The organism is Roseovarius halotolerans (genome assembly GCF_900172255.1).
Taxonomy (GTDB): Bacteria; Pseudomonadota; Alphaproteobacteria; order Rhodobacterales; family Rhodobacteraceae; genus Roseovarius; species Roseovarius halotolerans.
This window is the reverse complement of the sequence record NZ_FWFU01000003.1, coordinates 333,659-556,398: the sequence shown is the minus strand read 5'-3', so window position 1 is coordinate 556,398 and position 222,740 is coordinate 333,659. Positions and strand designations below refer to the sequence as shown.

Sequence of the window (222,740 nt, the reverse complement as noted above, 5' to 3'; positions counted from 1 at the left end):
CCGGCATCCTCGCCGCAAAAGCTGAGCGGCGTGCCAAGCGCCGTGCAGCGGTTCACGATGCCTTCGAGGAAGGTCAGGAAGCTGACATTCAGCGTGTCGTAGCGGCGCCGCACCAGTTCGTTTTCGCGGTCCGCCGCGAAGAAGAACTGCTTGAGGTCATTGCCGCCGATCGACAGGAAATCGACCTCGGAATAGAAACTGTCCGGCGCAAAGGCGAGGGATGGGGTTTCCAGCATCGCCCCCACCTCAAGGCTTTCGGGCAGCGGGTGGCCAAGGATACGTTCGCGTTCCAGCGCCTTGTCCATTTCGGCGCGCGCTGCGGTGTATTCCTCGCGCTGCGCGACGAAGGGGAACATCACGCTGAGGGGTCGCCCGGCGGCGGCGCGGATCAGCGCCTGAAGCTGCATGCGCATCACGCCCGGCTTGTCGAGCCCGACGCGCACCGCGCGCCAGCCAAGCGCCGGGTTGGGCTCGTTCACGGCCTTCATGTAGGGCAGCACCTTGTCGGAGCCGATGTCGAGCGTGCGAAACACCACCCGCATCCCTTGCGAGGCATCCATCACCCGCGCGTAAAGTTCGCTCAGCTCGGCGCGCTTGGGCATGTGGCTGCGCACGAGGAACTGAAGCTCGGTGCGAAACAGCCCCACGCCCTCGGCACCCGAACTGACCAGCGAGGGCAGGTCGGCCATCAGACCGGCATTCATGTGCATCGCGATGCGCGTGCCACAGAGCGTTTCGGCGGGTTTGTCGCGGATCGAGGTATAGCGTTCCTGCGCCTGCGCCTGCATCGCCATCTTGTCGCGAAAGGCGTTCACGACGGTGTCGTCGGGGCGCAGGTGGACAATGCCCTGATCGCCATCGACCAGAATGTGATCGCCGTTCAGCGCCTCGGTCGTGACGCGCTGCGCATGGATCACCAGCGGGATCGCCAGCGCCCGCGCGACGATTGCCGCATGGCTGCCGACCGAGCCTTCCTCAAGCACGATCCCCTTGAGGGCGCGGCCATAATCCAGCAATTCCGCCGGCCCGATATTGCGTGCGACCAGGATCGGGTCGGGGGGCATCTCGGCGCCGGTCTGGTTGCCTTGCCCGGTCAGGATGCGCAGCAGGCGGTTGCTGAGATCGTCAAGATCGTGCAGCCGTTCGCGCAGATAGGTGTCGGTGACACGGGTCATCCGGGAACGGGCGGTGGATTGCTCTTTCTCGACGGCGGCCTCGGCGGAGAGGCCGCGGCTGATGTCTTCTTCCATGCGCCGCATCCAGCCCTTGGAATTGGCGAACATGCGGTAGGTTTCCAGCACCTTGAGCTGTTCGTTGTCGCCGCTGGCCGCGTTGGACAGCATCCGGTCGACGCCAATGCGCAGCTCTTCGACCGCCTGGCGCAGGCGCTCGAGTTCGCGGTGCGGATCGTCGGCGATCGGGTTGGTGACGACGACGCGCGGTTCGTGCAGCCAGACATGCCCCTGGGCCGCGCCCTCCTGGGCGCTGGTGCCGCGAAACAGCACGGCCTGCTGGTGACGTGCCGACATTGCCGCGCCTTCGCCGACGAAGGCGCCGAGTTCGGCCATTTCGGCGATGACCATCGCCACCACTTCCAGCGCATAGATCTCGTCGTCGGAATAGGAGCGCGCGGCCTTGGACTGCACCACCAGCACGCCCAGCATCTCGCCAAGCCGCTGGATCGGCACGCCCAGAAAGGCCGAATAGGCCTCTTCGCCGGTTTCGGGCATGAAGCGAAAGCCGCGCGTGCCGGGCGCATCGTCGGTATTGATGATCTTGCCGGTGCGTGCCACGCGCCCCACGAGCCCCTCGCCAAGGCGCATGCGGGTTTCATGCACGGCTTGCGGATTGAGACCCTCGGTGGCGCAGAGCTCGAGCGTGTCTTCGTCGCGGAACAGGTAGATCGAGCAGACCTGGGTGCGCATTTCCTCGGCGATGAGGGTGGTGATGCGATCCAGCCGTTGCTGGCCGGCGGCGTCCTCGGCCATGACGGCGCGCAGGCGCCCCAGCATCTGGCGGCTGTCTGTCTGGAAATTATGACTCATCGCGAATGCCGTGCGTCCCTGGCCGCTGTCGTGGGTTATCCAGGCGCCTGTTCCGGGAGGAGGCAGGCGTCAGGCCACTTTATCCAATTCAAAGGCATCATGCAGTGCCTGAACCGCAAGTTCCATGTATTTCCGGTCGATCAGCACGGAAATCTTGATCTCGGAGGTTGCAATGACCTTGATGTTGATCCCCTCGTTCGAGAGCGTCCGGAACATGGTGGCGGCGACGCCCGACTGGCTGCGCATGCCGATTCCCACTGCCGAGACCTTGGCGACATTGGTGTCGGCGACAAGATCGTGGTAGTTGACCTCGCCGCGGGTCTTGGCGGCGGCCAGCGCCTTTTCGGCACGCAGCACCTGATCCGTGGGGCAGGAGAAGGTCATGTCGGTGCGCCCCTCTTCCGAGATGTTCTGCACGATCATGTCCACATTGACCCCCGCTTCGGACAGCGGACCGAAGATGGCGGCGGCGATGCCGGGGCGGTCGGCGACCGAGATAAGGGTCATCTTCGCCTCGTCGCGCGAATAGGCGATGCCACTGACGACGTTTGATTCCATGATTTCCTCCTCGGAGCAGACAAGGGTGCCCGCGTCATCCGACTGTTCCTCGAAACTGCTGAGCACGCGCAGTTTCACATTGTAGCGCATCGCGAGTTCGACCGAGCGGGTCTGCAGCACCTTGGCCCCGAGCGAGGCCAGTTCCAGCATTTCCTCGAAGGCGATGCGATCCAGTTTGCGGGCCTTGTCGGCGATGCGCGGGTCGGTGGTATAGACGCCGTCCACATCGGTGTAGATGTCGCAGCGATCCGCGCCGAAGGCGGCGGCGAAGGCGACGGCGGTGGTGTCCGAGCCGCCCCGTCCGAGCGTGGTGATGCGGCCCTCGGGGCTGACGCCCTGGAAGCCCGCGACGACGGCGACGCGCATGCCCTGTGCGAACCTGGCGTTGATGTTGTCGGTGGGGATTTCCTCGATCCGGGCGGCGGAGTGGACCGAGGTGGTGCGTACCGGCACCTGCCAGCCCTGCCAGCTGCGCGCGGGCACGTCCATTTCCTGAAGCGTCAGGGCCATCAGCCCGGCGGTGACGTTTTCGCCGGCGCTGACAACGGCGTCGTATTCGCGCGCGTCGTACATCGGCGAGGTTTCGTTGACATAGCCCACGAGCTTGTTGGTTTCGCCCGACATCGCCGAGACGATCACGATCACGTCGTAACCCTTGGACACCTCGACACCGACGCGCTTGGCGGCGCGGCGGATGCGATCCAGCGTGGCGACGGAGGTGCCGCCGAATTTCATCACGAGAACGGGCATGTCTGCGTCCCTGTCGTCAATCGAGCGGGGTTTACGCGGGCTTGCGCGCAAGGGCAAGAGCGACAATGCCACTCACCCGCCCGGACAGGCGGTTTCGCAGCGCATCAGAAGGGGTGGTCGCGCCCGTCCCATGTCTGGAAGCAGCCGGTCGTGTCGGCGTCCAGGGCGTCGAAACGTTCGGCAAGGCCGCTGGCGGACTCCTCGGCGCTGATGTCGCCCGCCTCGCCGCCCATGTCGGTGCGCACCCAGCCGGGGTGGTAGATGCCGACCGCGATGCCCTCGGGTTTGAGGTCGACCGCGAGGTTGCGTCCGAGGTTGAGCGCCGCCGCCTTGGAGGCGCAGTAGATGAAGCTGCGGCCCGGCGCGCGCGTATGGCTGGCCATCTGGCTCGATATGATAGCGATCCTGGCGCCGGGCGCGGCGCGCAGGTTCGGCAGAAGCGCCTGAATGGTCAGGAACACGCCGGTCACGTTGGTGGCGAAGGTCTCGGCCCACATCTCTGCGGGGTAACCGCCATCGAGCTTGTGATGCTTGTCGCCATAGAAGCCGGCATTGCAGATCAGCAGATCGACCGGCTGGCCGGCGAGGCCCTGGGCAAAGGCGGTCACGCTGTCGGGGTCGCTGACATCGAGGCGGGCGAATTCCGCGTCATTGCGCGCGGTGCCGGTGACGCTGTGGCCAAGGGCGCGGTAATGGTCGAAGAGGGCGCGGCCGATGCCGCGATTGGCGCCGGTGATGACGACATGCATGGGCGGTTCCTTTGGGTAGTGAGAGGTGCGGGAGGTGGCGGTCAGTTCGATTTCCGGCCCGGTATGAAGGGCAGGGGGGCGACGGGCACGCCGTCTTCGATCAGCTTGCGGGCCTCGTCGGGGCGGGCCTCGCCATAGATGGAGCGTTCGGGGGTCTCGCCGTCATGAATGCGGCGCGCCTCATGGGCGAAATTCATGCCGACATATTCGGAGTTCGCCTCGACATGCCTGCGCAGCTCGGCCAAAGCCTGCTCGGCCTGATTGGCGGGCTGGCGTAGCGCGCCGGGGGTGCCTTGGGCGCGGGGTACATCCTGCGCGGCGTGCGCAGGGGCAGGGGCATGTTTATCCTTCAGTCCGCGTGGCGCCACGCTGGGCGCCATCATCGCCTTTTCGACTGTTCCCGAGCCGCAGATCGCGCAGCTGAGATTGCCGGTCGCTGCCAGTTTCTCAAAGGCGGCAGCGGATTGAAACCAGCTGTCGAAGCGGTGGTCCCGGTCACATTTCAGGGTAAATTTTATCATCACATGTCCACGCCAAACCGTTGCAATATTTAGGTCAAACCCCCTGGCAATCAAGAGTCTTTGCGACGTTCCGCGCCCCGCTCCGCATCTGTGTGTTTGCCTATCGCAAAAGCCGTTTCGGGTCGAAGTGGCGAAGGATCTGCGCCAGTTCGGGTTCGCTGACACGGCTTGCGGCCTTCTTGGGGCGGAACCACTGGCGGCGGCGCTGGCCTTTTTCGGGAAATTCCTTGGCCAGCGACTTGACCTTGACCGGGAAAACCAGCCCCAGGCAGGGCAGCGAGCCTACGGGGTCGGCGGATTTGGCATAGGCATAGAGGCCGATGCATTGTTCCGAGGACTTGCCGATCACCCCGGCCTCTTCCCAGGCTTCGGTGAGGGCGGCTTCGCCCGGTGTCTGGCCGTCGATCGGCCAGCCCTTTGGCAGTATCCAGCGCCCTGAACGGCGGCTGGTGACCAGCAGGATCTCGGGCTTGTCCTTGGAGAATCGGTAGCACAGCGCCGAAAACTGCGTCCGGACATCCGTCTTGGACTGCGTGCGCAGAACGACCGGCATCTGCCGTGTGGGATGGAGCGACATATTCACCCTCTTCGAGGCCCGATCCTGTTTTGCCCTTCACTATAGGGCAGGCAAAACCCGCATGGCCAGCATGCAGCGCGAGTGATGTCACCTTTTTGGCGGATGTGACCGCAGCGCGGCAGGACCGGCTGAAAACCGCGCCCTCGAGATGCGAAAATCCGCGCGGGGTTGATTTCCGACTAAAAAAATCGGAATTGACATGACCACTTCTTTTTGTCAGGTTTAGCCAGCCAAGCCACCCCGCACGGGTCAGCCGGCATCTGATCTTACAGACTTGGAGCTTTGGCATGATCGAAACCTTGTCCTCGCGCGCCCGGATGGCGCCACCATCCCCGACCAGTCGCCTGAACGAGCGCGACTCATGGCGCGTCGATATGCGCCGGGACCTTCTTGCGGCCGCCTTCCAGGGCGGCGTCACCAGCGATTTCTGGCTTGAGGCGCTGTTGGACCGGATGGAGGCGCGGCCATGATCCGTGCGCAGACCTCCCTTCAACCGGAATTGCTGCCCGATACGAATTGCCATGATGCGCGCGAGCTGACGCAGGGCGGGACGACCGCCAGCATCGTGCTGGACGGCAAGGTCTATACGTTGCGCATCACCCGCGCGGGCAAGTTGATCCTGACGAAATGAAGCACGATCGCGACATGGTGGGGGCTTTTCCGGTTTCGGCGATGGACAGGCTGCCGGCGGGCGAGGCGTTGGCCGTGCGCTGCCTGCGCGCCTGGAGCGCCGGGCCGGATGCGATGACATCGCTGCTGGTGCCCGCGCTGGGCCGACAGGCCGCCTGCGCCTGTGCGCAGGCCTTCGGCGACGTGATGGGCATCGTGCAGCGCCACGGGCGGCGGGAACTGATCCGCCACGGTGCGCATTGCCGCTGTGTGGGGTTGGATGAGGCGATCCTTGCGCATTTCGTCATGGTCGCCGCCACCGGCGAGCGCGAGGACGCGATGCTGATCGCCTCGCTGCTGGTCGAGGGGCCGCTGCTGATGCCGATGAGCGAGTCGGCGCGGATGGCGGGGCTGTATCTTTATCAGGCCGGATTGCGCCAGGGGCGGGACTTCGGCGAACCGGCGAGCGCGACGCGACATTGAAAAGTGCAAGAAATTATGGAACCGGAAGGGTTTTCAAACGATGATGATCTGCCACTGCATGTCGATCACCGATCATGACATCCGCCGCGCGGTGGACTGGATGCGGGCTGCTGACCGCGATACGGTCATCACGCCGGGCAAGGTTTATCGCGCGCTTGGCAAACGGCCCGACTGCGGTGGATGTCTGCCGCTGTTCATTGACAAGCTCAGGGCATGCGACACATTTGAGGTACCAATGGAATTGCGCGGTTTGCGCCGCGCCATGACACAGGGAGAACGGAATTATGAAGGGTGACGAGAAGGTCATTGAATATCTGAACAAGGCGCTGCGGAGCGAGTTGACCGCCGTCAGCCAGTACTGGCTGCATTTCCGGCTTCAGGAGGATTGGGGCTATGGCCGCAACGCCGCCAAGAGCCGCGCCGAAAGCATCGAGGAAATGCACCACGCCGACAAGCTGATCGAGCGGATCATTTTCCTGGGCGGGCATCCGAACCTTCAGAAGCTGGACCCGCTGCGCATCGGCGAAACCCTGCGCGAGACGCTGGACGCGGACCTCGCGGCAGAGCATGACGCGCGGGCGCTCTATATCGAGGCGCGCGATCATTGCGAGTCGGTCTCGGATTACGGCACGAAGAACCTGTTCGAGGAACTGATCGCGGATGAGGAAGGGCATATCGACTTCCTCGAGACGCAGATCGACCTTTATGACAGCCTCGGGCAGGAGCGCTATGGCCTGCTCAATGCGTCGCCTGCGGATGAGGGCGAATAGGGGGCGCTGCCCCCGTCGCCCCTCGGGCGACTCCCCCGGGATATTTCGGAACAGAAGAAGAGCCGGGTGATCGTTTCGATCACTCGGCGAAATGGCAGGCGGCGTGGGTGCCGTTGGGCAGCTCGCGCAGGCGCGGGCGGTCGCGGCGGCACAGGTCCTCGGCCATCGGGCAGCGCGGCGCGAAGGGGCAGCCGGGCGGCGGGTTGACCGGATCGGGCAGTTCGCCCGGTGTGCGCGGCTTGTCGAAAGAGCCGCCTTCGAGCTTTGGAATCGCATCCAGAAGCAGGCGGGTATAAGGGTGTTTGGGGTTGTCGAAGATGGTTTCGGCGGGCGCCAGTTCCATCACGGCCCCGAGATACATCACCGCGACACGGGTGCCGAAATGTTCGACCACGCTGAGGTCGTGGGTGATGAAGAGGTAGGTCAGCCCGCGTTCGCCTTGAAGGTCGGTCAACAGGTTGAGGATCTGGGCCTGGATCGACACGTCGAGCGCCGAGATGGGTTCATCCGCGACGATGAAGGCGGGGTTTGTCACCAGGGCGCGGGCGATGGCGATGCGCTGGCGCTGGCCGCCGGAAAATTCATGCGGCAGGCGGCGCTGCCAGGAGGGGTCGCAGCCGGTGGCGTCGAGCACCTCTTCGACCTGCTGGCGCAGCTCGGCTGGAGATTTCTCGGGCATCAGGTGGCGGACAGGTTCGGCGAGGGTCTCGTAGACATTGCGGCGCGGGTTGAGCGAGGCATAGGGGTTCTGGAACACCATCTGCATGTCACGCCGGATCGGCTTGCGGGTGGTTTCGTCCATGCCGTCGATGCGCTGGCCCCGGAAGAGGATCTCGCCTGCCGATGGTTCGAGCAGGCCCATGATGGCGCGCCCGAGGGTGGTCTTGCCGCAGCCCGATTCCCCCACCACGCAGAAGGTTTCGCCCGGTGATATGGCGATATCGACGCCGTTGAGCGCGTGCAGAACCGGTTTTTGACGGCTCAGGAAATGGGTCGGCAGGGGGAAGCGGACCTCGAGCCCCCTGGTTTCGATGATCGGGCCGGTGGTCATGGGACCTCCTCGGGTGCGGTGAGGGGGTGGAAACAGGCGGCGCCGTTCTCGAGGGGCGGGATCTCGGCCTTGCAGAGCGCGGTGGCGCGGGCGCAGCGCGGGTGATAGGCGCAGCCGGTGGGCAGGGCGGTGATCGGCGGCATGGAGCCGGGGATCTGGTAGAGCCGGGTGCCGCGCGCGGCGTTCTGGGGCAGCGCCCGCAGAAGGCCCGCGCTGTAGGGGTGGTGGGGCGCCTTGATGATCGCGTCGGTGGCGCCGGTCTCGACGCATTTGCCGGCATACATGATCATCAGCCGTTCGGTGACTTCGGCCACCACGCCGAGGTCGTGGGTGATCAGGATCAGCGCCACGTCGTTTTCGCGGCAGAGCTTGAGGATCAGGGCCATGATCTCGGCCTGGATGGTCACGTCGAGGGCCGTGGTGGGCTCGTCGGCGATGATCAGCTCGGGGTCGGTCAGCAGCGCGATGGCGATGACCACGCGCTGGCGCAGCCCGCCGGACAGTTCATGCGGATAGGCATCGAGGCGGCTTTCGGGCGAGGGGATCGCCACTTCGCGCAGCTTGGCGATGCAGAGCGCACGCGCCTCGGCGCCCGAGATCCGGCGATGCGCGCGCAGGGTTTCCATCATCTGCGTGCCGATGCTGAGCACGGGGTTCAGCGTGACCATAGGATCCTGGAAGATCATCGAGATCCGGTTGCCGCGCAGGGCGCGGATGTCGCGTTCGGGCAGATCCAGAAGGTTCTGGCCGTGGAACATGATCCGGCCCTTGCTCACGCGGCCGGGTTCGGCGATCAGGTTCAGGATCGCGAAGGCGAGCATGGATTTCCCGGCGCCCGATTCACCGACGACGCCGAGGCGTTCGCCTTTCTCGAGCGTCAGGTCGACACCGCGCAGGGCTTCGACCTCGGATTTGCGCCCTTGCGGGAATGCGACATGCAGGTCCTGCACTTCGAGCATGGGCATCAGTCTTCCCCCCGTCTGAGTTTCGGGTTGAGCACGTCACGCAGCCAATCCCCCAGAAGGTTCAGCGCCAGGATCAGCGCCACCAGCACGATGGCCGGATAGAGGGTGATCCACCAGGAGCCCGAGAAGATGAACTCGAATCCCGAGCGGATCAGCGACCCGAGCGAGGGGCGGTCCACCGGCATCCCGAGCCCGAGGAAGGAGAGCGACGCCTCGATCATGATCGCCTCGGCGACCTGGATGGTCGAGATCACCAGGACCGGCGTCAGCGTGTTGGGCAGGATATGGCCCCACATGATCTTGCGCGGGGGCAGGCCGATGACGCGGGCGGCATCGACATATTCCTTCTTCCTTTCGCCCAGCACCGAGGAGCGCACGGTGCGCGCGAATTTCGGCCATTCGGCGATGCCGATCACCATGATCAGCATGACGATCGCGTAATCGGCATAGATATTGGCATCGAACGCCGCCTGGAACAGCGCGAGCGCGATGATCGCCATCATCAGCGTGGAAAGCGACAGCTGGATATCGGCGAGGCGCATGAGGAAGCTGTCGATCCAGCCGCCCTTGTAGCCCGCGATCAGCCCCAGCGTGACGCCAAGCACCGCCTGCACAATCACCGCCCCGATCCCGATCAGGAGCGAGATGCCGGTGCCATACATGATCGTGCTGAACACGCCACGCCCCTGCGCATCGGTGCCGAGCCAGAAGCGCTCGTCGCCGCCGGGTTTCCAGCTTGGCGGCAATTCGCTGTCCATGATGTCGAGCTGCATGAGGTCATAGGGGTCCTGCGGCGCGAGGAAGGGCGCAAGCACCGCCATCAGCACCAGCACCAGCAGGACCAGCCCCGCCCCGATAGCCACCGGGTCGGACAAGAAACGTCTGAGAAAGCCTTTGAAAGAGATCATGTCAGCCCTTCGCCCCCGGAAGTTTCACCATCGGGTTGATGAGCGTGTAGATGAAATCGACGATGGTATTCACCACCACGAAGATCAGGCCCACGATGATGATGTAGGCGATGATCAGCGGGGTATCGACGCGGTTCACCGCCTCGAGGAACAGGAAACCCATGCCCGGCCACTGGAACACGGTTTCCGTAAGGATCGTGTAGGCGATCAGCGTTCCGATCATGAGCCCGCCCACCGTGACCACCGGCAGAAGCGTGTTGCGGAAGGCGTGCACATAGCGCACGCGGCGGGTCGAAAGCCCCTTGGCGCGGGCGAAGCGGACATATTCGGTGCCCATTGCCTCCATCATCTCGGCGCGGATCAGGCGGATGAAGAGCGGCAGCATGATCGACGAGAGCGTGACCGAAGGCAGGATCAGGTGGCTGAGCCCGTCCCATGTGAGAAAGCCCGTGTCCCAGCCCCAGGGCAGTTCATAGGTGTCGCCACGCCCGAAGGCGGGCAGCCAGCCCAGTTCGACGCCGAACAGCCAGACCATGCCGATGGCGGTCAGAAAGACGGGAATGGAAATGCCGACGATCGAGCCGGTCATGATGATGCGCGCCAGCCACGAATCTCGGTTGATGGCGCAATAGATGCCCGCCGGGATCGACAGCGACACGAAGATGAACACCGCACCGAGAACCAGCTCGAAGGTGGCGGGGAACTTGTCGAGGATCACCGAAAGCGCGGGGCGTTTGAAGAAGTAGGAATTGCCGAGATCGCCCTGAAGGGCGTTCCCGAGAAAGCGGGTATATTGCACGAGAAAGGGATCGTTGAGGCCCAGTTCCTCGCGCAGGTCGTCACGCGCCTCTTCCGAGACCGACTGGCCCACCAGTTCGCGCAAGGGGTCGCCCAGGTTGTCCTGGATGGAAAAGCCGATCAGCGAGATGACGAACATCACGATCACGGCCTGAACGGCGCGGCGTATGAGGAAAGCGAGGATATGCACGTGACTCTGTCCGTCTGCAAAAGGGGCGGGCCGACACCATGCCAGCCCGCCCCGGTGGTCGATAGAGGGGTTATTCCTCGATGACGAGGTCGCCCAGGTAGGGGAAGTTCATGACGTTCACGACGTCTTCGATCATCACGCCCTTACGCGCGCCCCAGGCCAGGTCCTGCCAGTGGAACGGGATGAAGGCGGCCTCGTTGTAGAGGATTTCCTCGACCCGCTGCAGTTGCTCTGCGCGCTTTTCGGGATCGGTTTCTGTCAGCGACGCGATGGTCAGCTCGTCCACCTCGGCATTCGAGTAATTGCCCGAGTTATACTGACCGCGGCCGGTGTCGGGGTCCGGAGTCATGGTCAGGAACTCGTTGAAGTTGGCGCTGTCCTCGGTGTCCGAATGCCAGCCGATCATCATGATGTCGGCGGCGCGCTCGTCGTATTTGGGCCAGTATTGCGCCTTGGGCATGGTGGTGAGGTCGATCTTGATGTTGATCTTGGCCAGCATTGCCGCTGCCGCTTCGCAGATCTTGAAATCGTTCACGTAGCGGTTGTTGGGGCACATCATGGTTGCCGAGAAGCCATCGGCGTAACCGGCCTCTTCCATCAGGGACTGGGCCTTGGCCACGTCGAAGCGCGGTTTCAGGTTCGGGTTGTGGCCGACATAGCCCTTGGGCGACTGCTGTGCCGCGACGGTGCCGAAGCCCTTCATGATCTTCTGCACGATGCCTTCGTTGTTGATGGCATAGGCGATCGCCTGACGGACCTTGGGATCGGCCAGCGCTTCGTTGCGCTTCTGGTTCATCTGGAGGGTGATGATCCGCGTGCCGGTCATGGTCACGAGCTTGGTGTTGGAATCGTTCTCGATGCGCTCGAGATCGGTCGGCGGGACCGGCGCGATGAAGTCCACATCGCCCGACAGAAGTGCTGCGACACGGGTCGGCGCCTCCTTGATCGGGGTCAGGACGGCGGTCTGCACGTTGCCGGGGCTGTCGGTGTCCCAGTAATCGGGGTTGCGTTCAAAGACGGTTTTCACGCCCTGTTCACGCGAGGCCACGGTGAAGGGGCCGGTGCCCGAGAGGTTCTGGCTGGCGAAGCTGTCGCCGTGCTTGGCGATCTCGGCGCCGCCTTCCTCGTAGAAATCTTTGTCCATCGGGAAGACATAGGTCGCGGTATGCAGCACCAGCGGGCTGGGGCCGTCCGTCTTGACCTCGACGGTGTAGTCGTCGATCGCGGTGACCGAGACCCAGCCGGCGAAGATGCCCTTGAAGTCGGGCGAGGACTTGAGGCGCTCGATGGTCCACACCACGTCTTCGGCGGTCATGTCGTTGCCGGTGTGGAACTTGACGCCCTCGCGCAGCTTGAAGCGCATGGTGGTGTCGTCGATGCGTTCCCAGCTTTCGGCGAGGCGCGGATCGAAGCCCAGTTCGCTGTTCCAGCGCAGAAGCGGGTCGAAGACCATGTGCGAGAGCTGGAGCGTGCCGCCGGACAGCTGCTCATGCGGGTCGAGCGACACCGGGTCGGCGTCATAGGCGAAATTGAGCGTCTGCGCCGGTGCCATGCCGGCCATGCCGAGCACAATCGCCGCAGCCGTTGCGAAATGTCTTAGAGGTTTCATTGAAATGTCTCCCTGGTTCATCGGGGCGGCGCTGTATTCTGCTGCCGCGCCCAGCCATCCGCCGAAATTGTCGTGATTCTGGCTGCGTGTAAAGCCGCGTTGCCGTGGCGTTAGCCTGCGGAGGCGCAGGAAATCGATGCTTTTCAATCACCTGCCCGTTTTTGACCGCGTGATCAGATATGTTTGCGATGGGTCGCTTGGCGGCTGACGGGGTGCGGCGGGATGTCTCAAGCAATTACTGAGTAAAACACTCAGATAATATTGACAGCCCCCGCGGCGCGGCATAGCAACGATGCGGGCAGGCTGGGTTTCATGTCTGCCTTCATGAATGTGACCCCCCTGAGCAAGGACAAGACGATGACCAATACGCTGAAAATCCTGGCCACCGGCGTGGCGATCCTGATCGGTGGCCTGGTGCCGGTGAAGGCGGATGAAACGGTGTCGCATTACGCGCCCGAACAATCCGAGACGCTGCAACAGGCGGTCGAGAATTTCGTGAGCTATAACCGCAAGCTGGCCACGGTGCTGGAGCGCGACCCGATGACCACGGCCGATATGGAAGAGGTCCATGAATACACCTACACGCTCGAGATCGCGCTGGCCCGCATCAACGCGGAACTGGGCGCGCTGCCCGAGGCGCTGGAGCGGGTTCACGAGACATCCGAGGGCGACGACCCCGCCGCGCTGCGGGCGTCTTCCATGGCCTATCTGAAAGCGGCCCGGACCCTCGACAGGTGAGGGCGCATTCGCATCGGGCGCTGAGGGTCCAGGGCGCGTGAGGGCAGCCGACGATTGACCTTTGCCGCCGCAGTCAATACTGGATCAAAACACTCGGATTAATCAGCCATGAGCGCCTGAATGTCGGAACGCCTGCTGCATCGCCTGGCCTGGATCGCCGTGATCCTGTGCGTTGCGCCCATCGTGGCGGCGGCGCTGGCGGCGTTCACCGGTGATCTGGAAACCTGGCGCGAGATCCTTTCATCGGTGCTGCCGCGCTATGCGCGCACCACGCTGGCGCTGGTCGCCATCGTCGGAGTCTCGACGGCGGTTCTGGGCAGTGTCACCGCGTGGCTGGTGACGGTCTACCGCTTTCCCGGCGTGCGGCTTCTCGAGGTGGCGCTGGCGCTGCCGCTGGCCTTTCCGGCATATGTGCTGGCCTATGCCTATACGTCACTTCTGGATCATCCCGGCCCGGTGCAGACGCTGTTGCGCGATGTGACCGGCTGGGGGCCGCGCGATTACTGGTTCCCGGAAATCCGCAGCCTTGGCGGGGCGGCGCTGATGCTGACCATCGTGCTTTACCCTTATGTCTACCTCCTGGCGCGGGCCTCGTTCCGGCAGCAATCGGCGAATGCCTTCCTGGTGGCGCGCACGCTGGGGCGTTCGCCGATGAAGGCGTTCCTGCGCGTCGCGCTGCCGATGGCGCGCCCGGCGATCGCGGGGGGCGCGCTCCTCGCGGTGATGGAGACCATCGCCGATTACGGGACGGTGGCCTTCTTCAATGTGCAGACCTTTGCGACCGGCATCTACCAGGCCTGGTTCAGCCTGGGCGACAGGGCGGCGGCGGCGCAGCTGTCACTCTGCCTGCTTAGCTTTGCGCTGCTGCTGGCGGGGCTCGAGCGTGCGCAGCGCGGCAAGGCCCGCACCGCCGGGCGCGGTGCGCGGTTCGAGACGATGGAGCGCCCCCGGCTGCGCGGGCTTGCGGGCTGGCTGGCGACCGCGTTCTGCCTTGCGCCGGTACTTCTGGGATTCATCGTGCCGGTGGTGATGCTGACGGTGATGGCGGTCGGATCGGGGCAGAACCTGTTTGACGCGCGCTACCTGAGCCTCACGCAGAATTCCGTCCTGCTGGCCGGTGTCGCGGCGGTGCTGACGGTGACGGGCGCGATCCTGATCGGGTTTCGCGCCCGCACACGGCCCGACCGGCGTTCGCGCCTGATGGTGGTGGGCGCGGGGCTTGGTTACGCGGTGCCGGGCGGGGTGATCGCGGTGGGGCTGATGGTGCCGATGGCGGCGCTCGACAACATCATCGACCGGGTGATGGAGGCGCGTTTCGGCATCGACACGGGGCTTTTGATCACCGGGTCGATCTGGCTGATGGTGACGGCCTATTTCGTGCGTTTCATGGCGGCCGCGCTCAACGCATTCGACAGCGGCATGGCGACGGTGCCGCTGCATTACGACGCCATCGGGCGGTCGCTGGGCCAATCGGGGCCGCGACTGTTGTGGCGGGTCCATCTGCCGGTGGCGCGCACCAGCGTGCTGACGGCGTTGCTGATCGTCTTTGTCGACGTGATGAAGGAGCTGCCCGCAACGCTGATCCTGCATCCGTTCAATTTCCAGACCCTGGCGGTTCAGGCGCACCGGCTGGCCTCGGATGAGCGACTGGCCGAAGCGGCGGTGCCCTCGATGGTGCTGGTGGCGTTCGGTCTCATCCCGGTGGCGCTGCTCTGCCGGACGCTCGGGCGCGAAAGCGTGCCAAGCGACGCGGGCGCGCGGATCGGTCCGGCGATCCGTCCGGGCTGAGCCGCGGGGCAGGGCGCGCACCGGGCTAGCGCGGGCGCAGGCCCCAGTGGTCGGCCACCCGCGCAGTCATGCCGATGATCGTGCCCGCCAGCGGCAGGATGATGAAGATCCGGATCACATGAAAGGCGGTGACCACGGCCAGCCCGTCTTCGAGGATCTTGGCGGTCAGGGCCATTTCGGTGACGCTGCCGGGGGCGGTCGAGAGCAGCATCACCTGCCAGGATTCGCCGGTCAGCCAGGTCAATCCGACCCCCATGCCGATGCAGAGCGCGATCAGGAGGAGCGACGCGAGGATCGCACCGGGAATGAAACCGCGCGCGCGCCGCAGGAGGTCACGGTCAAAGACCGCGCCCAGCCAGACCCCGAGGAAGATCTGCGCCAGCACCAGCACCGGATAGGGATAGGCGGTGAGCGGCAGGCTGAGCGCCGCCGCCAGCGCCGCGCCGCCCAGCGAGCCGACGAAGAACGGGTTGGCCAGCCCGACGGCCCGCGCCGCCAGCGCGCCAGCCACCCCCGTCACGCAGAGCAGGATCGCGCCCGGAACGCTCCAGTCCATGCGGCTGAGCGCGGCGACCGGGTCCTTGACCGAGCCGTCGATCGCCACGATGGCGGGCGGGATCAGCACCACCAGCAGCATGATGCGCAGGGTCTGGGCAAAGATTACCGGGCCGGGCTGCACGTTGTGGCGGACCGCCAGTGTGGCGCTTTCGACCGGACCCATCGGCACCGACGAGAGCACCGCCGTGATCACGTCCACCCGCGCGATGCGCATCAGGAATGCCGCCACGACGAAGCCAAGCCCGATGGTCAGAAAGGCCGTGCCCACCATCGGCAGCAAGAGCGATACCATCGCCCCCACCGCCTCGGGGGTGAAGGACAGCCCGACCGAGGTTGCCACCAGGATCTGCCCGATCTGCCGGGTCTGACCGGGCACCGGCAAGGGGCGTTCGGCCATGCGCACCGACGAGGCGAAGACCATCGCGCCGATCATCCAGGGCAGCGGAAAGCGCATCCAGTGGGCGACCAGCCCGAACAGCAGCGCGCCTGCATAGATCAGGATGACATGGGCCAGGTGGCCAAGGGACCAAGGGGGTTTCATCAGGAATTCAAATCGGATCGTCGGGTGGGCTGGCCGCGAAATACCGGGCGGCGCAACCGCAGTCATGACAAGTTGTCGCATGCAAGGGCGGCGGCGGCAAGTGCTTGGCGGAAAACATTTTTGGCGTGCCGCCCTCAGGCGGAATCCGCCTCGCGCCGCTGCGCGGTGCCATCCGACAGAATGATCTCGTCCATCGGGATATCCCAGGGCATCGGGTAGATCGTGGGCAGGATGCAGCCCGCCAGCCCCACGCCGATGATGCGCGGGCGCGGATCGAGCGCCGCCAGCGTGCGGTCGTAATACCCCCCGCCATTGCCCAGCCGGTAAAGATCGCGGTCGACCCCGAGAAGCGGCGAGATCACGATATCGGGCCGGTCCTCGGCACGGTCGGCGGGCACCGGGATGTTCCAGACCCCGCGCGTCATGCGGCATCCGGGCGACCAGTGGTGAAATTCCAGCGGCGCGTTCTTCTCGATCACCACCGGCAGCAGGATCTGCGCCCCGGCCGCGTGAGCGGATTCCATCCAGCCGCGCAGGTCCGGTTCCGAGCGGATCGGCCAATAGGCGGCGATCTTCACGCCCTTTGTTATCGCGATGCGTTTCTCGAGCCCGGCGCAGAGCTCCGCAACGGCCGCTTCGCGCGCGGGTGCGGACAATTTGCGCGCCTCCAGAAGCCGCGCGCGCTCTCCCTTGCGAAACCGCGCCACGTCGCGCGCGGTTGCCGGGTCCACGGGATGCCCGCCTACGAGATGGTGGGCGAAACAGGCGGCGTCGCCGCCCTCGTCCTCGGGGTCATGGCTCAACTTGCTGTCCGCTCCGTTCGCGTGGCTGTGAAAAGCCTAGCGCGCGTGACGCCGGAACGTAAAGGGGCGCAGGCGCGCGATCTTCTTCTGTTCGCAAATATCCCGGGGGAGTCGCGCCTTGCGCGACGGGGGCAGCGCCCCCGATCCCGCGCCCCAGGCCGGGCATTGCGGTCAGCCGTAATTTCCCTTCACGCGTTCCTTCGTGGGGTCGAAATGCGGGAAGCGCACGATACTGGCCTTCAGGCGTTTCTGCTGGCCGTCAAGCTGGCCCACCTCGACGGCGGTGCCGATCTCTGTATGGGGCAGGTCAAGGCGGGCCAGCGCGATGGTCTTGCCCAGGATCGGCGAGCGCATGGCCGATGTGATCTCGCCGATCTGCGCGCGCCCGAGGCGCACGCAATCGCCGCCCGAGGGCACGATGCCGCTTTCGATCTCGAGCCCGACCAGTTTGCGCTGGGGTTGGGCCTTGCGGGTCTCGAGTGCGGCGCGGCCGATGAAATCGTCGCTCTGGGTCTTGAGCGGCACGGCAAAGCCGATCCCGGCCTCGAACGGGTCGGTGCGGTCGCAGAACTCGGCGCCCGCGAAGATCAGCCCGGATTCGATGCGCAGCATGTCGAGCGCCTCGAGCCCCAGCGGCAGCATCCCTTTGGGCGCACCTTCTTCCCAGACCGCGTCGAACACTGCCGCCGCGTCGCGCGGGTGGCAGAATACCTCGTAACCCAGCTCGCCCGAATAGCCGGTGCGGCTGATCACCAGTGGGATGCCGTCATAGTCGCCGATCCGTGCGATGGTGAAGCGGAACCAGCCCAGTTCGTCGATGGTGGGCTGGGTCGGCGGTGTCCAGGTGATCGCCGAGAGGATCTCGCGGCTCAGCGGCCCCTGCACGGCGATATTGTGGAGCTGGTCGGTCGAGTCCCGCACCCAGGCGTTCAGCCCGCGCTCTTCCGCCTGCTGGCGCAGCCACAGCCCCGAAAGATCGTTCCCCCCGATCCAGCGGAAATTGTCCTGGCCAAGGCGGAACACGGTGCCGTCGTCGATCATGCCGCCGTGCTCATAGCACATCGCCGTATAGACCACCTGGCCGACGGACAGCTTCTTCATGTCGCGGGTCACGCAAAGCTGCACCAGCGCCTCGGCATCGGGGCCTGTCACCTCGTATTTGCGCAAGGGGCTCAGGTCCATCACCGCCGCCTTTTCGCGGCAGGCCCAGTATTCGGCCAGCGCGCCGTGGTTGGTCATGTCCGAGGCCAGCCAGTAGCCGTTATATTCCACGAAATTTCGGGTGTGGCGCGCGAAGCAGCCATGAAATCCGGTTTCCTTGGTGTCTTCCACATCGGCCTCCGCCGTTTTGCGATAGCCGATCGAACGGCTGAAGGATTGGTCCGCGCCATAGCTGCGCAGCTGGATGTCGGTCGGGTTCCAGCCATTGGCCGGGTCCACGTCGCAGGGGCAGGCCGTCGAGACGCAGACCAGATCGGTCAGCGCGCGCAGCAGCACGAAGTCGCCGGGACGCGACCAGGGGTCGTCCATGCCGATGGCGTTGGTCTCGTCCAGCATGGTGTTGAAGAAGAAATTGATCGCGGGCCAGCCTGCGCGCGGGCGGATGCCATATTGCGCGAGGTCGGCATTGATGTTGTCCGAACAGTTCACATGCCCCGGATAGCCCAGATCCTCGTAATAGCGTGCCGTGCAGGCCAGCCCGAAGGTGTCATGGCGCCCGCAGGTATCCTGCACGATTTCCACCAGCGGTTCCTGGTCGACGCTCCAGTATTTCGAGAAGATCCCCGGCTGGGGGTAAAGCGCGCCCATCAGCGTGCGCGTGGTGGTCGGGTCGATGTCACGTTCGATCCCCTTGTCGAGTGCGCGCAGCGAAAATGCCTGGAAATCCGAGCATTCGCGCCCCTGCACGTCGAGAATCTGGATGTACTGACCTTTCTTCACCTCATAGCTTCGCGCCTCGCCCGGCTGGATGTTAAAATCATGGATCGGGTCGGCCAGCGGGTCAGGGGGCTTTAGCCCGCCCTTGGCATTGCGCAGGCTGGCGCGGCGCACATAAAGGATCAGCCCGGTGGGGGCGTCCTGGGCATCCGGGCGCATCGGGCCGCCCGGCGCCGCCAGGATCACCAGCCCGTCGCAAGCGGCATGAAAGCGCGCCATGTCGCCGGGGCGCGAGCCTTCGTCAAAGATCCGGACCGCATCGGCGCGCCCAAGGTCGAATCCCGCCGTGTCGAGCGCGCGCGCCACCCGCGCGCCGGATGGGGTGCCGCCGCTCAGCGCCGCGATCACGCCCTCGGGACGCCCCGCGCCGCTTGCGCCCAGCATCCCGGCATCCGAGCGCCCGTCGGGTGCGAAAATCACCAGCTCGCCTTGCTGAAGCCCTTGCGGATCGAGCACCGCGATCTCGTCCCCGGCCTCGACCGCCACCGCGCGCGAGCCGCCACCCGGCACCGGGTAGCGTTCGACTCCGGGTTCCAGAACCGGCATCCCCGGCACCAGCACGCCGGACCGCTCATAAGGGGTTTCAAAACGCGGTGTCAGGGTCATGGTCGGTTCGCGCCTTTTGGGTAGGGGGCCACCCCGGCGAAGGGGAGCAAATGACAATGTCGCCGGGATGGCCCGAAGTCAGGCGGGTTGCGCCTGCTTGGGGGATTGCAGATAGGCCTCGAGGCTGTCGTCCAGGGCATCCACCCAAGGGGTATGATGCGCCGGCGCCTTTTTTCCGGTCATCGGCGAGACATAGCCGTAATTGCGGAAGGCCATGATGTCTTTCTTCTTGTGCTTCTTCCACTCGTAGAAGGCCTGGCAGGCGGCCTCGACATCGAAAGAGGGGTAGTCCGTCTCGGCGATCAGTTCCTCGACATAATCCCCCTGGTAGCGGATGCAGGCGTAATCGTCCTCAAGCGCGTCCTCGTCGGCCTCGCGCTGTTTCCAGTCGGCCTCCATCGTGGCGGCGTCGGGCAGGGCGATCTTGCCCATGATGCAATCACGCACCCACCAGGCCTGCGCGTCGAACATGTTGAAGGTGAACCACTGGTCCTGCATCCCAAGATAGAACAGCGCCGGGTTGGGCACATAGACCACGCCCTTGTAAAGATCCGCCGCCGCCAGCCGGTTCGCGGTCTTGAGACGCAGATCGTCGGGCAGGAAGGGGAAATGGTGCTTGTAGCCGGTGCACAGGATGATCGCGTCCACCTCGCGGCTGGTGCCATCGACGAAATGCACGGTCTTGCCCTCGACATGATCGACGGCGGGCGCTTCGTCCCAGTTGTCGGGCCATTTATAGCCCATCGGCCCCGAACGATGCGACGAGATGATCGATCGGCAGCCGTATTTCCAGCATTGCGAGCCGATATCCTCGGCGGAATAGGACGAGCCCATGATCAGGATGTCCTTGTCCTGGAACTCGCGCGCGTCGCGGAAATCATGCGCATGAAGGATGCGCCCGTTATAGGATTCAAAGCCGGGATAATAGGGAACGTTCGGGGTCGAGAAATGGCCCGAGGCGACGATGACGTGGTCGTATTCCTCGACGGTTTCCACGTCCTTGGCGGTGTCACGTGCGGTCACGGTGAATTTCGCGCGCCCGGAATCGTAGCTGACATCACGCACGTAATTGTCAAAGCGGATCCAGTCGCGCACATCGGCCTTTTCCACCCGGCCCTTGATGTAATCGAACAGCACCTCGCGGGGCGGGTAGCTGGCGATTTCCTTGCCGAAATGTTCGTCGAAGGTGTAATCGGCGAATTCCAGCCCCTCCTTGGGGCCGTTCGACCACAGGTAGCGATACATCGAGCCATGACAGGGAAAGCCGTTGTCATCGACGCCGGTGCGCCAGGTATAGTTCCACAGCCCGCCCCAGTCGGACTGGGCCTCGTAACAGACGATCTCGGGAATCTCTGCGCCCTGTTCGGCGGCGGATTGGAAGGCGCGCAGCTGGGCAAGGCCCGACGGGCCAGCTCCGATCACGCAAATTCTCTTCTTTGCCATCTGGTTAGTCTCCCCTGATTGGTATGAACCAAAATCATTGTTTGGTTCTTTTGGTTCATTCAAATAAGCCAAACAGTGAACCAATCTGTCAACAACAAACCTGTTGCGCGCGGAAATTGATGTTAGTCTGGGTCAGGCGCGGATGCCCGATCACGAGGAAAATGATGGAATCTTCGAGCTTTGCACATCGTCTGGCGATCAGCGGCGCGCTGCCGCGTTTGCAGGTCGGCATGGACAGCACGGTCAATATCGGCTTTCTCGCGCCGCTCAGCGGGCCGGTCGAATCCTGGGGGCTGCCGGGTCTGCATGGCTGCCGCATCTGGGAGAACTGGCTGAACAATGCGGGCGGGGTGCTGATCGGCGGGCGGCGCTATCCGATCCGCATTCATGCCCATGATTGCGGCTATGATCCGCAAAGCGCGCTCGAGGGGGCGATGCGGCTGGTGCAGGAGCGCGACGTGAAACTGCTGATGATGCTGGGGGGCGACAGCTTCACCCCGGTATCGGATTACCTGATGGACCGGCGCATCCTGACATCGACGCTTCTGCCCAGCGACCTGAGCCCCGACACGCCCTACCTGATCGCCCCCTCCGAGGTGCATCCGATCTATGTGGTGACCGGGGTCGAGTGGCTGGCGCGGACCCGCCCGCACTTGAAGTCAGTGGCGATGTGCAGTCAGCGCGATGCGCTGGGCCTGCCGTCGCTGGCGACCTATCGCGCGGCGTTCAAGGCGGCGGGTATCGGGATCGCCAAGGAGATTCAGTACGATCCCGACATGACCGACGCGGCGGCGCTGGTGCAGCCGATGCTGGATGCGGACCCCGATATCCTGTGCTGGTGCACGAGCTATACGCCGATGGTCCATGCGATGACCGAATACGCCCACGCGCAGGGATTCACCGGGCAGATCCTGTCCTGCACGCTTGACCATTACGAGCGGCTGGTCGAGCGCACGGGGCGGGATTTCATGGAAGGGGTGACCTTCCAGTTTCCCGATTTCGATGACCCGGCGCTGCGCGAAAAGGCGTTTTTCTTCAACCAGCCCAATGTGTTCTACGAGGAATACAACGCCCGCTACCCCGGCAGCTGGAGCGCTGTCAGCTGGGAATATGCCGCGATCCTCGATATCTGGCATGCGGCGGTGGAAAAGGCCGGCACGGTCAATCCACTCTCGGTGCTGGCGGCGATGAAGCAGCTTGGCCATGTCACCCATGCCTTCGGACCCGCGCAGTGGTGGGGCACGGATGTGTTCGGCATCGATAATGCACTGGTCGGGGAGTGGCCGGTGGTGACGGTGCAGGGTGGCAAGGCGGGGATCGTGCATTTCGGCTCGGTGCCCGACTGGCTGGCGGCCCATGCCGGGCTGCTCCGGCGCGAGATGGAGGATCTGGGGCAGATGTGGCAACAGCGGCTGGAGCGGGGCGGCGATGCGGGCACGGATCTTCAGGCCCGCAGCCTCGACATGTGAGCCCGCGCTAGAATTCCTGCAAAAGCAGTTTTTGTTCCTCGACAAGGTGCAGCTTGATGAACTCCACCGCCGAGGCGACATCGCGCGAGGCGATGGCGTTGAACAGGGTGTTATAGCGTTTCTGGTAGTCCTGGATGCGGCGCGGCGTCAGGTTGCGGCGGCGCAGCTTGGTGCGGAAACTCTGCCGGTAGGTCTCGATCGTGAGGCGATAGCATGACGCCAGAAGCGGGTTGCCGGTGCCTTCGGCGATCTGGGTATAGAGCTTCTCCTCAAGCTCGATGAAGGCATCGACATCGGTATTGATCCCCTCGATCTCGGACAGGGTCTGCGACAGTTGCGTGATCTGGCGGGGGGTCATGTTGACCACCGCCAGCCGCACCATTTCCGGCTCGAGGATGCCGCGCACCACGAGGTGATCGAGCGGGCTGGTGTCGTCCGCAACCGAATCGTCGCCGCGACGGGCGGCGGCGGTCGAGCGATAGGTGACGAAACTGCCCGAGCCGGGGCGCCGGCGGATCACCTTCTGGTTTTCCAGCACGTCGAGCGCCTCGCGCACGGTGTTGCGCGCCACCCCCAGTTCCGAAGCCAGCGTGCGTTCCGAAGGCAGGCGGGTATCGCTGGGATATTCCTCGGACTTGATGCGCGCGAACAGCGTGTCGACCACGATCTGAACGGTCGCGCCCACGGGTTGACTGGCGACGATCGTGGCGGTGTCTTCGGCTTTTCTGTTCATCGCACCGTCCGGTTTGTTGCGGGCATCTGTCATGCGAGAGCAGGTTAGCGCGCAAAGCCGCGCGCTGAAAGCGCGAAGCGCCCGAAGGTGCGCCGGTGGTTCTATGGAGTGGCGAAATTGGTTCCCTCACCCGGCAATGCCTGCGGTTTGGGCGATGCCGAAAGGTGGCATGAATTCAATGAGTTGGCTCATTCTGCGCAAATTGGAATGAACCGATAATGTTCCAAAGATCCAAATTGATCCGAATTATGAACCAATTTTCTTGGCAGAGTCGGGCTTCTCTGCTAGCGTCTGAACCTGAGGCCAAACCAATTTGCGCGAACTGGTATGGTTGCGCCTCACGCCAGCCCTGCCGCGCCGCGCGTTATCCCGACAAGAATGTTGGCCTCCAAAAAGCCGGCCCCGACCTTGATGTCAGGGCGCGCCAACATGGGAGAAACAACGATGTTTTCAAGATTCGGCAAGCCGGGGCTGACGCGCCGGACATTCCTGCAATCCACCGCAGCGGTTGCGGCGGCGACCAGTCTGCCGCGCATCGCCAATGCGCAGGACAAGGTGATCAAGATCGGCTTTCTCGCGCCTCTGACGGGCGCGGTGGCGGCCTGGGGCAAACCGGGGCTCGATGGCTGCGAAATCTGGGCCGAACGGGTGAACGCCGCGGGCGGCATCAAGCTGTCGGACGGCGATTACATGGTTGAGTTCGTGCCATATGACAACGAATACGATCCCGCCAAGGCACGCACCGGCGCCACCAAGCTGATCCGCGAGGATGGCGTCAGCTTCATCATGATGCTGGGCGGCGATACCTGGCCCGGCGTCCAGCCCGTGGCCGACCGCACCGGCATGCTGTTCTCGACGCTGCTGCCCAGCGACCTTGGCCCCGACACGACCACGCTGATCGCGCCCGCCGAGGTGCATCCGATCTACAACGTCACCGCTGTCGAATGGATGGCCGAAAACCGGCCCGAACTGAAAACGGCCGTGATGTGCGCGCAGGACGATGCGCTTGGCCTGCCATCGGTGGCGACCTATCTTGCAGCCTTCGAGGCGGCTGGCATCGAGATGCAGGGCGAACCGCTGCTGTTCGACCCCGCGACCACGGATTTCGCGCCGGTGGTGACGCGGCTGATTTCATCCAGCCCCGATATCGTCTGTCTCGACACCTGCTATTCGGATTATGTCCATCCGATCTGCGAGCAGCTTTTCCAGCAGGGCTACGAGGGGCAGATCATCTCCTGCACGGCGGATTTCTATGACCAGATCATCGCCAAGACATCGGCCGAATTCATGGAAGGCTTCCTGTTCCAGTTCCCCGATTTCGATGACCCGGCGTTGAATTCGGACCAGGTGAACTTCGCGGATCCCAACGGCTTCTTCGCCGAATACAACAAGCGCTATCCGGGCCAGTGGGGCGCGGTCAGCTGGGAATATGCCTCGATCATGGACCTCTGGAAAGCGGCGGCAGAAATGGCCGGTTCATCCGAACCCGACGCGGTGATCGCCGCGATGAAGGAGGGCGGCACCGGCAAACACGCCTTTGGCGACGCGCGCTGGTGGGGCAAGGAGCTGTTCGGGATCGAGAACGCGCTGGTCGGCGACTGGCCGGTGGTGGCGATCGAGGGCGGCAAGGCCACGATCAAGGAATTCCGTAACATCCCGGCTTGGTATGACAAGCACGGCGATCTTCTGGTCAAGCACATGAAGGCCTATGACCAGATGTGGGACCAGCGCGGCTGATCGGTCGCGACGACAGACTGTGCGGGGCGGCGATGCAGATGCGCGCGCACGCCCCGCGCTTCTCTCACTCGAGCAGAAGAGACAGAACCGATGCTGGACCTCCTTGCGCAGACCGGCCTGAACGCCGTCTATGCGGCGAGCTATATCTCGCTGATCGCCGTGGGCCTCGTGCTGATTTTCGGGGTGATGGGCGTGATCAATTTCGCCCATGGCGAACTTTACATGGCGGGGGCCTATACGGTCGTCCTGCTTTACACGGACTTCGCGGTGCCGTTCTTCGTGGCGGTGGCGGCGGGGCTGATCTTTGTGGGCTGCCTTGGCCTTGCGATGGAACGGGCGCTGTTCCGACCGCTCAGGGATAACCCGTTGGGGGGGCTGGTGGCCTCGATCGGCTTTCTGATGATCCTTCAGGCGCTGGCGGTCCTGGGCTTTGGCGTGCGCATGGAGCATATCCCGCCCGTCACCCAGAGCGTGATCGAGTTTTCCGACCATGTGCGCCTGCCGGTGGCGCGGCTTTACGTGATCGTCGCGGCGGTGGTGCTTTTGACGGCGCTCTGGGTCTTTCTCAAGAAGACCCGCTTCGGCTGGGCGCTGCGCGCCGCCGCCCAAGATCCCGAGGCTGCGGCACTTCAGGGCATATCCATCAGCCAGACCGCGCGGATCGCCATGTTCATCGGCGCGGGGCTGGCGGGGATCGCCGGAGCGCTGACCGCGCCGCTGGTGTCGGTCAACCCGCATATGGGCCATTCGGTGATCGTGACCGCCTTCATCGTCATCATCGTCGGCGGTGTCGGCAGCCTTGAAGGCGCGGTCGTGGCCTCGGTCGCCTATGCGCTGGTGCATACGTTCGTGACCACCTTCTATGACGGGGTGATCGCCGACATCGTCGGGCTGTCGCTCATGCTTCTGGTGCTGATCATCAAGCCCACGGGCCTCTTCGGGAGTGCGGATCGTGCGTAACCTGGCCATCTTCGTCCTGGGGGCGGCAGCCTTGCTGGCGCTGCCCCACGGGCTCAGCTTCTCGCAACAGGAAATCCTGGTTTTCCTGACCCTCAACATCCTTCTGGTCTCGTCCTACCGGCTGCTGACGCTGACCGGCGAATGGTCGCTCGCGCATGTGGTGATCATGGGGGTCGGGGCCTATGCCTCGGCGCTCTATACCAAGGAGCTGGGCGTCTGGGTGCCGGTCTCGATCCTTCTCGGGGGGGCGACGGCGGCGCTTCTGGCGGTGCTGCTCTCGTTCCCGCTGTTTCGCATGAAGGGGTTCTATTTCCTGATCGGCTCCTTCGCGGCGGGCGAGATCATCCGCCTGCTCTGGAAACGCTTTCGCGATCCTTTCGGCGGTGCCAAGGGGATCAAGGGGATCGACCCGATGCCGGATTTTTCCATCGGCATCTACGATTTCGATTTCTTCGAGCCGGTCAGCTATTACTACCTGTCGGGCGCGGTGGTGGCGGTCTGCCTGTGGATCCTGTGGCGCATCGAGCGCAGCCCCGTCGGCCTGACCTTCCACGCGGTCCACTGGCAGGACCGGCTGGCCGAGGCCTCGGGCGTCAACCTGCGCGCCTATCGCACGCTGGCCTTTTCCATCGCCAGCGGCTTTGCCGGGATCGCCGGCGCGCTGATGGCGCATTACGTCGGCACGATCAATCCCAACTCCTTTGACGTGGACCTGATGGTGTTCGTGCTGACCTGGGCGATTGTCGGGGGCACGGCCACCTTTTACGGGCCGATCCTGGGTTGCGTGGTGCTGACCGTCCTCAACGAGATCGTGCTGCGCGAAATGGGGTTCGAGCAGATGCGCCCGCTGATCTATGGCCTGATCATGATCCTGTCGATCCTGTTCCTGCCCAAGGGGCTGGAAAGCCTTGTGCAGAAATTCGCGGGCAAGCGGCCCGGCAAGAGTGACACCCCGGAACGGAGCACGGCGCAATGACCCAGTTTCTCGAAGTCGACAACCTGATCATGCGCTTTGGCGGGCTGACGGCGGTCGATGGCCTCAGCTTCAAGCTTGATCACGGCGAAATCCACGGGCTGATCGGCCCCAACGGCGCGGGCAAGACCACCACGTTCAACATGATCTCGGGGTTCTACAAGCCCAGCGGCGGGCAGGTGCGTCTGCGCGGCGAAAGCATATCGGGCCTCAGGATGCACGAAGTGGCGCGCCGGGGCGTGGTGCGCACCTTCCAGCATTCGACGCTGTTTGCGGAAATGACGGTGATGGACAACGCGCTTGTGGGCACGCACATGCCGTTCCGCCCCAATATCTTCGCCGCGATCATCGGCTGGGACAAGGATGACCGCGAGGGCGCAAGGGCGCGTGCGCGCGAGGCGCTCGAATTCTTCGGGCTGGACCATCTGAGGGATGAACTTGCGGGCGAGCTCAGCCACGGCCACCAGCGCGCGCTGGGCATGGCGGTGGCCTATGCCAGCCATCCCGACGTGATGCTTCTGGACGAGCCCTTCACCGGCATGAACCCCGAGGAAACCCGCCGGATGATGGACCTCATGCGTCGGCTGCGCGATGACGGCATCACCATCCTGATCGTCGAACATGACATGCAGGCGATCATGGGGCTGTGCGACAACATCACCTGCATGAGCTTCGGTAAGTTCCTGGCCGAGGGCAACCCGGCCGAGATCCGCAACCACCCGGCAGTGATCGAAGCCTATCTGGGGGGCGCGCGCCATGTTGCTTGAGATGAAGGATGTCTCGGTCAATTACGGCAAGGTCTCGGCGGTGCGCGATATCTCGCTTTCGGTGCCCGACGGGGCCATCGTCACGATCATCGGCGGCAATGGCGCGGGCAAGACCACCAGCCTGCGGGCGATGTCGGGGATGGTGCCGCTCCGCAAGGGCGAGATCCATTTCGACGGGCAGCGCATCGACGGGCTGAGCTCTGACAAGATCGTCGCCCGCGGCATCGCCCATGTTCCCGAGGGGCGGCGCATCTTTCCCGACATGACCGTCGAGGAGAACCTGCGCACCGGCGCCTTCCTGCGGCGTGACCATGACAAGGTGGCGCGCGACCTTGATGGCGTGTTCGACCGTTTCCCCCGCCTGCGTGAACGCCGCCGCCAACTGGCCAAGACCATGTCGGGGGGCGAACAGCAGATGCTGGCGATCGGACGGGCGCTGATGTCGGCGCCGCGGCTGTTGCTGATGGACGAGCCCTCGATGGGCCTTGCGCCGGTGATCGTCGAGGAAATCGCCCGCATCATCGAGGATATCAACGCACAGGGCGTGCCGGTGGTGCTGGTCGAACAGAACGCCGAACTGGCGCTGGAACTGGCCAGCCATGCCTATGTGCTGGAAACCGGAAACATGGCACTGGAGGGTCCCGCCGATGAGCTTCATGACAACGAACATGTTCGCGCCGCGTATCTGGGGATTTGATTTCGCCGCGCCGCAGGCGCGGGTAGCGCTTCAGGCGGGCTGGGGGCGGCGGGATCTGTTGTGGGAATCGCTGATGGAACAGGGGTGCGCCGATTTTGCTGCGGGTGACACGCGCGCCGCGCGCCGCGCCTTCCGGCGTGCGCGCCTGCTGTCGCTGCTTCTGCCCGCCGCCGACCTGCGGCGCGCGGCCAGCGATGCGGCCTTGGGGGTCGTGCTGGAAGCGCCGGGGCGTCTTGCGCGCGCCAGCGCCGCGTTCGAGCGCCGCGGCGCGCAGGCAATTGCGGCGATGCAGATCGCGCCGCGTGCGCGCAGCTCGCTTTTTCACCTGCGGATGGAGGCGCGCCACCGCGACACCTATCACGCCAACATGCGCAAGCGCCTGACCGCCATCGCTGGCGAAACCGCCGGTTCGCTGGCCAACATGGCCGCGGGCAAGGCCCCGGCGCATCGCCTGTATAGCCGTTGGCTGGGCGAGCGCCCCAGCGTCCATGACGACACCCGCAAGATCCTGTCGGCCTGTCTGCTTATTCCCGGCGGCTGAGCGTCAGCCCTTGCGCGCCAGCCCGATGCGCGCGCCCACGCCCTCGGGGCGGGGCAGGCGGGCGTGCTCTTCGGCCATCTCGGCGACGCGGCCAAGGATGTCCTCGGGCATCGCCACCACGCGCGGCCCGGCAAGATCGACATGCAGCGTCATGCCCTCGCCGGTGGCGGCGAGCCAGCCATCCTCGTGGTAAAGCTCCTGAAAGCTGTGAAACCGCTTCTCGTCATGCGCGATCAGCCAGAAGGACGAGCGCACCCTGTCGCCGAGCTTCAATTCGCGCAGGTAGCGAACGTGGAATTCCGCCGAAAACGTCGTGTGATTGGCCCGCGCCACGTAATCCGGGCCAAAGCCGAACCGCGCGAAGGCCTCGTCGGCGGCGCGATCGAACAGCACGGTATAGTAGCCCATGTTGAGGTGGTCGTTATGGTCGATCCAGCCCGGTTCGATCCCGAAAAGGGAGGACATGAAAGGCGCTGTCGTCGTCATCTTGCCCCCTGCACGGTCTTGTGGGCGGTGGCCGGGTCAAGGGCGAAAGCCCCTCAGCCCAGCCCCAGTTTCTGCTGGATGATCTCGTTCACCGCCTTGGGATTGGCCTTGCCGCCGGTGGCCTTCATGACCTGCCCGACGAACCAGCCTGCCAGCTTGGGATTGGCCTTGGCCTTTTCCACCTGCGCGGGGTTGTCGGCGATGATCTGGTCCACCGCCGCCTCGATCGCGCCGGTATCGGTGACCTGCTTCATGCCCTCGGTCTCGACGATCTCTTCGGGTGCACGCCCGGATTCGATGTGCTTTTCCAGCACGTCCTTGGCGATCTTGGTCGAAATCTCGTCACGCGCGACCATTGCAAGGATCGCGGCATTCACTTCGGGCGCGACGATCTCGCGCGGGCCGAGATCGGCCTTGTTGGCGCGCCCCAGAACCTCGTTGATGACCCAGTTGGCGGTGCGCTTGCCATCGCCGCCGCCCACCGACTCCTCGAAATAGGCGGCCAGATCCACATCCGCCGTCAGAACGCTGGCGTCATATTCCGTGACGCCATAGTCGTTGATGAAGCGGGCCTTCTTCTCGTCGGGGAGTTCCGGCAGGCTGTCGCGGATCGCATCGACCCAGTCCTGCTCGATCTCCAGTGGCAGCAGGTCGGGATCGGGGAAGTAGCGGTAATCATGCGCTTCTTCCTTCGAGCGCATCGAGCGCGTCTCGCCCTTGTCGGGGTCGTAAAGCCGGGTTTCCTGCACCACCTCGCCACCCGATTCCACGATCTGGATCTGGCGGCGCGCCTCGTATTCGATGGCCTGCTGGATAAAGCGCATCGAGTTCATGTTCTTGATTTCGCAGCGCGTGCCCAGATGGCTGAAATCCTGCGTCTCCATGTATTTCTCATAGGCGCCGGGCAGGCAGATCGACACGTTCACATCGGCCCGCAGGCTGCCGTTCTGCATGTTGCCGTCGCAGGTGCCGAGATAGCGCAGGATCTGGCGCAGCTTGGTGACATAGGCGGCGGCCTCTTCGGGGCCGCGGATATCGGGGCGGCTGACGATCTCCATCAGTGCCACGCCGGTGCGGTTGAGATCGACGAATGACATCGCCGGGTCCATGTCGTGAATCGACTTGCCCGCGTCCTGTTCCACATGGATGCGCTCGATGCGCACCTTGCGCGCGATCCCCGGCTCCATGTCCACGAGGATCTCGCCCTCGCCGACCAGCGGATGGTAAAGCTGGCTGATCTGGTAGCCCTGCGGCAGGTCGGGATAGAAGTAGTTCTTGCGATCGAAGGCCGACCAAAGGTTGATCTGCGCCTTGAGGCCCAGCCCCGTGCGCACCGCCTGTTCGATGCAGAACTCGTTGATGACCGGCAACATGCCCGGCATCGCCGCATCCACGAAAGAGACGTTGGAATTGGGCTCGGCCCCGAATTGCGTCGAGGCACCCGAAAACAGCTTCGCCTTCGAGGCGACCTGGGCATGGACCTCCATGCCGATCACCAGTTCCCAGTCATGTTTCGCCCCGGCGATCACCTTGGGCTTGGGCGGCTCGAATGTCAGGTCCAGCATGCGTCTCTCTCCATCGGGTGGGACGCAGGCGTTCTAGGCCAAGGCAGAAGGCTGGGCAAGGGCGCGATGACGCGCTGGCGTTTGCGCGATGCGCCGTGGCGCGCCCGCCCGCAATCAAAGCGCGGGCAGGCGATACATTCCCGAGGAGGAGAAGGCGATGGAGCTACCATCGGCGATGTCTTCGGCAAAGCGCAGCGCGATGGCGCGCAGCGCCGCCTGCCGGCCCTTGCTGACAAGCGCGCGGCGCGAGGGCAGGGCGGGCGTCAGGCCCGGCGCCATCAGGGTCTGCGACCACACCAGTGGGTGCAGCTCCTGAAGATGCTCGGCCAGGATCCAATCGAGGCATTCATGCATCAGCGCGCGCTTCTGGTCGCAGCTTTCGGGCAGCGGCGCGGGGCGCGGGCGGTCGGGCGCCATGGTGATCGCGCAGAAGGCGGCCAGCTGATTGGTGACATGCTGGTCGCGCTTGATCGCCAGGATATTGCGCAGCCCTTCGATGAAATACTCTGCATCAAGACGTTTCAGCGCGGCATCATCCGTCGCCAGCGCATCGAGATAGACCCAGGTGTAGGCACCCGACGCCCAGACATCGCCGGTGCGTGCGGCGGTGCGGCGCGCCTCGAGCTCGAGCTGGTCGTAGCTGCCGTAATAGCGCGGCAGCAGGTAATGCCCCAGCGCGCGCATGTGGCGCTGGCAGTCGGGGTCGAGATCGATCAGCTTTTCATAGGCGTCCGCGACCCGGCGGTCGGGATGCGGCTGCGTCGCCAGCAGGGCGCATTTTGCTGCCGCCAGCGAGGGCGCGTCCAGTTCTTCGGGATCATAGGGCGCCAGCAATTCGGCGGCGCGCTGGAAATGAGAGTCGATCCGCTCGGCGCTGTCGGGGCCTGCGGGCAAGTCGCCCTCGGTGGTGGCGATTTGCCAGGCCCAGCCGATATCGAAATGCGCCAGCGCCACGACCAGCGCCACGGCGTGACTGCCGCGATGCTCCTCCAGCACCTCCTCCAGCGCCTCGATTCCCGCCATGTCCGGCGCCGCGCCGTCATGGATCGCATCCTCGGCGGCGGCCACGACATCTCCGCGCGCCCCGAACGCCAGCAGCAACGAGGCCGATTCCCCGCCCGGCGTCGCCAGCCGGCAGTCATCGGCATAGACGATGCGCTCCGAGAATGCATCCCACTGCTCCTGGCGTGCCAGCTTCAGGCCAAGGTCCTGATGCGTCGCGCGCGCCATTTCCTCGTCGCTGACGGGCAGCGAGGGCAGGATGATCCGTTTCATCATTTCTTCGATGGCCGAGTCCGGCTTTTTGCGTAGCCGGGATAGAGCGCCGCCAAGAAAACCGGCATTCGCTCCTGTGTCGTTGTCGTTTGAAATGCTCGGATCCTTGATGGATTTGGAGTTGAACGGCATGAACGCTCCGATTGACCTGTATTGCTGCCCCCGACGCCAACCTGTCTCTGCATTCCGGCGAAATCTGGGCGAGGCTTTGGTGAAGCTGGGGAATATGGAAGGCGAGGGCAGGATTGATCTTTCCCGCGCATCGGGTAACACTGACCGGATGACCCGATTTGCTGCCGTTTTGGGCCTTTTATTGTTGGTTTTGGCCGCCCCAGTCCTCGCCGGTTCGGACTCCATCGCGCCCGCGGTGACGGTCCCTGCGCGTGACGGCGAAATTCCGCGCACCAAATGGGAGCATGTTGCGGGCTCGACCCTGTGGACGCGCTCGGCGCTTTCGGCGCTCGGTCAGCAGGGGCGCGCGCTGGAACAGACCGTGCCGCGCGACATCGCCGACTGGTGTCCGGCCTATCCCGATTCAGACACGAAGGGGCGGCGCGCCTTCTGGGTGGGCTTCCTGTCGGCGCTCGCGGAACATGAAAGCACATTTCGCCCGCGCGCGGTGGGTGGCGGCGGGCGCTGGTTCGGCCTGTTGCAGATCCTGCCCTCGACGGCGCGCGGTTATGGCTGTCGCGCCGGCAGTGGCGATGCGCTCAAGCACGGGCCCGACAACCTGAGCTGCGCGATCCGCATCATGGCGCGCACCGTCGCGCGTGACGGTGTGGTGTCGCGGGGTATGCGCGGTGTGGCCGCCGATTGGGGGCCGCTGCACAGCGAGTCCAAGCGCAGCGCGATGATGCGCTGGACCCGCGCGCAGACCTATTGCCGCCCGATGAGCGAGGTGCGTCCGCGTCAGCGCCCCGCCGGGATCGGCTCCATCCTCACCATCGCCACGCAGGATTGATCCCGCGACTCAGGCACCGCGAATGCGGCTCAGCATCTCGGTCGTGTCACGGCTGAGGGCAGGGGTGGAAAGAACCCGGTCCAGTTCGGCGGCGACCAGCGCCTGGCGCGAATCGTCATAGCGTTTCCAGGTCTCGAAGGCCGAACACATCCGCGCCGTGGTTTGCGGATTCACTGGGTCGAGCCGGATCAGCCAGTCCGCCAACAGCCGGTATCCAGCGCCGCTGGCATGGTGGAACCCGGCCGGGTTGGCGGCCAGGGCGCCCAGCGTGGCGCGAAAGCGATTGGGATTCTTCATGTCGAAATCGGAATGACGCGTCAGACGCTCGGTCGTGGCGGCGGCCTCGGCGGGCTCTGCATGCAGGACCTGCATCATGAACCATTTGTCGATCACCAGCCGGTCGTGGCGCCACTGGTCGTAAAAGCGCGCGACCGCATCCTCGCCCTTGCCCGCCTGCAACAGGCACGAGAGCGCATAAAGCTGCTGTGTCATGTTGGTGGCGGTGTCGAACTGGCGCTGCGCCGCCGCGCCCCCGTCAAGGCGGCTGATCAGCCCAAGCGCCGCATTCGCCAGCGCCCGCGCGCCCGTTTGCTGCGCATCGGGGCGGTAGGGCTCGGTCACCTGGTATTGCGCATGAAGCCGCGCCGCAAGGTCCTGACAATGCTGCGCGCGCGCCTGGCGCAGGGTCTCCAGCGCCTCCCAGATCGCCTGCGGGTCGGGCGTGTGGCCGCGCTCATGCAGGGTCTGCGCCATGTCGTCCTGGCTGGGCAGGCCAAGTGCGAGAGCGCGAAACGCGGGGTCCAGCGCATCGTCCCGCGCCATCGCCTGCACCGCGTCCAGATAGGCGGCATCGGGCGGCGCGCCCGCGACGATCATCTCGCAAAGCCCCTCGCGCGCCAGCGCGCGCCCGGCCTCCCACTTGTTGAAGGGGTCGGTATCATGTGCCAGCAGAAAGGCGCGCTCGGCATTGTCGGTCTCGCGCTCAAGGATCACCGGCGCCGAGAAATCCCGCAGGATCGACGGCACCGGTTCGGCCGCCAGCCCGCTGAAGCTGAAGCTCTGGCGCGCCTCGGTCATCTCAAGCACCGTTGTTGGTACCACCTCGTCGCCATTGGGGCCAAGCAGGCCGACGGCAATCGGAATCACCTGCGGCAGCTTCTGATCTTGCCCCGGCGTAGGTGGCGTTTTTTGTTCAAATTCAAGTGTATATTCACCATCCTTAAAGTTTTCTGTGACCTTCAGGCGCGGCGTGCCCGCCTGTGAATACCAGCGCTTGAACTGGCTCAGATCGCGCCCCGTGACCTCCTCGAACACGGCCAGCCAATCCTCGATCGTGCAGGCTTGTCCGTCATGGCGCTCGAAATATAAATCCAGCGCACGCGCGTAATCCGCATCCCCCACCAGCCGCTTGAGCATCCCGATCACCTCGGCGCCCTTTTCATAGACGGTGGCGGTGTAGAAGTTGTTGATCTCGACGAAACTCTCGGGGCGCACCGGATGGGCCAGCGGGCCGTTATCCTCGCGGAACTGGCGGGCGCGCAGCGCGATCACGTCCGAGATCCGCTTCACCGGCGCGCTGCGCATGTCGGCGGTGAACTGGGAATCGCGATAGACCGTCAGCCCCTCCTTGAGGCAGAGCTGGAACCAGTCGCGGCAGGTGATCCGGTTGCCGGTCCAGTTGTGGAAATACTCATGCGCGATGATCGCCTCGATGCGCTCGAAGTTCGCGTCGGTGCTGGTCTCTGGGCTTGCCAGAACGCAGGAAGAGTTGAAAATGTTCAATCCCTTGTTCTCCATTGCACCCATATTGAAATCATCAACGGCAACAATGTTGAAAATGTCTAAGTCGTATTCGCGCCCATAGACATCTTCATCCCAGGTCATCGACTTCTTGAGCGCCTCCATCGCAAAGGCGCACTTGTCCTCGTCGCCAGGGCGGACCCAGATGTTGAGCGCCACCTCGCGCCCCGAGCGGGTGGTGAAATGCCCCGGATGATCCACCAGATCGCCAGCCACCAGCGCGAACAGATAGGCGGGCTTGGGCCAGGGATCGTGCCATTCGGCAAATCCGTCGCCCGACGACACCGGGTTGCCGTTGGACAACAGCACCGGCATATCGCCCTCGATGCGCACGCTGAACACCGCCATCACGTCGGGCCGGTCGGGGTAATAGGTGATCTTGCGAAACCCCTCGGCCTCGCATTGGGTGCAATACATCCCCGAGGACATATAGAGCCCCTCAAGCGCGGTATTCCGGACCGGGGCGATCTCGACCTCGGCCTCCCAAGTGAACGGTGCATCCGGCACCTCGCAGGTCAGCCCGCCCTCGACCAGATCCGGCGTGACCTCCGCGCCGTCAATACGTGAAGAAATCAGTTCAAGCCCCTCGCCATGCAGGAAAAATTCCCGCTCTCGGGATTCCGGGTTGGGGCGAAATGCGATCCGGCTCAGAACCCGCGTGCGCTCCGGGTCCAGCCGAAAAGTCAGCTCCACCTTGTCCACCAGATAGGCGGGGGGCGTGTAATCCGACAGGTGGATCGTCTGGGGCGCGGCATCTTCCATCGCGGGCGTCTCCATATGCTGGGCGATACGGCGCGACGGTAGGCCGATGCGCGCGGCTCTGCAATCCGATCCCGGCGGCGCGCGCCCCCGATGCCCGCGAAAGAGGCACCTTGCCGCCCTGCATGTGCGCGCGGGCGCTTGTGCGCCGATCAGCGTTTTCCTATCGTCGCTGACGCGGTATCACATGAGTGCAGCAACATCAGGATCATCATGACCAAACGCCCCGTCATCGGCATAATCAGCAACCGTTACCTTCTGCATGAGAACTACCCGGCCCATGCCGGGGGCATCATGAATTCCGAGGCGGTCGCCTCGGTCGCGGGCTGTATGCCGCTGCTTGTTCCGACCGACCCGCGTTTCGTCAGTGTGAACGAACTGCTCGACACCTGCGACGGCTTCCTGCTCACCGGCGGGCGCCCCAATGTCCATCCCGAGGAATACGGCGAAGAGGCCACCGAGGCGCATGGCGCCTTTGACCGCGCCCGCGATGCGATCACCCTGCCGCTGGTGCGCGCCTGCCTGGAACGTGGCCAGCCGGTGCTGGGGATCTGCCGGGGCTTTCAGGAAATGAACGTTGCGCTTGGCGGCTCGCTTCATCCCGAGATCCGCGATCTGCCTGGGCGCGACAATCACCGGATGCCCCCCGATGGCACGCTCGAGGAGAAATTCGCGCTGCGTCACGTGGTCAAATTCACATCGGGCGGTGTGTTCCACCGGCTGATGGGCGCCGAGGAGGTGATGACCAACACGCTGCACGGGCAGGGGGTCGTGAGGCCCGGTCAGGGTATCGTGATCGACGGCCATGCACCCGACGGCACGCCCGAGGCGCTCTATGTCGAAGACGCCAAGGGCTTTGCGCTCGCGGTGCAATGGCACCCCGAGTACAACGCCGCCAACGATCCGGTCAGCCGCCCGCTCTTTACGAGTTTCGGCGAGGCGACCCGCGCCTGGGCCGCAGGACGCGGCCAACCGGCGCTGCGCTCGGCCTGATCGCGCCTCAGCCCGCCATCGCCACGCTCTGCCCCGATGACGAGGCGGCCGCGAAACCTGCGCTATTCGGCCTTAGCAGCCGTGCCTCATGGGCGCGCAGGCTCTGGCGCGCGGTGTCGCCATAGGCGCTCACATCGGCGCGCAGTTCGGGAAACACCTCGAACATCTCTTCGCGCGATTGTTCGGAAATGGCGCTCAGCCCCATCTCGCCTGCATGAAAGCTCTCGGTTGCGGCGCCTTCGGCATAGATCACCTCGTGCCGGTCAAGCATCACATGCAGGTATGTGACAGCCCTGCATTCGCTGATGCGTACATCCACACCATCGACCAGGTGTTTCGCCGCAACCAGCACTTCGGATGTGCCAAACAGCAGCTCCGCCTTGTAGCCAGCAAACAGGATGCGGTGCTGTGGCGAGACCAGCAGATCGCGCTGCGCCCCGTCCATCACCGAAGCCGCCAACGAGATCGGGGCCGCCTTGCCTTGCCCGGCCACGGTGCTGCGGCCAATCCAGCGCACCGGCTGCAAGCCATTGTCGCGCGTCACCACCATGTCGCCGGGAGTCAGCGTTTCCACCGCGCGCTCGCCATGCTGCGTCAGGATGCGCGTGCCGGGCGTGAAACATATGATGTTCTCGATCTCCGAGAAGGTGACCACCGTTCCATCAGCCATGGTGAAGCTGCCCGACAGCCCGCCAGCATTGTCATCGGTATTGCTGAAGGTGATGTCGCTCTGCCCGATATCGGGCGTCAGCAAAAGGGTATCGCCGTTGGTTTCGCTGCCTTCGCCGCCGACGATCTCGATCGTGCTGCCGCCCGGTTCAGCCAGGTCGCCCAGGATGAACAGGTCATCTCCATCGCCACCCTCGGCCACGTCGCCCTCGGCCACGTGGATTTCGTCGTCGCCCGTGCCGCCATACATCGTATCCGCGCCGGTCCCGCCGATCAGCGTGTCGTTCCCGCCGCCGCCAAAGGCCACATCGTCGCCTGCGCCGCCCAGGATGCTGTCATTGCCCGCGGTCGTTCCCGGCCCGAGGATGAGATCGCTCGACGCAAGCTCTTCGGCGCTGCCGCCCGGCGGTGTGACGCTCGCGGTCAGAACCTGCCCGCCCGCGTTCTCCCACATCCGGACTTCGATCGTGTAGACCGTGTTTTCCTCCAGCTCGACCTCGCCCCAGCGGCTGGTCACGCCCTGATGGTAGTCGTTGTTGAGGAACGTCCCGGTCGAGCCGTCCTGATTGGTGAATGTCACCGGGTTGCCGTCCGCGTCGAGGATACGGATTGTCGAACCATCGTCGGACGCGGTCTCGAAACGGTAGGTGCCCGCATCGGACGCAAGCAGGCTCGACGTATAGATAACCCCGAAATCGTCCGGATCGGCGCCTCCGACCGCTGCCTGGCCCAGCCCCGACACATCGAAGCTGTCCGCGCTTCCGCTTGCCGCAAGCGTGCCTGACTCGATGTCGAACGCTTGGCCATTGGCCGAGCTGAAATCACGGGTATAGACTTCGTAATTCCATTTCAGCCCGGCACCGCCATCACCGACAAGCACATCTGCGCCGTCGCCGCCGTCCAGCGTATCGTCGCCCGCACCGCCCAACAGCGTGTCGAGGCCGATGCCGCCCTGCATCAGGTCGCTGCCCGCGCCGCCATCGAGCGAGTCGTTTCCGCTTCCGCCGTCGATACTGTCATTGCCCAGACCGGCCAGCACCGTGTCATTGCCGCCACCGGCCTCGATCGCGTCGGCATTTCCGCCACCCGGCGCGTCGTTGTTGTCGACCCGGTCCGAACCGGATGCCACCGGCTCGACATAGCTTGCGTCAATGAGGTCGTCGCCCGCGGTCCCGTCCACGACGCCGTCGTCGATCCCGATATCCTGCCGGTCATTGGCCATGTCGGCGTTGTTGTTGATCACGTTGCCCAGCGTGATCGATTCGATCGGTCGCGCCGTCAGGACCGCCACATCGCCATTGGCCGATGTGGGCGGGGCCAGGAACAGATCGCCAGACGTGGTCTGGGCGACGATCGCGGTGAAACTTGCCGTCGTCCCGTCAGTGTAGGTCACCGTGCCGCTATAGGCGGCGATCCCGTCATAGATGAGGGTTTCAAGGCCGTTGCCGATATCGGTCTGAAACGCATCGTTGGAGGCGCTGTTATTGGTATCGAGCGCCGTTCCCGAGCCACCGTTGTTGATGGTGGTGACGCGCGTGACGTTCTCGTAAAGCGGGTTGGATGACGATCCGAACACCGTGTTTTCGAGAAGCGATGCGCCCTCGGATTGCGCGCTGCCCTCTGTCGGATCGAGCACGATGGCCGACTGGCCAAGGTGAATCCAGTTGAATGTGGTTGGCATTGTTTTCGCTCGCCTCGGTAAACTGCCCATTCGGGCTTTTTTGTTTCCAAGACAGCATGTCGCCGGGATAAGGCCGGATCATATTCGAAACGGGACTTTTTCTGGGCAATCCGGAAGGCCGGTCAGGTCACGGCAGAGCGGGCCTGATAGGCGGGATCGTCCCACAGCCGATCTTGCATCACCCTTGCGATCACCGCCGCCGCGCGGTCGATATCCCCGGCGTCGATATACAGCGGCGTGATGCCGAAACGCATGATATCAGGCGCGCGGAAGTCGCCGATCACCCCTTGTGCGATGCAGGCCTGCATCGCCGCGTATCCTTGCGCAAAGCGGAACGACACCTGGCTGCCGCGCGCCTCGGGGTCGCGCGGCGAGGCCAGTTCCAGCATCGGGCAGCTGTCCTCGACTGATGCGATGAAGCGCTCCGACAGCGTCTGCGCGCGCGTCCGCAGCGCCTTCATGTCGACGCCGTCCCAGATATCCAGCGCCGAATCGAGCGCCGCCATCGCCAGCACCGGCGGCGTTCCCACCCGCATCCGCGCCAGCCCTTCGCCAGCGCGGTAGACCTGCTCGAAATCGAACGGCGCGGCATGGCCGAGCCAGCCCGACAGGGCAGGGCGGGCGTGATCCGCATAGCGCGGCGCCACATAGATGAAAGCGGGCGCACCGGGGCCGCCATTGAGGAACTTGTAGGTGCAGCCCACCGCGAAATCGGCGTCAACCCCGGCCAGATCGACCGGCACCGCCCCCGCGCTATGCGCCAGATCCCAGATCGTCAGCGCGCCCGCGTCATGGGCGCGCGCGGTCAGCGCCGCCATGTCATGCATCCGCCCGGTGCGGTAATCGACCTCGGTCAGAAGCGTCACCGCCACATCCGGGTTGATGGCATCCGCCACCTCCTCGGGTGCGACCACGCGCAATTCATAGCCCCGGTCCAGCGCCCCGATCAGCCCCTCGGCCATGTAAAGGTCGCTCGGGAAGTTGCCGCTGTCGCTCAGGATCACCCGCCGTTCGGGGCGCATCTCCAGCGCGGCGGCCAATGCCTGGTAGACCTTGATCGACAGCGTGTCGCCCAGCATCACATGGCCCGGCTCGGCCCCGATCAGCCGCGCGATCCGGTCGCCCAGCTCGGCAGGCTGCGCCATCCACCCGGCCTTGTTCCAGCCGGTGATCAGCATCTCGCCCCATTCGTCGCGCATCGCGCGCTCCATGCGTGCCCCCGCCGCCTTCGGCAGCGGCCCCAGCGAATTGCCGTCGAGATAGATCACCCCCTCGGGCAGGTGAAACATCGCCTTCGTGGCCGCGAAATCGCTCATGAAACCTCTCCGATCCCCAGTTCGGCGCGCGCCTTGCGGGTCAGTCGTGCCAGCGCCATGTCATATGACTCGCGGATATGCTCTGCCAGTGCCGCGTCGGGCAAGCCCGGATCGCCATGCACCTGAAGCCAGCTCATCCCGCGCGACGCAAGATAGGGCGCGGGGCGGATTCCTGGCTGGTCGTGCAGCACCTCGTAGGCCAGCCGCGTCACCTTGAACGTGTAGGCGTCGCGCCCCTCGTTCCAGCCCGCTATGGCAAAGACCTTCCCGCCCACCTTCCACACATCGGCGTTGCCCCATTGCACCACATGCTGCGCGCCGCGAAAGCCCGCGCAAAGATCGTTGAAGGCATCGCGCTCCATCATGGCGTTGCTCCCGGCATGTTGATACCGCTACCCTACAGCCTGGCCGCGCGCAGGCAAGGCGGCCGCAGGGGCTGTCCGTCGGCGCGCCCCCTAGACATTCACGAAGGTGAATGCGTAACATCGCGCCAGTTATTCAGGGAGGACACAGATGAAACCGATTCACGCCGCCGCCGCGGCCCTTGCGCTTGCCCTTTCGCCCGCGTTCGCCATGCCTGCGCTGGCCTCCGAGGACATCGCCGACCAGTATCCGCAATCCGAACTCTATTCCAAGCCGGTCGAATTCATCCCGCATGTCTTCTCGGCCATCGGCGCCACCGCGCCGCCCACCTACGAGAATTCGGGCCACAACAACAATCTCAGCTTCGTCATCACCGGCGACGGCGTGCTGGTGGTCAATGGCGGGGCCTCCTACCGCCTGGCCAAGGCGCTCCATGACGAGATCAAGTCGATCACCGACCAGCCGGTGAAACTGGTGGTGAACGAGAACGGGCAGGGCCATGCCTTCCTCGGCAATTCCTACTGGGCCGAGCAGGGGGTCGATATCCTCGCGCATGTGGATGCCATCCACGAGATCGAGGAAGAGGGTGATTTCGTCCTGCAGGGGATGCAGGGCTACAACCGCGACAAGGCCGAGGGCAGCTCGGTCGTCGTGCCCAATCTCAGCTTCGAGGATTCGACCACCATCGAGATGGGCGATGTCACCTTCGAGGTGCTGCATCTTGGTCCCGCGCATGGTCCGGGCGACACGCAGGTCTGGATTCCCCAATGGGGCATCGTGATCGCGGGCGACATCGCCTTTCACGAACGGATGCCGCCGATTTTCGCGGGCAGCTGTACAAAATGCTGGATCGAGACCTTCGATGGCCCCTTCACCGATCTGGGCGCCACTTACGTGATTCCCGGCCACGGCCACCCCACCAACATGGCGCAGGTCACGCGCTATACCTCGGATTACCTCAAGGATCTGCGCGCCAAGATCGGCGAGCATCTGGACAATGGCGGCAATCTGGCCGACGCCTATTATGTCGATCAGTCGAATTGGGCGCATCTTGACACGTTCGAGGAACTGGCCACCAAGAATGCGGGCCGTGTGTTCGAGGAAATGGAGTGGGAATGAAGCAGATCACTGTTTTGCAGCGCCGGGACGGGCTGGCTTGATGGGCAAATGGATCGACCTGCCGCCGGTCTGGCTTGCGGGGTTTCTCGCCGTCGCATGGGCGCAATCGGCCTATTACCCTGCGGGACTCGGCTTTGGCGGGGCATGGGCGGATTTCGCGGGCGGCCTGCTGATCGGGGGTGGGGTGCTTCTGATGGCGCTGGCGTTCTTTGAATTCCGCCGCCACCGCACCACGCTCATGCCGCATGAAACGCCCGAACGCCTTGTGCAAAGCGGGATCTTCACGCGCACGCGCAACCCGATCTATGTCGGGGATGCGCTGGTGCTTTTGGGGTTCATCCTGCGATGGGATGCGGTCCTGGCGCTGCCGCTTCTACCGGTTTTCGTCTGGGTGCTCGAAAAGCGTTTCATCGAACCCGAGGAAGACCGGATGCGCCGCAAATTCCGGATGGATTTCGCGCGCTATTGCGAGAAGACGCGGCGCTGGATTTGACCGGATGCGACATTCCTTGCATCGAAACCGATAGAAAAATGTGGAATAACCGGCGCCGACACTGTTTAAAGCCGGATGAAACGCCGCCCCGTGACCGGGGCCAGAGAACGCAAGAACGGGGGAGACGACCTTGAAGATCGGAACACCAAAAGAAGTGATGGAGGGCGAGGCGCGTGTCGCCATGACGCCCGAATCCGCGCTTCAGCTCCAGAAACTCGGTTACGAATGTGCCATCGAGGCAGGCGCGGGCAAGGCTGCGGGCTTTGCCGATGCCGCCTACAAGGAAGCGGGCGTCGAGGTGATCAAATCCGCCGCCGCGCTCTACAAGGCCGCGGATGTCGTCGCCAAGGTGCGTCCGCCCACCGACACCGAGGCCAAGCGCCTGCGCAAGGGGCAGCTTCTGATCTCGTTCTTCTGGCCCGCCCAGAACGAAGCGCAGATGCAGCAGCTTGCCGAAAAGGGCACGTCGGTCATCGCGATGGACATGGTGCCCCGCATCAGCCGCGCGCAGAAGATGGACGCGCTGAGCTCGATGGCCAATATCGCCGGCTACCGCGCGGTGATCGAGGCGGGCAACAATTTCGGCCGCTTCTTCACCGGCCAGGTGACGGCGGCGGGCAAGGTGCCTCCGGCCAAGGTGCTGATCGTGGGCGCGGGCGTGGCGGGCCTTGCCGCCATCGGCACCTCGACCAGCCTCGGTGCGATCACCTATGCCTTCGACGTGCGCCCCGAAGTGGCCGAACAGGTCGAATCGATGGGCGCTGAATTCGTCTATCTCGATTTCGACGAGGAAACCCAGGACGGCGCCGCCACCGGCGGTTACGCCGCGCCCTCCAGCCCCGAATTCCGCGAGGCGCAGCTGGCCAAGTTCCGCGAACTGGCGCCAGAGATCGACATCGTCATCACCACCGCCCTCATTCCCAACCGCGAAGCGCCGGAACTGTGGACCGAGGACATGGTGAAATCCATGAAGCGCGGCAGCGTGATCGTCGATCTTGCCGCGGAAAAGGGCGGCAATTGCAAGCTGACCGTTATGGACGACAAGATCGTCACCGATAACGGTGTCACGATCATCGGCTACACCGATTTCCCGTCGCGCATGGCGACCCAATCGAGCACGCTTTATGCCACGAACGTGCGCCACATGATGAGCGACCTCACCCCCGAAAAGGACGGTCAGGTCGTGCATGACATGGAAGACGACGTGATCCGCGGCGCCACGGTGGCGCATGACGGCGATGTAACCTTCCCGCCGCCACCTCCCAAGGTGGCCGCGATCGCTGCGCAACCGAAGAAGGAAGCGCCGCGTGAACTGACCCGCGAAGAAAAGCAGGCGCAGGAAATGGCCGCCTTCAAGCAGCAGACCAAGAACCAGGTCACGCTGCTGGCCGTCGGTGCGGTGCTGCTTCTGGGGGTGGGGCTCGTCGCGCCCGCCAGCTTCATGCAGCATTTCATCGTCTTCGTGCTCGCGGTCTTCGTCGGCTTCCAGGTGATCTGGGGCGTCTCGCACAGCCTGCACACCCCGCTGATGGCGGTCACCAACGCCATTTCCTCGATCATTATCCTCGGGGCGCTGATGCAGATCGGATCGGGGTCGTTCCTCGTGATCCTGCTGGCGGCTCTGTCGGTCTTCATGGCCGGGATCAACATATTCGGTGGCTTCCTCGTCACCCGGCGCATGCTTGCCATGTTCCAGAAATCGTAAGGAGCACAGGATCATGGATTATGGTTTCACCACCGCCGCGTATGTGGTCGCGGCAGTCCTCTTCATCCTGAGCCTCGGGGGTCTCTCCGGCCAGGAAAGCGCCAAGCGCGCCGTCTGGTATGGCATGGCCGGCATGGCGCTGGCGGTGCTGGCAACGCTGATCGGGCCGGGCTCGGGCCTGTGGCTTCTTTCGCTTCTGCTGATCGGCGGCGGCGGGGTGATCGGCGTCTACATCGCCAAGCGCGTGCAGATGACCGAGATGCCCCAGCTGGTCGCGGCGATGCACAGCCTTGTCGGCCTTGCCGCCGTGTTCGTCGGCTTCAACGCCGATATCGAACTGGGTCGCGTGCTGGCGATGGACGACACCGCCCGCAAGGGGCTTGAAGGCTTCGCCGCCGTTCTGGCCAAGAAAACCGGCGTCGAGATCGCGATCCTGCGGGTCGAGGTGTTCCTCGGCGTGTTCATCGGCGCGGTCACCTTCACCGGTTCGGTCGTCGCCTTCGGCAAGCTTGCGGGCAAGCTCGACACGGCCGCGCGCAAACTGCCGGGCGGGCATATGCTCAATGCGGGTGCGGCGATCCTGTCGCTGATCCTGGGGATCATGTATTTCAACGACGCCGGGATCTGGACGCTGGTGCTGATGACGCTGCTCGCCTTCTTCATCGGCTATCATCTGATCATGGGGATCGGCGGCGCCGACATGCCCGTGGTGGTGTCGATGCTCAACAGCTACTCGGGCTGGGCGGCGGCGGCGATCGGCTTCAGCCTCGGTAACGACCTGCTGATCGTGGTCGGCGCGCTGGTCGGCTCTTCGGGCGCGATCCTGAGCTACATCATGTGCAAGGCGATGAACCGGCATTTCGTCAGCGTGATCCTGGGCGGCTTCGGCGGCACCAGCGGCCCCGCGGCCGAAGTCGAGGGCGAACAGGTCGCCATCGAGGCCGACGGCGTCGCGCAGGCCCTCAACGAGGCCGACAGCGTCGTCATCGTGCCGGGCTATGGCATGGCGGTGGCACAGGCGCAGCAGGCGGTCAGCGAACTGACCCAGAAACTGCGCGCCAAGGGCAAGAACGTGCGTTTCGCGATCCACCCGGTCGCGGGCCGCCTGCCGGGCCACATGAACGTGCTGCTGGCCGAGGCCAAGGTGCCCTATGACATCGTGCTGGAGATGGACGAGATCAACGAGGATTTCCCGGATACGGATGTGGTCATCGTGATCGGCTCGAACGACATCGTGAACCCGGCCGCACAGGACGACCCCAACAGCCCGATCGCCGGTATGCCGGTGCTCGAGGTGTGGAAGGCCAAGCAGGTCTTCGTCTCCAAGCGCGGGCAGGGCACGGGCTATTCGGGCATCGAGAACCCGCTGTTCTACAAGGACAACACGCGCATGTTCTATGGCGACGCCAAGGACAGCGTGTCGAGCCTGCTGCCCAAGATCGACTGATCCTTTCGGGGGGGGCTGCCGCCCCTTGCGGATCGACAAGGGGCGCTCTTTCGGGGGCGCCCCTTTTCTTTTCAGCCCATGCGCCTGTGGCAGGGACCGCGCCGGGGGGCCAGCCCCCCGACCCCCCGAGGTATTTCTTGCCAGATGAAGGGCGGGCGGGGGCGGCGGGCGGCGGGGCGTGCTTTGCCCATCTCCTGTGCGGTATACCGCTGTACGCCGGTAAATAGCTGGTTTGGCAGGAAAAACCGGTTTTCCAATGCGGCCCGAACCGCTAGGTTGCACCTCGAACCGCCCCAAAGAGTGCGCGCCTCATGTCGCCGATCGAAGATCACCCACTGCGCTATCGCCTTGCCAATGAGCTGCATGCGCGCCCGTTCCCGACGATGCGCGCGCCCTCGACCGCGGCCTATCTCGCGGTCAAGCGGGCCGAAGGCGCCGCCGCACGGGATCGCGATGCGGACATGGCCCATCTGATCGCGCTGCTCGACCGGCACGGCGCGCCCCATCCGCAGCCCGGCGCCACGCATTATTTCGGGCGTATCGGGCGCCATACGCTCAAATGGGAAAGCCATACCGAGTTCGTCACCTACACCGCCTATACCGACGGGCTGAGTTCGCGCCCGTTCGATCCGCGCGATTTCGAGGTCTTCCCCGATGACTGGCTCTCGGAGGCGCCGGGGGTGCGGATGACGTCGGCGCTGATCCGCATCAGCCCCTGGAAGGACAAGGAGACCACCCGCGACGAGGTTGCCGAATGGTTCGTCGCCGAAAGCGTCGCGGTGGCACGGGTGCTCGATGACGCCGCCGTGGTGGCGGGGGATTTCCGCATCGATCCGGCGGGGCACCTGCGCTTTGCCGTCACCGTCGCGCCGGGCACCGGCGAGCGGCGGATCGGCAGGGTGGTGCAGCGCCTCTGCGAGATCGAGACCTACAAGGCGATGTCGATGTTGGGCTTCTCGCGCGCACGGGACATGAGCCCGCGCATGGGCGAGCTCGATGCCGAACTCAGCCGCATGATCGGCGACATGACGGGCGCCACCGCCAGCGCCGAGGAGACCTTGACGCGGCTGTTGTCGATCTCGGCCGAGCTCGAGGGGATGGTGGCGCATTCCTCGTTCCGTTTCGGCGCGACCGAGGCTTACAAGAACATCGTCGAGCAGCGCATCGCGGTGCTGCGCGAACAGCGTTTCGAGGGCCGCCAGACCTTTTCGGAATTCATGATGCGCCGCTACGATCCGGCCATGCGCACCGTCAATTCCGCGCAGGACCGGCTCAATGCCATGGCCGACAGGGCGATGCGCGCGGGCGAGTTGCTGCGCACGCGGGTCGATGTGGACCGCAGCGCCCAGAACCAGTCGCTCCTGGCCAGCATGGACCGGCGCGCCGACATGCAGCTGCGCCTGCAAAAGACGGTGGAGGGGTTGAGCGTGGTCGCGATCAGCTATTACGCCGTGTCGCTGGCGGGCTACATGCTGTATCCGCTGGCCGGTCCGCTGGACCTCAGCAAGGGGATGCTGATGGCCCTGGCGACACCGCCCGTCGTGGGCGCGGTCTGGTGGATGGTGCGCCGCATCCGAAAGCGGATGGACTGAGCACGAAGCCGACATCGCCTCTGGCCAAGCTGCGCCGCCTGCGGTATCTGCCCAGACGCAGAACCCAAGGGGAAAGCCCATGTCCGACACCATGCCCTTCGAGAAGCCGGGCGAGACCGAGCAAAGCCTTCAGGCGCATATCTCGCCCACCGAAGAGATCATCGCCGAGGCCCGCGCCGGACGCATGTTCATCCTTGTCGATCACGAGGACCGCGAGAACGAGGGCGACCTGGTGATCGCTGCCGAATTCGCGACCCCCGAAGCGGTGAATTTCATGGCCACCCACGGGCGCGGGCTGATCTGCCTGCCGATGACCGCCGAGCGGATCGGCCAGCTTGGCCTGCCGATGATGGCGGTCAACAACTCCTCGCGCATGGAAACCGCCTTCACCGTGTCGATCGAGGCGCGCGAGGGCGTGACCACCGGCATTTCCGCCGCCGATCGCGCCCATACCATCGCCGTGGCGATCAACGAACAGAACAGCGCCGCGCAGATCGCGACGCCCGGTCACGTCTTTCCGCTGCGCGCCCGTCAGGGCGGGGTGCTGGTGCGCGCCGGCCATACCGAGGCATCGGTCGATATCGCGCGCCTTGCGGGGCTCAAGCCCGCCGGGGTGATCTGCGAGATCATGAAGGAAGACGGCACCATGGCGCGGCTGCCCGACCTTGTGGGCTTTGCCGAAACCCACGGGCTCAAGATCGGCACGATCTCGGACCTGATCGCCTATCGCCACAAGCACGACAACCTGGTGCGCGAAGTGCGCCGCGATACCGTCCATTCCAGCCACGGCGGCGAATGGGAAATGCGCCTCTTTGCCGACCAGATCACCGGCACCGAACATGTGGTGCTGATCAAGGGCGACATCTTCGACGGCCAGCCGGTTCTGGCGCGCACCCACGCGCTCAATGTGCTCGAGGACGTTCTGGGCGTCGGCCTTGCCGCGACCGAAAGCGGCCCCACCGCCAAGCTGCCCCGCGCCATGCGCATGATCGCCGCCGAGGGGCGCGGCGCGGTGTTCCTCTTTCGCCAGCCCCGGCCCAGCCTCGCACAGGAACTGGCCGAGGATGACGGCCCGCGCACCATCAAGCAGACCGGCCTTGGCGCGCAGATCATGTCCAACATGGGGCTGCATGATCTGATCCTGCTGTCCGACAGCCCTGAAACCCGCTATCTGGGTCTTGATGCCTATGGCATCCGCATCACCGGCACCCGGCCCCTCAGCGAAGGATAGACGTTTCATGGCCGATACCGATTACACCCTGCCGCGCCCCGCATTCGACAAGCCCGTGAAACTGCTGATCGTGGTCGCGCCCTTCTATCGCGACATCGCCGACCAGCTGATCGCCGGCGCCCGTGCCGAGATCGAGGCCGCCGGCGCCAGCCACGATCTTGTCGAGGTGCCCGGTGCGCTGGAACTTCCCAGCGCCATCACCATCGCCGAGCGGCTCTCGAATTTCGACGGTTACGTGGCGCTTGGCTGCGTGATCCGTGGCGAAACCACCCATTACGAGACCGTATGCAACGACAGCTCGCGCGCGCTGACGCTTCTGGGTCTGCAGGGCCTCTGCATCGGCAACGGCATCCTGACCGTCGAGAACCGCGATCAGGCCGAGGCCCGCGCCGATCCCGCGCGGATGAACAAGGGTGCCGGGGCGGCCACAGCGGCCTTGCATCTGGTCGCGCTCACCCGTAAGTGGGGCGGCCGGCGCAAGGGGGTGGGCTTCATGCCCGCCACCGAGGAATACAAGCTGGCAGGCGAGCTCAAGGACAACCCCAAGGCATGAGTACCGACGACCAGAAGATTTCCGGCAACCAGCGCCGCAAGATGCGCTCGGCGGCGCGCCTCTATGCCGTGCAGGCGCTGTTCCAGATGGAATCGAGCCAGCAGACCGTCGACAGCGTGATCCGCGAATTCGAGGAATTCCGCTTTGGCGCGCATTACGACGAGGGCGACATGGCCGAGGGCGACCATGTGCTTTTCGCCCAGCTGATGCGCGACGCGGTGAACTGGCAGGCGACGATCGACCAGATGACCGACCGCGCGCTGGTGGCGAAATGGCCGATCGCCCGGATCGACCCGACCCTGCGCGCCCTGTTTCGCGCGGCCGGGGCGGAGATGACGCAATCCGATACGCCACCCAAGGTGGTGATCATGGAATTCGTCGACATCGCCAAGAGCTTCTACCCCGAGGGCAAGGAATCGAAATTCGTCAACGCCGTGCTTGACCACATGGCCCGCGAGGCCCGTCCCGAAGCGTTCTGAGCGAGGGGCAGGGCAGGGCGCTCAGATCAGGCCGTTGGCCTTCATCTGCTCGACGAGGCGCCGATAGTCCTCGCCACCAGACGTCCCATATTCCGAGATCGACCCGATCTTCTGCGCGCAAAGCGCACGCGCGGTCTTGAGCTGGGCGCCCGCCCCGGCCTGGTAGCAGCCGGGGTTGTCGGCGATCACGCCGCGGCAGTCGCTGATCGCGGCGCGCGCACGCGGCTTGTCGATGGCGCCCTCCTGATACATCTCGAAGGCGACATCCTGACAGGTGCGGAACTGTGCAATGTTCTGATCCTCGCAGGCATAGGCGGCCCTGCATTCGGCATCGCTCAGGTGTTTCCAGGGGGCACTCGCCCGCGCGCTCCGATCGGCCTCGTCGCGCAGGCAGGCCAGGTAATTCTCTTGCGCCTTCACAAGGTCGGCACCCGTCAGACTGTCGCCTGCGGCGTCTGAAATCATCGTGGACAACTTGCGCTGCACCGTGGCGTTGACCATGCCATTCTGACGCGTCAGCAAATCCGAGAGATCCAGCTTCGCTTCGGTTGACAACGCGACGCTCGATCCGGCGCTACAGGTTTCGATCCGCGGATCGACAGGGCGCAGCGCCCCAGATGACGCGCCGGGATCGGATTGACAGGCAGACAGGGCCACGCCAAGGGCCAGGGAGGTCAAAGCCAGGATCAGATTACGGAACATGAACACTCTCTCTTGATTGAACTCGGTTTCAGTGACGTCAATCTAAAGTGGATTCGTCGCTTGCGCCAAGTCGGCATTTCCATATCCGGCACGTTTCCCGAAGACGCGCGGCCTCGACAGTCGCCTTGCACCCGCGCCGCGAGAGGCGTAGTCAATCGTCATATCTCGATTGAAAAGCCGAACGCGCGGGCATGAAACCCAAGATTCTGACCACGATGCAGGGCTATAGCCGTGCGCTTTTTGCCGCCGATCTCCTGGCCGGGGTCTCGGTCGCGATGGTTGCACTGCCGCTCAGCCTTGCCATCGCCATCGCCTCGGGGGCCGATCCCGCCAAGGGACTGGTCACCGCGATCGTCGCGGGCTTCCTCATCTCGCTTTTCGGCGGTAGCCGCGTGCAGATCGGGGGGCCGACAGGTGCCTTCATCGTCGTGGTCTATGGTATCATTGCCGCGCATGGCTATGACGGGCTGGTTCTGGCGACGCTGATGGCGGGAGGGATCCTCTTGCTGGCTGGGGCGCTTCGGGCGGGCAATCTCATCGCCTATGTCCCCGAGCCGGTGATCCACGGCTTCACCATCGGCATCGCGATCATCATCGCCACCAGCCAGCTCAAGGACCTGTTCGGCCTCAACATGGCCGAGGTTCCCGCGGATTTCCCCGACAAGCTCGCAGCACTCTGGGGCGCGCGCGAGACGCTCAATCCTTCGGCCCTTGCAATTGGCATTGCGACGCTGGTGCTCATTGTCGTCCTGCGCCGCGCCGCGCCGCGCTATCCGGGGCTGATCGTGGCGGTGGGGGCGACATCCGCCGCGGTCGCGCTGGCCTCTCTGCCGGTCGACACGATCCAGTCGCGCTTCGGCGCACTGCCTGCGGGCCTGCCGATGCCCGAAATTCCACAGATCACCCTGGCCCGCCTGGTCGAGCTTCTGCCCTCCGCACTGGTCATCGCCTTCCTCGCCGGAGTCGAATCGCTGCTTTCGGCGATGGTTGCGGACCGGATGATCGGCGCGCGCCACCGCCCCAATGCCGAAGTGCTGGCGCAAGGCATCGCCAACATCGGTTCGGCGCTCTTTGGCGGCTTGCCCGCCACCGGTGCCATCGCGCGCACCGCCACCAATATCCGCGCAGGGGGCAAGACCCCCGTTGCCGGGCTGGTCCACGCGCTGACCATCCTGCTGGTGATGCTCGTTGCCGCGCCGCTGGCCGGGTATCTTGCGATGCCCGCGCTGGCCGGGCTGCTGATCCTCGTAGCCTGGAACATGAGCGAGCCGCACAAATGGGGCGAACATTTGCGCGGGCGGCGCTCAGATCTCGTGCTCCTGCTGCTCACGATGGTCCTGACCGTGGTTGCCGACCTGACCGTGGCGATCGGGGTCGGGGTGGCCGTCGGGCTCGCGCTGCGCCTGCGGCGGCGTCCCGAACCGCCAAAGGACTGGTCGACGCCTGAAAGATAGGCGCTTGCCCTGCGATGTTTCGCCACCCGACGGGGTTTTGGGCGCCTTTCACTTGTCACATTCCAGTGAGGTGTTATGTTTCAAGGCAAGCAGAAGGAGTCGTCCACATGCCCAAGCTCATTCGCCTCTACATCACCCATGTCGCCATCGGGTTCGGAATCGCGGCGGCGTTTGTGGCGATGCTTCTGTGGTTCGACGTCGCCAATCTCTGGCACCTGGTGTCGCATTCCGACAAGGGTCTGCTTGCGGTGGTGATCCTCTGGATATCGAACGGGATCATCTTTGCCGGGGTGCAGTTCGGCATCGCGGTCATGCGTCTCAAGGACGATGACGACGACGACCATCATGGCGGCCTGCGCCAGCACGTGATGCGCCCCGATCACGCAACCATCCCGGTGCGCGCCGACGAAGGCGCAAAGAACCTGTTCGGCAAGTCCTGAACCGGATCGCTGCCAAAGCCACACCAAACCGCTCTTTGCGCCAGAATGACGAGGCAGGGGCAGGGGCCGTCGCGCGGCATCCTTGCGGACGAGGATGAAGCCTTCCTTCTCGGAAAAGCGCGTCTTCGCTTTCGCAGGACTATGGAGCGCCTGAAGCGCTACAAGGCTCCGCCAACCAGCAGCAGTTCATAGTCCACCTGTCGCATATCCTTGCCGAAAGCCTTGGACCGGGCAGTGCTCACAGCTTCAAAACCGAACGACTCGTACAGCCGACAGGCTTCGGGATGTCGATCAAAGGTCGAAACACGAACTGTCTCGAACCCTTTCTCGCGCGCTGCGGTCACGACGGCGCTCAGAAGACGCTTTCCGGTGCCTCGGCCACGATATGCCTCTTCAAGATAAAACAATCGTATCCGGGATACGGTCGATGTTTCAGCGCTGAGGAATATGCAGCCAACAGGCTGACGACCGGACTCGGCGATCAGATAAAGGCTGCGCGCATCTGACATTTGACCTTCCAGCAGGTCCAATGCCGCGCTCACAGCATCCGCGAAGGTGGAATCGAAGTCGTGAAAGGCACGATAGAAGCGCACGTTGGCGTCTTCGACCCAGATGCGGTCTGCTCCTTGATACGAGCGAATTGCAATCGAGCTGTGTCGGTTGTCTTGCGGGCACGCCATAAAGCAGACCTTGGCCGCGACGCCGAAAAAGGTCAACAAGGGCCGCCCCGGCCCCTCGGCGGGCGTTGAGACCTTCATCCAGCGAATGCTGCCGTCATCGGTAAATCATGACTTCGAGGCAGACCGCCACCCAAAGGCCCACCCGCCGGAAGGGTCGGGCGCGACCCGTGACCAGCCCGCGCGAAACGGCGGTTGGATGCCGAGCGGGGGCTTTCTGGCTTTTGGTGGATGTGTGCGGAAACCGTCAGACTCGCGGCGTCATCGGCGTGGAGGGATGGGGAGTGGAAGCTCGCTGCGCATTGGCCCAATGTCTGCTACGCGCACCGGAGTGGATAGTGGCTCCGCTAGGCTCCATAGCGCGCTTCGCGGGACTTTGCTGCCATTCAGATTTTTGGCTTCGAGGTCCGCTTGCGTATCTGTTTTGGCGAAGACCCGTAGTGAATGCGTATTGCGCGCGAGAAACTCGAGAGAGACTCAAAACCGCTGGTCCGCGCGATCTCGGTAATGGATAGCTGGGAATTGGTAATGAAATGGTATCCGACCTCCAGCCTTCGTGCTTGGTAATAGGCAGAGGGTGTCTGATTGTATGTTGCCAGACAGCGTCGGCGCAGCTTCTTTTCCGATTCGCACAAGCGCCCGCATATTTCCTTTATCGAAACAGGCTCTGACACGTTTTCGACCATAAGCTGGTGCATCCGCAGAAGCACGGGGTCAGCTGTTTTCGGGCTGCGTTGTGGGGTCTCGCTGCGCCTAACCTCACCGTGCACCATACCGTTCGCGGTGACCGATGCGAGGTCGCTGTCAACATCGCGGGCAATCCAGGCCAGAACTGCATCGCCTGTCGCTGTGCCGCCGGCTGCCGTGAGCCGTCGCCCGTCCAAACAGTATATTTGATCGCTGATTTCGATTTCGGGCCAGCCTTCGCGAAATGTAGCTTCCGCTTCATAGTGCAGCACGGCTTTTGTGCCATCCAGCAAACCCAGCTCTGCAAGAATTACCGTCCCAGTATCAACACCGCCGATCACACATTGGCGTGTCTTGGCACGCGACGCAAAAGCGCGCACCCGCGCTGTCAGATGGTCCAGGGGATCGTATCCGGCGCACAGTAGTATTAGATCCGCCTCTGGTCTGCCTTGCCAGTCGACCGTGTCCGGGGCGATCAGCGCGCCGTTTGACGCTTGAACCGGGAGATTTGTAGCGGACCGTGTTTGCCAGAAAAACACCTCACTACCTGCGCATTTGTTGGCCACGCGCAGTGTTTCGGTTGCCAGAACATAGGCCAGCATCTGGAATTGCGGGAACAATATGAACGTGACATTTGCCATAGTGGGAGTATTTGGCACAGAATCCGGCATCTCAAGTCAAGTTTTGTGTCGAAGATGATCTATCCTCCTGCGAAAATTGAGGAGAGACCTTGTGAACATCATGACCCCAACCCCGACTGGCCAGAGACCTGCAAATTGCAGTGATGCAGAATGGGAAGCCCGTTGCGAACTTGCGGCCATCTACAATGCGCTGGTCAAGTACCGGCTGACAGACGTGACCAACCAATGGCACGCGATCCGCGTACCCGGAGAAGACGCTCTGCTGACACATCACTACGGTTGGATGCACGAGGAAGTCACCGCATCCAACCTGATCAAGGTTGGCTTTGATCGGACGAACCACAATCCTGAAAACGGCGCGCCGAACCCATCTGCCACCGAGATCGGGAAGCCGTTCTTTGAAGCGCACCCGGACATGAACTGCATCATGCACATTCACACCAAGGCAATCATGGGCGTATCGGCACAGAAAGAAGGGCTTCAACCACTCAGCCAAGCCTACCTGATGATCGGTGGCGGCGATGCTCTTGGGTACACCGATTATGAATTCGAATGTACCGATGATTTTCTGAACGGCCTTTTGAAGGCAGGAGCCGGAAAAAAGGCAATCATCGAAGCCTGGCATGGCGCGTTTGTCTTCGGGGCCACGGCCGGGGAAGCCTTCTTCCGGTCCTTCTATCTTGATCAGGCCTGTGCTGTTCAACTTGAGGTGCAGAAATCAGCAGCGGGCGGTGCAACCATTCGTGCAATCCCCGAGCAAGAAATCAAACGCCATCTCGCCGATATGAGCACCAGTGATTGTTACGGGTATGAAGGTGAATTGGAATGGCTCGCCATCCGCCGCCGCCTTGATGTCGAAGCGCCACATTACACTGGCTGATCGTAACACTGGCTGATCGTATGAAATCGAAAAGGTAAATGCTGCGAGACCTATGACATGAAGTCGGAGCATGCACCATTTCCGACATTCATGGGCTGTGCAGCATGTGGTGAAACGGGCTCGAACCCGACCTTCGCCGCCGAACGACCGAATGTCCGATCTGGACCAAACCACCCCCCTCCACACTCGCAAAACACTCTTCCATGCTTCGATGTCACGATGGGCACAACCCGCCTCCCCGAGCCACGCCAAAACCGGTTGCAGTTGCGTCTTGAAGCTGCGGGCCGGGCGCTCGGTTTTCCGCCGCGCGCCGCGCGTGATGCGGTCACTTTTCGGGGCTGTTCTGAGGGGTTTTCGGCGTTCTGTACAGAACTTTTCCGGCACATGCCGATTTCGGTACAAAACCCGCGTACAAAACAGACGTTTTGTACGCGGGATTAAGTGGCGGGCCCGCACGCAACCGTTTGGTTATCTCATTCCCGAGGACCTGTATATACAGGTGGGCGCCGGAGGTAACCAGACCACGGCCTGATCAGAGCCAGCTCCCTCGGAATTGCTTAAGGCCACCGGAATGCAACCGTTCACGAGAAGGGCAGCACCCGCCAATCCTCTAATTAGGGCTTAAAGGACAACGCGACAAGGGGGCGTCTGGGGGTTGCGCATGTTCCCTTTATGTTCATACTGCTCGCATGGAACCCAAACCAGAGGAATTTGCGCGCCCCGGCCAGCTTCTGGCGCGTGGCGTATGCCGTCATCTCCTGACGCATGACTTTGTTTCCATTGAGGAATTCACGCCCGAACGTGGACGGCGCGTGGATGTGATGGCGCTTGGCCCCAAGGGCGAGATCTGGATCGTCGAGTGCAAATCATCACGCGCGGATTTCGCCTCGGACAGCAAGTGGCAGGGCTATCTGGGCTGGTGCGACCGGTATTTCTGGGCGGTGGATGCGGCGTTTCCGGTGGATCTTCTGCCCGACGATACCGGGCTCATCGTGGCCGATGCCTATGACGCCGAAATCCTCCGCATGGGGCCTGAAACCCGCCTTGCCTCTGCCAGGCGCACAGCCCTGACCCGCCGCTTCGCGCGCCACGCCGCCCTGCGCCACCAGTCCCTTCGCGACCCCGGCCTCAGGAAGACCGGGCCTGCGCCGCCTTGATCGCGGCCATGATCTCGGCGGCGATCTCCTCGGCCTCGTCGGGGGAGAAATCCATAGGAATTTCAATGCCATCGGCTTCGATGAACAGGCGCACCATGCCTTGGTCGGTCGGCCCGATCTGAAGATTGGCTTCGATATCGCGTTCGGTGTTGATGCCCATAACGGCCTCCTGCACAAGCGATATGCGCGTACTCGTTTCTGCATTGAATGGCAAGAAGGATGCGCCCCGCACCGCTCAGCGCCCCCGCCTCGGTCACCCGCACAAAGCTCGCAAAACGCGCTTCAATAGGCTTGCATTCGCCGGGCGGGAAAGTTACATCGCGCCCCAGTGCCGCCTTAGCTCAGTAGGTTAGAGCGCTTGATTGTGGATCAAGAGGTCGCCCGTTCGAGCCGGGCAGGCGGTACCATCCTTTCACGATCCGTCCTGTTTTATCTGGACCGTGCGCCGCAATTGGCCGGTCACGCGGTCATAGATCAGGATGCGATCGTCATCGGTGACCACCGCGAACCAACTCCGCCCCTGGGTGAAGGCCTGCGCGCTGGCGCCGTCCGGCAGTTCGATCGTCTCGGGCAGCTCGGGGCCCTTGTCGGCGAAGCGGGTGACAAGAAGGAAGATGATGACTAGAACCCCGGCAATCATCGTGCCCGTCAGGATCGTGACCAGCAGGCGCAGATACCTTAACATCGCCGGATCGACCGGCTGAGGCTCGGGGCTGTTGTCCATGTCGTCCACCCTTGTTTCATTCCGGATCGCAGCCGATCCGCCACCCCGCCTTGATAAGGCGTTGTCCCGCGATGTGCCAGAGGACGCGGCACTGTCGCGCACGCGCCTTGCCCGGCTGATCGCCGAAGGCGCGGTCCGCGTGAACGGAACCCCTGTCACAGAACCCAAGGCCCGTGTGGGCGGGGGCGACCTTGTCGAGATCACCGTGCCAGAGGCCGAGGAAAGCCATATCGGGGCCGAAGATATCCTGCTGGATGTGATCCACGAGGACGACGACCTGATCGTCATCAACAAGCCCGCCGGAATGGTGGTCCATCCTGCGCCCGGCAGCCCCGGTGGCACGCTGGTCAACGCCCTGCTGCATCACTGCGGCGAGACCCTTTCGGGGGTGGGCGGGGCCAAGCGTCCCGGCATCGTGCATCGGATCGACAAGGATACCAGTGGTCTTCTGGTGGTCGCCAAGTCGGACCGGGCGCATCACGGTCTGGCCGCGCAGTTCGAGAAGCACAGCGTCGAGCGGTATTACCGCGCCGTTGTCTATGGTGTGCCGGACGCCGCCGATCCGCGCCTGCGCGGGCTGCGCGGGGTGGGGTTTGAAAGCGGCAACATCATGCGTATCACCACCCAGCTTGCCCGCCACCGCACCGACCGCCAGAAACAGGCGGTGCTGTTTCAGGGCGGGCGCCATGCGGTCACGCGCGCCCGTGTGGTCGAAAGCTTCGGCCAGCCCGCTGTCGCCGCGCTGGTGGAATGCTGGCTGGAAACCGGACGAACGCACCAGATCCGCGTGCATATGGCCCATGCGGGGCATGGTTTGGTCGGTGATCCGGTCTATGGCGGGCGGCGCAAACTGCCGCTTCGTGCCTTGCCCGACGCTGCTTTACAGGCGACACGTGACTTTCCCCGACAGGCACTGCATGCGGCCATCCTGGGTTTCGAGCACCCCGTGAGCGCGCAGAATATGCGTTTCGAGGCGCCGCTGCCTGCCGACATGGCCGGACTGATCGCGGCCTTGCGTGGTGACGCCTCCTGCACGGTTGCGTGAGGGCGATGTCACATTGTCGCAAAAGGAACCAACGGCGGTGATCGTCTGTTAACGTTTAACAAGCGATACCTCTTGAAGCGGCGCTTCCGAGGCCCCATCTAGATGTTAACCCTATAAACATTGGGAGGGACATAAGAGTTGAGTAACTATGCAAATCTCCCGGCCCCGTCGCCGGAGGGCGGCCTGAACCGCTACCTTCAGGAAATCCGGAAGTTCCCTCTTCTGGAGCCGGAAGAGGAATATATGCTCGCCAAGCGGTGGGTCGAAGAACAAGATACTGAAGCCGCGCATAAAATGGTCACCAGCCACCTGCGCCTGGCCGCCAAGATCGCCATGGGCTATCGCGGCTATGGCCTGCCGACGGCGGAGGTGATTTCAGAGGCCAATGTGGGCCTGATGCAGGCGGTGAAGCGATTCGATCCTGAACGCGGGTTCCGCCTTGCGACCTATGCCATGTGGTGGATCCGGGCCAGCATTCAGGAATATATCCTGCGCAGTTGGTCGATGGTCAAGCTGGGCACGACCAGCGCCCAGAAGAAGCTGTTCTTCAACCTGCGCAAGGCCAAGGCCAAGATCGGCGCGCTCGAAGAGGGCGACCTGCGCCCCGAGAACGTCAAGCAGATCGCCACCGACCTGGGCGTGACCGAGGCCGAGGTCATCTCGATGAACCGGCGCATGTCAGGCGGCGATGCATCGCTCAACGCCCGCGTCGGTGCCGAGGGCGAAGGCACGATGGAATGGCAGGATTGGCTTGAGGACGAGGATGCCGATCAGGCGACGGATTACGAGCGCCGCGACGAGCTCGAGGCGCGGCGCGAGCTGCTGGCCAAGGCGATGGATGTGCTCAACGATCGCGAGAAAGATATCCTGACGCAGCGTCGTCTCAGCGATCAGACCATCACCCTGGAAGACCTGAGCAGCCAATATGATGTCAGCCGCGAGCGTATCCGCCAGATCGAGGTGCGTGCCTTCGAGAAACTGCAAAAGCGGATGCGGGAACTCGCCGGTGAAAAAGGCATGCTGCCATCGGCCTGATTCCTTGGCGCTGGCGCGAAATGAAGGTAACCTCTCCCGTGATACGGGAGAGGTTTTTTTGATAAAGTTTAACACTTTCATTTCAACGGTGAAGGCGACGCGCGCATCACACGCGATTCTGTTTGGGGCGGTGCTCCTGATGGTCGCTTGCGCGCCGCGGCCGACTGCGGAACGCGGGCCCAGGATCGAAGAAGCGCAGATCAGGCAGGTCTATGTCGCCACGCAGCGCGACCTGAGCCGTCCGCGCCAGACCTTTGGGCAACCGCGCAACGAACAGTTGAATTTCTTCCGCGCCTCGGTGTCCATCCCGCCGGTCCATCAGCCGGGCCAGGTCGAATGGGCGAAGCGGGGTGAAACGGCCGATCCGGCGCGCCATTTCGTGGTCACGGATACCAAGGTCTATGACCGGCCGAACAGGTTCATGCGCGAGATGAAGCGTGATTCCACGATGAACGAAACGATGGTTTTCGTTCACGGATACAACAACACCCTTTCGGACGCGATGTATCGACTGGCGCAGATCCAGGAAGATTTCGATCTGGGCATGTCTTCGGTCCTGTTCTCGTGGCTGTCGTCAGGTGATGCGCGGGGTTATATCTATGACCGAGACAGCATTCTCTATGCCCGGGACGATCTGGAAGAAGTGCTGAAGGCTGTCAGCGCGCAGGATAACGGTTCGATCCTGCTGGTGGCGCATTCGATGGGGTCGCACCTCGTGATGGAGGTCTTGCGACAGGCTGCGTTGCGCGGCGACCGGGAATTGCTGTCGCGTATCAACGGCGTGATCCTGATGTCACCCGATCTCGACCCGGATCTGTTTCGCAGTCAGGCCGAGGCCATCGGCAAGCTGCCGCAGCCTTTCTTGATTTTCGTCTCACGCGAGGACCGGGCACTGTCTCTGGCCAGCTTCATCACAGGGCGCAAACCGCGCCTTGGCGTGATCGACGGCCCCGAGGCTGTCGAGGGGCTGCAGGTGCAGGTCATCGATTTCACCGCGCTCGCCGATGGCGAGGGATTGAATCACTCCGTACCTGCGACATCTCCGGCGGCGATCTCGTTGCTCAAGGGCATGTTCACGCAGGCCTCGACGGGCAACGGCCGGTTCGACGATTACATGGTGCTCAAGGCCCCCCCGCCCGAATCCGGCGTATTGCCGATTCCGGGCGGAGGCATGATTGGGCGCAGACGTTAGTCTTCCATCGCTTCCAATTCGTCGATCAGGCGTGAAATCATGCTCAGGCCCTTGTCCCAGAAGGCCGGATCGCTGGCATCGAGTCCGAAGGGGGCCAGCAATTCCTTGTGGTGCTTCGAGCCGCCTGCCTTGAGCATCTCGAAATACTTGTCCTGGAAGCCTTCGGGGTTTTCCTCGTAGACAGCGTAAAGCGCGTTCACCAGTCCATCGCCAAAGGCATAGGCATAGACATAGAAGGGCGAATGGACGAAATGCGGGATATAGGCCCAGAAGGTCTCGTAGCCGTCCATGAAATCGAAGGCCGGGCCAAGTGACTCCGCCTGAACCGACATCCACAGGGCGTTGATGTCATCGGGTGTCAGTTCACCGCCACGGCGCGCATCGTGCAGCTTGCACTCAAAATCGTAGAACGCGATCTGGCGCACCACGGTGTTGATCATGTCCTCGACCTTGCCAGCCAGAAGCACCTTGCGTTCGGTCTGCGTCGACGCCTTCTCAAGCATCTTGCGGAAGGTCAGCATCTCGCCGAAGACACTGGCGGTTTCCGCAAGTGTCAGGGGCGTGTTGGCAAGCAATTCGCCCTGATCGGCGGCCAGAACCTGATGGACGCCGTGGCCCAATTCATGCGCCAAGGTCATGACGTCGCGCGGTTTGCCGAGGTAGTTCAGCATCACATAGGGATGCACATCAGTGACCGTGGGATGGGCGAATGCGCCCGGCGCCTTGCCGGGTTTGACACCGGCATCGATCCAGCCCTTCTTGAAGAACGGATCCGCCAAATCACCCATGCGCGGATCAAAGGCCGAATAGGCCTCCATCACGATGTCGCGGGCACCGTCCCAATCGACGACCTTCTTGTCCTCGATGGGCAGGGGGGCATTGCGGTCCCAGACCTGCATCCGGTCCAGCCCAAGCCACTTGCGTTTCAGCTCGTAGTAGCGGTGGCTCAGCTTGGGATAGGCCGCGACAACCGCATCGCGCAGCGCCTCAACCACCTCGGGTTCGACATCGTTCGAGAGGTGGCGCCCGGTCTGTGGCGTGGGCATACCACGCCAGCGATCGATCACTTCCTTTTCCTTGGCCGATGTATTGTGCACACGGGCGAATGTGCGGATGTTCTGGCCGAACACGCGGGCCAGTTCATGCGCTGCGCTTTCGCGCTTGTGGCGCGACTGATCGGTCAGCAGGTTCAGCGTAGCCTCGATGCCCAGTTCATCGCCGTCGACGGTGAAGCTCAGCCCTGCGATCGTCTCGTCGAAGAGCCGCTCCCAGGCGTCGCCGACAACGCCCAGATCATGAAGGAATTTCTCGAGTTCGTCGGAAAGCTGGTAGGGCTTCATCGCGCGGATGCGATCCAGCACCGGCTTGTAGCGCGCAAGCTCGGCATTCTGTGCATACATCGCGCTCAGAGCGGCTTCATCGAGCCGGTTCAGTTCGAGCGAGAAGAATACCAGCGGGGTGGTGTAGGTGGTGATCTTTTCCTGGCAGTCGGAAAGAAACTTGGCGCGTCCGCCATCGGTGGTCTGCTGGTAATAGCGCAGCCCGGCATAGGACATGATGCGCCCGGCGATGTTGCTGATCTTTTCGTCGCGCCGGATGCATTCCAGTAACCCGTCCGCATCAAGGTCCGCCAGCTTGTTCTCGTAATCGGCAGCGAAATCGGCGCACGCCTTTTCCAGCCAGTCCAGATCGCGCTTGAGTTCGGCGGCATCGGGGCTGGCATAGAGATCCGTCAGGTCCCATTCCGGCAGTGCGCCAAGGTTGTCTTCACCGGAACCGGCATTGGCGTCATGGGCGGGAACGGGCAGATGGAACATGCGAGGGCCTCCTTTGTCTCAGGTCACACACATATGCGGGGCAGGGAGGCGGCTCAAGCCTTGATCCGGGGATCCGGGCCTGCCCTCCCTTGCAAGGCGCAAGCCAGCAGCTATCCTGCGCCTTCAAGCAACGGAGATGGGGGCGCGGGATGCGTTACGCACGATTTGGAGAGCCGGGACAGGAACGCCCCGGCATGTTGGACGATCGGGGGCGATTGCGCGATCTCTCCGGAGTCGTGCCCGATATCGCCGGAGCGGTATTGGCGGGGCTGCCCAGGATCGACGCAGACGCTCTGCCGCTTGTCGAGGGATCGCCGCGCCTTGGCCCGCCGGTGGGACATGTGGGCAAGTTCATCGGGATCGGTCTCAACTATTCCGATCACGCCGCGGAAACCGGGATGGAGCCGCCCGAGCATCCCATTGTATTCATGAAGGCCACATCGTCGATCATCGGGCCGAACGATACGGTCAGCCTGCCGCGCGGCTCGCGCCATTCGGATTGGGAGGTGGAGTTGGGCGTGGTCATCGGGAAAACGGCGAAATACGTAAGCGAGGCCGACGCGCTTGATCATGTGGCAGGCTATTGCATCGTGAACGACGTTTCCGAGCGCACCTTTCAGTCCAAACGATCGGGTCAGTGGACCAAGGGCAAGAGCTGCGACACCTTCGGGCCGATCGGTCCGTGGCTGGTGACACCGGACGAGGCGGGCGATCCGCAGAATTTGAGACTGACGCTGGATCTGAACGGCGAGCGCATGCAGACGGGCCATACCGGCAAGATGATCTTCAGCGTGGCGCAGATTATCGCGCATCTGAGCGAGATGATGAGCCTGCAACCGGGAGACGTGATCGCTACCGGCACGCCGCCGGGTGTCGGTATGGGCATGTCACCGAGACGGTTTCTGGCGGAGGGAGACGTGATGGAGCTTACGATTGACGGGCTGGGGCAGCAGCGGCAACCGGTCGTGCGCGATCCTTAGATGAAGAGGTCTCGCACGCGACGCGCTCGGGTGCGTCAAAAAACCTGCCGATCAGTTCCATGACGCCACCACGCATCTCGGGCGTGTCCATCAGGACTTCGTGGCGACCGGACTCGATCACCTCGAGCCGCCCGCCGGGCCATCTCGACATGCGTTCGATGATCCGTGCGGGGTCGACGATGTCTTCCTCAGACCCCAGAACCGTCAGGCAGGGCAAGTCGGGCGAAGGTTTGCGGGCCAGCGCGCGGGTCTCGCTCAGGGCTTCGTAGAGCCAATGCAGGCTGGGGCCGCCAAGGCCCAGTTCGGGATAGGCGAGCGCCTGGTCGATCATGTATTGATACATGTCCGGGCAACTGGTCAGCTTGTTGGTCGCGAAGGGTTCGGTCAGCACATAGTTTTCCGGTTCGGTGCCGGGGGCGTATCTTTCGCCCAGGCCCAGCTTTCGGCTGCCCCATGACAGTGACCAGGCCAGCGGGCGCAGCGAACCGGACATCTTGATCCCCCACATCGGGCCGGAAAAGGCGCAGCTTTGGACCGGCAGGCCATCCATCACCGCCCGCAACCCAATGCAGCCGCCCATGCTATGCGCCAACAAATGCCAGGGGCGCGGCAGATCGAGCGTGTCGGCGGTGGCGATCATGGCGTTCACGTCATGCTGGTAATCGCTGAAGCGCATCACATGGCCGGACATCGCATCGCCCGTCAACCTGTCCGAGAGGCCCTGACCGCGCCAGTCCAGCGCAAAGGTCGCGTATCCGCGCTTTGCCAGATCGCCGGCGGCGCGGCCGTATTTCTCGATATACTCGGTGCGACCAGGAAACAGCAGCACCGTTCCGCGTGGCTTCGATGCACCCCACAAGCCCGCCCGCACGCGCACCCCGTCCTCGGTGATCAGCCACCAGGCTGCACCATCGGTCGGTCCGTCGGCCACGTCGGCAAAGAAGGGGGCGTTTTCCATCAGGACAGCACGCTTCCCAGTTTCATCGCGGTACCCATGTCGCCATCGACGCTGAGCTTGCCCGACATGAAGGCCGCTGTCGGGTCCATATCGCCATCGAGGATCGCCTGAAACGTATCGGCATCCGCGGTCAACGTGACCTCGGCCTCTTCATCGGCGGCGCGGGCGCCATCGCCGTCGACCATGATCGCACCTTCGTTCTCGATCACGAACTTGGCGTTGCCGTCGAACCCGTCGCTCATTTTTTCGTTGAGAGCGTTGACTGCGCTGTTGATAAGGTCGCTCATATGGTGATCCTCCTGATGACCGTCGTAGTTTGTGGTTCCGGGGGGTGTGAATCCGGTTTTCACTCGCTACATTCAGAGTCGTTATGAGCGCAACCATGCATCACCTCAATCGTATCGTCGCGGCACTTGTTGCTGTAGTCATGTTTTCCCTACCTGCGGCGGCATCGGATAGCGCGCGGCTGGACGGGCTGTTCGATGCGCTTGAAACTGCTGAAACCCCTGCAGAAGCGCGCCGCGTGGCCCGCGACATCGAGCATGCGCTCGCGCAGTCCGGGTCGCCCGCGATGGATCTGTTGCTCAAGCGCGGCAACGGCGCCCTTGAGGCAGGTGATTCGGAAGAGGCGATCGGCCATTTTACCGCGCTGACCGATCATGCGCCCGATTTCGCAGAGGGTTGGCACATGCGTGCGGTGGCGCTTGCGCGCGCGGGTCTCTATGGTCCGGCGCTTGCCGATGTGGAGCGCGCCCTGTCGATATCGCCACGGGATTTCAACGCGATCTACAGTCTTGGCGCTGTGCTGAAAGAGGTGAACCGCCCCGACATGGCATATGAGGCCTTTTCCCGCGTTCTCGAGATTCACCCCCATCACGAAGCCGCGCGTGCGGCGCTGGACCGTCTTGGCCCCGAAATCGGCGGGCGCGACCTCTGATCTGAACGGAGATGGCCGATGGCCGAGCAGTCAAGAACCCTCGCGGTTCTGGGCCCCACCAATACCGGCAAGACGCATTTCGCGATCGAACGGATGCTGGGGTATCGGACCGGAATCATCGGCCTGCCGCTGCGACTTCTGGCGCGCGAGGTCTATGACCGGATCGTGGCCTTGCGCGGGCCGTCGGTGGTGGCATTGGTCACGGGCGAAGAGCGCATCGTGCCCGAGCGCACCCAGTATTGGGTCTGTACCGTCGAGGCGATGCCCGAGGGGCTGGGAACCGATTTCGTCGCGGTTGACGAGATCCAGCTTTGCGCCGATCCCGAGCGCGGCCATGTGTTCACCGATCGCCTCTTGAAGATGCGCGGCCAGCGCGAGACCCAGTTTCTCGGCTCGCACACGATGCGGGGCGCGATCGCCGCCCTGGTGCCGGGGGTGGAGTTCATCAGCCGGGAGCGTATGTCGCAACTTTCCTATTCTGGTTCCAAAAAGATAAGCAAGATGCCCGCAAGAAGTGCAATAGTCGGGTTTTCGGTCGATAATGTATATGCCATCGCCGAGTTGCTGCGGCGCCAGAAAGGCGGCGCAGCCGTGGTCATGGGCGCGCTGAGCCCGCGCACGCGCAATGCGCAGGTGGCGCTCTATCAGAATGGCGACGTGGATTACTTGGTGGCGACCGATGCGATCGGTATGGGGCTCAATCTCGATATTGACCACGTCGCATTCTCGTCACTGAGCAAGTTCGACGGACGGCGGATGCGGTCACTGGCACCCAACGAGTTGGCGCAGATCGCGGGCCGCGCCGGGCGCGGCATGAGCCATGGCACGTTCGGTGTGACTGGCGAGGCGCCCGCGCTGCCCGACGAGGTGGCGCAGGCGATCATGGAGCATCGTTTCACACCCATCCGAAAGCTTGAGTGGCGCAACGCGAAGCTGCCCTTCGGGGATATCGAAGCGCTGATTGCCGCGCTCGAGGCCCGGCCTGATGACGAATGGCTAAGCCGCGCGCGCGAAGCGGATGACCTCGGTGCGCTGAAGGCGCTGTCTGAGCTGGCGGGTGTGCGCTCGCGCGCCAGCGACGGGCCTTCGGTGCGCCTGCTTTGGGATGTCTGCCGCGTGCCGGATTTTCGCGGCATCAGCCAGGCGGAGCATGCCGGCCTACTGGAGACGATCTTCTGCGATATTCACGAGCGCGGTCATGTTCCCGTCGATTGGCTCGCCCGCCAGATTCGGCGCATCGACCGGACCGACGGAGACATTGACACGCTGTCGAAACGTCTCGCCTATATTCGGACCTGGACTTATGTTGCGCAGCGAAAAGGCTGGGTCGATGACGAAAGCCATTGGCGCGGCGAAACACGCGCGGTAGAAGACCGCCTGTCGGATGCGCTGCACGAGCGTCTGACCCAGAGATTTGTGGACCGGCGCACATCCGTGCTCTTGCGCCGGCTCAAGCAGAAGGAGGCCATGGTGGCCGATGTGAACGAAAATGGCGAGGTGACGGTCGAAGGCGAATTCGTCGGGCGTCTTGAGGGATTCCGCTTCATCCAGGATAAAGGTGCGCCCGGCCAGGAAGAAAAAGCCGTGCGTCAGGCGAGCCTGCAAGCGCTGGCCCCGCATTTCCACCTCAAGGCCGACCGGTTCTACAATGCCCCGGATACCGAGATCGACTATACCGAGCAGGGGGGCCTCATGTGGGGCAACCAAGCGATCGGCAAGCTGGTTTCGGGGGCGGATCCGTTGAAACCGCAGGCAGAGGCGTTTGTCGACGAGGTCGCGGGCGCGGACGTGGCGCAGAAGGTGCAGCGCCGGTTGCAGCATTTCATCGACCGTAAGGTGGCCACCCTGTTTGAACCGCTGCTGAACATCCAGCGTGACGAAAGCCTGAGCGGGCTTGCGCGCGGCTTCGGTTTCCGGCTGGTCGAGAATTTCGGCATCATTCCGCGCGGCGAGGTGGCGGATGATGTCAAAGCTCTGGATCAGGATGCGCGGGGCGCGCTGCGCAAGCATGGCGTGCGCTTCGGTCAGTTCACCATCTTCATGCCGCTTCTGCTCAAGCCCGCACCGACGCGGCTTCGGCTGTTGCTGTGGTCGCTGTCGCAGGGGCTGGACGAATTCCCCGAAGCTCCGCCGCCGGGCCTTGTGACCGTGCCTGCGGGGGCCTCCGGTACTGTTCCACGCGGCTATCACTCGATGGCCGGTTACCGCGCCGCCGGTGAGCGGGCGATCCGTATCGACATGCTCGAGCGGCTGGCGGACATGCTGCGGGCCGAAGACAGCCGTGGTGGGTTCGAGGCCACGGCCGATATGCTGTCGATCACCGGCATGACGCTGGAACAGTTCGCTGATCTGATGAACGGCCTTGGTTACAAGTGCGAACGCGGCGAACGTGAAAAGGTGAAGCCGGTCGATCAGGCCGTGCAGGAAGCCCCGGCAGATGAGACCGCAAGCACTGAGGCGACGACGCCCGAGGCCGAGGTTGAGGCCATCCCCGACGAAGGCGAAGCGCCGATTGCCGTGGAACCAGCCGAGCAAACCGAGCAGCCCGAGGACATTCCAGCCGCAAGCGAGGGCGAGGTGCTGCCGGGCGACACCCCCGCAGCGGAGCCTTCGGAACCCGAGATCGAGGTGTTCTACACCTTTACCTGGGCGGGGCGTGGAGGGCGCGCGCGCAATGAAGGGCGCGCCAAGCCTGCGGGCGGTGCAAAGCCGCGTGGCAAGGGCGGCAAGCCCGGCGGTAGCAAGGGCAAACCCCGTGGTGAGCAGGGCCCCAAGACCTTCTCGGCGCGTCCCGATCGCAAGAAAGACCAGATCGACCCGGACAACCCTTTTGCCGCGGCTCTGATGGGGCTGAAGGACAAGGGCTGAGAGCGGCGCCCCGTGCAGCAGCAGGACACGACCAGCGCCCGGATCCGCATCGACAAATGGCTGTGGTATGCCCGCTTTTTCAAGACGCGGGGTCTGTCGGCCAAGCTGGTCTCGGGCGGGCATGTGCGGGTCAATGGCGAGAAAATCGCAAAGGCCGCGCATGCCGTCGGCCCGGGCGACGTCCTGACCTTTCCGCAGGCCCGGCAGGTGCGCGTGATCCGTATCCTTGCCAAAGGCGCGCGCCGCGGACCCGCCGCCGAGGCGCAGGCGCTCTATGAGGACCTGAGCCCGCCGGTGGAGCGGCTAAATGTCCCATCTGGGCCCAAATATGAAGGAAAAGGTCGTCCAACCAAGCGTGATCGGCGCAAACTCGATCTCAACCGCTCAGATGCGCTTGATTGATCTCCGCCTGTGGATTAGGTGATGCGCACTAGCGGCAGAGACGCGAGAGACTGCAATGACTTATGTCGTGACGGACAACTGCATCGAGTGCAAGTATACCGACTGTGTTGAAGTATGCCCTGTGGATTGTTTCTACGAGGGTGAAAATATGCTGGTGATCCACCCCGACGAATGCATCGATTGTGGCGTGTGCGAACCCGAATGCCCGGCTGATGCGATCCGGCCGGATACCGAGCCCGAAATGGAAGAATGGGTCGAGTTCAACCGCAAATACTCAGAGATGTGGCCCGTCATCATCACCAAGAAGGATCAGCTGCCCCAGGCCGAGGATCGTGACGGTGAAGAGGGTAAACTGGCCAAGTTCTTCTCGGAGAAACCGGGCGAAGGTGGCTGACGGGGACTGGCCGATTCGGCGCTGACGCATCCCCTCGCGGGGTGTCTCGCGCAATAAGTCGGCCTCCAAGGCATTGAAGACACAGTCAAAGCATGCGGACTTCGGTGCTGGTACTTCCGAAAGCACGTTTTTTGTGCTATATACTTGTTACAAATGAAGATCGCTGCCTGACATCCATCCTCCCGCCGTCTTGACAGGAGATGGATATTTTTGCGCTGTTTTTGCGTCTCACGGGACTGAACGTCAATGAGTCCAAATCCCCGTGCGCCGAATCGGACAGCTGTTTGAGGAAGACCCGAATGAGCAAATCTAAGAAGTCCGAGTTCCGCCCCGACGATTACGTTGTCTACCCCGCGCACGGGGTTGGCCAGATCGTGTCGATCGAGAAGCAGGAAATCGCTGGAATTACGCTGGAACTGTTTGTGATCTCCTTTGAGAAGGACAAGATGACCCTGCGCGTGCCGACGAACAAGGCCACCGAAGTGGGGATGCGCGGGCTGTCGAGCCCTGATGTGGTCTCCAAAGCCATGTCCACGCTCAAGGGGAAGGCCAAGGTGAAACGCGCCATGTGGTCGCGTCGTGCGCAGGAATATGAGCAAAAGATCAATTCAGGCGACCTGATCGCGATCGCCGAGGTGGTGCGCGACCTGCACCGGACCGACGATCAGCGCGAGCAGAGCTATTCGGAGCGTCAGCTCTATGAAGCGGCGCTTGAGCGTCTGACCCGTGAAGTGGCCGCTGTAAGCGGCGGAGACGAGGTGCAGGCGGCCAAGAAGGTCGACGAAGTGCTGGTTTCGCGCGCCGCGTAAATCGGTTCGATGCACATGGATGAAGGCCGTGCCCGAGGGGGCGCGGCCTTTTTCATGTCACGCGACCAGAAGCAAAAGAACAAAGATTTCAGCGACTTGCTGCGCCGCGCCAAGGATATCGCCAGTCTGCCCGCCGATCTTGCGGGAGGCGATGATACCAATCCCAAGCGCCGCCATTCCGGCCATCAACGTCGCGGGGATGGCGCCAAAGCCGAGCAGCAGAATGGAGAGGGCGAAGGCCAATGCGGCGGCGAGCCACGCGGTTTCCGGGGGGCAGGGGCCGGTGCTATGGGAGAGGCCGGAGCCGCGGGCGTTTGGCAGGGCCGCCATGAGGGCGGGCAGGGTGGCGCGCGACAGGAGGCTGGCGGCGAGGATCGCGCTGAGCGCAGTGCCGGAGCCGACCGAGAAGAGCGCCCATAATGCGGCCCAACGTGCTGAAAACGCGAAGAAAAGCGCCAGAACCCCGAAGGTGCCGATGCGGCTGTCCTGCATGATCTCGAGGCGGCGGACGCGGTCCCAGCCACCCCAGAGACCGTCGGCGGTGTCGGCCAGCCCGTCCTCGTGCATGGCGCCGGTCAAGACAACCATAAATAACAATGAAATCAGAGCAGTAAGGCCGGGCGGAAAGCCGATCCAATGGGCGATGATTCCGGCGGTCCCGGCGATTCCGCCGATGATCAGGCCAACCAGCGGATAGGCCCAGGCGGCGCGGGCGCCCCTGTCAAACCTTTCGACCTGCACCGGTAGGCGGCTGAGCAGGGCCAGCGCGATCATAAAATCCTTTTGTTTTACAAGAGGTTCGCGGATTTCCATCGTGATCGTGCCTTTTTCGGCTGCGTCTTAAATGTGTCGCTGCGATACACAGGATGACGATAACATGCAACGGGGGAGACAATGCGCCAAGACTTTACCTCGCTGGCGGAATTTATTGAGATACTTCAAGAGCTTCCGTCACCTCGAGTGTCGGCGCGCGAGGCGGCTGCGGCACGCGATGCCTGTTTGACGAAGCCGCCCGGTTCGCTGGGCCGGTTGGAGGAGATCGCGGCCTGGTATTGCGGCTGGCGCGGGCATGAGCGGGCACGGGTAGAGAAGCCGCAGGTCATTGTTTTTGCAGGGAATCACGGCGTCACGGCGCAGGGCGTTTCGGCCTTTCCGGCCGAGGTGACGGGTCAGATGGTGGCCAATTTCGAGGCTGGGGGGGCGGCGATCAACCAGTTGGCTGAGACCTTCGGTGCAGGGTTGAGTGTCCATGCTTTGGGGCTGGAAAACCCGACGCGGGACTTTACCCAAGGCCCGGCGATGAGCGAATCCGAGTTTGTCGATGCCCTGATGAAAGGCTGGCAAGCTGTTGATTCAAAATCGGATTTGCTGGTCGTTGGTGAGATGGGAATCGGCAACACCACGAGTGCCGCGGCGATTTCGCTGGCGTTGTTCGGGGGTGAGGCGGAGGCCTGGACCGGGGCTGGCACCGGGGTTGCGGGCGAGGCGCTGGCCCACAAAGCGACAGTTGTGGCGCGCGGCGTCGAGGTGAATAAATCATCTCAAAACAATGGGTTGGAAGCCCTGCGTTGTCTCGGAGGACGTGAGATCGCGGCGATGGCGGGTGCGATGGTGCGCGCGCGGACGTTGCGTATCCCCTTGATTTTGGACGGTTTTATTTGCACGGCGGCGGCTGCCTGCCTGCATGTGGCGCAGCCGGGGGCGCTGGATCATGCGCTGGCGGGCCATGTGAGCGCCGAGGCGGCGCATCCCAAGCTATTGAAGATACTGAACAAAGAGCCGATCCTGTCGCTTGGAATGCGGCTGGGAGAGGGCTCGGGCGGGGCGCTGGCGATGGCGGTGGTCAAGGGCGCGCTGGCCTGTCATTCGGGCATGGCGACTTTCGCGGAAGCGGGCGTTTCGGAGGCCTGAAAACTGTACAAATCGTCCGTTTTGTACGGCGGTTTTGTACAGGATTCACCGCATCGTGCCAAAGGTCTGTACAGAACCCGTTTCGAGCGCCCGCGCCTGGGTCAGCCCTTGGGAATTCTCAGCACGATGTTCTTGCCGCGTTTCTGGTAGCGCAGCTCGCTTTCGCCGATGGCGGCGACCTGCCCGCCATCGAGCTTGTCGCCGACCTGGACCTTTTCGTAGCGGCCATTCGCCAGCCGCACGAGCGCGCGGCGATTGGAAGGGCTGCCATAGACGCCGATCAGGTTCACCTGACGCAGCGAAATGGCGTTCTGTTCGGTGGCGGCGCGCGCGACGGTGGTGGCCGTGGGCGCACTGGGTGCGATCCGCTGCGTGGCGCTGACCGGGGTCGACTGTGCGGTGGCGCGGGTTCTGGCGACGGTCTTTTCAAAATTCCGCGGTCGCAGATTGGGCTTGAGCGAGTTCGAGACCGCCTGCGGCGTGGCGGAGGCGAAGGGGTCGGGCTGGCGGGCGGCCTCGTTGAGGGCGGCATTGACGGCCTCGGGATCGACGATCAACTGAGGCTCTGGCGCGGCAGCGGCGGCGGTTTGCTGTGCCGGTGGTGCGATGTTCGCGGGGCGAACCCGTGGGCGCAGGGAGGCGAGTTCGGAGCGGCTGCGGCCGCCGACCCCGAGCTGGCCGCGTTCGTTCTGTTCGGCGAGGTTGCCGGGACGCGGGCGCGGGCGCACCGAGAAGAGGCGCAGGGATTCGGCCTCGGTCAGGGTGTCGGCGATGGTGGCGCCGCTGGGGCGATCCGGGATGTTGCCGGGCGTCAGGGCCGGGCGACCGGCATAGACAAGCACGCCCTGCGGGGTAAGCGCGCCTTCGGGTGTGGCGAGCACGAGGCCGCGATCGTCCATCACGAAGCGGGTGTCTGGGGCGACCGGATCGGCGGGCCGTCCGGGCGCGGTATCGGCGCGCTGCGCATCGACGGCGGGCAGGGCCACGGCATCGCTGGAGCGCACCGGCGTGTCGATCGAGGTCTGGTAGAAATCGTCGAGCGTCATCAGGCTGGGGGCGCTTGGGGCCTCGGGGGCCTGTTGCCAGATGCCGGTCGCGGCGTAGCGCGAGAGCAGTTCGTCCGGGGTGAGTTCGGCATCGGGCGTATCGGTGCGCGCGGGTTCCGCGGCGGTTTCGGGGCGATCGGCGGGCGCGGGAGGGGGGGCTGCGGCCGTCGTTTCGTCGGGCGTGGCCTTTTCGGGGGCGGGCACGACGGCGATCTGGGGCGACGGTTTCGAGCGGAACAGGCCGGTGACGCCATCGTCCATGAAGATCGAGGCCCAGGCGGCAACGGCGACCAGGAAGAGGAGCAGCGCGGCGGTCAGGGCAAGGCCGAGATAGCGCGGCTTGCCGCCCACGGGCGCAGCGTCGCGCGCGCCGAAAATGGTCATGCGCTGCTTTTCATCCGCCGGGGGCGGCGGCGTGGCGGTGACGCTGCTGACGGCGGCGTCGCGCTGTGTGAAGAAGGCGGCTGCGGGGTCGTTGTCGTTTTCGGCGGGGTGAAGCCGGTCGTCGGAGGCGGCGCGGAGATCGGGCGCGTCATGGTCGCGCGCTGAGTCCTCGGGGTGTCCGGTGACGGGAGGCGCGGCGCTGCTGGCGGGCGCGATGGTGGTGAGGCCGCGCGCCGCGCCTTCGAGGCGGCGCGACACCGGCGCGGTGGCGTCATCGCGGCTGGCGCGCACCGAGCGGAAGGCGGCGACGGGTTCTTTGCCTGCGGCGAGGACGGGCGCCTCGTGGTTGTCGGTCTCGGGCGCGGTGTCCGGGGCGCTCTCGGGCACGGGGGCCAGAGCGGGGTCGGATTGAATGGCTTCGGTTTCGGATTCGGGCTCGGCCTGCGGTTCGTGTTCGACCTGCGGTTCTTGTTCGATCTGCGGTTCGTGTTCGGCCTGCGGTGCCGCTTCGGCCTGCGGCTCGGGTTCGGCTGCGTCGGCGAATGAGGGCTCCGGTGCGGTGCCGATGATTCGGATCGCGGCGCTGTCGCGTTCGAGCACTGCGCCCGGCTGCATGTGCTGTTCGGCCTGTGCGGCCTGGCCAAACCAGGGTTCGCCGACGAAGCGGCCACGCGCGGGCATGGCGACGAAACAGACCGGATTGAAGCCGTAGCGGGCGGCGAATTCCTCGGCCTCGTCGAGGGTTTCGAGGGCGACGGCGGCGACATGGACCTGGCCGGCTTCGAAGGACCAGTCATAGGCGAGGTCTTCGAGCGCGTAGGGGGTGGCGCCGGAGAGCTGATCGCGCACCGCCTGTTCAAGCGCCTCGCCGGTCGCGCCGTCGGGGTCGAAATCGAGATAGCGGATCTGGTCGTCGGGGATCACCAGCTTGCAGGTCATGCCGGCGGGATCGAGCGCCAGCCCCCGGTCGCGCAGCTGCGCCAGGGCGTCGGGCAGGTCGGGCACATCGAACGCGACGTCGCCGACGCTGTGCCAGCCCGGATAGGCCCGGTGCAGAAGGGCCAGGCCTTCAAACGAGAGGGTGAGGGCGAAATTCGGTTTCATTTGCACCGCAGTAGCATCGGGTCGGGGCCAGTGGGAGTCCGGCACCTCAAGCCTTGATTTTACAGCAGCTTCCCGCCGAGGGAAAGGGATGTGCGGGGTCGTGACGACGGAAGGCGGCCAGGGCCGCAGGTGCGGCCCTGGCGCTCAGGTCCGGGTCGGATCAGGCGGTGGCCTTGGCGAGCGCCTGATCGAGATCGGCGATGATGTCGTTGGCATCTTCGATGCCGATCGAAATGCGCACCACATCGGGCGATGCGCCCGCCGCCTTCTGCTGTTCGGGCGAGAGCTGTCGGTGGGTGGTCGAGGCGGAGTGGATGATCAGCGAGCGGGTGTCGCCCAGATTGGCCACATGCGAAAAGAGCTCGAGGCTGTCGACCAGCTTGACGCAGGCGTCATAGCCGCCCTTGAGCGTGACCGTGAACAGCCCGCCCGCGCCCTTGGGGCAGATCCGCGCGACGCGGTCGTGATAGGGCGAGGAGGGCAGGCCGGCATAGGTGACGGCCTCGATCCGGTCATCGTTTTCGAGCCATTGGGCGACGGTCATCGCGTTCTCGCAATGGCGCTGCATGCGCAGGCTGAGGGTTTCGATGCCCATCAGCGTGTAATGCGCCGCCTGCGGGTTGAGGGTCATGCCGAGGTCGCGCAGGCCGATGGCGATGCCGTGGAAGGTGAAGGCGAGCGGGCCGAAGGTCTCATGGAACTTGAGGCCGTGATAGGCGGGCTCGGGTTCGCTGAGCGAGGGGAACTTGCCGGAGGCGGACCAGTCGAAAGTGCCGGAATCGACGACGACGCCGCCGGTGACGGTGCCGTTGCCGGTCAGGAACTTGGTCATCGAATGCACGACCAGCGTGGCGCCGTGTTCGATCGGGCGGCAGAGATAGGGCGTCGCCGAGGTGTTGTCGACGATGAGCGGCAGCCCGGCCTTGTCGGCGATCTTGGCGATGGCGTCGAGATCGGTGACGTAGCCGCCCGGATTGGCGATGGATTCGCAGAAGATCGCGCGGGTGTCATCGTCGATCGCTGCCGCGACGGCGTCGAGATCGTCGAAATCGACGAATGTCGCGGACCAGCCGAAGCGCTTGATCGTCTGGCTGAACTGGGTGATCGAGCCGCCGTAGAGCCGGGTCGAGACCACCACGTTGAGCCCCGGACCCATGAGCGGGAAGAGCGCCATGATCTGCGCGGCATGGCCCGAGGAGCAGCAGACCGCCCCGGCGCCGCCCTCGAGCGTGGCGACGCGTTCCTGGAGCGCGGCCACGGTGGGGTTGGTGAGGCGCGAGTAGATATAGCCCACTTCCTGGAGGTTGAAGAGCGCCGCGGCATGTTCGGCATCGCGGAACACATAGGCGGTGGTCTGGTAGATCGGCGTCTGGCGCGCGCCGGTGGCCGGGTCGGGCCGGGCGCCCGCGTGGATCTGCAATGTGTCGAAGCCGTATGCCATGTGAAAGGTCCTCTCTGCGGAATTCTATGGGCGAATGTGTAGGCCATCGCGGGCGGGCTCACAACTGGCATGGCGAGGGGGAACGGGTGCGTTCGGGCAAGGCCGGGGGGCCGGCCCCCCGGACCCCCCGAGGTATTTCGGGCCAGATGAAGGGGTTGGGTCGGGCCTCAACGCATCCAGAAGCCGTTGCGCTTGATGGTGTTGCGGATCGCCTGTTCCTTGCGGGGGAGATCGTCGCGATCAAAAAGCGCGCGCACCTTCCGGCCGCGGCCGTGATAGACCATGAACTTGATCGGGTCGTGGGCCTTGAGCACCTTCTTGATGCGGTTGGGGGCGCAGATCTCTTCGAGCACCTGCACCGCGCGGTCGGATTCGCGCGCATAGAGCAGGGGCAGGAGGCGGTAATGGCATGTCACCGCGCCATCGAGCAGCCCGGCGGGCAGGGCATCGCGGCCACCGCCGAAGGAATGGATCACCAGTGGCAGCGCGATCTGGTCGAGCCAGGGGTCGAGTGATTGGCAGATCAGTTCGGGCGGCGGGTCGTCGCGGATGGCGAGCGCATAGTCGAGAAAGCGTTTCCCGAACGCGTGCGGGCATTTGTAGAAGAAGAACCCGGCGTTGAAATAGAGGTAGCGGCGCCAGAATTCGTCGGGCCAGGCGGGATCGAGCGAGGAGTCGAAATCGAGGCCGAACTTGTCATAGAGCGATTTCCAGGTCTCATGGTAGCCGGGGCCGTAGAGCTGGATCTCGGGCCAGGTGCCTTCGCGGCGCAGCGACGCGCCGGGGCGCGAGAAATCGAAGGGCACAGAGGCGAGATCGCCGGTCACGAGCGTGTCGGTGTCGAAAAACACGAAAGGCTCGCCCTTGGGCATGGCGAAAAGCGCCTCGATCTTGTTGCCATAAGGGTAGGACTGGCCGAAATGGCGCGACTCGAAGGGGATGATTTCGGCGCCCATCTCGGTGAGGAGGGCGCGGGTCTCGTCGCCGCGAATGGTGGGATCACCTGACCAGAGCGGGCCGGGCTGGGGTTCGGCGACGAACAGCCGGCCCTTGAAGCCGGGGGCATTGGCGCGCAGGGAGGCGGCGAAGATCAGCGCCTCGTATTGCAGGCGCCCGCCCTGGGCGACGATCAGGATGTTGAACGCGCCTTGCTGCGCCTTCGGTTTGGTTTTCGCCTTGGCGGCCATCACTCGCACTCTGCCCGGTGTTTTGCCTCTGGGGCCACTATAGGGGTATCGCGGCGCGGGCAGAAGGGGGAACGCGCGCCTGACAGGCAACGCCGTCGATCCGCGTGGCAATGGAAGGGGGGGAGGGGAGAATGGTGGGCGACCTAGGAATCGAACCTAGCGTGCGTCTCCGCGAGGGAGTTACAGTCCCCTGCCACACCTTGCGGCCTGTCGCCCACGGACCGGGACATTGCCCCGGACGTGAGGGCGTATTTAGGAAAGCGGGTCTGGGGCGTCAACCGGAAAATGGCTTGCGCCGCCCTGCGTGGCCACGCATTGTCGCCCCGCATCAGGAAAGGGCGACCATGGCCGTGAAGAAACCCCGTTGGGTGATCGAGAAGGAACAGGCGAAAAAGGCGGCGAGTGCCGAGACTGTCTGGCTTTTCGGGCTGCACGCGGTGCGCGATGCGCTGATGAACCCGGCGCGCGAGAAGCTGCGCCTGATCGTCACCAAGAACGCCGCCGACAAGCTGGACGAGGCGATCTCCGCCGCAGGGATCGCGCCCGAGATGGCCGATCCGCGCAAGTTCGCGGCGCCGCTCGACCCGCAATCGGTGCATCAGGGGGCGGCGCTGGAGGTGAAGCCGCTGGATTGGGGCAGCCTGGAGGATATCTGCGCCGCCGCGCCGGGCGAGGCGCCGCCCAGGGTGCTGTTGCTGGACCGGGTGAGCGATCCGCATAACGTGGGGGCGATCCTGCGTTCTGCGGAGGTGTTCGGGGCCTGCGCGGTGATCGCGACGCGCCATCATTCGGCGCCCGAGACCGGCGCGCTGGCCAAGACCGCGAGCGGGGCGCTGGAGCGCCAGCCTTACCTCAGGGTGACGAACCTCGCGCGGGCGATCGGTGCGCTTCGGGACATGGGTTATCTTGTGGTCGGTCTTGCGGGCGAGGCCGAGGCCGATATCGAGACCGTGCTCGAGGGACGCCGCGAGGGGGCGGTGGCGCTGGTGCTGGGGGCCGAGGGGCCGGGATTGCGTGAGAAAACGCGCGAGAGCTGCGACGCATTGGCGCGAATCGCCTATTGGGGCGATTTCGGTTCGCTCAACGTCTCGAACGCGGCGGCGGTGGCCCTATATGCGTCGAGACGCTGAACAAAGGCACTCCAGGACATGCAGCCCAAGATCGCCACATGCAATTATTGCGGCACGCGCGCCGTGCTGGTCCTGGCGCCGGGGCGTCATGAGCTGAGCTGTGCGGGTTGCGGAGCGCCGCTGCATGACATGAAGGCCATGCCGCAGCGCACTGAAAACGTGAAGAAAACCGGCTCTTCGCCGTTGGCGGGGATGCCGCGCGCGACCCGCGTCGCCAAGCCCGAATTCCGATCCCATGACAAGCGCCGCAAGGGCGAATACAGGGCGAGAAAGAAGCGCAAATCGCTCGGGCGCAAGATCTGGAGCGAGGTCTGGGATGTGGTCGAGGATATCTTCGATTGATGCGCCGGGCGCTCGCGCAAACGTGATCACACAGGTTTTACAACCCCTTTTTAAACTTGGAATCGTTCCTATCTAAGAGTCGGAAGCGCTGATACGGAACATCGGCGTTTCACTTCACTGTCCCTCGTTCCGCGACTGGCGCCCAAGGCTTTCCTTGGGCGCTTTTTTATGCGGAGCAAGCAGGCTAGGATGACATGCATGAGTGAAGATTATTCAGACGCCTTCCTGCGCGATATCCTGACCCGCACGCGGCGCGTGGCGGTGGTGGGTGTGTCGATGAACCCGGTGCGCCCGAGCTATTACGTGGCGCGTTACCTGAGCCTCAAGGGGTTCGAGGTGGTGCCGGTCAATCCGGGCCATGCGGGCGAGATGCTGTTCGGGGCGCGCGTGGTGGCGAGCCTTGGCGAGATCGAGGGCAAGGTCGACATGGTGGATATCTTCCGCCGCTCCGAGCATGTGGGGCCGATCGTCGACGAGGCGCTGGCGGCCTTTCCCGATCTTGGCACGATCTGGATGCAGATCGGGGTCGTCAACGAGGCGGCGGCGGAGCGCGCGCGGGCGCGCGGCGTGGACGTGGTGATGAACCGCTGCCCCAAGATCGAGTATCAGCGCCTTTTCGGCGAGCTGCGCATGGGCGGCTTCAATACCGGGGTGATTTCCTCGAAGCTCTAGCGAAAGGGGGCGCTGCCCCCGTCGCGCCAGGGCGCGACTCCCCCGGAGTGTATCTGGAACAATGAAAGCGTGGTCGGGGTCAGGAGGCCGCGATATCGGCGGCGATTCGGGTGTCGCGCAGCGGTTTCACGCGGTCGATCGAGGCCTGGTAGAGCGGATGCGCCTTGTAGGCGGCGAGATCGGCCTCGGAGTCGAATTCGGCGTAGACGACGAAATCGACATCGGCATTTGAAAGCCGGTCGGCGCGCAGGTTGGGGCGGACCTCGAAATGGCGTGCATGGGGGATGCCCGACAGCAGGTTGAGGCCGGTTTCGATCTCGGGGAGATCGGCGGCGTCGCGGGCGGTAAAGAAGACGATATGGCGGATCATCGGGGGCGGGATGCCTTTTCCTGAAGGCCCGTGCGGGATTGGCGGCGGGCGAGTTCCTCCATCACATCCGCGAGCGTCACGTCGCGCGCGCGCAGCATGACCAGGAGGTGGTAAAGCACGTCGGCGGCCTCGGATGTGAGGCTGCTTGGGTCGTTGCGCACGGCTTCGATCACCGCCTCGACGGCCTCTTCGCCGAATTTGCGGGCGGCGTATTCGGGGCCGCGCGCGAGAAGCTGGGCGGTCCAGCTTTCGTCGGGGGGGGCGCTGGCGCGGGTGGCGACGATCTGTTCAAGCTCTTCGAGGGTCATGCGCCTGTCCTTGTGGGGATGCCGTGGGCGGCCATGTGATCCTTGGCCTGCTGGATGGTGAAGGTGCCGAAATGGAAGATCGAGGCGGCCAGAACGGCGCTGGCGCCGCCCTTGGTCACGCCGTCGACGAGGTGGTCGAGCGTGCCGACCCCGCCCGAGGCGATCACGGGGATGTCGACCGCGTCGCTGATGGCGCGGGTGAGCGGCAGGTTGAAGCCTTCGCGGGTGCCGTCGCGGTCCATCGAGGTGAGCAGGATCTCGCCCGCGCCTTTCGATTCGACGAGGCGGGCGAATTCAACGGCGTCGATGCCGGTGGGTTTGCGCCCGCCATGGGTGAAGATTTCCCATTTGCCGGGGCTGACCGTCTTGGCGTCGATGGCGACGACGATGCATTGGCTGCCGAACTGGTCGGCGGCGCGGCGCACCACGTCGGGATCGGCGACGGCGGCGGAATTGAAGCTGACCTTGTCGGCGCCGGCCAGCAGAAGGGCGCGCACGTCTTCGGTGCTGCGCACGCCGCCGCCCACTGTGAGGGGGATGTAGCATTGCTCGGCGGTGCGGCTGACCACGTCGAGCATGACACCGCGATTCTGGTGGGTGGCGTGGATGTCGAGGAAGCAGAGTTCGTCGGCGCCCGCAGCGTCATAGGCGCGTGCGGCGTCCACCGGGTCGCCCGCGTCGCGCAGGTTGACGAAGTTCACGCCCTTGACGACGCGGCCGTCGGCGACGTCGAGGCAGGGGATGATGCGGATCTTGAGCATGGCGGGTCCGGGTTTCTGCTGTCACGGAATTGTTTATGGGCAAAGCGCGCGGGTTTCCAGAGGATAGGGGCGTGACATTCAGACTTGTGAAAGGAGCACGCGATGAGACGGATTCTGGGAGCGATCATGCTTGCGACGATGGCGCATGGCGCGGCGGCCGCGCAGGACGACATCATGCGGATGCAGGCGGGCGGCGATGTGGGCGCCACGATGGATGCGCTTGTGGAGGCCGTCGAGGGCGCGGGCGCGACGGTGTTCGCGCGCGTCGATCACGGGGCGGGTGCCGCCGGTGTGGATATGGATCTGGCGCCGTCGCAGCTGCTGATCTTCGGCAACCCGAAGCTGGGCACGCCGCCGATGCAGGCCAATGCGCTGGCGGGGCTTTTCCTGCCGCTCAAGGTGCTGGTCTACGAGGATGGCGACGGGCAGGTCTGGCTGGCCTATGAAGACCCCGAAGAGACGCTGGACGATCTGGAGGGCATCGACGATGACGCGGCCTATATCCAGAAGATGCGCATGGCGCTGATCAAGCTGACCGAGGCGGCGGCGGGGCGCTAGGCGCGCATCACCGCGAGCGCCTCGGCGAGGTCGATCGCGCCGTCATAGAGCGCGCGCCCCGAGATCGCGCCGTTGAGCGGTGCGCCGCAGCTCTTGAGGGCTTCGAGGTCGGCGATGGAGCTGACGCCGCCCGAGGCGATCACCGGGATCGACACGGCATTGGCCAGCGCGGCGGTTTCGGCCACGTTCGGACCTTGCATGGCACCGTCGCGGTTGATGTCGGTATAGATGATCGCCGCGACGCCTGCGTCCTCGAAGGATTTGGCGAGATCGGTGGCAAGCACGTCGGTTTCCTCGGCCCAGCCCTTGGTGGCCACGCGCCCCTTGCGCGCGTCGATGCCCACGGCCACCTGGCCGGGGAAGGCGCGCGCGGCCTCGCGCACGAGGGCGGGGTTTTCCACCGCCACGGTCCCGAGGATCACCCGCGCGAGCCCCCTCGAGAGCCAGCGTTCGATGGTGGCCATGTCGCGGATGCCGCCGCCAAGCTGGGCGGGCACCTTGCAGCGTTCGAGGATCGCTTCGACGGGGGTGGCATTGACCGGGGTGCCGGCGAAGGCGCCGTTGAGATCGACGAGGTGCAGCCATTCGCAGCCCGCGCGCACGAAATCCTCGGCCTGGGCGGCGGGGTCGTCGTTGAATACCGTGGCTTGCGCCATTTCACCCTTGAAGAGGCGCACGGCCTGGCCGTCCTTGAGGTCGATGGCGGGATAGAGGATCATCGGGGGCATCCTTGCAAGCTGGCGGTGGGCGCCATTTGGCATGCGGTCGCGCGAAATGCAACGCGACCCGACGTCAGACTTGATTCGACCCGGCGACGGTTGCAGCCTTTGGCCGTGACATGAGGAGGAGTTCCATGATGAAACAACTGGCAGTCGCCGCCGCCGCGCTGTTGGCCAGTGCGGCCATCGCCGCCGCCGACCCCGTGCTCGGCACCTGGCAGACCGAGGTGGATGACGGGGCGTTCGCCCATGTGAAGATGCAGCCCTGCGGCCAGAAAATCTGTGGCACGATCGCGCGTACCTTCCGCGATGGCGGGGAGTATCAGTCGGACACGATCGGCAAGATGCTGGTGCGCAACATGGAGCCGGTGGGCGAAGGGCATTACGAGGGCAAGGTCTGGCGCCCGTCGAATGACAAGATCTATATCGGCAAGATCGACCTTGAGGGCAATTCGCTCAATCTGCGCGGCTGCGTGGCGGGCGGATTGATCTGCGCCAAGCAGACCTGGAAGCGCGTGCAATAGGCGTTGGCGTGGCGGGGTTTCCCCCGCCACGCGAGGCGCGATCCCGTCAGGAGGCGCGCGACTTGCGCCGCATGCGCAGCCCGGCGAGCAGCGCAAAGGCGCTGGCGGCCAGCGGCAGCCCGGCAGGCAGCGGCACGGTCGAAACCTGATAGGTCACATCATCGAAACCGAAGGCATAGCCGCCGCGGGTTCCGCCTTGCCCGGTAATGGTGACGCTTGTCAGGCCGGTGAACCCCTGGAAGTTGATGGTTTCGAAATCGGTGGCGGGGTTGTTCCCGGCGATGCCGTCCAGCGCGAAGTTCAGCGACACTGTCGAGCCATCCGCGCGGGTCCCCATGATGTCGAGTGCGCTCGAAGCGAAATCGGCGAAGAAGCGGCCCTGGTTCCGACCCTCGGAGGCGCGCAGGCTGAGAAGGTCGAAGGCTTCGCCGCCGAGCGTCGAGAGGGTCACGGAGGAGTTGACCGGCGTGGGCGCGTTCGGGTTGTTGCTCATGCCGATACTGGTCGAGCCGCTTTCGGGCACGGTGGGAACCGCACCGACGGGATAGGCCAGCATGTCGCCCGATGTCGCGGTAAAGCGCAGGCCCTGCGAGGTGAACTGGGTGCCGAGTTGCTGGAAGGTGGTGAATTCCTCGAAATCCACGGTCGCTGCGGAGGCGAGGGCGGGCAGGGCGCAGAAAACGCCCGCGATCAAGGGTTTGAGGGCAATGCGAAGATGGGACACGATCAAAATCCTTCTGTCATGGTATGCAATGTCACCATGACTAGGGGCGGAACGTGTCATTCTCTTAAAGCGCGGGATAAGCCAATCTGACAGTCGGCATGGCGCGATCAGGGCTTCCAGTTGAGGAAGTTGGCGATCATGCGCAGGCCGGTGGCTTGGCTTTTCTCGGGGTGGAACTGGGTGCCGACCATGTTGTCACGCCCGACGACGGCGGTGATCGCGCCGCCATAATCCACATGCGCCAGAAGATGCGCGGGGTCGCTGACCCGGAAATGGTAGGAATGCACGAAATAGGCGTGATTGCCGGTGGCGATGCCGTCGAAGATCGGGTGGGGGTGGTCGATCACCAGATCGTTCCAGCCCATATGGGGCACCTTGAGCGCGGGATCGGACGGCGCGATGCGTTCGACTGTGCCGGAGATCCAGTCGAAACCGGCGGTTTCCCGGTATTCCAGCCCGCGCGTGGCGAGCATCTGCATGCCGATGCAGATGCCCATGAAGGGCTGGCCGCGTGCGATCACGGTGTCCTCGATCGCCTCGAACAGGCCGCGGTGATCGTAAAGCTGATCGCGGCAGGCGGGAAAGGCTCCGTCGCCGGGCAGGACCACGCGGCTGGCGGTGCGCACGACTTCGGGATCCGACGTGACGATCACCTCGCCCGCGCCGGTTTCGCCCGCCATGCGCTGAAACGCCTTGGCCGCCGAATGGAGGTTGCCCGATTCATAGTCGATGATGACGGTGGTCATGGCGCTTACAGCGCCCCCTTGGTCGAGGGCACGGCGTCGGACATGCGCGGATCGGGTTCGACCGCCGCGCGCAGGGCGCGAGCGACGGATTTGAACGCGGCCTCGGCGATGTGGTGGCTGTTGATCCCGTGCAGCGCATCGACATGGAGCGTGATGCCGCCATGGGTGCTGAAGGCCTGGAAGAATTCGCGGAGCAATTCGCAATCGAAGCTGCCGATCTTCTGCGTGGGCAGGTCGACATTCCAGACGAGATAGGGGCGCCCCGACAGGTCGAGCGCGGCGCGCACCAGCGCGTCATCCATTGCCAGCAGGCAATCGCCGTAGCGGCGGATGCCGCGCTTGTCGCCGAGCGCTTCGCTGAGGGCCTGACCAAGGGCGATGCCGACATCCTCGACGCTGTGGTGGTCGTCGATCCCGGTGTCGCCGTCGCAGCGGATGGTCATGTCGATCAGCGAGTGGCGCGCGAGCTGGTCGAGCATGTGGTCGAAGAACCCGACGCCGGTGCGGTTGTCATAACGGCCGGTGCCGTCAAGGGTGACGGTGACGCTGATATCGGTCTCGGCGGTCTTGCGGGTGATCGTCGCGCTGCGCATGATCGTTGGTCCTTCGTGCTTGTGCCGCGTCCTTATAGGCGCGCGGGCGGGCTGCGCCAAGAGGCGCGCGACGCTGCGCGGGCGAGCGGGCAGGACTGCAACAGGGGCAGGGGGGCGACGATCGCGACAGGCAGCGGCGGCGCCGTTGGCGCAGTGCTGTCAGATCGGTCGGGGAAGAGAGAAATTGGAGCGGGTGATGAGATTCGAACTCACGACATTTACCTTGGCAAGGTAACGCTCTACCCCTGAGCTACACCCGCGTCCTTGGGTGAGGCGTGAGATATAAAGTCTTGGCGCGGCCTGCAAGCCCAAATTTCGGGCGCTGGCGAAAAAATTCCCGAAGCCGGGGCGTGGGCGTCAGCGTGCGAAGCGAATGGCCATTTCGCCATAGACCAGCGCGGAGCCCAGAAGAAGCAGTCCGATCAGGAGGAGGGACCGCCCTTTGCGCGGGCGCGTGGGAAGGGGTGTGTCGTCATGCTCGAGGCGGGGCATTGCGGTGCCTTGGGCTGTGGGTGGCGCGGGCCAGAAGCGCCGCGCCGTCAACCAAGGGTAGAAAAATGTGGGCGAGCGGGCAAGAAATTTCGCCGGGGCGGCGGAGCCTTGCCGGGTCGGCGCCGTATGATGGGCGGTGAACGGCCGGTGTCAGTCGGGGTAGCGAAGGGAGGCGGCGGGCGGCAGGCCGACATCCTGAGCATGGACGACAACCCCGGTTTTCATCATCAAAAGGAGCCCGTAAGCGCCCGGTTCATCGATGGAAAGGTGGCAATCGGGCGAGTCGAGCTGCATCGGCATCTGGTGGCAGGGGCTTTTGAAAATGGCGGTGGGCAGGCCGGCGGCGCTGCCCGAGATGGCGCGGTGGATATGGCCGCTGATGATCTGCGCGACAGTGCCGTGACGGGTCAGGCGAGAGAGCAGCGCGTCGCGGTTGCGCAGCCCGATGTCGTCCATCGCGGCGAATCCTGTGTCGATGGGCGGGTGGTGGGTGAAGATCGTCACATGCCGCCCCGCCGCGCCCGAGAGCGCCGCATCGAGCCAGTCGAGCCGCGCGGGACAGAGCCAGCCGCTATGGAGGTCGGGCGCGTGTTCGTCGAGCGTGTCGAGAAGGATCAGCCGATGGTCGCCCAGATCGTGCCATTGCTGGCAGAACCCTTCGGCCATGCGCGGATGGTCGGGAAAGGCCGCGTTGAAGGCGTCGCGCCGGTCGTGATTGCCCAGCATCAGGCTGACCGGCAGGGGGCAATCTGACAGAAGCGCGCGCAGGCGGGCATATTCGGCGGGCGCGCCGTTATGGGTCAGGTCACCCGCGATGACGATGCGCGCGGCGTCGGGGTGATGTGCGAGCGCATGGTCCATCGCCAGTTCAAAGCGTGCGGCGGGGTCCAGCCCGATGATGGTGCCACCATCGGGCAGGATGTGCAGATCGGTGAAGACGAGCACCTTTTGCATGCTGTCGTGCCTTTTCCCGCGGCGCCGCCCGTGGGCGGGCCTATTCCAGTTCGACCAGCAGATCCTTGGCGTCGATCTGCGCGCCGGGCTGCACATGCAGCGCCTTGACGGTGGCGTCGCGCTCGGCGTGAATGCCGGTTTCCATCTTCATCGCCTCGATGGTCAGGAGCATGTCGCCCTGCTTGATCTTCTGGCCGACGCTGACCGTGACGCTGGCCACCACGCCGGGCATGGGCGCGCCGACATGGTCGTGATTGCCCTGTTCCGCCTTGGGGCGGGCGGCGGTGGCTGCCTTGGCCTTGCGGTCGGGGACGCGGATCACGCGGGGCTGACCGTTGAGTTCGAAGAACACCTTGACCTCGCCGTCCTCGCCGGTTTCGCCGACGGTCTGGAGGCGGATCTCGAGGATCTTGCCGGGGTCGATCTCGGCGCTGATCTCCTCGCCGGGTTCCATCCCGTAGAAGAAGGCGCGGGTGGGCAGGGTGCGCACCGGGCCATAGACGCGGTGGCGGCCCATGTAATCGAGAAAGACCTTGGGATACATGAGATAGCCGTTGAGGTCCTCGTCGTCGACGGCCTTGCCTTCGAGTTCCTTGACCAGTTCGGCGCGGGCGGCGGCGAGATCGACCGGCGGGAGGTGCTTGCCGGGGCGTTCGGTGTTGGGGGCCTCGTCCTTGAGCACCTTGCCGACGATGCCCTCGGGGAAGCCGCCGGGGGGCTGGCCGAGGTTGCCGCGCATCATGTCGATCACGGAATCGGGGAAGGCGACGTCGGTGTCGGGGTCTTCGACCTCGGCGCGGGTGAGGCCCTGGCTGACCATCATCAGCGCCATGTCGCCCACGACCTTGGAACTGGGCGTGACCTTGACGATATCGCCGAACATCTGGTTCACATCGGCATAGGTGCGCGCCACGTCGGGCCACTTGTCCTCGAGTCCCATCGAGCGGGCCTGGGCCTTGAGGTTGGTGAACTGGCCGCCGGGCATCTCATGCAGGTAGACTTCGGAGGCGGGTGCGGCGAGGCCGGATTCGAAGGCGACATATTGCGCGCGCACCTGTTCCCAATAGTTCGAGATGTCGCGGATGCGTTCAATGTCGATTTCGGTATCGCGCTCGGTATGCATCAGGGCTTCGACGATCGAGCCGAGGCAGGGCTGCGAGGTGCCGCCCGAGAACGCATCCATCGCCGCGTCGACCGCATCGACCCCCGCATCGGCGGCAGCCAGGATGGTTCCGCCCGCGATGCCGCTGGTGTCATGGGTGTGGAAATGCACCGGGATCGAGAGCTCGTCCTTGAGCGCCTTGACCAGCACGCGCGCGGCGGCGGGTTTCAGCAGCCCGGCCATGTCCTTGAGGCCGAGGATATGGGCGCCCGCGGATTCGAGTTCCTTGGCCATCGAGACGTAATACTTGAGGTCATACTTGGCACGGTCGGGGTCGAGGATGTCGCCGGTATAGCAGATCGTGCCTTCGCAGATCTTGCCGGTGTCGATCACCGCATCCATCGCGACGCGCATGTTTTCCACCCAGTTGAGGCTGTCGAAGACGCGGAACACGTCGACGCCGGTCTCGGCGGCCTGGCGCACGAATTCCTGCACCACGTTATCGGGGTAGTTCGTATAGCCCACCCCGTTCGAGGCGCGCAGGAGCATCTGCGTCAAGAGGTTGGGCATGGCGGCGCGCAATTCGCGCAGGCGCTGCCAGGGGCATTCCTGAAGGAAGCGATAGGCCACGTCGAAGGTCGCCCCACCCCAGCATTCGACCGAGAAGAGCTGCGGCAGGTTGGCGGCGTAGCTGGGCGCGACCTTGATCATGTCGATCGAGCGCATCCGCGTGGCCAGAAGGCTCTGGTGCCCGTCGCGCATGGTGGTGTCGGTCAGGAGCAGGCGCTGTTGCGCGAGCATCCAATCGGCCACGGCGCGCGGGCCTTCGTTTTCCAGCAGGGTGCGGGTGCCGGGCGCGGGTGCCGCGACGGGCTTGGGCGGGCGCGGCGGCTTGGCGTCGGCGGGCTTGGCGCGGCCGGTGGTCTCGGGATGGCCGTTCACGGTGATGTCGGCGATATAGGTCAGCACCTTGGTGCCCCGGTCGCGCCGCTTGTTGAAATTGAAGAGATCCGGGGTCTGATCGATGAAGGTGGTGGTGTATTCGTTGCTCAGGAACGTGGGGTGCTTGAGCAGGTTCTCGACGAAGGCGATGTTGGTCGACACACCCCGGATGCGGAATTCGCGCAGGGCGCGGTCCATGCGCGCGATGGCCGCCTCGGGGGTCTGGGCGTGGGCCGTGACCTTGACCAGAAGCGAATCGTAATAGCGCGTGATCACGCCGCCCGCATAGGCGGTGCCGCCGTCGAGCCGGATGCCCATGCCGGTGGCGGAGCGATAAGCGGTGATGCGCCCGTAATCGGGGATGAAGTTGTTTTGCGGATCCTCGGTGGTGATCCGGGTCTGGAGCGCGTGCCCGTTGAGGGTGATGGCGTCCTGGCTGCTCTTGCCGGTGGCTTCCTCGATGGTCTTGCCCTCGGCGATGCGGATCTGGGCCTGGACGATATCGATGCCGGTCACTTCTTCGGTGACGGTGTGTTCCACCTGCACGCGGGGGTTCACCTCGATGAAGTAGAACTGGCTGGTATCCATATCCATCAGGAATTCGACCGTGCCGGCGCATTCGTAATCGACATGCTTGCAGATCTTGTAGCCCAGTTCGCAGATCTCGGCGCGCTGCAGGTCGGTGAGATACGGCGCGGGGGCGCGTTCGACCACCTTCTGATTGCGGCGCTGCACCGAGCAGTCACGCTCGAAGAGGTGATACATCTGGCCGTGCTTGTCGCCCAGGATCTGGACCTCGACATGGCGGGCGCGGGTGATCATCTTTTCGAGATAGCCCTCGCCGTTGCCGAAGGCGGCTTCGGCCTCGCGGCGGCCTTCCATGACCTTTTCGGCCAGTTCCTTGTCCGACTGGATCGGGCGCATGCCGCGCCCGCCGCCGCCCCAGGATGCCTTGAGCATCAGGGGATAGCCGATCTCGGCGGCCTCGGCGCGGATGGCGTCCATGTCATCGCCCAGTACGTCGGTGGCGGGAATGACCGGCACGCCCGCTTCGATGGCGACGCGGCGCGCGCTGGCCTTGTCGCCAAGGGCGCGCATGGTTTCGGCGCGCGGGCCGATGAAGGTAATGCCGTTGGCGACGCAGGCATCGACGAAATCAGGGTTTTCGGACAGGAGGCCGTAGCCGGGATGAATGGCGTCGGCGCCGCTGGCCTTGGCGACGCGGATGATCTCGTCGATGGCGAGATAGGCGGCGACGGGGCCGAGCCCCTCGCCGATGCGATAGGCCTCGTCGGCCTTGAAGCGATGCAGGCCCAGCTTGTCCTCTTCGGCGAAGACGGCGACGGTGCGTTTACCCATCTCGTTGGCGGCGCGCATGATGCGGATCGCGATTTCGCCACGGTTTGCAATCAGGATCTTCTTGAAGTCGGCCACGGGCTTCAGCCCCCCTTGCTATCGCTTTCATGTTGTCTTGTGCCCGCCGGATGCGGGTTGCTGCGGTGCAGCGCGGATGGTTCAGTTTGTAGGAATTGTGAAAGGTTTGCGCAATGGCGCTGCGACGCCTTCCACCCGTTCGCGACATTTTCTGCCCGTTCGGGAGGGTGGGGCGGCCGCATGGGCGGGAGGGTCACTGGCCCGCCGCGCCGATCACCAGCCGGTCGCGCGCGCCCGCCAGCGAGGACAACCCCAACTGGCCCATATTGGCGATGAGATCCTGGGTCAGGATATCGGCCAGATGGTCCGGGCCATCGGCCCCGAGCGCGCCGAGCGCATAGTGCCAGGGGCGCCCGAGCATGACGAAATCGGCGCCAAGCGCGATGGCGCGCAGGATGTCGAGCCCGGTTTCGAAACCGCCGTCGATCACGATGGGGAGGCCTGTTGCGGCGCGGATGGCGGGCAGGGATTCGATGGTGGCGGGGGCGGCGTCGAACTGTCGCCCGGCATGGTTCGAGACCCAGATGGCGTCGACGCCTTCGGCCTCGACACGGGTGGCGTCGCCGGGATCGAGCACGCCCTTGACGATCATCGGCCCGTCCCAGGCATCGCGCAGCCAGCGCAGGTAATCCCAGTCGGGCGCGGTGCGCAGCAGGTAGCCTGCGTGCTTGTTGGAGGGCAGGCCGCTGGTCTTGCCGGCGTATTCGTCGATCAGCCGCATCCGGGGCATGCCGTGCCGTGCGATGCCGAGCGCCCAGGACGGACAGCGCGCCACCTGTGCCATCAGGCGCGGGGTCAGCCGGGGCGGCGTGGTCAGCCCCGAGCGCACCTGGCGTTCGCGGCGGCTGGGCACGGGCACGTCGACGGTGAGCACCAGCACGCCGAAGCCCGCATCGCGCGCCCGTTTGAGCATGTCGGTGCGGATGTCGGGATCGCGCGGGGGATACATCTGGAACCATGCGTGATCGCCGAGATCGTCCTTGAGGTCGGCCGGGGTGCGCGTGGCGACGGTGGAGAGCGTGTAGGGGATGCCCGCCGTGGCGGCGGCGCGCGCCAGATGGCTTTCCGCCCCCGGCCAGATCATCCCCGACATGCCCACGGGCGCGATGCCGAAGGGCAGCGGCAGGGCCTGACCGAAGAGGGTGGTGGAAAGGTCGGGCGTGACCTCGCCATGCAGGATCGAGGGCATCATCAGCACCTCGTCGAGCTTGGCGCGGTTGCGCGACTTGGTGCATTCGGCGCCGGTAGCGCTGTCGAGATATTCCCAGACGAAACGCGGGATGCGCCGCGAGGCGCGGGCGCGCAGATCGGAGAGGGCGGGGTATGTCGCGTGCAGGTTCATGGCGCGCGAATGTAAGCGTTTACATGGCATTGTCCAGAGGGCTTGGAACGGCCCCTGCGGGCAGGGGTTTCCTGTCCGGCGGTCCGGTTTGCTGCGAGGGCGGGCTTCTGTTAACGTTTTGTTAACCTTCGTTAACAAAAGAGGCGCAGATGGCGGGAGAAGTCGAGCTTGCGGCCCTGTTATGCGCCTTTCTGGCCGGATCCGAGCAGGAAACCCGGCAGTATTTCGACGTGAACGGCATGTCGCGCCATGTGCGGGTGGATTGCGAGACGGAAACCCATGTCATCGAGATCGGGCTGGACGGCAAGGCGTCGTCGCGCGACAGCGTGCACCAGGCGCTGTTCTTTGCACATCTGACCGGCAAGACACCTGCGGTGATCCTGATCGACCGGGACGGTTTCGAGGGGCGTTTCGAGTATGAGATGCGCCATGTGGCACCCGCCGCGGGCGTGACCTATGCGCGGTGCCATGAGGATTTCATCATGCGCTGGGCGCGCACCCGCGCGCTGCGCGAGGGCTACGGGCAGGGCAAGCAGGACGACCTGCCCGCGCATTGGCCCGCCACATCGCTTTGCGACCTGGGGGCGCTGCGCACAGACGCCGAGCCGGGATCCTGACGGGTGGATGGCGGGCGTGAAAAGGGCGGGAACAATCCCCGAACATTCCCTTTAACTTGGCTGCGCGCCGCGCTAGTCTGGCGCGCATGAGCAGTTTCGACGAATCCGAAGCCCCCGCGGCGGGCTCTCTGTCGGCGCGCGCGATGGCGGCGCGGCCGACGGCACCATATCTTGATGATTTGAACCCTGCACAGCGCGAGGCGGTCGAGGCGCTCGATGGTCCGGTGCTGATGCTGGCGGGGGCCGGCACGGGCAAGACCAAGGCGCTGACCACGCGGATCGTGCATCTGCTCAACACCGGCAAGGCGCGCCCGCATGAAATTTTGGCAGTGACCTTTACCAACAAGGCCGCGCGCGAGATGAAGAGCCGCGTCGGCCGGACACTGGGCGAGGCGGTGGAGGGGATGCCTTGGATGGGCACCTTCCATTCGATCTGTGTGAAAATCCTGCGCCGACATCAGGAGCTGGTGGGGCTGAGGTCGAATTTCACCATTCTGGATACCGACGATCAGATCAGGCTGCTCAAGCAATTGGTGCGGGCGGCGGGGATCGACGACAAGCGATGGCCTGCGCGGGCGCTGGCGGGGGTGATCGACCAGTGGAAGAACCGCGCCTGGACGCCGGATAATGTGCCGGTCAGCGAGGCGAGCGCCTATGACGGCAAGGGTGTAGCGCTTTATCGCCAATACCAGACCCGGCTTTGCGAGCTGAACGCCGTCGATTTCGGCGATCTGCTGTTGCATGTGGTGACGATCTTTCAGACCCATCCCGATGTTCTGGAGCAGTATCGACACCGTTTCCGCTATATCCTTGTGGACGAGTACCAGGATACCAATGTCGCCCAATACCTGTGGCTGCGGCTGTTGGCGGGCGGGCACAGCAATATCTGCTGCGTCGGGGATGACGACCAGTCGATCTATGGCTGGCGGGGTGCCGAGGTGGGCAATATCCTGCGGTTTGAAAAGGATTTTCCCGGCGCCAAGGTGGTCCGGCTGGAGCAGAATTACCGCTCGACGCCGCATATCCTGGGCGCGGCGGGGGGCGTGATCGCGGCCAACAAGGGGCGGCTGGGCAAGGAGCTCTGGACCGAGACCGAGGCGGGCGAGAAGGTGCGGCTGATCGGCCATTGGGACGGCGAGGAAGAGGCGCGCTGGATCGGCGACGAGATCGAGGCGATGCAGCGCGGCACGCGCGGGCTGCGGCCCTTTTCGCTGGATGACATGGCGATCCTTGTGCGCGCGAGCCACCAGATGCGGGCCTTCGAGGACCGGTTCCTGACCATCGGGCTGCCCTATCGGGTGATCGGCGGGCCGCGGTTCTATGAGCGGATGGAGATCCGCGACGCGATGGCCTATTTCCGGCTGGTGATCAGCCCGTCGGACGATCTGGCCTTCGAGCGGGTCGTGAACACGCCCAAGCGCGGGCTGGGCGAGAAGGCGGTTCAGACCATCCAGCGGATCGCGCGCGAGAACGGCGTGCCGCTTCTGGATGGGGCCGCGATGGCGGTCGAGCAGGGCGCGATCAAGGGCAAGGGCGCGCAGGCGCTGGGCAAGCTGGTCATGGACCTGTCGCGCTGGGGCCGGATGGCGGGCGCGGGCGAGCCGAGTCCTAGAGACATAGCTGAGATTATCTTGGACGAGAGCGGCTACACTGAAATGTGGCTAAAGCCAAAAGAAGACCCAGACGACCCGGATGAGTCGCGCCAACCAAAAGATCATGAAGCTGAGGGTCGTTTAGAGAACCTCAAGGAGTTAGTGAAGGCACTCGAGCAGTTCGAGAACCTTGCGGGGTTCCTCGAGCATGTCAGCCTGATCATGGAGAACGAGAGCGAGGAGCAGGCCGAGAAAGTCAGCATCATGACGTTGCATGCCGCCAAGGGGCTGGAATTTCCGGTCGTGTTCCTGCCCGGCTGGGAGGAAGGGCTTTTCCCGTCGCAGCGCACGCTTGACGCACCCCCTGAGAATGGCGTTGAGGAGGAACGGCGGCTGGCCTATGTGGGCATCACCCGCGCCGAGGAGGTCTGCACGATCTCCTTCGCGGGGAACCGGCGGGTGTTCGGCCAGTGGCAAAGCCAGAGGCCGTCGCGGTTCATTGACGAATTGCCCGAGGCGCATGTCGAGGTGCTGACCCCGCCGGGGCTTTATGGCGGGGGTTACGGCGCAGCGGCGTCGATGCACGAGGAAAGCGGGCTGGAGGCGCGGGCCGCGGAGGCGAATGTGTATAATTCGCCCGGCTGGCGGCGCCTGCGGGAGGCGCGCATGTCGTCGCGTCCGGGCGGGCAGACACGCGGCGCGGCGGTGATCGACGCGCAGGCGGTCAGTAAGCATGTGGTGGGCGAGCGCGTCTTTCACCAGAAATTCGGTTATGGCGCGATCATCGCGATCGAGGGCGACAAGCTGGAGATCGCCTTTGAGAAGGCGGGGGTGAAGAAGGTGGTCGCGCGTTTCGTGACCGGCACGGATGACGTGCCGTTCTGAAAGAGGGGGCGCTGCCCCCGTCGCGCGCGGCGCGACTCCCCCGGGATATTTGTGAACAGAAGAAGGCGCGGGCGCGATCAGAACGGCAGGGGGGCGTTTTCCTTGACGTCCTTCATGACGAAGAAGGTGCGGATCTGGCGCACGCCGGGCAGGGCGATCAGCATCTTGCCGTGAAGCAGGTTGAAGTCCGACATGTCACGGACGCGGATTTTCAGCAGGTAGTCGAAATCGCCCGCCACGAGGTGGCAATCGAGCAGTTCCTTCATTTCGGTCACGGCGGTCTCGAAGGCGGCGAAGCTTTCCGGGGTGGAGCGGTCGAGCACCACGCCGACCAGCACCAGCGCGCCAAGACCGATGGAGGCGGGGTTGATCTCGGCGCGCACGCGGGTGACGTGGCCCTCTTCAAACAGGCGCTGGGTGCGGCGGTGGCAGGTGGCGGGGCTGACATGCGCGGCCTTGGCGATCTCGGCATTGCTGAGCCGTCCGTCCGATTGCAGGAGGCGCAGGATGGCGAGATCGATTCGGTCGAGAGGGGGTGCGGAAGAATCTTTCATGATTTTGGACTTTATGAGTGAAGATTCATGAGAGCAATGCATCTGGTTCAATTAGAGCGATGTATTTCGTTCAAATAAGAGAGCACCTTTCAGGTGGCAGGCCGTAGAATTCCGGGCGATGCAACCAGGAGAATGAGCATGTCGCTTCTCGAGAAATTTGAACGCTATCCGCTGACATTCGGCCCGACGCCGATCGAATACCTGCCGCGCCTGTCGGAGGCGCTGGGCGGCAAGGTCGAGATCCATGCCAAGAGGGATGACTGCAATTCCGGCCTTGCGATGGGTGGCAACAAGCTGCGCAAGCTGGAGTATATCGTGCCCGATGCCATCGCGAGCGGGGCCGATACGCTGGTCTCGATCGGTGGCGTGCAGTCGAACCACACACGGATGGTGGCGGCGACCGCGGCGAAGCTGGGCATGAAATGCGTGGTGATCCAGGAAAAATGGGTGCCCCATTACGATGCGGTCTATGACCGGGTGGGCAATATCATGATGACCCGGCTGATGGGCGCGGATTCAAGGCTTGTGGAAGAAGGATTTGATATCGGCATCCGCAAGAGCTGGGAGGATGCGATTCAGTCGGTGAAGGATGCGGGCGGCAAGCCCTATCCGATCCCGGCGGGTGCATCGGTGCATAAATACGGCGCGCTTGGCTATGTCGGTTTTGCCGAAGAAGTGGCGGCGCAGGAGGCCGAACTGGGCTATACCTTCGATTATATCGTGGTCTGCGTGGTCACCGGATCGACGCAGGGCGGGATGATTGTGGGTTTCGCCGCGCAGGACCGGGCCGACCGGGTGATCGGGATCGACGCATCCTACACGCTGGAGCAGACCCGCGCGCAGGTGCGCGGGATCGTCGACAATACCGCCGAACTGGTGGGCCTGGGGCGGGCGGTCCGCGAGGATGAGATCGTCATCAATCCCGATTACGCGCATCCCGCCTATGGTGTGCCCTCGGAGGCCACCAATGACGCGATCCGTCTGGCGGCGCGCACCGAGGCGATGATGACGGACCCGGTTTATGAAGGGAAATCCATGCAGGGGTTGATCGATCTTACGAGAAAGGGCTTCTTTCCCGAAGGGTCGCGCGTGCTTTACGCCCATCTTGGCGGGGCGCCCGCGCTGAACGGTTACGGCTACTACTACAAGGACGGCTGAACCCTTTCACCTCAACGGGGCGCACCGCGCGGCAGCGTGCGCTCCATTTCCGCAACGCGACCATGAAACCCGGAGGTTCCATGCCGACTGACCGATCCACCGCCCATCTCAAGACCGTCGAGCAGCGGCTGCTGTGGCTCTCGCACTGGATGGTTCACAATGCCAACCATATCCGTCCCAAGCAGGACGGGATCAAGGTGGGCGGGCATCAGGCCTCGTCGGCGTCGATGGTGTCGATCATGACGGCGCTTTATTTCTCGGCGTTGCGGCCCGAGGACCGGGTTGCCGTCAAGCCCCATGCCGCGCCGGTGTTTCACGCGATGCAATACCTGATGGGGAACCAGACCCGCGAGAAGATCGAGGCGTTTCGGGGTTTTGGCGGTGCGCAGAGCTATCCGAGCCGGACCAAGGATATCGACGATGTGGATTTCTCGACCGGCTCGGTGGGGCTTGGGGTCGGGATCACGGCGCTGGCGGCGCTGGTGCAGGATTTCATCGCGGCAAAGGCATGGGGCGATATCCGCAAAGGACGGATGGTGGCGCTGGTGGGCGATGCCGAGCTTGACGAGGGCAATATCTATGAGGTGTTGCAGGAGGGCTGGAAGAACGATCTGCGCAATACCTGGTGGATCATCGATTACAACCGCCAGTCGCTGGACGGGATCGTGCGCGAAGGGCTGTTCGGGCGGGTCGAGAAGATCTTCGACGCGTTCGGCTGGGATGTCGTGCGGATCAAGCATGGCGCGCTTCAGCGGGCCGCCTTCGAGGAACCGGGCGGCGCGGCCCTGCGGGACTGGATCGACAGCTGTCCGAATGCGCAATATGCGGCGCTGACCTATATGGGTGGTGCGGTCTGGCGCAAGCGGCTGATGGATGACCTTGGCGATCAGGGCGATGTGACGGCTTTGATCGAGCGGCGCGATGACGCCGAACTGGCGGCGCTGATGGAGAACCTCGGCGGCAATTGCGTCGAGACCATGACGCAGGCTTTCGACGCCATCGACCACGACCGGCCCACCTGTTTCCTGGCATATACGATCAAGGGCTGGGGCACGCCGATCGCCGGTCACAAGGACAATCACGGCGGGCTGATGACCAAGGCGCAGATGGCCGAATGGCAGGCGCATATGGGGGTGCCCGAGGGGCAGGAATGGGAGCCGATGGCCACGGTCGAAGATGTCGAGGGCTTGAGGGACTTCCTGTCGGAGGTGCCGTTCTTTGCGCAAGGGACGCGGCGTCTTGGCGATGCCCGCCTTGATGTGCCGGGCATCGAGATGGCGCCGGAGCGCGAGATTTCGACCCAGATGGCATTTGGCAAGATCCTCGACACGCTGGCACGGGGAGAGAGCCCGCTGGCCGCGCGGATCATGACCACCTCGCCGGATGTGACCGGGACCACGGGGCTTGGTCCCTGGGTCAATCGCCGCAAGCTGTTCGCCAAGCAGGCGATGCCCGACGCCTTTATCGAGCATCGCATCCCTTCGACGGCGAAATGGAACTTTGCGCCCGAAGGGCAGCATCTGGAACTTGGTATCGCCGAGATGAACCTTTTCCTGCTGCTTGGGGCGGCGGGGCTGTCGCATAGTCTGTGGGGCAGGCGGGTCATACCCATCGGCACGGTCTACGATCCGTTCGTGGCGCGGGGGCTCGATGCGCTCAATTACGCCTGTTACCAGGATGCGCGTTTCATGATCGTGGGCACGCCTTCGGGCGTGACCTTGGCGCCTGAGGGTGGCGCGCATCAATCCATTGGCACGCCGCTGATCGGGATGAGCCAGGACGGGCTGGCGGCGTTCGAGCCGGCATTCGCAGATGAGCTGGCGGTCATCATGGAATGGGCATTCGATTATCTGCAACGCGATGGCGAGGGCGCGCCCGACGAGCGCACCTGGCTGCGCGACGAGACCGGCGGATCGGTCTACCTGAGACTGAGCACGAAGCCGCTTGAGCAGCCGGGCAAGCGGGTGGACGATGCGTTCCGGCAGGGCGCCATCGACGGCGGTTATTGGCTGCGCAAGCCGGGGCCGAATGCATCGGTGGTGATCGCCTATCAGGGGGCCGTTGCCGACGAGGCCATCGCGGCAGCGGGCATGATGGGCGAGCATCGCCGCGACGTGGGGGTGCTGGCGGTCACATCGGCGGACCGCCTGAACGCAGGCTGGTGTGCGGCGCAGCGCGAGCGCGCACGGGGCAATGGGGCCGCGCAAAGTCATGTGGAGCAATTGCTGGGCGATTTGCCGGGGCATTGCACCATCGTCACGGTGATCGACGGTCATCCGGCGACGCTGGCATGGCTGGGCGCGGTGGCGGGGCACCGGGTGATTCCGCTTGGGGTCGAGCATTTCGGCCAGACCGGCACCATCGGCGATCTGGCGCGTCACTACCGGATCGACCGTCAGGCCATTGCCCATGCGATCGGTGCGTTGACCAGCGGCAAGGGCGCGCCGGTGATGTAGCGCACCGGGGTCGCTTTGCGCACGGGGGTGCCGCATTCGCGGCTTGCGCGACTCTTTCGGTTGGGACAGAATTGGGGTCCGAGGTGCCCGCATCGTGCGGGAGAATTGGGAAGCCGGTGCAAGTCCGGCGCTGCCCCCGCAACGGTAAGGATGGGGGATGCGGCCTTGGCCACTGGATCGCGTCATGATCCGGGAAGGCGCCGCATCCGATCCCGCCAAGCCCGGAAACCAGCCTTGGACCAACGTCAAGCCGCGGGGGGCGGTGCGGGCGCGTGGTCCCTCCATGTATGTGCGGGCCTTGCCGTCGGTTCTTTCCCTTCGCCCCAGACGGCCCGGGGTGTGGCCGCAGGAGAGAACGCGATGTGTGTGACCCGGATCATCGATGGGTTGGAAATGAGCGAGGCGACGGGCCGTGAGGCCGATGCCGCCGCGCGAATGGGGCTGCTCAAGTGGATTTTCGATGCGGAGGGCAGCGTGAGTGCCGAAGCCGCGCGCGCGGCGCTGGACAGCCCGGCGGCGCAGAATCCGGTCAGCCCGGCTGCGCGCGCCTTTGTCGGTTTCCTTGCGGATGCCAGCCTTGCGATGACTGGCGGGGCGGGGACGCGCCGCCGTGCACGCGGGCGGCTCAATTAGCCGTCAAGCCGCCTCACGCCGCACCAGCGGGCGATGAAAAGCGCGATCACCTCGGTCGTGCGCTGCACCGAGGCGAGGTCCACCTTTTCGTCAAAGCCGTGGATGCTGTCGGCGATGGGGCCGTAGCAGAGGCTTGGGATGCCGTGGTAAAGCCCGTAAAAGCGGGTGTCGGTGAGCGCGGTCCAGGAATCCTCGGGCAGGGCGGACTCGCCGGTGACGGTGCAATGCGCGCCAGCCAGTGCGGATTCGGGTTCGGCGGCGTTCTCGAGAACATAGCCATCGGCCATGAAGCCGGTCCATTCGATCTCGGGTGGGTTGTCGCGCAGGAAGGGATGCGCGGCGGCGGCCTCTTTGATGGTGGCGATGATCTGCGCGCGGCGCTCGGACACGACATCGCCGGGCAGCAGACCCATGCGGCAATCCACGTCGCACCAGGCAGGGAGGCTCGAGGTCCAGTCGCCGCCTGCGATCTTGCCGGCGTTGAAATTGAGCGGATGGTTGACGCCCTTGTAATGCGGGTGGCGGGTGGCGTCCTCGTCGTTCCAGTGGCTTTCCATCTTCTGGAGGGCAGTGACCAGGTGCAGTGCGGCGGTTATCGCGCTTGACCCGGTGCCGGCATAGGCCACATGGGCGGGGCGGCCGCGCACCTTGAGGCGGAACCAGATCGCGCCGACCTGCGCGCGCACCAGCCGGTGCGCGGTCGGTTCCGGGATGAAGGCGCAATCGGCCCGGTAGCCCCGTGCGAGCGTGGCGAGCGCGCCAAGGCCCGAGCTTTCCTCTTCGACGACCGATTGGTAATGCAGCCGACCGGCCGGGGCATAGCCCGCGCGGCGCAGCGCATCGACCGCGAAAAGGGCTGCGACCTTGCCGGCCTTCATGTCGCCCGCGCCCCTGCCATACATCCAGCCGTCCCGCGTTTCGGGCGAATAGGGCGGGCTTTTCCACATGCCGAGCGGCCCTTCGGGCACCACGTCGAGATGCCCCTGCAGGATGAGCGAGCGCCCTTCGGGGATTTCGGAGCTGTCGGGGGCAAGCGTGCCCACGACCGAGCGCACCGAGTCCACCTCGCCCGCGCAATCGCAGAATCCGGGCTCGTCGCGCAGCGTGTCGATCGGCGCGGTCCAGTCATCGACCTGCCAGCCACGCGCCCGCAGCGCCCCGGCCATGAAATCGAGTGCGGCGTCTTCCTGACCACGGCGGCTGGGAATGCGGGTGAAATCGGCGAGGAAACGGGTTTGGCGGTCGAAACCGTCGGCCACGGCGGAAATGATGGCGTCGCGCAGCGAAGGATCGTCGGGGGAAAGCGTCATGTCTCAATGTCCTGATGGCCCTGCGCGGGATACGAGCAGAGATCAGCGAGGACAGTCAAGAGCTTGGCGGAAAAGAAAAGCGGCGGTGCCAGGGAGGAGGAGAGGCACCGCCGCTTCATTTTACGAGCGACCCAAGGAGGAGGAGAGGGCCTTTCGCAATCTGTGCGGGTCCGAAGACCCGGGGTCTTAATGGCGGCGGCCCAGGGAGGAGGAGGGGGCCGCCGCCGTTTACAGATGTCTCAGGGAGGAGGAGAGAGACATCTGAATTCTCAAATCAGTTCAATCGCGTGTCCCGTAGACGGCTTCGTGGGCCTTGGCACGGATGCCGGAGCGGGCGATGCCGAGATCGGCCAGCGTGCGGTCGTCGAGCTTGCCCAGTTCTTTCAGGGTGGCGCGATAGATGCGATAATCCGCAAAACGCAGCATCATCTGATGCAGAGCGGCGCTGAATTCCAGGCCGAGGCCGGTTTCTGCTGCGCGGGTATAGGTCGCGAAGGTCATTGTCTTTACTCTCAAGGTTTCCAGCTGCGTTGCATGCTGTGTGTGTCGTTGTTGAGATGAAGATAGCAAAATGCTGCATGTGCACAATCCCTATTAGGGGCAATGCTGCTATGCAGCGAATGCATAAGCAGTTATGACGTAACGTTAATCTCGAGTTACATTTTTTAGGCGCTTCGTGTCTGGCTCTTGTCTGCAGCGCGAAATCTGCCACCTATTGCAGCACAAGGAAGCGGAGATTGAGCATGTCTGAAACGCGCGACGAAATTCTGAAGCAGCTCGAGCGGCTGGAATTGCCGGGCGGCGGCACGCTGGTTTCGCGCGACATGGTGCGCGCGCTCAGTGTCGAGAACGGCCAGGTGCGATTCGTGATCGAAGCGCCAAGCCCGGATCTGGCCCGGCAGATGGAGCCGCTGCGCGCCGCGGCCGAGCGGGCCGCGTTGTCGGTGCCGGGGGTTCAGGCGGCCAGCGTGGCGCTGACGGCCCATACCCCCGAGGCCAAGGGACCGCAGGGCGGGGGCGCGCCGGGGCCACGGATCGGCGGCCATCCCACCGGCGGCCAGGAATCCGTGCGTCCAGAGGGCGTCCGCTCGATTCTCGCCGTGGCCTCGGGCAAGGGGGGCGTCGGCAAGTCGACGGTCTCGTCGAACCTTGCCGTCGCGCTGGCGCGGCAGGGGCGGCGGGTCGGGCTGCTGGATGCAGATATTCACGGTCCCAGCCTGCCGCGCATGATGGGCGTGAACCAGCGCCCCGCCAGCCCCGACGGCAAGACCATCGAACCGTTGCGCGCGCATGGCGTCACGCTGATGTCGATCGGCCTCATGCTGGAAGAGGACAAGGCGGTGGTCTGGCGCGGGCCGATGCTGATGGGGGCGCTCCAGCAGATGCTGAGCCAGGTCCAATGGGGCGATCTGGATGTGCTGATCGTCGATCTGCCGCCGGGCACGGGGGATGTGCAACTGACGCTTTGCCAGCGCGCCGCGCCGACCGGGGCGCTGGTGGTTTCGACGCCGCAGGATGTTGCGCTGCTCGATGCGCGCAAGGCGATCGACATGTTCCGCACGCTCAAGACCCCGGTTCTGGGGCTGATCGAAAACATGTCGGTCTTTCATTGCCCCGAATGCGGGCATGAGGCGCATATCTTCGGGCATGGCGGGGTCAGGGCCGAGGCCGAAAAGCTGAATATCCCCTTCCTTGCCGCTTTGCCCATCGATCTTGAGACGCGGCTGGCGGGGGATGCGGGGACGCCGGTGGCGGCGGGCGAGGGGCCGATGGCCGAGGCCTATCTTGCGCTGGCGTCGCGGCTGATCGAGAACCAGATCGCCTGAGCGGCGGCCCAGCGGCGGGTCAGCCCGCCCTCGGGTTCTCGACCGCCACCAGCCCCAGATCGCGCGCCGACTCGAGCGAGAGCACCCCTGTCGCCAGCCCGCGTGGCGCCTGATAGGCCTGCACGGCGGCGCGGGTGCGTGCATCCATCACCCCGTTGACCGGCCCTTGATAGAAGCCCCGCACCTTGAGCGCGCGTTGCAGCGAGGCGATGAAATCCGGCGTGCGCGCGCGCGGGCAAGGGGTCTCGAACCAGGTCACCTCGCGCTCGCGCAGGATGGCCTGCCGGGTTTCGGTCCGGTAGACGGCGGCCTTCAGCGGCTGTCCCTCGATGGTGTAGCTGGCGGGATGGAGCAGGACCTGTTCGGTCACCGTCTCGACGACCGCGGGGGTGACCTGCTTGCCCCAGCAGGTGCCCGGCGCGGCACCGGGCGGCGCCTCGCGCAGGCTTTGCGCAAGACCGGGTTCGCCGGGCGGCTGGCCGGGGGCGCAGGCGGCGGCGATCAGGGCGGCCGACAGAAGGGCGATGGAACGGGGCGTCATGCTCGGGCCTCTGGGGGCGGTGTTTTGCCGCCACTCTAGACGGTTTCACGCCGCCGGGGAAGCGGCGGCGCCGCGGTCGGCGCAGCTGCGGCAATCGGTCCGAACAAAGGTGGAACACATCGAAATTGTCGTAACCCGACCCTGCAAGGGTCGCAAATCGGGCTGGTCTGTCCTAAATGGCTTGGCTAGGAACCCTACCAGTCTGGCACGTTTGAAAGAGAGCAAGAGTTCATGGCGAAGATCACCTATATCGAGCATGACGGCACCGCGCATGAGGTCGATGTGGCCAATGGCCTGACCGTGATGGAAGGCGCGCGCGACAACAACATTCCCGGCATCGAGGCCGATTGCGGCGGCGCCTGCGCCTGTTCGACCTGCCATGTCTATGTCCATCCCGACTGGGTCGAGAAACTGCCCGGTAAGGACGACATGGAAGAGGACATGCTGGATTTCGCCTATGAGCCCGATCCCGAGCGCTCGCGCCTGACCTGCCAGATCAAGGTCACCGACGATCTGGACGGGCTGGTGGTGCAGATGCCCGAAAAGCAGATCTGATGGCGTGGGCGGGGCGGCTTGCGGGCGGTGTTGCGGGGCTTCTCCTGCTCTGTGCGCCCGCCCTTGCGCAGGAGATCACCGGCGCGACCTATACCGACCCGACCACGCGCTACGATCACGGGGTGCTCGGGGACGATGAGGAGTGGGGCGCGCTCCGGCTCGATCTTTCGGATGGCCGACAGCGCATCATGACCCTGCCCGAGACAATGGTGTTCGAGGATACCGCCCCGCGCCTCTTCGATGTGACCGGCGACGGCGCGCCCGAGGTCGTCGTGGTCGAAGCCGACCTGCAGCGCGGCGCCCGGCTGGCGGTCTGGGGCGCTGCGGGGCGGTTGGCGGCGACGCCCTATATCGGGCGTCCGCATCGCTGGCTCGCCCCGGTGGGCGTGGCCGATCTCGATGGCGACGGCAAGCCAGAGATCGCCTATATCGACCGGCCCCACCTGCTCGGGCTGTTGCGGGTCTGGCGCCTCGAGCAGAACAAGCTCGTTCATGTGGCGGATGCGCCCAACCTCACCAATCACCGGATCGGCTGGGATCACATCCCCGGCGGATTTCGCGATTGCGGCGATGGCCCCGAGATCATCGTCGCCAGCAAGGACTGGTCGCAGGTGATGGCGGTGCAATTCCGGAACGGCGGGCTCGAAAGCCGCGCTCTCGGTCCTGCCAACGGTCCCGACAGCCTGAACGATGCGCTCATCTGCCGCTAGACTTCATCTTGCAGGAAATACTCCGGGGAGCGCGAGGGGCGGCGCCCCTCGCATCGGTCGGATCGCCCAGGCGATCCGAACCCAGCGAAATCAAAGCGCCCGCCAGCCGATATCGCGGCGGCAGAACCCTTCGGGCCAGTCGATCCTGTCCACCATCGCATAGGCCCGGTCGCGGGCCTGCATCAGCGACGCGCCGCGCGCCGTGACGTTCAGAACCCGACCGCCCGCGGCGACGATCCGGCCATCCGTTTCGGCGGTGCCCGCATGGAAGACCATGTGGAAACTGTCCTCGGCGCAATCTTCAAGCCCCTTGATCACCGAGCCCTTCTCATAGGCGCCGGGATAGCCTTTGGCGGCCATCACCACGGTCATGGCATGATCGTCGGCCCAGTTGACACGCGCCTCGTCAAGGCGCCCCTCGGCGGCGGCCTGCAAGAGGTCGAACACCTGCGCGCCAAGGCGCATCATCAGCACCTGGCATTCCGGGTCGCCGAAGCGGACATTGTATTCCACCAGCCGGGGTTCGCCGTTCTCGATCATCAGCCCGGCGTAAAGCACACCCTGATAGGGCGTGCCGCGCCGTGCCATTTCGGCGAGGGTGGGACGGATGATCCTGTCGAGCGCCTTCTGCGCGATCTCGTCGGTCAGCACGGGGGCGGGCGAATAGGCGCCCATGCCGCCTGTATTGGGGCCGCGATCGCCTTCGCCGACGCGCTTGTGGTCCTGCGCCGTGCCGATGGGCAGCGCGGTTTCACCGTCGCATAGCACGAAGAAGCTGGCCTCTTCGCCGCGCATGAATTCCTCGATCACCACCTCGGCCCCCGCCGTGCCGAATTCGCCGCCGAACATGTCGTCGATCGCCGCCAGCGCCTGATCCTCGGTTTCGGCCACGATCACGCCCTTGCCCGCCGCCAGGCCGTCGGCCTTGACCACGATGGGCGCGCCATGTTCGCGGATATAGGCGCGCGCGGCCTCGGCATCGGTGAAATGGGCATAGGCGGCCGTCGGCGCGCCGGCCGCGTCGCAGATTTCCTTGGTAAATCGCTTGGACGCCTCGAGTTCCGCCGCCGCCTTCGAGGGGCCGAACACCAGCAATCCCGCGTCGCGCAGCCGGTCCGCGACACCGGCGGCCAGGGGCGCCTCGGGGCCGACGATCACGAAGTCGATGGCGTTGGTGTCGCAAAAGCCCACCACGGCCGCGCCGTCCTCGATATCGAGCGTCGCGCATTCGGCGATCTGGGCGATGCCGGCATTGCCGGGCGCCACGATCAGCTTGTCGCATTTGGGGTTCTGCATCACCGCCCAGGCGATGCTGTGCTCGCGCCCGCCGCTGCCGAGGATCAGGATGTTCATGGCGCCGCTCTCTCTCCTGCTTGGCCTTGGATCACAGGCGTTCTAAGGTGGCGCGCAGGCAGACACAAGGCAGAGGCATGTCCGATCTGATCGACGATCCCCTCGAGGGCGAGAACGCCCCGGAATTCTCGGTGTCCGAAATCTCGGGCGCGGTGAAGCGCGTGATCGAGGGCGAATTCGCCCATGTGCGGGTGAAGGGCGAGGTCGGGCGCGTCAGCCGTCCGCGCTCGGGCCATGTCTACATGGATCTCAAGGATGACCGCGCCGTGCTGGCCGGGGTCATATGGAAGGGCGTGGCGTCGCGTCTTTCGGTGCAGCCCGAGGAAGGGATGGAGGTGGTGGCCACCGGCCGCCTCACCACCTTCCCCGGCCAGTCGCGCTATCAGATCGTGATCGAGGACATCAAACCGGCGGGCATGGGCGCGCTGATGGCGATGCTGGAGAAGCGCAAGGCGCAACTGGCCGCCGAGGGCCTGTTCGCGCCCGAGCGCAAGCGCCCCTTGCCCTATCTGCCGGAGGTGATCGGGGTGATCACATCGCCCTCGGGCGCGGTGATCCGCGACATCCTGCACCGTCTGCGGGACAGGTTCCCGCGCAAGGTGCTGATCTGGCCCGTCGCGGTGCAGGGTGAAAAATGCGCGCCCGAGGTGACCCGCGCGATCCGGGGCTTCAACCAGTTCACGCCGGGCGGCGCCTTGCCGAGGCCCGACCTTCTGATCGTGGCGCGGGGTGGCGGCAGTATCGAGGATCTATGGGGATTCAACGAGGAATCGGTGGTGCGCGCCGCCGCCGAAAGCGACATCCCGCTGATTTCGGCGGTGGGGCATGAGACCGACACGACGTTGATCGACTATGCCGCCGACCAGCGCGCGCCCACGCCCACGGCGGCGGCGGAACTTGCCGTGCCGGTGCGGCTGGACCTATTGGCCTGGTGCGACAAGCAGGAGGCGCGGCTCAGCCATGCGCTGACATCGGGTGTCGGGGCGCGCGGCCAGCGGTTGCGCGATCTGGCGCGCGCGCTGCCTAGGCCCGAGCGCCTGCTCGACACGCCGCGCCAGCGGCTTGACGCATGGTCCGACCGTCTGCCCGCCGCGCTGACCAGCCAGGTCCAGAAGCGCCGGGTCCGGCTGTTCGAGGTGTCGGGTGCGCTGCGTCCGGGCCTGTTGCAGTCGCGGCTGGAGTCACGGCGTGATCGTTACGGTTCATGGGCGTTGCGGCTGGCCCCGGCGTTGCAACGCATGGCGGACAGGAAGCGCGAATCGCTGCACCGGCGGCTGGACCGGTTGAGCTTGCGCCCGATCCGCCGCGACATGGCGCAGAAGCGCGACCAACTGGACCGGATCGGCCAGCGCCTGTCGGATGCGGGGCAACGGCAGGTGAGAGACTGGCGCGAGCAGATCACGGCGATGGACCGTCTGCGTGAGACCCTGGGTTACAAGGCGACACTGAAACGCGGCTACGCGGTGGTGCGCGGCGACGGGGCGGTCGTGACGACGCGGGAGGCCGCGGCACAGGCAACCGCGCTGGAGATCGAATTCGCCGACGGGCGTCTCGATCTGGCGGCTGGTGGCGGCGGGGGCGGGCCGGGCACTCCGCCAAAAGCCCCGCGCAAAGCGGCTGCCAAGCCCGCGCAGAAGGCTGCATCGAAGCCGCCAAAATCCGATCCCCCCGGCCAGGGCAGCCTGTTCTGAGCCAAGGCGGTCAGGTCAGACGCCGATCTTCGGCCCCGGACAGGACAGCGGCTCGTCGCTTTGCTCGACCTCGTAAAGCTCGGTTGCGAAAGGGTCGTTCACGAAACGGGCGACCAGGCCTTCGGGGCCGCGGGTGAAGGTCCAGCATTGCGGCTCGGGGCGGTTTTCATAGACGAAACAGATTTCGCCCGCCTCCTCATACCAGCGCCCCTCCTGGCATTCTCCATCGAGGAAGGACCAGCGCACGCGCCGGTCACTCAGGTATTCCTCGGCGCCGTAGGCCATGCCACCGCTGCCGTAATAGAAGGTCTTGCCACGAGTATAGGCGTCAAAGGCTTCGGCGCTCATCGCCTCTTGTGCATTGAGCGAGGAGGCGAGGAGCAAAAGGCACGGCAAGGAGAGCGGGATCAATCGGCGCATGTGCGCAGTTTGGCAGAGACGCGCGGCGCAGGCCAGATGGTTCGGCTCACGATTGCGCGGGCGGTTCCCGGCAAGGTCGCAAAACACGCCACAGGCTTCCATATCGCCGCGATCCGCATTAGGTGAGACTTAACAAGCGGATCGGAGGGCGCATGGCGTTTTTCAAGAAACTCAAGGAGCGGCTGTTCAAATCCTCATCCAAGCTGGAGGATGGTTTGGATGCGATCGTCGAAGAGGGCGGCGAGCAGGAAGAGATCGCCGCGTCGGCCGAGCCCGAACCTGAGCCGGAACCGCAGCCCGAGCCTGAACCGCAGCCGGAACCTGAGCCGCAGCCCGAGCCTGAGCCAGAGCCGCAGCCGGAACCGGTGCCCGTGCCGGAGCCCGAACCTGCGCCGCAACCCGCGCCAGAGGAACTGCCCGAGCCGCCATCCGAGCAGCCCGCAACGCCGCCCAGCGAAGTGCCCGACCAGTCACCGCAGGAGGCGCCCGCGCCTGCGCCCGAGCCGGCCCCGGCGCCGACGCCCGTGGAAATCCCGGTGGAGGATGCCGTCGAAGCCCGCGCCAAACCCGCAAAGCCGGGGATCCTGGGGCGGCTGCTGGGGCGGGGCGAGGCCAGGACCGTCACCCGCCGGGTGCTGGATGACGACATGCTCGAACAGCTTGAGGAGTTGTTGATCAGCGCCGATATGGGGGTCGATACCGCCCTGCGCGTCACCGCCAACATGGCCGAGGGACGCATGGGCAAGAAGCTTTCGACGCAGGAGATCAAGAGCCTGCTGTCGCAGGAGATTACCCGCATCATGGAGCCGGTGGCGCGCCCCATGCCGCTTTATCCCAAGGTGCCGCAGGTGGTGCTGGTGGTCGGGGTCAACGGCTCGGGCAAGACCACGACGATCGGCAAGCTGGCCAGCCAGTTCAAGGCGGCCGGAAAGAAGGTGGTGATCGCAGCCGGTGATACCTTCCGTGCTGCCGCGGTGGAACAGTTGCAGATCTGGGGCGACCGCGCCGGGGTGCCGGTGCTGACCGCGCCCGAGGGATCGGACCCCGCAAGCCTGGCCTATGACGCGATGGGAAAGGCGCAGGCGGATGGTGCTGACCTGTTGATGATCGACACGGCCGGGCGGTTGCAGAACCGGGCCGACCTGATGGAGGAACTGGCCAAGATCGTCCGCGTCATCCGAAAGAAGGACGAAAGCGCGCCGCACAACACGCTGCTGGTGTTGGATGCCACGACCGGGCAGAATGCGCTGAGTCAGGTCGAGACCTTCCGCAAGCTGGCCGATGTATCGGGCTTGGTGATGACCAAGCTGGACGGCACCGCGAAGGGCGGTGTCCTGGTGGCGCTGGCGGACAAGTTCGGCCTGCCGATCCACGCCATCGGCGTGGGCGAGCAGATCGACGACCTGGCGCCGTTCGACCCTGAGGAATTCGCCGACGCGCTGACCGGCCTGGACCGGCCATGAGTCAGTCCGAAGGCGCGTCCGGGTCTTCGTCTTGCGAGGGTTCGGCCACCCTGAGCGCGATCAGCACGATAAGAACGATTGCCGTTACCATCAGCGCCAGCGGCATTTGCCCGGCACCGCAGGCGAGGCCGATCGCACCGGCCAGCCACATCGACGCGCCCGTGGTGATGTTGTGCACCTTGCCACCCGAGGTGAAGATCGCCCCGGCCGCCAGAAAGGCGACCCCGGCGGTCACCGCCTCGATCAGGCGCAGCGGGTCGACCCGCAGCGCATCCTTGTCGCCAAAGGGAAGATGGGCAAGCTGCTGGCTGACGATGATGAAAAGGCAGGCGGCGATCGAGACCAGCATGTGGGTGCGCAGTCCGGCCGGTTTGCGGACCCACTCGCGCTCGAAGCCGATCAGCCCGCCAAGCACCAGGGCAGCCAACAGCCGCGTGGCCGCAACCAGGGGCGGCACCGCGGCAAAGGTGCCGGAAAGCTCCTTTGCGATTACTTCGAGTGCCTGTTCGATCATGCGTCCTCCATCGGGCGAATCCTTGTCATCGGGCCAGCCTAGCAGGTTTGCGGGGTGGGTGCAGTGAGATGGGGTTGAGCAACTGGCTGATCTCGCTTGAAGGCACGGCGGCGGGGCATCACCTTGCGATGGTGCTGGCGCTGCTGGCGGCGCTTTTGCATGCGGTGTTCGGTGCGCTTCAGAAAGGTCGCCACGATCCCTGGCTGAGCCGGGGCGCCATCGACGGCAGCTATGGTTTGATGGCCGCGCCGCTGGCGTTTTTCGTGGTACCCTGGCCCGAGCCGCATATGTGGCCGATCTTCGGCTGCGCCTTCGCGATCCACCTGGCCTACAAGATCCTGCAGGCGAATGCCTATGTGAAGGGCGCCTACACCGTCGTCTATCCCGTGGTGCGCGGCACCGGGCCGTTATTCACCGTGATCGGCGCCTATCTGCTGTTCGGCGAGCGATTCACGCCGGTGCAATGGCTGGGCGTTCTGGTGTTGCTGGCGGGAATCTACGGGCTTGCGGTCTATAACCTGCGCAACCTGACGGTGAACCGCGAGAACCTGCCCGCGGCGCTGATGCTGGCGGTGGCGACGGGGATGTTCGTAGCACTTTACACGACCTATGATGCCTATGGCATCCGCGCGTCGGCCGATCCGTTCACCTTCCTCGCGTGGTTCTTCATGATCGACGGGATCGTGCTGCCGTTCTATGCGGTGATCCGATGGCGCCGGATGCTTGCACCGCCGCATCCGGGGCCGCTGTTGTTGCGGGGCCTGATCGGGGGCGTCGTGGCATTCTTTTCCTTCGGGTCGATCATGCTGGCGACGCGGCTCGACAAGGTGGGCGAGGCGGCGGTGCTGCGCGAGACGTCGACGGTTTTCGCGGCGCTGATCGGGTGGCTGGTGCTGCGCGAGACCGTTGGTCCGCGCCGGATTGCCCTAATGGCATTGATTGCGGCGGGCGCTGTGATAGTTGAACTGGGCGGATAGGAAACGAGGCCTTTGATGGAAGAGCGAAAGATCAATCCGATGCTGAAGACCGGGCTGGAACTGGGGCCGATCCTGGCGTTCTTCGCCGCGTATCTCATTCTCAAGGACCGTGTGTTCACCATCGGGGGGACCGAATATGACGGGTTCATCGTCGTAACGGCCGGGTTCATCCCGGTGTTCCTGCTGGCGATGGGGGTGCTGTGGCGCCTGACCGGGCACCTGTCGAAGATGCAGGTCGTCACCGCCGTGCTGATCGTGGTGTTCGGCGGGCTGAGCGTATGGTTCAACGATCCGCGTTTCTTCAAGATGAAGCCGACGATTATCTACCTCCTGTTCGCCGGGGTGCTTGGCGCGGGGCTTTTGCGGGGGCGGTCATGGCTGCAATATGTGATGGAGGGCGTGATGCCGTTGTCGCATGAGGGCTGGATGATCCTGACCCGCCGGCTGGCGCTGTTCTTCTTCGGGCTGGCGATCCTGAACGAGCTGATCTGGCGGACCATGAGCGAGGAAACCTGGGTCTATTTCAAGACCTTCGGCCTGACGGCGGCGATCTTCGTGTTCTTCATGGCGCAGGGGCGGCTGTTTCGCGACTATGGCCAGGAGGACAAGGAGAGCTGAGCGCGCGCCGCGTGGCCCCGATTGAATCCGGTTTCTCGGAAAACACAAATCGTTGCCCGGTTTTGGCCAGATTTCCGGCCTAAGCCGGAGGCATGATACACAAGCTTTCGACCCGCCTCTGGTTTGCGACGACCTCGATCCCGGCGATCCGGGCCGAGAATATCCTGCCTGTCCTGATGATGCTGATCCTGTGGATCGCACTGGGACAGATGGGCGTGCACGAGGATCGCGCCTTTGTCATGGCGGTCGTGGTGGCCGAGGCCTATGCGATCTGGCGCAACCTGCCGGACGCGGCCTTCAGCCTGCGCAAGGTTCGCAGCGGCAGGCCCGGCATGCTGATGTGGCCGGTCCTGGGGCTGGTGACGCTGGCGGGGGTTCAGCTGTGGCTGAACGATCCGCTGTTCACGCAGCGCGCGCTGACGGGCATGTGCGTCTTTTTCCTGGTCATCATGGTCCTGGGAATCCGGCGCGAGAAGGACATGCTGGAACGGGTCGTGCCGCAGCAAAGCGCGGATGGCGCGCCGGTCGAGCGGGTCAGCCTGCTGCGCGTCAACGCGTTGGCGGCGGCGATGGTGATCGCGGTGAACGAGTTGCTGATCGCGGGCGAGACGCTGGCGGTCTGGATCACCGTGATGCCGGTCTTCGTGCTGTTCCTGCACGGGTTCTACTGGTTCATGGTGCTGATGGTGCTGCCGCCTCACGAGAAGGCAGCCTGATCGCTCAGGTCGCAGCGCCGCGCCAGCCGGAATTGCATGTTTCAGGATATGGAAGGCTCAGGATGCGCGACCAGCGCGGATCGGGCTCGGCGGGCAGGGCGGCGCGCAATTGCGGCAGCGGCAACGCCTCGGGGGTGCGCAGCAGCGCGCGATAGAACCCGAACACGCCGGGGCGAAGATACGACGACCAGTGACAGATCCGCGCCTTGGGGCGCTCGATTTTGAAGCCCGCGCACGCCAGCGCGGTCAGGGTGTCGGGATGATCCAGTTGCAGGGTCAGCGTTCTTGGCAGGGCAGGCAGGCCGTGGCCAAGGCTGCGGTCGCCGCGCGCGGGCGGTGTGACCAGCCGCTCCAGCAGAAAATCGAACAGGTCGTTCTCGCGGCTGGTGACGTTGATGATCTCGGCGGTGCGCCCGGCGCCGCGGCTGAGCGCCTCGGCGGCGCGGCTGCCGAATTCGGCACCAGACAGCAGGATCGCGCGGCCGACACGCCCCTCGGGCAGGCGTTCGAGCGCCCCGAGAACGACGCGCGCCCCAAGTGAATGCGCCAGCAGGTGAAGCGGCCTGTCGGGCGCGATCCGGGCGATCATCTCGATCAGCTGCGCCAGCGCGGCGCCGGCCACCTCGGCCTGACGATAGGCCTGCCAGATGGTGCCACGCCCCGGCCAGCCGAAGGCGATGCCGGTGCCTTCGTCGCGTTGGCCTGCGCCAAACCCAAGGGCGCGCGGCCAGCTCATCGCTTTCCAGCTGCGGCAGGCGGGGTCGAGCGAGAGGATGTGCTGGTGCGGGCAGTCGAGCCCGTGACCGGGCGCGAATTTGTAACCGTGGGTCATGATCACGACCGGACCGCGCCCGTGGCGCAGCGCCTGCGCCAGCGTGGGGCCGAGGGGGGAATCCTGCCCGGTGTGAAGGACGGGGCCGTCCGGGCCTGAATTGATTTTCAGTAAGGGCATGATGCTCGAGTCGCCACTACATCTGGTAGCTTCGAGGTAGAGGACGACTACGACGGTTTCTTGAATGAAATGTAAAAGGCACGAGACGGTGTTGACGCGCCACGCGGCCAGGAGTAAATCGGCGGCGTGGCGATTTGTTACCGGATTGCGGGCCACGTAAAACAACTCCGCTAAAGAGGTCAGGATGAAAGCCCCCTTTCGCTTGACCGCGACGGGGGTTTTTTCATTTGGGCCGAGCGCCCAGGAGGATGACGATGGACGAGGATTGGAAGACGCGCACGAAGCTGGTGCATGGCGGCACGCGCCGCAGTCAGTGGGGCGAGGTCAGCGAAGCCATCTTCATGACCCAGGGCTTCGTTTATGACAGTGCCGAGCAGGCAGCGGCGCGGTTTCTCGAGGCGGGCCCGGATGAGTTCATATATGCGCGTTACGGCAATCCGACGGTTGCGATGTTCGAGGAACGCATCGCCGCGCTGGAAGGCGCCGAGGACGCTTTCGCCACCGCCAGCGGCATGGCGGCGGTCAGCGGGGCGCTGACCTCGATGCTAAGAGCGGGAGATCATGTGGTCGCGGCGCGGGCGCTGTTCGGCTCCTGTCATTACGTTCTTGACGAGGTGCTGACGCGTTTCGGGGTCGAGGTGACGTTCGTCGACGGGCCGGATCTGGAGCAGTGGCGCGCGGCGATCCGCAAGGACACGCGCGCGGTGTTCTTTGAAACGGTCGCCAATCCGACGCTGGAACTGGTCGATCTCGAGGCGGTCGCGGCGCTGGCGCATGAGGTCGGCGCGACGGTGATCGTGGACAATGTCTTCGCGACGCCGGTGTTTTCGCGCGCCATCGCGCAGGGTGCCGATGTGGTTGTCTATTCGGCGACCAAGCATATCGACGGGCAGGGGCGCGCGCTTGGCGGTGTGATCCTGGGGACGCGCGACTTCATCCGCGGCACGGTCGAGCCCTACATGAAGCATACAGGCGGTTCGATGTCGCCATTCACCGCCTGGATCATGCTCAAGGGGCTTGAGACGATCACTCTCAGGGTCGAAGCGCAGGCCGCGACCGCGCTCAAGCTGAGCGAAGCGCTTGAGGGACAGAAGGGCCTCGTGCGCGTGATCTATCCGGGTCATCCGAGCCATGCACAGCACGATCTGGTCCTGCGCCAGATGGGCAAGGGCGGCACGGTTGTCGCGCTTGAGATCGAAGGCGGGCAGGCGGGGGCGTTCCGCTTTCTGAACGCGCTCAGGATCGTGGTGATCTCGAACAACCTGGGCGACGCCAAGTCGATCGCGACGCATCCGGCGACCACCACCCATCAGCGCCTGCCCGACGATCAGAAGGCCGCTCTTGGCATCACGCCCGGGCTGGTGCGGCTTTCGGTCGGGATCGAGGACAGCGACGACCTGATCGCCGATATCATGCAGGCGCTGGAGGCGGCGCGGGAAAAGGAATGATCCATCCGGTCGCTTCCGGCGTATTTCCTTTCGAAATTGGAATTATTTTCGCCGCGTGATTAGATATCACAGGCACCGGGAGACAAGGGGCCAGAAATGAACATCCATACGCGGGAAATGTCGGATATGCCGGATCGCGACGAAGCCAAGGCGGCGCTGGAACGCCTGCGGGCATGGGCCGGGCAGGCCACACCCGAAGAGGTTGCGGATCTCGATCCGGCGATCTCGCGCCTGTTGCCGGGGCGTGACAGGGTGAACTATCCCGACCTGTCGCGGACCTATCCCGAGAGTTTCGAGGTCGATACGGCCTATCGCAATTCGATGCCCGATCTGCAGAACGGCCCCAGTTCCCTGATCCGTGGCGCCAAGCAGCATTTGCAGCATGTCGGCATCTCGAATTTCCGCTTGCCGATCCGCTTTCACACCCGCGACAATGGCGATCTTACGTTGCAGACGTCGGTCACCGGCACGGTCAGCCTTGAGGCGGGCAAGAAGGGCATCAACATGTCGCGCATCATGCGCAGCTTTTACCGTCATGCGGAAAAGACCTTCAGCTACGAGGTGATGGAAGCGGCGCTGGACGATTACATCTCGGATCTCGACACCATCGACGCGCGGTTGCAGATGCGCTTTTCCTATCCGGTCAAGCTGTCGTCGCTGCGGTCGGGGCTGGAAGGATACCAGTATTACGATATCGCGATGGAACTGGCGGAATCGGGCGGGGTGCGGCGCAAGTTCATGCATTTCGACTATGTCTATTCGTCGACCTGCCCTTGCTCGCTGGAACTGAGCGAACATGCCCGCCAGACCCGCGGGCAACTGGCGACGCCGCATTCGCAACGTTCGGTGGCGCGGATATCGGTCGAGATCGCCGGCGATGCGATGCTGTGGTTCGAGGACCTGATCGAAATCGCGCGCAAGGCGGTGCCGACCGAAACCCAGGTGATGGTCAAGCGCGAGGACGAGCAGGCCTTTGCCGAGCTCAACGCCGCCAACCCGATCTTTGTCGAGGACGCGGCGCGGCTGTTCTGCGAGCAGTTGCTGAAAGACGAGCGGATCGGCGATTTTCGCATCGTCGCCAGCCATCAGGAAAGCCTGCACAGCCATGACGCGGTGAGCTTGCTGACCGAAGGCGACACCTTTGCCAGCGACAGCATCGACCCGCGCCTGTTCAGCACCCTGTTCCACGTCGGCTGAGGCCGGACTGCATCCCGCGTGGCTTGCGCATCTGCCTCATTCTTGTGCGGCCGGGTCGATGATGCGTGTTTTGCAATCATGAAAGCACGGCGCGCGGGGCTGTGCGCATTCGTGACGCGGGGCCGGGGCGACGGTGTTTTATCCTGATGTCACAGACGCGGCCTAGCGTCAGCACCACCACCAGACTCCGAGGAGAAACCGATGACATCCGTGACGACTCCCCTCATGCTTTCGGCTGCCGGCATGCGCCTTTATGGCTACCTGATCCACACCAACATGCGCGTCGCGCAGGAATTCGGACGCGCGGCAGTGTCGGGCAATCCCTTCCTTGTGACTGTGCCTGTGCGGGCGTCGGCCCCTAGCAAGGCGAGCCCGGCAGCGGCGCCGGCCGCCAAGGCGACGCCGAAGGCCAGCCCACCCGCGCAGCGCAAGGCCCCGCGTCAGGCGCCGCGCCCCGCAGTGCAGGCGGGTGACAGGACCGACGCCAACACCAAAGCCAAGGTCAAGGTCACACCCGAAAGCCCGTCCAACGCCGCCGCGACCGTTTCGGAGACCGGCAAGGAACAGGTCAAACGCCCGCGCGCGCCCTCAAAGCCCCCGGCGATGCCCGTGTCCAAAAGCACGGCGCGCACCGATGCACCGGGCTCGGGCCAGGCGTGACGCGCGCGCCGGGCCTTGCGCTCAGTGCATCGCGGGCATGAGCAATCGTCGGTGGTAAAGTCAGCGCTGCTGACCTAGATTTGGGGTGGGGAGGAAACCTGAAAGCAGAGACAGCTCGTGAGGTTTCCAATATGACAACTCTGACAACCGACATTTCGCATGCGCCCGCACGGGTGCTTGAATGGCTCAAGGGCATGTCCAATGCCTTGGCCGTGGGGTTTGAGGCACATGCGCATCATGCGTCTCGCCGCGACAAGATCGAAGCACTTGAAGCCAAGAGCGACGAGGAACTGGCCAGCATGGGCCTGCGGCGCGACGATATCGTGCATCATGTCTATCGTGATCTGTTCTACGTCTGATCGTCGGAACTGACGCGGCCCGGCCGGTTCCTCCGGCCGGGCGCGGTATCGTGCTTGACAGCGGGACAGGGCGAGGCCAACTCTGCGCGTCATGTTGGATATGCGCCCCGTCGGATATGTTGTCGGCCTGCTGGTCATGGCGCTTGGCGTGGCCATGCTGTTTCCGATGCTGGTCGATATCGCCCAAGGCCTTGGCCACTGGGCGGTTTTCGCCGAGAGCGCGATCCTGACCATCCTGATCGGCAGTCTTGTGGCGCTGGCATGCCGCGACGGTGTGCGCGCCGGGCTGACCATTCAACAGACCTTTCTTCTGACCACCGGCGTCTGGTTCATCCTGCCGTTCTTTGCGGCCTTGCCCTTCATGCTGGGTGCGACCGAGGCGCGGCTCGTGGATGCGGTGTTCGAGGCGATGTCGGGCCTGACCACCACCGGTTCGACGGTGCTGTCGGGCCTCGATGCGCTGCCCAAGGGGCTGCTCTTGTGGCGCGGCATCATGCAATGGCTGGGCGGTATCGGCATCATCGTGGTCGCCATGGTGTTTCTGCCCGAGCTGAGGGTCGGCGGGATGCAGGTGTTCCGCTCGGAAGCGTTCGACACGATGGGAAAGATCCTGCCGCGCGCCACCCAGATCGCATCAAGCATATCGACGATCTATGTCGGGATCACCCTGCTGTGCATCGCCGCCTATGTGCTGACGGGCATGAACGCGTTTGACGCGACGGTGCATGCGCTGACAACCGTATCGACGGGCGGATTCGCGAATTACGACGCCTCTTTCGGGCAGTTCTCCGGCGCGGCGGAATGGGTTGCGACGGTGTTCATGATCCTCGCGGCGCTGCCCTTCGTGCGCTATGTGCAGCTGATCGCGGGCAATCGCTCGCTTTTTCATGACAGCCAGGTGCAGGCCTTCCTGCTGACCATCGGCATATTGGTGGTGGTGACGGCCACGGTCCTGATGTCGATCTTTCCGCACCATCCCGAGCAGGCGCTGCGCGAGGCGGCGTTCAACATCACCTCGATCATCAGCGGCACAGGCTATGCCAGCGTGGACTACATGGGCTGGGGATCGTTCCTTGTGTCGGTGTTCTTTTTCGTCGGGCTGATCGGGGGCTGCGCGGGATCGACCGCCTGTTCGGTCAAGGTCTTCCGCTACCAGATCCTGTTCGCGTCGGTCAAAGCGCAGCTTGGCCGGATCCATTCGCCCCATGCGGTCTTTACCCCGCGCTTCCAGGGCCGCACGATCGAGGATGATGTCCTGAATTCGGTGATGACGTTTTTCGTCTTTTTCATCGTCTCGCTTGGCGTGTTCGCTGTGGCGCTGGGGCTGACGGGGCTGGATTTCGTCACATCGCTTTCAGGCGCCGCGACGGCGCTGGCCAATGTCGGCCCCGGCCTTGGCGATATCATTGGACCGGCTGGCAATTTTGCCAGCCTGAACGACGCCGCGAAATGGATCCTGATCTTCGCCATGCTTATCGGGCGGCTGGAGATCATGGCCGTTTTCGTGCTTTTCACCTTCAGCTTTTGGAGAACCTGATGACTTCCCGACCCCTTGGCGCGCAAATCAGCCATATGCTCAAATCCCGTGGCGTCGATACGATTTTCGGCATTCCCGGCGTTCATAACCAGGAAATGTATCGCGGCATCGAGGAGGCCGGGATTACCCATGTGCTGGCGCGCCACGAACAGGGCGCAGGATTCATGGCCGATGGCTATGCGCGCGCCAGCGGGAAGCCGGGGGTGGCCTATGTGATCACCGGTCCGGGGCTGTGCAACATCATGACGCCGATCGGGCAGGCCTATTCCGACAGTGTGCCGATGCTGGTGATTTCCTCCTGTCTCGATGAAACGGCGGCACGGCGCGGGCAGTTGCACCAGATGAAGGATCAGGCGGGCGCCGCGCGCACCGTGGCCGACTGGTCCGAGACCGCCGGGTCGGCTAAGGCCGCCTATGACCTGATCGACCGGGCGATGGCCGAATTCGCGCTGGCGCGCCCGCGCCCCAAGGCGCTGTCGGTGCCGATCCACCTGCTTGAAGGCAACGCGCCGCCGGCGCCGCCATGCGATGCACCCGTCGTGGCGGGCAACGCATTGCCCGACATGAGCGCGGCGATTGCGGCGCTGCAATCGGCGCGCCGTCCGCTGATCGTGGCAGGGGGCGGGGCGCGCCGCGCCGCCCCGGCGCTCAACCGGCTGCGCGAGGCGCTTGGCGCGGCCTGTTTCACCACATATGCCGGGCGGGGGATCTTTGCGCCGGGCACGCCGCTGTTTTATGGCAGTTTCCTCGCGCGGCCCGGATCTGCGGCCGAGATCGCCAAGGCGGATGTGGTTCTGGCCGTGGGCAGCGAGCTGGCCGAGGTGGATCACTGGCGCGATCATCTGGGCCATGAGGGCACGCTGATCCGGGTGGATATCGACCCCGAGGTCCTGTCGGACATGCAGCGCGCAGATATCGCCATCGCGGCGCGCGCCGAGCCCGCGATCGCGGCGCTGTGCGACGCCATCGCGCCGGGCGGCGAGAGCGCCTGGAAACAGGCCGAGATCGACGCGGCGCGCGGGCGCTGGCAAAGCGAGGTCGAGGCGCAGCTTCCCGGTATCGGGGCGGTCTGCGACACGCTGCGCAAGAGCCTGCCCGAGGGGACGATGATCTTTTCGGACATGACTCAAATCGCCTATGCCTCAAACGAGATCTGGGAGCTGGATGCGCCGGGGCTCTGGCATCATCCCAACGGCTTTGGCACGCTTGGCTATGCCATGCCGGCGGCGATCGGCGGTGCGGTGGCGCGGCGTGGCCTGCCGACCATGTGCATCGCAGGCGATTACGGCTTTCAATACACGCTGCCCGAGCTTGGGGTCGCGGTCGAGCTGGAACTGCCCTTGCCAATCCTGCTTTGGGACAATGGCAAGCTCAAGGAGATCGAGGATCACATGATCCGCTCGCAGATCGCCCCCAAGGCGGTCGAGGCCCATAACCCGGATTTCTGCGCGCTGGCGCGGGCTTACGGGGCGAGGTCCGAGGCGCCCGAGACCCTTGAGGCACTGGCGCGCGCGGTGACCGAGGCGTTCAGCGCCAAGGGTCCGACGCTGATCCGTGTCAAATCGGATATCGCCTGAGCCCTATTCCCAGCAGCTGACCAGAACGGTCATGCCGGCGGCGCGGTCGGTCAGCGCCTCGGGCGCGATCTGGTCGGTGTCCGAGGTCTTGGAGGGCGTGATCCCGGCCTCTTCCAGAAGGCGTTTGAGCACTGCGCCGTCGGCGGCGAAGCTGACGCCCTGCGGCAGTTTGCGCTCGTCGCTCGGATTGGGCAGCAACATGCCCAGAACCGCGCCTCCGGCATCCACGACCGGGCCGCCAGCGTCGCCATCAAGCGCGTTGAGAGCGAGGCGTTTCACGTTGTCCTCGCCGTCGAGCCCGCGCAGGTCGGCCAGATGCCCGAATGTCAGGGTTGGCGCACCCAGCACGCCGCCATAGGAATACCCGGCCACAGCGATATCCGATTGCAGGCGCGGAACCGCCTGCTGGAAGGCGGCCACGGCGATCGGGGCCAGCGTTTCAAGCGGGCGCAGCACGGCGATGCCCAGCCCGTCGTCGCGGGTGGCGACTTCGGCCTCGTGGGCATCGTCGATGGTGATGCGCGTGCAGCCCTGGACTACGTCGGCGGTAGTGACGACCGTGCCGCCCTGATCGACGTAGAAGCCCGAGCGGTTGAGGCGCGGCTTGCGAATTTCGAGGCCCGACACAAGGTCGAGGTTCTGCATGGCGGAGCCCGCAGCCGGGTCCAGCACGCCGTCAAGCCGCGTAAAGCTGTCCTGCATCCGGCCCAGAAGGCGGGTGCGGCGCTCTTCATCTCCGGCGGGCCATATCAGGGCGAACCCCTTGATCGTCCCATCCTCGAGCCATGCCTGCGCATGGGTGATCTGCAACGCGCCTTCGCCGATCAGCGTGAAGTTGTCGCCATCCAGCGAGCGCGGACCGGTTTCAGGGACGATCCTGAGCGTCTGCATGATGTCGTAAAGCCCCGCGAGCGTGTCCTGCGTGCCTTGCTGGCTGATGAGGAGGACGCGGGCGTTGACGTCGCCGCTGGCGACGTAATGGGCGAAGGGCGGTTCGTACTTCTCGAAGGCGACGAATGCGGTGGGCATTTCGACGGCAATGCCAGCATCCTCGTCGCGCACCAGTTCAAGGCCCAGCCCTTCGAGCACCGCGTTATACTGCGCCAGAAGCTCGCGGCGCTGGCCGGTGGTCAGGATGCCGGTGGTCTCGTGGCCGTTGGCCTCCTGCCAACGGGCCATCGACGCGCGCGTGCCACGGCCGAAGGCGGCGTCGATGGCGCCGGCGTAATGGCCTGACCATTGCAGCGCCTCTTGCAGCAGGGCGCGCTCTTCGCGGGTCAGCTCGCTTTCGCTGGCGCGGGCCTCGGCCGGGGTTTCATCGGGCGGTTCGATCGCGGCGGGCGTTTCCAGCGGAGCAGGGTCGGCCACGGCGGTGGCTTCGTTTGCCTCGGATGCCGGGTCGTTCTGCGCGGTTTCAGCGGGCGGGGCGTTCAGATCGAGGGCAGGCTGGTTCAGCGCATTGGCGCCAATGGGCCAGAATTGCTGACGGTAATCGGAACTGCGCGCGATATAGGCGTCGCGCGGGATCAACCCCTGAAGGCGCAGGCTGCGCAGGATGCTGTCGGCGTCGTCACGGGCATAGGGGCCAAGCGCAACGGCATACCAGCCCCCGCCCAGCGAGAAGCCGTTCACATCTTCCAGTCGCGCGGCGTAGTCGCGGATGCGCGCGCGGGCCTCGGCCAGGCTGGGCTGAGCCTCGATCTGGACCCATACGGGGTCGTTCTCCTGTGCGCGTGCGCCCGGAGCCGCAAGAAGACATGCGCAAACCAACGCGATGAAAATCCGTACCATGTAGACCCTTTGCCCCTTGCCCGTCGTGTTCTGAAAGCTGCTCTGAAACCTTTTAGCAAATCTGCACCGGCATGCACCCAAAAATATGGTGAGCCGCGCAATTGACCCTGCCGTGCCGGGGCCGTAGGTAAGAGCGGCGATTTTCAGGGTGTGCCCGGAGGCGATCATGGTGGAAAAGACCGGCAAGCCACGCAGTTTTCAGGAGGTCATCCTGCGGCTGCAAGCCTATTGGGCGGCCAAGGGCTGTGCGATGATGCAGCCATATGACATGGAAGTCGGGGCAGGGACCTTTCATCCGGCGACGACGCTGCGTTCGCTTGGCTCGAAGCCCTGGGCGGCGGCCTATGTGCAACCCTCGCGCCGTCCCACCGACGGGCGCTATGGCGAGAACCCCAACCGGTTGCAGCATTATTACCAGTACCAGGTTCTGATCAAGCCGAGCCCGCCCGACCTTCAGGCGCTTTACCTGGGCAGTCTCGAGGCGATCGGTATCGACATGGCGCTGCATGACATCCGATTTGTCGAGGACGATTGGGAAAGCCCGACGCTTGGTGCCTGGGGGCTTGGCTGGGAAGTATGGTGCGACGGGATGGAAGTGAGCCAGTTCACCTATTTCCAGCAGGTCGGCGGGCATGATTGCCATCCGGTCTCGGGCGAGCTGACCTATGGGCTCGAGCGTCTGGCGATGTATGTGCTGGGCGTCGATCACGTGATGGAAATGCCGTTCAACGATCCCGGCGCGCCGATCCCGCTCAGCTATGGCGATGTGTTCCGCCAGACAGAGCAGGAATACAGCCGCTGGAATTTCGATGTGGCGGATACCGAGGTTCTGCTGCGCCATTTCCAGGAGGCGGAAGCCGAATGCGAGGCGATCCTCGCGCAGCCCGCCGATGACCCCAAGACCGGCCAGCGCATCGTGATGGCGCATCCGGCCTATGACCAATGCATCAAGGCCAGCCATATCTTCAACCTGCTCGATGCGCGGGGTGTCATTTCGGTGACCGAGCGGCAGGCCTATATCGGCAGGGTCAGGGCTCTGGCCAAGCAATGCGCCGATGCCTTTGTCACCACCGAAGCCGGGGGGCATGCTGCCTGATGGGAAAATTCCTTGCAGCCGCGATCCTGCTGACCGCGCTGGTGGCGGGTGTGGCGCTCTATTACCTGCAGGTTTATGCCTTTTACGACGAGGTGCCGGCCAATGGGCGCGACGATGTGCAAATGACATCGCTGGTGTCCGGGCAACCCGAGGCGATCCTCTATGATGATTTCCGGGCTATCGATTCCGACAGCTCGCCGATCCGCTACCGCGCCTGCTTTTCCACCGGGGCGAGCCAGGCAATGCTGAGCGAGACCTATGTCGCCTACGAGAAGGCCGAGCCGCGCGTGGCGCCGGGATGGTTCGACTGTTTCGACGCCGAGGCGATTGGCGCCGCCCTGGAACAGGGCAGCGCGCTGGCCTTTCTGGGCGAGAAGGATATCGAATACGGTATCGACCGGGTCGTTGCCGTCACCGAGAACGGGCGCGGCTATGTCTGGCACCAGATCAACCATTGCGGCGAGGTCGTGTTCGACGGCCAGCCGGTGCCCGAAGATTGCCCCGAACCCCCGAATGGGAACTGATTGATATGCCTGATCTTCTGATCGAACTTTTCTCCGAGGAAATCCCCGCCCGCATGCAGGCCCGCGCCGCCGACGCGCTCAGGAGCCGCATGACTGACGGGCTGGTCGAGGCCGGTCTGACCTATGCGGGCGCGCAGGCCTTTTCGACACCGCGACGTCTGACCCTGGCGCTCGAGGGGGTGCTTGGCGAAAGCCCGACCACCCGCGAGGAACGCAAGGGGCCAAGGGTGGATGCGCCAGAAAAAGCGATCGAGGGTTTCTTGCGCGGCGCGGGCGTGACGCGCGACGATCTGGAAATCCGCGACGACAAGAAGGGGCAGGTTTACGTGGCCACGATCACCAAGACCGGCCGGCCTGCCGATGTGATCGTCGCCGAGGTGCTCGAAGCGGTGATCCGTGACTTTCCCTGGCCCAAGTCGATGCGTTGGGGGGCGGGCAGCCTGCGATGGGTGCGCCCGCTGCATTCGATCCTGTGCATCCTGACCGACGAGAGCGGCGAGGCGCGGGTGGTCGATCTCGAAGTTGACGGGCTTCGCGCGGGCGACAGCACCGAGGGGCATCGCTTCATGGGCGAGGGGCGGTTTTCCGTCACGTCCTTCGAGGATTACGAGGCGAAGCTCAGGCGCGCGCATGTCATCCTGGATGCCCAGGCACGGGCCGATCATATCTGGCAGGATGCCACCAATCAGGCTTTCGCGGCGGGCATGGAAGTCGTTGAAGATAAAGGGCTTCTTGCAGAAGTCGCAGGGCTGGTGGAATGGCCCGTGGTATTGATGGGCCAGATCGACGAGACCTTCCTGAGCCTGCCTGCCGAAGTTCTTCAGACTTCGATGAAGGAACATCAGAAGTTCTTTTCGGTGAGGAACCCCAAGAGCGGGCGGATCGAACGCTTTGTCACGGTCGCGAATATCGAGACCGAGGATGACGGTGCAACCATTCTGGCGGGCAATCAGAAGGTCCTGTCGGCGCGGCTGTCGGATGCAAAGTTCTTTTGGGAGAATGACTTGCGCATTGCGCGGGCGGGGATGGACGATTGGATCGAGCATCTGGGCCAAGTGACCTTCGAGCGCCAACTGGGAACGCAGGCGGCGCGGATCGCGCGGATCGGTGCGCTGGCGGGCGAGGTGGCGCCGGAGCTGGGGGCCGATCCCGGTCTGGTGGTGCAGGCGGCGCGGGTCGCGAAGGCTGACCTGAGCTCGGAAATGGTCTATGAATTCCCTGAATTACAAGGGCTTATGGGGCGTTATTATGCCGAGGCCGCGGGTCTTCCACCCGAGGTCGCGGCCGCCTGCGAAGAGCATTACGCGCCGCTTGGGCCGTCGGATGATGTGCCGGGTGCGCCGGTGTCGGCGGCGGTGGCGCTGGCGGACAAGCTGGATATGCTGACCGGGTTCTGGGCGATTGACGAAAAGCCGACCGGATCGAAGGATCCCTTTGCGCTACGGCGCGCGGCGCTGGGTATTATCCGCATCGTGCTGGATGGCGGATACCGGATCCAACTGGACAGATATATTGATGCGCAGCTTCTGAGGCACAAGATAAGCCTTCACCGCGCCCGAGCGAGCGAAGGTGAAATCGATACGCTGGAAGAGGTTCTGAAGGAAATCGCGGAGCGCGGGGTGTTCGGGGCGGCGTTTCATGCGGTGATGGACAAGGTGCAGGGCAAGGATGGCGCGCCGGAGACGGGCGAGGGCAGCCTGTTGCGCAGTGTGGGCGGACAGGTGCCTGACCTGAGCACGGACCTGTTGGCCTTTTTCCATGACCGCCTGAAAGTCCACTTGCGAGATCAAGGGCTCAGGCATGACGTGATCGATGCCTGCCTTGCGATGCCCGGCAATGACGACCTGACCCTGCTGGTTCGCCGGGCGACGGCACTGAGCGATTTTCTCAAGACCGACGATGGCGAGAACCTGTTGCAGGGCTTCAAGCGGGCCAACAACATTCTGACGCAGGCCGAGGAAAAGGACGGGGTGGAATATTCCTTTGGCGCCGATGTGAAATTCGCGGAAACCACTGAGGAAAAAGCACTTTTCGCCGCTCTCGACACGGCCGAACCACAGATCGCCGAGGCGCTGAAGGCCGAGGATTTCGCGGCGGCGATGGGGGCTATGGCGGGGCTGCGGCCTGCGGTGGATGCGTTTTTCGACGCGGTGCAGGTGAATGTGGACAACCAGACGGTGCGCCGCAATCGCCTTAATTTGCTGAGCCGCATCCGCGATATCTGCCTTCAAGCTGCCGATCTGACGCGCCTCGAAGGCTAGGCGCGGCGCGCGACAGCGGTGTACAAAACGTCCGGTTTGTACGCGGGTCTTGTACAGGATTCGCCGCGCGCGCGATCGTTTATGTACAGAATGGCTTTGCGGGACGGATCGGGTGCTCTGCGGTTGTGAATGACCCAGCGTTGCGGGGGCGGGCGGGAATCTTTTCGGCCTGCCCCTTGCCATGTGGCGGATCGCGCGTATTCTGCGCCCACTCAGGAAAGGTGCCGCAGTGCAGCATAGCGATCCAGATATCACCCTGATCACGGCCTCGGCACCGATGGCGGCGCATACCCACGGCGGGCGCGCGAAGTGCCTTCAGCGGCTGGTGCGACTTGAGCTGCCGGTGCCGCGCACCATCGCGCTGTCGTTCAACGCGGTGCATGGAATTGCCGCCGGCGACATGCCCGACATGGAGGCGCTGCTGGCGCCGTTCGATTCCGAGGCGCTTTTATGCGTGCGCCCGTCATCGGAAGACCCGGATTGGGGCGGGCCGGGTGCGGTGCTGAATATCGGCATGAATGACGGCAAGTTCGTTCAGCTGAGCGACCGGCTGGGCAAGGTGGCGGCGGCGGAGCTTTATCTGCGCTTCGTGCAATCCTATGCGATCCATGTGGCGCGGCTGGACCCGGACATGTTCGACGAGGTGTCGGACGATCCGGTGGTCGGGCTGGGCCAGTCGCTGCGCGCCTATGAGGACGAGACCGAAGAGGATTTCCCCCAGCAGACCGCCGTGCAGCTGGCCGAGGTGCTGCGCTCCATGGCGCGGGCCTGGGAGGGCACGACGGCGCGGTTGCTGCGCCAGGCCAAGGGTGCGCCCGCGGATGCGGGGCTGGGCCTGGTCGTGCAGGAGATGGCCCTCGGGCTGGGGCAGGGGGAATGTGGCTCGGGGGTGATGCAGCTGGTGGACAGCCAGACCGGCGCGCGCCAGATCACCGGGCGCTACCTGAGCCAGAGCCAGGGGCGCGAGGCGCTGAGCGGAGGCGCGGGCGCGCTGTTTCTTGAGCGCGATCCGCGCGGGCCGTCATTGGAGGAGCTGGCGCCGGAGGCCTTTGCGGCGCTGAAATCCTGCACGGAACTGATGCGCGGCAAGCTGCGCGAGGAAATGCAGGTGGAATTCACCATCGAGAACGGCGAGGTCTATGTGCTGGACGGGGTGCGCGTGGCGCGCAATGCCCGCGCGGCGGTGGCGATCGCGGTGGCATTGGCCGAGGACGGGATCATCGCGCGTGAGGACGCGCTGATGCGGATCGATCCGCGCGCCCTGAATGAACTGTTGCACCGGCAGGTGGACCCGGAAGCGGCGCGCGACGTGCTGGCGCGGGGCGTGGCGGCAAGCCCCGGTGCTGCGAGTGGCCGGATCGTCTTTACCGCCGAGGCCGCGCAGGCGGCGGCGGCGCAGGGCGAGGCGGTGGTGCTGGTGCGGCGCGAAACCAGCCCCGAGGACATTCGCGGCATGCATGCGGCGGTGGCCGTGCTGACGGAGCGGGGCGGCATGACCAGCCATGCGGCGGTGATCGGGCGGGGCATCGGCCTGCCTTGCGTGGTGGGGGCTTCGCAGATCGGGTTCGACCCGGTGCGCAAGCAATTGACGCTGCCGGACGGGCGAATCCTGAAGAAGGGTGACACGATCACCATCGACGGCACCAATGGCGAGGTTCTGGCAGGCGAGGCGCCGCTGTTGGAGGCGGCGCGCGATGAATCCTTCCAGACCCTGATGGATTGGGCCGACCTGGTGCGAGACATCGCGGTGCGGGCCAATGCCGACACGCCCGCCGATGCCGAGGTCGCCCGGAATTTCCGCGCGCAGGGGATCGGGCTGTGCCGCACCGAGCACATGTTCTTCGAGGCGGATCGCCTGACGGTGATGCGCGAGATGATCTTTGCCGATTCAAGCGAGGACCGCGCGGCGGCGCTGGACCGGTTGTTGCCGATGCAGCGGGCCGATTTCATCGACCTGTTCCGGATCATGCAGGGGCAGCCCGTCTGCATCCGCCTGTTCGACCCGCCATTGCATGAATTCCTGCCATCGGATCGCAGCGGGATGCTTGAGCTGGCCGAGGCGCTGGACCTGCCCCTGTCGGATGTGACGCGGCGGGTCGAGGCGCTGGGCGAATACAACCCGATGCTGGGGATGCGCGGTGTGCGGCTGGGCATCACCGTGCCCGAAATCTATGACATGCAGGCGCGGGCGATCTTCGAGGCGACGATCGAGGCGAGCCGGGAAGGCGCGCCGGTGGTGCCCGAAATCATGATCCCGCTGGTCAGCGCGATGCGCGAGGTCGAGCTGGTCAAGGCGCGCATCGATGCGGTCGCGGCTGCGGTGCGCAGCGCGAGCGGCCGGGATTTCACCTATCGTCTCGGCGTGATGGTCGAGACGCCGCGCGCGGCGCTGCGGGCCGGGGATATCGCACCGCATGTGTCGTTCCTGAGTTTCGGCACCAATGACCTGACGCAGATGACCTATGGTCTGAGCCGCGACGATGCGGGGCGTTTCATGTCGGCCTATGTGAAGCAGGGGGTTTACCCCGAAGATCCGTTCCACACGCTGGATGTGGACGGGGTGGGGGAGCTTCTGTGCATCGGGGCCGAGAGGGGGCGGGCCGCCAAGCCCGAGCTGGTGCTGTCGATCTGCGGCGAGCATGGCGGCAACCCCGAATCAATCGCTTTCTGCCGGGCGGCGGGGTTCGATTATGTCTCCTGTTCACCGTTTCGTGTCCCGGTGGCGCGGCTGGCGGCCGCGCAGCTGGCCGTGAAGGACAGGATCGCCTAAGGACAAGGGGTTAGAGCCCTGTTTCCTGGCGTCGGCGCTGCCTTGCGATCGGCGGAAATTCGGTCGTTTTCCACCCTGGAATGTCGCGGACTGGACGCGCCCGGCGTTATTGATTATGAGCGCCGGATACTTTTTGCGGCCGACTGGGGGCCGCGATGGGGGATCTAACATGTTCAGAGTGATTGTCATGTGCTGCATGGCGTTCAGCACGGCTGCTTTTGCGGATACGCCCGTGAAGCGTCTTTTCGAGCAGGAGCGGCTGGCGCTGGGCCAGATTTCGGGCGAGCGGCGGGCGAGCTACCTGACGCAGCCGGAGACGGATGTGGAATATTCGCGCGACTGGCTGGCCGGGATGGATACCGTCAAGGGCGGCGAGGAATGGCAGTGCCTTGCGGAGGCGCTGTATTTCGAGGCGCGCGGCGAAAGCGTGCGCGGACAGTTCGCCGTGGCCGAGGTGATCATGAACCGGGTCGACAGTGTCGAGTTCCCGGATTCGATCTGTGGCGTCGTGCATCAGGGCACGGGCCGCAAATACGCCTGTCAGTTCACCTATACCTGCGATGGGCATGAGGAAGTCGTGTCCGAGAAGGCGGCGTTCCGGCAGGTGGGCAAGGTGGCCGGGCTGATGGTTGCGGGCGCGCCGCGCCGGTTGACCGATGGCGCCACCCATTACCACACGCGTGCGGTCAATCCGCGCTGGGCGCGCAGCTTTCCGCGCACCGCGACGATCGGCGTGCATCATTTCTATCGTATGCCCACGCGGCTGTCCTCGAACTGAGAGCAGGGCCGGAAAAACCGGTTGACTCGGGCGCGCGCGCCTTTAAAAGGCGGGCTTCATGACGAATTTCACGGGCGCAGGGCGCGTCCGGTGCAGGAGACAGCAAAATGGCGAAGCCGACGACCATCAAGATCCGTCTGAACTCGACCGCAGGCACGGGCCATTTCTACGTGACGAAGAAAAACGCACGCACCATGACCGAGAAGATGGTGGTGCGCAAATACGACCCGGTAGCGCGCAAGCATGTCGAGTACAAGGAAGGCAAGATCAAGTGAGATCGCGCCGACCTGCAGAGTCAGAAGGCCGTGCCGTCAGGGCGCGGCCTTTTTGATTCCGGGGGGTGTTGACGGGGAAAGGCCGGGGGGCCGGCCCCCCGGACCCCCCGAGGTATTTGCGGCCAGATGAAGGGGCGGGCCCCACGAAAAAGGGCCGGTCGCAGTGACCGGCCCCTGGCTGTGTTGTCTGATGCGAAAGGTTATTCGCGTGCGCCCAGGAGGTTCAGCAGCATGATGAACATGTTGATGAAGTCCAGGTAGAGGCGCAGCGCGCCCATGATCGCGGATTTGCCGAGCCATTCGCTGTCGCCGTGATGGGCATGGGCGAGATAGTCGTTCTTGATGTCCTGCGTGTCATAGGCGGTGAGGCCTGCGAAGATCAGCACGCCGATGATCGAGATCGCGAACATGATCGCGGGCGAGCCGAGGAAGATATTCACGATAGAGGCCACGATCAGGCCGATCAGCCCCATGATGAGGAAGCTGCCCCAGCCGGAGATGTCCTTTTTCGTGGTGTAGCCCCAGAGCGACAGGCCCGCGAAGGCGACCGCCGTGATCAGGAAGACCTGGGCGATGGAGTAGTCCGTGAAGACCACGAAGATATAGCTGATGGATACGCCCATCACGGCCGCGAAGGCGTAGAAGAAAAGCTGTGCGGCGGCCGCCGAGAACTTGTTGATCATTGCGCTGAAGGCGAAGACCATGATCAGCGGTGCGAACATGACGATCCAGCGGGTGATCCCGGTGAACAGGGTTGCGAACAGCGCCTCGTTCGTGCCCACGGCCCAGGCCGCGGCGAAGGTCAGCAACATGCCCACGGACATGGTGCCGTAGACCTTGTTCATATGGGCGCGAAGTCCCGCGTCAATCTGGGCGGAACGGGCGCCTGCCCCCGTCCGGATTGTTTCAAACTCTGCCATTCATTCCTCCGACATGTGAACCAGAAAGCCCCGGTCTGGGGCTTTGAGGATAATATCGGTGAGGGCAGGGCTTTTTTCAAGCATTACCGGTGCCGAAGACTGCGGAATCACTCAGTCTTGATGCCAGTGCGCAGGCACGTCCCAGAGCGGGCGGCGCGATTCCGCATCGGCGCTGAGGTGGTCGAGGCCGATATCGCGCAGCGCACGGGTATCGAGCCGCGCCAGCTGGCGGCGCTCGCGATAGAGCGCGAGGAGGTCGCGCAGCGAGGCCGTGCTGCGGCGGGAACGGGTGGCGGTGAGACGGGGCAGTGTGAGGAATGCCATGAGCTTTGCCCTTTCCTGTTCGTGATGGATTTGCGCGTTCATATTTTACATGTTGATATATGGCGCAGGGTTTGTCATTTTGAAAACGAATGTTTGTTGTCCCACCCATCAAGAAAGGTGATGCCATGCGAAATCTGGACATGACGACCCTGCGATCATTCGTGGCGGTGGCCGATTGCGGCGGCGTCACCCGCGCGGCCGGGATGCTGCACCTGACCCAGTCGGCGGTGTCGATGCAGATCAAGCGGCTGGAGGAACTGTTGGGGCTGACCCTGCTGGACCGGGGCAACCGCGCCGTCGCGCTGACGGCAGCGGGCGAGCAATTGCTGGGCTATGCGCGCCGGATCCTCGAGATGAACGACGAGGTGGTGGGGCGCCTGACCGAGGAGAGCTATGAGGGCGAGATCGTCATCGGGGTCCCGCATGACGTGGTCTACCCGGTGGTGCCACGGGTGCTGAAGACCTTCAACGCGGCCTTTCCGAGGGTGAAGGTGCATCTGAAATCGTCGAGCACGGTGGCGCTGCGCGCGGCATTGCAGAAGGGCGAGGCGGACCTGATCGTGACCACGGAAGAGGGCCTGGGCGCGGGGGGCGAGACGCTGACCGAGATGCCCTTGCGCTGGGTCGGGGCGCGTGACGGGCTGGCCTGGAAGAAGCGGCCCCTGCGGCTGGCCTTTTGCACCTATTGCATCTTTCGCCCGATCGTATTGCGCCGGTTGGAGGAGGCCGGGATCGACTGGGAAATGGCGGTGGAATCGACCGAGGAGCGCACCATCGAGGCGCTGACCAGCGCCGACCTGGCGGTGGGCGCCTTGCTCGAGGACAGCATCCCGCCGCATCTGGAGGCGATCGCGCCGGGGGGCACGCTGCCCGACCTGGGGGTGCAGAAGATCAACCTTTACATGCGCGGCGGGCGCGACGAGCTGCTTGAGCAGATGGCGGGGCTGCTGCGCCAGGGTTACGGCGCGCTGCGCCCGGCTACGGCGGTGAATATCAACGCGGCGTGACCACGACCTTGCCGGTCGATTTGCGCTGGCGCAGCAGGTCGAGCGCCTCGGCGGCGCGTTCGAGCGGCAGAACGTGGCTGACATGGGGCTTGATGCGCCCGGCCTCGTACCAGCGCAGCAACTGCGCCATGCTGTCGGTGACGACCGCGGGGCGGAACCTGAGATAACCGCCCCAATAGAGCCCCATCACGCTGAGGTTCTTGACCAGCAGATGATTGGCCTTGATCAGGGGCACGGTGCCGCTGGCAAAGCCGATGGTGAGGATGCGCGCCTCGGGGTTGCAGGCGCGAAAGGCGGCGTCGAACTGGTCGCCGCCGACCGGGTCATAGACCACATCGACCCCGCCGAGGTCCTTGCAGGCGGCGCGGATGTCATCGGTCCTGGCATCGATCAGGTGGTCGGCGCCGGCCTTGCGGGCGATCTCGAGCTTGTCGGCACCGCGCGCGCAGGCGATCACGCGCGCGCCCATCAGCTTGCCGATCTCGACGGCGGTAAGGCCGACGCCCCCCGCCGCGCCGAGCACCAGAAGGGTTTCGCCCGGTTGCAGGCGGGCCTTGTGATCGAGGGCGACATGGCTGGTGCCATAGGCGATCTGAAAGGCGGCGGCGTCGGTGTCGCTCATGGAATCGGGAATGACGACGGCGCGGTCGGCGGGAAAGCAGCCCTGTTCGGCCAGCCCGCCCTGACCGCCGAAGACCGCGACGCGGCTGCCGATGGCGGGCAGGGGGCGCGGGGCGGCGTCGGCGGTGCCTTGCGCGGGGAGCGGTTCACCGAGCGACTCGACAACCCCCGCCACTTCCATCCCGAGGGTGAAGGGAGCGGGCGGCGTATCCTGATAATCGCCGCTGATCATCAGCAGGTCGGCGAAGTTCAGCCCACAGGCGCCGATGCGCAGGCAGAGCTCGCCGGGGGCGGGAATCGGGGCTGGAATTTCACGCAGCACAGGGGCAGCGCCGGGCGAATCAATGTGAAAAGCACGCATGGCACCATGATGCAGCTTGTGGGATACCCCGCAAGCCCCTGTTTGTGCAGAGGGAAACTGTGATGGCTTGTCAAACTGCCAGCAGAGGTTGTATAGGAAAGGTCTCAATCCCGGCAATCGCTTAGATTGAGCGTGAGAGGTCAAGGTCACGTAAAGGATTAGTGTTCGTTCTTGTGTTTTCCCTTGACGATGCTACCTTTGAGCCGCGCTGCATGGGATGCACGGCGTTCGTTAATAATTGTATCCGGCTTCGTATGAGGCAATCAGATTTCAGGATTGCCGGGAGCCGATGATCAGGGAAGGAAAGTCTAATGCCGCACCCCGTTGATGTGCATGTCGGCAAGCGTATTCGTCATCGCCGTTGGCTGGTCGGAATGACACAGCAGCAGCTTGCCGAAAGCGTCGGAATTAAATTTCAGCAAATTCAGAAATACGAAACCGGTGCGAACCGGGTCAGTGCGTCGCGCCTTTGGGATATCGCCGATGCGCTGGGAGTCGAGATCAGCTTTTTCTTCGAGGGTCTCGAGAGCGAGAATGGCCAGCGTCAGGTGGGCGACAAGGTGCCAGCCGACCTGCTGGGGGACAAGGAGGCGCTGGATCTGGTGCGCTCCTATTACGCGATCCCCGAGAACCAGCGGCGTCGCCTGTTCGATCTTGCAAGGGTTCTGAGCGACGTTGCTTGAGCCTGACTGCCGGGCGGTCTACCCATGACGCAGGATGTGGCATGGGAAGGCGGCCCGGAACATGGATCATGACAATATCATAGCCACAGCCCACGCGATGGCAGATGCCGCGCGGGCTGCGGTTCTGCCGTATTTCCGCTCGGGCGCGCTGGTGGCCGAGAACAAGGCCGTTGCGGGGTTCGACCCGGTGACGGCGGCGGATCGGGCCGGGGAGCGCGCGATACTGGAGGTGCTCGAGGCCGAGCGGCCGCAGGATGCTCTGATCGGCGAGGAATTCGGCACGCGGCCGGGCCAGAGCGGCCTGACCTGGGTGGTCGACCCGGTGGATGGCACGCGCGGGTTCATGTCGGGCACGCCCACATGGGGTGTGCTGATCGCGCTGAGCGATGCGAGCGGCCCGGTCTATGGTTTGATCGACCAACCGTATATCGGCGAGCGTTTCGAGGGTGGTTTCGGACATGCACGCATGGTCGGGCCGCAGGGGGAATGCGCGCTTGGCGTGCGCGGCGAGCGGCCCCTGTCCGAGGCGATCCTGTTCACCACCTTTCCCGAGGTCGGCTCCGACAGTGAGGGCGCGGCGTTCCGCCGGGTGGCGGAGTCGGTGCGGCTGGTGCGCTACGGGATGGATTGCTATGCCTATGCGCTGCTGGCGGCGGGGCAAATCGACCTCGTGATCGAGGCGGGGCTCAATTCATATGACATCCAGGCGCCGATTGCCGTGATCGAGGCGGCGGGCGGCATCGTGACCGACTGGCGCGGCGGCCCGGCGCGTGAGGGCGGCCGGGTGCTGGCCGCCGCAGGGCGCGCGCAGCATGAAGCGGCGCTGGCGTTGCTGGCGGATCTCTGAGCGGTGTTCGGTTACGGGAAAGGGGATGTCATGCGATACCTGCTGATTGCGTTGACCTGGGTGATGATGACCGGTGCGGCCCATGCGCAGATGGACGATCTGAGCGATGCGGCGCGAAGCTGGCTCAATAAGGTGCGGGCAGAGGCCGGGGCGGGGGCGGTGACGCCTTCGGCCAAGCTGAAAGCGGCCGCGGCGGCACATGCGCGCGACCTGGCGGCGCGCGGCGCCTTCAGCCATGAGGGATCGGATGGCAGCCAGGTGGGCGTCAGGGCGCGCCGGGCGGGATACCGGTATTGCTTTGTCGCCGAGAACCTGGCCAAGGGGCAGGGCAGTCTTGAGGCGGTGTTGCGTGGCTGGATGGGGTCGCAGGGGCATCGGCGCAACATGCTGTCGCGCGAGGCGCGGGAGTTCGCGCTGGTGCGCGGGCCGGGGAACCTGTGGGTGATGGTCCTGGGGCGCGCGGGCTGCTGAGGGTGAATGGGGGCGCTGCCCCCGTCGCCGCAGGCGGCGACTCCTCCGGAGTATTGCGAGAACGATGAAGGGCGGGGCGTTCAGGCCGAAGGGACGGGTTCACCGGCGACGAGGACGGCGCGGATGGCGCGGTCGTCGCCCATCATGATGGTGGGGAAGATCGCTTCCCAGATGTCATCGGCGCGGGCGTGGCGCTGGGCGATGGCGGGGGTCGAGGCGAGGTCGAGGATGACGATGTCGGCCTCCATGCCGGGTGCGATATTGCCGATGTGGCCCTGCATGTGGAGCGCGGCGGCGCCGGCGCCGGTCGCGAGCCAAAGAAGCTGGGCGGGATGGAGCGCGGTGCCGGTGAGCTGCGCGATCTCGTAGGCGGCGGCCATCGTGCGCAGCATCGAGAAGCTGGAGCCGCCGCCGGTATCGGTGGCAAGGCCGATCCGCTGGCCTTCGGCGAGCCGCTGGTCGATATCGAAGAGGCCCGAGCCGATGAAGCTGTTGGAGGTCGGGCAGTGCACGAGCGCGGCGCCGGATTCGGCGAGGCGGGCGGTTTCGCGGGGCGCGAGGTGGATGGCGTGGCCAAAGAGCGCGCGTTCGCCGAGGAGCCCGTGGCTTTCATAGACATCGAGATAGTCGCGCGCCTTTGGGAAGAGCCGTTTCACCCAGGCGATTTCCTCGGTCTGTTCGCTCAGATGGGTCTGCATCAGGCAATCGGGATGCGCCGCCCAGAGCGCGCCGAGCGCATCGAGCTGCGCGGCGCTGGAGGTGGGGGCGAAGCGCGGGGTGATCACATAGGAGAGCCGGTCGACACCGTGCCAGCGGGCGAGCAGCGCGGCGCTGTCGTCATGGGCGCTTTGGGCGCTGTCGCAGAGATCCGCGGGCGCGTTGCGGTCCATGCAGGTCTTGCCAGCCGCCGCGCGCAGGCCGCGGGCGCGGGCAGCGGTGAAGAAGGCATCGACGCTGGCGGGATGCGAGGTGCAGAAGCTGACCGTCGTCGTGGTGCCGTGCGAGAGCGTGAGGTCGAAATAGCGCTCGGCGATCCGGGCGGCGTACTCGGGATCGCAGAGGCGCATTTCCTCGGGGAAGGTGTAGTCGTTCAGCCAGTCGATCAGGCGTTTGCCCCAGCTGGCGATGATCGCGGTCTGCGGGTAATGGGCGTGGGCGTCGATGAAGCCCGCGCAGATCAGGTGCCCGTCATGGCGCCTGAGCGTCGCGCCGGGGGCACGCGCGCGCAGATCCGCGAGCGCGCCGGTCGCGGCGACGCGCCCGTCGCGGATCAGCACCGCCTCGGACAGGCGCGCGCAGTCCGAGGCGCCGGTGGCCGGGCCGCGCAGGGGATCGGCATCAAACGAGAGCACATGGCCGGTGAGGATGGTATCGCGGGGCATCGGCGCGCCTTTTGCCTTGGGCCGGGAGGGGCAGTTTCGGGCGGACGATAGGGGAGCGGGCGAGCGCGGTAAATCGGGCAATGCGGATTGTTTTTCGCGCGCCGCTTCATTACTCCTGCGGTCAGGCGCAAAGGCGGAGGGTCTCATGGCGGAAGGCGAGCATCTGGCTGGGACCGAGGAGGACCGCGAGGAGAGCGCATATGCGCTCAATCCTCAGGCGGTCGCACGGATGATCTATGCGGTCGATATCGACGATCAGGCCTTGCTGCTCAAGGAAATGGCCGAGTTGCACCCGGCCGACATCGCCGACCTTCTGGAACAGATCAACGCCTTTGACCGGCGCCGCCTGATCGAGCTTTACGGCTCGGAATTCGACGGCGATATCCTGTCGGAACTGGACGAGGGCCTGCGCCAGGAGGTGATCGGCCTGTTGCCGCCCGAGGTTCTGGCCGACGCGGTGCGCGACCTTGAATCGGACGATGTGGTCGACCTGGTCGAGGACCTGGAGGATCACGAGCAGGAAGCGATCCTGAACGCGCTTGAGGCCGGCGACCGCCTGGCGGTGCAGAAATCGCTGACCTATCCGGAATACTCCGCCGGCCGCCTGATGCAGCGCGAAGTGGTGATGGCGCCCGAGCACTGGAATGTCGGCGAGGCGATCGACTATCTGCGCGACCAGGAGGACCTGCCGGATCAGTTCTATCACATCATCCTGGTCGATCCGCGGCTGCGCCCGGTGGGTAATGTCACGCTGGGCAAGCTGATGGCCTCGCGGCGCGAGGTCTTGCTCAAGGACCTGGTGGAGGAGACGTTTCACACCATCCCCGTCACCCAGGACGAGGCGGACGTCGCCTATGCGTTCAACCAGTATCACCTGATCTCGGCGCCGGTGGTGGACGAGGATGACCGGCTGGTCGGCGTCATCACCATCGACGACGCGATGGCGGTGCTGGACGAGGAACATGAGGAGGACATCCTGCGCCTCGGCGGTGTGGGCGACGAATCGAGCCTGTCTGACCGGGTGATGACGACGGCGAAGGGGCGCGCGGTGTGGCTGTTCGTGAACCTGCTGACGGCGATCCTGGCCTCGGTGGTGATCGACCAGTTCGCCGATACGATCGACCAGATGGTCGCGCTGGCGGTGCTGATGCCGATCGTGGCCTCGATGGGGGGCAATGCGGGCACCCAGACCATGACCGTTGCCGTGAGGGCGCTGGCCACGCGCGATTTGACGGCGCAGAACGCGCTGAGGGTCATCCGCCGCGAGGTGGCGGTGGGCGCGCTTAACGGGCTGTTGTTCGGTTTCCTGATGGCGCTGGTGGCGGGGGCCTGGTTCGGGGTGCCGATGCTGGCGGCGGTGATCGCGCTGGCGATGATTCTGACCCAGATCTGCGCCGCGCTGGGCGGGATCGTCATTCCGATGGGCCTGTCGCGGATCGGGATCGACCCGGCGCTGGCCTCGGGGCCGTTCGTGACCACGATCACCGATGTGGTCGGGTTCTTCGCCTTTCTGGGCCTTGCGTCTATGGTGCTGCTGTGAGCGCCCTGCAAGAGGTCAAGCAGGCGGCGCGCAAGGCGGCGTTTGCGCGGCGCAAGGCGGCGCATGAGGCGTCCGGGCCGGGCGAGGCGGCGCTGTTGTCGGGGGTGCTGGCGGGGTATCGCGGCGTGCCCATTGCCGGCTACATGGCGATGCGCACGGAAATCGACCCGCTGGCGGCGATGGAAGAGGCCGCGGCGCATGGGCCGGTCGGCGTGCCGGTGATCGAAGCGCCGGGGCAGGCGCTGACATTCGCGCGCTGGACGCCCGGCTGCGAGCTGAAGGACGGGCCGTTCGGGGCGATGATCCCGGCCAGCGCAGAGATCATGATACCCGAGATCGTGATCGTGCCGCTGGTGGCCTTTGACCGGCGCGGCGGGAGGCTGGGCTATGGCGGGGGGTTCTATGACCGCACGCTCGAGATGCTGCGCGCGGCGCGCCCGACGCTGGCGATCGGGTTCGCCTATGGTGCGCAGGAGGATGGCGCATTGCCGCTCGAGGCGACCGACCAGCCGCTCGACATGGTGGTGACCGAAGCCGAGGTGATCGAGATTGGCCGAGCATGACTATACCGCCCGCGTGGTGTGGACCGGAAATCGCGGTGAAGGCACGGCGCATTACGGCGCCTATGCGCGCAGCTGGAACGTGGAGACGCCGGGCAAACCGGTGATCCGCTGCTCCAACGATCCGCTGCTGGGAGGCGATCCGGGGCTGCACAATCCCGAGGATATGCTGATCGCGGCGCTGAGCGCCTGTCACATGCTGTGGTATCTGCATTTCGCTTCGGATGCGGGGATCGCGGTGGCGGCTTACGAGGATGAGCCGCTGGCGGTGGGCGAGACCGATGCGCGCGGCGCGAGCCGCTTTCTGAACGCCACGCTCAGGCCGCGGATCACGGTTCCGAAGGGCACCGACCTTGCGGCGGCGGATGCGCTGCACGGGCGCATCCACGATGTCTGTTTCATCGCGCGCTCGGTGAACTTTCCGGTCAGGATCGCCGCGCGCTACCGCGTTGCGGGCTGAGGGGCGAGGACGGCATGCAACAGCGCTCTTGCCCTTCGGGGCTGCGGGACATACCACCTGTGCCATGAGAATTCTGTTTCTGGGCGATGTCGTGGGCCGTGCGGGGCGGTCGGCGGTGGCCGATACCCTGCCGAGGCTGCGCGAGGAATGGCGGCTCGATTTTGTCGTGGTGAATGGCGAGAACGCCTCGGGGGGGATGGGCCTCACGGGGGATCATGCCAAGGCGCTGCTTGCGAGCGGTGCGGATGTGCTGACGCTGGGCGATCATGCCTTCGATCAGAAGGACATGCAGCAGTTCATCGAGAGCGAGCCGCGTGTCATCAGGCCGCTCAACTATGCCAAGGAGGCGCCGGGGCGCGGGCATGGGGTGTTCCAGGACGGGCGCGGGCGCAAGGTGCTGGTGTGCCAGGTGCTGGGGCAGGTGTTCATGAAGCGATGCTTTGACGATCCGTTCTCGGCGGTGGACGCGGTGTTGCGCGCGCATCCGCCGGGGGGCGCGGTGCAGGCGGCGCTGGTGGATGTGCATTGCGAGGCGACCTCGGAAAAGATGGCGATGGGGCATTTCTGCGCCGGGCGGGCGAGCATGGTGGTGGGCACCCATACCCATGTGCCGACCGCGGATGCGCAGATCCTGTCCGGCGGCACCGCGTTCCAGAGCGATGCGGGCATGTGCGGGGATTACGATTCGGTCATCGGCATGGACAAGACCGAGCCGATGCGCCGGTTCATTGGCGGCATGGCGCGGGGCCGGTTCCAGCCGGCGCTGGGCGATGTGACGCTGTCGGGGCTTTATGTCGAGACCGATGACAAGACCGGCAAGGCGCTGCGCGTCGAGATGGTGCGCCAGGGCGGGCGGCTGGCGCAGGCGGGGCCGTGATCGCAAGCGCGCGCGGGGCGGTTGAGGCTCGGCGGACGGCAAGGGGTGCGACACAGGATGCCTCTTGTTCCCGTTCGCGCCATGCGGGATCATGGGACGGGTCGCGAGGGCGGTCTGAACGGCGCGGGTAGCGGGTGGTTGTGATGGATTTTCTTGCGATGTCCCAGACGGGCCAGGCGATCAGCGCGCTTGTGGTGATGGCGGCGATGTTCGCCTTCTTCGTGCGCGAGATCTATCCCCCCGAAGTCGTGGCGCTGGGTGGCGTGGCGGTGATGCTGACGATGGGGCTCGTGCCCTATGACATGGCGCTCAAGGTGTTCTCGAACCCGGCACCCTGGACCATCGCGGCCATGTTCATCGTGATGGGGGCGCTGGTGCGGACCGGGGCGCTGGACCTCCTGACGGGCTTTGCCGACCGGCTGGCACGCACCAGCCCGCGGATGGCGATCGCGGTCCTGATGGGGGCGGTGGTTCTGGCCTCGGCGATCATGAACAACACGCCGGTGGTGGTGGTGATGATCCCGGTTTTCGTGCAGCTTTCGAAGACCTTGAACCAGAGTGCCAGCAAGCTGCTGATCCCGCTCAGCTATGCGGCGATCATGGGTGGCACGCTGACGCTGGTGGGGACATCGACCAACCTGCTGGTGGACGGTGTGGCGCGCAGCGCCGGGATGACGCCCTTCGGGATTTTCGAAGTCACGCCGATGGCCGCGATCGTGGTGCTGTGGGGGATGCTGTTTCTGGGCATCTTCGCGCCGATGCTGCTGCCGAACCGCGACAGCATGGCGACCATGCTGTCGGACCGCTCGAAGATGAAGTTCTTCACCGAGGCGGTGATCCCGCCAGAAAGCAACCTGATCGGGCGCGAGGTGACCGGCGTGCAGCTGTTCCGGCGCGAGGGTGTGCGCCTGATCGACGTGATCCGAGGCGACCAGTCGCTGCGGCGCGACCTCAAGGGGGTCGAACTGCAGGTCGGCGACCGGGTGGTGCTGCGCACGCAGATGACCGAATTGCTGAGCCTGCAGCGCGACAAGAGCCTCAAGCGGGTGGACCAGGTGTCGGCGGTCGAGACCACCACGGTCGAGGTGCTGATCACGCCGGGCTGCAAGATGGTCGGACGCACGCTGGGGGCGCTGCGCCTGCGGCGGCGCTATGGCGTCTATCCGCTGGCGGTGCATAGGCGCAATCAGAATATCGGCCGGCAGCTGGACGATCTGGTGGTGCGGGTCGGCGACACGCTGCTGCTGGAGGGTGCGCCCGAGGACATCCAGCGCCTGTCGCGTGAGATGGACATGGTGGATGTCACGAAGCCCTCGGCGCGGGCCTTCCGGCGCGGCCACGCGCCGGTGGCGGTGGCGGCCCTGCTGGGGGTCGTGGTGCTGGCGGGGCTGGGGATCGCGCCGATCCTGCCGCTGGCGGTGATTGCGGTCGCGGTGGTGCTGCTGACGCGCTGCATCGACGCGGATGAGGCGTTTTCCTTTGTGGACGGGCGGTTGCTGGCGCTGATCTTCGCGATGCTGGGGATCGGTGCTGCGCTGGATCATACGGGCGCTGTGGCGCTGGTCGTGGATGCGGTGACGCCTTCGCTGGTCGGGTTGCCGCCGTTCCTGATCGTGCTGTCGGTCTTCCTGCTGACAACGACGCTGACCGAGATGGTCAGCAACAACGCGGTGGCGGTCGTGGTCACGCCGATTGCCATCGGGCTGGCGCAGGCGATGGGGATCGATCCGCGCCCGCTGGTGGTGGCGGTGATGATCGCGGCAAGCTGCGCCTTTGCGACGCCCATCGGTTACCAGACCAACACGCTGGTCTACGGGCCGGGGGGTTACAGGTTTACCGATTTCATGCGGGTGGGTGTCCCTCTCAACCTGAGTATCGCGCTGCTGGCGAGCGCGCTCATCCCGCTGTTCTGGCCCATGTGACGCGCGAGTCAGGGGTGAGACGGGCCTGGCGGATGTCGCGCTCGGCCGCCATTCAGGATGGCGGCGGACCGGTGGACACCATGAGACAGGCACATTCGATCATCCAGGCGGCATCAAAGGTGAACGCGCCGGAAACGCGGCGCGATCAGAGCGGCCAGACCACCACGATCGTCGGTACCGAGACCGCGATCACGATGAGTTCGAGCGGCAGCCCCATGCGCCAGTAATCCGAGAAACGATAGCCGCCGGGGCCGAGGATGAGCGTGTTGTTCTTGTGTCCGATGGGCGTGAGAAACGCCGAGGAGGCTCCGACCGCCACCGCCATCAGGAAGGCATCGGGCGCGGCATCGAGACGGCGGGCGATCTCGATTGCGACGGGGGCGGCGACGATGGCCGTGGCGGTGTTGTTGAGCACATCCGACAGGGTCATGGTCATCGCCATCAGGATCGCGAGGATGGCCCAGGCGGGCAGGTTGCCAGCGAGCCCGATCAGCTGCGAGGCCAGCAATTCAGTGCCGCCGCTGGAATTGAGCGCCGCGCCCAGGGGGATGAGTGAGCCCAGAAGCACCACCACCGGCCATTCGATCTGATCATAGAGGTCGCGCACCGGGACGATCCCGGTCAGAACGTAGCCGACCACCACCATGCCAAGGCCGATCGCCAGCGGGATCAGCTGTAGGGTGGCGGCGGCGACGGCAAGGGCGAAGAGGCCGACCGCCAGCCAGGCCTTTTTCTGCCGGGTGATGGACAGGCCGCGTTCGGCCAGCGGCAGGCAGCCGAGCCAGCGGATCACCTGCGGCCCGGAATCGGCAGGCGTGAGCAGCAGCAGGATGTCGCCCGCCATGATCTTTGCGCGGCTCAGGTTCTTGGTGATGCGGCGGCCCTGGCGCGAGACGCCGACGATGACCGAGCGTTGCCGCCAATGCAGCCCGACCGCCTGCGCCGAGGTATCGGCGATGCGCGCATCCCGCGGGACCACCGCCTCGGTCAGGGCAAGTCCGTCGGATTCGTCCTCGATGCGTTCGCGCCCGTCGGCATCGGTATAGGTCAGCCCGAGCGCGGCGCGGAAATCGTCGAGCGCCTCGGGCTGGGCTTCGAGAACCAGCACGTCCTCGGATTTGAGCTTGGTACCGCGAGAGCTGCCGTAGCGGCGGGTGCCGTCGCGGATCAGGCCGAGCACCGTCACATCGGCGCTGTTGGCGGTTTCGTCGAGATCGGCAAGCCGCTTGCCGACGGCGTCGCTGTCCTCGGGGACCGAGAGTTCGGCCAGGTAGGCCGAGGCCTCCTGCAGGGCGTCGGCCGGGTCGGAGGTGGCGGCGCGGTCGGGTATGAGCCGCCAGCCGACCAGCGTGATGAAGGCCATCCCCGCAAGGGCGGCGACGGCACCGACCGGAGCGAAATCGAACATCGCAAAGGATTGCCCCAGCTCTTCTTCGCGGATCGAGGCGATGATGATGTTGGGCGGGGTGCCGATCAGCGTGACCATGCCGCCGAGGATCGTGGCGAAGCTCAGGGGCATCAGGCTGAGGCCGGGTGCGCGCTTGGCCTTGCGGGCGGCGTGGATGTCGACCGGCATCAGGAGCGCAAGCGCCGCGACATTGTTGATGAAGCCCGAAAGCACCGCGCCGACCCCGCCCAGAAGTGCGATATGCCCGCCCAGCGAGCGTCCGCCATCGACCACCTTGCGGGTGATCATCTGCACCGCCCCCGCATTGACCAGCCCCGCCGACACCACCAGCACCAGCGCCACGATCACCGTGGCCGGGTGGCCAAAGCCGGTAAAGGCGGACTCGTAGGGCACGGCGCCCAGAACCACCCCGAGCAGGAGCGCCGAGAATGCCACCAGATCATAGCGGTAGCGCCCCCAGATCAGCATCGCGAAGAGCCCCGCGAAAAGGCCGAAGAGGATGATCTGGTCGGTGGTCATGGCGCGCTCCTTTGGGGTCGCTTCAGCCAACCTCATTGGGCGCGCGTGTGCAACCGGCTTGCGATGGCCCCCAAGGGTGCCCTATATCAGGCCAGATTCCGCGATAATATGATCGGAGGCACGTATGGCCGGCCATTCCAAATGGGCAAATATCCAGCATCGCAAGGGGCGCCAGGACGCCGCGCGATCCAAGCTTTTCTCTAAGCTTTCCAAAGAGATAACCGTCGCCGCCAAGATGGGCGACCCGGACCCCGAGAAGAACCCCCGCCTGCGCATGGCGGTGAAGGAGGCCAAGGCCAGCTCGGTGCCCAAGGACGTGATCGACCGCGCCATCAAGAAATCGCAGGCCGGCGACAGCGAGGATTACGAGGAAATCCGCTATGAGGGCTATGGCCCCAACGGCGTGGCGGTGATCGTCGAGGCGATGACCGACAACCGCAACCGCACCGCCAGCAACGTGCGTTCGACCTTCGGCAAGCATGGCGGCAACCTGGGTGAAACCGGCAGTGTCGGCTTCATGTTCGAGCGCAAGGGCGAGGTCAGCTATCCGGCGGATGCCGGGGATGCGGATTCGGTGATGATGGCTGCGATCGAGGCGGGCGCCGAGGATGTGGAGTCCAGCGAGGACGGCCATATCATCTGGTGCACGGATACCGATCTCAACGATGTCTCGACGGCGCTGGAAGCCACGCTGGGGGAAAGCGAATCCACCAAGCTCGTGTGGAAACCCGCCACCACGACCGAGATGGACCTCGAAGGCATGCAGAAGCTCATGAGGCTGGTCGAGGCGCTGGAGGATGACGACGACGTGCAGCGCGTCACCACCAACTTCGAGGCCTCCGACGAAGTGATGGAGCAACTGGCCGCCGAATAGGCCTGCCAGCCCCGGATCATATGAAAACGGCGCCCCGTGGGGCGCCGTTCGTCGTTTCCGGGGATGCGTGCAAGAGGTGCTTGCGCGACGTCGGCCCGGATGTCTTGCGGTCACTCGGGCAGCAGCACCTTGTCGATGACGTGGATCACGCCATTCGATGCCATGATATCGGCGCTGGTCACATTGGCGTCGTTCACGCGCACGCCCGTGCCGTATTTGCCGCCGCGCGCTCGATATGGACTGTGCTGCCCTCGACGGTTGCGACATTCATCCGCTGACCGGCCAGCTGGTCGGATGTGACTTGGCCGGGGACGACGTGATAGGTCAGGATCTGTGCCAGCTTGCCCTTGTTCTCAGGCTCGAGCAGCGTGTCGAGCGTGCCCTCGGGCAGGGCTGCGAAGGCCGCGTTGGTGGGCGCGAAGACGGTAAAGGGGCCGTCGCTCTTGAGCGTATCCACAAGCCCTGCGGCCTGAACGGCCGTCACGAGGGTCGAAAACTCGGGGTTCGACGCGGCGATGTCGACGATATCCTGCGGCGCCTCGGTCTGGGCACAGGCGGACAGCGCACCGGCTGCGGCGGTGAATATGGCGGCTTTGAGAAGGCTGCGGCGTTGCATGTTGTTATGTCTCCCTGACAAATGTTCAATCAAAGCGGGTCACTCAAAATCTGTAATGGTTATGCACGGGATACGGTGCAGCATGGCGGGCGGATCAAAATTGGTGCTTATCCGGGTGAAGGGGGGCATGGTGCGGGCTTGCATCGGCGCTGGGCTTGTGGCCTGCATGGCGCGTTGAGTTGTCAGGAGAAATCGGTTCATGCAGGCGATCGGAGCGGGGTTTGCGCTGGGGATATCATTGATCCTGGCGATCGGGGCGCAGAATGCCTTCGTGTTGCGGCAGGGGCTGAGGCGCGAGCATGTGCTGCCGGTGGTGCTGGTCTGTTCGGTGTCGGATGCGCTGCTGGTGGCAGCCGGGGTCGCGGGGTTCGGGGCGCTGACGAGGGCGGTGCCGGGGCTTGAGGCGGTGATGCGCTACGCCGGTGCGGCCTTTCTTGTCTGGTACGGGGCAAGGGCGCTTCTGGCGGCATGGCGCGGCGGTGAGGCGCTGGAGGCGGGCGAGGGCACGGCGAGCCTCAGGCGCGCGGTGCTGACCTGCCTCGCGCTCACGTGGCTCAATCCGCATGTCTACCTGGACACGGTGGTATTGCTGGGGTCGATCAGCACGCAATATGACAACCGGCTGGGTTTTGGCGCGGGCGCGGTGGCGGCGAGCTTCACGTTCTTCTTTGCGCTGGGGTATGGCGCGCGCCTGCTGGCGCCGCTGTTTCGCCGCCCGGCAAGCTGGCGGGTGCTCGATCTGCTGGTGGGGCTGGTCATGTGGGCGATTGCCGTGAAGCTGCTGGCGGGTTGAGGCGCGGCGTGCGCAAGGCTCAGTCCGGGTGAACGTCGCGCGGGCAGCGGGACCACATGTAGATGGACATCCAGTCAAAGCCGGGGTCGATGCCGCGCGCCTGAAGCCATTGTTCCTGCAGGCTGTAGGCTTCCCATTCCGGGGCGCCGATGCAGGGCCAGTCGCGGTTGAGCGGCTGCACGTCGTGGATCAGTTCATGCAGCAGGGCCGAGACATCGTTGGGGTTGTCGGCCTGCCAGGGGCGCACCAGAAAAATGCGCCGCGCCGACAGGTCATACGCGGCGCGCAGTTCCGGATCGACCAGGAGGTCGTGGCCCTCGTAGCGGATGGTCTCGCCGGTCATACAAAAGCTGACGCTGGGCGGTGTTCGCAGGCTGCGGGTGATGTCGTAGTCGGTATGCGCGCCGATCCACTGGGTCAGCGTGCGCATCAGTTCGGGCGAGGGAAGGGCCGGGGCCGTGTCGTTGCAATCCCCGGACTGCTGTGCTGCGAGGGGCGGGGCAGAGACAAGCCAGAGGGTCAGGGTCAGTAGGGCGCGCATCTATCGTAGCATGCCGCGGTGACAGGGTCAGGTAAAGTCCGTCGGCAGAATGATGCGGGTCTCGCGCCACATCACGAAGAGGATCGCGCCGATCGCGAGGATCCCGGTGCTGAGCATGATCCAGAGCAGGGGGAAGGCCCCCGAACCCGGTGTCAGCAGTGCACCCGCCAGCGCCGAGAGCGCCGCGCCGCCGCCGATCATCAGCGCCCCGGCCAGCCCGCTTGCGGTGCCCGCCAGATGCGGGCGCACCGAAAGGGCCCCGGCAGTGGCGTTGGGGATCACCATGCCATTGCCGAGCCCCATCAGGATCATCAGCCCGAAGAAACTGATCGGGCTGCCCTGGCCGGCATAGAAGACCGCGAGGTTCAGCGAGATCCCGGTGGCGTTGAAGAGCGTGCCCCAGAGCACCATGCGATTGACGCCGATCCGCACCGAAAAACGGCCGGAGACGAAATTGCCCATCATGTAGCCGATGGCGGGAGCGCCGAAATAGAGGCCCAGCTCGCCCGGCTCGAGGCCGAACACCCGGTCGCCGACAAAGGGCGCGCCGCCGAGATAGGCGAAGAACGACCCCGACGACAGCGCCGTGGCCAGCGCATAGCCCCAATAGCGCTGCGAGGTCAGCAATTCGGGGTAATCGGCGATCTGCTGGCGCAGGGTCTGCCCCGAGCGCGGTGCGGTTTCGCCAAGGTCACGCCAGCTGAGCCAGGTGACGAGGGCGCCGAGGATGAAGAGTGCCCAGAAATTCGCCTTCCAGCCGAACAGCTCGTCAAGCACGCCGCCAAGGGCCGGGCCGAGCATCGGCACCACGGTCATCCCCATCGTCACGTAACCGATCATCGACGCGGCCTGATCCTGTGGGACCATGTCGCGCACGATGGCGCGGCTGAGCACCATCGCGACCACGATGGTCGCCTGCGCCATGCGGAAGGTCAGGAACATGTAGGCATTGGTGGACAAGAGACAGCCGAGCGTCGCGAGGAGAAAGATAGCCAGCCCGCCAAGGATCACCGGGCGACGGCCCAAACGGTCGGAAATCGGCCCCATCAGGATCTGAAGGGCCGCGTTGACCGCCAGATACAGCGCCACCGACAGCTGCATGAGCCGGTATTCGGTGTCGAAATACTCTGTCATCCCCGGAAGGCTGGGCAGGAATATATTCATCGAAAGGGCGGAAATGCCCGCGAGGAGAATCAGGGTAACGATATGTGGCGGTGTCGCGCGATCCAAAAAGCGCGGCGCTGGCAAATCGGTCATGGAAAAGGGTTAGGCCCGCGCTCGCTGCTTGTCCATGCACAGTGTTCTGTGGCGAGGTGCACAGTTGCGGGGCGGGTTTGCGTGGCTTTGCAGATATTCAGCTTAGCACAACAATCTTTCCAGTTCTTTGCAAATTTGCCGAATTCTGCTTTGTGGCGCGGGCGTATTTCCTTATGGTCGCTCAAAATCGCTAAGGGGAGCGCCATGAAAGACATTCTTCAGGAACTCGAGGAACGCCGCGGCGAGGCCCGCCTGGGCGGCGGCCAGAAGCGGATCGACAGCCAGCATTCCAAGGGCAAGCTGACGGCGCGCGAGCGCATCGACCTGTTGGTGGATGAAGGCAGCTTTGAAGAGTTCGACATGTTCGTCGCCCATCGCTGCACCGATTTCGGCATGGAAGACAACCGCCCCTATGGCGACGGGGTGGTGACCGGCTGGGGCACGATCAATGGCCGCCAGGTCTATGTGTTCAGCCAGGATTTCACCGTGCTGGGCGGTTCGGTCAGCGCGACCCACGCGATGAAGATCTGCAAGATCATGGACATGGCGATGCAGAACGGCGCGCCGGTGATCGGGATCAACGATTCGGGTGGCGCGCGCATCCAGGAGGGCGTGGACAGCCTTGCGGGCTATGGCGAAGTGTTCCAGCGCAATATCGAGGCGTCGGGCGTGGTGCCGCAGATCAGCGTCATCACCGGGCCTTGTGCGGGCGGCGCCGTCTATTCGCCCGCGATGACCGATTTCATCTTCATGGTGCGTGACAGCTCCTACATGTTCGTGACCGGCCCCGACGTGGTCAAGACCGTCACCAACGAGCAGGTGAGCGCCGAGGAACTGGGCGGGGCTTCGACCCACACGCGCAAAAGTTCGGTTGCTGACGGGGCTTTCGAAAACGATGTTGAAGCGATGGCCGAAGTGCGCCGGCTGGTGGATTTCCTGCCTCTAAACAACCGCGAATCGGTGCCGGTTCGCCCGTTCTTCGACGAGCCGGACCGCGCCGAGCCGAGCCTCGATACGCTGGTTCCGGCCAATCCGAATATGCCTTACGACATGAAGGAACTGATCACCAAGGTCGCGGATGAGGGCGATTTCTACGAGATCCAGGAGGATTTCGCCAAGAACATCATCACCGGCTTCATTCGCCTCGAGGGGCGCACGGTTGGGGTGGTGGCCAACCAGCCGATGGTGCTGGCTGGGTGTCTCGATATCGATTCCAGCCGCAAGGCGGCGCGGTTCGTGCGCTTCTGCGACTGTTTCGAGATCCCGATCCTGACCTTCGTCGATGTGCCCGGCTTCCTGCCCGGCACCAAGCAGGAGCATGACGGGGTGATCAAGCACGGCGCGAAGCTGCTCTTCGCCTATGGCGAGGCGACGGTGCCGAAGGTCACGGTGATCACCCGCAAGGCCTATGGCGGCGCATATGTGGTGATGTCCTCGAAGCACCTGCGCGGTGATCTCAACTATGCCTGGCCGACATCCGAAGTGGCGGTGATGGGCGCCAAGGGCGCGACCGAGATCCTGTATCGCTCGGAACTGGGCGACGCGGACAAGATCGCGCAGCGCACCGCCGATTACGAGGACCGCTTTGCCAACCCCTTCGTCGCCGCCGAGCGTGGTTTCATCGACGAGGTCATCCAGCCGCGCAGCACCCGCAAGCGCGTCAGCCGCGCCTTTGCCGCGCTGCGCAACAAGAAGCGCAAGCTGCCGTGGAAGAAACACGACAACATCCCGTTGTGAGGGGGGCGCGGGGTGAGCCCCCTGGGGTTGCATATTCCCGCCGCGGCAGTGGCGCTGGTCCTTGTGGCCAGCACCGCCGCGGGCGAGGCGGACAAGGCGAAGGAGGAGCGCCTTGTCCTGCCCTCGGGGATGGAAGCGACCTTCTATGAGATGCTCTGGGACCGTCCGGGGCAGGGGCTGACCTATCGTTTCCGTTTCGTCGCGCCGGGATTTACCGGCGAGGAAGAGTTCGACACCATCATGGCCGATCTTGAGTATCTGTGCACAACCTACGCGGTTCCGCGCCTGGCGAATGTGGGGCCGGTGCCCGCGCAGGTGGTCGTATCGCTGGCCGACCGCGAATCTGTCTTCGGTGTGATAGATCCCGATGTGAAACAGGTGTTCGAGGCCTATCGCATCGAGGATGGAACCTGCATCTGGGAGGTTTTCTGATGCAACCACTAGATTTTGCGGGGAAAACCGCATCTCTTCGGATAGATGAGGCTTTGCCGCCACATACGGACGCGTTTGCGCATGCCGCATATGCATTCCGAAAATATTCCGTTATGTTGGCGCACGGTTGCACCCAAGTAACCCATACCTCGGAACTGGGGCAGATGGGGCGATTAACGCTGCGTTTGTCCGATCAAGAAGACAGGAGACACTTATGTCGAAGAGCATCAAGAGCATTCTGGCCATTGGCCTGGTTGCCTTTGTCGCTGCATGCGCACAGCAGCAGCAAGCAGAAGAAGAGTTCGTGGTCGTCGAGCCCGTCTCGCAAGAGCCGGTTTACACCGGTAAGTACAAGTAATTCCGATTCGGAATTGCGGGGACAGGCCCTCGGGCCTGTCCCGTCCCCACGCGCAGGGTTGAATGCGCCAGGGCGCGAATCATTTCGCGCCGGTCTGCCTCCCCGAAAACCGATCCGAGCATCGCATCGCACGCTGAATCGCGTTGCGAATCAGGGCTCTGTCGTCCGGCGCGCTGCCTGCGCGTGCAAGGCAGGTGGATCATGCTGAAGCATCGCGGGTTCCCCGGCCGTCTGCCGAGCACGGATTTCCAGTTCACCATCCGGCGCGCCAATCCCAAGGGCGTCACCGAGATCGTCCGGCGCGAGCGTTACCGCGACCGCAGGCCTGCCGACCGGCGCGCCGATGCGGCGTTCATGGCCGCGCTCTGGGAGCATTTCGGCGAAGAGCCGTTCGAGCGGGGCAATCTGGATGCGGGACGGCTGAGCTGGCTGTTCGGGCGCGAGGTGAAGCCCGCCGAAGACCCGTTCGATCCCGCCAGCTACGAAGCGCTTCTGGTGATCGACGTCGCCGCCGCACGCGCCGCCTTTCCCGAGATCTTCGAGGAGGACGAGGAATGGTGAGCGTGCAACAGGCGCGGTCGGGTGGCAGGTTCCTGCCCAAAGTGCCGCCGAATACGCGAAATGCAGCCGAATTGCGCGGCGCGCGCGCGCGCCGCTTGGCAGCGGCGGCGTTCTGCGGCCATCCTGAAAGCGTAGTGGAGGCCCGACCCCTTCGGGCCAGGACCGATTGTCTGATCCGTTACCCTTCCCCTGACGGGCGGTGCGGCGGCCTTGTGCGCTCACCGTCCGTTTTTTCATATATTACAGCGCCTTCGCGGGTTCGGCGGTGCCTCGCCTATGGCGGCTATGCGGCGATGACGGGTTTTGACGATGCCGGGAACCCGATGCATGTTCCGTGCGTTAGCGTGCCAATCACAGGCAGCATCAGGAAAGGCAGACAGTCATGCGCAGAGCATTCATCACGATCCTTGCCGGGTCCGGGCTTTTCGCCCTCGCGGCATGTGGCGACACCTTCGGCGAACAGGCCCTTCTGGGGGCAGGCGCCGGGGCTGGCACCTCGGCGGTTATCGGCGGCAGCGTCGCCACGGGCGCGCTTGTCGGCGCGGCCGGCAATGTCGCCTATTGCAAGGCCTATCCCGGCCGCTGCAGGTAAGCACGCCCGCGCCTCCGCGGCGCAGAGCAGACATGACGTGACCATCGGTGCGATCCGCGCCGGTGGTCTTTTCATTTGTGGCCCGGAGGGGCCAGTAACGGGAAGAAGGGACGAGAGATGTTCAAGAAGATCCTGATCGCCAACCGGGGCGAGATCGCCTGTCGCGTGATCAAGACCGCACGGAAAATGGGTATCCAGACCGTGGCGATCTATTCCGATGCCGACGCGCAGGCGCTGCATGTGCAGATGGCCGACGAGGCGGTGCATATCGGCCCGCCCCCGGCGAATGAATCCTATATCGTCATCGACAAGGTGATGGAGGCGATCCGCCAGACCGGCGCCGAGGCGGTGCATCCCGGTTATGGGTTCCTTTCGGAGAACCCGCGCTTCGCCGAGGCGCTGGAGAAAGAGGGCGTCGCCTTTATCGGGCCGCCCAAGGGTGCCATCGAGGCGATGGGCGACAAGATCACCAGCAAGAAGATCGCGCAGGAGGCCGGGGTCAGCACCGTGCCCGGCGTGATGGGGTTGATCGAGGATGCCGACGACGCCGTGAAGATCTCGAAGGAGATCGGCTATCCGGTCATGATCAAGGCCAGCGCCGGGGGCGGTGGCAAGGGGATGCGCATCGCCTGGAATGACGAAGAGGCGCGCGAGGGCTTCCAGAGCTCGAAGAACGAGGCGGCGAGCAGTTTCGGCGATGACCGCATCTTCATCGAGAAATTCGTGACCCAGCCCCGCCATATCGAGATCCAGGTGCTGTGCGACACGCATGGCAACGGGGTCTACCTCGGCGAGCGGGAATGCTCGATCCAGCGGCGCAACCAGAAGGTCATCGAAGAGGCCCCGAGCCCGTTCCTGGACGAGGAAACCCGCAAGGCGATGGGCGAACAGGCGCTGAAGCTGTCGCATGCGGTGAATTATGCCAGCGCGGGTACGGTGGAGTTCATCGTCGATGGCGATCGCAATTTCTATTTCCTCGAGATGAACACCCGCCTGCAGGTGGAACATCCGGTGACCGAACTGATCACCGGCGTCGATCTGGTGGAGCACATGATCCGCGTTGCGGCGGGCGAGAAGCTGTCGCTGAGCCAGGACGATGTGAAGCTCAATGGCTGGGCGATGGAAAGTCGGCTTTACGCCGAGGATCCCTATCGCAACTTCCTGCCCTCGATCGGGCGGCTGACGCGCTATCGCCCGCCCGAGGAGCTGGATATCGAAGGCGCGGTGGTGCGCAACGATACCGGCGTCTATGAGGGCGGCGAGATTTCCATGTATTACGACCCGATGATCGCCAAGCTGTGCACCTGGGGGCATACCCGCCTCGAGGCGATCGAGGGGATGCGCAATGCGCTTGATGCCTTCGAGGTCGAGGGGATCGGCCATAACCTGCCGTTCCTGAGCGCGGTGATGGATCATCCGAAATTCGTCTCGGGCAACATCACCACGGCCTTTATCGCCGAGGAATATCCCGAAGGTTTCGACGGGGTGTCGCTGGACGAGGATTCGCTGCGCCGGATCGCTGCCAGCGCGGCGGCGATGCACCGGGTCGCCGAGATCCGCCGCACCCGCGTTTCGGGGCGGATGGACAACCACGAACGCCATGTCGGCGAGGCCTGGGTGGTGTCGTTGCAGGGCCGCGATTTCGCGGTGAGCATCGCCGCCGACCGCGAGGGTTCGACGGTGAGTTTCGAGGATGGCAGCACGCTGCGCGTCGCCAGCCGCTGGACACCGGGCGACAGCCTGGCGCGTCTCGATGTGGGGGGCGATCCTCTGGTTCTGAAGGTCGGCAAGATCTCGGGCGGGTTCCGCATCCGCAGCCGGGGTGCTGATCTGAAGGTGCATGTGCGCACCCCGCGTCAGGCCGAACTGGCGTCGTTAATGCCCGAGAAACTCCCGCCTGATACATCCAAGATGCTGCTCTGCCCGATGCCGGGCCTCATCGTGTCGGTCAACGTGGCCGAGGGCGACGAGGTTCAGGAGGGGCAGGCGCTGTGCACCGTGGAGGCCATGAAGATGGAAAACATCCTGCGCGCCGAGAAAAGGGCGATCGTGACCAAGGTCAATGCCGGGCCGGGCGACAGCCTGGCGGTGGATGACGTGATCATGGAGTTCGAGTGAGGGAATGATGCGCGGCGGCGGGCATATGCGGGCTGAGCGGCGGGGGGCCGGGGCGTTGGCCTGTGTCTCGCTGGCCGGTCTCGTGTTGACCGCCGCCTGTGCACGCGACAGCGAGGCCGGGTTGCGCGAGCGACTGGAGCAATGGTTCGCCGTTGGCGACACCGTGACATTCGAGGCGCGGGGCGATTGCCTGGCGGCGGTGTTCCGGCTCAATTCGGCGGATGTGAAGGCGCAGATGCCGGTGGTGTCGGACCCGCGCGACATGCTGGTGCAGCTCAAACGCGGTGGCCGTGCGGCGCTCGATTCAAGCCGCCAGTCGCCCGATGAAGGGCTGGTGGCGCTGGCCAATACCGAGCGCGCGACCGGCATGGCGATGCGCCGCGCCGCGCTCGAGGGGCGGGCCTGCATGGACGCGGTGGCCGAAAGCGCCTTTCGCGCCGCCATCGAGGGGCCGCGCAGCCTGCTGGCCTATGACCGGGAAAACGGCGCGGTCATGATGCTGGATCCGGTGACCGGCCTGCTGGTCGTGGCGATGGGGGCACCGTGATGGGCGCGCGCGATCAGCTGTCGCCCTGTTGCTCCTCGCGCATTTCGCGCTGGCGGGTGGGCAGCTTGTCGATGGTGCGGCTGATTTCGCGCACGTCCCAAGGGAACGGTTTGCGCAGGTATATGGTGCCATCCTTGCCCATCAGCACCAGCATGAAGCCGCGTGGTCGCAACTGCCGGCGCAGATCGCCGCCCGCGTCGGGGGCGGTGTCGGTGATGACCACCACGTCGCGCGCGTCAAGCGCATCGAGCCGGGCGGTGATGAATTCCATCTGCTGGAGAAACTGCGGATCCGCCGGGGCGTCGGCAAAGACGATGAGCGGCCGTTTTATCCAGAGAAATTCGTTCAAATCCACCTGGTCTGCGGGAAAGATGATTGGCGGAACGCCTGCGGCATCGCCTTCGGCGCTGTCCTGCGCGGCGAGCGGATTGGCCATCAGGGCCATGAAAACAAGGGCGAATATCTTCTGCATGGTCCTACCTGTCAGCCAAGATATAGGCGGGCGGGTGGCAAATGCGAAGGCCCAATGCCACCCCGTCGCGGAAAATTCGCGCATTAATCGCTTGCTCAGCTTTGGGCGTGCAGCATGGCGGGAAGGGGAAACCCCCAGCCCGCACCATGCGGCAATCCGGCGAAGGGCTCGCAAGACCATGAAGATCACATTGCATCTGGGGGCGCACAGAACCGCCTCGACCAGCCTTCAGCACTACATGCGTCACAATGTGGCTGCGCTGGCTGAGGCAGGCATCGGGTTCTGGGGCCCGCGGCGCACGCGGAGCGGGCTTCTGAGCGGCGTGCTGCCGATGGCCGGGCGGCACAGCGCGCATGTCCAGCTGGAGCGCGCGCGCGGGCGGGTCCTGATCAACCTGGAGGCGGCGGCGCGTTCGGGCTGTGACACGCTGGTCGTCAGCGACGAGAACATGCTGGGCGCAACCCGCCGCAACCTGCGCGAACACAGCCTTTATGGCGATGCGGGCTTGCGGCTGGCGCGTTTTGCGCAGGCTTTTGACGGGCGCGTGGATCGCGTGGTGCTGTCGCTGCGCGCGCAGGACCAGTACTGGAGCTCGGCGCTGGCCTTTGCGGTGGCGCGCGGGCACCGGTTGCCGCAAGGACGCGACCTTGAGGCACTGGCGGGCGGCGCCCGCGCCTGGCGCGATGTGGTGAGCGATGTGGCCTGCGCCTTTGGCGGCGCCGAGATCTTGGTGCTGACGCATGAGGCGCTGGCGTCGCGCCCCGAGGCGCGCCTGGCGGTGATGACCGCACGGCCCATCGAGGCGATGCCGCGCGCCCATGCGCGCGAATGGCTGAACCGCGCGCCCCTTCTGGGGGCGCTGCGCGCGGCGGTGACGGCGCGCGGCGGCGCGCCTGCACGCCTTGGCGAGGGCACGGATTGCGCACGCTGGCAGCCCTTCGACAGGGTTCAGGCCGCCGCGCTGCGCGAAACATATGCCGACGATCTGCACTGGCTGCGCGCCGGGGCGGACGGGCTGGCGACATTGATCGAGGAAACCGGACCTGCAAAGGCGGAGGCACATCCGTCCGCGGGTCAGATGACAAGAGGACAACGAAATGGGACGCAGGAAAGACGAATGGCGTAAACTCGCCGAGGGCGAGCTGAAGGGCCGCCCGCTTGAGGATCTGACGTGGAAGACCCTCGAAGGGATCGACATCCAGCCGCTCTATACCGAAGAGGATGTCGAGGGGCTGGCGCATCTGGGCTCGATTCCCGGGCAGGCGCCCTTTACCCGCGGCCCGCGCGCCACGATGTATGCCGGGCGCCCCTGGACGATCCGCCAATATGCCGGGTTCTCGACCGCAGAGGAATCCAACGCCTTTTACCGGCGCAACCTGGCCGCCGGCCAGCAGGGCGTTTCGGTGGCTTTCGACCTGGCGACGCATCGCGGCTATGACAGCGACCATCCGCGCGTGGTGGGCGATGTGGGCAAGGCGGGCGTCGCCATCGACAGTGTCGAGGACATGAAGGTGCTGTTCGACGGCATCCCGCTCAACGAGGTCAGCGTTTCGATGACGATGAACGGCGCGGTGATCCCGGTGCTGGCCAGCTTCATCGTCGCGGGCGAGGAACAGGGCCATGACAAGAGCCTGCTGTCGGGCACGATCCAGAACGACATCCTCAAGGAGTTCATGGTCCGCAACACCTATATCTATCCGCCCAAGCCCTCGATGCGGATCATCAGCGACATCATCGAATACACCTCGGCGCACATGCCGCGGTTCAACTCGATCAGCATCTCGGGCTATCACATGCAGGAGGCGGGCGCGAACCTCGTGCAGGAGCTGGCCTATACGCTGGCGGATGGGCGCGAATATGTGCGCGCCGCCATCGAGGCGGGCATGGATGTGGACAAGTTCGCCGGGCGGCTGTCGTTCTTCTTCGCCATCGGCATGAACTTCTTCATGGAGGCCGCCAAGCTGCGCGCCGCGCGGCTGCTGTGGCACCGGGTGATGAGCGAGTTCGGCGCCAAGAGCGAGCGCTCCAAGATGCTGCGCACCCATTGCCAGACATCGGGTGTCTCGCTGCAGGAGCAGGACCCCTACAACAACGTGATCCGCACCGCCTATGAGGCTATGAGCGCGGTGCTGGGCGGCACGCAGTCGCTGCATACCAACGCGCTTGACGAGGCGATTGCGCTGCCCACCGATTTCAGTGCCCGGATCGCGCGCAACACGCAGCTGATCCTGCAGGAGGAGACCGGCGTCACCAATGTGGTCGATCCGCTGGCGGGGTCCTATTACGTCGAAAGCCTGACCGCCGAACTGGCCGAGAAGGCCTGGGCGCTGATGGAGGAGGTCGAGGAGATGGGCGGCATGACCAAGGCGGTCGAATCCGGCATGCCCAAGCTGCGCATCGAGGAAACCGCCGCCACCCGCCAGGCGATGATCGACCGCGGCGACGAGGTGATCGTGGGCGTCAACAAGTATCGCAAGGACAAGGAAGACCCGATCGACATCCTTGATGTGGACAACGTCAAGGTGCGCAAGTCGCAGATCGCGCATCTGGAGAAGATCCGCAAGACCCGCGACAGCGCCGCCTGCGATGCGGCGCTCGAGGAACTGACCCGCCGCGCCCGCGAGGGCGGCAACCTTCTGGAGGCGGCGGTCGAGGCCGCCCGCCAACGCGCCACCGTAGGAGAGATCAGCATGGCGATGGAAAAGGAATTCGGCCGCCACCGCGCCGAGGTGAAGACCCTGGCCGGTGTCTATGGCGCCGCCTACGAGGGCGACGAGGGCTTTGCCGCGATCCAGAAATCGGTCGAGGATTTCGCCAGGGACGAGGGGCGGCGGCCGCGGATGCTGGTGGTCAAGATGGGCCAGGACGGCCATGACCGCGGCGCCAAGGTGATCGCCACCGCCTTTGCCGATATCGGCTTTGACGTCGATGTCGGCCCGCTGTTCCAGACCCCTGAGGAGGCGGCGCAGGACGCGGTCGACAATGACGTGCACGTGGTCGGCATCTCGAGCCAGGCGGCGGGCCACAAGACGCTGGCGCCACAGTTGATCGAGGCGCTGAAGGAAAAGGATGCGGGCGACATCATCGTGATCTGCGGCGGGGTCATCCCGCAACAGGATTACGATTTCCTGAAGAAGGCCGGCGTCAAGGCGATCTTCGGCCCCGGCACCAATATCCCCGAGGCCGCGCAGGATATCCTGCGCCTGATCCGCGCGGCGCGCGGCTGATTGCGGGAAAGGGAGGGGGCGTTGCCCCCTCTTGGCCTGCGGCCAATTCACCCCCAGAGTATTTCGGGGCAAGATGAAGGATGCGGGGCATGACGCAACGAGGCAGGATAAAGATTGCGGCGGGCGCCGGGGTGGTATGGGCGGTGATGCTGCTCTGGGTCGCGGCGCGGTTTGTCACGCTGCCGGTCTTTACGCTGATGCCGACGATCATGACGGCCTTCATGGCGCCGGGGCTGGTGCTGGCGATGATGGTGGCGCGGGTGGTGCTGCGCCGATATGGCGACGCCGCAATGCTGGAAGGGGGCGCGTTGCAGGGGCCTGCGGCGCTCGATCAGCGGGTCTTGCAGAACACGGTGGAGCAGTTGCTGATCGCGCTTTGCATCTGGCCGGCGGCGGCGATCATGCTGGGCGATGCGGGGCCGGGGGCGATCATGGTGCTGGGCTTGGGGTTCGCGCTGATGCGGCTGGTCTATTGGGTGGGCTACCATTGCTCGACGCCCTTGCGCGTCTTCGGCTTTGCGGGCAGTTTCGCGCCGACGGTGCTGGTGGCGCTCTGGGCCTTGCTGCGGCTTGGCACGGGAGTCGCTGGCTGAGCCGCGAAGGGATGAGCGATGCTGGAACTGGATCATCTGGCGGTGGCGGCGCGCGACCTCGAGGAGGGGCGCGCGGCGGTCGAGGAGGCGCTGGGCGTGCGCCTGCAGGCCGGCGGGCAGCATGCGCGCTTTGGCACGCATAACCTGTTGCTGGGGCTCGAGAACGGGATTTACCTTGAGGTGATCGCCATCGACCCCGACGCACCGGCGCCCGAGGGCGCGCGCTGGTTCGATCTTGACAGTTTCGACGGGCCGCCCGCCTTGCAATGCTGGATCTGCCGCTGCGACGATCTTGGGGCGGCGCTGACGCGCTATCCGGGGGCGGGCGACCCCATCGCGCTTGAGCGGGGCGACCTCAGCTGGCGCATGGCGGTTCCGCGCGACGGGGTGCTCGCGTTCGACAACCGCTTTCCGGCGCTGATCGAATGGGCGGGCGATGCGCATCCCGCGAACCGGCTGGCGGCGTCGGGCTGCACTTTGGCGCGGCTGGTGGTGAGCCACCCCGAGGCCGGGCAGCTGGCCGACCTGCTGGGACCTGAACTTTCGGATTCGCGCGTGGTTTTCGAGCGCGGTGCACCAGGTCTGAGGGCTGAAATCTCGACGCCCGGCGGCTTGAGGGTGCTGGAATGATCACCCGTGCCGCGCAGGCGGATGACGCGCCCGCCATCGCCGCGCTGTGGAACCCTGTGATCCGCGACACGGCGATCACCTTCAACAGCCAGGAAAAATCCGCTGCGGATATTGCCGCCGACATCGCCGCGCGCAGGGCGGCGGGGCATGAATTCCTGTTGGCTGAGGAAGACGGCAGGCTGCTGGGTTTTGCGGCCTACGGGCAGTTCCGCGGCGGTCCGGGTTATGCGCGCACCGGCGAACATACCATCATCCTTGGTGACGGCGCGCGCGGGCGCGGTGTGGGGCGCGCGCTTCTGGGGGCGATCGAGGATCATGCGCGCGGCGCAAAGATGCATACGATGTTTGCAGGCGTGAGCGGCGAGAATCCGTCGGCTGTGGCCTTTCACGAGCGTTTGGGATACCTGCGCATCGCGGTGCTGGCGCAGGTCGGATGGAAATTCGGGCGCTGGATGGATCTTGTCCTGTTGCAGAAACGTCTGTGATCCCGCGCTGACAAGGATTTGCAAACCGGGTAGGTTGAGTGATGTCGATCTGGACGCGGATATCCGAGGCGATCTCGTCACTGGCCAAGGGCGAGGGGCTGAGCGCGGTATTCGACAAGCTGCGCAGCCCGCCCGAGCGCAGCGTCGCCTTTACCATCGCGGTGATCGCGCTGGGGGCGAAGATGGCCAAGGCGGACGGGCAGGTGACGCGCGACGAGGTCACCGCCTTTCGCGAGGTGTTCCAGATCGCGCGCGAGGACGAGGCGGGCGCGGCGAGGGTGTTCAACCTTGCCCGGCAGGACGTGGCGGGATTCGAGGATTACGCGCGCCGCATCCGCCAGATGTTCAGCGGGCAGGATGGCACGCTGTGCGATCTGATGGAGGGATTGTTCCATATCGCGCTGGCGGATGGCGCCTATCACCCCAACGAGGATGACTTCCTGCGCCGGGTGGCCGAGATATTCGGCCTTGACGAGGGCGATTTCCGCCGTCTGCGCAGCCGGTTCGTGGTGGATGCGAAGCCCGACCCCTACAGCGTGCTTGGGGTGCACCCCGACACGCCCATGCCGCAGATCCGCAAGGCCTGGCAGAAGATGGTGCGCGAGAGCCACCCCGACCGGATGATCGCGCGCGGCGTGCCGCCCGAGGCGATCCGCATGGCTGAAAAGCGCATGGTCGATATCAACCGCGCCTGGGAAGAGATCAATGAGGAGGCCGCGGGTGCGGATCGCGGCCTATAACGTCGAATGGTTCGATGCGCTGTTCGACAAGGATGGCGGGCTTTTGGCCGATGATGAATGGTCGGGCCGCCACGAGGTGACCCGCGCGGATCAGCTGGCCGCGCTCGGCATCGTGTTCACGGCGATGGATGCCGATGCGGTGATGGTGATCGAGGCGCCCGACCATAACGGGCGGCGCGCCACGGAACCCGCGCTCGAGGCCTTTGCCGCCTTTGCCGGGCTGCGCGCGCGAAAGGCTGTTGCAGGATTTCCCAACCAGACGCAGCAGGAAATCGCGCTGCTCTACGACCCTGACAGGCTGAGCTGCCGGCATGATCCCAAGGGCGTCGCGACCGGCAAGAAGGGCTCGGACGAGGCGCCGCGCTTTGACGGCGTGTTCCGGATCGATCTCGATATCGACGACACCGAGGATCTGGTGGAGTTTTCCAAGCCGCCGCTGGAGCTCGCTTGCGAGACATCCGGCGGCTTTGCGTTCCGCATGATCGGCGCGCATCTGAAATCCAAGGCGCCGCACGGGGCGCGCACGCGCGATCAGATCATGCGGCTTGCCATCGCCAACCGGCGCAAGCAGCAGGCGCAGGCGGTCTGGCTGCGCCGCCGCATCGAGCAGCATTTGCAGGCAAGCGAGCCGCTGGTGGTGCTGGGCGATCTCAATGACGGCCCCGGTCTTGACGAATACGAGCATCTGTTTGGCCGCTCCTCGGTCGAGATCGTGATGGGCGATGGGGTTGCGGCGGGGGCGCAGCTGTTCGACCCCCATGCGCGGCGTGCGCTGACCCGAACCATCGGTGCGCGCAGCACCACCGCGCGGTTCTACCTGCCCAGCGAGAAACGCTATCTTCAGGCTTTGCTGGATTATGTCATGGTGTCGCCCGAGCTGGCGGCGCGCGATCCGGTCTGGCGGATCTGGCATCCGTTCGACGATCCGGTCTGCTGGAAGCTGCCGGAACTGCGCGAGGCGCTGCTGACGGCCTCGGATCATTTCCCGGTCACGATGGATATTGACCTGCCGACTTAAAATCGTTGCGGCATTTGCCTATATTGGGGTCATGACACGGATTGCACTCACTTCCGCCCTGGCCCTGTGCCTTGCCCTGCCGACCAGCGCCCAGGAGGCGACGGAGGATGAGGGACAGTCGCTGATGGAACGCGGCGCGCGGCTGTTCATGGAAGGCATCATGCGCGAGATGGAGCCGGCGATGGACGATCTGCGCGGGCTGGCCGAAGAGATGGGCCCGGATCTCAAGCGTTTCGTTGAGGAAATGGGACCGGCCTTTGGCGATCTGATGGGGCGGATCGGCGATATCAACGCCTATCACCCGCCCGAAATGCTGCCCAATGGCGATATCATCCTGCGCCGCAAGACACCGCTGGAGCCGGAGGATGAAACGGTCGACCCGCCCGGCGAGGGCGAGATCGACATCTGACGCGGCGGCTCAGGCGCCGGGCGGGGTGACGATGACGGGTTCGGCCTGCAGCGAGTCGGCGAGCGAGCGGAACCGCGCCTCGGCCACCTCGCCGAACAGGGGCGTCGCGTCGGATGACAGTTTCAGCTCCAGCCGCTTTTTCTTGGGATACCACTGCATCTTGCCGAGCCGGGCATCCTCGCGCAGCCACAGCATCGCGGCAAAGCGCATCGCCTTGCCCAGCACCTCGGCTTCGTGGGCGTCCTTTTCGGAAATCAGCTCGTAAAGATCCTCGAAACGCGACCCTTCACGGCGGTTGGAATAGCGGTGCAGCAGGGCAAGACCCAGATAGACCCGCTCGGAATGCTTGAGCCCGCCAAGGTTGGCGCGGGTGGCGTTGTCAAAGCAATCCTCGGCGCGGTAATCGGGATGCGAGCGCCACGAGACATCATGCAGAAGGCATGCAGCCTTGATGATGCGCCGCCGGTCGGGGCGCGCCGAGCGGAACAGCGGCTCGATGAAATCATAGACCACGCGGCCAAAGCCGGGCAGGCGGGCATCCTTGGATTCGGCGAAGCGGCAGGCCTCGATCAGCGGATCGCGGTCGCGCAATTGCTGGGGCATCTGTTCGTAAAGCAGCCCCTCGCGGATACCATAGCTCGATACGGCGATGTCGCGCGGCTTGAAGGTGCGCACCACCTCGCGCAGGACCTCGATGGCGTAGGGCACGAGTTCGGCGCGCGCCGAAGAGACCCCGGCGCGGCTGCGCAGCTCTTCAAGGTCGTTCTTCTCGATATATTTTGCGGTCTCGCGCACTGCCTTGGGGGTCATGCGGTATTCATGCAGCACCTGAAGCGGATAACCGCGCCGTGCCATGTCGATCTTGGCGATGGCACGCCAGGAGCCGCCGACCAGGAACAGGCGGTTCTTCTGCTCGCCCAGTTCCTTGCGCATGCGCGCCAGGGTGTCATGAATCAACGCCTTGCGGGCTTTCTTGCCGCCCTTGAGGTCGCGCAGCTTGAGCGGCCCCAGCGACGACGACATGCGTTCTCCGACGGTGCCGCCGTTGATTTCCGCCAGTTCCATCGACGAGCCGCCGATATCGCAGACCAGCCCATAGGAGCCCGGCCAGCCCAGCAATACGCCCTGCGCCGAAAGGCGCGCCTCTTCGCGCCCGTCGATCACCCAGAGGCGGATGCCGGTCTCGCGTTCGACCTGGTCGCGGAATTCTGCGCCGTCCTCGGCGTCGCGCACGGCGGCGGTTGCAACCGCGCTCAGCGCCCCGGTGCCCATCCCGTCGCCCAGCAGCCTGAAGCGCCTGAGCGCGGCCAGCGCGCGTTCGCGCCCCTGGGGATTGAGACGGCCGCTGTCGGACATGCCCGCGCCAAGCCCGCACATGATCTTTTCATTGTAGAAATAGGCGGGGCTGCGCGCGGCGCCGTCGAACACCACCAGACGCACCGAGTTGGAGCCCACATCGACCACGCCCACACGGCTGAGCGCGCGGGCCGAGGGCTTGTCGAACAGGGGGCGGCCAAATGGCCCGCCATCATCCTGATGCGCCGGATCGCTGGTGCCGTCCATGTGCCTCTCGGGTCTGTGCGGCCCTCTTATGGGCCAGGTGGCCCGAGGGGTCAATCACCCGATCAGTCTTCGGTGTGAGTCAACTTGGGCACATCCGAAGCGCCCGCGGACCCGCGCCCCGACAATGACGGGTTCTCCATGAAGAAGCGGTGGCAGTTGAAGGCGAATTCGCCTTCGGCAACCTCGGCGCGGGTGAAATTGCCATCGCCCGACATGACCCAGCTTTGTGCCACGTCGGCCATGTTGGCCGCCATCACCTGACTGACGATCTGGGCCTTGACGGTCGGGTTCTGGATTTCGACCAGGGTTTCGACGCGGCGGCTGAGGTTGCGCCCCATCCAGTCGGCCGAGCTGATATAGACCCGCGCCTTCTTGGAGGGCAGGTCGGCGCCGTTGCCGAAACAGACGATGCGCGAATGCTCGAGGAACCGCCCGACGATGGACTTGACGCGGATGGTTTCGCTGAGCCCCCGGACGCCGGGGCGCAGCCCGCAGATGCCGCGCACCACGAGGTTGATCTTCACCCCCGCCTGGCTGGCGGCATAAAGCGCGTCGATCACGTCCGGCTCGATCAGCGCGTTCATCTTGGCCCAGATCGCGGCGGGCTTGCCGGCGCGGGCATGCTCGGCCTCGCGCGCGATCATCTCGATCAGGCGCGGCTTGAGCGAGATCGGCGAGATCGCCAGATTGTCCAGCTTCTCGGGCTGGGCATAGCCCGAGAGGTAGTTGAACACCTTTGTCGCATCGCGCCCCAGCGCCGGATCGCAGGTGAACAGGCTGAGATCGGTATATATCTTGGCGGTGATCGGGTGATAATTGCCGGTGCCGTAATGGGTATAGGTCACGAGGCTGTCGCCTTCGCGGCGCACCACGGTCGATATCTTGGCATGGGTCTTGAGATCGAGAAAGCCATAGACCACATGCGCGCCCGCACGTTCCAGCCGCCGTGACTGGCGGATATTGGCGGCCTCGTCAAAGCGCGCCTTGAGCTCGACCAGCGCGGTGACGGATTTGCCGTCCTCGGCGGCTTCGCAGAGTGCGCTGACGATGGGACTGTCCTTGGAGGTGCGATAAAGCGTCTGCTTGATCGCCACCACGTTGGGATCGCGCGCCGCCTGCGCGAGGAACCGCACCACCATGTCGAAGGTCTCGTAGGGGTGGTGCAGCAGCATGTCCTTCTGGCGGATGGCCGCGAACATGTCGCCGTCATGGTCCTGCACCCGTTCGGGCACGCGCGGGGTAAAGGAAGGCCACAGAAGGTCGGGGCGGTCATCCAGCACCAGTTCCTTGAGATCGGCCAGCCCGATCATGCCTTCGACCTCGACCACCTCGTCGGGGATGACATGCAGCTCGTCCATGATCACGCGGCGCAGCGCCTCGGGGGCGTTGGTCGAGATCTTCATGCGCACCACTTCGCCCCGGCGACGGCGTTTCAGCGCCACTTCAAATTCGCGCACCAGGTCTTCGGCCTCTTCCTCGACTTCCAGATCGCTGTCGCGCAGCACCCTGAAGGCGCAATGCCCCTTGTGGACATAGCCCGGGAACAGGCTGTCGAGATGCACCAGAAGCAGTTCTTCCAGCGGGATCACGCGGTGAAAGCCCGGCTCTGCGGGCAGGCTGACGAAGCGGTCGATCTGCTGGGGAATGGGCAACAGCGCCTGAAGCGGGCGCTTGTCGGATTTGCGCTCAAGCTGGAGCGCGAGCGAATAGCCCAGGTTGGGGATGAAGGGGAACGGATGCGCCGGGTCGATGGCCAGCGGCGACAGCACCGGGAACACCTTGTTGAGGAACATCTCGCCCAGGTATGCGCGGTCGGTATCGGTCAGGCTGCCCGCGTCGAGGATCGAGATATTCTCGCCTTCCATCTCGCGGCGCAGGGTCTCGAAGGTTTCCTGCTGCGCATCCAGAAGGCGGCGGGCGTTTTCGTTGATCAGCACCAGCTGTTCGGCGGGGGTCAGGCCGTCATCGGCGGGGGTGGTGTTGCCCGCATGGGCGAGTTCACGCAGGCCCGCGACGCGCACGTTGTAGAACTCGTCGAGATTGGTGGCCGAGATCGACAGGAAGCGCAGGCGTTCAAGCAGCGGAACACGCTGGTTCTGCGCTTCGCCCAGCACGCGCCAGTTGAAGCCCAGCCAGCTGAGTTCGCGGTTGTAGAAGCGTCCCGGCCCGTGCAGATCCAGATCAGGCAGATCGATTGGCTCGGGCGTCGGGGAATTGAGAAAATCTGCTTTGTTCATGCGGGCCTTATGGCGTTGGCGTGTAACGGAAAGGTGACGAAGTCTGCCGCCCGGACGGTCACTTGTCCAGCAACTTCGTGGCAAGATGGCGCGTGATCGGACTCTTGGTCTCGAGCGCCAGCGCATCAAGCCCGGCCACCACTTCGCGGGCGGCCGCGAACGAGCGGTCGATCCGGCGCACGAGATAGGGAATCGTGTTGGGCGTGGGAGACAGCTGGCGATCCTGCATCAGCTTCATCAGCACCGCCGCCAGCAGCGCATCGTCCGGCTCGCGCAGGATCGTGGCGGGCGTGCCCTGCATCCGGCTGGCAAGGTCTGGCAGTGTGAGATTCCAGTCGCGCGGTGGGCGCGAGGCGGTCATCAGGATCGAGCGGCCCTCGGCCAGCGCAAGGTTATGGAGGTGAAACAGCGCCTCTTCGGCGTCGGGATCGCCCGCGATGGAGTCGCAATCCTCGATCGCCAGATGGGTCTGGGCGAGGGCGGGGATATCTGCCCCGGCCAGGTCGCGCGCGGCGATGATGCGCGCGCCTGACAGGACGGCCCAGACATGCGCCAGATGCGTCTTGCCCGCGTCTTCGGGGCCGATCAGCAACAGCTTGCGCGCCGGCCAGCCCTGCCAGCCCTCGATCATCGCGACGGCCTCGGCATTGGCCGGTGAGACGAAGAAATCGTCGCGCCCCAGTGCTTCGCGCACGGGCAGGTCGAAGCTGAGTTGTTCGGGCATCACTCGTCCGTGGATGAAAGACCGCGATAAAGGCGGCTACCCATATAGCGCGAAATCAGGAAGCGGGCCAGCACACCGATGGCGGCGGCCACCGGCACCGCCACCAACATGCCGACGAAACCGAACAGCGCGCCAAAGACCGACAGTGCAAAGATCAGCCAGACAGGGTGCAGCCCGACCGAGTTGCCGACCAGCTTGGGGGTCAGGAAATTGCCCTCGGCCACCTGGCCCAGCACGAAGATGCCCGCCACCAGCCCGATGCTGACCCAGTCGCCCCAGAACTGGAACAGCGCCAGCCCGATCGCCAGCGCGCCGCCCACCACCGCGCCGATATAGGGGATGAAGGTGATCAGTCCCGCCACGGCCCCCACCACAAGGCCGAATTGCAGCCCCACCAGCATCAGCGCCAGGGCGTAATAGGTGCCAAGGATCAGACAGACCGTGCCCATGCCCCGAATGAAGCTGGCCAGCGTCCGGTCGATATCGCGCGCCAGGTGACGGATCACTGGCGCGTGGTCGCGCGGCAGCAGTTCGTCGATGCGCGCGACCATGCGGTCCCAGTCGTACAGCAGGTAGAAGGCCACCACCGGCACGATCACGAACAACAGCACCACGTTGATCAGCGAGGCGGCCGAACTCAGCACCGATTCGAGCACCTGTCCGCCGCGGTCGCTGATGGTCTGCCCGATGGCGATCAGCGACTTGCGCAGCACCGAATCCTCGTTGACGACCGAGGGGAAACGTTCTGTCAGCACCTCCTGGAACTGGCCGAACAGCTTGGGCGCGGTATCGAAGAGGGCCACGGATTGCTGAATGAGCGTCGGCACCACCAGAAGCGCCATCACCACGAAGACCAGCAGCGCAAGCAGCGTGATCAGCGTCACCGCCACCGCGCGCGATGCCCCCATGCGCTCCAGCCGGTCGGCCAGCGGATCAAGGAAATAGGCGATCGCGCCGCCCAGCACGAAAGGCAGGATGACATCCCCGAGAAACCACATGATGACCATGAACACCGCCGAAGCGATGCCCCAGTATTTCATCTGTGTGCCGACCGGCAAAGCCATGTGCGCCTCGGATTGCTTCCATGTCAGACATCGCCCAAGCGCGCCTCGCTTGCAAGTGCGCGCTTGCCCAAAAAGCAGCGGGACGGCTTGTCTGCCCGCCTGCAAAGCCATAAACGGGAGGCGAACGCCAACAGCCACAAGGTGCGCCGCAATGCGTCTGTCCCGCTACTTCCTGCCCGTGCTCAAGGAAACGCCCGCCGAAGCCCAGATCGCCAGCCATCGCTTGATGCTGCGCGCGGGCATGATCAAGCAGGCCAGCGCCGGGAACTACTCGTGGTTGCCGATGGGCTTCAAGGTGCTGCGCAAGCTGGAAAACATCGTCCATGAGGAACAGATCCGCGCTGGCCACATCCCGATGCTGATGCCGACGCTTCAATCGGCCGACCTCTGGCGCGAAAGCGGGCGGTATGACGATTACGGCGAGGAAATGCTGCGCATCACCGACCGGCACGGGCGCGACATGCTCTATGGGCCGACCAACGAAGAGCTGATCACCGACATTTTCCGCAGCCATGTGGGCAGCTACAAGGAACTGCCGCTGACGCTCTATCACATCCAGTGGAAGTTCCGCGACGAGATCCGCCCGCGTTTCGGCGTGATGCGGGGGCGCGAGTTCCTGATGAAGGACGGCTACAATTTCGACCTGACGCGCGAAGACGCGATGCATGCCTATAACCGCCACCTGGTCAGCTACCTGCGCACCTATGAGCGCATGGGCCTTCAGGCGATCCCGATGCGCGCCGAAAGCGGCCCCATCGGCGGCGACGACACCCACGAATTCCTGGTGCTGGCCGAGACCGGCGAATCCGGCGTGTTCTATGACAGCGAGATCACAGACCTGCGGTTCGGCGACCGCGAGATCGACTACGATGATGTCGCCGCCTGCCAGTCGGTGATGGAGGAATTCACCTCGCGCTATGCCCGCACCGACGACACCCATGACGAGGCGGTGTTCCATGAACGCGTCCCCGAGGCCCGCCGCCGCGAGGGGCGGGGCATCGAAGTCGGGCAGATCTTCTATTTCGGCACCAAGTATTCGGAACCGATGGGCGCCACCGTGCAGGGGCCGGACGGCAAGCCGGTGCCGGTACATATGGGCAGCCACGGGATCGGCGTCAGCCGCCTTGTGGGCGCGATCATCGAAGCCAGCCATGACGACAAGGGGATCATCTGGCCCGAGGGGGTTACGCCCTTCCATGTGGGGATCGTCAATCTCAAGCAGGGCGATTCCGAGGCTGACGCCGCCTGTGAGGCGATCTACAAATCCGTCGAGGCGCTGGGCCTCGAGCCGCTTTATGACGACACCGACGACCGGGCAGGGGCCAAATTCGCGACCCAGGACCTGATCGGCCTGCCTTGGCGGATCACCGTGGGGCCGCGCGGGCTCAAGAACGGGGTGGTCGAACTGACCAGCCGCCGCACGGGCGCAAGCGAAGAATTGCCACCCGAGAAAGCCGTTGAAAAGATAGCGCAGATCTATGCGCCCCATCACGGCGCGCCGCGCAGCGAGCCGATGGCGAAACGGTCGTTCCACACCTGGCTCTGAGCCGCTATACTGTCTCGAAAAAGACGAGGCAGGACAGAGAAACGATGCTTTTCAGGGCTATCGCGCTGGCGGGTGGCCTGGCCGGGGCGGCCGGGCTGTCGCAGTTTCCCGAATATGCGCAGCAATATACACAGCGCCTTGCCGGCGCGGTGCAGGCGCTTGACGACGTGGTGGAACGGTTCGACGCAGATGCCGCCGGGCTGGGCTTGGACCGCGCGGCGGCGCTTGAGGATCTGCGCCGGGGCAGCCGCATGGGCCGGGCGCGCGCGCAGTCCATGGGCGAGGTTCTGGCGCGCCACGCGGCATTGAGCGCCGACCTGGCGCATCTGCGGGGCGCGGGTCCGGGCGCCCTCGCGCTCAATAGCTGGCGTTTCGGCGACCCCGAGATCGCACGCGCCGCCTGGGCCGAGTTTCGCCCTGCAGTGCCGGTCAGCGGTGCGGGCATCGGCTTTGGCGCGGCGGGGTTCGTGCTGGGTTACGGGCTCATCGGCGGGGCGTTGGCCGGTCTGGGCGCTTTGATGCGTCCGGGGCGCCGCCGCAGGCCTGCTGCGCCGGGCGCGCGGCCTTGACCCTGACCCCGATAAAACGCACTGTTCGCGCAAAACGAAAACCCGAGGTTTCCCGTGGCAGGCTCCGAGCGTCGCACACCCGTCCCAGCGCCCTTCGCGCCCTTTGAATGGATGATCGCATGGCGCTATCTGCGCGCCAAGCGGGCCGAGGGCGGCGTCAGCGTGATGACCTGGATCAGCCTTGTGGGCATCACCCTCGCGGTCTTTGCGCTGGTGGCCACGCTGGCTGTGCGTTCGGGCTTTCGCGCCGAGCTGGTCGACACGATCCTGGGCTCGAACGCCCATGTCACCGTCTACAGCATGGGCGCGGTCAACGAACAGACCGGCCGCCTCGACCGCACCATTGCCGATTATCAGGACATGGCCGCGCGTCTGCGCGACATCGATGGTGTGACCCGTGTCGCGCCGCTGATCAAGGGGCAGGTCATGGCCAATGCCCGCGAGCGCAACGCCGGGGTTCAGGTGTTCGGCATCGCCCCCGAGGATCTTGCCACCATCCCGCGCATCGCGGACCCCGAAACCGCGCGCGGCGATATCGGCGCGTTCGAGCAGGGCATCGCCATCGGGTCGGGCGTGGCGCGGGAACTCAATGTCGATCTGGGGGACCGCATCAAGCTGATCTCGCCCAACGGGATCAAGACCGCCTTCGGCACCACCCCGCGCATCAACGCCTACGAGGTGGTCTATATCTTCTCTGCAGGGCGCTATGACATCGACCAGGTGCGCGTCTACCTGCCCTTCGAGGAGGCGCAGGGCTTTTTCAACCGCGAAGGGCGTGCCGATGAGCTTGAGGTCATGGTCACCGAGCCGGAACGGGTCGAGGCCATGAGCGACCGGCTGCTTGGCGCTGCTGGCGACCGGGCGCAGGTCTGGACATGGCGCGACGCCTCGGGCGGCTATCTGCGCGCGCTCGAGGTCGAAGATAACGTGATGTTCATCATCCTCTCGATCCTCGTGCTGATCGCGGCGATGAACATCACCTCGGGGCTGATCATGCTGGTCAAGAACAAGGGCCGCGATATCGGCATCCTGCGCACGATGGGCCTGACCGAGGGCGCGGTGCTGCGGGTGTTCTTCATCTGCGGCGCCTTCACCGGGCTGATCGGCACCGCCGCCGGGGTGGCTCTGGGCTGTGTTTTCGCGATCTATATCGATCCGATCTTCAGCTTCGTGAACATGATGATGGGCGGACAGGTCTGGGATCCGTCGATCCGGGGCATCTATTACCTCCCGGCGCAGCTGCAACTGGGTGACGTGATGTCGGCGGTGACGCTGTCGCTGGGACTGAGCTTCGTGGTCACGATCTTCCCTGCGCGCCGCGCTGCGCGGATGAACCCGGTGGAGGCGCTGCGCTATGAGTAGTGATGAGGCGATGCTGCGCCTGTCCGGCGTGTCGAAGACCTATAACCAGGGCCGCGAGAACGAAGTGCAGGTGCTGAACGGCGCCGATCTCACGCTTGCAGAAGGCGAGATGGTGGCGCTGGTCGCGCCCTCCGGCGCGGGCAAGTCGACGCTTCTGCATATCGCGGGCCTTCTTGATACGCCCGATACCGGCACGGTCGAGATCGGCGGGGTCGATTATACCGGGCTTGGCGATCGCCGCCGCACCGTGGCGCGGCGGCGCGAGGTGGGCTTCGTCTACCAGTTTCACCACCTGCTGCCGGAATTCACCGCGCTTGAGAACGTCGTGCTGCCGCAGCTGGCCAACGGCATCCAGAAGGACGAGGCCGAAACCCGTGCCGCCGATCTCCTGGCGCGGGTAGGGGTCGGCGGGCGCGCCGGGCATCGCCCCTCGGCCATGTCGGGCGGCGAGCAGCAGCGCGTCGCCTTCTGCCGGGCGCTGGCCAACGCGCCGCGCCTGCTGCTGGCCGACGAACCCACCGGCAACCTTGACCCGGCCACGTCCGAGCAGGTGTTCGACACGCTGGTGGGGCTGGTGCGTGGCACCGGGCTGGCGGCATTGATCGCGACCCACAACCTTGAGCTGGCGGCGCGGATGGACCGCGTGGTCAGGCTCGATCAGGGCCGGGTGGTCGCGCAATAGGCGCACGGGTTTCGGCCCGGCTGAACCGCGCTTCAGAAGGTTTGAATTGACCCGAGGCCCCCCGGCAATCAATCTGCCGCGACCTTTCCCAAGGCCCGGAGATCGACATGGTTGCCGTCACCCTCGACGAGATTGAAAGCACGACACGGGCGGCGCTGATGCGCCACGGCGCGGCTGAATGGATCGCCGCCCATGTCGCCGATGCGGTGCGTAAGGCCGAAAGCACCGGCAACCGGATCTGCGGGCTCTATTACCTTGAAAGCTACTGCAAGCAGCTCGAAACGGGCCGTGTGCGTGGCGATGTGACACCTGAGGTCAGCCAGCCGCGCCCCGGCGTGGTCGCGGTCGATGCGCGTATGGGCTTTGCACAGCCCGCCTTTGCCCGCGCGCTGCCGCAGGCGGTGACGGCGGCGCGCGAATGCGGTGTCGCCAGCCTTGCCGTGGGCCATGCGCATACCTGCACCTCGCTTGGCTATTTCACCGAACAGATCGCCCGTGCGGGGCTGATCGGGCTTGGGATGACCAATGCCTCGCCCATCGTGGCACCGCCGGGCGGCAAGACGCGGGTGATCGGCACCAATCCCATCGCCTTTTCGGTGCCTGACGGGGCAGGCGGAATCGCCATGCAGTTCGACCAGTCCACCACCACCGTTGCACTGGGCAAGATCACGATGGCCAAGGCGGCGGGCGAACGCATCCCCGAAGGCTGGGCCGTCGATGCCGAGGGCCGCCCCACCACCGACCCCGAAGCGGCGCTGGCCGGATCGCTGGTCAGCATGGGCGGCTACAAGGGCTGGGGGTTCGGCCTGATGGCCGAGCTTCTGGCCGCGGGCATGACAGGCGGCGTGGTCAGCCGCGATGTGGCCCCCCTGAAGGCGCCCGAGGGCAAGCCGCATGATCTGGGGCAGTATTACCTGTTGCTCGATCCCGAGGTGTCGGGCGTTTTCTTTGAACGGCTCGCTGCGGTCGGCGCGGGCGTCGCCGAGGATGAAGGCGCGCGGATGCCGGGGCAGGGCAAGCAGGCGCAGGACCCCGTCACGCTTGAGGATGCGATCTGGCAGCAGACCCGCGCGCTGGCCGGGTTCGCCTGATATCCGGCTGATACATATCAATGCGCGCGCCGCCCGCATTGGGCAGGATCGGGGGCGATTGGCCAAGGGAAACCCGATGCGCGCTGTCCTGCCACTGTTCGTGCTTCTGAGCATGCCGATACTTGCGGCCTGTGCGCCCGATGGCAGCACCGCCACGGGCACGGGCGGTGGTGACGCGGCGCTGACGGGGCAGGGGCTCTACGTGGTCTATTGTGCGCGCTGTCATGGCGGGTCAGGGCGCGGCGACGGGGTGATCGTGCCGATGCTCGACACCCCGCCCTCGGACCTGACGCAGCTCGCGGCGCGCAATGGCGGCACATACCCCGCGCAGGATGTCATCTCGCGAATCCACGGCTATCCCGGCCAGTTCGACGTGATGCCCGAATATGGCCCGCTCTTCGCGGACAGAACCGTGACCTGGCGTGACCCCGAGACCGGCGCGGCCATAAAAACGCCGCGTGCACTGGTTGATCTTTCGGCCTATCTTTCCACGATCCAGGCGCCCGCGCCCGGATAATTTCCAGGGAGACCGATCATGAACAGCAAAACCATTCTGGCAGCCTTCCTCGTCACCATCCTGCCGGGCGGCGCGGCCATCGCGGCGGGTGACGCCGCGACCGGCGAGGCGATCTATGACCGCTACTGCGCTGCCTGCCACGGGACGCAGGCGACCGGCCACGGGCCGATGCGTGCGGTGCTGACGGTGCAACCCAGCAACCTCACCGCGCTCAGGGCCGACAATGGCGGAACCTTCCCGATGGCCCGCGTGGTCAAGCGTATCGACGGGCGCGACCCGCTGGTGGCGCATGGCAGCGAAATGCCGGTCTATGGCGATTTCTTCGAGGGGTCCGAGGCTTCGCTCAAGACCGAAAGCGGACAGCCGATCCTGACCAGCACCCCGGTCGCCGACCTGATCGCCTATATCGAATCGGTTCAGAAGCCCTGAACCCCTTGGCTTCGGGTTGATTTGAAACGCGCGGCGGCGGCGCTACCTCTGGACCAGTCCAAGGGAGATGCATCATGATCCGTTTTCGTCCTGCCATCGCCGCGCTTTTCCTTCTTGTGTCGGGTGTTGCGCTCGGCCTTACGCCTGCGGCGCGGGCCGACAGTCAGTCGATCCGCGATGTGATCTCGTCGCAGATCGATGCGTTCCTGGCCGATGATGTCGTTGCCGCCTTCGATCACGCCAGCCCGACGATCCAGCGGATTTTCGGCACGCCCGAGCGCTTTGGCGAGATGGTGCAGCTGGGCTATCCGATGGTCTGGCGCCCCGCCGAGGTGACGTTCCTTTCCACCGAGGAACGCGGCGGGCGGCTTTTCCAGAATGTCATGGTCCGCGACGCGGACGGGGCGCTGCATATCCTCGAATACGAGATGATCGAGGGCGCATCGGGCTGGAAGATCGACGGCGTGCGGCTGCGTGCGCCCGCCGCGGGCGCCGCCTGAGCCGCTGTGCTCAGGGCTCGCCGGTGCCAACGGCAGCGGCGCGTCCCGACCACGCCATGAAGCGCGCCAGCATCATCACGGCCGCACAGGCCAGCCCCACCGCCAGCCCCAGCCAGATGCCCGCACCGCCCATCCCGAAGGTGAACCCCATGAGGTAGCTTGCCGGGATTCCGATCACCCAGTAGCTCAGCGCCGCCATCAGCATCGGCACCCGCGTGTCCTGCACCCCGCGCAACAGGCCAAGCGCCATCACCTGTCCCGCATCCACCAGCTGAAACAGCGCCGCCGCCGCCAAAAGCCCGGTGCCGATGGCGATGACACTGGCGCGGCTCGGCTCGTCCGGGCTCATGAACAGACCGAGCAGCCATTCCGGCAGGCTCAGGAACAGCGCCACCGTCGCCAATGCGACCACGCCAGACATTGCCAGCACCACCGCCGCCCCGTCGCGCAATGCCACGGCGTCAGCGCGCCCATAGGCCTGCCCGGCGCGCACCGTGGCCACGTTCGACAGGCCCAGATGCACCATGAACACTACCGATGTCACCTGCAGCGCGATCCCATGCGCCGCCAGCGGCAGCGGCCCCAGCCAGCCCATCATCACCGATGAGGCCGCGAACAGCCCGACCTCGGCCAGGTTGGTGATGCCGATCGGCCAGCCCAGCCGGAACACCTGCGCCAGCGCCTCGGGGTCGGGGCGCCAGACCCGCTGGAAGAGCGCATGATCGGGCTGCACCAGCGCGGCATAGATCGCCAGCGCGATCAGCGAGGCGGTGTTGACCGTCAGCGACGCGATCGCCGCGCCCCGCACGCCCAGTTCCGGCAGGCCCCAATTGCCGAAGATCAGCGCATGGTTCACCAGCACGTTCAGTCCCACCGCCGCCAGCGTGATCCACAGCACGACCTGTGTGCGTTCAAGCGCTGCAAGATAGGATTTCAGCACCATCACCAGCAGCGCGGGCAGGATGCCCCAGCCCATGATCGACAGGTATTGTCCCGCCAGCTCCGAAATCCGCGCATCCTGCCCGAGCGCGTGAAAGATCGGAGCCGACAGCACCATCAGCGGCAAGGTCGCCAGCCCGAACAGGATCGACGCCCAGGCCCCCATCCGCGTGACCCGGCGGATCTGCGTTTCGTCCCCGGCGGCGCGCGCCGAGGCGACCATCGGCATCACCGCCCAGGCAAATCCGGATCCCATGATGAACAGCACGAAGAACAGCGTGCCGCCCAGCACTTCGGCGGCCAGCGCCTCGACCGAATACCAGCCCAGCATCAGCGCATCGGTCAGGGTGATGGCGAATTGCGCCACATGACTGCCGATCAGCGGCAGGCCCAGCCCAAGCGTCGCGCGAAGATGCTGGCGATATGAAAGGCGCGTCGTCATGCCACGCCCTTAGGCCGACGCGCGCAAAGGCGCAAGTGAAAGCCGGGTGACAGGTGCGGGCAGGCGGGCGCGCGCCTCAGAACGGCGCGGCCAGAATCGCCCCGCGCATCAGCCCGAGCGCCAGAACCGCCACGATCAGCCCGGCGGCGATCTCGATAAGCGGCAGCAGCACGCGCGCCGCACTGCCTTCGATGCCGGCAAGCTGTGCCAGGACCCCCTTGCGCAGTGTCACGGCGGCCACGGCCACGGCCACGGTCACGCTGGCGGTGCCCAGTCCCATGATGAAGGCGCCGGCGATCCCCGCCATGTCGAGCCCCATGCGCCATGTCAGGATCAGCAACAGGATCGCCCCGGTGCAGGGCCGGATCGCCACCGCCGCCACCAGCGCCAGCGCCTCACGCAGGCTGTGAACCCTCGCCGCCTCCTGGGCTGTTGGGCCGTGGCGATGGCCGCAGCCGGAACAGACCCCGTCGGCGTCGCTCGTATGCCCGTGGTCATGCCCATGGTGGTCGTGGCTCTGGTCCGTGCGCCGCATTGCGCGCCAGCGCCGCAGGCCGCGCCAGACCAGCCACAGCCCCACCAGCGCGATCGCGCCGTGGCTGGCAGGGGCCAGGATGCGGTCGCTCACGCCCACCATCGCCTGTCGCGTCAGCCCCAGCGCGAACACCCCCGCATAGACCAGGATCACCGCCGTCGCCGCCTGCGCAAGGCTCGACGCAAGCGCCAGCCCCGACAGCCGCAGCACCGGCACCCCCGCGCCCAGCCCGTAACCGCCGATCAACAGCTTGCCATGTCCCGGTCCGGCGGCGTGAAAGAACCCATACGCGAAACACAAGGCCCAAAGCCCGGCGCGCGCGCCGCCCTCACCGCTGCGCAACGCACGCAGGTAGCCCGCCATCGCCTCCTGCACCTCGCGCTGGCTTTCGGCGGCCCAGCGGGTGACGATCTCGGCACCGCCCAGACCCCAGAGCCAGACCGCCAGCGCAAGCAGCCCCAGTGCGGCGATCAGGATAATGGCGCGCATGTGATCTCCAGCGTGTCGGCGTAGTGGATGCCCACCTCGACCTCTTCAAACAGCGTTTCATTCGTGCCGCCACCCAGCCCGGCGACGATCGCGTCGGCGGCATCCTTGTCGGCCTCCTCGATGCGCGTCTTGCAGCCATCCGGCAAACCGCCCACCCGAAGCAGCGTCAGCGCCGCGTAGTAGGACGGATCATAGGGGCGCACGGTCAGCGATGCGGGGCGAAACGGCGTGAAACGGCGCAGGTGGCGGGTCACGATGCGCCCGTCCTCGATATCCGCATCCAGCGCCTCGGGCGGATCAAGCGCGACCGCCTCGCCGCCGGTCTCGAGAAACAGCGCACCCTCGAAGCCTTCGGGCCAATCGACCAGGTCAAACCCTTTCAGCGCCGCGCGCTCCTCGCCGCTCAGTTCCATGTCGCCATCCGGGTCGAGCCCCATATCCTCGAGCAGCAACAGCGAGAAGAAATCGTCATAGCGCCAGATGACCTCGACCCCGGTCAGCCGCCCGTCTTCGTCGGGCAGGAAACGCAGGGTGACATCGACAAAGACATGCGGATGCGCCAACGCGGCGGGCGCGCACGCTGTCAGCCCCTGAAAAAGGGCGAGGACAAAGGCAAGTGTCAGGCACAACCGGCGGATCATGACGCAGGTTTAGGGCCATGCCGGCGTCCGGGCAAGACGCGCGGCGCGTATGCGCGACCGCCCGCCCTCGCGCCCTTGCTCAGGTCTTGCGGGTGTCGGGATGCAGCGACTTGCCCAAGATATGCTCCGAGCCGTGCAGAACATGCTGCGCCGTCGAGACGATCAGCGGATCGGGCGCCCGCGCGATCTTCGGGTCCTTGTCCGGATAATCCAGCGAGCTCAGGAAATGCTGCATGCAATTGATGCGCGCACGTTTCTTGTCGTTCGACTTGACCACCGTCCAGGGCGCATCGGCGGTATCGGTGTAAAAGAACATCGCTTCCTTGGCTTCGGTATAGTCGTCCCACTTGCCCAGGCTCTGCTTGTCGATCGGGCTCAGCTTCCATTGCTTGAGCGGATCGGTGGCGCGTGCCTCGAAGCGGCGGCGCTGTTCGTCCTGCGTGACCGAGAACCAGTATTTGTAGAGCCGGATGCCCGAGCGCACCAGCATCCGTTCCAGCTCAGGTGTCTGGCGCATGAATTCAAGGTATTCCCAAGGCTCGCAAAAGCCCATCACCCGCTCCACACCGGCGCGGTTATACCAGGACCGGTCGTAGAACACCATTTCGCCCACGGTCGGCAGGTGCTCGAGATAGCGTTGAAAGAACCACTGGCCCTTTTCTTCCCAGGTGGGCTTGTTGAGCGCCACCACGCGGGCCTGTCGCGGGTTCAGGTGCTCGGTGAAGCGCTTGATGGTCCCGCCCTTGCCGGCCGCGTCGCGCCCCTCGAAGATCAGGATGAACTTCTCGCCGGTCTCCTGCGCCCATAGCTGAACCTTGAGCAGCTCAGCCTGAAGCTTGGCCTTGCTGCTTTCATAGCTGCGCCGGCTCATCTTGTCCTTGTAGGGGTATTCGCCGGTTTCGAATTCCTGCCGGAATTCGGCGACCTTGTCGGCGGGCTGGATCGTCTTGGCGGCAGTCGTCTTCGGCGCTGCCGCGCTCTTCGCTCGGGGGGTGGTGGTCATCTGCGTCTCCTTCACTCTCTACGGGTGAAGAAGCCTATCGCGAGGGGGCGGATGGCGCGTTGATCCGGCTCAAATGCAGGGGCAGGGCGGGGTGGTGTTGCGCGCTTGCCTCAGTGCGTCCAGGTGGCGCGCCGGTTGGTGGCGAAATTCTCGCCATAGCCGCCGGGGCGGATATTGGGCTTGCGGCTATGAGGTTCCAGCACGGTGGCGTCGATGCCATGTTCCTCGGCATATTCCATCGCCGCGGCACGGGTGGGAAAGCGCAGCCTGACCTGGGCCTGGGTGTCGGCGGAACTGGTCCAGCCCATCAGCGGATCGACCTCGCGCGCGGTCTCGGCGACATATTCCAGAACCCAGTGCTGCGAGCGGGCGTTGCCCGATTGGGTGGTGCTGCGCGCGGGCTTGTAGATACGGGCGGACATGGTCGGGCCTCCTTGCTGTGCAACGGTTATTCCAAAATTGCGGGGGCGGGGCAAGAGATCAAATCGACGCGCGCGGCGCTGCAAAGCGAAGATAACGACACCGCCAAGGCCGGTCCCCCCTTGAACCCCGCGCGAAACGGAACAAGTGTGGAACGACAGCAAGGACCCGACCCAGATGCCCTACGCCCATTCCGACAAATCCGAACCCTTGATGCATGCCGCCGCGCCCGATGTGGCGACGCGCGAAAAGCTCGAAGGCGGTATCCGCTTCGAGATGGTGACTGAGTTCGAGCCCGCCGGCGACCAGCCCGCCGCGATCCGGGAACTGGCGGGCGGCGTCAATGCGGGCGAGCGCAACCAGGTCCTGCTCGGCGCCACCGGCACCGGCAAGACCTATACGATGGCCAAGGTGATCGAGGAAACCCAGCGCCCCGCCATCATCCTTGCCCCCAACAAGACGCTGGCGGCGCAGCTTTACGGCGAGTTCAAGCATTTCTTCCCCAACAACGCCGTGGAGTATTTCGTCAGCTTCTACGACTACTACCAGCCCGAAGCCTATGTGCCGCGCTCGGATACCTATATCGAGAAGGAATCCCAGATCAACGAACAGATCGACCGGATGCGCCACTCGGCCACGCGCGCGCTTCTGGAACGCGATGACGTGATCATCGTCGCCTCGGTCAGCTGCATCTACGGGATCGGCTCGGTCGAGACCTATGGCGCGATGACCCAGGACCTCAAGGTCGGGCTCGATTACGACCAGCGCAAGATCATGGCCGATCTCGTCGCCCAGCAGTATAAACGCAACGACCAGGCGTTTCAGCGCGGCAGTTTCCGGGTGCGCGGCGACAGTCTCGAAATCTGGCCCGCCCACCTCGAGGACCGCGCCTGGAAGCTGAGCTTCTTTGGCGAAGAGCTTGAAGGCATTACGGAATTCGACCCGCTGACCGGCGCCAGGACCGACAGTTTCGAGCAGATCCGCATCTATGCCAACTCGCATTACGTGACGCCCAAGCCGACGATGCAGCAGGCCATCGTCAATATCCGCAAGGAGCTGCGCCAGCGCCTCGACCAGCTTGTGGGCGAGGGCAAGCTGCTCGAGGCGCAGCGGCTCGAGCAACGCACGAATTTCGACCTCGAGATGCTGGACGCGACCGGCGTGTGCAACGGGATCGAGAACTATTCGCGCTACCTGACCGGGCGCGCCCCCGGCGAGCCGCCCCCGACCCTGTTCGAGTTCATCCCCGACCATGCCATCGTCTTCGCCGATGAATCGCACGTGTCCGTTCCCCAGATCGGGGGCATGTACAAGGGCGACTACCGGCGCAAGTTCACCTTGGCCGAGCACGGCTTCCGCCTGCCCAGTTGCATGGACAACCGCCCCCTCAAGTTCGAGGAATGGGACGCCATGCGCCCGCAATCGGTTTTCGTCTCCGCCACGCCTGCGTCATGGGAGATGGAGCAGACCGGCGGCGTCTTCACCGAACAGGTGATCCGTCCCACGGGCCTTCTCGATCCGCAGGTGGAAATCCGCCCCGTGGACATGCAGGTCGATGACCTGCTCGAAGAGGTGCGCCGCGTTTCGGCGGCGGGGATGCGCACGCTGTGCACCACCCTGACGAAGCGCATGGCCGAGGACCTGACCGAATACCTGCATGAACAGGGCATCCGCGTGCGCTACATGCATTCGGATATCGACACGATCGAACGGATCGAGATCCTGCGCGACCTGCGTCTTGGCGCCTTCGACGTGCTGATCGGCATCAACCTCCTGCGCGAGGGGCTGGATATCCCGGAATGCGGGCTGGTGGCGATTCTCGATGCCGACAAGGAAGGCTTCCTGCGCTCGGAAACCTCGCTGATCCAGACCATCGGTCGCGCCGCGCGCAATGCCGAGGGGCGGGTGATCATGTATGCCGACCGCATCACCGGCTCGATGCAGCGCGCGCTCGATGAAACCGACCGGCGGCGCGCCAAGCAGATCTCCTATAACGAGGAACACGGCATCACCCCCTCGACGATCAAGAAGAACGTCGAGGATATCATGGCCGGGCTCTACCAGGGCGATGTGGACATGAACCGCGTCACCGCCACCATCGACACGCCCCTGATGGGCGCGAACCTGCAGGCGCATCTCGACGGGCTGCGCAGCGAGATGCGCAAGGCCGCCGAGAACCTCGAATTCGAGGAGGCCGCGCGCCTGCGCGACGAGGTCAAGCGGCTCGAGGCGGTGGATCTGGCGGTGCATGACGACCCGCTGGCGCGCCAGCAGGCGGTGGAGAAGGCCTCGGCGGAGGCCACGAAATCGCGCGGCCGCTCGACGGCGGGGCGTCCGGGCCAACGGGGCGGGAATGTGAAACGGCGGGGGCGGTGAGGTTGCGCGATTGAATAGTGCTGAACGTGAAGAATGGGCGTTCAAGTGACCTGCCCCCCGAAACTTCCCTCGTTTTGATGTAGAGTTTGCTCAATCTTTCGAAGGAGCAAACGAATGCGAAAGAGCCGTTTCAGCGAAGCCCAAATCATCGGGATGATCAAAGAGCAGGAGGCCGGGATGCCGACAGCCGAGGTGTGCCGCAAGCATGGCCTCAGCCAAGGCACCTTTTATAAATACAAATCGAAGTATGGCGGCATGGAGGTGTCCGACGTCGCGAAGCTGAGGGCAATGGAAGACGAGAACGCCCGGCTTAAACGCCTGCTGGCTGACACGATGCTGGACAATGCTGTTCTGAAGGATCTGCTGGGAAAGAACTGACGACGCCGATTGAGCGGCGAGAGGCAGCGCTCAGGGCGATGCGGGATCACGACATCTCGCAACGCCGGGCCTGCCGACTTGTCGGTGTCGATCCAAAGACGGTCCGGCGTGAACGCCCGCCGGATAACCCTGAGATACGCAAAGAGATGAAAGCGGTCGCCGCCAAGCGCCGCCGGTTCGGCTACCGGCGGATCGGGGTGATGCTGGAACGCAAAGGGATGATCATGAACCACAAGAAGCTGTATCGGCTTTACACCGACGAGAAGCTGGGGGTCCGGCGACGACGGGGCCGCAAACGGGCCCGCGGATCGCGGACACCAATGCCAGACGCTTTGAGACCCGGCGAACGCTGGTCCCTGGACTTTCTGTCCGACACCTTCGGGACCTCGCGCCGGTTCCGCATCCTGGCGGTGAACGATGATTGTTGCCGCGAGAACCTGTGCCTGATGGCGGATACCAGCATCTCGGGTGCTCGGGTCGCGCGGGAGTTGGATGCACTGGTCCGGGTCTATGGAAAGCCCGGCAGTATTGTCAGCGACAATGGAACCGAGTTCACCAGCCGGGCGATCCTGAAATGGGCAAACGACAATAACGTCGGGTGGCATTACATCGACCCGGGCAAGCCGCAGCAAAATGCCTTCATAGAGTCATTCAACGGCAGCCTGCGTGATGAACTCCTGAACGAGGAGATGTTCGACAGCCTGGACGATGCTCGCCGGAAGCTGGCGCTTTGGCGCTACGACTACAACAATGTCAGACCGCACTCATCGCTCGAAAATCAAACACCCGCAGAAGCGCGCCGGACGCTTGAGCAATTTGAGGGCTCCGCGCCCGGCGCGCTTGCCCAAACTGACGACGAAGAATATGAAAACCAGACCCGCAGACTCTCGTTATGAATGAGGGAGCCTCGGGGGGCAGGTCATCCCTTTTGCGAACTGCGCTTTTTCGTCCAGATCGGGCCACCCAAATACCAAAAACCATCAAAACCCCTCCTGGAATCAAACCCGATCCAGGGTCTTCATTTAAGATCACCATCGCTATCGCAATAGCAGCCAGTGGTGAAAAGGAAGTGGCCAACGAAACATCACCTGCCTTCGAGTGTTTCAATCCGAAGTTCCACGCAAGCTGTCCGATAATAATGATGAGAATTGCGTAAACCCATATCCACTTGAGCAGTATCGGTTGGAACATTTCGCTAAAATGGTGGTGACCAGAAAAGGTGAGCTGGAAGCTGACGTAGATTAAAGTACCCAATGCCGTTCTGAAAATGGCGAAGACTCCAAATGGAACCGTCTCGAGACTTGTCCTGGTGATGATCGTTGAAAGAGTAAACGACAAGGTAGCAGCGACGGCTGCGACCTCTCCCACACCAATCGCGTATCCAATATCGCGATCTTTGAAAGCCAGGATGACAACTGCCCCTAATAGAATGATCAGGTTTCCCGCCATCGCTTTGACATCAATCCTCTCACCCAAGAAGATTGCAGCAAGAATAAGGAAAATGGGAGGGTCAATCCGGCTAGCTATGACGACGTTCGTTACGCTGGTGTTTTCCAAGGCAAAAAAATACAGCCCAGGTGTAACGGCGGAGGACAGCACAGCGGATAAGGTCAAAAGCACCCATTCACGGGAGGAAAGGTCACGAAGCTTTTCAAGCTTCCAGTCCCTACCAAAGAATAGGAGCATTGGGATGAGCGAGATCAAAGATCCTAGAACCAAAAGGTTTGCAAAAGTGATCACATTGTGGCCGTTGATGCGGTTCGCATCTCCAATGCTCACCAACATGGTCACAACGGAATTGGATGCCGCATAAATTATCACAGCAACCCAACAAGACACTACACCCCACTTTGCTGTGGTCGACTTACGCAATCTAGTGTCCCGTACCATGACCACGACGGTCTACCCTATCAAACTGAGAATAAAACAATGGCGGTCCTACTTGGCGCTGCCGCTTGGGGGAAGCGTCCCACATCAAGTGGGGTGCCAGCATCGACCGAATTGGATCATGCTCCTATCAAACTTGCCACCCTGCCCCTTGGCCGGAAGATTTTGCAACTACAGCCCTGGATAAGAAAACTTTTCCCAGCATTGCGTGTCGTTTGAACCATTGGTTCGTTCCTTTTGTTTGGCATCGTGAGACCATAGGTCGGCGACCGGAAGCTATCGATGGTGGATATGTATCACTCTGTCGCAAAGCCTGACTGTGTTACGTTTCGTGACAAATTTTCTCGGCAACCACCCTTCGATCGCTTAGATAGAAGTCATGACGAACCCGCCCCACATACTGCTGGTCGATGACAGCGCCGAAATTCGCAAAGCCGTTGCGCGATATCTCGAAAAGAACGACATGCGCGTCACGAGTGCGGTCGATGCAGCCCAGATGGATGACCTGCTGAAGGTCGGCCGCTATGACCTCATCGTGCTGGACGTTATGATGCCTGGCGAAGACGGGATATCGGTCTGTCGCCGCTTGTCCGCCAAGGGGGTGGCCCCAATCGTGATGTTGACAGCGCTTGGAGAGGAAATGGACCGTATCATCGGCCTAGAGGTCGGTGCGGATGACTATTTGCCCAAACCCTTCAATCCGCGCGAGTTGCTTGCGCGGATAAGGGCAATTCTGCGTCGGGCGCAGAAACCGGAAGCGCTGGCGGGAAGTCTTACAGGCAGCCGTGTACGGTTCGCAGATTGGACGCTCGAAACCGACACACGCCGTCTTGGCGCGGAAGACGGCCGAGAGGATGTGCTGACAACATCAGAGTTCAAATTGCTGACAATCCTGCTGGAACGCCCGCGCATCGTGATGAGCCGCGAGCAGCTTTTTGACCTGACGGTTGGGCGAACACCGGCCGCTTTCGACCGGACTATCGACAACCAGATCAGCCGCCTCAGGCGGAAGATCGAGCACAACCCGGGACGCCCAAAAATCATCACAACGGTTCGAAACGGAGGTTATTGCCTGGCAACGGACGTCGAGGTCGAACGGTGACCCGCAAGCCTCTGGATAGCTTGCGCGTTCAGCTTCTGCTGCTCATTATTGGGAGCCTCGTAGTGGCTCAATCCATTAGCCTCTGGTTGTTCGTGGACGAACGCAGTCTCGCCGTCCGCGCTGCGATCGGGGCAGAGGCGGCCGGGCGCGCTGCGAATGTTGCGCTGCTACTCGAAAGGGCGCCACTGGATTTGCACGCCTCGATCCTCCGGGCGGCAGATTCGCCGCTTGCACGATTTCGGATCGACCCGCAGGCTGCAGTGGATCATCTCGATCACCGTGCTGGAGGAGCGGTCGAAGCGCGTATCAGGTCATTGTTTAGCTCTGAAGACAGCCGCGAAATCCGAGTGGAGTTGCATGAGGTTGAGCGCGAATTCCCGCCAATGAGAAACCTGCCGCAGCAGATGGCCGCAGAGCACAAGCAGATGATGCATGACAAGATCTCGGGGCTTGAATTAACACTCTCTATCGCGCTTGAAGATGGCACATGGCTGAATGTCGATACGCGCTTCCAGCGACCACCGCTACAGTGGCCGATCTTTTCTGCGGTGAGCTTTGGTTTCACGGCGACGTTGCTGATTGGAGTCGCTTGCTGGTACTTGCTTGCTCGCCTAACCTGGCCGTTAAGGCGCTTGGCCCAAGCTGCAGACAGGCTTGGTAGAGGAGAGGAAAACAAACCCCTTCGAGTCGCAGGTCCAAGCGAAGTCAGAGAGCTGACGGATACCTTCAATCAAATGCAGGAGCGATTGGTGCGCACTGTTGCGGACAAGACGCGTATTATGGCCGCTCTGGGTCATGATTTGCGCTCTCCACTGACCGCTTTGCGGGTTCACGCCGAGATGGTGGATGAGGAAGAGACACGCGACGCCTTGGTGAAATCAATCGAGGAAATGCAGGACATGGTCGAGCGCACACTGGCTTTCGCTCGGGGCATGGCAATAAGTGAACCTCCAGAAACAATAGAATTGGGGCAATTTCTCACTGAGCTGAAACGCGACATGCTCAACGCGTTCCGACTCGAAACGGACACACCGTTTGAGATAAAGCTTCGGCCTCAATCCATGCGTCGAGCTTTGCGGAACGTCATAGAGAATGCAGTGCGTTACGGCGACGATGTCGAGGTCACCTATTCCCGAGAGTCTGACAAAGCCTTGATCTGGGTGCGCGATCATGGTCCCGGCATACCTGACACTCAATTAGAAGAGGTTTTTGAGCCGTTTTACCGGGTCGAGGCGTCACGTTCGCGCGAGACGGGTGGCACCGGTCTCGGCCTTTCAATCGCCCGCACCATACTGCGCTCACATGGCGGCGACATCACTTTGCAGAACCACCCGGACGGCGGGCTTCTGGTGCGCCTCGATTTTCCGTTTTGACAAAGCTACAACCAGCAAGAAAGGACACGATGATGAGTACCTATATGATGTCGATGAAAACCTGCGTGAGCGCTCTGTTGGCGAGCACAGTCCCGGCGCTCGCGGATCCGGGCAGCAATGGCAATGACACCTTCGGGCACATGATGTGGGGAGGTGCCCACGGTTGGTGGGGAGGCTTGGGAATGATCCTTTTTTGGGGGCTGATTATCGCCGTTGCCGTCTTCGTCTTCCGTATGCTCACCAGCAACCGCGTTGGCGAGACCCGCGACGCGATCGATATCCTCAAGGAACGCTATGCACGCGGTGAGATCGACGAAGACGAGTTTCAGCGTCGGAAGCAGCAACTTCAAGGTTGAGCCATCAGGCCCCTGCTTGCGTCGCGCCATTCGCCCGTAAGCCAGAAAAGTGGGTAAGGTTGCGGTTTCTTGTTAACCTCATCAATCCTCTGCCACACGTGTATTGGCAGCGTCCTCCAGTGCCTGCATGACCACTTGCGCTGTAAGCAATTCGGGCAGAACGATGCCATCGGGGGCTTCCGGGCCGTAGACCACGTTAAACGGTATGCCGTAGCGGTCGAAGCTTTCCAGATAGCGTGAGATGGTCTCGTCGGGCCGCGTCCAGTCCGCCTGCATTGGGATAACGACGGGCGCACGCAAGGCTGACGCCACCGGTTCGCGGTCCAGCACGAGGGTCTTGTTGGCCTTGCAGGTCAGACACCAGTCGGCGGTGACGTCCACAAACACAACATCCCCTTGCGAAACGTGCCGGGCGATCGCCGCGCGTTCGAATGCGGTCCAATTCGCGGCGACACGGTCTGTCGGCTCGTCACTTTGCGACAGGAGACCGGAAAGGGTAAGAGCAACGATTGTCAGGGCCAAGGCGGCAGACCCGCGCAGGACAGAAGACATGCGCGGCAAGCTCAGAATGGCGACAATGCCGCCGCTCGTCGCGGCAACCGCCCAGACCGACCGTGTCCCGGCGACGCCACCGAGCACCCAGAAAAGCCAAGCTGCGGTCGCCAGCAGGGCCAGCCCAAGGACGATCTTGAGCCAGATCATCCACCGTCCCGCCCGCGGCATCCGGACCACCATGCCCGGAAAAGCCGCCACGATCAGATAAGGCAAGGCCAGCCCCAGGCCAAGGGCAGTGAAAACCACGACGATGTCGATCGGGCGGCCAGCCAGCGCGAACGCCACGGCCGTGCCGAGAAACGGGGCGGAACAGGGCGTGGCAAGAACGGCCGCGAAGGCCCCTGTTGCGAAATCTCCAACATAGCCGCGCCCGCCGCCCGCTTTCGCCAGCCGGGTGTGCGCCGCGGACGGCAAAGAAATTTCGAACAGCCCGAAAAGGTTTGCCGAAAAGACCACCAGAATGACGGCCATCAGTGCAAGAAAGACCGGGTTTTGGAACTGCAGCCCCCAGCCGACCGTCATCCCGATTCCCCGCGCCGCCAGCGTTCCGGCAGCGATAACCCACATGAAGGCCAGAACACCGAAGGCCGAAACGGCAAATCCAGCCCGAACCCGTTGCCGCGACTGACCGTGGGCCTTCATGGCCGAGGAGAGCTTGATCGACAGCACCGGCAGCACGCAGGGCATCACGTTCAGGATGAGGCCGCCGAGAAAGGCAATCGCCGCAATCCAGGCAAGATCGGCCAACCCCGGCAAAACGCGATCGAGGGTGAAGGGCGGCGCTGCGGCCTTATCGCTCAGGGCGGGCATCCAGGTTGCGGCGCGGTCTCCATCCGTCACCGTCACATCGAGTGGTGGCGGGTCATCGGCGGCGGAGAGGATTGGCAGACGGGCCCATAGTAATCGGCCTCCCTCGCCCAAACGAATGTCCGGCTTACCGAAAGCCGTGCCCTTGCCCAATTCGGGAAACACGTCGGGCTCGCCGAAGGGGCGGTCGCTGCGGGCGGTTAAGGTTAGCGCGGACATCTCACCGTCCAGATACGCGGTTTCGACAGAAATGCTACTCGCCGCGCCCTCGTCGGGCACGCGGCCCGCATAGGCCGAAATCAGGGTTGCGGCGTCGGCATCGATTCCGCTGGCCCTTGGTAGCGCCAACTGCAGTTCGAAATCCTCCGGGACGCAAACGGTCGAACATGTCAGGACGTTCACGCCGGCCTTCAACCGGACCGGGGCGCCAGGGTCTGCAAGTGTTATCCGCAGCGGAAAGACCACCTCATCGGAGTAGCCGAAATTCTCGATCCCGAAGGCGGTGAAGCGCTCAGGCGCCGGCCAGAGAAACTCGACATTCTCGATGTTCTCCGATCCCGCCCAGTCGATCGACGGCGGGATGCCCACCTCACCGGGCGAGCGCCAGTAGGTTTTCCAGCCCTTCGACAATTCCAAGTGCAGCCCCGCCGAGATCGAACGGGTATCCGGGCTGACCCCGTTCTCGGCCGAGATCAGACGTGCGGTGACGGATGTGCTGGAAAATTCATCGGAACTTGCTGCGAATCCGTATTGCGACGGCAGCACGAGAAGTATTGCCAAGGCCAGCAATACGCCCCCGAACAGCCACACAGTATGGCACGCTTTCATCATATTGTATCCCGCCCTCGCCAATGCTTTCGTCTATCGCGCCGCGCCATAGGCGTGTCAGTTGCCCTCTGGTGGCACGACCAGAAACCCTTCGCGGCCATCGGAACAGGTAATCGCCGCAACGCCATCAGGGCGCGATCTGTTCAGCGTGCACCCATTTGGAAGATGGGCTTGGAAGTCCTGGGTTGCCAGCACCGCTGAACCATCTTGCCGACACGCACCGAGCGCCTCCGAACAGGCCCCGAGCGCAAGCAATGAGACGAGTGCCGCGGCGCGAACGGCGAACTTCTGCAGGTGCCTACTCGGGAGCAATCGTCCGGCCAATCGCCGCATGCTTGTCCGCGGCCTCGGAGGTGTTTTTCTTCTCGTCACCATGGCAGGATTTGCCCAAGACACGATGCATCGCGAAATGGGCTCCTAGGCAGACAACCAGCGGCGCGAACAAGATTGCGTTGTTCGTCAGATCGCTCGAAAGGCCACCCGCCGCAAGATAGAGCACGATGGGTGCCAACATGATCGCGCAGCAAGCCCACATCCCGTATTTCATTAACTTGCCGGTGGTTTCGTATAAATCCGGCCTTTCAGTGTTCTTCATGGTTCCGACTCTCGGTTGTTTTAACCCTGCTAAAGGCTTCCCCAGCGGGAAGGTCAACGTTACAAACCGATACGAACTTCACGCTCTTGTCATCCGAACCACCCTTGACCCTCCAGTGGAGGAAGGTGGTTAAAGCCACTCAGCTGCAGGACCAGAATCACGGAGGCAGACCATGGGCGATATGTCTTGCAAGAATGTGGGCCGGCGGACCTTTCTGTTTGCTTCGGCCATCGGGCTGGTGTCGCTTGCGGCACCAACCGTGCTGCGCGCTCAGGAGGCTGCGCCGGCGCGCCGGAACATTTCATCTTTCCGGTTGCATGATTGGCAAGACCATTTCGATTCTCTGGGCAAAGGCATTCTGCTGTCGGATACCACAACGCGGGTTCTTCAGCATTGGACGGCTGACGGCGAAATGCGCGTCTACCCCACTTCCGTTCCCATGAGCGACGAGTTGACGCGCCGCGGCTACAGCGAGATCGTCTACAAGGACGATGCGCCGGATTGGGTGCCTACCCCGTCTATGCGCGAGCGCGATCCATCCTTGCCGTCCTATGTCGCCCCCGGCCCCAAAAATCCGCTCGGCGTCCGTGCCATGCATCTGACCTGGCAGTACTACCGCATCCATGGCACCGGTGACACTCGCAAGATCGGTCGCAAATCCTCCAGCGGCTGCATCGGTCTCTACAACGAAGATATCATCGAAGTGTTCGACAGGACACCAATCGGCACCCAGGTCAAACTTATCTGAAGTAAGGATCAAATGAACAAGACAGTTCTGGCCATTCTGGCCTTCTTCGTGTTGGGCGGCGCAGTCGTCTACTGGAACATCGCGCAGCAACCCCAGCAGGTGGGCCACTCGATGGTCCCACCCGACACCAGTGATCTGGAATCGGGCGCGCCCATCGTCGAAGTTTCGCTGCCGGCGGAGCTTTCGGACCAGGCGCAGATGGGCAAGCGGGCCTACGAGGCGAAATGTGCGGAATGTCACGGCAAGAACGCCGCAGGCCAGAACGGGGTCGCACCACCACTCGTGCACAAGATCTACGAACCGAACCACCATTCCGACATGGCGTTCGTGATGGCCGCGAAAAACGGTGTGCGCGCGCATCATTGGAATTTCGGAAACATGCCGCCGGTTGAAGGTTTGACCGATGGCGACGTCAAGCTAATCGCCCGCTATGTACGTGAATTGCAGAGGGAAAACGGGATCAACTGAGCCTTCGGCAGGTTCCGGGCGCATACTGTCGCTTTCCGGCCTGATTTCCTGATCTTCGAACCCGATTGCCGGCGCCGCGATCGCCGCGATTGAAACACAGGACCCTCCATGCCAACGCGACGCGATTTTCTCATGCAGGGGGCGGCTACCACCGCGGCTCTTGCCCTTCCAAAGCGGCTTTATGCCGCAACGTCCGGATTCCAAACCCTCGACGCCCGCACCGCCAGCGTTCAATTGGCGCCGGAAGGTTACCCCGAGACTGATATCTGGGGTTATGGCGGCACGATGCCCGGCCCTCAGTTGCGTCTGCAGCAGGGTGCGCGGCTGCAACGCCGCTTCATGAACGAACTGCCTCAGGCTAGTTCCGTCCACTGGCACGGCGTTCGCCTCGCCAATGCGATGGATGGCGTTGCGGGGCTTACCCAGCCCGCGGTCGAGCCGGGGCAAAGCTTCGACTATGATTTCACCGCGCCGGATGCCGGAACCTACTGGTATCACGCACATAACCGCTCGACCGAACAGGTGGCGCGCGGGCTCTATGGCGCGTTGATCGTCGAGGAATCCGAGCCGCCGGACCTGGATCGGGAAGAGGTGCTGATCCTCGATGATTGGCTGCTCGACCCCGAAACGGCGCAGATCGACCCGGACTTCACCTCGCGCCATGACCGCAGCCATGCCGGGCGGCGCGGCAATTTCATCGCCACCAACGGCCGGCACGACCTTTCCCTGGAGGTGCGCCAACACGAACGTCTGCGCCTGCGCCTCATCAACGCGGCCAATGCAAGGATTTTCGTGCTGTCGCTTCAGGGCATGGAAGGCTGGACGGTTGCGCTGGACGGCATGCCGCTGCCCCGTCCCGAGCCGCTAGCCGAGGCGCTGGTCCTTGGCCCCGGTCAGCGGGCCGATCTGATCGTCGACGTGACCGCCGCGCCCGACGAAACCGCGCATCTCGTTCGCCTTGAGGATCAGGAGGCGGCATCGCAGGTGGCTTTCCCCGTGACCGGATTGGCCTCGGCCGCGCGCCGGGATGCACCGGACGCGCTGCCGCCCAATCCGGGGATGGAGGTGACCGGCCTCGATGACGCCAGGGCCGTGCGGCTCGACATGCAGGGCGGCGCAATGGGCAGGCTCGAAAGCGCGATTCTGAACGGCGAGAAGAAAAGCTTTCGCGAGTTGGTGGATGCCAACCAGTTCTGGTCGTTCAACGGGACGATCGGCATGACCGATGCCCCGCTTGTCGATGTCGAGAAGGGCGAAACGGTCAAGCTTCAGATCTACAACGATACTTCCTTTCCCCACGCGATGCACCTGCACGGGCTGCATTTCCGTGAAATCGGCGAGGATGGCAGGCTCGGTCCCTTGCGCGACACGATCCTGATGTTCGGCGGCCAGACCCGCACGATCGGTTTCGTGGCCGATAATCCCGGCGATTGGCTGTTTCACTGCCACATGCTCAGCCACGCGGCCTCGGGCATGATGACCTGGATGAAGGTGATATGATGCGACGCTGGCTGATCCTCTTTTTGCTCATGGCCGGCGCGGCTGGCGTCGGCGCCTGGATGCTGGCGAAAGGGACATCCGGTACGCCGGAACCGCCGCAGTCTATCGATCTCGCCGAGGGCGAAGAACTCTATCAGGAGTATTGCGCCTCTTGCCACGGGTCCGATCTCGAGGGACAGGCCGGATGGCGCTCCGCCGGAGAGGATGGCATCCTGCCCGCACCCCCGCATGACGAAACCGGTCACACATGGCATCATCCTGATAGTGTTCTGTTCGACTACACCAAGCTTGGCGGAAAGAAGACCCTCGCGAAGCAAGGCGTTGATTTCCAAAGCGGCATGCCCGGTTTCGGTGATGAACTGACCGACGCGCAGATATGGAACATCCTCGCCTTCATCAAATCCACATGGCCCGACCGTCAGCGGGAGGTCCAGGCCGCCCGCAGCGAAGCGGAATAGCAGAAAAGAGGAGACTGAAAATGAGATCGCTTCGATTGGCAGTGCTCGCCGTGAGCATCCTGTTGCCGCTTTCCGCGTTCGCACAGGAGCTGAGCGAGGAACGCGTCAAGGAACTGGCCTTGGAAGCCATTCTGGAAAACCCCCAGATCATCATGGAAGCGGTGCAGCTTCTCGAACAGCAGGAAGCGACCGCGCAGGCAGAGGCCACGGCGGACGTGCTCAAGGAACAACGCCAGCTCTTGGAACAAGCCCCGAACGCGCCGGTGTTGGGCAATCCTGACGGGGACGTCACTGTTGTGGAGTTTTTCGACTACAACTGTCCCTATTGCCGCAGGGCCATGTCGGAGGTTGAAGGTTTGATCGAGGCGGACCCGAATGTGCGGCTCGTCTTTCGCGAATTGCCGATACTCGGCGACGGGTCGGTCTTTGCGGCGAAGGCAGCCTTGGCGGCACGCAATCAGGACAAGTATGAGGAATTCCACTGGGCGTTGATGGGCATGGAGGAACGTGCGCAAGAGGCGTCTGTCCTGCGGATCGCCGAAGAAATCGGCCTTGACGTGGACCAGCTGCGTTCGGACATGGAGGCGCCGGAGGTCCAGGCGCACATCGACGAATCGATGCGGCTGGCGCAGGCGTTGGGTTTCAACGGCACACCGTCATTCGTGATCGGCGACAAACTGGTTCCCGGTTTGGTCGAACAAGACCAACTGGAAGCCTTGGTCGATGAGGCCCGCGAAAAGGAATGAACCTCATGCGACGATGGAGAACTGGCGCCGGAATTGCCCGGCACCGATGATCTTCAGGTCGTCGAAGCAGCCGTGACACCGTAACCGGCATTTCGGATCGCCTCCGTCAGGGCGTGCTCGTTCAGCACGCTATCAACCTCGACTTGCCGCGTACCCGTATCGCAGGTCACGGACGCTGTTGGGTCTATCGCCTTGATCGCCTTTTCGATCGTTGCGGTGCAATGGCCGCAACTCATATCCGGAACCTTGAAGCTGCGCATATCTGTTTCCTCCAGTTCTCGGCATTAGATGCCTGCTTCCCGCATGGGAAGGTCAAGGGCGAAAAAATGTCCCGACGTTGTTGACCTTCCAGCGGGGGGAGCCCTTAGATATCTTTCAGGAGATGAAGGAGACGTTCATGCCGGGCTCAAGAGATTTGCGTTTTTCTATTCAGAACATGTCTTGCGCGTCCTGCGTCGGCCGAGTCGAGCGTGCGCTTTTGGCATTACCCGGGGTCGACGAGGTGAACGTGAACCTCGCCGCCGAAACGGCGCAGGCCCGGATCGACTCGGATGCCCGGATCCCCGAAGTGATCGGGGCGCTGGAGCATGCCGGCTATCCCGCCCGAACGCAGACGGCGCGCCTGAACGTCTCTTCCATGTCCTGCGCCTCCTGCGTTGGTCGCGTCGACAAGGCGTTGGCGGCGGTGCCGGGCGTGCTCGACGTGGACGTGAACCTCGCGTCGGAAACCGCGACCGTAACCTATGCCGAAGACGCTGTCGATCCGGCTGACCTGTTGCAGGCCGCCGAGGCGGCGGGCTATCCGGCCGAATTGGCCGACGACGGCATCGCGGAGGATCGCGGCGCGCGCAAGGAAGGCGAGGCCCGTGCGCTCGCCCGCCGGACCGCTTTCGCAGCGGCGCTGGCCTTGCCCGTGTTCCTGCTTGAGATGGGGGCGCATCTCGTGCCGGGAATGCACGAGATGATCGGCCGCACGATCGGCCATCAGGCCAGCTGGATGATCCAGTTCGTGCTGACGACCATCGTGCTTTTCTGGCCCGGCCGCCACTTTTACACCAAGGGGTTCCCCGCTCTGGTGAAAGGCGCGCCCGACATGAACAGCCTTGTCGCGGTGGGGACCGGGGCTGCGTATGTCTATTCTATCACCGCGCTTTTCGCGCCGTCCGTACTGCCCGAGGCGGCTCGCGCCGTTTATTTCGAGGCTGCTGCGGTCATTGTGGTGCTGATCCTGTTGGGCCGCTGGATGGAGGCGCGCGCCAAGGGGCGCACAGGGGCCGCGATCCAGAAGCTGTTGGGCCTTCAGGCCCGCACGGCGCGGGTGCTGGTGGACGGCGAGACGCAGGACGTGGCCATCGAGCGCATCCGCGTGGGCGACACCCTCGTCGTGCGGCCGGGTGAGCGCATCGCGGTGGATGGCGAGGTGACGCAAGGCCGCGCGCATGTCGACGAGAGCATGATCACCGGTGAGCCGGTCCCCGTGGCCAAGGCTGAGGGCGATCCGGTGACCGGCGGCACCGTCAACGGTACGGGCAGTTTCCGGTTCCGCGCGACCCGCGTGGGGGCGGACACGACGCTGGCGCAGATCATCCGCTTGGTCGAGCAAGCCCAGGGCGCCAAGCTGCCGATCCAGGGCATGGTGGACCGGATCACGCTCTGGTTCGTGCCGGCGGTCATGGCTTTGGCGGCCTTGGCTGTGCTGGTCTGGCTGCTGTTGGGGCCGTCGCCCGCGCTGTCCTACGCTCTGGTGGCGGGCGTGTCGGTGCTGATCATCGCCTGCCCCTGCGCGATGGGGCTGGCCACGCCCACTTCGATCATGGTCGGCACCGGGCGCGCCGCGGAAATGGGCGTGCTCTTCCGCAAGGGCGACGCTTTGCAACAGCTGACTGGCGTGGACATGGTCGCGCTCGACAAGACCGGCACCGTGACCGAGGGCCGCCCCGAACTAACCGACCTCGTTCTGGCCGACGGATTTGAGCGGGCCGAGGTTCTGGCGCTAGTCGCGGCTGTCGAGGCGCAGTCCGAACATCCCATTGCCGAGGCGATCATGCGCGCGGCTCAGGCCGAGGGCGCGGCACGGCGTGACGTCGAAAGCTTCGACTCGATCACCGGCTACGGCGTGCGCGCCAAGGTCGCGGGTCACGACGTGCTTGTCGGCGCGGATCGCCTGATGACCCGCGAGGAACTGAGCATCGAGGCGCTGGCCGATACCGAGCGCCGGCTCGCGGAGCAGGGCCGGACGGCCCTTTTCGCGGCCGTAGATGGAAAGGTCGCGGCGGTCATCGGCGTGGCCGACCCGGTGAAGCCCGCCAGCGCCGCCGCCATCGAGGCGCTGCATGGTCTCGGGCTGAAGGTCGCGATGATCACCGGCGACAAGCGCGAAACGGCCGAGGCCATCGCGCGGGAGATCGGCATCGACCACGTGATCGCGGGCGTCCTGCCCGATGGCAAGGTGGCGGCGCTGGATGAACTGCGGCAAGGCGGCCAACAGATCGCCTTCGTTGGGGACGGCATCAACGACGCGCCCGCGCTGGCGCATGCGGATGTGGGCATCGCCATTGGCACCGGCACCGATGTTGCCATCGAATCTGCCGATGTCGTGCTGATGTCGGGTGATTTGCGCGGCGTAGTGAACGCGCTCAATGTATCCGGGCGGACCATGCGCAACATCCGCCAGAACCTGTTCTGGGCCTTCGGCTACAATGTCGCGCTGATCCCGGTGGCGGCAGGTGTGCTCTACCCGGCCTTCGGGCTTTTGCTGTCGCCGGTGCTGGCCGCCGGGGCAATGGCGCTGAGCTCGGTCTTCGTACTGACGAACGCGCTGCGCTTGCGCCGGGTCCGCCCAGCCATGGATGAAGCCAGCAGCTTGAAATCTGAAGGGGCGGGTTCTCTATCCCCTGCCCCTGTCGCCGCTCAATAAGGAGGATCATGACATGAATATCGGAGATGTCGCCACCCTTTCGGGCCTGCCAGCCAAGACGATCCGCTATTACGAGGATATCGGGCTGGTCAAGCCCTTGCGCAGTTCGAACGGTTATCGCACGTTCCGTGAAAGTGACGCGCACAAGCTCGCGTTTCTGGGACGCGCCCGTGCGCTCGGTTTCACAATTGAAGATTGCCGCAATCTTCTTGCGCTCTACGAAGACGAAGAGCGTGCGAGCGCCGAGGTAAAGGAGATCGCCAAGCAACATCTTGAGCGAATCGACGGCAAGATCAAAGAGTTGAAGGAAATGCGCGCAACGCTCGCCCATCTTGTCGAGGAATGTGCCGGAGATCATCGCCCGGATTGTCCGATCCTGGCCGATCTGTCCATGAAACGGCGCGACGAAGACATGCGCCGGAAATCGGCGTAATCGGATCAGCAGCCTTGGCTTGGGCTCTTCTTCTGGCGATCATCCTTTTCGGCCTGAGCGGGCTCGTGCATGTTCGCGCGATGACCTTAGTGATGAATGGTACCGGGCACGCGCCGTTCGCAAAGCCCGTGCGTTTTTTGTTTGCCCTCTATTCCCTTGCGACCGCCCACATAGTCGAAGTCGGCGTTTACGCCCTCGGTTTCAGTGTTGGTGAATTGATGGGTATCGGCGGCTTTGAACAGGAGAACGTCGACACGTTCATGGACGTTTTCTACTTTTCCTTGGTCAACTATTCGTCCCTCGGCCTTGGCGATATCTATCCTACGGACCATCTGCGTTTTCTGGCCGGTGTCGAGGCCCTGAATGGCTTTCTCCTAATTAGTTGCTCGGCCTCCACCATCTTTCTCGTGGTTACGAGAGCGAAAGAATAGGAACGCTGCATTCTCGCGTGCGAAAAATTGGAACATTCCAGCGCTGGAAGGTCGTTGGCTTGCTAGAAAGCCGTCGATTTATCGTGTTGGGCGACGGTCAAAGCAAAAGGAGTATGACATGTCATATTGGAGATTTGCCGCAATGATCGCGACCTCCACGGTTGTGATGTTCGGGCTGATGTATCTGAATACTTACCTCATTTCCCACGTTTTCTGGTCCGAAACCCGGGCTTACATGGCACTGCTGATGGGCGCGACGATGGCGATCATTATGCTGGCCTTCATGCTCTCGATGTATTCAAGCAAGGCGATCAATACGGCGATTTTCGCGGGAGCTGCCATCGCTTTCGCCGGGTCGCTCTGGCTCGTGCGCAGCCAGGCGACGGTTGGCGATACCAGTTTCATGCGCGCGATGATCCCGCACCATTCGATCGCGATCATGACGTCGAGCAGGGCCAACATCTCCGATCCCCGGGTGCGCAAGCTGGCGGACGAGATTATCTATGCGCAGGACAAGGAAATCGCCGAAATGCGCTATCTCGTCAACGAGATCGAGGCATCGGGTGACGTATCCGAGCCTGAGAAACCCGTGAGCCCTCGCATCGTGAACCTCGACGAAGCCCTTTCGACCGCGAACATCGCCGTGCTCGATCCCGGCTTCCTGACCGAGGAGGAGATCGCTCAGCTTCTGCCCAATGGCGCGGCCTGCACCTTCAACTACACCACTGGCAGTCCGGCTTCTCTGGCACTTGGCGAAGTGGATGGCGAGGCCGTCGGGCTGGTCAAGCTGAGCGGCGACCTCGTGCGGATCGACCAAGGTGCGACCGGGGAACTAGGCATCGAGGGTCTGTCGATCCGTCTCACCGCCGCCGAGGACGCGGCGGCGCTTGACTCGGTGGGCAGCACGCTGGTCGAGGCGACGATGAAGCTGGAGGTCGACGCCGGTCTCTCCGCCGGCTACCGCGGCTTCTACAGCTGCGGGGGCTGACATGGACCGGCAGGCAACTCCGAGCACGGCAAAGCTCTATCGCATGGTCATGCCGGGTCATCTCTGTCCCTATGGCCTGAAGTCGAAGGATCTTCTTGAAAGGGAGGGGTATGAGGTCGAGGACCACCACCTGAACACCCGCGAGGAAACCGACGCCTTCATGGAGAAGCACGGTGTCGAGACCACGCCACAGACTTGGATCGGGGGCGCGCGGGTCGGGGGGTATGACGATCTGAGAGAGCATTTCGGAAAAGAGGAGCAGGACGCGGACGAAGCCAGCTACCAGCCAGTGATCGCGATCTTCGCGGTTGCGTTCCTCATGGCCCTAGGCCTGAGTTGGGCAACGTTCGGTGCGATCTTGACGCTGCGCGCGGCGGAGTGGTTCATCGCGATCTCGATGTGCTTCCTTGCGGTCCAGAAGCTTCAGGATGTCGAGAGCTTCTCGACCATGTTCCTGAATTACGACCTGCTGGCCCGCCGCTGGGTCCGCTACGGATATCTCTATCCTTTCGGCGAAGCCCTCGCCGGTATCCTGATGGTGGCCGGCGCTCTGACCTGGCTCTCCGCGCCCGTCGCGCTCTTCATCGGAACGGTGGGTACGGTGTCCGTTTTCAAGGCGGTCTATGTCGACAAGCGCGAGCTGAAATGCGCCTGCGTCGGCGGCGACAGCAACGTGCCGCTCGGCTTTATCTCGCTGACTGAGAACCTCATGATGATGCTCATGGGCATTTGGATGCCGATAAAGGTTTTTGCGCTCGGGTGGTAGCGGCGTCCAGGTGGCGGCAGCGCCACCCGGAAGTTCCGAAGCTCTATTTCATCTGAGTCACGGTGAGCTTTCCCTTTACCGGCTCGGCGACAAATTCAATGTCCTGACCTTCGGACATCCGCGCGATCATGTCTGGGTCGGCGCGGAACACCATCGTCATCGAGGGCATGTCGAGGTTGACGAGCGGTCCGTGTTTGATAGTCACCTTTCCACCCTCGGCATCGACCTTCTTGATAGTCCCTTGAGTGTATTCGATCTCGGCCTGTGCCTGAACCAATTCATCTTGGGTGGACGTTTCGCTCACGGTGATCGGGCCGTGCATGCCGGATTCATAATGTCCCGGGATCAGGCACGCGAATTCGAATGTGCCCGCCTTTGAGAAGGTCCAGATGACCTCGCCGGATTTACCCTCGTCAAGACGTACGGAGTTCGGGTCGTCGTGTTCCATGTCCATGGCCGCCATCATTTCCTTGTGCTTGGCATTGCCCTCGACATCGTCGATCACGAACTCATGTTCGATCTCGCCTTTGTTCATGACGTTGAAGCGGATCGTCTCACCTTGCTCGAATTCGAATTTGGCGGGTTCGAAGATCATCGTGCCTTCGTCGGTCTCGCGCATGGACACGTCGATGGTACGGGTCACGTCCTCCGCCTTGCCAGGCATGCCTGCCGCCATTTCGGCATGGCCGTGACTCGCGTCCGCCTCTTCGTGGCCGTGACCGCCCGAATGGGTGCCAGCCGCGAAGACTGGAGTTGTCATGGCGAAGGCTATCGCTGTCGTCAAAAGAATGTTTTTCATCGGGTTTCCTGTGGTTTTGATTGATTTAAGGAGCGAAGGGCTGTCTCAGCCCTTCGAGGTCGTTTTCGGCGTCAGGATGGTCTTGGGACTGTTGTTGGTCGCAAACTCCGGCAACTCCCCGGTCCATTCATACGCCTGTTCGCCGGGGGGGTTCTCGTACCAGCCGGGATCGGAATAGTCGTCTGAGCCGATGCCTTCGCGGACCTTTACGACCGAGAACATGCCCCCCATCTCAAGCGGGCCATGCGGGCCCCAGCCATTCATCATCGGAATAGTGTTATCTGGCAGTTCCATGCTCATTTTGCCCATATCCCCCATGCCCGCGGTGCCCATTGGCATATATTCCGGCTGGAACTGGCGGATCTTCTGGGTCAGCGGCCCCTTGTTCACGCCAATGAACGTGGGCACGTCGTGGCCCATCGCGTTCATTGTGTGATGCGACTTGTGGCAGTGGATCGCCCAATCGCCCAGGTGGTCCGCCACGAATTCGTATGCCCGCATCGCGCCAACGGGGATGTCGATGGACACCTCCGGCCACTGCGCCGATTCTGGCACCCACCCTCCATCGGTGCAGGTCACCTTGAAATCATAGCCGTGCATGTGAATGGGGTGGTTCGTCATCGTGAGATTACCTACCCGCACACGAACCTTATCGCCCCGGTTTACAACTAGCGGATCGATGTCTGGAAAGATCCGGCTATTCCAGGTCCACAGATTGAAATCCGTCATCGTCATGATGCGCGGCACATATGTCCCCGGATCGATGTCGAAGGCGTTCAGCATGATCAGAAAATCGCGGTCTACCGGCATAAAGGTCGGGTCCTTGGGGTGGACCACGAACATCCCCATCATGCCCATTGCCATCTGGGTCATTTCATCGGCATGCGGGTGATACATGAAGGTGCCCGACTTGATCAGATCAAACTCGTACACGTATGTTTTACCGGGCGGAATACCCGGATGACTCAAGCCGACCACACCATCCATACCAGATGGAAGAATCATGCCGTGCCAGTGAACTGAAGTCGCTTCCGGCAGCTTGTTGGTCACGTAGATCCGCACCCTGTCGCCTTCGACGGCCTCAATCGTCGGCCCCGTAGACTGACCATTGTAACCCCACAAATGTGCGGTCATCCCGTCGGCAAGCTCGCGCTCAACAGGTTCGGCCACAAGGTGGAATTCCTTCACGCCACCATTCATGCGGTGCGGCAAGGTCCAGCCGTTGAGCGTCACGACAGGATTGTAATCCGGCCCCGACGAGGGTCGCGGAGTAATCGCCGTTGCTGCGCTGTCCATTTGGGCCGCTTCTGGCAAACCCATGTTTGTGGTCTTACCCCAGGCTTGAGAGGAGACGAGTGCCGCTCCTGCGGCGCCGGCCCCAAGTAATTGACGTCGATTGATCATGTCATATTCCTTTCAGTGTCCTGCGCCGCCACCGGCGGCAAGTGATACGCCCTCTCCATCGCCCATTCCGCCTGCGCCGCCGCCGTATATGGCGGCAGTCAAGTTCGCCTGGGCCAGGTAGAAGTCACGCTTGGCATTGGCCGCCTCAAGCGAGGAACCAAGTTTTTCGCGCACATCCGTGAGCAATTCGAAGGTGTTGGTAATCATGCCGTTGTAGGACAGCAGACCTTCTTCCTCGATGGTCTTGCGCAGCGGCACGAGAACGTCGCGGTAGTGACGCGCAATCTTGTAAGATGCGTGATAAGCGGTCTCGGCAGAACGTGCTTCGGACCGCACATTGACCGCGCGCTCAGCCAGAACATTTGCTGCCTGAAGATACATCAGCTCGGCTTTGCGCATCCGCGCCTTGCCAGTGTCATAAATCGGAATGGCGAACTCCAGCTCAATCTGCGGGGTGGTTTCAGTTTCAAGGTTGCCGTCCTCTCTTTCCCGCTCTGCTTCGAAACCAGCGATGAGCTCGAGATCGGTCACAAGCCGCGTTTGATCGGTCAGCCCGAATGCCGCCGCCTGCGCTTCAAGCCCCAGTTTAGCGACCCGCAAGTCGAACCGGTTTCGAAGGGCTTTGCCCTCCAGGTTCGTGATCGGTCCAACCGACCGTGGCAGGGTCGGCAGGACATCGGGCACGTAATAATTCACTTCGGTGCCCCACAGCCCCATCAGCCGGGTCAACTCTTCCTTGGCTACGGCTGCGTTGAGGCGCGCCTGTGCCAGCTGCCCTGCCAGTTCAGCGTTGAACGCCTGTTCCCGGGCTTGCCCGGCCTTGTTAAGCGCACCGGTCTCGCCCAACCGGGCCGCAAGTTCCGATCCGGCGTCCGATGTGGCCTTGGCACGCTTGAGATACGTGACCGTCTCGAACGCAGCCACGGCGTTGATCCACGCGGTTCGGGTCTGGTTGGCAAGCGCAAGTGTGTCGTTTACAGCGTTCATCTGCGCTGTCCGAAAATTGACGTCGGCCAGTGCGACGCGTTGCTTGCGCGTCTGCGCGTCTAGGATGTTCGCGCGAAACAACCCTTCGATCGCCCGGTAGGCCCCCAATTCCGCCGCCCCGATACCCAACACTCCGATCGACACGACCGGGTTTTCCGGCGTCGCCTCCTGCCAGGCCTCGGCCGCCGAGAGCCCGACATCGGCATAGGACGCTTGCAACCCTTTGTTGTTCAAGAGCGCGACCTGCACCGCGGTGTCTGCAGAAATCGTACGTTGATGGATCATCGCATGAACCTGCTTTTTCAGTTCCGCGTTCTCCGCTTGGGTCTGTGCGAAGGCCGTTCTTTTACCTATCGCTGCTGCAGTCTGGCTCGACACGTTTGCGAACCCTGCCTTCTGATCCGTGTAGGCATCTGGAATAGCCGTCGCGCACGCTGCCAGTGTCAGCGGCAGACCAAGCGCAAGTGCAAGTCTCGTCATAACCATCAGTTTGCCTCCGATTGCTCTTCGTTGACCTCGCGCCAATCGCGCGGGCCAGTTGGGCCGCGATACGTGTACCCGGCCAGAGGATTTCTGTAAGACAATGGAGACGAGATGGTGCCATTGACCGTAGCCTGTTGGCTGGCAACGTTCGGAAGCGGCGTGGGCTCAGAGGCGCACGCCCCAAGCAGGAGCGCAGCAGCGCCCATAGAGATATGAATTTTCATTATTTTGGACCTGACTTATTGATCAATTCGAGCATGCAATACAGGCACACTCAGATGATCCGCATTACGGATCAGCGACTAAGTCAGACTCGTGGTGGGCGTTGAGGGCTGTCCGGATCGAACGATATGATCAGGCGGTCGATAGCCATGAAACGCGCGTTTGGTTTGTCGCGCGATCGGATCACGTCGCTTTCTTCAAGAACACCCGAAAAGCATAAGCCGCTGCAGCATTGAATGCCGCCATGGTTGTCATCCGCGTTGGAAACGCCTCCGCGTTCATCACAATGAGTTGCAACGGAATGCTCGTGGCCAATGCCGCTTAATTTAGACATTGTTTCGGCGGTATGCTCAATGCCAATGGGCTCACCATGTCCACCCATCTGAGCATGTAGCGCAGACGGCGGAACTGTAGCCAATGCAAGAACACAGATGATACCAAGCACCATCTGACGCAATCTTGAAATGGTGAGCCCAATCCTCATGATAAACATAAATGTATTACGGAAACCATTCTGTCAACGTTTCCATCCTTTCAAAACACCTCACTCTTATTAGTTCTTGTTTGCTTAAAAGTGAGTTTGGCGTGTCGACGCTGCAATCCCATGAAGCCGAATCTGCCGTGTGTTCGCGATACGCCTAGCTCGGCTTTCGGCAAGCCGACATCCACCCTGTCTGCAATGATGTGGCTGTCCAGAAGGCGATCCGCATCTCAGTAGCCGTAACGCTTGCTCGTTGTGCCGAACGACGGTCCCTCGCTGCCACGCGGCACGCTCGAAGCCCGAGGGCTAGCTTCAAAAGGGCAAACACAACTACCGTATGCACCGTTTCGACATTACGGTTCGGATCGGAGCCCCGCTCTTTCTAGAGACGCCAAGTTCGGTTTCTCCATTTTGAGGCATTCACGATGTTCCCGACAAGTATTCCGCACGCAGCCTTATAGTTGCTTTCAAGATGATTTAAGGCATCGCCCGCCACATCCGAAACCGTCCCTGTCCGGTCACTTCACGGATCAGCCCATGAGTTTGCATCCATGCCAGATTTCGTTGCACAGCAGCGCGGCTGAAACCAGTGAGGGCTTCCGCCATCGGAGCAGAGACTAACGGCCATTCGGTCAGCGTATGACACAGGGCCGGCGGAGTCCGGCCGGACAACGGGGCCGTCACGCTTGCAACCCGCGCCGACCATCTCTCAATATCGTCCAAATGGCGCATCGCGCTGAGAATGGCGCTCTCCATACCATCGAGCCATCGAGCCAGACGCTCTCTAGATTCGCCAGCGGCGCGCAGCCCTACGGCTCCGCCTATGGCCAGAGGCGCAAAGACTGCTCCCCTGCCCTCGCTGGCCGCAATGCGTGCTGCCGTGACCGCGGCTTCCATCCGGTCGCCATGCTGGCCTAGGCCCGCGAGGCTCCAGAGATGAAAACCCATGCAAGCGCGGGTGATCGGGTGTAGTTCGGCCGCTGCCGTTATCACGTCCAGCCATCCGCCAGCGCGATCTTCGAAACGCTCGGCAACATCCTCGATGTTCTCGGGATCGCGGCGGTCAAGGAAGGCCGAAAAATCGATTATCGGGCCGGGACCATTCGTCAGGCGCCGAACGGCCCATCCGACCCGAGCCAGCGCTTCCGGATTATCCTGCACGCTTGACAACCGCATTGATACCCAGAGCGCAAGACGATCAGAACTCACCCGATCCCCTGCAAACCAGCTGAGGTCCGCCGCCTCGATCAACGCGAGCCGATGCCGCCAACCTTCCGGGCCACGCAGCAATCGGTCATCCAGAGCACCCAGGCGTCCAGCCACCTTTGCTAGCCGCGCAGCATGAACCCCCTCTGCTTTCGCCCAATCGTCGATGACCGCGGTATCAGGCGGTTCAGCCCGTGGCCCAGGAGGCAGGTCATCCGGTTCTTCGTCGAGCGGCCCGGGCAGAAACCAAAGGTCTTCTTCGTGAGCCTCCTCATCCCCCTCGGTAGTGATGAGAGGGTCATCGAAGTCATCAATAAAAGTAGATGTTTGCGGCTTCATATGCGCAGAATACTAATATTATGCACATTACCCAAGCGGTTTGTGGCCATTGCCCATGCTCTTTATATAGTATGCGCGCGCGATCGCCGGCGGAACCTCTCAGATCGCGCTCAGCGCAAGGAAGCCAAGGGATTGTGCATCAGCACAACGAGAGAACACTTGCTTGCATTCGTTTACAAACGGTCGTTTAGTAGCGATACCTAAAATTGCAAACGGCCCGATTTCATGCCCCTGATAGGCTATGCCCGCGTTTCCACAGAGGATCAGACCCCCCTGCCCCAGTCTGAGGCCATGCAAGCTGCGGGTTGCGTCGAGATATTCGAAGAACACGCCTCAGGTGGCAATCGTGCGCGGCCGGTGCTCGCGCGGGTGCTCGAACGTGTCCAGAGCGGCGACACGTTGGTCGTCGTGCGAATCGATCGGCTCGCGCGGTCGCTGTCGCACCTTCTTGAGGTGATTGAGCGTCTGGAGGCCAAGGGGGCTTTCTTCCGCTCGCTGCAGGACCCGATCGACACGGCATCGCCACAAGGCAAGTTCACGCTGCAGGTTCTAGGCGCTGCGGCCGAGTTCGAGCGCGCTCTGATCCGCGAACGCACAAAGGCCGGGCTTGCCTCTGCGCGCGCCAAAGGGCGCGTTGGTGGCAATCCTGGGCTACGCGCCAAGGATCCCGCTGCGCTGCGCAAGGTGCGGCTGGCGCGACAGGACGGCTACATGGAGCGCCTCAACGAGACCGCGCAGGATTGGGTGCCCCACGTGCGCCGGTTGCGACCCGGCTTGGCTTGGGAGGACGTGCTGCGCATCATCAACGGCCCCTTGCCCGAGGCGCGTCGCTGGACCCAAAGCCGTCTGCTGCGCGCTGTGAAGGCCTATGTCCGCGACGGCTTCCTGCCTACCGAGGTGCTGGCCCGCGCCGGGCGCCGCGAAACCGACGATCGCCTGCCTGCGATTGTTGCGGCCATCAAAGGTTCGGACCCGGATATCACGCTACAGGCGATCTGCGACCGGTTGGAAGCCATGCGTGAGCGGACTCCACGGGGACGGACCAGCTGGCAGCCTTCTTCCGTGAGGATGCTGCTGCAACGTGCGGAAAAGCTAGGATTGTTGGAGTAGTTTAGAGAGCAACGTTATCCCATAACCAATGAGATATCGCTCACCCCGTTCGCGAGCTCAGCAATCTGCAGGCTTCATTGATCGTATCTTCGAAAGGAGCGTCAAAGGGATATCACCTAGCACCACAGATCAAGCGCCTCGCAGCAGATCCTGCACGACCGATGGCTTCTTTGCGATCAAGGCCAGCAGGACTTGAGCAGGGCCCGTCGGGTGTCGACGCCCATGTTCCCAGTTCAAGAGCGTGCCCTTTGCTACTCCTATGCTTCGGGCGAATTCAGCCTGTGAGAGACCAGTTCTTTGGCGAACTTCGGCCACATCGACATCGACAACGGATACCTCATGGACCTTGGCGGCCGTCATGTTTCCATCTGCGAATGCCAAGGCCTCTTCCAGGCCTTTCGACACCGATTCAAATGCAGTCATGTTGCGTCTCCATATCTTGCGACAAGCGCTTTGCTCATTTCGACTGCCGCGGCTTGTTCAGCCTTGGACAGGTTGGCCTTTTCGTTCTTGGCAAAGACCGTGATCAAAAAGATCGGCATATGGTTCCCGCCAAATACATACAACGTCCTGAAACCGCCGCTCTTGCCGCCCCCAACTCTTGGGATGCGAATCTTTCGAAGCCCGCCGCCGAGAGAAACCCCATCATCAGGATTACCGGCAATGTAGTTGATTGCAGCCTCGCGCTCTTGTTCCGACATGATTGCTTTGGCGCGCCTTTGGAATTCGGGCAGTTCCACCACCGTCTGCAATCGTGTCATTCTAGGTTACCATTTATGCTTCGCTGACGTATAAGTCAATGGCACACGAACCGCGCTTAGCGCAACCCAATTTGTGCCACTCTTGGATATTGCCCAACTGACAGCGTTTCGACCAGATGCTTGAGGCAAGTGTAGATCGCAGCTCGAAAGCGTCGAGTGGCTTGGTCTTTCGGAAAACAGCCCTGTCATGACGTGCCAGAAGAATGGATGCGGTGTCCTCCCGGCTGAACCCTGCATTCATCCGACACTTAAATACCCCTGCGTTCAGCACCTGGACACCGGTCCGGGAGATCGTCTGCAATTAGGTAGAAAACGGCATTCGCATCTGCGGACTCAGCGTTCATGCACCGCGTCGCGACACATACGCGTCTCCTTGGGCAGCTTGCCCCGAAACCGCTTCAGTGCTTTGAGGATTTCATCCACGCGAGGCTTACGCCGAACACGCACAGCACCATCGTCTTTGACTAGGTCGATCTCATCACCTTCCTTCAAGCCGAGTTCAAGCACAAGTTCGGCGGGCAAACGGACAGCTAGATAACTCCCCCATTTAACGACTTGCATCTTGTCCTCTCAAGGCATGGATAAAACAACGTTCAGTGTACATCCATCTCGCTCCACAAGCAAAGCCATCGCCCTGCAGGTTCGGCGACGGAAATGCGCCGATCCGCCATCGCAACGGAACCTGTTGTCGTCCAAAAAATTTGAAGAATCATTCGGTTCGCACTGGTTCGGCGGTACCATTGACCAATAATGCCTAGTCTGTTTCTCAGCAGGTAAGGTTCCCTTTTTCGAAGAAGCACTCCATTAGATCGAGTTTTTAATTATCAATTTCAATATCTTAACCAAGATCCGGCAGCTTGATTGAATTTGGTGCTGTGGATAACTTTTGCACTACATCTAGATTCTTCTTGCCGGACTCGCTGGATCGTGGCATTCCCATTCTGACGGCAAATTGCGTCAGACGCGGTGTACGTCGTCAAAATGATCAAGAGCCTTAACAGAGGCCAAGAGCGGGCGGCAGGATATGGATGATCGTAACGTTGGATATGCGCAAGGCATAGGCTCTTCTGACATCGGCACGTTTGCCGACAATCTGGCCGAGTCCTTGGATCGGCAGATGAAGATCGCCTTCGAACCCGAAGAGCGTAAAGCCTTGCGGCGTTTCAGCTCGACCGAAGTCGCCGGTCTCCTGCGCGTAAGCACGTCTAACCTGCGCAACCGGCACAAGGACGGTAGCTTCCCGGAAGTGCATACTGATAACCGCGGGCACCGGTTCTACACAGCCCAAGAAATGGACGAATTGCGCAATATCTTGGAGCGCACGGGAAAGAATGCCGAATCTTATCGGCCAGGTCGACGCGATGGCGACCGACTTCAGGTGCTATCTGTCGTCAATTTCAAAGGTGGTTCGTCGAAAACAACAGCGACGATACATCTTGCACAGCGGTACGCCTTGCGCGGCTACCGTGTTTTGGTCTTGGATCTCGATCCGCAAGCAAGTTTGACCACATTTTTCGGCTTTCGGCCCGAACTCGAGTTCGCCGAAGGCGGAACAATCTATGATGCTCTGAGATATGAGGATCAGGTTCCGCTCTCTGACGTGATCCAAAAGACCTACTTTCACAAGCTCGACATGGTTCCGGCTGGCTTAATGCTCTCGGAATACGAAACCGAGACAGCAAACGCGCTCGCCCGTCGGATGCAGCCCATTTTTGCGGAGCGCCTCGCCTTGGCACTCGAGGAGGTAGAGGCAAATTACGACATCGTACTGATCGACTGCCCTCCTCAACTCGGCTTTCTGACTCTCACGGCATTGGCGGCCTCTACAGGGCTCTTGGTGACGGTCGTGCCAGGCATGCTGGATATCGCTTCCATGAGCCAATTCCTGAAACTTGCGTCAGAAACGGTAAAGGCCGTTGAAGAAGCGATTGGACGCCGTGTGACATGGGATTTCGTCAAATTCCTGATCACAAGGTATGAGCCGTCAGATGGGCCACAGACCCAAATGGCTGGCTACCTGAGATCAATTCTCGCCGGCCAGGTCATGACTGAACCCATGCTGAAGTCTACCGCAATCTCTGACGCCGGAATGACCCAGCAGACCGTCTATGAAGTTGATCCTGGCCAGTTCATCAGGAAAACGATTGATCGCGCTCTGACCAGCGTGAACGGCGTTGCCGATGAACTGGAGCAGACGATCCAAATGGCATGGGGGCGTCGCTGATGGCCAGAAACATTTTCAACCAACCTCCGAAGGACGAAAAAGAGAGCGCGGCTCCCTCCCCTACCATGCAAAAAACTGCGAAGCTGCCCGGCTCTGTTGGCGGTTTGCGGGACTCCTTGCGCGAAATCACGGCCAATTCGATCCGGGACATCGAACCCGATCAGATTGACATGGATGGCCTTCGCGATCGGTTGGTGCTGGAAGATACGAGTATCGACGAGCTTGCCGAGAGCATTCGCAAGCATGGCCAACAAGTGCCGATCATGGTCCGCCCATCGGGCCAACCCGACAGATACCGCATCATCTACGGCCGCCGTAGACTGGCAGCGATCCGCAAGATCGGAGGAACGGTCAAGGCAATCGTTCGCACATTGGACGACGACGCCTCGCTTATCGCACAGGGTCAAGAGAACAACCTTCGACTTGATCCGTCTTTCATCGAAAAATCTTTGTTTATCAGGGAGATGCAGGAAATTGGGTACAAACCCGGCGTCATTCAGGATGCTTTGGGGTTAACCCGGCAAGGCGTGTCCAACCACCGGGTCGTTATCGATCAACTGCCTGATGGGCTTGTTCAGCTTATCGGGCCGGCACATGGCATCGGAAGACGGCAGTGGGGTGATTTAGCGGCCCTATCGGGAAAGGTAGACTTGGTGAATTCGGCCAAAGAGGTGATCGCCGCCCTGCCCGACGACACTCCAAGCCCCGAGAGATTTCAGGCGGTCTATTCTGCTTGCTCGCACAAGGCGCGTGCAGACAAAAAACCGACCAATCGCGGCGTGACGTCCGTCGTCAAGAATGAGAGCGGCGACACTGTCGGAACGCTGACAGTCGATCAGAAAGCGATCGCCATCAAGATCGCCAAAAAGGACAACCCGGAATTCGGCCAGTGGCTCGAGGAGCGTGCAGAAGCCGCGCTTTTGCAACTCTTCGATACTTGGCGGAATGAGAGCGGCTCTGGGTCTTAACCCAAGCCACATAGAGGAACCCGAGCAAAGGAGAAAAGCGAAGACCAGAAAGAAAAGAGCCCCCCAAAGTTTCCCCTGGAGAGCCCTCATCATTCGATTTGCACCCATGATGTAGCAACCTCCAGCAAACCGGTCAAGAGTCACCGATTCGGTGAACCGATTTTTATTGCCTTTTCCCAGATGAAATCTTGGGAGGAGACAGGGAAGCTGTGGGCCAAACGGTCATCGTGATCAAATCATGGCATTTACAAAACTATCAATTGAGGCTGCTGGTGCAGATGCATCATGCGGCTCAACTCCCGCATCTGAAATCGATATCTGGACCATCTTCCGGGCCCTGAGAGACGCGCGCAGCGTGTTCGGGCTTCGCCCTGGCCACATCCAGACCCTTCAAGCAATGCTCAGCTTTTTGAAACCTGGCCACGGCGAAACGGTTTTTGCGTCGAACAATTCAATCTGCCAACGAGTTGGCGGCATCGACGAACGGACACTTCGCAGGCACATCAACCGCTTCGTCGAACTCGGATTCATCAAGCGCAATGACAGCTCGAACCGAAAGCGCTACCGCGTTCGCTCATCCGGCGGGGAGTGCATCAGTTATGGATTGTCGCTTGCACCCCTGCTTCAACGTGCGAGCGAGCTCATCACCATCGCGCAAGAAATGGAGAATAACCGGCGGGATCGGATATTTGTCCGCAAACAGATCCTCACAAAGCTCGCCCATTTGGAAGAGCATGATCCCAACAACACGTTCATCAACCACGCACGAAAAACTCTACGCAGGAAGCTAAGCCTCCCCGAATACCGCGCACTGCTCTCCGACACGGACGCAGAATGCCAAAGTTTATCCACCCCGGATGATCCACCAGAAACAATGCAACTGCCCGCCAATGACGGACAATCTGTCCGGCATCAATCTAAGTCTGATGAAGAAAAAAAAGATTTAGATAGCAACGTAGGCAAAGAAGAACTGAAACCAGAATTACTAACTTCGGTCTGTGACCAGGCGACCGCATTCGCCACAGAAAAGCTTCGAGATTGGGTGGACATCGAGGCTCACGCTCGAAATCTTGCTCCAATGATGGGAATACACCCAGAAACGTTCGCGAAAGCAAAGAAGATTGTAGGAACGCAGAAAGCATCCTGCGCGATTTTCATCATGCTACAGCTAGGACAACGCATCAGGGATTTTGGAGCCTACTTTCACAGTATCACTCTGGGCCAACGTCAAACCCAATTTGATCCGGTCTCTCTGATTAAGCGCCTGTCCAAAACGAACAAGAGTCTCGCCTAGTGTCCACCGCGGTGGACGTCTGACCGGGAACCACGCTCATGACAGCTCCATCTCTCCGATCACCACAACGAGGTCACCCCGAGACCCGCCCAAGCGATGATGTACGATCGTTCGGCTAACCTCAGAACAAAAGATGTCCACCGCGGTGGACAAATTGGAGACCAAGCGGACATAGTGGTTCCAGCCGCCAATCGTTGCAGGATACAATCAGTTATCTCTCGTTGTAATTCTAGCGCTCCACCGGCAGGTCACCATCTCCAAAGAGGTTTGGAAAGAGTCGCTCTCGATAATCCAACGGAAACGCCAACCGTACGGGTGTCTTCGGCGAGGCAGAGGTCAGGTATCCGGCGGCGGTCAGTTTACTCAGCGTATTGCGAGCAGTACGCTCGGACGTCTTGAGCACAATCTGCGCGTTGCCTCGTTCCAGTGCGCCATGCCGTAGAACCGCCGAAATCAGTTCCGGCGCTCGCTTGTCATCGATGGTATCTGCAACGAGACGACGATACCGTTGGTCCAGTCGGCCGAGATCGAACAATCTTGCTGAGAAGGTGATCTGGTCGAGCGTCACCTTTAGGAACCATTCACTGAACGTCCTCAGTGCCGCTTCTGACAGGTTCCCCCGTCCGTCGCGGTCTCCGCGGCGTGGGCTGTCGGCCAGATCCATCATCCGTTTGTACTCGCCCCGATCGGTTAGCCCGCGGGCCAGCCCACGTGATACGGACCAGAGCCCTTGGCCACCGATCCCCGCTGTGAGGGCCATTGCATGAGACATCAATCTGCTGACGCGCCCGTTGCCATCCGGGAAAGGGTGGATGTAGTTCAGCCGATGATGTGCAGAGGCGATCGCGATGATCCGTCCGCTCGAAGACCGCGCCGCAATCTGAAACCGTTTGTCGAAATGGTCCATGAATGCTGCGACGCGCGACGATGAAGGAGGCAGGTGCCGCCCAACCGCAACTTCTCGATCACCGTCTTGGCGCATGCGCCCCGGAACGATGGGCTCTTGCGTGCCGTCGGGATGTTCGATGACCCGAAACTCATCCGGCATCTCGTCGTAGAAGCTCTTATGGACCCAAGTCAGGAATTCGACAGATGTGGGGCGGGGTAGGGTGCCTTTGCGATGCATCTCGTCGATGGCCCGTTGAACGATGACGTGTGCCCGGGCCTCAAGGGCGAGAGGGCGGGTTTCCTCTTCAAGCTCGGCGCCAGCCAGCGCCCTTTCGATGTCGCGGGGGCGCGTGTTGTGTCCTTCGATCAGGTTGGAGTAATAGCAGTTCATCACGCGGACGAGATCGGCAAGCTCGGCTGCGCTGTCAGGATGCAGCCCTTGTCCCAGCCCGGTGGCTTCCCTCTGGATGTCGACCGAAAGGTCTGCCAGTTCTGTAGGAATATGCTCCTCGAAGAAGCAGGGTTCGATCCTGGCGGGTGTTTCCAGCATTTTTGCCGATCTTCCATGTTTGCAAAGTAATTGAAAAATAAACACATTTCGTACTTTCAAGCAAGGTTTTGCCGATATGCGTTGCCGATCTTGCCTGCCGATCTGGAATTGCTGCATGAAATCAATGGCTTCGGCAGAAGGGCCGGGCTTTTCGGTTTTGTTGTGTGCCCAAAGGGGCCGGAAAAAGAGAAAGTGTCCTTCGGGTTTTGTGACTGACGGATGAGGGCCTTTGGGGTCCCTCAGATGGGTCCGGGCCGGATTCCGGTCTGCTGTTATTGATGAAGGGCATTCCGATGCAAACAGGTGTCTTGTGCGTGTTACGCGCGACCGCCGCCTCGTGGTGGCGGCACAAGGAACTACGCCGAACCGGCCAGACGGGCCAGGCACTGCAGCTCGAGCGTGAGACCGTCCTGCGTGATCTCGGCTATCTGAGGCAGGCGGCGTCATTGCCAAACGCGCACGTGATCTGCGGGGAGGGTGGGACATTCCTCCATCTCGGTTGGACCACCGTTTCGACCTTCGCGCCGATCGAGCGCTTTCCCTTGGCCACTCTTGCGGTCGCACGAGGGACGCCCTTCATCGATATCCGACCCGTCACCGATGTCATTGCCTTCGCGAGACTGCCGCGGGTGGCGCGGGACGGATCGGTCGACCCTGATCCTTGCGGTTCTGGCAGATCCGTCTCGCTGACCGCCTACATCGACATGGTCGAAGCCCTCGGTGCCAGGATCGCCAACGATCCGAGGCCCCTTCAGTCAATCTGATCACCATTCCCTCTCACCAAAACTCGAAAGGAGGCCAGCCATGGCCCGATCCCGCACGACCAAATTCGATGCCTCCGAGGTCATCACAAACGAAATCATCCGCATCATCGAGCGCGGCGTCCTGCCGTGGCGCAAGCCATGGACCGCAGGTGGCAGCTCTCGTCCCCTGCGCGTGGGCGGCGAACCCTACCAGGGAGTGAACAACTTCCTGCTGACGATGCGGACCGTGATGGCGGGCCACAGCTCTCCCTTCTGGATGACGTTGCCGCAGGCCAATGCCTTGAACGCAAAGGTCCGCAAGGGCGAGAAATCCTCTGTCGTCGTCTATTACGGTCAAAGCCGAAAAGACGCGGGCGGCGAGGACGACCGCAGCGATGGCGATGATCGCTCCGAGGAAGCCCGCATCTTCCGCTTCCAGAAATCCTACCGCGTGTTCAATGCCTGCCAGATCGATGGCCTGCCCGACAGTTTCTTCCCCGACCCGGAGCCCGTGCCCGAGCATGCGCCGTCCGAGCCCATCCCGCACATGCAGGCGTTTTTCGATGCCATCGACATCACGACCGTCTTCACGGGCACGGAAGCGTACTATTTGCCCCCCGTGGACAAGGTCTACATGCCATCCATCACGCGGTTTCAGGACCCGCGCAATTTCTACGGGGTCTGGGCGCATGAGCTGGCCCATGCCACGAAGGCCCCCCATCGACTGAACCGTGATTTCGGGTTCTCGAAGTTTGGCAACACGTCCTATGCGCGCGAGGAGATCGTCGCGGAATTGACCTCGGTGTTCCTGGGTCAGACGCTCGGCTTTACGGCGCATACGCTCGAGATGAATGCTGCCTACCTCCATAACTGGTTGCGCGTTCTTCGGTCGGACAAGGGTGCGATCTTCAAGCACGCCGCGGATGCGCAGCGCGCCTGTGATTACCTGATCGCCAGATCGGAGGCGGGCAGGGCAGGGGGCCGAGCCAAGGCCGCCTGACCACAGGGAGAACGGAGACGCCCATGTCACGTAAGGAACCCAAGACGCTGCGGGTGGCCTGCTTCAACGACGGCCGCCGCAAGATCATCACCTTCAAGCACGGCGCCTATTGGTGGAGCCCGTCCGAGGGCGCTTATCCGCTCTCGGCGGCACTTGAGACCATCAAGCACCAAGGCGGCTGGATCGAAACCATCCCCAATCCGAATTACCGACCCATGAGGTTGTTCGGGTAGAGGCCCTTCCACCTCGGTCCTACCACCAGCCGGAAAAGGAAAAGCAGGCTTTGGGAAGGGTGTTTCAACTTCTCAAAGGAGATCCCCATGTCCATGACCGTTCAACCCCAGCCAGACAGTCCAGATCCGAGTGTGATCGCAGCGCAGAACGACGCGTTTCGCAAGCTCGCGTGCCTTGGAGTGGCGCCCGCGCAGCCCACCCAGGGCCGAATGCATGTCACCCGCTCGCTTATGGAGGCCGGTGACGGCTTCATGGCCGAGGCGGTGAAGGCCACCGGTGCGTTCGATACATTCGAGCCTGAGAATGATCCCGAGGGATGGCACGATTTTGGCGCGGTCGAGATCCGGGGCGAGACCGTGTTCTGGAAAATCGATCTCTATGAGGCAGATTCGGATTTCCGCTACGGGGCCGAGACCCCGGACAATCCTGCCACAACCATGTGCGTGCTGACCATCATGCTGGCGCGTGACTGGTAGGGTAGGAGGGCTTCCCAAAGTGTCGATCTGAAAACTCAAGGCCCACTGACCCCTCAAAGGGAAAGTGGGCCTTTTGTCTTGGTGATCCCTGAAGCCGGGGATTGGTCACGCGCGTGAGCGCGCGGGCCGCATCTCACCCACCTGGAAGGATATCCCATGACCGCAAGCTTTGCCCCTCTCACCGTCGCCATCGGCGATCTGGTCCCGCATCCAGCCAACGTGCGCAGCAACGCGCCGGAAACTTATGACCCCGAGAACATCGCGTATCTGAAGGCCAGCATCGCTGTGCTGGGCCTGCTCCAGCCGCTCCTGGTCCAGAAGCTTGACGGCAAATACGCTGTCCTCGCCGGTGGCCGGCGCCATGCCGCGCTGAAGGAGCTGATCGCCGACAAGGCCACCAAGGGGTTCACTGCGAAAACCAAGGTCGACTGTCGCCTTGTCCCTGAGGAGTGCGACGTCACCACGGCGCTGTCGCTCGCCGAGAACATTACCCAGGCGCCGATGAACGCCATTGACGAGTTCGAGGCTTTCGCGCGGATGATGGAGGTCGACGGCCAGACGCCCGAGACCATCGCAAAGACCTTCGGCACCACGGTGGCCGCCGTGAAAGGCCGGTTGCGCTATGGCCTGATCCACCCCGACATCCGCGCCGCTGCCCGGGGCAAGGTGATCACGCTCGACACGATGAAAGCCTTTGCCGAGCACCCTAGTCAGGAGGCGCAACGCGAGGTCTTCGAGGCGCTCACGAAAGACGGCGGCTACCTGCAGGCCTATACCGTCCGTCAGGCGCTGAAGTCTCGAGGCGTGCAGGTCAGCGACGATATCGGGGCCTTCGTGCGTGAAGACTACGAGGCCCGCGGCGGCGCTGTCGCGGCCGATCTTCTGGAAGAGCATTCGGTGCTGGAAGACGCCGCACTGGTCGAGACCATCCTGCTCGAGAAGCTCGGTGCCGCCGCCGAAGAGGCCCGCATAAAGCTGGGCTTTGCCTGGGCCGATGCGATGGTCCGCTATGATTACGCGACCATGGCGGACTATGGCCGCGTCTATCCCGGCCCGATTGAGCCGGATGAAGCGGCCCAGAAGCGCATCGATGAGATCACCGCAGAACTCGAGAAGCTGCAGCTCGAGATGGAGGATGAGGGGCTCGAGGACGGTGCCTACAACGCGCTTTACGAGCGCGTGGACGCCTTGGAAGAGGAAGCCCGCGACCTGCAGGAGGCCTACAGCGCCGAGGACCTCGCGCGGTCCGGGGTGATCGCGTCGTGGCAGGGTGGGCAGGTCACGCTCCATGTTGGCCTCGTCCGCCCCGAGGACACCGTGAAAGTGGAAGGCGCGCGCGGCTCGTCGGTCAACCCGACGGGGGAGGAGGCACCGGACGCCGGCGAAATCACCTACCCGGCCTCGCTGGCCGAGGACCTCAAGACCGAGCGGGCCATGGCCCTCGGCGCCGCGATGGCGCTGCATCCGGAAGATACGCTCGATCTGACGCTCTTCAAGCTGGTGAGCGACGTTCTGGCCAGCGGCATGAGTGTCACGCAGGCGATCAAGATCGATGCCCGCAAGGAATACCGCAGCCATGCCAAGATGGACGAAATCGACGAGACCTCGCTCGAGCAGGTGGCGGCGGCGTATGAGGCGCTTGATCTGTCCTGGCTAGATGACGCCCGCGCGCCCGCTGATCAGTTCGCGGCGTTTCGCGCGCTGGAGGCCGGCGAGAAGGCCAAGCTCGTGGCCTATGCAACGGCCAGCACCACGCAGTCCTGCTTCGCGCGGGACCGCCAGCGCGACAGCCTGATGCATGCGTTCGAGATCGAGATCATGCCCGACATCCGCGCCCACTGGACGCCGAATGCGGCGCTCTTCAACCGCTTCAAGAAGGCTTGGCTCCTGAAGATCCTCGGCGAGGATCTGGGTCTCGCCCAGGAGGCGGTGACGCTGGCCTCGTCGAGCAAGAAGGAGATCGTCGCCTTTTGTGACAAGCTCTTCGCCGAGCCCTTCGCCACGCTCACGGACGCGCAGCGCGCTGCCGTGGCCGCCTGGTGCCCGCCCATGATGCAGACCGCCGGTGTCGCCTGTGATGAGGCGGAGCCCACTGCGGAAAATCCCGAGCCTGAGAGCGAGGTCGCGCAAGCGGCCTGAGCCATCACGCGGCCCGCGCGAGGCAGTCCCCGCGCGGGTCGACCCTTCCAAACCGAACAGAAAGACATCCCCATGGCTATTCTCAAGTTCTCTGCGTCCGCTGTTGCGGCGCAGATCGCCCATGCACGCGCCTGCAAAACCTTCCTGCCCAACTGGAACGGGCCCGTGGACAGGCCCGCCCTGATCCTCATCGTCGGCAATGGCGTGCATCTGCGCTCAAACGGCATCGATGGCACGACCACCCGTATCGTCACCACCGAGCAGGCCGATCCGTCCTTTGCTTTCGCCGATGGCATGAACCCGTTTCGGGACACCGACTGGATGGCGCAGCGCCGCATGGCGTTTCGTGATCTGACCGGCCAGTTCTACACCGACATCCTGGATGATGTGCAGGTGCTCATCGACCGGGGGCGGGGGGCCATCCGGCTCGCCACCGATGGCCACAGCATCCGCGTCTTCATGCGCCGGGCCTCGGACTATCTCATCGGCGGGACCTATGAGGTGCCCTCGGGCCTCGGCGGCACCTTCCGGGTCATCCTCAAGGATGCCTGCGACACCTTCGCGATCGTGCAGAACTGCGGCAATTGCGAGGATTTCGACGCCATGCAGCCCTACCGCGTGCCGCTCGATGCGCTGATGGAAATCGATGACCGGAGGGCGGCGTGATGGGTTGGCTCTTCTACACCGACGGCCGCGTCCAGACCTACGCGGATGAGAAAGCGGAGATTGCTCGGCTGTGCACCTTCGAGGGCGAAAGGCGCAAGACGGAACTGGTCAAAGCCTGCAAGGTGGGTTCGACTTGGTACGCGGCGGCAAAGGTCACAAATATCGACGGCACCCCTGTCGAAGACACGACCTATGTCACCGATGCGGATGGCTCCATCACTTTCGCCGCCGTATTCCTTACCCGATATGATGACGGCTGCTGGGGCTACAAGGACATGGAGGAAAGCGCGGGACCGGTCGAATCCCGCGCGCCACTGAGCCTGTTGGCCCTGCTGTCCGAGCTGAAAGACCTAGACAGCTATGCTCATGCCTGGCGCCAGCGCTGCCAGGACTGGGCTGCGATCCCGGACTACGAGGAAGGCGACAAGATCAAGCTCGCAGCACCTGTGACGCTCACTGATGGCAGTACCTGCCAGATTGTCACCGCGACCCACTACAGGCGCGGGCGGCAAAAGCGCCGCTGCTACCGCATCGAGGAAACTGGTGGGCTCGTACGCCTGTCGAAGGCCTCGCTTGCGGGCTCGGAGTTGCTCAGCTCCGCGAAAGGTGCGGCTAGCCCGGTGCTGGCGGAGTTCCTGGCGGGGCGAAATTAGGTCCTGCGCCGGACGGTTCATCGACCTGCCCGGCGACAGCAGATGCTGCGGCTTGTCTTGACAAGGCAATGCAAATGCATTACCTATCGCGGGCAGCAAAGAACCTTTTCTTCAGGAGACTGCCATGACAGCCCTCGCACAAGATGTCTCGAAACTCACGGATCGGTATCAGACGACCGTGCCGGCGGGTGTGCGCAAACAGCTCAAGCTGGGAAAGGGCGACCAGATTCGTTACTGCACCGAGCCGAGTGGCAGGGTCTATATCGAGCCCGTGCGCAGCGACGAGGAAGATCCCGTGCTCGGAGCCTTTCTCGATTTTGTCGAGGCCGATATCAAGGCGCATCCGGACCGCATTCGGGCGTTCGATGGGGCTTTGCATGACCGTCTTGCAGCACTGGTCGGAGACGTTGACGTCGATCTCGATGCGCCGCTATCGCTCGAGGATGAATGACCGGCGATAGCGTGCCAGTCCAAGCGCCCCTTGTCGTAAACGGATGGTCGATTTATGCGCATCCGCTCTTTCTGGACCAGATCGAAGGGCTGACCCTAGAGGTCGAGGCGCGTAAGGCACGTGATCCCAAGACCTGGCGTAAGAAAAATTCCACGAAACGGCTGGCCGCCATCTTCAAGCTGGTGACCGAGGTCATACCGGCGGACCCGGGTGCCGCGGCCTTCCGGCATGGCGGCACCCTCGGCGATCACCGCAAGCACTGGTTCCGGGCGAAATTCTTCCAGCAGTATCGGTTGTTCTACCGCTTCAACAGCGATGCGAAGGTCATCGTGGTGGCCTGGGTGAACGACGATAAGACCCTGCGCGCCTACGGCAGCAAGACGGATGCCTATGCGACGTTCAAAGGGATGCTGGAGGATGGAAATCCACCTGACAATTTCGACGCGCTCTTGAAAGAAGCTGCGGCGGCGGACAAGCGGTTCGAGACGTCTCTTGAAGCGGCGCCCGATCGGTAAGTGGCCCGGTTAGCTGTGAACCTTACGGCCTTCCCGTTTACGGCACCACTGTGGGTGATGTAGCATCGACCCATAGCATGGTCGGAGAAAGCGCAATGGACCCAACGGGTAAGGAACAGCCGCACCTCGGTCTCGAGGAGCATTTCCGTGGCCGCTGAAGCGAATTCTTATGACACGTGGTTTTGCGCGCAGGTGCAGGCCGCGCTTGAGGATGCACGCTCGGGAACATCTCAGGTTCAGGTGATGCAGGCCGCACAGGCATTGATTGATGCGAAGCGGCAGGTCGAACCCAAGTCCTGACCAAGCCTTTGAGGTCGGCGCGGTCTGACTACGTCACCCTGAAAAGCGAAAGCGGGCTTTTTGTCCTTTGGAACTCAGACCCTGATCCAAAGGAAAATCCCCATGTCCAAACCCAGAACGGCCAACCCGGCTCTCGCAATCTCCGAAGCCGACCTCGCCTCTGCCCTCGCGCAAATCGGCACGGAGGTCGATGACCAGCCCCTGCGCAGTTCAGCGCTCGCGCGTATCATGCGCGAGACGTTTCATGGCAGCGATGCCGGTGGCGCCTGGGACTGGCGCATGGCCTATGACATGATGCAGGCAGCGGCCATCCAGGTGTTTCTGCGTGGGGCCGGTGCCACAGCAGACATCGCCAACGCAAAACTCCTCGCCTCACGTCTCCTTACGGAAACCCGCCGGTCAGAGCAGCAGATCCGGCTACAGCAGTTTTCCACGCCGCTGCCATTCGCGGCGCTGGTTTTGCGGGCCGCGGCGATCCGCAAGGGCGAGACCGTTCTGGAGCCCTCGGCTGGCACCGGTGCCCTGGCTGCTTTCGCCGCCCGGGCCGGTGCCACGCTTCTGCTCAACGAGATCGACCCCTTTCGCCAGCGCCTCCTGCGCGCGGTTTTTGGCGGCGAGGTCACAGGCCATGACGGCGAGCATATCGATGATCTGCTGCAGACGCCGGTTCTACCCGAGGTCGTGGTGATGAACCCGCCCTTCGCCTCCTCGGTCGATCGCTCCCGAGACAAGCACATCGCCGCCAAGCATCTCATCGCGGCTGCAAAGCGCCTGGCACCCGGCGGGCGGCTGGTGGCGATCATGCCGCCGGGATTCACGCCCGAACGCGATGCCGCGCATTGGTCCCGCGCCTGCGGTCTCCTGACGCCGCGATTGGCGCTGACGATGCCGGGACAGGTCTATCGCAAGCTCGGCACCTCTGTCGAAACCCAGCTGATGGTCTTCGACAAGGTGCAGGAGGACGGCGAAATGATCCGCGCCAGTGTCCGGGACTTGGATGAAGCCCTTCCTTTTGTCGACGCAGTTGCCGCGACCCGGCCCGAGATGCGCCCCGTCCAACGGGCTGAAGCGATCCCTCATGCGCGACCGATCGTTCCATCATCTGCCCCGCGCAAGACCGCTGCTGCGCCTGTCGCCGCCTCCAAATCTCGGGCCAATGCCGTTGTCCCGCTCACTTTCAAGAGCCTCGATATCCCGCGCGACAACACGCCCATCTCGGACATCTATGCGCGCTACCGTCCGCAGCGGATCGAGATCGCGGGTGCGCAAGAACATCCCACGCCGCTCGTCGAGAGCATCGCCATGGCCTCGGTTGCCCCGCCCATGCCCTCAAACACGGGCAGTGATGACTTGCGCCTGCCCGCACGGTTGATCGAGGAGGGACATCTCTCCGAGGCGCAGCTGGAAACCATCATCATGGTGCATGACGCCCATGGGCGCGACCTGCCCGGTCGGTTTACCATCGATGACGACCAGACCAAGCTGACGCGCGTCGATGATGACCCGGATGCACGGGCCTATCGCCTTGGTTACTTTCTCGGCGACGGCACCGGTTGCGGCAAGGGACGCGAATGCGCAGGGCTCATCCTTGTCAACTGGCTTTCCGGGCGCAGGAAGGCGATCTGGGTCTCCAAATCCGCCACGCTCATCGAGGACGCCATCCGCGACTGGACCGATCTCGGCGGCTCGCCAGCCGACATCCAGCCGCTCTCCAAATGGAAACCGGACCAGCCCGTCCCTATGGGTGACGGTATTCTCTTCGTCACCTACGCCACGCTGCGGTCCGCGGGCAAATGCGGCACCACGCGACTGAGCCAGATCCTCGACTGGATGGGCGAAGAGTTCGAAGGCGTGCTGGCCTTTGATGAGGCCCATGCCATGCAGAACGCGGCCGGGTCCGAGCAGGGCAGGGGGGTCAAACCCTCGCAGCAGGGACTTGCTGGCCTGCGGCTGCAACTGGCAGCACCCCGCGCTCGCGTCTTCTACATCTCGGCCACGGGTGCCACGAGCGTGCACAACCTGGCCTATGCCGCGCGGCTGGGGCTCTGGGGGCAGGGCCCCGAATACCCCTTCCCAAGCCGCGAGAGCTTCGTTTCTGCGATGGAAGCCGGCGGTGTCGCCGCCATGGAGGTGGTGGCCCGCGATCTCAAGACGCTCGGGCTCTACACGGCCCGCGCCCTCAGCTTCGACGGCGTGGAGTATGACGTGCTCGAACACGCGCTCACCCCGGCCCAGATCAAGATCTACGATGCATACGCGGGTGCGTTTCGGACGATCCACCACAATCTCGAAGCCGCGCTGACGGCGACCGGCGTCAACGACGCCTCGGGCGAGACCAATGCCTCGGCCGCACGCGCCTCGGCCAAGTCCCGCTTCGAGAGCACGAAGCAGCGCTTCTTCAACCATCTCCTGATGGGCATGAAAGCCCCGACCATCATCCGCGCCATCGAGCATGACCTCGCGGCGGGCAACGCCTGCGTCATCCAGGTGGTCTCGACGGGCGAGAGCCTGTTGAAACGCCGGCTTGAGACGATGGATTCCGACGACGAGCTCGTCGAGGGCGCCCTGACGCCGCGCGACTATGTTCTGGGCTACCTCGAACAGGCCTTCCCGATCCACGCGCAAAAGCTGGTCGAGATCGACGGCAATATGGTGGCGGAACCTTTACGGGATGAGACCGGCGCGCTCGTCGTCTCGCGCGAGGCGCTCGCCCTGCGCGATGCGGCCATGATGGAGTTGATGACGCTCGCCCCGATCCCTTCGGCGCTCGATCAGATCCTCTGGGCCTTTGGTGACGACGCCGTGGCAGAAGTCACTGGGCGGTCCATCCGGCCCCTCAAGGCCGTGGATGGTCATCTCTTCATCGAAAAGCGCGTCGCCAGCAGCAATTCATCCGAAACCCAAGCCTTCATGGACGGTGAGAAGGATATCCTTATCTTCTCCGATGCGGGCGGTACGGGCCGGTCCTATCATGCGGCGCAAACGGCGAAGAACCAGAAACGGCGGCGGCACTACCTGCTGGAGCCCGGCTGGCGCGCCGATGCGGCCATCCAGGGGCTCGGCCGCACGCATCGCTCTGCCCAGGTCAGCGCGCCTTTCTTCCGGGTCTGCACCTCGGATGTGCATGGCGAAAAGCGTTTCACCTCGACTATAGCCAAGCGCCTCGACCAGTTGGGGGCCTTGACCAAGGGTCAGCGCGAGACCGGCTCGCAGGGCATGTTCCGCGAGGAGGACAATCTCGAAAGCCCGATCGCACGGGCCGCGCTGCGTGGGTATTTCGCCGATCTTGCCGCCGGGCGCGCCGAGGCGATGAGCTACGAGAGCTTCACCGACTGGACGGCCCTGCGGCTGATCGACAAGGACGGGGTGCTCCTTGAGGAGCTTCCCCCGATCCAGCGGTTTCTGAATCGGGTGCTTGCCCTTCCCATCCACATGCAGAACGCGCTCTTTGCCGAGTTCATGAGGCGGATTGCCGATCAGTCTGAGCGGGCGCGCGCGGCGGGCACGCTCGATCTCGGCGTCGAAACCCTGCGCGGCGAAAAGATCGAGCAGGTCTCCACAGAGGATCTCTGGACCTGCCCGAAATCCGGCGCGGTGACGCGGATCATCGGACTTGAGGTGACGGACCCAGTGCATGTCCTTGACGCCGAAGAGGCCATATCGCGCAATCCGGACAAGCTGCCGATGGTGAATCGCGCCTCCGGTCGCGCGGCGCTCATCTCGGCGCGGCCCATGCAGATGTATGACGAGGACATGGTCACGCTGATGCGCAAGGCGGTGCGGCCCAACGGGTCGAGCTATCTGGAGGAGACGCGGTTTGAGTCCTCGACTTGGGAAGAGATCGACAGGCCTGAGTTTGCGCGGCTCTGGGGTGAAGAGGCTGCTGCCCTTCCCAAAACCACCACGACCAAGCTCTACCTGCTGACCGGGCTGCTGTTGCCAATCTGGAAGGACATACCGACCACCAATGAGCGCATTTACCGCGTCACGCCCGACGGGGCGACCGCGATGATCGGGCGCACGCTGAGCGAAGAAGGGGCAGCGGCCCTCCGCGCACGCTTCCTCGTCTCCAACCCGCAAACGCCGCAGGAGATGTTGACCGCCGCGCTCGGCACCACAGCGGCGGTCGATCTCGGCCGGGGTCTCACCCTGACCCGTCGCCGTGTCGCAGGCGAGATGCGTCTCGAGCTTGGCGGTGCGGATCGGGGCATGATCGACAGCCTCAAGGCCCTCGGCTGCTTCACAGAGATCATTGCCTTCCAGTTGCGGGTGTTCCTGCCGCATGGGGACGGGATCGACACGGGCAGCATTCTGGCCCGGATCGTGGGGCAGGGGCCTGCTATCACGGCAGAACAAGCCGCCTGAAAAGTCAAAGCGGGCTTTCGGTCGGGCGTCGCGGATCGGGGTTTGCCCGGGCTGCGCTTTCCGGGCGCGGGCAGACGAATGCCACGCCCGGCCCCCCAAATTCAGACAAGAGGACAGACCCATGACCAATCCCCAGATCGACTATGCCGCAATGGCGGCTCAGTGGCGCGCCGAGCGCGAAACCACCCTGAAAGCAACCCGAGCGGAACTGATCGCGCAATTGCGCGCGCTTGGCATCAACGAGGTCACCGCCGAATACGAAGGCTATGGCGACTCTGGCAATGTCGAGGACGTGAATGTGCAGCCTGCGGAGGTCAAACTGCCGGAAGCGCTTGTCACCGCCGTGGGCGATTTCGCCTGGTCACTCGCCTATCACTATCATCCGGGGTTCGAGAACAACGAGGGCGGCTATGGCACGCTGACCTGGTACATTGCAGCAGACAGCATCACCCTCGATCACGCCGACCGCTATGTCGAATGCTCGCACAGCTATGACGAGGGGCTTTGAGATGGCCCATCCGCTTCATCATGCCGAAAGCTCTGCCCGGAAGTTCGGCGGGGTGCCGTCTGACTATCAGGCCGTCCACGATTGGTTTGACGCCTCGAAAGAACACCTCGCGCTCTTCACGCACCGGGCCTTGCGCCACCATACCCAAGGTCTGTTCGATGCTGAACGTGTCTTCGGTCTGACCCTGACCAATAGCGCAGGTCGGGACATCCCCGTGCGCTGGATCGGCGAGCAGCATGTTCGAGAAGACTGTCAGGGCCGTATCCCGAGTATGGCTGACTGGCTGCGACGAATCCAGCCCGAGCCATGGATGGCCAATGGCCATATCGAGCAGCACGTCAGCGGGGAGCCCTGCGGCGATCCAAGGGTTGCCTGGGCCTCCGAGGTCGCCGCCGGACGAACGGTTCTTGGCCTGAAAGATTGGATGGCGGCGCGCGCGACGCAAGCCACGTAAAGCGCCTGACAGCTCTCGGTCGTTTGCCAAACGAATGCTGCATAGAAGCCCGGTCGGAAGATCGGGCTTCTTGCGGCGTTTACCCACCATTCTTCTTAAGGAGCTTCGCATGACACTCGATGACATCAAGGCGGCCGTCGATGCCGGCCAAACCGTGCACTGGGCCAATACTGGCTACGTTGTCTACAAGGACCGGCTCGGTCAGTACCTCATCACCTATGTGCCGAATGGTAGCTGCATCGGTCTGACCGACCGGGGCGGGCACGGGTTGAACGGGGAAGAGGCGGAGTTCTTCATCGCGCGATCGAAGGACAGCGCGGAAAATCCGGGCAGTCCAACAAGATCAGAAGGGCAGGGGAGGGGCGTTGTACCCGGAGGCGCGGGGGCATTCC

217 protein-coding genes, 3 tRNA genes, 2 pseudogenes and 2 riboswitches (2 of these 224 running past the window's edge) are annotated in these 222,740 nt (G+C 63.9%); of the genes and pseudogenes, 136 read left to right on the top strand and 86 right to left on the bottom strand.

What is annotated here, in order from left to right; translation table 11 throughout:
* The 5 genes from ptsP to ROH8110_RS13820 form a co-directional block, all read right to left on the bottom strand.
* A protein-coding gene (gene ptsP, locus ROH8110_RS13840) for a phosphoenolpyruvate--protein phosphotransferase (protein ID WP_085818303.1) crosses the window boundary here: on the bottom strand, positions 1–2,045 show its 5' portion. Its footprint begins 199 nt before the window's first position; the window shows 2,045 of its 2,244 coding nt (coding positions 1–2,045); it begins with the start codon at positions 2,043–2,045; its stop codon lies off the left edge, out of view.
* A gap of 69 nt (positions 2,046–2,114) precedes the next feature.
* Positions 2,115–3,353 (bottom strand): aspartate kinase, encoded by a 1,239-nt coding sequence (locus ROH8110_RS13835; RefSeq protein ID WP_085818302.1) that lies wholly within the window; start codon positions 3,351–3,353, stop codon positions 2,115–2,117.
* 104 nt (positions 3,354–3,457) lie between these two features.
* Entirely contained in the window at positions 3,458–4,102 is a 645-nt protein-coding gene (locus ROH8110_RS13830) for an SDR family NAD(P)-dependent oxidoreductase (protein WP_085818301.1), read from the bottom strand.
* Positions 4,103–4,143: 41 nt separating this feature from the next.
* Positions 4,144–4,623, bottom strand: coding sequence for a DUF1178 family protein (locus ROH8110_RS13825; protein ID WP_085818300.1), 480 nt, complete (start codon positions 4,621–4,623; stop codon positions 4,144–4,146).
* Positions 4,624–4,723: 100 nt separating this feature from the next.
* The gene (locus tag ROH8110_RS13820; RefSeq protein WP_085818299.1) at positions 4,724–5,200 is read right to left on the bottom strand and encodes an NUDIX hydrolase; all 477 of its coding nucleotides are present in this window, start codon (positions 5,198–5,200) and stop codon (positions 4,724–4,726) included.
* 287 nt (positions 5,201–5,487) lie between these two features.
* On the opposite strand from ROH8110_RS13820, the gene ROH8110_RS13815 reads away from it, so the two are divergent.
* Genes ROH8110_RS13815 through bfr form a run of 5 tightly spaced genes read left to right on the top strand, consistent with a single transcriptional unit; the run spans position 5,488 to position 7,062 of the window.
* Positions 5,488–5,670, top strand: coding sequence for a hypothetical protein (locus ROH8110_RS13815; protein ID WP_085818298.1), 183 nt, complete (start codon positions 5,488–5,490; stop codon positions 5,668–5,670).
* A complete protein-coding gene (hemP, locus tag ROH8110_RS13810; RefSeq protein ID WP_085818297.1) occupies positions 5,667–5,831 on the top strand; it encodes a hemin uptake protein HemP in 165 nt (54 codons plus the stop codon). Before ROH8110_RS13815 ends, hemP begins: the two co-directional genes overlap by 4 nt.
* The gene (locus ROH8110_RS13805; protein WP_085818296.1) at positions 5,828–6,292 is read left to right on the top strand and encodes a hypothetical protein; all 465 of its coding nucleotides are present in this window, start codon (positions 5,828–5,830) and stop codon (positions 6,290–6,292) included. The genes hemP and ROH8110_RS13805 overlap by 4 nt, the downstream gene beginning before the upstream one ends.
* Positions 6,293–6,332: 40 nt before the next feature.
* Complete coding sequence (locus tag ROH8110_RS13800) at positions 6,333–6,587, top strand: (2Fe-2S)-binding protein (RefSeq protein ID WP_085818295.1); 255 nt, start codon at positions 6,333–6,335, stop codon at positions 6,585–6,587.
* Entirely contained in the window at positions 6,577–7,062 is a 486-nt protein-coding gene (gene bfr / locus ROH8110_RS13795; protein WP_085818294.1) for a bacterioferritin, read from the top strand. Before ROH8110_RS13800 ends, bfr begins: the two co-directional genes overlap by 11 nt.
* A 79-nt stretch (positions 7,063–7,141) precedes the next feature.
* Here bfr and ROH8110_RS13790 read toward each other — a convergent pair whose 3' ends face one another.
* The 5 genes from ROH8110_RS13790 to ROH8110_RS13770 form a co-directional block, all read right to left on the bottom strand.
* On the bottom strand, positions 7,142–8,113 hold the full coding sequence (locus ROH8110_RS13790) for an ABC transporter ATP-binding protein (protein ID WP_085818293.1): 972 nt from the start codon (positions 8,111–8,113) through the stop codon (positions 7,142–7,144).
* Positions 8,110–9,078, bottom strand: a complete 969-nt coding sequence (locus ROH8110_RS13785) for an ABC transporter ATP-binding protein (RefSeq protein ID WP_085818292.1) — start codon at positions 9,076–9,078, stop codon at positions 8,110–8,112. The genes ROH8110_RS13790 and ROH8110_RS13785 overlap by 4 nt, the downstream gene beginning before the upstream one ends.
* Entirely contained in the window at positions 9,078–9,986 is a 909-nt protein-coding gene (locus ROH8110_RS13780) for an ABC transporter permease (protein ID WP_085818291.1), read from the bottom strand. The genes ROH8110_RS13785 and ROH8110_RS13780 overlap by 1 nt, the downstream gene beginning before the upstream one ends.
* 1 nt (position 9,987) lies before the next feature.
* Entirely contained in the window at positions 9,988–10,974 is a 987-nt protein-coding gene (locus ROH8110_RS13775; RefSeq protein ID WP_245962860.1) for an ABC transporter permease, read from the bottom strand.
* Positions 10,975–11,044: 70 nt separating this feature from the next.
* Positions 11,045–12,583, bottom strand: a complete 1,539-nt coding sequence (locus ROH8110_RS13770) for an ABC transporter substrate-binding protein (RefSeq protein WP_085818516.1) — start codon at positions 12,581–12,583, stop codon at positions 11,045–11,047.
* Between the two features lie 312 nt (positions 12,584–12,895).
* On the opposite strand from ROH8110_RS13770, the gene ROH8110_RS13765 reads away from it, so the two are divergent.
* Both ROH8110_RS13765 and ROH8110_RS13760 read left to right on the top strand, forming a co-directional pair.
* Positions 12,896–13,321: a DUF6746 family protein gene (locus tag ROH8110_RS13765; protein ID WP_085818290.1), complete on the top strand. Its 426-nt coding sequence runs from the start codon at positions 12,896–12,898 to the stop codon at positions 13,319–13,321.
* A gap of 120 nt (positions 13,322–13,441) precedes the next feature.
* Positions 13,442–15,109, top strand: a complete 1,668-nt coding sequence (locus ROH8110_RS13760) for an ABC transporter permease (RefSeq protein ID WP_085818289.1) — start codon at positions 13,442–13,444, stop codon at positions 15,107–15,109.
* Positions 15,110–15,134: 25 nt separating this feature from the next.
* Here ROH8110_RS13760 and ROH8110_RS13755 read toward each other — a convergent pair whose 3' ends face one another.
* From ROH8110_RS13755 to ROH8110_RS13740, 4 genes are all read right to left on the bottom strand, one after another.
* Entirely contained in the window at positions 15,135–16,208 is a 1,074-nt protein-coding gene (locus tag ROH8110_RS13755) for an AbrB family transcriptional regulator (protein ID WP_170156509.1), read from the bottom strand.
* Between the two features lie 134 nt (positions 16,209–16,342).
* Positions 16,343–17,011, bottom strand: a complete 669-nt coding sequence (locus ROH8110_RS13750) for a 5-formyltetrahydrofolate cyclo-ligase (protein ID WP_085818287.1) — start codon at positions 17,009–17,011, stop codon at positions 16,343–16,345.
* Positions 17,012–17,182: 171 nt separating this feature from the next.
* Positions 17,183–19,555, bottom strand: a complete 2,373-nt coding sequence (locus ROH8110_RS13745; protein WP_085818286.1) for a trimethylamine N-oxide demethylase — start codon at positions 19,553–19,555, stop codon at positions 17,183–17,185.
* Positions 19,556–19,633: 78 nt separating this feature from the next.
* Positions 19,634–20,998: a trimethylamine monooxygenase gene (locus ROH8110_RS13740; RefSeq protein WP_085818285.1), complete on the bottom strand. Its 1,365-nt coding sequence runs from the start codon at positions 20,996–20,998 to the stop codon at positions 19,634–19,636.
* Between the two features lie 164 nt (positions 20,999–21,162).
* Between ROH8110_RS13740 and ROH8110_RS13735 the strand changes: the two genes are divergently transcribed.
* Positions 21,163–22,467 (top strand): ABC transporter substrate-binding protein, encoded by a 1,305-nt coding sequence (locus ROH8110_RS13735; protein WP_085818284.1) that lies wholly within the window; start codon positions 21,163–21,165, stop codon positions 22,465–22,467.
* A 7-nt stretch (positions 22,468–22,474) separates the two neighbouring features.
* On the opposite strand, the gene ROH8110_RS13730 is transcribed toward ROH8110_RS13735, so the two are convergent.
* Positions 22,475–23,200 (bottom strand): FadR/GntR family transcriptional regulator, encoded by a 726-nt coding sequence (locus ROH8110_RS13730; protein WP_085818515.1) that lies wholly within the window; start codon positions 23,198–23,200, stop codon positions 22,475–22,477.
* Positions 23,201–23,644: 444 nt separating this feature from the next.
* Here ROH8110_RS13730 and ROH8110_RS13725 point away from each other — a divergent pair, with 444 nt between their 5' ends.
* The 6 genes from ROH8110_RS13725 (at position 23,645) to ROH8110_RS13700 (ending at position 28,875) form a co-directional block, all read left to right on the top strand.
* Positions 23,645–24,937, top strand: coding sequence for an ABC transporter substrate-binding protein (locus ROH8110_RS13725; RefSeq protein WP_085818283.1), 1,293 nt, complete (start codon positions 23,645–23,647; stop codon positions 24,935–24,937).
* 90 nt (positions 24,938–25,027) lie between these two features.
* Positions 25,028–25,897: a branched-chain amino acid ABC transporter permease gene (locus ROH8110_RS13720; protein WP_085818282.1), complete on the top strand. Its 870-nt coding sequence runs from the start codon at positions 25,028–25,030 to the stop codon at positions 25,895–25,897.
* Positions 25,890–26,873, top strand: a complete 984-nt coding sequence (locus ROH8110_RS13715) for a branched-chain amino acid ABC transporter permease (RefSeq protein WP_245962859.1) — start codon at positions 25,890–25,892, stop codon at positions 26,871–26,873. The genes ROH8110_RS13720 and ROH8110_RS13715 overlap by 8 nt, the downstream gene beginning before the upstream one ends.
* Entirely contained in the window at positions 26,870–27,637 is a 768-nt protein-coding gene (locus ROH8110_RS13710) for an ABC transporter ATP-binding protein (protein ID WP_085818280.1), read from the top strand. Before ROH8110_RS13715 ends, ROH8110_RS13710 begins: the two co-directional genes overlap by 4 nt.
* On the top strand, positions 27,627–28,334 hold the full coding sequence (locus ROH8110_RS13705) for an ABC transporter ATP-binding protein (protein ID WP_085818279.1): 708 nt from the start codon (positions 27,627–27,629) through the stop codon (positions 28,332–28,334). Before ROH8110_RS13710 ends, ROH8110_RS13705 begins: the two co-directional genes overlap by 11 nt.
* On the top strand, positions 28,285–28,875 hold the full coding sequence (locus ROH8110_RS13700) for a tetratricopeptide repeat-containing protein (RefSeq protein ID WP_245962858.1): 591 nt from the start codon (positions 28,285–28,287) through the stop codon (positions 28,873–28,875). The genes ROH8110_RS13705 and ROH8110_RS13700 overlap by 50 nt, the downstream gene beginning before the upstream one ends.
* A gap of 3 nt (positions 28,876–28,878) precedes the next feature.
* Here ROH8110_RS13700 and ROH8110_RS13695 read toward each other — a convergent pair whose 3' ends face one another.
* From ROH8110_RS13695 to ROH8110_RS13685, 3 genes are all read right to left on the bottom strand, one after another.
* Entirely contained in the window at positions 28,879–29,361 is a 483-nt protein-coding gene (locus ROH8110_RS13695; protein ID WP_085818277.1) for a thioesterase family protein, read from the bottom strand.
* 53 nt (positions 29,362–29,414) lie between these two features.
* Positions 29,415–30,926, bottom strand: coding sequence for an Asp-tRNA(Asn)/Glu-tRNA(Gln) amidotransferase subunit GatB (gatB, locus tag ROH8110_RS13690; RefSeq protein ID WP_085818276.1), 1,512 nt, complete (start codon positions 30,924–30,926; stop codon positions 29,415–29,417).
* Between the two features lie 114 nt (positions 30,927–31,040).
* Positions 31,041–32,333, bottom strand: coding sequence for a hypothetical protein (locus tag ROH8110_RS13685; RefSeq protein WP_085818275.1), 1,293 nt, complete (start codon positions 32,331–32,333; stop codon positions 31,041–31,043).
* Positions 32,334–32,523: 190 nt separating this feature from the next.
* On the opposite strand from ROH8110_RS13685, the gene ROH8110_RS13680 reads away from it, so the two are divergent.
* Positions 32,524–33,162: a transglycosylase SLT domain-containing protein gene (locus tag ROH8110_RS13680; protein ID WP_245962855.1), complete on the top strand. Its 639-nt coding sequence runs from the start codon at positions 32,524–32,526 to the stop codon at positions 33,160–33,162.
* A 9-nt stretch (positions 33,163–33,171) separates the two neighbouring features.
* Here ROH8110_RS13680 and pepN read toward each other — a convergent pair whose 3' ends face one another.
* Positions 33,172–35,724, bottom strand: coding sequence for an aminopeptidase N (gene pepN, locus ROH8110_RS13675; RefSeq protein ID WP_085818513.1), 2,553 nt, complete (start codon positions 35,722–35,724; stop codon positions 33,172–33,174).
* A gap of 210 nt (positions 35,725–35,934) precedes the next feature.
* Between pepN and ROH8110_RS13670 the strand changes: the two genes are divergently transcribed.
* Positions 35,935–36,714 (top strand): gamma-glutamyl-gamma-aminobutyrate hydrolase family protein, encoded by a 780-nt coding sequence (locus tag ROH8110_RS13670; protein WP_085818274.1) that lies wholly within the window; start codon positions 35,935–35,937, stop codon positions 36,712–36,714.
* 7 nt (positions 36,715–36,721) lie between these two features.
* Here the strand turns inward: ROH8110_RS13670 and ROH8110_RS13665 are convergent, their stop codons facing one another.
* From ROH8110_RS13665 to ROH8110_RS13655, 3 genes are all read right to left on the bottom strand, one after another.
* Entirely contained in the window at positions 36,722–39,064 is a 2,343-nt protein-coding gene (locus ROH8110_RS13665) for a Hint domain-containing protein (RefSeq protein WP_085818273.1), read from the bottom strand.
* Positions 39,065–39,186: 122 nt separating this feature from the next.
* Complete coding sequence (kynU, locus tag ROH8110_RS13660; protein WP_085818272.1) at positions 39,187–40,380, bottom strand: kynureninase; 1,194 nt, start codon at positions 40,378–40,380, stop codon at positions 39,187–39,189.
* Entirely contained in the window at positions 40,377–40,742 is a 366-nt protein-coding gene (locus ROH8110_RS13655) for an MmcQ/YjbR family DNA-binding protein (protein WP_085818512.1), read from the bottom strand. Before ROH8110_RS13655 ends, kynU begins: the two co-directional genes overlap by 4 nt.
* 151 nt (positions 40,743–40,893) lie before the next feature.
* Between ROH8110_RS13655 and ROH8110_RS13650 the strand changes: the two genes are divergently transcribed.
* The 8 genes from ROH8110_RS13650 to nusB all read left to right on the top strand — a co-directional run bounded on the left by ROH8110_RS13650 (position 40,894) and on the right by nusB (position 49,362).
* A complete protein-coding gene (locus tag ROH8110_RS13650) occupies positions 40,894–41,862 on the top strand; it encodes an MBL fold metallo-hydrolase (protein WP_085818271.1) in 969 nt (322 codons plus the stop codon).
* 40 nt (positions 41,863–41,902) lie between these two features.
* Positions 41,903–42,355, top strand: a complete 453-nt coding sequence (locus ROH8110_RS13645; protein ID WP_085818270.1) for a methyltransferase family protein — start codon at positions 41,903–41,905, stop codon at positions 42,353–42,355.
* Positions 42,356–42,485: 130 nt separating this feature from the next.
* On the top strand, positions 42,486–44,060 hold the full coding sequence (locus tag ROH8110_RS13640) for a Re/Si-specific NAD(P)(+) transhydrogenase subunit alpha (protein WP_085818269.1): 1,575 nt from the start codon (positions 42,486–42,488) through the stop codon (positions 44,058–44,060).
* 13 nt (positions 44,061–44,073) lie between these two features.
* Complete coding sequence (locus tag ROH8110_RS13635) at positions 44,074–45,507, top strand: NAD(P)(+) transhydrogenase (Re/Si-specific) subunit beta (RefSeq protein WP_085818268.1); 1,434 nt, start codon at positions 44,074–44,076, stop codon at positions 45,505–45,507.
* A gap of 311 nt (positions 45,508–45,818) precedes the next feature.
* Entirely contained in the window at positions 45,819–47,099 is a 1,281-nt protein-coding gene (locus ROH8110_RS13630; RefSeq protein ID WP_085818267.1) for a DUF3422 family protein, read from the top strand.
* A gap of 91 nt (positions 47,100–47,190) precedes the next feature.
* The gene (gene ribB, locus ROH8110_RS13625) at positions 47,191–48,330 is read left to right on the top strand and encodes a 3,4-dihydroxy-2-butanone-4-phosphate synthase (protein ID WP_176236616.1); all 1,140 of its coding nucleotides are present in this window, start codon (positions 47,191–47,193) and stop codon (positions 48,328–48,330) included.
* 7 nt (positions 48,331–48,337) lie between these two features.
* On the top strand, positions 48,338–48,883 hold the full coding sequence (locus ROH8110_RS13620; RefSeq protein ID WP_085818265.1) for a 6,7-dimethyl-8-ribityllumazine synthase: 546 nt from the start codon (positions 48,338–48,340) through the stop codon (positions 48,881–48,883).
* Positions 48,880–49,362: a transcription antitermination factor NusB gene (nusB, locus tag ROH8110_RS13615; protein ID WP_085818264.1), complete on the top strand. Its 483-nt coding sequence runs from the start codon at positions 48,880–48,882 to the stop codon at positions 49,360–49,362. The genes ROH8110_RS13620 and nusB overlap by 4 nt, the downstream gene beginning before the upstream one ends.
* A 21-nt stretch (positions 49,363–49,383) precedes the next feature.
* Here the strand turns inward: nusB and ROH8110_RS13610 are convergent, their stop codons facing one another.
* A complete protein-coding gene (locus tag ROH8110_RS13610) occupies positions 49,384–50,064 on the bottom strand; it encodes a hypothetical protein (RefSeq protein WP_085818263.1) in 681 nt (226 codons plus the stop codon).
* A 191-nt stretch (positions 50,065–50,255) separates the two neighbouring features.
* Here ROH8110_RS13610 and ROH8110_RS13605 point away from each other — a divergent pair, with 191 nt between their 5' ends.
* Together ROH8110_RS13605 and ROH8110_RS13600 are read left to right on the top strand one after the other, a co-directional pair.
* Positions 50,256–51,518, top strand: a complete 1,263-nt coding sequence (locus ROH8110_RS13605) for a SulP family inorganic anion transporter (RefSeq protein WP_085818262.1) — start codon at positions 50,256–50,258, stop codon at positions 51,516–51,518.
* Between the two features lie 107 nt (positions 51,519–51,625).
* Positions 51,626–51,958: a hypothetical protein gene (locus ROH8110_RS13600; RefSeq protein WP_085818261.1), complete on the top strand. Its 333-nt coding sequence runs from the start codon at positions 51,626–51,628 to the stop codon at positions 51,956–51,958.
* Between the two features lie 158 nt (positions 51,959–52,116).
* On the opposite strand, the gene ROH8110_RS13595 is transcribed toward ROH8110_RS13600, so the two are convergent.
* Together ROH8110_RS13595 and ROH8110_RS13590 are read right to left on the bottom strand one after the other, a co-directional pair.
* Positions 52,117–52,716, bottom strand: coding sequence for a GNAT family N-acetyltransferase (locus ROH8110_RS13595; RefSeq protein WP_085818260.1), 600 nt, complete (start codon positions 52,714–52,716; stop codon positions 52,117–52,119).
* 305 nt (positions 52,717–53,021) lie between these two features.
* Positions 53,022–53,963 carry a GlxA family transcriptional regulator gene (locus ROH8110_RS13590; RefSeq protein WP_085818259.1) on the bottom strand — a complete coding sequence of 314 codons (942 nt, stop codon included), beginning with the start codon at positions 53,961–53,963 and terminating at the stop codon, positions 53,022–53,024.
* 100 nt (positions 53,964–54,063) lie between these two features.
* Between ROH8110_RS13590 and ROH8110_RS13585 the strand changes: the two genes are divergently transcribed.
* Together ROH8110_RS13585 and ROH8110_RS13580 are read left to right on the top strand one after the other, a co-directional pair.
* The gene (locus tag ROH8110_RS13585) at positions 54,064–54,843 is read left to right on the top strand and encodes a class II aldolase/adducin family protein (protein WP_245962872.1); all 780 of its coding nucleotides are present in this window, start codon (positions 54,064–54,066) and stop codon (positions 54,841–54,843) included.
* A gap of 689 nt (positions 54,844–55,532) precedes the next feature.
* Positions 55,533–56,000 (top strand): MmcB family DNA repair protein, encoded by a 468-nt coding sequence (locus ROH8110_RS13580; RefSeq protein ID WP_085818257.1) that lies wholly within the window; start codon positions 55,533–55,535, stop codon positions 55,998–56,000.
* On the opposite strand, the gene ROH8110_RS13575 is transcribed toward ROH8110_RS13580, so the two are convergent.
* Positions 55,972–56,160 carry a DUF6324 family protein gene (locus tag ROH8110_RS13575; RefSeq protein ID WP_085818256.1) on the bottom strand — a complete coding sequence of 63 codons (189 nt, stop codon included), beginning with the start codon at positions 56,158–56,160 and terminating at the stop codon, positions 55,972–55,974. The two genes, ROH8110_RS13580 and ROH8110_RS13575, sit on opposite strands and share 29 nt — an antisense overlap.
* 170 nt (positions 56,161–56,330) lie before the next feature.
* Here ROH8110_RS13575 and ROH8110_RS13570 point away from each other — a divergent pair.
* Positions 56,331–56,407, top strand: a tRNA-His gene (locus tag ROH8110_RS13570).
* 5 nt (positions 56,408–56,412) lie between these two features.
* Here ROH8110_RS13570 and ROH8110_RS13565 read toward each other — a convergent pair.
* A complete protein-coding gene (locus ROH8110_RS13565) occupies positions 56,413–56,724 on the bottom strand; it encodes a DUF6476 family protein (protein ID WP_085818255.1) in 312 nt (103 codons plus the stop codon).
* On the opposite strand from ROH8110_RS13565, the gene ROH8110_RS13560 reads away from it, so the two are divergent.
* From ROH8110_RS13560 to ROH8110_RS13550, 3 genes are all read left to right on the top strand, one after another.
* Complete coding sequence (locus tag ROH8110_RS13560) at positions 56,723–57,769, top strand: RluA family pseudouridine synthase (protein WP_085818254.1); 1,047 nt, start codon at positions 56,723–56,725, stop codon at positions 57,767–57,769. The genes ROH8110_RS13565 and ROH8110_RS13560 overlap by 2 nt on opposite strands.
* Before the next feature lie 138 nt (positions 57,770–57,907).
* A complete protein-coding gene (gene rpoH, locus ROH8110_RS13555) occupies positions 57,908–58,804 on the top strand; it encodes an RNA polymerase sigma factor RpoH (protein WP_085818253.1) in 897 nt (298 codons plus the stop codon).
* Entirely contained in the window at positions 58,695–59,996 is a 1,302-nt protein-coding gene (locus ROH8110_RS13550) for an alpha/beta hydrolase (RefSeq protein ID WP_245962854.1), read from the top strand. Before rpoH ends, ROH8110_RS13550 begins: the two co-directional genes overlap by 110 nt.
* On the opposite strand, the gene ROH8110_RS13545 is transcribed toward ROH8110_RS13550, so the two are convergent.
* Positions 59,993–61,813 (bottom strand): M3 family oligoendopeptidase, encoded by a 1,821-nt coding sequence (locus ROH8110_RS13545; RefSeq protein ID WP_085818252.1) that lies wholly within the window; start codon positions 61,811–61,813, stop codon positions 59,993–59,995. The genes ROH8110_RS13550 and ROH8110_RS13545 overlap by 4 nt on opposite strands.
* A gap of 149 nt (positions 61,814–61,962) precedes the next feature.
* Here ROH8110_RS13545 and ROH8110_RS13540 point away from each other — a divergent pair, with 149 nt between their 5' ends.
* A complete protein-coding gene (locus ROH8110_RS13540) occupies positions 61,963–62,793 on the top strand; it encodes a fumarylacetoacetate hydrolase family protein (protein ID WP_085818251.1) in 831 nt (276 codons plus the stop codon).
* Here ROH8110_RS13540 and ROH8110_RS13535 read toward each other — a convergent pair.
* Both ROH8110_RS13535 and ROH8110_RS13530 read right to left on the bottom strand, forming a co-directional pair.
* On the bottom strand, positions 62,741–63,751 hold the full coding sequence (locus ROH8110_RS13535) for an alpha/beta fold hydrolase (RefSeq protein WP_085818250.1): 1,011 nt from the start codon (positions 63,749–63,751) through the stop codon (positions 62,741–62,743). The two genes, ROH8110_RS13540 and ROH8110_RS13535, sit on opposite strands and share 53 nt — an antisense overlap.
* Complete coding sequence (locus tag ROH8110_RS13530) at positions 63,751–64,038, bottom strand: SCP2 sterol-binding domain-containing protein (RefSeq protein WP_085818249.1); 288 nt, start codon at positions 64,036–64,038, stop codon at positions 63,751–63,753. Before ROH8110_RS13530 ends, ROH8110_RS13535 begins: the two co-directional genes overlap by 1 nt.
* Positions 64,039–64,121: 83 nt before the next feature.
* On the opposite strand from ROH8110_RS13530, the gene ROH8110_RS13525 reads away from it, so the two are divergent.
* The 5 genes from ROH8110_RS13525 to ROH8110_RS13505 all read left to right on the top strand — a co-directional run bounded on the left by ROH8110_RS13525 (position 64,122) and on the right by ROH8110_RS13505 (position 69,161).
* On the top strand, positions 64,122–64,688 hold the full coding sequence (locus ROH8110_RS13525; RefSeq protein ID WP_085818248.1) for a tetratricopeptide repeat protein: 567 nt from the start codon (positions 64,122–64,124) through the stop codon (positions 64,686–64,688).
* An 18-nt stretch (positions 64,689–64,706) separates the two neighbouring features.
* Positions 64,707–67,556 carry a helicase-related protein gene (locus tag ROH8110_RS13520; RefSeq protein ID WP_085818247.1) on the top strand — a complete coding sequence of 950 codons (2,850 nt, stop codon included), beginning with the start codon at positions 64,707–64,709 and terminating at the stop codon, positions 67,554–67,556.
* Positions 67,557–67,568: 12 nt separating this feature from the next.
* Positions 67,569–67,958 (top strand): RNA-binding S4 domain-containing protein, encoded by a 390-nt coding sequence (locus ROH8110_RS13515; RefSeq protein ID WP_245962852.1) that lies wholly within the window; start codon positions 67,569–67,571, stop codon positions 67,956–67,958.
* 55 nt (positions 67,959–68,013) lie between these two features.
* Positions 68,014–68,352 (top strand): ferredoxin FdxA, encoded by a 339-nt coding sequence (fdxA, locus tag ROH8110_RS13510; RefSeq protein WP_085818246.1) that lies wholly within the window; start codon positions 68,014–68,016, stop codon positions 68,350–68,352.
* 299 nt (positions 68,353–68,651) lie between these two features.
* Entirely contained in the window at positions 68,652–69,161 is a 510-nt protein-coding gene (locus ROH8110_RS13505) for a CarD family transcriptional regulator (RefSeq protein WP_085818509.1), read from the top strand.
* Between the two features lie 57 nt (positions 69,162–69,218).
* On the opposite strand, the gene cobS is transcribed toward ROH8110_RS13505, so the two are convergent.
* Positions 69,219–69,935: an adenosylcobinamide-GDP ribazoletransferase gene (gene cobS / locus ROH8110_RS13500; RefSeq protein WP_245962851.1), complete on the bottom strand. Its 717-nt coding sequence runs from the start codon at positions 69,933–69,935 to the stop codon at positions 69,219–69,221.
* Positions 69,936–70,055: 120 nt separating this feature from the next.
* Between cobS and cobT the strand changes: the two genes are divergently transcribed.
* Positions 70,056–71,072, top strand: coding sequence for a nicotinate-nucleotide--dimethylbenzimidazole phosphoribosyltransferase (cobT, locus tag ROH8110_RS13495; protein WP_085818244.1), 1,017 nt, complete (start codon positions 70,056–70,058; stop codon positions 71,070–71,072).
* A 101-nt stretch (positions 71,073–71,173) separates the two neighbouring features.
* Here the strand turns inward: cobT and ROH8110_RS13490 are convergent, their stop codons facing one another.
* The 4 genes from ROH8110_RS13490 to ROH8110_RS18735 all read right to left on the bottom strand — a co-directional run bounded on the left by ROH8110_RS13490 (position 71,174) and on the right by ROH8110_RS18735 (position 76,450).
* Positions 71,174–73,606 carry a hypothetical protein gene (locus tag ROH8110_RS13490; protein WP_085818243.1) on the bottom strand — a complete coding sequence of 811 codons (2,433 nt, stop codon included), beginning with the start codon at positions 73,604–73,606 and terminating at the stop codon, positions 71,174–71,176.
* Between the two features lie 160 nt (positions 73,607–73,766).
* Positions 73,767–75,047: an O-acetylhomoserine aminocarboxypropyltransferase/cysteine synthase family protein gene (locus ROH8110_RS13485; RefSeq protein WP_085818242.1), complete on the bottom strand. Its 1,281-nt coding sequence runs from the start codon at positions 75,045–75,047 to the stop codon at positions 73,767–73,769.
* A gap of 167 nt (positions 75,048–75,214) precedes the next feature.
* The gene (locus ROH8110_RS13480) at positions 75,215–76,234 is read right to left on the bottom strand and encodes a GT-B fold glycosyltransferase domain-containing protein (protein WP_085818241.1); all 1,020 of its coding nucleotides are present in this window, start codon (positions 76,232–76,234) and stop codon (positions 75,215–75,217) included.
* A gap of 132 nt (positions 76,235–76,366) precedes the next feature.
* Positions 76,367–76,450, bottom strand: a tRNA-Tyr gene (locus ROH8110_RS18735).
* A 134-nt stretch (positions 76,451–76,584) separates the two neighbouring features.
* On the opposite strand from ROH8110_RS18735, the gene rlmB reads away from it, so the two are divergent.
* From rlmB to ROH8110_RS13465, 3 genes are all read left to right on the top strand, one after another.
* Positions 76,585–77,364, top strand: a complete 780-nt coding sequence (gene rlmB, locus ROH8110_RS13475) for a 23S rRNA (guanosine(2251)-2'-O)-methyltransferase RlmB (protein ID WP_085818508.1) — start codon at positions 76,585–76,587, stop codon at positions 77,362–77,364.
* A gap of 18 nt (positions 77,365–77,382) precedes the next feature.
* Positions 77,383–77,706: a hypothetical protein gene (locus ROH8110_RS13470; RefSeq protein WP_085818240.1), complete on the top strand. Its 324-nt coding sequence runs from the start codon at positions 77,383–77,385 to the stop codon at positions 77,704–77,706.
* Positions 77,707–77,904: 198 nt separating this feature from the next.
* Entirely contained in the window at positions 77,905–78,378 is a 474-nt protein-coding gene (locus ROH8110_RS13465) for a CoA-binding protein (protein ID WP_085818239.1), read from the top strand.
* A 79-nt stretch (positions 78,379–78,457) separates the two neighbouring features.
* On the opposite strand, the gene ROH8110_RS13460 is transcribed toward ROH8110_RS13465, so the two are convergent.
* The 3 genes from ROH8110_RS13460 to hisF are packed head-to-tail and all read right to left on the bottom strand — an operon-like array spanning position 78,458 to position 79,817.
* Positions 78,458–78,748: a Dabb family protein gene (locus tag ROH8110_RS13460; protein ID WP_121143702.1), complete on the bottom strand. Its 291-nt coding sequence runs from the start codon at positions 78,746–78,748 to the stop codon at positions 78,458–78,460.
* Positions 78,745–79,056: a phosphoribosyl-ATP diphosphatase gene (locus ROH8110_RS13455; RefSeq protein ID WP_085818237.1), complete on the bottom strand. Its 312-nt coding sequence runs from the start codon at positions 79,054–79,056 to the stop codon at positions 78,745–78,747. Before ROH8110_RS13455 ends, ROH8110_RS13460 begins: the two co-directional genes overlap by 4 nt.
* Complete coding sequence (gene hisF / locus ROH8110_RS13450; RefSeq protein ID WP_085818236.1) at positions 79,053–79,817, bottom strand: imidazole glycerol phosphate synthase subunit HisF; 765 nt, start codon at positions 79,815–79,817, stop codon at positions 79,053–79,055. The genes ROH8110_RS13455 and hisF overlap by 4 nt, the downstream gene beginning before the upstream one ends.
* A gap of 102 nt (positions 79,818–79,919) precedes the next feature.
* On the opposite strand from hisF, the gene ROH8110_RS13445 reads away from it, so the two are divergent.
* Positions 79,920–80,375 (top strand): DUF302 domain-containing protein, encoded by a 456-nt coding sequence (locus ROH8110_RS13445; RefSeq protein WP_085818235.1) that lies wholly within the window; start codon positions 79,920–79,922, stop codon positions 80,373–80,375.
* Here the strand turns inward: ROH8110_RS13445 and hisA are convergent.
* Positions 80,372–81,094 (bottom strand): 1-(5-phosphoribosyl)-5-[(5-phosphoribosylamino)methylideneamino]imidazole-4-carboxamide isomerase, encoded by a 723-nt coding sequence (gene hisA, locus ROH8110_RS13440; RefSeq protein WP_085818234.1) that lies wholly within the window; start codon positions 81,092–81,094, stop codon positions 80,372–80,374. The two genes, ROH8110_RS13445 and hisA, sit on opposite strands and share 4 nt — an antisense overlap.
* A gap of 137 nt (positions 81,095–81,231) precedes the next feature.
* Between hisA and ROH8110_RS13435 the strand changes: the two genes are divergently transcribed.
* Positions 81,232–81,618 (top strand): DUF2147 domain-containing protein, encoded by a 387-nt coding sequence (locus tag ROH8110_RS13435; RefSeq protein ID WP_085818507.1) that lies wholly within the window; start codon positions 81,232–81,234, stop codon positions 81,616–81,618.
* Positions 81,619–81,664: 46 nt separating this feature from the next.
* On the opposite strand, the gene ROH8110_RS13430 is transcribed toward ROH8110_RS13435, so the two are convergent.
* From ROH8110_RS13430 to ROH8110_RS13400, 7 genes are all read right to left on the bottom strand, one after another.
* The gene (locus ROH8110_RS13430; RefSeq protein WP_139837419.1) at positions 81,665–82,342 is read right to left on the bottom strand and encodes a hypothetical protein; all 678 of its coding nucleotides are present in this window, start codon (positions 82,340–82,342) and stop codon (positions 81,665–81,667) included.
* Positions 82,343–82,449: 107 nt separating this feature from the next.
* On the bottom strand, positions 82,450–83,088 hold the full coding sequence (gene hisH / locus ROH8110_RS13425) for an imidazole glycerol phosphate synthase subunit HisH (RefSeq protein ID WP_085818232.1): 639 nt from the start codon (positions 83,086–83,088) through the stop codon (positions 82,450–82,452).
* Positions 83,089–83,093: 5 nt separating this feature from the next.
* Entirely contained in the window at positions 83,094–83,681 is a 588-nt protein-coding gene (gene hisB / locus ROH8110_RS13420) for an imidazoleglycerol-phosphate dehydratase HisB (protein WP_085818231.1), read from the bottom strand.
* Between the two features lie 185 nt (positions 83,682–83,866).
* Positions 83,867–83,941, bottom strand: a tRNA-Gly gene (locus ROH8110_RS13415).
* A gap of 382 nt (positions 83,942–84,323) precedes the next feature.
* Positions 84,324–85,127, bottom strand: a complete 804-nt coding sequence (locus ROH8110_RS13410; RefSeq protein WP_085818230.1) for a phosphodiesterase — start codon at positions 85,125–85,127, stop codon at positions 84,324–84,326.
* 40 nt (positions 85,128–85,167) lie between these two features.
* Positions 85,168–88,605, bottom strand: coding sequence for a pyruvate carboxylase (locus ROH8110_RS13405; protein ID WP_085818229.1), 3,438 nt, complete (start codon positions 88,603–88,605; stop codon positions 85,168–85,170).
* Positions 88,606–88,798: 193 nt separating this feature from the next.
* A complete protein-coding gene (locus ROH8110_RS13400; RefSeq protein ID WP_176236612.1) occupies positions 88,799–89,947 on the bottom strand; it encodes an alpha-hydroxy acid oxidase in 1,149 nt (382 codons plus the stop codon).
* Between the two features lie 149 nt (positions 89,948–90,096).
* On the opposite strand from ROH8110_RS13400, the gene ROH8110_RS13395 reads away from it, so the two are divergent.
* Both ROH8110_RS13395 and ROH8110_RS13390 read left to right on the top strand, forming a co-directional pair.
* Positions 90,097–90,564, top strand: coding sequence for a hypothetical protein (locus ROH8110_RS13395; RefSeq protein WP_121143700.1), 468 nt, complete (start codon positions 90,097–90,099; stop codon positions 90,562–90,564).
* Positions 90,565–90,650: 86 nt separating this feature from the next.
* Positions 90,651–93,041: an ATP-dependent helicase gene (locus tag ROH8110_RS13390; RefSeq protein ID WP_085818227.1), complete on the top strand. Its 2,391-nt coding sequence runs from the start codon at positions 90,651–90,653 to the stop codon at positions 93,039–93,041.
* A 77-nt stretch (positions 93,042–93,118) separates the two neighbouring features.
* On the opposite strand, the gene ROH8110_RS13385 is transcribed toward ROH8110_RS13390, so the two are convergent.
* A complete protein-coding gene (locus tag ROH8110_RS13385) occupies positions 93,119–93,595 on the bottom strand; it encodes an Lrp/AsnC family transcriptional regulator (protein ID WP_085818226.1) in 477 nt (158 codons plus the stop codon).
* Positions 93,596–93,733: 138 nt separating this feature from the next.
* Between ROH8110_RS13385 and ROH8110_RS13380 the strand changes: the two genes are divergently transcribed.
* The 3 genes from ROH8110_RS13380 to ROH8110_RS13370 all read left to right on the top strand — a co-directional run bounded on the left by ROH8110_RS13380 (position 93,734) and on the right by ROH8110_RS13370 (position 97,842).
* Complete coding sequence (locus ROH8110_RS13380; protein ID WP_085818506.1) at positions 93,734–94,753, top strand: 1-aminocyclopropane-1-carboxylate deaminase; 1,020 nt, start codon at positions 93,734–93,736, stop codon at positions 94,751–94,753.
* 80 nt (positions 94,754–94,833) lie between these two features.
* On the top strand, positions 94,834–97,209 hold the full coding sequence (locus ROH8110_RS13375) for a thiamine pyrophosphate-binding protein (protein ID WP_085818225.1): 2,376 nt from the start codon (positions 94,834–94,836) through the stop codon (positions 97,207–97,209).
* A 64-nt stretch (positions 97,210–97,273) separates the two neighbouring features.
* Positions 97,274–97,460, top strand: a riboswitch (cobalamin riboswitch).
* Between the two features lie 109 nt (positions 97,461–97,569).
* On the top strand, positions 97,570–97,842 hold the full coding sequence (locus ROH8110_RS13370) for a hypothetical protein (protein WP_085818505.1): 273 nt from the start codon (positions 97,570–97,572) through the stop codon (positions 97,840–97,842).
* On the opposite strand, the gene ROH8110_RS13365 is transcribed toward ROH8110_RS13370, so the two are convergent.
* Both ROH8110_RS13365 and ROH8110_RS13360 read right to left on the bottom strand, forming a co-directional pair.
* Positions 97,839–99,152: an ArgE/DapE family deacylase gene (locus ROH8110_RS13365; protein WP_085818224.1), complete on the bottom strand. Its 1,314-nt coding sequence runs from the start codon at positions 99,150–99,152 to the stop codon at positions 97,839–97,841. The genes ROH8110_RS13370 and ROH8110_RS13365 overlap by 4 nt on opposite strands.
* Positions 99,153–99,431: 279 nt before the next feature.
* Entirely contained in the window at positions 99,432–99,653 is a 222-nt protein-coding gene (locus ROH8110_RS13360) for a DUF1127 domain-containing protein (RefSeq protein WP_085818223.1), read from the bottom strand.
* A gap of 242 nt (positions 99,654–99,895) precedes the next feature.
* Between ROH8110_RS13360 and ROH8110_RS13355 the strand changes: the two genes are divergently transcribed.
* Positions 99,896–100,978 (top strand): Mrp/NBP35 family ATP-binding protein, encoded by a 1,083-nt coding sequence (locus tag ROH8110_RS13355; RefSeq protein WP_085818222.1) that lies wholly within the window; start codon positions 99,896–99,898, stop codon positions 100,976–100,978.
* 19 nt (positions 100,979–100,997) lie between these two features.
* Here the strand turns inward: ROH8110_RS13355 and ROH8110_RS13350 are convergent, their stop codons facing one another.
* Complete coding sequence (locus ROH8110_RS13350; RefSeq protein ID WP_085818221.1) at positions 100,998–101,519, bottom strand: peptidoglycan-binding domain-containing protein; 522 nt, start codon at positions 101,517–101,519, stop codon at positions 100,998–101,000.
* Between the two features lie 231 nt (positions 101,520–101,750).
* On the opposite strand from ROH8110_RS13350, the gene ROH8110_RS13345 reads away from it, so the two are divergent.
* Complete coding sequence (locus tag ROH8110_RS13345) at positions 101,751–102,074, top strand: 2Fe-2S iron-sulfur cluster-binding protein (RefSeq protein ID WP_085818220.1); 324 nt, start codon at positions 101,751–101,753, stop codon at positions 102,072–102,074.
* Positions 102,074–102,784: an FG-GAP repeat domain-containing protein gene (locus ROH8110_RS13340; protein ID WP_085818219.1), complete on the top strand. Its 711-nt coding sequence runs from the start codon at positions 102,074–102,076 to the stop codon at positions 102,782–102,784. The genes ROH8110_RS13345 and ROH8110_RS13340 overlap by 1 nt, the downstream gene beginning before the upstream one ends.
* 90 nt (positions 102,785–102,874) lie before the next feature.
* Here the strand turns inward: ROH8110_RS13340 and purD are convergent, their stop codons facing one another.
* Positions 102,875–104,137: a phosphoribosylamine--glycine ligase gene (purD, locus tag ROH8110_RS13335; RefSeq protein WP_085818218.1), complete on the bottom strand. Its 1,263-nt coding sequence runs from the start codon at positions 104,135–104,137 to the stop codon at positions 102,875–102,877.
* A 77-nt stretch (positions 104,138–104,214) separates the two neighbouring features.
* Here purD and xseA point away from each other — a divergent pair, with 77 nt between their 5' ends.
* The gene (xseA, locus tag ROH8110_RS13330; RefSeq protein ID WP_085818217.1) at positions 104,215–105,828 is read left to right on the top strand and encodes an exodeoxyribonuclease VII large subunit; all 1,614 of its coding nucleotides are present in this window, start codon (positions 104,215–104,217) and stop codon (positions 105,826–105,828) included.
* A 15-nt stretch (positions 105,829–105,843) separates the two neighbouring features.
* Here the strand turns inward: xseA and ROH8110_RS13325 are convergent, their stop codons facing one another.
* Positions 105,844–106,248 (bottom strand): hypothetical protein, encoded by a 405-nt coding sequence (locus ROH8110_RS13325; RefSeq protein WP_085818504.1) that lies wholly within the window; start codon positions 106,246–106,248, stop codon positions 105,844–105,846.
* Positions 106,249–106,400: 152 nt separating this feature from the next.
* Between ROH8110_RS13325 and ftsY the strand changes: the two genes are divergently transcribed.
* On the top strand, positions 106,401–107,711 hold the full coding sequence (ftsY, locus tag ROH8110_RS13320; RefSeq protein ID WP_085818216.1) for a signal recognition particle-docking protein FtsY: 1,311 nt from the start codon (positions 106,401–106,403) through the stop codon (positions 107,709–107,711).
* Position 107,712: 1 nt separating this feature from the next.
* On the opposite strand, the gene ROH8110_RS13315 is transcribed toward ftsY, so the two are convergent.
* Positions 107,713–108,225: an MgtC/SapB family protein gene (locus tag ROH8110_RS13315; protein ID WP_085818215.1), complete on the bottom strand. Its 513-nt coding sequence runs from the start codon at positions 108,223–108,225 to the stop codon at positions 107,713–107,715.
* 74 nt (positions 108,226–108,299) lie between these two features.
* Between ROH8110_RS13315 and ROH8110_RS13310 the strand changes: the two genes are divergently transcribed.
* The 3 genes from ROH8110_RS13310 to ROH8110_RS13300 all read left to right on the top strand — a co-directional run bounded on the left by ROH8110_RS13310 (position 108,300) and on the right by ROH8110_RS13300 (position 110,536).
* Positions 108,300–109,202 (top strand): EamA family transporter, encoded by a 903-nt coding sequence (locus ROH8110_RS13310; protein ID WP_085818503.1) that lies wholly within the window; start codon positions 108,300–108,302, stop codon positions 109,200–109,202.
* A gap of 15 nt (positions 109,203–109,217) precedes the next feature.
* On the top strand, positions 109,218–109,820 hold the full coding sequence (locus tag ROH8110_RS13305) for an inner membrane-spanning protein YciB (RefSeq protein ID WP_085818214.1): 603 nt from the start codon (positions 109,218–109,220) through the stop codon (positions 109,818–109,820).
* A 92-nt stretch (positions 109,821–109,912) separates the two neighbouring features.
* Positions 109,913–110,536 carry a hypothetical protein gene (locus tag ROH8110_RS13300; protein ID WP_085818213.1) on the top strand — a complete coding sequence of 208 codons (624 nt, stop codon included), beginning with the start codon at positions 109,913–109,915 and terminating at the stop codon, positions 110,534–110,536.
* 4 nt (positions 110,537–110,540) lie between these two features.
* Here the strand turns inward: ROH8110_RS13300 and ROH8110_RS13295 are convergent, their stop codons facing one another.
* On the bottom strand, positions 110,541–111,488 hold the full coding sequence (locus ROH8110_RS13295) for an alpha/beta hydrolase (RefSeq protein WP_085818212.1): 948 nt from the start codon (positions 111,486–111,488) through the stop codon (positions 110,541–110,543).
* A gap of 116 nt (positions 111,489–111,604) precedes the next feature.
* Positions 111,605–111,683: riboswitch (SAM riboswitch) on the top strand.
* A 59-nt stretch (positions 111,684–111,742) separates the two neighbouring features.
* Between ROH8110_RS13295 and metZ the strand changes: the two genes are divergently transcribed.
* The 6 genes from metZ to ROH8110_RS13265 all read left to right on the top strand — a co-directional run bounded on the left by metZ (position 111,743) and on the right by ROH8110_RS13265 (position 118,266).
* On the top strand, positions 111,743–112,936 hold the full coding sequence (metZ, locus tag ROH8110_RS13290; RefSeq protein ID WP_085818502.1) for an O-succinylhomoserine sulfhydrylase: 1,194 nt from the start codon (positions 111,743–111,745) through the stop codon (positions 112,934–112,936).
* Between the two features lie 96 nt (positions 112,937–113,032).
* A complete protein-coding gene (folE2, locus tag ROH8110_RS13285) occupies positions 113,033–114,133 on the top strand; it encodes a GTP cyclohydrolase FolE2 (protein WP_085818211.1) in 1,101 nt (366 codons plus the stop codon).
* A gap of 201 nt (positions 114,134–114,334) precedes the next feature.
* The gene (locus tag ROH8110_RS18730) at positions 114,335–114,793 is read left to right on the top strand and encodes a hypothetical protein (RefSeq protein ID WP_170156508.1); all 459 of its coding nucleotides are present in this window, start codon (positions 114,335–114,337) and stop codon (positions 114,791–114,793) included.
* Between the two features lie 131 nt (positions 114,794–114,924).
* Positions 114,925–115,152 carry a hypothetical protein gene (locus ROH8110_RS13275; RefSeq protein WP_085818209.1) on the top strand — a complete coding sequence of 76 codons (228 nt, stop codon included), beginning with the start codon at positions 114,925–114,927 and terminating at the stop codon, positions 115,150–115,152.
* 91 nt (positions 115,153–115,243) lie between these two features.
* Positions 115,244–116,689, top strand: coding sequence for a TrkH family potassium uptake protein (locus ROH8110_RS13270; RefSeq protein ID WP_085818208.1), 1,446 nt, complete (start codon positions 115,244–115,246; stop codon positions 116,687–116,689).
* On the top strand, positions 116,689–118,266 hold the full coding sequence (locus tag ROH8110_RS13265) for a 5-guanidino-2-oxopentanoate decarboxylase (RefSeq protein WP_085818207.1): 1,578 nt from the start codon (positions 116,689–116,691) through the stop codon (positions 118,264–118,266). Before ROH8110_RS13270 ends, ROH8110_RS13265 begins: the two co-directional genes overlap by 1 nt.
* A 3-nt stretch (positions 118,267–118,269) precedes the next feature.
* Here the strand turns inward: ROH8110_RS13265 and ROH8110_RS13260 are convergent, their stop codons facing one another.
* Positions 118,270–120,057, bottom strand: coding sequence for a trypsin-like peptidase domain-containing protein (locus tag ROH8110_RS13260; protein ID WP_085818206.1), 1,788 nt, complete (start codon positions 120,055–120,057; stop codon positions 118,270–118,272).
* Positions 120,058–120,223: 166 nt separating this feature from the next.
* Between ROH8110_RS13260 and ROH8110_RS13255 the strand changes: the two genes are divergently transcribed.
* From ROH8110_RS13255 to rpmG, 6 genes are all read left to right on the top strand, one after another.
* Positions 120,224–121,153: a glycine--tRNA ligase subunit alpha gene (locus ROH8110_RS13255; protein WP_085818205.1), complete on the top strand. Its 930-nt coding sequence runs from the start codon at positions 120,224–120,226 to the stop codon at positions 121,151–121,153.
* Positions 121,153–121,677, top strand: coding sequence for a DUF6446 family protein (locus ROH8110_RS13250; RefSeq protein WP_085818204.1), 525 nt, complete (start codon positions 121,153–121,155; stop codon positions 121,675–121,677). The genes ROH8110_RS13255 and ROH8110_RS13250 overlap by 1 nt, the downstream gene beginning before the upstream one ends.
* 5 nt (positions 121,678–121,682) lie before the next feature.
* Positions 121,683–123,938: a glycine--tRNA ligase subunit beta gene (glyS, locus tag ROH8110_RS13245; protein ID WP_085818203.1), complete on the top strand. Its 2,256-nt coding sequence runs from the start codon at positions 121,683–121,685 to the stop codon at positions 123,936–123,938.
* Between the two features lie 277 nt (positions 123,939–124,215).
* Positions 124,216–126,708, top strand: coding sequence for a putative PEP-binding protein (locus ROH8110_RS13240; RefSeq protein WP_245962871.1), 2,493 nt, complete (start codon positions 124,216–124,218; stop codon positions 126,706–126,708).
* Between the two features lie 169 nt (positions 126,709–126,877).
* The gene (locus ROH8110_RS13235; protein ID WP_085818202.1) at positions 126,878–127,486 is read left to right on the top strand and encodes a cell wall hydrolase; all 609 of its coding nucleotides are present in this window, start codon (positions 126,878–126,880) and stop codon (positions 127,484–127,486) included.
* Positions 127,487–127,593: 107 nt separating this feature from the next.
* Complete coding sequence (gene rpmG / locus ROH8110_RS13230) at positions 127,594–127,761, top strand: 50S ribosomal protein L33 (RefSeq protein WP_039682682.1); 168 nt, start codon at positions 127,594–127,596, stop codon at positions 127,759–127,761.
* Positions 127,762–127,961: 200 nt separating this feature from the next.
* On the opposite strand, the gene ROH8110_RS13225 is transcribed toward rpmG, so the two are convergent.
* Together ROH8110_RS13225 and ROH8110_RS13220 are read right to left on the bottom strand one after the other, a co-directional pair.
* On the bottom strand, positions 127,962–128,681 hold the full coding sequence (locus ROH8110_RS13225) for a Bax inhibitor-1/YccA family protein (RefSeq protein ID WP_085818201.1): 720 nt from the start codon (positions 128,679–128,681) through the stop codon (positions 127,962–127,964).
* Between the two features lie 111 nt (positions 128,682–128,792).
* Positions 128,793–129,005: a DUF1127 domain-containing protein gene (locus tag ROH8110_RS13220; RefSeq protein ID WP_085818500.1), complete on the bottom strand. Its 213-nt coding sequence runs from the start codon at positions 129,003–129,005 to the stop codon at positions 128,793–128,795.
* 125 nt (positions 129,006–129,130) lie between these two features.
* Between ROH8110_RS13220 and ROH8110_RS13215 the strand changes: the two genes are divergently transcribed.
* Positions 129,131–130,012: a LysR family transcriptional regulator gene (locus tag ROH8110_RS13215; protein WP_085818499.1), complete on the top strand. Its 882-nt coding sequence runs from the start codon at positions 129,131–129,133 to the stop codon at positions 130,010–130,012.
* Here the strand turns inward: ROH8110_RS13215 and ROH8110_RS13210 are convergent.
* Entirely contained in the window at positions 129,999–130,994 is a 996-nt protein-coding gene (locus tag ROH8110_RS13210) for an NADPH:quinone oxidoreductase family protein (RefSeq protein WP_085818200.1), read from the bottom strand. The two genes, ROH8110_RS13215 and ROH8110_RS13210, sit on opposite strands and share 14 nt — an antisense overlap.
* Before the next feature lie 311 nt (positions 130,995–131,305).
* Between ROH8110_RS13210 and ROH8110_RS13205 the strand changes: the two genes are divergently transcribed.
* The 3 genes from ROH8110_RS13205 to ROH8110_RS13195 all read left to right on the top strand — a co-directional run bounded on the left by ROH8110_RS13205 (position 131,306) and on the right by ROH8110_RS13195 (position 132,995).
* A complete protein-coding gene (locus ROH8110_RS13205) occupies positions 131,306–131,677 on the top strand; it encodes a helix-turn-helix domain-containing protein (protein ID WP_085818199.1) in 372 nt (123 codons plus the stop codon).
* A 61-nt stretch (positions 131,678–131,738) separates the two neighbouring features.
* The gene (locus ROH8110_RS13200) at positions 131,739–132,524 is read left to right on the top strand and encodes an inositol monophosphatase family protein (protein WP_085818498.1); all 786 of its coding nucleotides are present in this window, start codon (positions 131,739–131,741) and stop codon (positions 132,522–132,524) included.
* A 30-nt stretch (positions 132,525–132,554) separates the two neighbouring features.
* Positions 132,555–132,995 (top strand): CAP domain-containing protein, encoded by a 441-nt coding sequence (locus tag ROH8110_RS13195; RefSeq protein ID WP_085818198.1) that lies wholly within the window; start codon positions 132,555–132,557, stop codon positions 132,993–132,995.
* An 80-nt stretch (positions 132,996–133,075) separates the two neighbouring features.
* Here the strand turns inward: ROH8110_RS13195 and guaD are convergent, their stop codons facing one another.
* Complete coding sequence (guaD, locus tag ROH8110_RS13190; RefSeq protein WP_085818197.1) at positions 133,076–134,377, bottom strand: guanine deaminase; 1,302 nt, start codon at positions 134,375–134,377, stop codon at positions 133,076–133,078.
* Positions 134,378–134,522: 145 nt separating this feature from the next.
* Between guaD and mgtE the strand changes: the two genes are divergently transcribed.
* From mgtE to ROH8110_RS13165, 5 genes are all read left to right on the top strand, one after another.
* On the top strand, positions 134,523–135,917 hold the full coding sequence (gene mgtE / locus ROH8110_RS13185; protein WP_085818196.1) for a magnesium transporter: 1,395 nt from the start codon (positions 134,523–134,525) through the stop codon (positions 135,915–135,917).
* Positions 135,914–136,480, top strand: a complete 567-nt coding sequence (locus ROH8110_RS13180) for a 5-formyltetrahydrofolate cyclo-ligase (RefSeq protein WP_085818195.1) — start codon at positions 135,914–135,916, stop codon at positions 136,478–136,480. The genes mgtE and ROH8110_RS13180 overlap by 4 nt, the downstream gene beginning before the upstream one ends.
* Positions 136,467–136,937: an OsmC family protein gene (locus ROH8110_RS13175; RefSeq protein ID WP_085818194.1), complete on the top strand. Its 471-nt coding sequence runs from the start codon at positions 136,467–136,469 to the stop codon at positions 136,935–136,937. The genes ROH8110_RS13180 and ROH8110_RS13175 overlap by 14 nt, the downstream gene beginning before the upstream one ends.
* Before the next feature lie 64 nt (positions 136,938–137,001).
* Entirely contained in the window at positions 137,002–137,814 is an 813-nt protein-coding gene (locus ROH8110_RS13170) for a TIGR00282 family metallophosphoesterase (RefSeq protein ID WP_085818193.1), read from the top strand.
* Positions 137,815–137,957: 143 nt separating this feature from the next.
* Positions 137,958–139,736: an SLC13 family permease gene (locus ROH8110_RS13165; protein ID WP_085818192.1), complete on the top strand. Its 1,779-nt coding sequence runs from the start codon at positions 137,958–137,960 to the stop codon at positions 139,734–139,736.
* Between the two features lie 145 nt (positions 139,737–139,881).
* Here the strand turns inward: ROH8110_RS13165 and ROH8110_RS13160 are convergent, their stop codons facing one another.
* Positions 139,882–141,663, bottom strand: a complete 1,782-nt coding sequence (locus tag ROH8110_RS13160) for an SLC13 family permease (protein WP_085818191.1) — start codon at positions 141,661–141,663, stop codon at positions 139,882–139,884.
* 124 nt (positions 141,664–141,787) lie between these two features.
* On the opposite strand from ROH8110_RS13160, the gene ROH8110_RS13155 reads away from it, so the two are divergent.
* The gene (locus ROH8110_RS13155; protein WP_085818190.1) at positions 141,788–142,537 is read left to right on the top strand and encodes a YebC/PmpR family DNA-binding transcriptional regulator; all 750 of its coding nucleotides are present in this window, start codon (positions 141,788–141,790) and stop codon (positions 142,535–142,537) included.
* A 110-nt stretch (positions 142,538–142,647) separates the two neighbouring features.
* Here ROH8110_RS13155 and ROH8110_RS13150 read toward each other — a convergent pair.
* Positions 142,648–143,153: pseudogene (locus ROH8110_RS13150) on the bottom strand (fasciclin domain-containing protein).
* A gap of 199 nt (positions 143,154–143,352) precedes the next feature.
* Here ROH8110_RS13150 and ROH8110_RS13145 point away from each other — a divergent pair.
* On the top strand, positions 143,353–143,946 hold the full coding sequence (locus tag ROH8110_RS13145) for a LysE/ArgO family amino acid transporter (RefSeq protein ID WP_085818189.1): 594 nt from the start codon (positions 143,353–143,355) through the stop codon (positions 143,944–143,946).
* Between the two features lie 19 nt (positions 143,947–143,965).
* Here the strand turns inward: ROH8110_RS13145 and ROH8110_RS13140 are convergent, their stop codons facing one another.
* Positions 143,966–144,487, bottom strand: a complete 522-nt coding sequence (locus tag ROH8110_RS13140) for a DUF6647 family protein (protein WP_085818188.1) — start codon at positions 144,485–144,487, stop codon at positions 143,966–143,968.
* 27 nt (positions 144,488–144,514) lie between these two features.
* Entirely contained in the window at positions 144,515–145,744 is a 1,230-nt protein-coding gene (locus ROH8110_RS13135) for a multidrug effflux MFS transporter (RefSeq protein ID WP_085818187.1), read from the bottom strand.
* A 204-nt stretch (positions 145,745–145,948) separates the two neighbouring features.
* Here ROH8110_RS13135 and ROH8110_RS13130 point away from each other — a divergent pair, with 204 nt between their 5' ends.
* The 7 genes from ROH8110_RS13130 (at position 145,949) to ROH8110_RS13105 (ending at position 152,089) form a co-directional block, all read left to right on the top strand.
* The gene (locus ROH8110_RS13130) at positions 145,949–147,481 is read left to right on the top strand and encodes an acyl-CoA carboxylase subunit beta (protein WP_085818186.1); all 1,533 of its coding nucleotides are present in this window, start codon (positions 145,949–145,951) and stop codon (positions 147,479–147,481) included.
* Positions 147,482–147,493: 12 nt separating this feature from the next.
* Complete coding sequence (locus ROH8110_RS13125; protein WP_085818185.1) at positions 147,494–147,913, top strand: DUF6497 family protein; 420 nt, start codon at positions 147,494–147,496, stop codon at positions 147,911–147,913.
* A 214-nt stretch (positions 147,914–148,127) separates the two neighbouring features.
* Positions 148,128–148,271, top strand: a complete 144-nt coding sequence (locus ROH8110_RS18725) for a hypothetical protein (protein ID WP_170156507.1) — start codon at positions 148,128–148,130, stop codon at positions 148,269–148,271.
* 201 nt (positions 148,272–148,472) lie between these two features.
* A complete protein-coding gene (locus ROH8110_RS13120; protein WP_085818184.1) occupies positions 148,473–148,832 on the top strand; it encodes a hypothetical protein in 360 nt (119 codons plus the stop codon).
* A gap of 382 nt (positions 148,833–149,214) precedes the next feature.
* Complete coding sequence (locus tag ROH8110_RS13115) at positions 149,215–149,424, top strand: hypothetical protein (RefSeq protein WP_085818183.1); 210 nt, start codon at positions 149,215–149,217, stop codon at positions 149,422–149,424.
* Positions 149,425–149,541: 117 nt separating this feature from the next.
* Entirely contained in the window at positions 149,542–151,542 is a 2,001-nt protein-coding gene (locus ROH8110_RS13110) for an acetyl-CoA carboxylase biotin carboxylase subunit (protein ID WP_085818182.1), read from the top strand.
* Positions 151,543–151,546: 4 nt separating this feature from the next.
* On the top strand, positions 151,547–152,089 hold the full coding sequence (locus ROH8110_RS13105; protein WP_085818181.1) for a hypothetical protein: 543 nt from the start codon (positions 151,547–151,549) through the stop codon (positions 152,087–152,089).
* 13 nt (positions 152,090–152,102) lie between these two features.
* On the opposite strand, the gene ROH8110_RS13100 is transcribed toward ROH8110_RS13105, so the two are convergent.
* Complete coding sequence (locus tag ROH8110_RS13100) at positions 152,103–152,561, bottom strand: DUF4174 domain-containing protein (protein ID WP_085818180.1); 459 nt, start codon at positions 152,559–152,561, stop codon at positions 152,103–152,105.
* Positions 152,562–152,739: 178 nt separating this feature from the next.
* Here ROH8110_RS13100 and ROH8110_RS13095 point away from each other — a divergent pair, with 178 nt between their 5' ends.
* The 8 genes from ROH8110_RS13095 to ROH8110_RS13060 all read left to right on the top strand — a co-directional run bounded on the left by ROH8110_RS13095 (position 152,740) and on the right by ROH8110_RS13060 (position 159,663).
* On the top strand, positions 152,740–153,687 hold the full coding sequence (locus ROH8110_RS13095) for a hypothetical protein (RefSeq protein WP_085818179.1): 948 nt from the start codon (positions 152,740–152,742) through the stop codon (positions 153,685–153,687).
* The gene (scpA, locus tag ROH8110_RS13090) at positions 153,659–155,788 is read left to right on the top strand and encodes a methylmalonyl-CoA mutase (RefSeq protein WP_085818178.1); all 2,130 of its coding nucleotides are present in this window, start codon (positions 153,659–153,661) and stop codon (positions 155,786–155,788) included. The genes ROH8110_RS13095 and scpA overlap by 29 nt, the downstream gene beginning before the upstream one ends.
* 89 nt (positions 155,789–155,877) lie before the next feature.
* The gene (locus ROH8110_RS13085) at positions 155,878–156,381 is read left to right on the top strand and encodes an MAPEG family protein (RefSeq protein WP_170156506.1); all 504 of its coding nucleotides are present in this window, start codon (positions 155,878–155,880) and stop codon (positions 156,379–156,381) included.
* A gap of 18 nt (positions 156,382–156,399) precedes the next feature.
* Entirely contained in the window at positions 156,400–157,011 is a 612-nt protein-coding gene (locus ROH8110_RS13080; protein ID WP_085818176.1) for a VOC family protein, read from the top strand.
* Positions 157,008–157,496 (top strand): GNAT family N-acetyltransferase, encoded by a 489-nt coding sequence (locus ROH8110_RS13075; RefSeq protein WP_085818175.1) that lies wholly within the window; start codon positions 157,008–157,010, stop codon positions 157,494–157,496. The genes ROH8110_RS13080 and ROH8110_RS13075 overlap by 4 nt, the downstream gene beginning before the upstream one ends.
* A gap of 41 nt (positions 157,497–157,537) precedes the next feature.
* Positions 157,538–158,236, top strand: a complete 699-nt coding sequence (locus ROH8110_RS13070; RefSeq protein WP_085818174.1) for a molecular chaperone DjiA — start codon at positions 157,538–157,540, stop codon at positions 158,234–158,236.
* Positions 158,217–159,254 (top strand): endonuclease/exonuclease/phosphatase family protein, encoded by a 1,038-nt coding sequence (locus ROH8110_RS13065; RefSeq protein WP_085818173.1) that lies wholly within the window; start codon positions 158,217–158,219, stop codon positions 159,252–159,254. Before ROH8110_RS13070 ends, ROH8110_RS13065 begins: the two co-directional genes overlap by 20 nt.
* Positions 159,255–159,285: 31 nt before the next feature.
* Positions 159,286–159,663, top strand: a complete 378-nt coding sequence (locus ROH8110_RS13060; protein WP_085818172.1) for a hypothetical protein — start codon at positions 159,286–159,288, stop codon at positions 159,661–159,663.
* A gap of 9 nt (positions 159,664–159,672) precedes the next feature.
* On the opposite strand, the gene ROH8110_RS13055 is transcribed toward ROH8110_RS13060, so the two are convergent.
* From ROH8110_RS13055 to ROH8110_RS13040, 4 genes are all read right to left on the bottom strand, one after another.
* Positions 159,673–161,226 (bottom strand): Ppx/GppA family phosphatase, encoded by a 1,554-nt coding sequence (locus tag ROH8110_RS13055; RefSeq protein ID WP_085818171.1) that lies wholly within the window; start codon positions 161,224–161,226, stop codon positions 159,673–159,675.
* A gap of 62 nt (positions 161,227–161,288) precedes the next feature.
* A complete protein-coding gene (locus ROH8110_RS13050) occupies positions 161,289–163,463 on the bottom strand; it encodes an RNA degradosome polyphosphate kinase (protein WP_085818170.1) in 2,175 nt (724 codons plus the stop codon).
* Positions 163,464–163,521: 58 nt separating this feature from the next.
* Positions 163,522–164,187, bottom strand: coding sequence for a P-loop NTPase family protein (locus ROH8110_RS13045; RefSeq protein WP_085818169.1), 666 nt, complete (start codon positions 164,185–164,187; stop codon positions 163,522–163,524).
* A complete protein-coding gene (locus ROH8110_RS13040) occupies positions 164,187–165,251 on the bottom strand; it encodes an AI-2E family transporter (RefSeq protein WP_085818168.1) in 1,065 nt (354 codons plus the stop codon). The genes ROH8110_RS13045 and ROH8110_RS13040 overlap by 1 nt, the downstream gene beginning before the upstream one ends.
* Before the next feature lie 151 nt (positions 165,252–165,402).
* Between ROH8110_RS13040 and proS the strand changes: the two genes are divergently transcribed.
* From proS to ROH8110_RS13000, 8 genes are all read left to right on the top strand, one after another.
* Entirely contained in the window at positions 165,403–166,797 is a 1,395-nt protein-coding gene (proS, locus tag ROH8110_RS13035; protein ID WP_085818167.1) for a proline--tRNA ligase, read from the top strand.
* 44 nt (positions 166,798–166,841) lie between these two features.
* Entirely contained in the window at positions 166,842–167,366 is a 525-nt protein-coding gene (locus ROH8110_RS13030) for a DUF2937 family protein (protein WP_085818166.1), read from the top strand.
* A gap of 111 nt (positions 167,367–167,477) precedes the next feature.
* On the top strand, positions 167,478–168,728 hold the full coding sequence (locus ROH8110_RS13025) for a lipoprotein-releasing ABC transporter permease subunit (RefSeq protein ID WP_085818165.1): 1,251 nt from the start codon (positions 167,478–167,480) through the stop codon (positions 168,726–168,728).
* A 10-nt stretch (positions 168,729–168,738) separates the two neighbouring features.
* Positions 168,739–169,410, top strand: a complete 672-nt coding sequence (locus tag ROH8110_RS13020) for an ABC transporter ATP-binding protein (RefSeq protein ID WP_085818164.1) — start codon at positions 168,739–168,741, stop codon at positions 169,408–169,410.
* A 107-nt stretch (positions 169,411–169,517) separates the two neighbouring features.
* Positions 169,518–170,501, top strand: coding sequence for an Ldh family oxidoreductase (locus tag ROH8110_RS13015; RefSeq protein WP_085818163.1), 984 nt, complete (start codon positions 169,518–169,520; stop codon positions 170,499–170,501).
* Between the two features lie 76 nt (positions 170,502–170,577).
* Positions 170,578–171,018: a cytochrome c family protein gene (locus ROH8110_RS13010; protein ID WP_139837418.1), complete on the top strand. Its 441-nt coding sequence runs from the start codon at positions 170,578–170,580 to the stop codon at positions 171,016–171,018.
* An 18-nt stretch (positions 171,019–171,036) separates the two neighbouring features.
* Positions 171,037–171,447, top strand: coding sequence for a c-type cytochrome (locus ROH8110_RS13005; RefSeq protein WP_085818161.1), 411 nt, complete (start codon positions 171,037–171,039; stop codon positions 171,445–171,447).
* A 74-nt stretch (positions 171,448–171,521) separates the two neighbouring features.
* Positions 171,522–171,947, top strand: coding sequence for a DUF4864 domain-containing protein (locus tag ROH8110_RS13000; protein WP_085818160.1), 426 nt, complete (start codon positions 171,522–171,524; stop codon positions 171,945–171,947).
* Between the two features lie 10 nt (positions 171,948–171,957).
* On the opposite strand, the gene ROH8110_RS12995 is transcribed toward ROH8110_RS13000, so the two are convergent.
* From ROH8110_RS12995 to ROH8110_RS12975, 5 genes are all read right to left on the bottom strand, one after another.
* On the bottom strand, positions 171,958–173,328 hold the full coding sequence (locus tag ROH8110_RS12995; RefSeq protein ID WP_085818159.1) for an MATE family efflux transporter: 1,371 nt from the start codon (positions 173,326–173,328) through the stop codon (positions 171,958–171,960).
* A gap of 76 nt (positions 173,329–173,404) precedes the next feature.
* A complete protein-coding gene (locus ROH8110_RS12990) occupies positions 173,405–174,352 on the bottom strand; it encodes a nickel/cobalt transporter (RefSeq protein WP_085818158.1) in 948 nt (315 codons plus the stop codon).
* Positions 174,334–174,993: a DUF1007 family protein gene (locus tag ROH8110_RS12985; RefSeq protein ID WP_085818157.1), complete on the bottom strand. Its 660-nt coding sequence runs from the start codon at positions 174,991–174,993 to the stop codon at positions 174,334–174,336. The genes ROH8110_RS12990 and ROH8110_RS12985 overlap by 19 nt, the downstream gene beginning before the upstream one ends.
* Positions 174,994–175,072: 79 nt before the next feature.
* Entirely contained in the window at positions 175,073–175,996 is a 924-nt protein-coding gene (ppk2, locus tag ROH8110_RS12980) for a polyphosphate kinase 2 (RefSeq protein WP_085818497.1), read from the bottom strand.
* A gap of 110 nt (positions 175,997–176,106) precedes the next feature.
* Complete coding sequence (locus ROH8110_RS12975) at positions 176,107–176,418, bottom strand: ETC complex I subunit (protein WP_085818156.1); 312 nt, start codon at positions 176,416–176,418, stop codon at positions 176,107–176,109.
* A 175-nt stretch (positions 176,419–176,593) separates the two neighbouring features.
* On the opposite strand from ROH8110_RS12975, the gene uvrB reads away from it, so the two are divergent.
* On the top strand, positions 176,594–178,792 hold the full coding sequence (gene uvrB, locus ROH8110_RS12970) for an excinuclease ABC subunit UvrB (RefSeq protein ID WP_085818496.1): 2,199 nt from the start codon (positions 176,594–176,596) through the stop codon (positions 178,790–178,792).
* Positions 178,793–178,906: 114 nt separating this feature from the next.
* Positions 178,907–180,066 (top strand): IS3 family transposase gene (locus ROH8110_RS18935; RefSeq protein WP_121143690.1). Its coding sequence is split into 2 segments (ribosomal slippage): positions 178,907–179,156 and positions 179,156–180,066, totalling 1,161 coding nucleotides; the frame shifts between segments, so codons are not numbered across the junction.
* Between the two features lie 76 nt (positions 180,067–180,142).
* Here the strand turns inward: ROH8110_RS18935 and ROH8110_RS18830 are convergent.
* A pseudogene (locus ROH8110_RS18830) lies at positions 180,143–181,060 on the bottom strand (DMT family transporter); the annotation flags it as partial.
* Between the two features lie 376 nt (positions 181,061–181,436).
* On the opposite strand from ROH8110_RS18830, the gene ROH8110_RS12955 reads away from it, so the two are divergent.
* Genes ROH8110_RS12955 through ROH8110_RS12945 form a run of 3 tightly spaced genes read left to right on the top strand, consistent with a single transcriptional unit; the run spans position 181,437 to position 183,888 of the window.
* Positions 181,437–182,159 (top strand): response regulator, encoded by a 723-nt coding sequence (locus ROH8110_RS12955; protein WP_085818155.1) that lies wholly within the window; start codon positions 181,437–181,439, stop codon positions 182,157–182,159.
* On the top strand, positions 182,156–183,532 hold the full coding sequence (locus tag ROH8110_RS12950) for an ATP-binding protein (RefSeq protein ID WP_085818154.1): 1,377 nt from the start codon (positions 182,156–182,158) through the stop codon (positions 183,530–183,532). The genes ROH8110_RS12955 and ROH8110_RS12950 overlap by 4 nt, the downstream gene beginning before the upstream one ends.
* A gap of 32 nt (positions 183,533–183,564) precedes the next feature.
* On the top strand, positions 183,565–183,888 hold the full coding sequence (locus ROH8110_RS12945) for an SHOCT domain-containing protein (protein ID WP_245962850.1): 324 nt from the start codon (positions 183,565–183,567) through the stop codon (positions 183,886–183,888).
* An 81-nt stretch (positions 183,889–183,969) separates the two neighbouring features.
* Here the strand turns inward: ROH8110_RS12945 and ROH8110_RS12940 are convergent, their stop codons facing one another.
* Both ROH8110_RS12940 and ROH8110_RS12935 read right to left on the bottom strand, forming a co-directional pair.
* Entirely contained in the window at positions 183,970–186,081 is a 2,112-nt protein-coding gene (locus ROH8110_RS12940; RefSeq protein ID WP_306372209.1) for a protein-disulfide reductase DsbD family protein, read from the bottom strand.
* Positions 186,082–186,376: 295 nt separating this feature from the next.
* The gene (locus tag ROH8110_RS12935) at positions 186,377–186,673 is read right to left on the bottom strand and encodes a DUF2933 domain-containing protein (protein WP_139837417.1); all 297 of its coding nucleotides are present in this window, start codon (positions 186,671–186,673) and stop codon (positions 186,377–186,379) included.
* Between the two features lie 181 nt (positions 186,674–186,854).
* On the opposite strand from ROH8110_RS12935, the gene ROH8110_RS12930 reads away from it, so the two are divergent.
* The 5 genes from ROH8110_RS12930 (at position 186,855) to ROH8110_RS12910 (ending at position 190,593) form a co-directional block, all read left to right on the top strand.
* Complete coding sequence (locus tag ROH8110_RS12930) at positions 186,855–187,421, top strand: L,D-transpeptidase (RefSeq protein ID WP_121143709.1); 567 nt, start codon at positions 186,855–186,857, stop codon at positions 187,419–187,421.
* A 12-nt stretch (positions 187,422–187,433) separates the two neighbouring features.
* Positions 187,434–187,889, top strand: a complete 456-nt coding sequence (locus ROH8110_RS12925) for a c-type cytochrome (RefSeq protein WP_085818151.1) — start codon at positions 187,434–187,436, stop codon at positions 187,887–187,889.
* A gap of 108 nt (positions 187,890–187,997) precedes the next feature.
* Positions 187,998–189,389 (top strand): multicopper oxidase family protein, encoded by a 1,392-nt coding sequence (locus tag ROH8110_RS12920; RefSeq protein WP_085818150.1) that lies wholly within the window; start codon positions 187,998–188,000, stop codon positions 189,387–189,389.
* Between the two features lie 59 nt (positions 189,390–189,448).
* Positions 189,449–189,847, top strand: coding sequence for a c-type cytochrome (locus ROH8110_RS12915; RefSeq protein ID WP_245962869.1), 399 nt, complete (start codon positions 189,449–189,451; stop codon positions 189,845–189,847).
* Between the two features lie 20 nt (positions 189,848–189,867).
* Entirely contained in the window at positions 189,868–190,593 is a 726-nt protein-coding gene (locus ROH8110_RS12910; RefSeq protein ID WP_085818148.1) for a DsbA family protein, read from the top strand.
* A gap of 53 nt (positions 190,594–190,646) precedes the next feature.
* On the opposite strand, the gene ROH8110_RS12905 is transcribed toward ROH8110_RS12910, so the two are convergent.
* Entirely contained in the window at positions 190,647–190,853 is a 207-nt protein-coding gene (locus tag ROH8110_RS12905; RefSeq protein WP_057821727.1) for a heavy-metal-associated domain-containing protein, read from the bottom strand.
* 137 nt (positions 190,854–190,990) lie between these two features.
* Here ROH8110_RS12905 and ROH8110_RS12900 point away from each other — a divergent pair, with 137 nt between their 5' ends.
* The 5 genes from ROH8110_RS12900 to ROH8110_RS12880 all read left to right on the top strand — a co-directional run bounded on the left by ROH8110_RS12900 (position 190,991) and on the right by ROH8110_RS12880 (position 196,128).
* On the top strand, positions 190,991–193,510 hold the full coding sequence (locus ROH8110_RS12900) for a heavy metal translocating P-type ATPase (protein ID WP_085818493.1): 2,520 nt from the start codon (positions 190,991–190,993) through the stop codon (positions 193,508–193,510).
* Positions 193,511–193,523: 13 nt separating this feature from the next.
* Positions 193,524–193,943, top strand: coding sequence for a Cu(I)-responsive transcriptional regulator (gene cueR / locus ROH8110_RS12895; RefSeq protein ID WP_085818147.1), 420 nt, complete (start codon positions 193,524–193,526; stop codon positions 193,941–193,943).
* A 14-nt stretch (positions 193,944–193,957) separates the two neighbouring features.
* The gene (locus ROH8110_RS12890) at positions 193,958–194,374 is read left to right on the top strand and encodes an ion channel (RefSeq protein WP_085818146.1); all 417 of its coding nucleotides are present in this window, start codon (positions 193,958–193,960) and stop codon (positions 194,372–194,374) included.
* Between the two features lie 118 nt (positions 194,375–194,492).
* Positions 194,493–195,362 carry a DUF305 domain-containing protein gene (locus ROH8110_RS12885; RefSeq protein ID WP_085818145.1) on the top strand — a complete coding sequence of 290 codons (870 nt, stop codon included), beginning with the start codon at positions 194,493–194,495 and terminating at the stop codon, positions 195,360–195,362.
* Between the two features lies 1 nt (position 195,363).
* Positions 195,364–196,128, top strand: coding sequence for a MauE/DoxX family redox-associated membrane protein (locus ROH8110_RS12880; RefSeq protein WP_085818144.1), 765 nt, complete (start codon positions 195,364–195,366; stop codon positions 196,126–196,128).
* Positions 196,129–196,171: 43 nt separating this feature from the next.
* On the opposite strand, the gene ROH8110_RS12875 is transcribed toward ROH8110_RS12880, so the two are convergent.
* The 5 genes from ROH8110_RS12875 to ROH8110_RS12855 form a co-directional block, all read right to left on the bottom strand.
* Positions 196,172–196,927, bottom strand: coding sequence for a copper-binding protein (locus ROH8110_RS12875; RefSeq protein ID WP_085818143.1), 756 nt, complete (start codon positions 196,925–196,927; stop codon positions 196,172–196,174).
* Between the two features lie 45 nt (positions 196,928–196,972).
* Positions 196,973–198,331 (bottom strand): multicopper oxidase family protein, encoded by a 1,359-nt coding sequence (locus tag ROH8110_RS12870; protein WP_121143697.1) that lies wholly within the window; start codon positions 198,329–198,331, stop codon positions 196,973–196,975.
* A 12-nt stretch (positions 198,332–198,343) separates the two neighbouring features.
* Positions 198,344–199,804, bottom strand: coding sequence for a TolC family protein (locus ROH8110_RS12865; RefSeq protein WP_085818141.1), 1,461 nt, complete (start codon positions 199,802–199,804; stop codon positions 198,344–198,346).
* 304 nt (positions 199,805–200,108) lie between these two features.
* Complete coding sequence (locus ROH8110_RS18540) at positions 200,109–200,507, bottom strand: hypothetical protein (protein ID WP_176236611.1); 399 nt, start codon at positions 200,505–200,507, stop codon at positions 200,109–200,111.
* Between the two features lie 474 nt (positions 200,508–200,981).
* Entirely contained in the window at positions 200,982–202,049 is a 1,068-nt protein-coding gene (locus ROH8110_RS12855) for a hypothetical protein (RefSeq protein WP_085818139.1), read from the bottom strand.
* Positions 202,050–202,274: 225 nt separating this feature from the next.
* Here ROH8110_RS12855 and ROH8110_RS12850 point away from each other — a divergent pair, with 225 nt between their 5' ends.
* Positions 202,275–203,159 carry a recombinase family protein gene (locus tag ROH8110_RS12850; RefSeq protein WP_085818138.1) on the top strand — a complete coding sequence of 295 codons (885 nt, stop codon included), beginning with the start codon at positions 202,275–202,277 and terminating at the stop codon, positions 203,157–203,159.
* 129 nt (positions 203,160–203,288) lie between these two features.
* Here the strand turns inward: ROH8110_RS12850 and ROH8110_RS12845 are convergent, their stop codons facing one another.
* From ROH8110_RS12845 to ROH8110_RS12835, 3 genes are all read right to left on the bottom strand, one after another.
* Positions 203,289–203,582 carry a helix-turn-helix domain-containing protein gene (locus ROH8110_RS12845; RefSeq protein WP_067623059.1) on the bottom strand — a complete coding sequence of 98 codons (294 nt, stop codon included), beginning with the start codon at positions 203,580–203,582 and terminating at the stop codon, positions 203,289–203,291.
* Positions 203,579–203,920 (bottom strand): type II toxin-antitoxin system RelE/ParE family toxin, encoded by a 342-nt coding sequence (locus tag ROH8110_RS12840; RefSeq protein WP_067623056.1) that lies wholly within the window; start codon positions 203,918–203,920, stop codon positions 203,579–203,581. Before ROH8110_RS12840 ends, ROH8110_RS12845 begins: the two co-directional genes overlap by 4 nt.
* Positions 203,921–204,253: 333 nt before the next feature.
* Complete coding sequence (locus tag ROH8110_RS12835) at positions 204,254–204,481, bottom strand: AbrB/MazE/SpoVT family DNA-binding domain-containing protein (protein ID WP_067623053.1); 228 nt, start codon at positions 204,479–204,481, stop codon at positions 204,254–204,256.
* A 463-nt stretch (positions 204,482–204,944) separates the two neighbouring features.
* On the opposite strand from ROH8110_RS12835, the gene repA reads away from it, so the two are divergent.
* From repA to repC, 3 genes are all read left to right on the top strand, one after another.
* Entirely contained in the window at positions 204,945–206,144 is a 1,200-nt protein-coding gene (repA, locus tag ROH8110_RS12830; RefSeq protein ID WP_085818137.1) for a plasmid partitioning protein RepA, read from the top strand.
* A complete protein-coding gene (gene repB / locus ROH8110_RS12825; RefSeq protein WP_236627298.1) occupies positions 206,144–207,112 on the top strand; it encodes a plasmid partitioning protein RepB in 969 nt (322 codons plus the stop codon). The genes repA and repB overlap by 1 nt, the downstream gene beginning before the upstream one ends.
* 238 nt (positions 207,113–207,350) lie before the next feature.
* A complete protein-coding gene (gene repC, locus ROH8110_RS12820) occupies positions 207,351–208,406 on the top strand; it encodes a plasmid replication protein RepC (RefSeq protein ID WP_067623039.1) in 1,056 nt (351 codons plus the stop codon).
* Between the two features lie 229 nt (positions 208,407–208,635).
* Here repC and ROH8110_RS12815 read toward each other — a convergent pair whose 3' ends face one another.
* On the bottom strand, positions 208,636–209,844 hold the full coding sequence (locus ROH8110_RS12815) for a Fic family protein (protein WP_085818136.1): 1,209 nt from the start codon (positions 209,842–209,844) through the stop codon (positions 208,636–208,638).
* Positions 209,845–210,122: 278 nt separating this feature from the next.
* Here ROH8110_RS12815 and ROH8110_RS12810 point away from each other — a divergent pair, with 278 nt between their 5' ends.
* From ROH8110_RS12810 to ROH8110_RS12745, 14 genes are all read left to right on the top strand, one after another.
* The gene (locus tag ROH8110_RS12810) at positions 210,123–210,608 is read left to right on the top strand and encodes a hypothetical protein (protein WP_085818135.1); all 486 of its coding nucleotides are present in this window, start codon (positions 210,123–210,125) and stop codon (positions 210,606–210,608) included.
* A 40-nt stretch (positions 210,609–210,648) separates the two neighbouring features.
* On the top strand, positions 210,649–211,587 hold the full coding sequence (locus ROH8110_RS12805) for an ArdC family protein (protein WP_085818134.1): 939 nt from the start codon (positions 210,649–210,651) through the stop codon (positions 211,585–211,587).
* Positions 211,588–211,610: 23 nt separating this feature from the next.
* Entirely contained in the window at positions 211,611–211,820 is a 210-nt protein-coding gene (locus tag ROH8110_RS12800) for a DUF6330 family protein (protein ID WP_085818133.1), read from the top strand.
* Positions 211,821–211,907: 87 nt separating this feature from the next.
* Positions 211,908–212,297, top strand: a complete 390-nt coding sequence (locus ROH8110_RS12795; RefSeq protein WP_085818132.1) for a DUF3768 domain-containing protein — start codon at positions 211,908–211,910, stop codon at positions 212,295–212,297.
* Positions 212,298–212,453: 156 nt separating this feature from the next.
* Positions 212,454–214,436, top strand: coding sequence for a ParB/RepB/Spo0J family partition protein (locus tag ROH8110_RS12790; RefSeq protein ID WP_085818131.1), 1,983 nt, complete (start codon positions 212,454–212,456; stop codon positions 214,434–214,436).
* A gap of 72 nt (positions 214,437–214,508) precedes the next feature.
* Positions 214,509–215,102, top strand: a complete 594-nt coding sequence (locus ROH8110_RS12785) for a regulator (RefSeq protein ID WP_085818130.1) — start codon at positions 214,509–214,511, stop codon at positions 215,100–215,102.
* The gene (locus tag ROH8110_RS12780; protein WP_085818129.1) at positions 215,102–215,755 is read left to right on the top strand and encodes a DUF6927 domain-containing protein; all 654 of its coding nucleotides are present in this window, start codon (positions 215,102–215,104) and stop codon (positions 215,753–215,755) included. The genes ROH8110_RS12785 and ROH8110_RS12780 overlap by 1 nt, the downstream gene beginning before the upstream one ends.
* A gap of 124 nt (positions 215,756–215,879) precedes the next feature.
* Entirely contained in the window at positions 215,880–216,206 is a 327-nt protein-coding gene (locus ROH8110_RS12775) for a type II toxin-antitoxin system PrlF family antitoxin (RefSeq protein ID WP_005668772.1), read from the top strand.
* Positions 216,203–216,721: a type II toxin-antitoxin system YhaV family toxin gene (locus ROH8110_RS12770; protein ID WP_085818128.1), complete on the top strand. Its 519-nt coding sequence runs from the start codon at positions 216,203–216,205 to the stop codon at positions 216,719–216,721. Before ROH8110_RS12775 ends, ROH8110_RS12770 begins: the two co-directional genes overlap by 4 nt.
* A 147-nt stretch (positions 216,722–216,868) precedes the next feature.
* Entirely contained in the window at positions 216,869–217,021 is a 153-nt protein-coding gene (locus ROH8110_RS12765) for an antitoxin PaaA2 family protein (RefSeq protein WP_043754116.1), read from the top strand.
* A gap of 102 nt (positions 217,022–217,123) precedes the next feature.
* A complete protein-coding gene (locus tag ROH8110_RS12760; RefSeq protein WP_085818127.1) occupies positions 217,124–221,386 on the top strand; it encodes a strawberry notch family protein in 4,263 nt (1,420 codons plus the stop codon).
* 121 nt (positions 221,387–221,507) lie between these two features.
* Positions 221,508–221,894, top strand: coding sequence for a DUF6878 family protein (locus ROH8110_RS12755; RefSeq protein WP_085818126.1), 387 nt, complete (start codon positions 221,508–221,510; stop codon positions 221,892–221,894).
* 1 nt (position 221,895) lies between these two features.
* The gene (locus tag ROH8110_RS12750; RefSeq protein ID WP_085818492.1) at positions 221,896–222,348 is read left to right on the top strand and encodes a DUF6915 family protein; all 453 of its coding nucleotides are present in this window, start codon (positions 221,896–221,898) and stop codon (positions 222,346–222,348) included.
* Positions 222,349–222,457: 109 nt separating this feature from the next.
* A protein-coding gene (locus tag ROH8110_RS12745; RefSeq protein WP_085818125.1) for a hypothetical protein crosses the window boundary here: on the top strand, positions 222,458–222,740 show its 5' portion. It continues 20 nt past the right edge of the window; only the first 283 of its 303 coding nucleotides appear in the window; its start codon is at positions 222,458–222,460; its stop codon lies off the right edge, out of view.

Bases quoted from the DNA above. Each gene is read 5' to 3' on its own strand.
- rpmG (WP_039682682.1), top strand. From the start codon at position 127,594: ATGGCGAAGCCGACGACCATCAAGATCCGTCTGAACTCGACCGCAGGC.
- repA (WP_085818137.1), top strand. From the start codon at position 204,945: ATGGATGATCGTAACGTTGGATATGCGCAAGGCATAGGCTCTTCTGAC.
- ROH8110_RS13345 (WP_085818220.1), top strand. From the start codon at position 101,751: ATGGCGAAGATCACCTATATCGAGCATGACGGCACCGCGCATGAGGTC.
- ROH8110_RS13835 (WP_085818302.1), bottom strand. From the start codon at position 3,353: ATGCCCGTTCTCGTGATGAAATTCGGCGGCACCTCCGTCGCCACGCTG.
- ROH8110_RS13695 (WP_085818277.1), bottom strand. From the start codon at position 29,361: ATGACGACGACAGCGCCTTTCATGTCCTCCCTTTTCGGGATCGAACCG.
- ROH8110_RS13605 (WP_085818262.1), top strand. From the start codon at position 50,256: ATGAAACCCAAGATTCTGACCACGATGCAGGGCTATAGCCGTGCGCTT.
- ROH8110_RS13255 (WP_085818205.1), top strand. From the start codon at position 120,224: ATGGTGGAAAAGACCGGCAAGCCACGCAGTTTTCAGGAGGTCATCCTG.
- ROH8110_RS13780 (WP_085818291.1), bottom strand. From the start codon at position 9,986: ATGATCTCTTTCAAAGGCTTTCTCAGACGTTTCTTGTCCGACCCGGTG.
- ROH8110_RS13650 (WP_085818271.1), top strand. From the start codon at position 40,894: ATGAAACCGATTCACGCCGCCGCCGCGGCCCTTGCGCTTGCCCTTTCG.
- ROH8110_RS13790 (WP_085818293.1), bottom strand. From the start codon at position 8,113: ATGACCACCGGCCCGATCATCGAAACCAGGGGGCTCGAGGTCCGCTTC.
- ROH8110_RS13055 (WP_085818171.1), bottom strand. From the start codon at position 161,226: ATGGACGGCACCAGCGATCCGGCGCATCAGGATGATGGCGGGCCATTT.
- ROH8110_RS13785 (WP_085818292.1), bottom strand. From the start codon at position 9,078: ATGCCCATGCTCGAAGTGCAGGACCTGCATGTCGCATTCCCGCAAGGG.
- ROH8110_RS13470 (WP_085818240.1), top strand. From the start codon at position 77,383: ATGCAGCCCAAGATCGCCACATGCAATTATTGCGGCACGCGCGCCGTG.
- ROH8110_RS13195 (WP_085818198.1), top strand. From the start codon at position 132,555: ATGCGATACCTGCTGATTGCGTTGACCTGGGTGATGATGACCGGTGCG.
- ROH8110_RS13210 (WP_085818200.1), bottom strand. From the start codon at position 130,994: ATGCGTGCTTTTCACATTGATTCGCCCGGCGCTGCCCCTGTGCTGCGT.
- ROH8110_RS12925 (WP_085818151.1), top strand. From the start codon at position 187,434: ATGAACAAGACAGTTCTGGCCATTCTGGCCTTCTTCGTGTTGGGCGGC.
- ROH8110_RS13060 (WP_085818172.1), top strand. From the start codon at position 159,286: ATGACACGGATTGCACTCACTTCCGCCCTGGCCCTGTGCCTTGCCCTG.
- ROH8110_RS13830 (WP_085818301.1), bottom strand. From the start codon at position 4,102: ATGCATGTCGTCATCACCGGCGCCAATCGCGGCATCGGCCGCGCCCTC.
- ROH8110_RS13070 (WP_085818174.1), top strand. From the start codon at position 157,538: ATGTCGATCTGGACGCGGATATCCGAGGCGATCTCGTCACTGGCCAAG.
- ROH8110_RS13575 (WP_085818256.1), bottom strand. From the start codon at position 56,160: ATGGGCATCAACACCGAACGCGATATCGAAGCCAATCTTCAGATCGGG.
- ROH8110_RS13315 (WP_085818215.1), bottom strand. From the start codon at position 108,225: ATGATCGAACAGGCACTCGAAGTAATCGCAAAGGAGCTTTCCGGCACC.
- ROH8110_RS13670 (WP_085818274.1), top strand. From the start codon at position 35,935: ATGACCAAACGCCCCGTCATCGGCATAATCAGCAACCGTTACCTTCTG.
- ROH8110_RS13295 (WP_085818212.1), bottom strand. From the start codon at position 111,488: ATGCCCTTACTGAAAATCAATTCAGGCCCGGACGGCCCCGTCCTTCAC.
- ROH8110_RS13745 (WP_085818286.1), bottom strand. From the start codon at position 19,555: ATGACCCTGACACCGCGTTTTGAAACCCCTTATGAGCGGTCCGGCGTG.
- uvrB (WP_085818496.1), top strand. From the start codon at position 176,594: ATGCCCTACGCCCATTCCGACAAATCCGAACCCTTGATGCATGCCGCC.
- hisH (WP_085818232.1), bottom strand. From the start codon at position 83,088: ATGACCACCGTCATCATCGACTATGAATCGGGCAACCTCCATTCGGCG.
- ROH8110_RS12985 (WP_085818157.1), bottom strand. From the start codon at position 174,993: ATGATCCGCCGGTTGTGCCTGACACTTGCCTTTGTCCTCGCCCTTTTT.
- ROH8110_RS13600 (WP_085818261.1), top strand. From the start codon at position 51,626: ATGCCCAAGCTCATTCGCCTCTACATCACCCATGTCGCCATCGGGTTC.
- ROH8110_RS13235 (WP_085818202.1), top strand. From the start codon at position 126,878: ATGTTCAGAGTGATTGTCATGTGCTGCATGGCGTTCAGCACGGCTGCT.
- guaD (WP_085818197.1), bottom strand. From the start codon at position 134,377: ATGCCCCGCGATACCATCCTCACCGGCCATGTGCTCTCGTTTGATGCC.
- ROH8110_RS13075 (WP_085818175.1), top strand. From the start codon at position 157,008: ATGATCACCCGTGCCGCGCAGGCGGATGACGCGCCCGCCATCGCCGCG.
- xseA (WP_085818217.1), top strand. From the start codon at position 104,215: ATGTCCGATCTGATCGACGATCCCCTCGAGGGCGAGAACGCCCCGGAA.
- mgtE (WP_085818196.1), top strand. From the start codon at position 134,523: ATGGCGGAAGGCGAGCATCTGGCTGGGACCGAGGAGGACCGCGAGGAG.
- ROH8110_RS13445 (WP_085818235.1), top strand. From the start codon at position 79,920: ATGAGACGGATTCTGGGAGCGATCATGCTTGCGACGATGGCGCATGGC.
- ROH8110_RS12990 (WP_085818158.1), bottom strand. From the start codon at position 174,352: ATGCGCGCCATTATCCTGATCGCCGCACTGGGGCTGCTTGCGCTGGCG.
- ROH8110_RS12955 (WP_085818155.1), top strand. From the start codon at position 181,437: ATGACGAACCCGCCCCACATACTGCTGGTCGATGACAGCGCCGAAATT.
- glyS (WP_085818203.1), top strand. From the start codon at position 121,683: ATGCCTGATCTTCTGATCGAACTTTTCTCCGAGGAAATCCCCGCCCGC.
- ROH8110_RS13205 (WP_085818199.1), top strand. From the start codon at position 131,306: ATGCCGCACCCCGTTGATGTGCATGTCGGCAAGCGTATTCGTCATCGC.
- hisA (WP_085818234.1), bottom strand. From the start codon at position 81,094: ATGATCCTCTATCCCGCCATCGACCTCAAGGACGGCCAGGCCGTGCGC.
- cobT (WP_085818244.1), top strand. From the start codon at position 70,056: ATGCGCCAAGACTTTACCTCGCTGGCGGAATTTATTGAGATACTTCAA.
- ROH8110_RS13120 (WP_085818184.1), top strand. From the start codon at position 148,473: ATGCTGAAGCATCGCGGGTTCCCCGGCCGTCTGCCGAGCACGGATTTC.
- ROH8110_RS12815 (WP_085818136.1), bottom strand. From the start codon at position 209,844: ATGCTGGAAACACCCGCCAGGATCGAACCCTGCTTCTTCGAGGAGCAT.
- ROH8110_RS13095 (WP_085818179.1), top strand. From the start codon at position 152,740: ATGAAGATCACATTGCATCTGGGGGCGCACAGAACCGCCTCGACCAGC.
- ROH8110_RS13610 (WP_085818263.1), bottom strand. From the start codon at position 50,064: ATGTTCCGTAATCTGATCCTGGCTTTGACCTCCCTGGCCCTTGGCGTG.
- ROH8110_RS13015 (WP_085818163.1), top strand. From the start codon at position 169,518: ATGGTTGCCGTCACCCTCGACGAGATTGAAAGCACGACACGGGCGGCG.
- ROH8110_RS13325 (WP_085818504.1), bottom strand. From the start codon at position 106,248: ATGCGCCGATTGATCCCGCTCTCCTTGCCGTGCCTTTTGCTCCTCGCC.
- ROH8110_RS13375 (WP_085818225.1), top strand. From the start codon at position 94,834: ATGCCGACTGACCGATCCACCGCCCATCTCAAGACCGTCGAGCAGCGG.
- nusB (WP_085818264.1), top strand. From the start codon at position 48,880: ATGAGTACCGACGACCAGAAGATTTCCGGCAACCAGCGCCGCAAGATG.
- ROH8110_RS13620 (WP_085818265.1), top strand. From the start codon at position 48,338: ATGGCCGATACCGATTACACCCTGCCGCGCCCCGCATTCGACAAGCCC.
- ppk2 (WP_085818497.1), bottom strand. From the start codon at position 175,996: ATGACCACCACCCCCCGAGCGAAGAGCGCGGCAGCGCCGAAGACGACT.
- ROH8110_RS13825 (WP_085818300.1), bottom strand. From the start codon at position 4,623: ATGATAAAATTTACCCTGAAATGTGACCGGGACCACCGCTTCGACAGC.
- ROH8110_RS13455 (WP_085818237.1), bottom strand. From the start codon at position 79,056: ATGACCCTCGAAGAGCTTGAACAGATCGTCGCCACCCGCGCCAGCGCC.
- ROH8110_RS12935 (WP_139837417.1), bottom strand. From the start codon at position 186,673: ATGAAGAACACTGAAAGGCCGGATTTATACGAAACCACCGGCAAGTTA.
- ROH8110_RS12905 (WP_057821727.1), bottom strand. From the start codon at position 190,853: ATGCGCAGCTTCAAGGTTCCGGATATGAGTTGCGGCCATTGCACCGCA.
- ROH8110_RS13565 (WP_085818255.1), bottom strand. From the start codon at position 56,724: ATGGACAACAGCCCCGAGCCTCAGCCGGTCGATCCGGCGATGTTAAGG.
- ROH8110_RS13735 (WP_085818284.1), top strand. From the start codon at position 21,163: ATGGAATCTTCGAGCTTTGCACATCGTCTGGCGATCAGCGGCGCGCTG.
- ROH8110_RS13760 (WP_085818289.1), top strand. From the start codon at position 13,442: ATGTCGGAACGCCTGCTGCATCGCCTGGCCTGGATCGCCGTGATCCTG.
- ROH8110_RS12885 (WP_085818145.1), top strand. From the start codon at position 194,493: ATGTCATATTGGAGATTTGCCGCAATGATCGCGACCTCCACGGTTGTG.
- ROH8110_RS13025 (WP_085818165.1), top strand. From the start codon at position 167,478: ATGATCGCATGGCGCTATCTGCGCGCCAAGCGGGCCGAGGGCGGCGTC.
- ROH8110_RS13535 (WP_085818250.1), bottom strand. From the start codon at position 63,751: ATGGAAAACGCCCCCTTCTTTGCCGACGTGGCCGACGGACCGACCGAT.
- ROH8110_RS13530 (WP_085818249.1), bottom strand. From the start codon at position 64,038: ATGAGCGACCTTATCAACAGCGCAGTCAACGCTCTCAACGAAAAAATG.
- ROH8110_RS13700 (WP_245962858.1), top strand. From the start codon at position 28,285: ATGAGCTTCATGACAACGAACATGTTCGCGCCGCGTATCTGGGGATTT.
- ROH8110_RS12940 (WP_306372209.1), bottom strand. From the start codon at position 186,081: ATGATGAAAGCGTGCCATACTGTGTGGCTGTTCGGGGGCGTATTGCTG.
- ROH8110_RS13815 (WP_085818298.1), top strand. From the start codon at position 5,488: ATGATCGAAACCTTGTCCTCGCGCGCCCGGATGGCGCCACCATCCCCG.
- ROH8110_RS12915 (WP_245962869.1), top strand. From the start codon at position 189,449: ATGCTGGCGAAAGGGACATCCGGTACGCCGGAACCGCCGCAGTCTATC.
- ROH8110_RS13270 (WP_085818208.1), top strand. From the start codon at position 115,244: ATGTTGGATATGCGCCCCGTCGGATATGTTGTCGGCCTGCTGGTCATG.
- ROH8110_RS13685 (WP_085818275.1), bottom strand. From the start codon at position 32,333: ATGCCGTTCAACTCCAAATCCATCAAGGATCCGAGCATTTCAAACGAC.
- ROH8110_RS13395 (WP_121143700.1), top strand. From the start codon at position 90,097: ATGGCGGGAGAAGTCGAGCTTGCGGCCCTGTTATGCGCCTTTCTGGCC.
- ROH8110_RS13595 (WP_085818260.1), bottom strand. From the start codon at position 52,716: ATGAAGGTCTCAACGCCCGCCGAGGGGCCGGGGCGGCCCTTGTTGACC.
- ROH8110_RS13135 (WP_085818187.1), bottom strand. From the start codon at position 145,744: ATGACCGATTTGCCAGCGCCGCGCTTTTTGGATCGCGCGACACCGCCA.
- ROH8110_RS13385 (WP_085818226.1), bottom strand. From the start codon at position 93,595: ATGAAAGATTCTTCCGCACCCCCTCTCGACCGAATCGATCTCGCCATC.
- ROH8110_RS13000 (WP_085818160.1), top strand. From the start codon at position 171,522: ATGATCCGTTTTCGTCCTGCCATCGCCGCGCTTTTCCTTCTTGTGTCG.
- ROH8110_RS12750 (WP_085818492.1), top strand. From the start codon at position 221,896: ATGGCCCATCCGCTTCATCATGCCGAAAGCTCTGCCCGGAAGTTCGGC.
- ROH8110_RS12930 (WP_121143709.1), top strand. From the start codon at position 186,855: ATGTCTTGCAAGAATGTGGGCCGGCGGACCTTTCTGTTTGCTTCGGCC.
- ROH8110_RS12875 (WP_085818143.1), bottom strand. From the start codon at position 196,927: ATGAAAAACATTCTTTTGACGACAGCGATAGCCTTCGCCATGACAACT.
- ROH8110_RS18540 (WP_176236611.1), bottom strand. From the start codon at position 200,507: ATGAGGATTGGGCTCACCATTTCAAGATTGCGTCAGATGGTGCTTGGT.
- repB (WP_236627298.1), top strand. From the start codon at position 206,144: ATGGCCAGAAACATTTTCAACCAACCTCCGAAGGACGAAAAAGAGAGC.
- ROH8110_RS13170 (WP_085818193.1), top strand. From the start codon at position 137,002: ATGAGAATTCTGTTTCTGGGCGATGTCGTGGGCCGTGCGGGGCGGTCG.
- ROH8110_RS13005 (WP_085818161.1), top strand. From the start codon at position 171,037: ATGAACAGCAAAACCATTCTGGCAGCCTTCCTCGTCACCATCCTGCCG.
- gatB (WP_085818276.1), bottom strand. From the start codon at position 30,926: ATGCTGGACCTGACATTCGAGCCGCCCAAGCCCAAGGTGATCGCCGGG.
- hisF (WP_085818236.1), bottom strand. From the start codon at position 79,817: ATGCTCAAGATCCGCATCATCCCCTGCCTCGACGTCGCCGACGGCCGC.
- scpA (WP_085818178.1), top strand. From the start codon at position 153,659: ATGGGACGCAGGAAAGACGAATGGCGTAAACTCGCCGAGGGCGAGCTG.
- ROH8110_RS13165 (WP_085818192.1), top strand. From the start codon at position 137,958: ATGGATTTTCTTGCGATGTCCCAGACGGGCCAGGCGATCAGCGCGCTT.
- ROH8110_RS13490 (WP_085818243.1), bottom strand. From the start codon at position 73,606: ATGAAACCGAATTTCGCCCTCACCCTCTCGTTTGAAGGCCTGGCCCTT.
- ROH8110_RS12865 (WP_085818141.1), bottom strand. From the start codon at position 199,804: ATGGTTATGACGAGACTTGCACTTGCGCTTGGTCTGCCGCTGACACTG.
- ROH8110_RS13030 (WP_085818166.1), top strand. From the start codon at position 166,842: ATGCTTTTCAGGGCTATCGCGCTGGCGGGTGGCCTGGCCGGGGCGGCC.
- ROH8110_RS12845 (WP_067623059.1), bottom strand. From the start codon at position 203,582: ATGACTGCATTTGAATCGGTGTCGAAAGGCCTGGAAGAGGCCTTGGCA.
- ROH8110_RS13010 (WP_139837418.1), top strand. From the start codon at position 170,578: ATGCGCGCTGTCCTGCCACTGTTCGTGCTTCTGAGCATGCCGATACTT.
- ROH8110_RS13240 (WP_245962871.1), top strand. From the start codon at position 124,216: ATGGCGGCGCATACCCACGGCGGGCGCGCGAAGTGCCTTCAGCGGCTG.
- ROH8110_RS13630 (WP_085818267.1), top strand. From the start codon at position 45,819: ATGTCGCCGATCGAAGATCACCCACTGCGCTATCGCCTTGCCAATGAG.
- ROH8110_RS13410 (WP_085818230.1), bottom strand. From the start codon at position 85,127: ATGCAAAAGGTGCTCGTCTTCACCGATCTGCACATCCTGCCCGATGGT.
- purD (WP_085818218.1), bottom strand. From the start codon at position 104,137: ATGAACATCCTGATCCTCGGCAGCGGCGGGCGCGAGCACAGCATCGCC.
- ROH8110_RS13820 (WP_085818299.1), bottom strand. From the start codon at position 5,200: ATGTCGCTCCATCCCACACGGCAGATGCCGGTCGTTCTGCGCACGCAG.
- ROH8110_RS13040 (WP_085818168.1), bottom strand. From the start codon at position 165,251: ATGGCTTTGCCGGTCGGCACACAGATGAAATACTGGGGCATCGCTTCG.
- ROH8110_RS12785 (WP_085818130.1), top strand. From the start codon at position 214,509: ATGGCTATTCTCAAGTTCTCTGCGTCCGCTGTTGCGGCGCAGATCGCC.
- ROH8110_RS13460 (WP_121143702.1), bottom strand. From the start codon at position 78,748: ATGATCCGCCATATCGTCTTCTTTACCGCCCGCGACGCCGCCGATCTC.
- ROH8110_RS13710 (WP_085818280.1), top strand. From the start codon at position 26,870: ATGACCCAGTTTCTCGAAGTCGACAACCTGATCATGCGCTTTGGCGGG.
- ROH8110_RS13730 (WP_085818515.1), bottom strand. From the start codon at position 23,200: ATGAACAGAAAAGCCGAAGACACCGCCACGATCGTCGCCAGTCAACCC.
- ROH8110_RS12770 (WP_085818128.1), top strand. From the start codon at position 216,203: ATGACCGGCGATAGCGTGCCAGTCCAAGCGCCCCTTGTCGTAAACGGA.
- ROH8110_RS13100 (WP_085818180.1), bottom strand. From the start codon at position 152,561: ATGCAGAAGATATTCGCCCTTGTTTTCATGGCCCTGATGGCCAATCCG.
- ROH8110_RS12835 (WP_067623053.1), bottom strand. From the start codon at position 204,481: ATGCAAGTCGTTAAATGGGGGAGTTATCTAGCTGTCCGTTTGCCCGCC.
- ROH8110_RS12810 (WP_085818135.1), top strand. From the start codon at position 210,123: ATGAAGGGCATTCCGATGCAAACAGGTGTCTTGTGCGTGTTACGCGCG.
- ROH8110_RS13800 (WP_085818295.1), top strand. From the start codon at position 6,333: ATGATGATCTGCCACTGCATGTCGATCACCGATCATGACATCCGCCGC.
- ROH8110_RS13085 (WP_170156506.1), top strand. From the start codon at position 155,878: ATGACGCAACGAGGCAGGATAAAGATTGCGGCGGGCGCCGGGGTGGTA.
- ROH8110_RS13145 (WP_085818189.1), top strand. From the start codon at position 143,353: ATGCAGGCGATCGGAGCGGGGTTTGCGCTGGGGATATCATTGATCCTG.
- ROH8110_RS13540 (WP_085818251.1), top strand. From the start codon at position 61,963: ATGCGTTACGCACGATTTGGAGAGCCGGGACAGGAACGCCCCGGCATG.
- pepN (WP_085818513.1), bottom strand. From the start codon at position 35,724: ATGGAAGATGCCGCGCCCCAGACGATCCACCTGTCGGATTACACGCCC.
- cueR (WP_085818147.1), top strand. From the start codon at position 193,524: ATGAATATCGGAGATGTCGCCACCCTTTCGGGCCTGCCAGCCAAGACG.
- hemP (WP_085818297.1), top strand. From the start codon at position 5,667: ATGATCCGTGCGCAGACCTCCCTTCAACCGGAATTGCTGCCCGATACG.
- ROH8110_RS13360 (WP_085818223.1), bottom strand. From the start codon at position 99,653: ATGACCTTCGCGACCTATACCCGCGCAGCAGAAACCGGCCTCGGCCTG.
- ROH8110_RS13465 (WP_085818239.1), top strand. From the start codon at position 77,905: ATGAGTGAAGATTATTCAGACGCCTTCCTGCGCGATATCCTGACCCGC.
- folE2 (WP_085818211.1), top strand. From the start codon at position 113,033: ATGAACATCCATACGCGGGAAATGTCGGATATGCCGGATCGCGACGAA.
- ROH8110_RS13080 (WP_085818176.1), top strand. From the start codon at position 156,400: ATGCTGGAACTGGATCATCTGGCGGTGGCGGCGCGCGACCTCGAGGAG.
- ROH8110_RS12800 (WP_085818133.1), top strand. From the start codon at position 211,611: ATGTCACGTAAGGAACCCAAGACGCTGCGGGTGGCCTGCTTCAACGAC.
- ftsY (WP_085818216.1), top strand. From the start codon at position 106,401: ATGGCGTTTTTCAAGAAACTCAAGGAGCGGCTGTTCAAATCCTCATCC.
- ROH8110_RS13350 (WP_085818221.1), bottom strand. From the start codon at position 101,519: ATGACGCCCCGTTCCATCGCCCTTCTGTCGGCCGCCCTGATCGCCGCC.
- ROH8110_RS12755 (WP_085818126.1), top strand. From the start codon at position 221,508: ATGACCAATCCCCAGATCGACTATGCCGCAATGGCGGCTCAGTGGCGC.
- ROH8110_RS12945 (WP_245962850.1), top strand. From the start codon at position 183,565: ATGAGTACCTATATGATGTCGATGAAAACCTGCGTGAGCGCTCTGTTG.
- ROH8110_RS13265 (WP_085818207.1), top strand. From the start codon at position 116,689: ATGACTTCCCGACCCCTTGGCGCGCAAATCAGCCATATGCTCAAATCC.
- ROH8110_RS13480 (WP_085818241.1), bottom strand. From the start codon at position 76,234: ATGGCCGCCAAGGCGAAAACCAAACCGAAGGCGCAGCAAGGCGCGTTC.
- ROH8110_RS13590 (WP_085818259.1), bottom strand. From the start codon at position 53,963: ATGGCAAATGTCACGTTCATATTGTTCCCGCAATTCCAGATGCTGGCC.
- ROH8110_RS12760 (WP_085818127.1), top strand. From the start codon at position 217,124: ATGTCCAAACCCAGAACGGCCAACCCGGCTCTCGCAATCTCCGAAGCC.
- ROH8110_RS13305 (WP_085818214.1), top strand. From the start codon at position 109,218: ATGGAAGAGCGAAAGATCAATCCGATGCTGAAGACCGGGCTGGAACTG.
- ROH8110_RS18725 (WP_170156507.1), top strand. From the start codon at position 148,128: ATGTCGAAGAGCATCAAGAGCATTCTGGCCATTGGCCTGGTTGCCTTT.
- ROH8110_RS13300 (WP_085818213.1), top strand. From the start codon at position 109,913: ATGATACACAAGCTTTCGACCCGCCTCTGGTTTGCGACGACCTCGATC.
- ROH8110_RS13225 (WP_085818201.1), bottom strand. From the start codon at position 128,681: ATGGCAGAGTTTGAAACAATCCGGACGGGGGCAGGCGCCCGTTCCGCC.
- ROH8110_RS12795 (WP_085818132.1), top strand. From the start codon at position 211,908: ATGTCCATGACCGTTCAACCCCAGCCAGACAGTCCAGATCCGAGTGTG.
- proS (WP_085818167.1), top strand. From the start codon at position 165,403: ATGCGTCTGTCCCGCTACTTCCTGCCCGTGCTCAAGGAAACGCCCGCC.
- ROH8110_RS12975 (WP_085818156.1), bottom strand. From the start codon at position 176,418: ATGTCCGCCCGTATCTACAAGCCCGCGCGCAGCACCACCCAATCGGGC.
- ROH8110_RS18730 (WP_170156508.1), top strand. From the start codon at position 114,335: ATGACATCCGTGACGACTCCCCTCATGCTTTCGGCTGCCGGCATGCGC.
- ROH8110_RS13755 (WP_170156509.1), bottom strand. From the start codon at position 16,208: ATGAAACCCCCTTGGTCCCTTGGCCACCTGGCCCATGTCATCCTGATC.
- ROH8110_RS13545 (WP_085818252.1), bottom strand. From the start codon at position 61,813: ATGTTCCATCTGCCCGTTCCCGCCCATGACGCCAATGCCGGTTCCGGT.
- ROH8110_RS13665 (WP_085818273.1), bottom strand. From the start codon at position 39,064: ATGCCAACCACATTCAACTGGATTCACCTTGGCCAGTCGGCCATCGTG.
- ROH8110_RS13130 (WP_085818186.1), top strand. From the start codon at position 145,949: ATGAAAGACATTCTTCAGGAACTCGAGGAACGCCGCGGCGAGGCCCGC.
- ROH8110_RS13020 (WP_085818164.1), top strand. From the start codon at position 168,739: ATGCTGCGCCTGTCCGGCGTGTCGAAGACCTATAACCAGGGCCGCGAG.
- ROH8110_RS13050 (WP_085818170.1), bottom strand. From the start codon at position 163,463: ATGAACAAAGCAGATTTTCTCAATTCCCCGACGCCCGAGCCAATCGAT.
- ribB (WP_176236616.1), top strand. From the start codon at position 47,191: ATGCCCTTCGAGAAGCCGGGCGAGACCGAGCAAAGCCTTCAGGCGCAT.
- metZ (WP_085818502.1), top strand. From the start codon at position 111,743: ATGGACGAGGATTGGAAGACGCGCACGAAGCTGGTGCATGGCGGCACG.
- ROH8110_RS13220 (WP_085818500.1), bottom strand. From the start codon at position 129,005: ATGGCATTCCTCACACTGCCCCGTCTCACCGCCACCCGTTCCCGCCGC.
- ROH8110_RS12880 (WP_085818144.1), top strand. From the start codon at position 195,364: ATGGACCGGCAGGCAACTCCGAGCACGGCAAAGCTCTATCGCATGGTC.
- ROH8110_RS12910 (WP_085818148.1), top strand. From the start codon at position 189,868: ATGAGATCGCTTCGATTGGCAGTGCTCGCCGTGAGCATCCTGTTGCCG.
- ROH8110_RS13655 (WP_085818512.1), bottom strand. From the start codon at position 40,742: ATGGAGCGCGATGCCTTCAACGATCTTTGCGCGGGCTTTCGCGGCGCG.
- ROH8110_RS13645 (WP_085818270.1), top strand. From the start codon at position 41,903: ATGGGCAAATGGATCGACCTGCCGCCGGTCTGGCTTGCGGGGTTTCTC.
- ROH8110_RS13160 (WP_085818191.1), bottom strand. From the start codon at position 141,663: ATGACCACCGACCAGATCATCCTCTTCGGCCTTTTCGCGGGGCTCTTC.
- ROH8110_RS13770 (WP_085818516.1), bottom strand. From the start codon at position 12,583: ATGAAACCTCTAAGACATTTCGCAACGGCTGCGGCGATTGTGCTCGGC.
- ROH8110_RS12870 (WP_121143697.1), bottom strand. From the start codon at position 198,331: ATGATCAATCGACGTCAATTACTTGGGGCCGGCGCCGCAGGAGCGGCA.
- ROH8110_RS13355 (WP_085818222.1), top strand. From the start codon at position 99,896: ATGTCTGAAACGCGCGACGAAATTCTGAAGCAGCTCGAGCGGCTGGAA.
- ROH8110_RS12900 (WP_085818493.1), top strand. From the start codon at position 190,991: ATGCCGGGCTCAAGAGATTTGCGTTTTTCTATTCAGAACATGTCTTGC.
- ROH8110_RS13275 (WP_085818209.1), top strand. From the start codon at position 114,925: ATGACAACTCTGACAACCGACATTTCGCATGCGCCCGCACGGGTGCTT.
- ROH8110_RS12805 (WP_085818134.1), top strand. From the start codon at position 210,649: ATGGCCCGATCCCGCACGACCAAATTCGATGCCTCCGAGGTCATCACA.
- ROH8110_RS12780 (WP_085818129.1), top strand. From the start codon at position 215,102: ATGGGTTGGCTCTTCTACACCGACGGCCGCGTCCAGACCTACGCGGAT.
- ROH8110_RS12995 (WP_085818159.1), bottom strand. From the start codon at position 173,328: ATGACGACGCGCCTTTCATATCGCCAGCATCTTCGCGCGACGCTTGGG.
- ROH8110_RS13525 (WP_085818248.1), top strand. From the start codon at position 64,122: ATGAGCGCAACCATGCATCACCTCAATCGTATCGTCGCGGCACTTGTT.
- ROH8110_RS13140 (WP_085818188.1), bottom strand. From the start codon at position 144,487: ATGCGCGCCCTACTGACCCTGACCCTCTGGCTTGTCTCTGCCCCGCCC.
- ROH8110_RS13550 (WP_245962854.1), top strand. From the start codon at position 58,695: ATGATGTCAGCCGCGAGCGTATCCGCCAGATCGAGGTGCGTGCCTTCG.
- ROH8110_RS13485 (WP_085818242.1), bottom strand. From the start codon at position 75,047: ATGGCATACGGCTTCGACACATTGCAGATCCACGCGGGCGCCCGGCCC.
- ROH8110_RS13765 (WP_085818290.1), top strand. From the start codon at position 12,896: ATGTCTGCCTTCATGAATGTGACCCCCCTGAGCAAGGACAAGACGATG.
- ROH8110_RS13365 (WP_085818224.1), bottom strand. From the start codon at position 99,152: ATGACGCTTTCCCCCGACGATCCTTCGCTGCGCGACGCCATCATTTCC.
- ROH8110_RS13250 (WP_085818204.1), top strand. From the start codon at position 121,153: ATGGGAAAATTCCTTGCAGCCGCGATCCTGCTGACCGCGCTGGTGGCG.
- ROH8110_RS13110 (WP_085818182.1), top strand. From the start codon at position 149,542: ATGTTCAAGAAGATCCTGATCGCCAACCGGGGCGAGATCGCCTGTCGC.
- ROH8110_RS13370 (WP_085818505.1), top strand. From the start codon at position 97,570: ATGTGTGTGACCCGGATCATCGATGGGTTGGAAATGAGCGAGGCGACG.
- ROH8110_RS12855 (WP_085818139.1), bottom strand. From the start codon at position 202,049: ATGAAGCCGCAAACATCTACTTTTATTGATGACTTCGATGACCCTCTC.
- ROH8110_RS13585 (WP_245962872.1), top strand. From the start codon at position 54,064: ATGACCCCAACCCCGACTGGCCAGAGACCTGCAAATTGCAGTGATGCA.
- ROH8110_RS13045 (WP_085818169.1), bottom strand. From the start codon at position 164,187: ATGCCCGAACAACTCAGCTTCGACCTGCCCGTGCGCGAAGCACTGGGG.
- ROH8110_RS13380 (WP_085818506.1), top strand. From the start codon at position 93,734: ATGTCGCTTCTCGAGAAATTTGAACGCTATCCGCTGACATTCGGCCCG.
- ROH8110_RS13520 (WP_085818247.1), top strand. From the start codon at position 64,707: ATGGCCGAGCAGTCAAGAACCCTCGCGGTTCTGGGCCCCACCAATACC.
- ROH8110_RS13505 (WP_085818509.1), top strand. From the start codon at position 68,652: ATGAGCAAATCTAAGAAGTCCGAGTTCCGCCCCGACGATTACGTTGTC.
- ROH8110_RS13115 (WP_085818183.1), top strand. From the start codon at position 149,215: ATGCGCAGAGCATTCATCACGATCCTTGCCGGGTCCGGGCTTTTCGCC.
- ROH8110_RS12840 (WP_067623056.1), bottom strand. From the start codon at position 203,920: ATGACACGATTGCAGACGGTGGTGGAACTGCCCGAATTCCAAAGGCGC.
- ROH8110_RS12920 (WP_085818150.1), top strand. From the start codon at position 187,998: ATGCCAACGCGACGCGATTTTCTCATGCAGGGGGCGGCTACCACCGCG.
- ROH8110_RS13155 (WP_085818190.1), top strand. From the start codon at position 141,788: ATGGCCGGCCATTCCAAATGGGCAAATATCCAGCATCGCAAGGGGCGC.
- ROH8110_RS13705 (WP_085818279.1), top strand. From the start codon at position 27,627: ATGTTGCTTGAGATGAAGGATGTCTCGGTCAATTACGGCAAGGTCTCG.
- ROH8110_RS13560 (WP_085818254.1), top strand. From the start codon at position 56,723: ATGTCGTCCACCCTTGTTTCATTCCGGATCGCAGCCGATCCGCCACCC.
- ROH8110_RS13260 (WP_085818206.1), bottom strand. From the start codon at position 120,057: ATGGTACGGATTTTCATCGCGTTGGTTTGCGCATGTCTTCTTGCGGCT.
- ROH8110_RS13740 (WP_085818285.1), bottom strand. From the start codon at position 20,998: ATGGCAAAGAAGAGAATTTGCGTGATCGGAGCTGGCCCGTCGGGCCTT.
- ROH8110_RS13105 (WP_085818181.1), top strand. From the start codon at position 151,547: ATGATGCGCGGCGGCGGGCATATGCGGGCTGAGCGGCGGGGGGCCGGG.
- ROH8110_RS13580 (WP_085818257.1), top strand. From the start codon at position 55,533: ATGGAACCCAAACCAGAGGAATTTGCGCGCCCCGGCCAGCTTCTGGCG.
- ROH8110_RS12775 (WP_005668772.1), top strand. From the start codon at position 215,880: ATGACAGCCCTCGCACAAGATGTCTCGAAACTCACGGATCGGTATCAG.
- fdxA (WP_085818246.1), top strand. From the start codon at position 68,014: ATGACTTATGTCGTGACGGACAACTGCATCGAGTGCAAGTATACCGAC.
- bfr (WP_085818294.1), top strand. From the start codon at position 6,577: ATGAAGGGTGACGAGAAGGTCATTGAATATCTGAACAAGGCGCTGCGG.
- ROH8110_RS13390 (WP_085818227.1), top strand. From the start codon at position 90,651: ATGAGCAGTTTCGACGAATCCGAAGCCCCCGCGGCGGGCTCTCTGTCG.
- ROH8110_RS13635 (WP_085818268.1), top strand. From the start codon at position 44,074: ATGGATTATGGTTTCACCACCGCCGCGTATGTGGTCGCGGCAGTCCTC.
- hisB (WP_085818231.1), bottom strand. From the start codon at position 83,681: ATGCGCAGCGCGACGATCACCCGCAAGACCGCCGAGACCGATATCAGC.
- ROH8110_RS13725 (WP_085818283.1), top strand. From the start codon at position 23,645: ATGTTTTCAAGATTCGGCAAGCCGGGGCTGACGCGCCGGACATTCCTG.
- kynU (WP_085818272.1), bottom strand. From the start codon at position 40,380: ATGAGCGATTTCGCGGCCACGAAGGCGATGTTTCACCTGCCCGAGGGG.
- repC (WP_067623039.1), top strand. From the start codon at position 207,351: ATGGCATTTACAAAACTATCAATTGAGGCTGCTGGTGCAGATGCATCA.
- ROH8110_RS13720 (WP_085818282.1), top strand. From the start codon at position 25,028: ATGCTGGACCTCCTTGCGCAGACCGGCCTGAACGCCGTCTATGCGGCG.
- ROH8110_RS12790 (WP_085818131.1), top strand. From the start codon at position 212,454: ATGACCGCAAGCTTTGCCCCTCTCACCGTCGCCATCGGCGATCTGGTC.
- ROH8110_RS12850 (WP_085818138.1), top strand. From the start codon at position 202,275: ATGCCCCTGATAGGCTATGCCCGCGTTTCCACAGAGGATCAGACCCCC.
- ROH8110_RS13215 (WP_085818499.1), top strand. From the start codon at position 129,131: ATGCGAAATCTGGACATGACGACCCTGCGATCATTCGTGGCGGTGGCC.
- ROH8110_RS13340 (WP_085818219.1), top strand. From the start codon at position 102,074: ATGGCGTGGGCGGGGCGGCTTGCGGGCGGTGTTGCGGGGCTTCTCCTG.
- ROH8110_RS13200 (WP_085818498.1), top strand. From the start codon at position 131,739: ATGGATCATGACAATATCATAGCCACAGCCCACGCGATGGCAGATGCC.
- cobS (WP_245962851.1), bottom strand. From the start codon at position 69,935: ATGATCGCGCTGGCCCTGCTCAGCCGCCTACCGGTGCAGGTCGAAAGG.
- ROH8110_RS13805 (WP_085818296.1), top strand. From the start codon at position 5,828: ATGAAGCACGATCGCGACATGGTGGGGGCTTTTCCGGTTTCGGCGATG.
- ROH8110_RS13435 (WP_085818507.1), top strand. From the start codon at position 81,232: ATGAAACAACTGGCAGTCGCCGCCGCCGCGCTGTTGGCCAGTGCGGCC.
- ROH8110_RS13400 (WP_176236612.1), bottom strand. From the start codon at position 89,947: ATGAACCTGCACGCGACATACCCCGCCCTCTCCGATCTGCGCGCCCGC.